This window comes from Streptomyces sp. NPDC025806 (assembly GCF_055558275.1).
Window position 1 is genome coordinate 1 of record NZ_JBVHMU010000011.1, and the last position, 220458, is coordinate 220458.

Sequence of the window (220458 nt, forward strand, 5' to 3'; positions counted from 1 at the left end):
TCCACGGTCAGGTCATCCGCGAAATGCCGGTCACCGGTCGCGTCCGGCACGTACTTCACGGTGACAACGATCCTCAAGCTCACGCCGGCTCTCCTACTGCAATCGTCTTGTACTGGGCGCACCCCAGCTGCCTGCGGCTGACTTCGCCTTCTTGCAGGCAGCATAGGCGCCTGAAGCGGACTCTTCCGGTCGGGGCGGCCCGCGCTCCGAACGAAATATTACTCACCAGTAGTACATCCGCTGCGCCCTCACTAAGCAAGCGCTTTGCGGTGTGACATGGCCAACGCTCCGTAGTCGCGCAGACCGGGAACTCTCAGTCGCGCAGACCGTTGAAGCGACCCTGGTGATAGAGGAGCGGGCGGCCGGCTCCGGCCGGGTCACCGCAGACCGCCTCGGCGAGGACGATGCGGTGGTCACCGGCGGGCACGCGCGCGATGACCTTGCAGACGAGCCAGGCGAGGACGCCTTCGAGGACCGGCACCCCGTGCGGGCCCTCGAACCAGCGGGTGGGCTCGCCGAAGCGGTCGGCGCCGCTCCTGGCGAAGGTCCCGGCGAGGTCGGCCTGGTGCTCGCCGAGTATGTGCACGCCGACGTACTCGGACTCGGCGACGGTGGGCCAGCTGGAGGCGCCCAGGCCGATGCCGAAGGAGATCACCGGGGGCGTGGCGGAGACCGAGGTGAGGGAGGTGGCGGTGAAGCCCACGGGTGCGGCACCGGCCGCCGTGATCACCGCGACGCCGGCGGCGTGCTGCCGGAAGACGGAGCGGAGCAGATCGGGCGTGGCGGGGAGCGCGGTGCGCAGATCGGGCGAGGCCGTCATGGAATTGTCCTTCTGCTGGAGGTGCGAGCGGGGTCCGTGGCTGCGTCAGGAGCCGGGACAGCGCGCGCTGGAGCACCTCGCCAGGTCGACGTGGACCCGCTCGAAGAGAAGGAGTTCCCAGAACATGAGGTCAGACTGACGATGCGTGACGCATGCAGTCAAGTGCGTTCCGTCATCTGGGAGCAGCGTCACGTGCGCGAAAGGGGCGTCACGGCGCGACGGCGGCGCCGAGCGCCGCGATGACGTCCGCCTTGCGCGGCTGCCCCGTCGCCCGGCGGACCTCGCGTCCCGCCGCGTCGAGGACCAGCACGGTGGGCGTCTTGAGGATGCCGACGGCACGGACGAGGTCGAGCCGGTCCTCCGCGTCGATCTCGACGTGCGAGACACCCGGGACCATGGCCGCGACCTCGGCGAGCACCCGCCGGGTGGCCCGGCACGGCGCGCAGAACGCGCTGGAGAACTGGACCAGCGTGGCCCGCTCCCCCAGGGGCGTCGCCAACTGCTCGGCGCCCCACCTCACTTCACCTGCGGCCACGCCGCTCCTCCTTCACCCGCGTTCCTCTTTCCAGCGCGCAAACGCCGCCGCTGATTCCCGCCCACGTGACAAGGATCTCGCGCGGCGCAGGAACCAGGACTGGTCACCCGGCCGTTCATGGGGCACGATCTGCGCAAGCCGGAAAACCTACGGCTGCGTAACTTACCGCCGGGAACGCCTCCACCGGGAAGCGGATTCCCCAGGCAATCAGAAGGGTCCACCCCCTCCATGGCAGAGCTCGTCTACCGTCCGGTCATCGGCGTCGCCAAAACACTGTTCAAGGCGCTCGACCTGAAGATCGACTGCCAGGGCTCGGAGAACATTCCGCGCTCGGGCGGCGCCGTCCTGGTCAGCAATCACATCGGCTACCTGGACTTCGTCTTCGACGGTCTGGCGGCGCTGCCGCAGAAGCGTCTCGTCCGTTTCATGGCCAAGGAGTCGGTGTTCCGGCACAAGGTCTCCGGTCCGCTGATGCGGAGCATGAAGCACATCCCCGTGGACCGCTCGCAGGGTGAGCACGCGTTCCAGCACGCGCTCGCGTCGCTGCGCTCCGGCGAGGTCGTGGGCGTCTTCCCGGAAGCGACGATCTCGCAGTCCTTCACGCTGAAGAGCTTCAAGACCGGTGCGGTGCGCCTCGCGCAGGAGGCCGGTGTGCCACTGATCCCGATGGCGCTGTGGGGCACCCAGCGGATCTGGACGAAGGGCCGTCCGCGCAACTTCAAGCGGCAGCACATCCCGATCACGATCCGGGTGGGCGAGGCCATCGAGGCGCCGAAGGACCAGTACGCGGGCGCGATCACGCGCCGTCTGCGCGACCGCGTGCAGGAGCTGCTGGAGGCCGCGCAGCGCGCCTACCCGGTCCGCCCCAAGGGCGCCGACGACACATGGTGGATGCCGGCGCACCTGGGCGGCACGGCGCCGACCCCCGAGCAGATCAAGGCCGCCGAGGCGGGCTGACCGGCCGAGTCACTCCGGCAGCGCGTCGGGCAGGTGCTCCCAGAGATGGGGGCGGTCCGGCGCGCCGCGCATCACGTCGAGCACGACCGGGTGCGGCGCCGCGAAGAGCCCCGGGTAGTCCAGCTCACCGGCCGCCGCGTCGGGCAGGAACGCCAGCCGCTCTTCCTCCAGGGAGAACTGGGCGTCGATCCCGCCCACGTTCCCCCGCACGTCCTGGCGGTGCCAGCTGCCGTGGAACCGTACGGCGACCAGGCCGTGGACACACCAGCCGGTCCCCGCGTCGTGCGTCAGCCGCTGGTAGCAGAGCGCCGTGGGGATGTCCTCGGCGCGCAGCAGGGCGGCCAGGGCGTGGGCCTTCGCGTGACAGATCCCGGTGCCCTGCGCGAGCACGTCGGAGGCCCGCCAGGTGACCCGCAGGTCGCCGCTGTCGGCCGAGTGCGGGATGGCGTCGCGCACGAACTCGTAGGCCGCGCGGGCGTAGGCGAAGGAGTCGTCGGCGTCGCGCGCGAGGCGTGCGGCCGTCTCGCGGACGAGCGGATGCCCGTGGTCGATCGCGTCGTCGGCCGCCAGGTACGCCGACAGTTCGGGGTTCTGCTGGATCAGCTGCATGGGACGCGAGCATAGGAACGCGGCCGACCGTCAGTCAATGACTTTACGGTCGGCCGCATATCTATGCAGCGCTCCGGGCGGGCCGGCTAGCGCGCCATCTCTTCCTTGAGGGCCGCGACGAAGCCGTCCACGTCCTCCTCGCGGGTGTCGAAGGCGCACATCCAGCGCACGTCGCCGGCGGACTCGTCCCAGAAGTAGAAGCGGTACTTCTTCATCAGGCGCTCGGCGACGTCGTGCGGGAGCCGCGCGAACACGCCGTTGGCCTGCACGGGGTAGAGGATCTCGACGCCGTGCACGGCCCGGACGCCCTCGGCGAGGCGCTGAGCCATCTCGTTGGCGTGCCGGGCGTTGCGCAGCCACAGGTCCTTGGCGAGCAGCGCCTCCAGCTGCACCGACACGAAGCGCATCTTCGAGGCGAGCTGCATCGACATCTTGCGCAGGTGCTTCATCTGCCGCACCGCGTCCTGGTTGAGGACGACGACGGCCTCGCCGAACAGCGCGCCGTTCTTGGTGCCGCCGAGCGACAGGATGTCGACGCCGACCGCGTTCGTGAACGTCCGCATCGGGACGTCCAGGGACGCGGCGGCGTTGGCTATCCGGGAGCCGTCGAGGTGCACCCGCATGCCGTGCCCGTGGGCGTGCTCGACGATCGCGCGGATCTCCTCGGGCGTGTACAGCGTGCCCAGTTCGGTGGACTGCGTGATCGAGACGACCTGCGGCATCGCGCGGTGCTCGTCGTCCCAGCCGAACGCCTGACGGTCGATCAGCTCGGGAGTGAGCTTGCCGTCGGGCGTCGGGACGGTGAGCAGCTTGAGGCCGCCCATCCGCTCCGGGGCGCCGCCCTCGTCCACGTTGATGTGCGCGGACTCGGCGCAGATCACCGCGCCCCAGCGGTCGGTGACCGCCTGGAGCGCGACGACGTTGGCACCCGTGCCGTTGAAGACGGGGAACGCCTCGGCCGTGGGGCCGAAGTGGCTGCGGATGATCTGCTGGAGATGGTCCGTGTAGTCGTCCTCGCCGTACGCGACCTGGTGACCGCCGTTGGCGAGGGCGAGGGCCGCCATCACCTCCGGGTGGGCTCCCGCGTAGTTGTCACTCGCGAAGCCCCGGATCGCGGGGTCGTGGTGCCTGCGGGCGTCGGTCTTCGGAGGGTTCACGGCTTCTCGGTCAGCCACAGACGGGTCCCGTTCAGATCGGCGGCGGGCCGGTCCCAGACCCCGGTGATGGCCTCGGCCAGCTCCTTGACGTCCGTGAAGCCCGCGAACTTCGCGTTGGGGCGTTCGGCGCGCATCGCGTCGTGCACCAGCGCCTTGACCACCAGGATCGCAGCCGCCTGCTGCGGGCCCGCGTCGCCCCCCGCCTTGCGGAAGGCGTCGCCCATGGCGAGGGTCCACGCCTCGGCGGCGGCCTTGGAGGCCGCGTACGCCGCGTTGCCCGCGGTGGGCTTGGACGCGCCGGCGGCGCTGATCAGCAGGTAACGGCCGCGGTCACTGCGGGTGAGCGCGTCGTAGAAGGCCAGCGAGGTGTGCTGCACCGTGCGGATCAGGAGCTTCTCGAGGAGGTCCCAGTCGGCGAGGTCGGTCTCGGCGAAGGAGGCGCTGCCGCGCCAGCCGCCGACGAGGTGGACGACGCCGTCGACCCGGCCGAAGTCCTTCTCGACACGGTTCGCCCAGTCGCGTGTCGCGTGCAGGTCCAGGAGGTCGACGGTGTCACCGATGACGGTGGCGCCACCGTGTGCGTAGCGCGCCTCGTCGACCGCCTCCGCGAGCCGCTCCGCGTTCGCGTCGGCGCCGATGACGGTGGCGCCGGCCTCCGCGAGCCGCTTCAGGGTCGCCCGCCCGGCGGGGCCCGCCGCTCCGGCCACCGCGATCACGGCACCGTCCAGCACGTTCCCGGTCGTGTGGGTGTCGGACATGGCTTCCGCCTCCTGGGTTCCCGCGTTCTCGGCGTGGCTCACGCGGCCACCTTCTCCGCGCTCGCCGCCGTGATGCCCTTGGTGGACGCGATCACGTTCTTGAGCTTCTTGGAGAGCGCCTCATAGAACATGCTGAGCGGAAACTCGTCGGGAAGCACGTCGTCGACCAGCTTGCGCGGCGGCTGCGTCAGGTCCAGGGCGTCGGGGCCCTTGGCCCAGCGGGAGCCCGGGTGCGGGGCCAGGTACGTCGAGACCAGGTCGTACGCGGCGAACCAGTGGACCAGCTTCGGGCGGTCGATGCCGTCGCGGTAGAGCTTCTCGATCTCGGCGCACAGCTGGTTGGTGACCTCGGGGGCCCGCTGCCAGTCGATGTGCAGCTTGTTGTCCGTCCAGCGCACCACGTCGTGCTTGTGCAGGTACGCGAAGAGGAGCTGGCCGCCGAGACCGTCGTAGTTGCGGTTGCGGTCGCCGGAGACCGGGAAGCGGAACATCCGGTCGAAGAGCACGGCGTACTGGACGTCACGGCCGTGGGCGTTGCCCTCGGACTCCAGCTTCACGGCCTCCTTGAAGGCGGTGAGGTCGCAGCGCAGCTCTTCGAGGCCGTACATCCAGAACGGCTGGCGCTGCTTGATCATGAACGGGTCGAACGGCAGGTCGCCGTGGCTGTGCGTGCGGTCGTGGACCATGTCCCACAGCACGAACGCCTGCTCGCAGCGCTCCTGGTCACTGACCATCTCGCGGATGTCCTCGGGCAGTTCGAGCCCCAGGGTGTCCACGGCGGCCTCGGTGACGCGGCGGAAGCGGGCCGCCTCGCGGTCGCAGAAGATGCCGCCCCAGGAGAAGCGCTCGGGCGCCTCGCGCACGGCGATCGTCTCCGGGAAGAGGACGGCCGAGTGCGTGTCGTACCCGGACGTGAAGTCCTCGAAGGTGATGCCGCAGAACAGCGGGTTGTCGTAGCGGGTGGCCTCGAGCTCGGCCAGCCAGTCGGGCCACACCATGCGGAGCACGACGGCTTCCAGGTTGCGGTCCAGGTTGCCGTTCTGCGTGTACATCGGGAAGAGCACCAGGTGCTGGAGCCCGTCGCGGCGCTGCGCGGCCGGCTGGAAGGCCAGCAGCGAGTCCAGGAAGTCCGGGACCTGGAAGCCGTCCTCGGCCCAGCGGCGCAGGTCCGCCACAAGGGCCTTGTGGTACGCGGCGTCGTGCGGCACCAGCGGGGCCAGCTGCTCGACGGCGGCCACGACCCGGTCCACCGCCTGCTCGGCGACGGCCTTCGCCGGGGCGCCCTCCGCGTCGAAGGCTATGGACCCGTCCTTGTTCTGCCAGGTCCTGATCTCCTCCACGGCGTCCTTGAGCACGGGCCATGCCGGGTGCTCCACCACCCTGCCGCCACCCGAACCGGCGGGAGGAACGTTCCCCTCCACAGCCGCCTGCACAAGAATTTCCGTCATGTCCCATCCTCCACGGGAGAACCTCGCGTATGGACACCGTATGCATGCGAGGTTCTTCCGAGCAAGGGGAGCCAGTGGAAATTATCCTGCGCACCCCCCGGTGGCACCGCTGTTTTTCCTGTCGGCGAGGGTCGAAACGATGACCTCTGTCACAGCGGCGTGAGCCGCGCGGGCGTCTTCGAGGAGCTGGGGAAAGCCGAAGAACCCGTGGAACATGGCGGGAAAGTGGCTCTCGCCGACCTCCACCCCGGCCTCGCGCAGCGCCGTCGCGTAGGCCCGGCCCTCGTCGCACAGCGGGTCGCAGCCGGCCGTGACGACATGGGCGGACGGCAGCCCCGAAAGGTTCTCGGCGAGCAGCGGCGAGACCTGCGGATGGGCCGGATCGCCGTCCGGGCCGAGGTACTGCTCCCTGAACCACGCGCAGGCGGCCGTCGTGAGGAAGTACCCCGCCGCGTTGTCCGCGTACGAGCCGGAGCGGCCCCGGGCGTCGGTCGCGGGGTAGACGAGGATCTGCCGGGCGAGGTGCGGGCCGCCCTCGTCGCGGGCGATCTGGGAGACGACGGCGGCGAGGTTCCCGCCCGCGCTGTCCCCCGCGACGCTCAGCGTGTGCGGGTCCGCGCCCAGGTCCGTCGCGTGGTCCGCCGCCCAGCGCACGGCGGCGTACGCGTCGTGGACGGCGGCCGGGAACGGGGACTCCGGGGCCAGCCGGTAGTCGACCGAGACGACGACGGCCCCGGCGTCGGCGCACAGCGCTCGGGCGGTGCCGTCGTGACTGTCGAGCCCGCACAGGACCCAGCCGCCGCCGTGGAAGAACACGACGATCGGGCGGGCGTGCGCGGGGCCCTCCGGGACGTAGATCCGGACCCGGAGCGGCGGGGCGCCGGGCGGCCCGGGTATCTCCCGGTCCTCGACCCGGCCCACGTCGGGGACCGGGAGCGGGGACGGCGGGGCCGCGGCGAGGATCCGGCGGGCCTCGGCGGCGTCGGTGACCGCGCCGCCCACGTCGGGGAAGAAGGCGGCGATGGCGTCGACCAGCGGCCGGGCCCCGGGGTCGAGCCGGTCGGGGGCGTCGGCGTTCAGGGGGTTCACGGTGTTCATGGGCGGCTCCGGGTAGTACGAGTGGTCACGTGTGCTCGGGGTGACTGTGGCCCGGCGGGGCGGCATGAGGAAGCCCTGTGCGGGCGTTGGGGCGCCGCCGGATAGGGGGTTGCGGGTCGTCGCCGGGTGCGCGATGCGGTGGGCCGGGGGGCTGCAGCGCCGCCGCCGTAGGGGCCGGGGATCGTCGCCCGGTGCCGGCCGGTGGGGCTTCTCGCGCAGTTCCCCGCGCCCCTCACGGGGCGCCTCCGCCCCCGGACGCGCGATGCAGTGACCCCGGGGTCTACCGGGCCGCCGCCGTAGGGGCCCGGGGATCGTGGCCGGGTGCCGCCCGGTGGGGCTTCTCGCGCAGTTCCTCGCGCCCCTGGCGGGGCGCCTCCGCACCCGCCGCGTCGGCGTCACTGCACAGCCCCCGCCCCCTCACGTCTCACGTCAGGAAGGCGCTCGCTCCTCCTCCCTGAAGTGCGGGATGACCTTTTCGCCCCACTGGCGCAGGGTCTCCAGGCATGCCTCCTGCGGGACCGTGCCCATCTGGATGAGGCACATGATCTCGTCGGCGCCCGCGTCGATCAGGCGTTGCACGTAGGCGATGGCGTCCTCGGCGGTGCCGTAGGCGTGGTCGGCGTTGAAGGTGGCCGTGGCGGTCGGGCGGACCGGGATCCGTTGTTCGTGCAGCCGGGCCACGACCTGTTCGGCCGCCTCGCGCATCGCCGCGGCCTCGTCGGTGCCCTCGACGACGGCCTCGTCGGGGACGCCCGCGCCGCCGTACCAGTGCCCGATGGACTGCGCGAAGAAGCGCTGGCCCCGGATGCCGACGGCGCGGGCCGTCTCGCGGTCGTCGAAGACGATCGTCGGGCAGAGCACCGAGAAGTGGTCGTTGACGACGGAGGAGACGAGGCGCTCGGGGCCCCGGGCCGCGATCGCCGCGTCGTAGGCCGTGCGCATCTCGGCGATCGACTCGGGGCCGGCGTAGCCCATCACCAGGGCGCCGACGCCGAGTTCGGCGGCCTGGCGCAGGGTCTCGGTGCGGCTGCAGGCCAGGAAGAGCGGAGGATGCGGGGTCTGCGCGGGGCGGGGCAGGATCGGGTGCGGGTCGATGTCGAGGAGCGGGCCGTGGTGCTCCAGCTCGTCCTTCTCCCAGGCCTTGCCGATGATCCGCAGCGCCTCCTCGACCTCCTGCGTGGTGCGCTCCTTGTCGACACCGCACAGGCTGGTCTCCTGCTCGGTGCCACCGCGCCCGGCGCCGAGGTCGAGCCGGCCGCCGGAGAGCAGGTCGAGCGTGGCGGCGCGTTCGGCGACGCGGGCCGGGTGGTTGAAGTGGAACGGCATGCAGACGACGCCGTGTCCGATGCGGATGCGGGAGGTGCGGGCGGCGACCCAGGTCAGGAAGATCTCGGGCGCGGACATGTGGGCGTACCACTTGAGGGAGTGGTGCTCGACGGCCCAGACGCGGTCGAAGCCCATCTCCTCGGCGAGGACGGCCTGTTCGACGCAGTCGTGGAAGAGCTGGTGCTCGCGCTCGACCGTGGGATCGGCGAGCTGGGCCTCGAAGATGACGGAGAACTTCACGTCCCCTCCCGGGGTTCGGTCCGGTCTTCCTCGGACGACGGGGGCCGCCGCGCGCCGACAGCCCGCTATATGACGAGTCGTTATATGACGGCCAGTCATACTTGGGAAGGGGCACGGCGGAAACTCGGGTGCGGACCGGCATGTCGCGCAGCTACGGTGACGGCGTCCAGGTGCGCAGGAGCGGGCTACTTCGTTTTCGCAACGGGTTGTCGCGGGTTCGAGTCCCGTCGCCGGCTTCGGGCCGGCGTAGCTCAGCGGGTAGAGCACCATGTCGCCTGCTCCGACCCTGATCTCTGGACACCGGACGCGAGCCGTCCGCCCACGGGGGATTCCGGGCGGGCGGCTCCGTCAGTTCCAGGGTTCCTCGGCGGGGTTCTCACCCAGGAGCCGCGCGGCCGCCTCGCAGAGGTCCTGGCCGTAGAGCTGATTGCTGCCGTACGGGGATCCCCAGCGCTCGGTCGCGGCCTGGGCGACGGCCCGCCAGGTGTACTCCCCGTCCACGCGCCAGGCCCGGATCTGCCGCGCCGTCTGCGGGGTGAGGTGCTCCGGTTCGGCCAGGTGGTTCGCCATGTCACCGACCCTAGGAACCGCCCCATACGACCGCCATCGGATTTCAGGCGCGGCACCTCACCCCGCGCCGCCGTCACGCTCCCGGGGCGCCCCGCTCCCTCCCCCACGCCCTAGGCTGGCCCCTCGCACCGCAAGAACCTCAGGAGTACCCCGTGACCGACCCCGCGCCCTCGTACCCCTACGCCGACGCGTCCCCCGAGCCCCATCCGCTGCTCGCCCCCGTGCTCGGGCTGATCGGGACCTGGCGGGGCCGGGGCGCCGGCGAGTATCCGACGCTGGAGAGTGGGTTCACGTACGGGCAGGAGGTCACATTCAGCCATGACGGGCGGCCGTTTCTCCAGGTGACGGCGCGGGCCTGGATCACCGACGGGGAGGGCGGACCGGTGCGGCCGGCGGCGCGGGAGAGTGGCTGGTGGCGGCTGCAGCCCGACGGCCGCATCGAGGCGCTGATCACGCAGCCGACGGGGATCGCGGAGGTCGCGGTCGGGTACGCGGCCGACGGCACCGTCGATCTGACGGCGCAGCAGGTCGCGCTGACCCCCACCGCGAAGCACGTCGAGGCGACCCGGCGGCGCTACACGCTGACCGAGTCCGGCGCGCTCGCGTTCGCCCACGACCTCGCGGCGGTGGGCCAGCCGCTGCAACACCACCTGTCGGCGCTGCTGCACCGGGTCGACGCCGCGTAACGGGCCTCTTGCGTCCGCTCCCCCGGTCACCTTCAATGCGGACGCATGCCGACCACGTCGCTGCCGCCGACCGCCTGGGCCGTCCTCGGCCTGCTCTCCTTCCCGGGTGAGCGGACCGGGTACGAGCTGAAGAAGTGGGCGGACGCGTCCCTGCGGTTCTTCTACGGTGCCCCGGCCTTCAGCCAGATCTACGCGGAGCTGCGGCGCCTGGAGGAGCTCGGGCACGTGACGTCGCGGCGCTCGGGTCCGCAGGAACCCCGTACGAAGCGGTCCTACGCGATCACCGAGCAGGGCCGGGCCGCGCTCGCCGCCTGGGCGGACGGCGCGCACGAGGTCGATCCCGTGGCTCTGCGCCATCCGGTGGTCCTGCGCGTGTGGCTCGGGCATCTGGCCACGCCCGAGCGCCTGGAGACCCTCGTGCGGGAGCATGTGGCGCGCACCGAGGGCGAGTTGAAGGAGGTGCGGGACGCGCTGGCGCGGGCGGACGGCGTCGAGGCCTGGGCCCACCCGCAGATCGCCCTGCGTTGGAGCGAACGCCGCCTGGAGGCCGAGATCGAGCTGTCCCGGGCGATGCTCGCGGACCTGGCCGCGCTCACCGCTCCCGGGCGCCCTTCGCCCGCCGCACCCTGACGTGTCCGGCTCCCGCCCGGGCGTCGGCGGCTAGGCTGCGAGGGCCGTCGCCGGCGTGCGGCGGCGTGTCACCGTCGACGGAAGCGAGACCACCTTGAACTTCCTCACCATCGGCCATCGCGGAGTCATGGGTGTCGAGCCCGAGAACACGCTCCGTTCCTTCGTCGCCGCCGAGCGGGCGGGGCTCGACCTGATCGAACTCGACCTGCACCTGAGCAAGGACGGCGCGCTCGTCGTCATGCACGACGCGGACGTCGACCGCACGACGGACGGCAGCGGCCCGATCGCCGGGTACACGCTGGAGGAGCTGCGCGCCTTCGACGCCGGCCGCGGGGAACGCATCCCCGTCTTCGAGGAGGTCCTGGACGCGGTGAGCGCGCCGCTGCAGGCCGAGATCAAGGACACGGCGGCGGCCCGCGCCCTGGCGGAGGTGATGCACCGCCGCGGCCTGGTCGACCGCGTGGAGGTGATCTCGTTCCACGACGAGGCCGTCGCGGAGATCGCCCGCCTCGTCCCGGGCGTGCGCACCGCGCTGGTCGCCAGCCGCTACGGCACGGACGTGGTGGAGCGGGCCGTGGCGGTCGGCGCGGGCACCCTCGTCCTCAACATCCGGCGGCTCACGCAGGAGATCGTGGAGCACGCCCGCAAGGCCGACCTGCGGATCATCGGCTGGGTCGTGAACACGCAGGACGACCTGCGCCTGGTCCGCGCACTCGGCCTCGACGGCGCCACGACGGACTACCCGGAGATCAAGCGCACGGGCCGCTTCACCGCGTAGCGGACGCCGGTTCAGACCAGCGGCTTGACCAGCAGCTCGAACTGCAGGTCGTCCCGCTGCGGCAGGCCGAAGCGCTCGTCGCCGTACGGGAAGGGGCTCAGCTCCCCCGTACGGCGGTAGCCACGCCGCTCGTACCAGGCGATGAGTTCCTCGCGCACGGAGATCACCGTCATGTGCATCTCGGTGACGCCCCAGGTCTCGCGCACCGACCGCTCGGCCTCGGCGATGATCACCTTGCCGAGTCCGGCGCCCTGGAGCGCCGGGCTGACCGCGAACATGCCGAAGTAGGCGTGCGGGCCGCGGTGCTCCAGCTGGCAGCAGGCGACCACCTGGCCGGCCCGCTCGACGACGAGCAGCCGGCTCGCCTCCCCGTCGATGACGTCGCGGACGCCCTGCGGGTCGGTCCGCTGCCCTTCGAGGATGTCCGCCTCGGTGGTCCAGCCCACCCGGCTGGAGTCGCCCCGGTAGGCCGATTCGATCAGCGCGACGAGCACCTCGGTGTCGGCCTCCGTGGCGTCACGGAAGACCAGGTCACCGGTGGCGGAGGTGGGGGCGACGGTCATGGGACGGCTCTCCGATCTCGTACGGGGCTCCGGCGGCGGACGGACCCGTGGGCGCCGTCGAGGGTAACGCGCGCGCACTACGCTGCGTCGGCATGGTTCATGTACTGAGCAGCCGGGTGCTGTTGCGGCCCGTCGACCCGGAGCGGTCGCGCACCTTCTACGGCGAGGTCCTGGGGCTCGGCGTCCACCGCGAGTTCGGCACCGGGCCCGAGCGGGGCACGGTGTACTTCCTCGGCGGCGGCTTCCTGGAGCTGTCGGGGCGGGCCGCGGAGCCGGTGGCGCAGCCGGTGCGGCTGTGGCTCCAGGTGGCGGACGTGCGGGCGGCGCACGAGGAGCTGGCGGCGCGCGGGGTGCGCGTCCTGCGGGAGCCGGTGAAGGAGCCGTGGGGGCTGGTCGAGATGTGGATCGCGGATCCGGACGGCCACGAGCTCGTGCTCGTCGAGGTCCCGGCGGACCATCCGATCCGGTACCGGCCCGGCATCTGAGGCCGGGCGCGGCGGGGCGCGAATTGGCGCATTTGACATGCGCGTCGGCTGGTGAGGGCACAGGATGGCGCTGAGTCCGGGGATTGATCCGTGCCGATCGGGAGAACCGTGACCGGCGCGGACCCATGTCCCCGTCCGCCCCGCTCAACCCAGGAGAGAGCCGAGATGACCGCTCCCCGGAACACCAAAGCTCCCCGCAAGTCGACCGTGCCGCGGATCCTGATCGTCGGCGGCGGGTTCGCCGGGATGGAGTGCGCGCACAAGCTGGAGAAGGAGCTCGAGCCCGGCGAGGCGGTGCTCAAGCTCATCAGCCCCACCGACCACCAGCTGTATCTGCCGCTGCTGCCGCACGTCGCGTCCGGTGTCCTCACTCCGCAGTCCGTCGCGGTGCCGCTGCGCCGGATGGTGCGGCGCGCCTCGATCATCCCCGGGGGCGCGGTCGGGGTGGACCCGCAGGCCAAGGCCGTCGTCGTCCGGAAGATCAACGGCGAGACGATCGTGGAGCGCTACGACCATCTCGTGCTGACGCCGGGCAGTGTGACCCGGCAGTTCGACATCCCGGGCATCGACGAGTACGCGGTCGGCGTGAAGACGCTCGCCGAGGCGGCCTGGATCCGCGACCACGTGATCGCCCAGCTCGACCTCGCGGCGGCCAGCTCGGACCCGGCCGAGAGGGAGGCGCGGCTGCAGTTCGTGGTGGTGGGCGGCGGGTACGCGGGGACGGAGACGGCCGCGTACCTCCAGCGGCTGACCACCGCGGCGGTGAAGCGGTACCAGGGTCTGGACCCGCGGCAGATCAAGTGGCATCTGGTCGACGTGGCGCCGAAGCTGATGCCGGAACTCGGCGAGCGGCTCGGCGACAAGGCCATGGAGATCCTCCAGAAGCGGGGTCTGCACATCTCGCTCGGGGTGTCCGTCGCGAAGGTCACGGCGGACACGGTGACGCTCACCGACGGCCGCGAACTGCCCTGCCACACCCTCATCTGGACCGCCGGTGTCGCCCCGAGCCCGCTGATCGCGACGCTGGGCGCCGAGACGAACCGGGGCCGGCTCGTCGTCACGCCCGAGCTGACGGTCCCCGGCCTCGACGGCATTTTCGCGCTCGGCGACGCGGCGGCGGTCCCGGACATCGTGAAGGGCGGCGACGCGATCTGCCCGCCGACGGCCCAGCACGCGATGCGCCAGGGCTGGGCGGCGGCGCGCAATGTCCTCGCGGCCGTGCGCGGCACCCCGCTGACCCCGTACCGCCACAAGGATCTGGGCCTGGTCGTCGACCTGGGCGGCATCCAGGCGGTGTCGAAGCCGATGGGCGTGCAGCTGACCGGACTGCCGGCGCAGATCGTGGCCCGCGGCTACCACCTCGCGGCTCTGCGCACGGGCCCGGCCCGCTTCCGCACGGCGGCGAACTGGGGTCTGAACGCGGTCGCGGGCGACGACTTCGTCCGTACGGGCTTCCAGCGCAACCGCCCCGCCACGCTGAAGGACTTCGAGATGACGGACGCGTATCTGTCCCCGGAGGAGATCCGCGCGGCGGTGACGGACCAGCTCAAGGACCGCTCGATGTCGCCGCAGAAGCCGGACCTCCCGGCGAGCGAGGCGCGGTAGTCCCGTCAGGCGCGGGGGGTGAGTCCCCCGCCCAGGCGGCCTTCCAGCTGGGAGAGCAGGGCGCCCAGGAGGCCGGCGAGTTCGCTGTCGCGGCCGTCGGTCAGGCCGCTGAGCACCGATGCCTCGTAGGCGAGCTGGCGCGGCAGGACGGCGTCGACGACGGCGCGGCCCTCGTCGGTCAGGCTGAGGTGGGCGACCCGGCGGTCGCGGGTGTCGCCGCGCCGGGTCACGAGTCCGCGTTCCTGGAGGGACTTCAGGCGCTTGGTGACGGCGGCGCCGGAGGAGAACGTCTCGCGGGCGAGGTCGCCCGGTGTCAGTTCGCGGCCGGTCCGGCGCAGGGTGCCGAGCAGGTCGAACTCGGGGCGGGTCAGGCCCGCGTCCCGCAACGGGGCGTCCTCGGCCTGCTGCAGCAGTGCGGCGCAGCGGTTGATCCGGCCGATGATCTCCATCGGCGCGGTGTCGACATCGGGACGTACGTCCTGCCACTGCCGCACCACCGACGACACGGTGTCAAAGGGAACCCCGTCCGCACCACGCTGCACACTCATCCTCGCCTGCCCACACCTTCCTCTGCGGCCGCACGTCGGACGACCGCAGCGAGCGTACGATGCCCGCTCTGTTCCGCCGCGAGCACCCGCTCCTCCGGCAGGGCCCGCTGCCACCATTCTCCGGCCGCGGTGTCGGCCGCGGCGCGCAACTCGACGAGGGTCGCGGCGAGGGTCCGCCGTGCGGTCTCCAGCGCGGCCGGGTCCGGCGCGGCGAGCGCCAGCGTGTTCTCGGCCTTCGTACGGGCCTCGTCGGCGCGGTGGAGGGCCGACTCGATGCGGTCGCCGGCCCGCCGGTTCGTGACGACCAGGGCGGCGACGATGCCGAGGAGGGCGCCGAGCAGCGTGTCGACGATCCGCTCGGTGATCAGCTGTCCGGTCCCCTGGAGCCGGGTGAACTCGGTGACGAGCAGCGCCATGGGCGTCACGGACAGACAGCCCAGCCAGTAGTTGCGGCTCATCAGTGCCTCGGCGCCGAAGATGAGGACGAGACAGGTCACCACCAGTGCGGCCTTGCTCGTGTGGGCGAGCGGCGCGATGGCGGCGAACACCAGGACTCCGCCCACGTTCCCCACGACGCGCTGGACGCCGCGGCTCCAGGTCAGGGTCACGTTGGCCTGGTAGATCGAGGCCGCGGTGACCAGCGCCCAGTACGGGCGTCCGATGCCGAGCGCGAGGGAGGCGTACCCGGCGAGCGCGCAGCCCAGGAACGTGCGCAGCCCGATCGGCACCAGCGCCGAGCCCGGCCCGATCCGCCGCCACAGCGACGGCCGGCCGCTCTCCGTCTCGGCCTCGACGCCGAGCAGTTCGTCGTCCAGGCCCGGGACGCGCGCGGGCCGCGGAACGGCGCCCGCGCCGCGCAGCCCCTCGGCCCAGCCGCGCAGCAGTGCGGCGTCCGTGTCGCGGGGTGCGGCGATGGCCAGTTCGGCGCGGACGACGAGGCGCTCCAGGGCCCGGCGGGCCTCGCTGCGCTCCCCCGTGGCGAGCAGCGACTGCCAGGCGGCGTGCACGGCCGCGGCGGCGGCGCCGCGCCCAGGGGTGTGCTCGGGGCGCTCGGTGTAGGCCGCGGCGGCGTGCAGAGCCCGGGCTGTCGCCCGGCGCTCGGGCCCGTGGGGCCGCACGAGCGCGGGGGCCATGCCGACGAGCCAGGTGATCGCGCCGGCGCCGAGCATCAGCGCGAGGTGTCCCGGCACCGCGCCGATGGTCTGGGGCGTGAACAGCATGGCGGAGCTGATGAACGTGAAGATCAGGTTTCCGGGCGAGCCGATCCCGGTCGCGTCGCAGAGCACCTTCTGAGCGGCGGCGAGCAGCGCCCCCACGGCGACGAGGATCACGGCGGACGAGGTGGCGGAGGCGGTGACGAGCGCGACGGCGACGCCCGCGAACATCCCGGCGATCACCCAGGCGAGGGCGCGGGCCCGGGCCGCGTAGGGGAGGTTGTGCCCGTACAGGGCGCAGAGCGAGCCCGCCATCGTGTACATCACGAGGTCGAGCCGGCCCAGGGCGAGCAGCGTCAGGTTCGGCACGGCGGCCGAGACGGCGGCACTGGTCGCGGGCTTGAACCAGATGTCCACGGGCTTCCTGGGCCGCAGCAGGCCGGCCAGTGGGAGCGGCCGGACGGACGGGGCGCGTGGGGTCGTGGGAGTGCTGCTCATACAAAAACCTTAACAGATGTTTCACTAGTAAAACACACGTGAATGCTTCCCTGCGCCGCCATACGCGCCCGGACACCCGGGCATCCCCCAGGAGACCCGGCACACAGCCGACGGACGAGGGGGACCGAGGTGCACGGACCGGAGTCGGCCGCATGGCTGCTCGTCGCGCTGTGCGCGGCGACCGGCGCGTACTGCCTGCTGCGCAGACGCGGCGGGGACGAGGAGCAGCGCCGCACGGCGGGCGCCGAGGCGCTCATGGGCTTCGGGATGGCGCTGATGGCGGTGCCGGCGGCGGTGCTGACCCCACCGCGCTGGGCCTGGCTGGCCTACGCGACCGTGTTCGGCGCGGCGGCGCTGCGCGCGCTGTGGGCGGCCCGGCACGCCGGCCACCACGTCCATCACCTGGTCGGCACGTCCGCCATGGCCTACATGTCCCTCGCGATGGCGGCCCGCCCGGCGGCGCACGCCCACCACGCCGGCGGCACGGGCTCCCCCGCCCTCACCGCGGCGCTGGTCGCCTACTTCACCGGGTACGTGCTGTGGTCGGGCCTGCACCTGGTCCCCACCGCGGCGACCGCCGGAGCGCCCGGGACAGAGACGCTCGCCTGGGGCCGGCGCCCCGAACTGGCGCGGGCCTGCCGCCTGTCGATGGCGATCGGCATGCTCGCGATGCTGTTCGCCATGTGATGCGACGCGGTGAACGAAACCGTGTCCTACGTCACTTGGCGCGCCGGACCGTACCGCCGGGTAGCCCGCGCCTCATAGTCTGAGGGGCATGACGGTCCCCGTAGCACTGTTGCTGCTCGGCGCCTTTGTCGCTGTCGTCGCCCCGCGTCTGCTCGCCCGCGCCGACTGGACGGAGCGGGAGCCGATCGTCGCGCTGTGGGCGTGGCAGTGCGTCGTGGCGGCCGTCCTCCTGTGCTGCGCCCTGTCCATGACGCTGAGCGCGGCCTCCGCCTGGCAGGCCGTGCGCGGCCGGCTGTTCGCCCCCGCCCCGCACGGCGTCGTGGAGGCGTACGCGCTGCGCGCACCCGGCCCCTGGGCCGCGACCGTGGCCGTGGCCCTCGCGCTCGGCGGGGTGTGGACGGTGGCGATGCTGGTGCGCGAGGTGTACCGGGCGCGGGCCCGCCGCGGGCGGCGCCGGGCCGAACTGCTCGTCCGCTCCCCGCTGTTGCCCGGCGAGGAGCCCGGCGCGGAACGCCTCGTGCTCCTGGAGGCCGAGCGCCCGGACGCCTGGTGGCTCCCCGGTCCGACCCCTCAACTGGTCATCACCACGGCGGCACTACGCCGCCTGAAGGGGCATCAGCTGGACGCCGTGCTGGCGCACGAGACGGGTCACGCCCGCTGGCGGCACGACTGGCTGCTGCACTGCTCGGGCGCGCTGGCCTCGGGTTTCCCGCAGGTCGGGGTGTTCGCCTCGTTCCGCGACCAGATGCACCACCTGGTCGAACTGGCGGCGGACGACGTGGCGTCCCGTCGCTTCGGCCGATTGACGATCGCGCTCGCGCTGGTCGAACTGAACGAGGACCGCGGGGTGTTCGGCCCCTGCCCGACCCCGCAGGCGCACGTCCCGCAGCGCGTGCACCGGCTGCTGGCCCCGCAGTCCCGGCTCAGCCCGGTCCACCGGCTGCGCCTGACGGCCGCCGCCGCGCTGATCCCGCTGGTCCCGCTCCTGGTGGCGTTCGTCCCGGGGTTGCGCGCGCTCGGCTAGCCGCTCCGGGCCCGGCCCGCGCCGCGTCCGCCCGCACCCTACAGTCCGCGCACAGCCCCATGGGCGAGGATCTTTCCCATGCACCCGGCACCGCTCGACTCCCCCCACCGGCCCCTCGTCCCCCGCCCCGCCCTGTGGACCCTGTCGGCGCTGACGCTCGCGAACACGGTGCTGCTGGTGCTCGTGGCGGTGCGCTGGGACCCGCTCATGGACGCGGACGAGGCCGTCGCCCGCTCCCTGCACCGCGCCGCGGTCGCCGATCCGGGCCTCACGCACGCCAACCGGATCCTGACGGACTGGGTGTGGGACCCCTGGACGATGCGCCTGCTGTGCGCGCTGGTCGTCCTGTACCTGCTCGTGCGACGGCGCGAGGCGGTGCTCGCCCTCTGGATCGCGGTGACCTGCGCGGCCGGCACACTGCTCCAGCAGGTCCTCAAGACGGCGGTGGACCGGCCGCGCCCGGTGTGGCCGGACCCGGTGGACTCCGCGCACTACGCCGCCTATCCGTCCGGGCACGCGATGACGGCGACGGTCGTCCTCGGACTGGTCCTGTGGCTGCTCCGCCGCCACGACGCGCCCGCCGTCGCCTACCGGGCCGCGCTCGCCGTCACGGTGGTCTCGGTGCTCGGCGTGGGCCTGACCCGGCTCTGGCTCGGGGTGCACTGGCCGTCGGACGTGCTGGGCGGCTGGCTGCTCGGGGCGCTCACGGTGGCCCTGTCGACGATCGCGTACGACGCCCGTAGCGCGCGCCGGGGCCGCCCTTGACCCGTGCGTCCACCGGCCCGCAGGATCGCCCGCATGACGATCAAAGCCGTGCTCATCGACTTCTCCGGCACCCTGTTCCGGATCGAACCGACCGCGTCATGGCTGCGGGCCGCGCTCGACGCCCTCGGACTGGACCTGCCGGCGGGCGAGTTCGAGCGGACGGTGACCGCACTGGCCCAGGCCGGAGCGCAGCCCGGCGGCGTCACGCACCACGTCCGCGTCCCCGAGCACCTGGCCGAACTGGTCGCCGCCCGCGACGTGGACGCCACGCGGCACCGCGCCGCGTTCACGGGCCTGGCCCGCGAGGTCCCCCTGCCCGACGACCGGCTCTACGACGTGCTGTACGACCGCCACATGACCCCCGCCGCCTGGCAGCCCTACCCGGACGCGCTGCCGGTTCTCGCAGCGCTGCGGGAGCGCGGGGTGCCGGTCGCGGTGGTCAGCAACATCGGCTGGGACCCGCGCCCGGTCTTCGCCGCTCACGGCCTGGACCCGTACATCGACGCGTACGTCCTCTCGTACCGGCACGGGGTGACGAAGCCGGACCCGCGGCTGTTCACGGCGGCGCTGGAGGCGCTCGGGGTCGCGGCGGGGGACGCGCTGATGGTCGGGGACGACCGGCGGGCCGACGGCGGCGCGGCGGCGCTGGGCTGTGCGACGTACTTCGTGGACCATCTGCCGGCCGACGAGCGTCCGGACGGCCTGCGCCCGATCCTCGATCTGATCTGATCCGATGCATTGCGGCCGGGGCCGGTCAGTGACCGTCGCCGCAGACTCCGGAGTGGTCGCAGTACGGCTGGTTCGCACTGCGACCGCAGCCGCACAGGGTGGCCCGCACCTCGGCGGTCTCGGACCCGTCGGAGGCGCGGACGCGCAGGTCACCCCGGAGGACGAGACGGCCGTCCGCGGCCCGCTCGACGGTCGTCGCGGCGGGCGGCACCTCCACGGTCCCGTCGACGAGCTCGTAGCGCAGCGCGCCCGAGGGGCAGCGGCGCACGACGGCCGCGACCTCGTCGGCGGGCGCCGCGTCCGGCTGGATCCACGGGCGCGCGGCCGTGTCGAAGACCTGCGGAAGTCCGCGCACGCACTCGGCGGCGTGCAGACAGCGCTGCCCGTCGAAGCTGACCGTGATCAGGTGGCCGCGGTAGGGCTTGCGGGTCACGACTCGTAGCCCTCGACCTCTGCCGAGGGGCGCACGCGCGCGTCGTCGGGGTCCTCTCCGAACTCGGCCTTGGCCCGCCGCTGGCGCAGCAGGTCCCAGCACTGGTCGAGCGCGCGCTCGACGTCGGCCAGGCGCTCGCGCTCGGTGGCGGCGTCGATGGTCCCGTCGGCCAGGGCGGCGCGCAGCCGCTTCTCATCGTCGACCATGGTGCTGATCCGGCCGAGGATCTCCTGCTGATCCATGTCGCACGCCTCCTCGGGTGCTCGGGAACCCGCCCCTCGCCACTCTAGGAAGCTTCCGCTGCCCCCGCGCGTCAGAGAGATCCGCGGAGATCCCACAGCGCTCCCGCGGCGATCGGGAAGACAGGACACCGGCCCCCGGGCGGCGCCGACACCGTCCGGAGGCCGGTGCGTGGCACGGCCGCGCCGAGACGATCCCCCGTGTCGCCTCGGCGCAGCCGCCCCGCCCGGGCACACCGCACCCCCGAGGGCCGGTGACCGGGCCGCGCTGAGTATAGTTGGCTGCGAGCCAGTCAACGCAGGAGTCAAGGATGTCCCCCCGCAGCGCATCGGTCAATGAGGAGTTGCGTCGGCGTTCCCGCGAGCGGCTTCTGCAGGCCGCTCTGGAGCTGGTCGGGGAGCGTGGTTACGACGCGACGACGCTCGGCGACATCGCGGACCGCGCCGGTTCGGCCCGCGGCCTGGTCTCGTACTACTTCCCGAGCAAGCGGCAGCTGCTCCAGTCCGCGGTGCACCGGCTGATGAACCGGACGCTGGAGGAGGCGCTGGAGCGGGAGCCGCGCACCGAGGACGGCGACGAGCGGCTGGCCCGCGCGATCGACGCGATCCTGGGCCTCGCGCGCGACCAGCCGGTGCTGATGCGCACGCACATGGCGGTTCTGCTGCAGTCCGAGGGCTTCGTGCCGTGCGTCGAGCAGCAGCGGCTGTCCGAGATGCTCCAGGACACGGTGCGGCGGCACGGCTCGGCGGACGTGGAGCTGGACTATCCGATGCTGCGCGCCCAGCTGATGGGCTCCGTCTTCGCGATCCTGCTGCCGGGGGCGCCGATGCCGGTGCGCCGGATGCGGGCCGAGCTGTTCCGGCGGTACGGGCTCGCGTGGGAGCGGGGCTTCCCGCCGGACGACGACGTCACGGATGACGCGGAGTCCGGGGAAAGCCCCGCCCACGGCCGTACGGCCGATTTCTCGCGCTACTTCGAGCCGTTGCGGCCCGCCGGACGGTCGGCGGGCCCGGAGCGTCAGTCGAAGTAGTCAGGCTGCGTCTGGACGTTGAGCTCGTCCATGCGGACCCGTTGTGCGGGGTCGGTGCGCCGGTCGCTGAGCTTCAGGACGTCGAAGCCCTTCGCGATGTCGTTCGAGTAGATGTAGCCGTTGTAGTAGTACGCGGACCAGGAACCACCGGTCTTCATCACGTCGGTGGTCAGCGGGCCGCGCTCGAAGTACCCGATCTCCTTCGGCTGCGCGGAGTCCGTGAAGTCCCAGACGGAGACACCGCCCTGGTACCAGGCCTGGACCATGATGTCCTTGCCCTTGACCGGGATCAGCGAGCCGTTGTGCGCGACGCAGTTCTCGGTGTCGGCCTGGTGGCGCGGGATCTTGAAGTAGCTCTTGAAGACGAGCTTGCGCTGGTCGCCCTTGCCGACGATGTCGTAGATGCCGTCGGCGCCGCGGTTCGGGCCGATCTCCGCGTTGCAGGTGGCGGCTCCGCCGCCGCCGAGCTCGTCGGTGAAGACGACCTTGTTCGCCTTCTGGTTGAAGGTCGCCGAGTGCCAGAACGCGAAGTTCACGTTGTCCTGGACCTGGTCGATGACCTTCGGGTGCTCCGGGTCCTTGATGGAGAACAGGATGCCGTCACCCATGCAGGCGCCCGCCGCGAGGTCCTTGGAGGGCAGGACCGTGATGTCGTGGCAGCCGGTGGTCTTCGAGACGCCCGGGTTGGTGGGGCCGCCCGGGTTGCCGCCGCCGTCGGGGCCGTCACCGGGGAACAGGACGGGGAAGCCGACGACCGCCGCCTTCTCCGGGGCGTCGCGCGGCACCTTGATCACGGAGATGCCGTCGTGCGGCGGCTGGCAGTCGGGGAAGGTGGCGCTGGGCGAGTACGAGGAGACGTACACGTAGACGTTCTTCTTCTCGGGCACCAGCGTGTGGGTGTGCGAGCCGCAGGCGGTCTCGACGGCGGCGACGTACTTCGGGTTGCTCTTGTCGCTGATGTCGAAGACCTTCATGCCCTCCCAGGACGACTTCTCGGTCGCGGGCTGGGTGGTGGAGGCGCAGGAGTTGTCGCTGCGGGAGCTGTCCGTGGACAGGAACAGCAGGTTCCCGGAGACGGTGATGTCGTTCTGCGAACCGGGACACAGGACCTGCGCGACGGTCTTCGGCGCCTTCGGGTCGCTGATGTCGAAGATGCGGAAGCCGTCGTAGTTGCCGGCGAAGGCGTACTTGCCCTGGAACGCGAGGTCCGAGTTCGTGCCCGGCAGCGCGTCCTTGGGGATGTTGGTGAGGTGTTCGATGTTGGCGGAGTGGACGACCTCGTCCTGGCCGGGTATCTCGCCGGCGGCTATCGCGGCCTCGGCCTGCTTCTCGACGGTGCGTGACACGGACTTGGGCGCCTGGTTCCCGTCGCCCGGGTCGGGGGTGGCCGACGCGGGTGCTGCGGCGAGCAGCGCGGCGAGCAGCCCGGCCGCCGCCGCGGCAACTCCCAGGCGTCTGCGACGCGTTCGGGCGGAGTCCTGCAACAGGGTCACTGTGGTCTCCCTGGTTGACGGTGACGTCATCGATCCGTGAACAGTTCACGGATCCCCCGAGTATCGTCTTCCTCATGCACAGATCAACAGATGGCAACAAGCTCGTCATGAAACTGGCTGTTCCCACGTTGGTCGCGGCACTGGCGCTCGCCCTGGCCGGATGCGACGCGGGCGGCTCCGAGGGGACGGACAAGGCCAACTCCCCTTCCTCCACCGGGCCTTCGGTCATCGCTCCGGGTAAACCGGGCGAGGCGGCGGAGACCCTGTCGGCGAAGGACGCGGAGGCGCGCGGCCCCGACGACACCCCCAACTCGGCCGATGTCTCCTACGCGCAGATGATGATCCAGCATCACGCGCAGGCTCTGGAGATGACCGAACTCGCCCCGAAACAGGCCGACTCCCAGCAGGTCAAGCGCCTCGCGGAGCGGATCACCGCGGCGCAGGGGCCGGAGATCGCGACGATGCGGGGCTGGCTGAAACAGCACGACCGCAAGGAGGCGCCGTCCGGCCACCACGCGCACGACGCGATGCCCGGCATGGCGACGGAGGCCCAGCTGAAGCAGCTCCGCGCGGCCCGCGGCAAGGCCTTCGACTCCCTCTTCCTGAAACTGATGATCACGCACCACCAGGGTGCGGTGACCATGGCCACGGAGGTGAAGGGCGACGGCAACAACGTCCAGATCGAGGAGATGGCGGACGACGTGATCGCCCAGCAGACGTCCGAGATCGAGCGGATGCGGAGGATGTGACCCGGGGGTGGGCGGGGCCGGCGGCCGCGCCCGGACGCACCACGGCTGCGGCTGCGGCTGCGGCTGCGGCTGCGGCGGGGGCCTGCCTCACGAGCGCCGACCCGGCTTTCCGGCCTGCCATGAGTCGCGGGCCCGTGCCGGGCGTCACCCCTGTCACTGACCTGGTCGCCTGTCACTGACCTGGTCGCCGCACATCATCCGGTCCCGCAACTGGACACGCAGCCCAGGCCCGCCCCGGACCCGGAAGCGCGGTCGGGGCCCGACACGTATCGGCGGCCACTCGGGCGGCCCCGCTCGGCGCCCGCACGCCGAAGGCCCGTAGGCGCGGGCCACACGTGAGGCCCCGGGACAGCGCAGGGCGTCGGCGCTCTCCCCCGGCGCGGCTCGCGGTGCCATGCTGAGAGGGAGCAGCGCACCAGCGGAAGGAGCCGCACGTGCCGCACTTCGCCGTTGTCGGATCGGGGCCCAGCGGGGTCTACACCGCCCAGAGCCTGGTGCGGCAGGACGTCGTGCCCGGTGTCCGGGTGGACGTGCTGGACCGGCTGCCGTGCCCGTACGGGCTGGTGCGGTACGGGGTCGCGCCCGACCACGAGAAGATCAAGTCGCTGCAGAACAACCTGCGTTCGGTGCTCGAGGACGAGCACGTGCGCTTCCTCGGCGGCGTCGAGGTGGGCCCCGCTCTGCCGCCGGAGCGGCTCCTTCAGCTGTATCACGGGGTCGTGTACTGCGTGGGCGCCGCGTCCGCACGCCGGCTCGGGGTGCCGGGCGAGGACCTGCCCGGCAGCTGGTCGGCGACGGACTTCGTGGCCTGGTACAGCGCGCACCCGGACGCCCGGGACTCCGGTTTCGTCCGGGACGTGCGCGCGGCCGTGACGATCGGCGTCGGGAACGTGGCGGTGGACGTGACGCGGATGCTGGCCCGCGGCCTGGCCGAGCTGTCGCCGACCGACATGCCGCAGGAGCCGCTGGGCGTGCTGGCCGCGAGCGAGGTGCGGGACGTGTTCATGGTGGGGCGGCGGGGCCCGTCCCAGGCCCGCTTCACGACGAAGGAGCTGCGCGAGCTGGGGACGCTGCCGGACACGGAAGTGGTGGTGGACGAGCGGGAGTTGGCGCTCGACCCCGCGTACACCGACCCGTCCGCGCTGCCCGCCGCCGTCCGGCGCAACGTCGAGGTGCTGCGCGCGTGGGCGGCCCGGCCGAGCTCGGGTGCGGCCCGCCGGATCCATCTGCGGTTCTTCCTGCGGCCCGAGGAGATCACGGGGCGGGACGGCCGGGTCGCGGGCGTCCGGTTCGAGCGGACCCGGCCGGAGGCGGACGGCACGGTCCGGGGCACCGGGACGTACGAGGAGATCGCCGCGCAGCTCGTGCTGCGCTCGGTGGGCTATCGCGGGATGCCGCCGGACGGGCTGCCGTTCGATCCCCTGCGGGGCACGGTGCCGCACGCCGGGGGCCGGGTCCTGCGCGGGGGCCGGCCGGCGCCGGGCGAGTACGTGGCGGGCTGGATCAAGCGCGGGCCCACCGGGGTCATCGGCACGAACCGGCCGTGCGCGAAGGAGACGGTGACGTCCCTGCTCGCGGACGCGCCGGCACTGGTCCGGCGCCCCCTGCCCGGCGATCCGCTGGACGGGCTGCTCGCGGCCGGACTGCATCCGGTCGACTGGGCGGGCTGGCAGGCGATCGAACGGGCCGAGACGGACCTCGGACGCACCCTCGGCCGCGGCACGGTGAAGATCCCCGACTGGTCGGGCCTGCTGAACGCGGCCCACGGGACGTAGCGGCGGGCGGCGCCTACTCCCCGAGCCGCTCCGCCTGGCGGTCCGCCGCGTCGAGCACGCTGTCGAGGAGGCCGGGGAACAGGGTGTCCAGGTCGGCCCGGCGCAGCCCGTTCAGCTTCGCCGTCCCCCGGTAGACCTGCTCGATGACCCCGCTCTCGCGCAGCACGCGGAAGTGGTGCGTGGACGTGGACTTGGTGACGGGCAGCGCGAACGCCGAACAGGACAGCGCGGTCTCGGCCGCCGCCATCTCCCTCACGATCGCGAGCCGCATCGGGTCCGACAGCGCGTGCAGGACGGCCTCCAGCCGGAGTTCCTCGCGGGCGGGGTGCGCGAGGGCACGGCCGCCTGCGGCCTGCGGTGCTGCGGTGCTCATTGGACGGCTCCCCTGTCTGTGCGGCCCGTTCGACCCGTACGGCTCCATCGTCCCCGAGGCGGGTACGGGCCGACGCTCCGGACTCATTGTACGAGACTTCTCGTAGTTTGACAGTTCCCGTACTACGATGGTTATCGTACGAGCCTGGGTACGAGCCGAGCCAGCGGGCCCGTACCGACGAGCCTTCGCGACCAGCCCGTACCGAATGGAGTCCCCCGTGAGTGCGCTGTTCGAGCCCTACACCCTGCGGTCCGTCACCGTCCCGAACCGGGTCTGGATGCCGCCGATGTGCCAGTACAGCGCCGCCCCCGAGGGTCCGCTGACCGGCGCCCCCACGGACTGGCACTTCCAGCACTACGGTGCCCGGGCCGCAGGCGGCACGGGCCTGATCATCGCCGAGGCGACCGCGATCTCCCCCGAGGGCCGGATCTCCCCGTACGACCTGGGGATCTGGAACGACGAGCAGGTCGCCGCCTTCCGCCGGATCACGACGTTCCTGAAGTCGCAGGGCACGGTGCCGGGCATCCAGATCGGGCACGCCGGACGCAAGGCGTCCACCGAGCGCCCGTGGGTGGGCGGCGCGCCGGTCGGCCCCGAGGGGCACGGCTGGCAGCCCGTCGCGCCGAGCGCCGTCGCCTTCGACGAGAAGCACCCGGTGCCGACCGCGCTCACGGTCGAGCAGATCCGCGAGGTCGTCCAGCAGTTCGCGGACGGCGCGCGCCGCGCGCTGGACGCCGGGTTCGAGGTCGTCGAGCTGCACGGTGCGCACGGTTACCTGATCGGCCAGTTCCTGTCCCCGCACTCGAACCGCCGCACGGACGAGTACGGCGGCTCCTACGAGAACCGCACCCGCTTCGCCCTGGAGGTCGTGGACGCGGTGCGCGCCGTGTGGCCCGAGGAGCTGCCGCTGTTCTTCCGGATCTCCGCCACCGACTGGCTGGAGGACGGCAAGGGCTGGACCGCCGACGACACGGTGCGCTTCACTGCGGAGCTGCAGGCCCACGGGGTGGACCTGATCGACGTCTCCACCGGAGGGAACGCGGCGGGCGTCCGCATCGAGACCGGCCCCGGTTACCAGGTGCCGTTCGCGGCGCGCGTGCGCAACGAGGCCAAGGTGCCGGCCGCGGCGGTCGGCATGATCACCGACGCCGAGCAGGCCGAGAAGATCATCGCCAACGGCGAGGCGGACGCGGTCCTGATCGGCCGCGAGCTGCTGCGCGATCCGTCGTTCGCCCGCCACGCGGCGCGCCAGCTGGGCGCGGACGTGCACGTCCCGAACCAGTACCTCCGCTCCGTCTGACCCGCACCCCCTCGTCACGCCCTCTCCTCACGCCCTCTGCGCGGACCGGCCCGCGCAGAGGGCGTGACGCATGCCTCAGCGTCTTAATTTGCCTTTCAGATGCAAGTATTCATAGCGTGCGGTCATGCGGCTGACACGCTTCACGGATCTGGCACTGCGTGTGCTGATGCGCCTCGCGGTCGAGCAGGAAGGCCTGCCCACCACGCGCGAGGTCGCGGCCACGATGGACGTGCCGTACACCCACACCGCGAAGGTCGTCGCGAAGCTGCAGCACATGGGGCTCGTCGAGGCCCGGCGCGGCCGGGGCGGCGGGCTCACCCTCACCCCGGCGGGGCGCACGGCCTCCGTCGGCGCCCTCGTACGGGACCTGGAGGGGCCCGGCGACGTCGTGGACTGCGAGGGCAGCACCCCTTGCCCGCTGCGCGCCGCCTGCCGGCTGCGGGGCGCGCTGCGCGAGGCGCAGGAGGCGTTCTTCGCCTCGCTCGACCCGCTGACCCTCGCCGAACTCGTCGAGGCGCCGACCGGCCCGCTGCTCCTGTCCCTGGCGCCCACGCGCGGCGCGGACTGAGCCTCCACCCCCAGCCACCGGGCAACAGGACCGGCCGCCGGTCCGCAGCCCCGTGCGACCTTAAATATGAATCTGAAATACCAATTAAGGAGATCCGCTGATGCTCACCGAATCGTCGGCCGTCGTCGTCCGCGCCACCCTTCCCGCCGTCGGCGCGGCCATCGAGGAGATCACCGGACTCTTCTACGAGAAGCTGTTCGCCACCCACCCCGAGCTGCTGCGCGACCTGTTCAACCGGGGCAACCAGGCGGCCGGCAGCCAGCGGCAGGCGCTCGCCGGATCCATCGCCGCGTTCGCGACCTACCTGGTGGACCACCCCAACGAGCGGCCCGACGTCATGCTCGACCGCATCGCGCACAAGCACGCCTCGCTCGGCGTGCTGCCCGAGCAGTACCCGGTCGTGCACGAGCACCTGTTCGCGGCGATCGCGGAGGTGCTCGGCGACGCCGTCACGCCCGAGGTCGCGCAGGCCTGGGACGAGGTCTACTGGCTGATGGCGAACGCGCTGATCGCCATCGAGAAGCGGCTCTACGCCGAACAGGGCGTCGTGGCCGGCGACGTGTGGCGCGAGTGGGAGGTCGTGTCCCGCACCGACGACACCGCGGACGTCGCCTCCTTCCTGCTGCGCCCGGCCGACGGCCGTCCCGCGCCCGCGTTCCGCGCCGGCCAGTACGTGTCCGTCCAGGTCGAACTGACCGACGGCGCACGGCAGATACGCCAGTACAGCCTGACCGGCGCACCCTCCGGCACGACCCGCTCGATCGCGGTCAAGCGCGTGCTCGGCACCGAGGGCGCCCCGGACGGCGAGGTCTCGCGGCACCTGCACGCGCACGTGCGCGCCGGTGACCGGGTGCGTGTCTCCGCCCCGTACGGCGACCTGGTCCTGGAGGCCGACGGCGCGCCCCTGCTGCTCGCCTCCGCCGGGATCGGCTGCACCCCGATGCTGGCGATGCTCGACGAGCTGGCAGGCTCGGGGCACGAGGGCCCGGTGACGGTCGCGCACGCCGACCGCTCCCCCGAGACCCACGCCCTGCGGGCCGACCACGAGTCGCTGACCGCGAAGCTCGCCGAGGGCGCCGCCCACTTCTGGTACGAGCAGGGCGGAGCCGGTCACCGCACCGGCCTGATGGACCTCACGGACGTGACCGTCGCGCCCGGGACTCGCGCGTACCTGTGCGGCCCGCTCCCCTTCATGCGCGCGGCGCGTGAGCAGCTGCTCGGCAAGGGCGTCGCGGCCGCCGACATCCACTACGAGGTCTTCGGCCCCGACCTGTGGCTGGCCGCCGCCTGACACCCGTGTGACCTGCGCGGACCCCCGCACCGACGGTGATTGTCAGTGCGGGGGTGCAGACTGGCCGATACCTGGAGACAACGACGTTTCGGAGGTGTTCGGCATGACCGATGTGCTGCTGGCCGTGGGCACGCGCAAGGGGCTGTTCCTGGGGCGCCGCGGCGCGGACGGCGCCTGGACGTTCGACGAGAGCCCGTACTTCAACGCGCAGGCGGTGTACGCGGTCGCCATCGACACGCGGGGGCCGACACCACGGCTCCTCGTGGGCGGCGACAGCGCGCACTGGGGCCCGTCCGTGTTCCACTCGGACGACCTGGGCCGTACGTGGACCGAGCCGGCCGCGCCCGCGGTCAAGTTCCCCAAGGACACCGGCGCTTCGCTGGAGCGCGTCTGGCAGCTGCACCCCTCGGCCGCCGAGCCCGACGTGGTCTACGCGGGCACCGAGCCCGCCGCGCTGTACCGCTCCGAGGACCGGGGCGAGTCCTTCGAGCTGTGCCGCCCGCTGTGGGAGCACCCGACGCGCTCGAAGTGGGTGCCCGGAGGCGGCGGCGAGGGCCTGCACACGATCCTCAGCGACGCCCGTGATCCGAACGCGCTGACCGTGGCGGTCTCGACGGCCGGCGTGTTCCGCACCTCCGACGGCGGGGCCAGCTGGACTCCGTCGAACTCGGGAGTGAGCGCGGTGTTCCTGCCGGACCCGGACCCGGAGTTCGGCCAGTGCGTGCACAAGGTGACCCGGGACGCGGGCGACCCCGACCGGTTGTATCTGCAGAACCACTGGGGTGTGTACCGCAGCGACGACGGCGGCGCGAAGTGGACGGACATCGGCGCGGGTCTGCCGTCGACGTTCGGCTTCGCGGCGGCGGCGCATCCGCACCGCGGTGACACGGCCTACGTCTTCCCGATCACCGCGGACTCGGACCGCGTTCCCGCCGACCACCGCTGCCGCGTCTTCCGCACCCAGGACGCGGGCCGCACCTGGGAGCCGCTGGACCGCGGCCTCCCCCAGGGCGACCACTACGGCACGGTGCTCCGCGACGCCCTGTGCACGGACGACGCGGACCCGGCGGGCGTCTACTTCGGGAACAGGAACGGGGAGGTGTACGCGTCCGCGGACGACGGGGACACCTGGCGGCAACTGGCGGAGCACCTGCCGGACGTGCTGTGCGTGCGGGCGGCCGTGGTGAGCTGAGCGGGGCCTCGCCCCGTCGTCACCGTTGGGCTCCGATGGGGGGGGTGGTCGACCCGCACGCACCGGCGGCGCCCCACTCGCTGCCCCCGGTCGAGCTCCTCGTCAGGGCGTCGACCGGGTCTCCCGTCGCGCCCTGACACCGAGCGGTCGCCCTACGAGGTGTGCGTGCGCCGGGCGCGGAACGCGGCGGCCTTGACCCGGTTCTGACAGGCCGTCGAGCAGAACTGGCGGCCCGCGTTGCGCGACGTGTCCACGTAGACGCGGTCGCAGCGGGGCGCCGCGCAGACCCCGAGCCGGCCCGCGTAGTCGCCGCCGAGGGCCATGGCCAGGCCGGTCGCGCAGCCGGCGCTCCAGCCGACGGCGTAGGAGTCGTCGGCGCCGTGGAAATGGACCTGCCAGGGCTCGCCCGGGGAGCGGTCGAGCTGGGGGCGGGCGCCGGTGTCGCGGAGCAGGGCGTTCAGGGCGGGGGCCGCGGCGTCGAGGTCGTCGGCGGCCACGGCCTCGAAGACGGTGCGCAACGCCCGTGCGGTGGCGGCGAGTTGATCGGCCTCGCCCTGTTCGAGATCAGCGCCGGCGGAGAGCGCGGCGCGGACCGCGCCGACCCGTTCGGCACCCTCCGGAGCGGCATAGGGGCGGCCCCGCGCCTCTCCGCCGGTCAGCGCGTTGACAAGCGCCGCCGACGCGTCGAGCAGCGCCTTCATGTGACTGTCGAACAGCACTTGACCAGTTACCTCTCACTCGCCTAGCGTACGCATCACTGCCGTATCGGATTTTACCAGTGACGTGAGGTGTCGTGTCCCGCCCCGAGCCTCTGCCCCGCACCGTACGCATGCTGCTGATCGCCCGGACCGTGAACCAGCTGGGCGCCTTCTCCCTCCCCTTCCTCACCGCACTGATCTCCGCCGACTACGGGACGGGTCTCACGACCGCGGGGCTCGTCACCGCCGCGTTCGGGCTGGCCACGATTCCCTCGCGCCTGGCGGGCGGACATCTCGCCGACCGGATCGGCCCCCGGACGACGATCCTGCTCGGGCTAGGCGGCTGCGCGGTGGCGCAGGTGACGATCGCGGCCTCGACCTCGCCGGCCGGCGCGATCGCCGGGGCCGTGCTGCTCGGGCTCGCCTTCGAGCTGTACGAGCCGCCGAGCCAGGCGATCGTCGGCGATTGTGTGCCGGAGCACCAACGGGTGCGCGCCTTCAGCCTGTTCAGCGCCGCACTCGCGGCGGGAGCGATGGGCGCCGGACTGCTCGCCGCGCTGCTCGGCCGCTGGGATCTGCGCTGGCTGTTCGTCTGCGACGCCGTGACCTGCCTGGCCTGCGCGCTCCTGATCCGCCTCGCCCTCCCCCGCGACCGGCGGGCGACGTCTGCCGCTCGACAGGCCGCCACCGTCGTACGACCGCTGCGCGACCGGGCGCTGCTGACCGTCCTGGCGCTCGGCACCGCCTACGCGCTGATCAACCAGCAGACCGTGATGACGCTGCCGCTCGCGCTGGAGCGGCAAGGGCGTGCCGCCGCGGACGCCGGCCTGCTGTTCACGACGGCCGCCGCGACCACCGTGCTGGCGCAGCCGCTCGTGCGGGCCCGGCGGCTGGCCCGGCTCTCGACGCGCGCGGCGCTCGCGCTGGCCCATGTGCTGCTGGCCGCGGGCCTGACGGGCTACGCGCTCGGCCGTTCCCTGCCGGCGCTGCTGGCCTCCGCCGCCGTGTGGAGCCTCGGCGACCTGCTGGTCATGGGACGGGTCTACGCCCTGGTCACGAGCCTCGCGCCCACCGGGGCGAGCGGACGCTATCTGGCCGTGTTCGGGTGCGGTTGGGGCGTCGCCGCGACCCTCGCCCCGCTCCTCGGCACCCAGCTCCTGGCCCGTACGGGCGCGACCGCGCTGTGGTGCACGACAGCCGCGCTCTGCCTGCTGCTCGCCGTGCTCCACCTCCGGGTGACGCCGGAGTCACCCGGCGCCCCGTCCTACGGAAGGCTCCAGTCCACGGGCCGGGCCCCCTGGCGCGCCAGCAGGTCGTTGGCCCGGCTGAACGGGCGGGAGCCGAAGAACCCGCGGTCCGCCGACATCGGCGACGGGTGAGCCGACTCGATCGCCGGGAGGTCACCGAGCAGCGGTCGCAGATTGCGGGCGTCGCGGCCCCACAGGATCGACACCAGCGGGGTGCCGCGGGCCGCGAGGGCGCGGATGGCCTGCTCGGTGACCTCTTCCCAGCCCTTGCCGCGGTGCGCGGCGGGCTTGCGCGGGGCCGTGGTGAGCGCCCTGTTGAGGAGCAGCACGCCCTGCTTCGTCCACGGGGTCAGGTCGCCGTTCGACGGCGGGGGCAGACCGAGGTCCGCGCCGAGCTCCCGGTAGATGTTGATCAGGCTGCCCGGCAGCTGGCGGACCTCCGGGGCGACGGCGAAGCTGAGTCCGATCGCCATCCCCGGTGTGGGGTAGGGGTCCTGACCGACGATCAGTACGCGTACGTCTTCGAAGGGCTGCTGGAAGGCGCGCAGGACGTTCGCCCCCGACGGCAGGTACGTCCGGCCTGCCGCGATCTCGGCCCGCAGGAAGTCGCCCATCTCGGCGATGCGTCCGGCCACAGGGTCCAGGGCCTTCGCCCAGCCTGCTTCCACAAGTTCGTTCAACGGTCTCGCTGCCACAGTGCGTCACCCTACTGGCCCACACCGACACTCGGCGCCCGCCCGCCGGCCCGCGGCGCTACTGTTCGTCCACCAAGGTCACCGGCGAGGAGGGAAGCCCGTTGCGTCCAGCGAACGAAGCCGGGAGACGGTACGTGCTCGGGGTGGACTCGGGCGGCTCCGGGCTCCGGGTCGCCCTCGCCGAGGCCGCCGACCCGGCCGGGGCCGTCTCGACCCGCTCCGCCACCCCCGTACGGACGTCGGCTGCGGGCATCGACCCCGCGCACATGCTGGAGCTTCTGCTGCCGATGGCGCGGGAGTTGCAGGCCGGGGCGGGCGCCCCCGCCCCGGTCGCGCTGGCCGTCGGCGCGGCTGGGATGGCGACCCTCGGCGACGGGCTGCGCGCGAAGCTTCCGGCCGCGCTCGCCCGCGAACTGGGCGTCGAACGGCTCGCCCTGGCCGCCGACGGGGTCACCGCGTACGCGGGCGCGCTCGGCCAGCGCCCCGGGGCGGTCGTCGCGGCGGGCACCGGGATGATCGCCCTCGGCACGGATCTCCACTCCTGGCGGCGGGCGGACGGCTGGGGCCATCTGCTGGGCGACTGCGGGGGCGGCGCCTGGATCGGGCAGGCGGGGCTCGCGGCGGCGATGCGCGCGTTCGACGGGCGGCGCGGTGGCAGCGCGGCGCTGCTCGCGCGCGCCGAGGAGCGGTTCGGCCCGGCGGGCGAGCTGCCCGGCCGGATCTACCCGCGCACGGACCGCCCGGCGGCCCTGGCCTCGTTCGCCCCCGACGTGGCGGCCTGCGCCGCCTCCGACCCGGTCGCCTCGTCGATCCTGCGGGACGCGGCGCGGCACATCGCCGAGTCGGCGGCGGCGGTGTGCCCCGCGGACGGCGGAGAGGTGGCCCTGACAGGCGGCCTCTTCAACATGGGCGCCCCTCTTCTGGACCCGCTCCACGCGGAACTCACGGCCCAGCTCCCCAAGGCCGAGCTCACCCCCGCGGCGGGCGACCCCCTGCACGGCGCCCTGGTGATCGCGTCGGCCCTGGCGAGCGAGGAGCTCAGCCTGCCACGGGACGGACGGCTCCTCCACGTGCCGTAGGGGCACTCGGGGCCGGGGGGGGGCACACGTGCCCCGAGACGGCGCGGGACCCGCTCCGGCGCATCCCTCGCAGAAGCAGACCTGCTCGGACCGGAGCGGCCCTGCCGCGCAGGGTGACCACACACCGGTGGCGGACGCCCCCTACCCTGCGGGCGCCCCCGCCTCCCGTGCGTGATCGCCGTCGGACGGCCCGCGCCCGCCGCACCAGGGACCTCCGGCACCCGCCCCACGTCTGCCCCGGAGCCCGCCCCGCACAGCCCCGCTCCGGCCCGCCGTGCGGCGCCGGCCGAAGGCCCGTCCGCACGCCTCCGCCCGGCGGCACCAGGCGCCTCCCGCACCCCTTCCCTCCCGCCCGCACCGAGGCGGACGCCTCCCTTTACTCCGCCACACACCCCTCGGACCTGGACATTTGCGCTGTCCACGACTGAACGGACAATCGCGGACGGATACCGCTCAGCCGCCCCCTGGCCGAACAACGATGGCCGGAGAGCCAGTAGCATGCGGGCGCATGAGCTCCCCCACTGGGCCCGCATCCGGCCTGCCTGTACGAATGCCGCGACCCCGTCAGCCCGGACGCCACCGTCGGCCGGAACCCGTGGCCGCGCCCGAGGGCGCACCGTCCCTCGTTCTGGCCGTGCCCGGCACGCCGAGCGCCGCGACGCGCATGCTGGCCGACGAGGTCGTCAGCATCGCGCGCTCGGAGCTGCCCGGCCTGGACGCCCGCGTGGGGTTCGTCGAGGGTGAGGTCACCGACTTCCCGGTGTCCGCCGAGTTCCCGTCCCTCGCGTCCGTGCTCGCGCACGCCGCGAAGGAGCGCACCGCCCGCTACGAGCAGGCCGTCGCCGCCGGCGTCGAGGCGAAGGCCCCCGAGGGTCCCGTCGCGGTCGTCGTGCCGCTGCTCGCGGGTCCGGACAACGCGCAGATCCGGCAGATCCGCCAGGGCATCGTGGACAGCCGCGTCCCGGCCGAGCTGACCGACGTGCTCGGCCCGCACCCGCTGCTCGCGGAGGGCCTGCACGTGCGCCTGTCGGAGGCGGGCCTGGCCCGCGCCGACCGCGCCCGGCTGTTCACCGTGGCCACGGCCGCCGACGGCATCATCCTCGCCGCAGTGGGCGGCGAGGAGGCCGTGCAGGCAGCCGGTATCACGGGCATGCTGCTGGCCGCCCGTCTCGCCGTCCCGGTGATCGCCGCCGCGCTGGACGCCGAGGGCGCCGTCGCCGCGACCGCCGAGCAGCTGCGTGCCTCCGGCTCCCAGAACCTGGCCCTGGCCCCGTACCTGATCGGCCCCGAGCTGGACCCGAGCGTCCTCGAGGCCGCCGTCAAGGACGCGGGCTGCGCCGCCGCCGAGCCGCTCGGCGCGTACCCGGCGATGGGCAAGCTGGCGCTGTCGAAGTACACGAGCGCGCTGGGCATCACGCCGCAGCCGGCCGTCTCCGGCAGCTGAGCCGAAGCACCGAGAGGGGCCCGGGACCGTACGGTCCCGGGCCCCTCCGCGTTCTCCCGGGCCGGCTCAGGCGGGCGGGCCGAACACGACGCAGGACGCGGCGGGCACCCGGAGCGAACCGCCGCGGACCGGCTCACCCGTCTCCGCGTCCACGGTGAACCAGGTGACGTCGCCGGAGCGCTCGTTCGCCGCGTAGAGGAACCGGCCGCCGGGGTGGAGGGCCAGGTCACGGGGCCAGTGGCCGCCGCTCGGGACGGTGGCGCGCAGGGTGGGCTGTTCGCCGGTGGGGTCGAGGGCGAAGACGGACAGGACGTCCTCGCCGCGCGTGGCGGTCCACAGGAAGCGTCCGTCGGGGGCCACGACGACCTCGGACGGGTAGGCGTCGCCGCGCGGGGCGCCGGGCAGCACGGGGACCTCGGTGAGGGGCTTGAGGATGCCTCCGGCGGCGTCCCAGCGGCACACGGTGAGCGTCGGTGCGAGCTCGTTGAGGACGTACGCGTACTCGCCCCCGGGATGGAAGGCCAGGTGGCGCGGGCCGGAGCCGGGGCGCAGGGCCGTCTCGTGGTGCGGGGTCAGGTGTCCGTCGACGAGGGCGCAGACGCGGACCGAGTCGGTGCCGAGGTCCACGCTGACGGCCCAGCCGCGGCTGGGGTCGACCACGATCTGGTGGGCGTGCGGGCCCTGCTGGCGCTGCGGGTGCGGGCCGGAGCCGGTGTGGTGCAGGACGTCGCGCAGCGCGGGGTCGGGGGTGCCGTCGGCGCGCAGGGGCACGGTGCTGACGCTGCCGGAGCCGTAGTTGGCGGTGAGGATGTGGTTGCCCCACACGGTCAGATGGGTGGGGCCCGCGCCGTCGACGGGGGCGGCGGGCGCGGCGAGGGTCGTGGACACGGCGTCCGTGCGGAACGCGGCGACGGCCCCCGCGGTCGTCTCGCTGACCGCGTAGAGGAACCCGCCGTCGAGCGCCAGGTACGACGGATCGGGCAGGGCGTCGGTCGTGTGGAGGAGCGTGAGCGCGCCGTCGGCCGGGTCGACGGCCGCCGTGACGACGCCGGGCCCGCCCGCGGCGGTGAAGGATCCGATGTACGCGCGTCCTGTCTGGCTGCTGCCGCTCACTGCTTCCCCTTTCGGCGCACGGGCGCGGATGCCCGTGCGCCGACCGTAGCAGCGGGTCTAGACCAGATCGGCCGGGCGCGCTGCGCTCAGGCGCCCAGGGTCACCCGGCTCGCTCCGCGCAGTGGGACGGCGAGCTCGACGAGGGCGTGCTCCAGCGCGTGCAGATGGGCGAGGACCGGTTCGCCGTCGGCGGTGTGCGGGGCGGTCGCGACGCGCCCGCGCGGGTACGGCGCGGGCGCGGTCAGCGCCTCGACCGCGGCCTCGACCCGCCAGCAGGCAGCGGCGAGCCGGGCGTCGTGGGAGGCCTCGGGGTCGGCGGCGACGGACGCGAGCCCGCGCACCTCGCGGGCGCAGTCGTCGAGCAGCGCGAGGATCCGCCGGGCTCGTCCCTTGCGGGCCTTCATGGGGCTCAGCGGGTGGACGAGCGGGCTCAGGGACAGCCGTACGCGGCCGAGGATCGCCTCCAGCTCGGCGACGCGCGGCGCCGGGTCCGCGTCCGGGTCGCCGGCCAGGCGGGCGGCGGCCTGCGCGGTGCACGCGTGCACGCACCGCAGCGCCCGCTCCACCCAGGCCTCGGTCACCGAGTGCGTCGTCACCGGCAGCACCAGCAGCACGGCGAGGACCGCACCGAGCGCGCCGACGGCGGTCTCCGTGACCCGGAGCGCGAGCAGCGCCGGGTCGAGGACGCCCAGCAGCCCGTAGAGCATGCTGGCCATGACCGTGACGGCGAGCATCATCCACGTGTACGAGACGTGGGCGGTGTAGAAGATCCCGAAGACGCTGACGGCGATGACCGCGGCGGCCACCACGGGGTGGGTGTGCAGCGGGACGGCGACGAGGAAGCCGAAGCCGATGCCGATGACCGTGCCGAGGAAGCGCCGGAAGCCGCGCACGACGGTCTCGCCGCGCGAGGTCGTCGCCACGAACACCCACCAGGTGGCGCCCACGGCCCAGTACCAGCGCTGGTCGGACAGCACCTGCCCGATCCCGAGCGCGAACGCCGCGCCGAGCGTCGCCTGCACGGCCTGCCGCGTCGTGATCCGCTTCAGGCCGGCCCCGCCGGCCGGCAGCGCGACCGCCGCCGGAACCGGCAGCCGGCGCTCGTAGCACCACACGCCGAACCGGACCACGGCCGCGGCGGCGAGCGAGAGCAGCACGGCCTCGTACAGCTCGGGCAGCTGGGACGGCACGGTGTGCAGGAACTGGGTGGCGAAGAACATCATGAAGGCGAACACGCCGAGCGAGTGTCCTCGCGGGCCCCAGCGGCGGGCGTACACGCCGGCGCCCACGGTGGCGAGGAACGCCAGGTCACGGGCGGCGGGGACGTCGTGCAGCAGCGCGGCGAGCGCCAGCACCGGAAGCCCGACGACCGGCAGCAGCGCGGTCGTCACCGCCTGGCCGCGCACCGTCGCGTCGGTCACCGTGAACAGGGCGAGCAGCGCGGCCAGACCGCCGGTGATGGCGGCCTGGAGCGAATGGCCGACCGCCCCGCAGAGCACGACGGCCAGGCCGATGCCCAGCACCGCCCGGCTCGCGAACCGCAGTCGGATCCGCCCCGGATCCGGCGCGGTGAACGCCCTCTTCAGCAAGTTGCCCCGCCCCTCCGGCACCCGCGGGTGCCCCGACATGAGAAAGGCGCCGCGGAGATCCCCGGAGGATCCGCAGCGCCATCGACACGCCCATTGCACCATCGGCCCGGCAGTCGGTTCAACAGAGCCCGAAAAGGCTGAGCCATTGGACCAGCTGCGGTGCGAACGCTTCGGCCACCCCTGGGCCAACGGACCATCCTCCGCCGCGGGACCGGAGTGAGCGGCTCCGCGCGAGGGGGGCGAGCCGACGCGGGCATGGCGGGCGCGTGGGGTGGTACTCGGCCCGCATGAACGCATCGGTTGTCCTTGCCGCCGCGGCCGGCGCGAGCTGGCTCTTCACGATCGTCGGCGTCCTGATCGTGATCGCGCTGCTCGTGCTGCTGTGGACGAGCCGGCGCCGCCTGGCGCGCCGCCCGAATCCACCGCAGACCCGGCAGCCGCGAGCCGGTTCCTGGAAGCGTCCTGGCGACGACGACCCGGTGTGACGGCGCGGGGCACACACTCATCACCGAGTTGAGTAGCGGTACTCACGCGGGGTTCCTCGGGTGCGCCCGAGGATGGCGGCACAGCCCAGGCAGAGGAGCCCGCGATGTCCGCCCACCCCGTGTTCGCCAGAACGTCGTCGCGCACGCCGTCGGCCGGCGGCCCTCCCGCCCGCCGGCTTCCCGCCGTGCTCACCGCGCTCGTCGCGGTGGCGCTCGTGGGGTCGGCGTTCGGCGCGAAGGATCCGGCCACCTGGGTGCTCGAAACGGTGTGGGTGATGCTGGGGCTGCCCCTGCTCGTCCTGCTGCGCCGTCGGTTCCCGCTGAGCGGTCTGCTGTGCGGGCTGCTCGCCGTCCACGCCACGGTGCTGATCGTCGGCGGGCACTACACGTACGCGGAGGTGCCCGCCGGTGACTGGGTGCGCGACGCGTTCGGCCTGGAGCGCAATCCGTACGACCGGTTCGGGCACCTCATGCAGGGGTTCGTGCCCGCGGTCCTGGTCCGTGAACTCCTCGTCCGGACCTCGCCCCTGCGCGGCAGCCGCTGGCTCGCGCCGCTGACGGTCTGTGCCTGCCTGGCGTTCAGCGCCGTGTTCGAGATGCTGGAGTGGCTGGCGGCCGTGACCGGAGGTCAGGCGGCCGACGCGTTCCTTGCCACGCAGGGCGATGTCTGGGACACCCAGTGGGACATGTTCTGCGCGCTGATCGGTGCCGTCTGCTCGCTCCTGTTCCTCAGCCGCGCGCACGATCGCGCCCTCACGCGTCTGGGGACTCCGGCGAAGGGCTGACGCGGGCGTGGACGCTGACGGCGTAGCCGCCTCCGTCGTAGGGGTCGGCGTCCCAGGTGGCGAACCGGTCGACGAGGGCGAGTCCGGCCGCCGCGCAGTACGCGTCGTACTCCGCGAGCGTGATGCCGGGCGGCACGGGCAGGTGGGCGGCGTCGAGGCCGAAGCCGGCGACCAGCAGCCCGCCGGGGCGCAGGGCCCCCGCCAGGCGCTCGACGACCGTGGCCTCGGTGCCGGCGGCGAGCAGCGGGAAGACGTTTCCGGCGGCGACCACGAGGTCGAAGTCGGTGGCGATACCGAGCGCGGCCGGGTCGAACGCGGCGAGATCGGTGCGATGCCAGGGCAGTTCGGGCGCCTGGGCCCGCGCGACGTCCAGCATCGAGTCGTCGAGGTCGATCCCCACACAGTCGTGCCCGAGTTCCGCCAGCCGGATCGCGACCCGGCCGGTCCCGCACCCGGCGTCCAGCACCCGCGCCCCGGCGGGCAGCAGCGCCGAGCAGAACCGCGCCTCGCCGTGCACGTCCTTGCCGCTGCGGGCCAGTTCCGCGAACCGCGCGGCGTACTCGTCCCCGGACACGCCGCCGGTCAGTTCCTGCCATCGATTCATGAGGACGACTGTAGGCGGCGGTCGCGACCCACCCGTCAGGGAGCCCCGGCGGCGCTCCGCTCCGTGGACAGCCAGGCCCGGTAGCGCCGCAGGGCCCGTCGCTGCTGCCGCTGTTCGCAGAGGAGGGCCGGCGCGGGGTGGGTGCCGGGCCTGGGACGACCGCCGCGGGCCAGGCGGCGCATGGCACGGCGGACCTGCGCCATGCTCGCGGCCGAGGCGAGGGCCTTGTCGGACCACGTCACCGGCCGCATGGCGCGGTCGGCCTCGCGGCCCGCGCGCCACCGGGCCGGGAGGTCGGGGGTGACGGCGAGCGCCGTGCCCATGCCGACGACGGCGACGCCGCTGCGCAGGACCCGCTCCGCGGTGTCGCGCCGGGTGATGCCTCCCGTGAGCATGAGCGGGATCGGGCCGGCCGCGACCAGGTCCTCGGCTAGGTCGAGGAAGTAGGCCTCGCGGGCCCGGGTGCGGTCGTCGGCGGGGCGGCCGGTCATCGCGGGGCTCTCGTAGCTGCCGCCCGAGAGTTCGACGAGGTCGACGCCGAGCGGGGCGAGTATCTCGATGACCTGCCGCGCGTCCTCGGCGTCGAAGCCGCCGCGCTGGAAGTCGGCGGAGTTGAGCTTCACCGCGACGGCGAAGGACGGGGAGACGGCGGCACGGACGGCGCGGACGATGTCCAGCAGCATCCGGGCCCGGTTCTCCAGGGACCCGCCCCACCGGTCGGTGCGCGTGTTGACGAGCGGGGAGAGGAACTGCGACAGCAGGTAGCCGTGCGCCGCATGGATCTCGACGCCGTCGAATCCGGCCTCTTCCGCCCGGCGGGCCGTGACGGCGTACCGGGCCACCGTGTCCTCGATCTGCCGCGGTGTCATGGCGGTGGGGCGGCCGAAGCGGCTGCTGTGCTTCCCGAGGGAGACGGCGAGGTCGGAGGGGCCCCACACGACGCCGGGCATGCCGGAGGCCACCTGGCGGCCGGGGTGGTTGATCTGCATCCAGACGGCGCCGCCGCCGGACTTGGCGGCCTCGGCCCAGCGAATGAACGGTTCGAGCGGCGCGTGCTCGTCGAGCACGACTCCGCCGGGGCCGGTCAGCGCCTCGGCGTGGACCATCACGTTGCCGGTGATCAGTAGTCCAGTGCCGCCTTCGGCCCAGCGGCGGTAGAGCGTCAGCAACTGCGCGCTGGGGAGCTGGCCGTCACCGGCCATGTTCTCCTCCATCGCCGCCTTGGCGACGCGATTGGACAGCACCTGCCCGGAGCGCAGCGACAGCGGCGCGAACAACTCGCTGGTCATCCCGTTTCCCTCGTTCCTCGTCCGTCCCCTACGATGTGTACACCCCTCACATTAGAGGGCAGAAGTGAGCATCGTAAACATTGAGGAGTGTGACCTGTGCCGCAGACCGGCGCCTATCACCACGGCGACCTCCGGGCCGCCTGTCTGCGCGCGGCCCGCGCGCTGCTGGAGGAGGACGGGAGCGCCGGGCTGTCACTGCGCGCGGTCGCGCGCCGGGCCGGGGTGTCCGCCACGGCCCCGTACCGTCACTTCGCGGACCGTGAGGCACTGGTGTCCGCGGTCGCGGCGCAGGGGTACGTGGAGCTCGCCGAGAGCCTCGCCGCCGCGCACCCCGCCCCTTCGACCCCCGACGAGCTGGCGGCGGTGGCCGTGGCGTACGTCCGGTTCGCACTGGACCACCCCGCGCTGTTCCGGGCGATGTTCGCCGAGCCCTGCGACCCGGGCGACGCGGAGCGGGCCGCGGCGACCGCCGCCATCACGGAGTACGTGCACGGCATCGTCCGCGGCGCGTTCCCCGGGGCCGGCGGGACGGAGGCACTGACGACGACCGTGTGGGCCCTCGTCCACGGCCTGGCGTTCCTGCACCTCGACGGCAAGCTCGACGCGTCCTCCCCCGAGCTGGTCGCCGCCCAGGTCAGCGCCTCCGTGCACGCCCTGTTCGCGGTCTCCGCCGCCACCGGCACGCGCCCCGCCCAGGCCTGAGCCGCGCTCATGCACCGCACCCTGACCGAACACGCCCGCTGCCTCTACGGGGACGAGTACCGGCCCACGCCCGCGTGCGAGGCGGAGCACCGGGAGCACTACTTCATCGAGGAGCTGACCTTCGCGGACGCGGACGCGATCCTCGCCATGCTGGACGAGCTCAGCCCGCACGCCGTGGACGGCCGGCTACCGGTCTGGGTGCGGAACCTGGCCCACCGGCTGGTGCTGCTGCAGCGGCCCGACGAGCCGGCGCTGCTGCGCCGGGCGGCCGAGAACCTGTGGCTCCACGGGCCGGACTGGGACCACATCGCGGCGGACCTGCGGCGACGGGCCGACGCGCTGGAGGCGGGCTGACCCCGGTCAGCGGCGGAAGAGGCAGATCACGGCGATGTGCTCGCCGGCGCCGACCGTGCCCTCCACGGCGCTGAAGCGGTCGAGCTGCCAGCCGAGTGCCTCGACCGCCTCGATCTGGGGAGAGATGCCGAGCATCGGCGCGGTCACGAAGCTGTCGATGATCGGGTCGATGAATTTGTAGACGAGGACATGGGCGCCGCGCTCGATCGCCTGCCGCGCCTGCTCCTCGGCTCCGTCCCGTGTGCTCTTGTCGGAGAAGGTCATGAACACCGTCCCGACCGCCGCCGCGCGGACGGCCCGCATGCGTGCGGGCCGCCCCGCGCCGGCCACGCTTCCAGGGTGCGCCGATGCCGGCCGGAGCGCAGCTTGTGGCGTGCCGGGCCGTACGGCCGGGCCACGGCCTCAGTCGTCGGCCGCGACGAGGAGGGTGACCCGGCGGGCGGCGCGGTCGACGAGCACGAACTCGTGAAACGCGCCGTGCACGCCGCCCCAGTCGTGCAGCGCCTCGTCGCCTAGCTCGCCGAGGTGGTGCACGGTGTCGGCGGCGGCCAGGCGGTCGAACACCTCTCGGCGCAGATCCTCCTGGAGCACGGCCGGCGGATCCCACAGGGGGTCCACCCATTCCGCCAGGATCCGCGCAGCCGCCTCCCGGGGGACGGGCTCGTACACGTCGGGAGTGATCAGGCGCAGCCAGTAGGGGCCGTGCCGGAGCCCGTCCGGGTCCACCCCGCCGCCCGCGTAGTCGTCCCTGAACTGCTCGTGCGCGATCAGCGAGGCGAGCAGCACCTCGTCCGACGAGGGAAGGAAGCGGGCGGCGCAGCGGAGGTGCTTGATGTCGACCCACCGGAAGCCGTGCTCCTTCGGGTCCCGGGTGTAGTGCCGGAAGTTGAGGAAGGCGCTCGTCTCGTGCGTGAGCCCGTCGTCCATGGCGCCAGCCTAAAGGGCCGGGCCTGCGCCGATCGCGCTCAGGCCGTCTGGCCGCCGTCCACGACGAAGTCCTGGCCCGTGCAGTAGCTGCCCGCGTCGCTGGCCAGGAAGGCGACCAGCGCGGAGACCTCGGCGGGGCGGCCCGGGCGCGGGATCGGGAGGTGGGCGACGGCGCCGCCGCCGGACCGGGTCTCCTCGCTGATCATCGCGGTGTCGATCGCGCCGGGGCAGATGCAGTTGACGCGGATGCCGAGCGGGCCGAGCTCCTTGGCCGCCGACCTGGAGGCTCCGCGCAGCCCGAACTTGGAGGCGCTGTAGGCGAGACCGCCCGCGTAGCCGTTCAGGCCGGCGGTGGAGGAGATGTTGATGATGGACCCGCCGTGCTCGCTCATCAGCGGGGTCACGGCCTTGATCCCGAGGATCGGGCCGACGAGGTTGATCTGCAGGGTGGTCAGCAGTTCCTTCTCGCTCAGCTCGGCCAGCGGCACCTTGCGATAGGCCGCCGCGTTGTTGACCAGCACGTCGACGCGGCCGAACCGCTCACGAACCTCCTCCATGACCTCGCGCCACGCGTTCTCGCTGCCGACGTCGAGCGCAAGGGCGAGCGCCGCGTCGCCGATCTCGTCCGCGACGGCCCGCACGGCACCGGCCTCCAGGTCCGTGAGGACCACCTGCGCGCCGAGCCGCGCGAACAGCCGGGCGTGCTCGGCCCCCTGCCCCTGCGCGGCTCCCGTGACGACGACGATCTTGCCCGTCAGGTCGACCAGCTGCTCTGTCACAACTCCACCTTTGCGTCGGTTCGTTCGTTGCGTTCGTTCGTTGCGTTCGTTCGTTGCGTCCGGTTCGGCTCATGCCGCGAAGCCGTCGAGGAAGATCGCCATGCAGTCCCGCGCGAGGTCCTCGCTCGTGTACGCGTCCTCCGGGTGGCGCCACTTGACCGACAGCCACACCGCGTCACGGATGAAGCGGTGGAAGACCTTCGAGGGGATGTCCTCCCGGAACACCCCGGCCCGCTTGCCGTCGTCGATGGCCTCCAGCCAGCACTGCTGCGCCTCGTCGGCCAGCTTCTTGATGTGCCGGTACTCCGGCACGTCACGGAGGTTCGTCAGTTCGCTCTGGTAGAGCGTGGTGGTGTGCGGGTCGTCCGCCGCGGTGCGCAGGGAGACCTCGACGATCGCCCGCAGCCGGGCCCGCGGATCGAGACTGCGGGGAGCCTCCTCGTCGTAACGGGCCTTCAGCCCCCGCACGTAGGTGTGCAGCAGCTCCTGGACGATCGCGTCCTTGGACGGGAAGTAGTGGTACAGCGCACCGGACCGGACCCCGACCTCCGACGCGATCGCGCGCACCGTGGTCGTCGCGACGCCTTTGGCCGCGAACAGCTCCGCGGAGGCCTTCAGAATGTCCGCCCGGCGGATCTCGACAGTGGGCATCTGCGTCCTCCACTTGATTGATCGCTTGCTCAACGGAAGCTAGACGGCTCCCCGCACACAGGTCAATCGGTTCGCTCGAAATCTCTCCAAGTAGGGCTCCTACCTTGCCAGTTGCCTGGTCAGGGCACTCCCCGGCCCGGGTCCCACTGCGTGGGACACGCCGTTGACCAAGCGTTCAATCGGCACTACTACTGCTCTCCGGCGGGCCGCGACGGCCCGGGAAGGAGGGGCGGCGATGTCACTCGCGCAGCACTGGTCCCTGGCCGATCTGCACCACGTCGGCGTGGTCGTGGCGGACATCGAGAAGGCCGCCGAGGACGTCCGGCGGATCTACGGCCTGTCCGTCACGGTCTTCGACGAGACGCGGTTCGTGTGCCGGATCGGCGGGGTCGAGCACACCGGGACGCAGCGCATCGGACTCTCGGCCGGCGGCGCGCCCCACCTCGAACTCCTGCGTGAGGTCCCGGGGTCGGAGATCTGGCGCGCGGCGCCGGGCATCCACCACCTCGGCTTCGTCGTGGACGACCTGCCCGCCGCGGCCCGCGCGGCGGAGTCGGCGGGGGCGCCGGTGTGGATGGCCGGGGTGCGGGACGGGTTCAGCCCGGCAGGCGCCACGTACCACCGGGATCCGCTCGGCCAGGTCTTCGAACTCCTCGACCGGAGCCTCGCCGCACGGCTCGCCGACCGACTGGAGCGGGGGCGTCCCGCGACGCCCCCGGAGCCCTGACCCGCGGGAGCACGCATGCCGAGAACCCGCACCGCACCGAGAAATCCGTCACCAGCGAAGGAGCAACCCATGAGCCCGCGTGTGGTCTACGCCCGCAGTGTGCACGACGACGCCGAGATCGACGCCTGCCTGGAGGTGCTGCGCGGCGGCCCGTTCGGCCTGAAGATCGGCAAGAACGTGGCGGAGATGGAGGCGACCGTCGCCGAGCTGTACGGCAAGCGCCTCGGCGTGATGTGCAACTCCGGCTCCTCGGCCCTCTACCTCGCCCTGGAACTGCTCGACCTGCCCCGGGGCGCGGAGGTCGTCACCTCGCCGCTGACCTTCTCCACGGACGTCGGGCCCATCGTGCGCGGCGGCTGGATCCCCGTCTTCGTGGACGTGGAGCCGGACACGTACAACGTGGACGTGAGCAAGATCGAGGAACTGGTCACCGAGCGGACGAAGGCCATCCTCATCCCCAATCTGGCGGGCAACGCACCCGACTGGGACGCCATCCGGGACATCGCCGACCGGCACGGCCTGAAGGTCATCGAGGACTCCTGCGACTGCATCGGCACCACGCTGCGCGGGACGAGGACGGGCAGCCGCTCGGACATCACCGTCACGAGTTTCGCGATGGCGCACATCGTCACCTGCGCCGGCAACGGTGGCATGGTGTGCCTGGACGACGAGACGCTGCGCGACAAGGCGTTGATGCTGCGCCGGTGGGGACGGCGGTCCGAGCCGCATCTGTTCGGTTCCGCGCGGACCGGCCGGGTGTTCCGCGAGGACCTCGACGGGGTCGCGTACGACAACGACTTCATCTTCGACGTGCTGCCGTGGAACTTCGAACCCTCGGAGCTGGGGGCGGCGTTCGGGCTCCAGCAACTGAAGAAGCTCGACCAGAACTTCGCGCGCCGGGCGGAGATCTTCGAGGCGTTCACCAAGGCGTTCGGCGCGTACCCGACGCTGTTCTCGCTGCCGCGTCAGCTGCCCGACTGGCACACCGCGTGGCTGTGCTACCCGGTGACGGTGCGGCCCGACGCCGGCTTCGCGCGCGGCGACCTCCAGGAGTCGCTGGAGTCGGCGGGCATCGACACCCGCACCGTGTGGAGCGGCAACATCACCCGGCACCCGATGATGCGGGACGTCGAGTACCGCGTCCCCGAGGGCGGGCTGCCCGAGGCCGACGCGGTGTTCGAGCGCGGGATGTCGCTGGGCATGAGCCACGGCACGACGGACGAGGAGCTCGACCACGTCGTGACGAGCATCCACGCGTTCGCCTCGCGGTTCGCCCCCGCCGCCGATGCCGCAGCCGCTCTGCGCTGACCTGTCGCTCCCCCGCACCGGAAAGGCTCCGAGGCCAGGCCATGCCGACCCCACCCATCAGAACCGCCGTGTACGCACCGCCGATCGGACGGGACGTGGACGCCTGGCGGCGTCGGCTGCGCCTGCTCGACGAGAGCGGCCTGACCGCCGTCTCGGTGTCCGATCACTTCCAGGCGGGGGTGCAGGATCCCGTGGCCACGCTGGCCGCCCTCGCGACGAGCACGCGGCGGCTGCGCCTGATGGCGCTGGTCCTGTGCAACGACTACCGCCATCCGGTGATCACCCACCACGCGATGGCCACCGTCGACGCGCTGTCCGGCGGGCGGCTCGATCTGGGTCTGGGGGCGGGCTATCTGGCCGCCGAGTACGCGGCCGCCGGTCTGCCTTTCGACCCGCCCGGCCGGCGGGTGGACCGGCTGACGGAGTCGGTGGACGTCATCAAGGCGCTGTTCGGCGGCGGCCCGGTCCACCACAGCGGCCCGCACTACGAGGTGTCGGGTCTGACCGGTTCGCCCGCGCCGGTGCAGACGCCGCATCCGCCGCTGGTGATCGGCGGCGGCGGGAAACGGATGCTCGCCCTGGCCGGGCGGCACGCGCAGATCGCCGGGATCCATTCGAACCTCGGGCACGGCACGGCGTACGACGCGGACGTCATCGAGGACATGGTCCCGGAACGGATGGCGGCCAAGATCGGCTGGGTGCGGGAGGCCGCGGAGGGGGCCGGGCGGGACCCCGACACCCTGTCCTATCTGTCGGTCACCTGGACCTGCCGGGTCGTCGACAGCCCGCGCCAGACCCCGGGGGCGCTCGCCGAGGTGTGCCGGGCCTACGGGGTCGACCCGCAGGTCGGCCGGCGCTCGACGGGGCTGCTGGTCGGCACCGTCGAGGAGTGCGTCGAGCAGCTCCGGCAGCGGCAGCGGGATCTGGGGCTCGACTACGTGGACTTCGGCGCCGCCGATCCCGCCGCCGTGGCCCCGCTGGCCGCGGCCCTGGCGGCGCCGGACGCGGGGCTCTGAAGGCGGACAGGTCAGGCGGAGGCTATGCGCAGCACCAGGGCGGCCACGGCCAGCAGGGTGAGGACGACGACCGGCGCCACCGCGAAGTCCTTGACCCGCACGTGGGAGATCACCGCGCCGACGAAGTAGAGCACGAGGCCGACGGCGGCCGCGATGCCGAGCGGCGCGACGACCAGACCGGCGAGCAGACCGAGCGCGCCCGCCGCCTTCGCGGTGGCGAGCCGGGGCAGCCAGGAGTCGGGCACGCCCACCTTCGTCATGCCGCTCACGACCTGCGGTTGACGGGTGAAGGTCGCGAAGGCGGACCCGGCGGAGGCGAGCGCGAGCAGCGCGGCGACGATCACATAGCCGATGAACATGGGGACACTCCAACGATCTGGGGACGACAACCGTTGAAGAGTATCAATGATTTATGTCGATCCATAATGAGCCCACTGTTACGGTGGACGGCATGGCAGCAGCGCACCCGAACGACCGCCTCGGATTCCTCCTCTCCTTCCGCGGAGAGCTCACCGGTGCGCGCATCCGCGCCGCCGTGGCCGTCGCCGGGCTGCACCCGCGCAACGCGATGACCCTGATGCACCTCGCGCCGGGGGCCACGAGCCAGCGCGAGCTGGCCGTCACGATGGAGGTCGACCCCAGCCAACTGGTCGCGATCCTGAACGAGTTGGAGTCCTCGGGGCTGTGCGAGCGGCGCCGCGACCCGGCCGACCGGCGGCGTCACATCGTGGAGATCACCCCGGCCGGCCAGGAGGCCCTGGAGCGGATCGACGCGGCGGTGAGCGTGGCCGAGCGCGAGCTGTTCGGCGATCTCACCGAGGCCGAGCAGACCCTGCTGCGGGGCCTGCTCGACCGCGTCGTGGTAGATCCCGCCACGCACGAGTGCGGCGAGTAGCGGGCATGACGGCGGCGGGGGCGCTCAGTCCCCGAAGGTGACGACGGCACGCCCCTGGAGGGCGCCGTCGCGCAGCGCCTCGTACGCCGCCTCGACCTGGGCGAACGGGTACAGGTCGACGTTGTTGCGGATGCGGCCGGACTCGGCGAGCCGCAGCACCTCCTGGACGTCGGCGATGCCGCTGCCCTGGAAGGTGAACACCTCGCCGTCCCGCGGCAGTCCGCCGTACCAGGGCGCCTGGAGGCGGCCCGACGCGGCGCCGACCAGCCCGAAGACACCTGCGGGGCGGACGGCCGCGACACCGGCCGTGACGGTGGCGTCGACCCCCACGAAGTCCAGGACGGCGTCGGCTCCGTGACCGTCCGTCAGGGACCGGATCTCGGCGGCGGTCTCCTCGGTGGTGCCGACGAGCGTGTCGTGCGCGCCCAGTTCCGTGGCCAGCTTCAGGCGGGCCTCGTCGGTGTCGACGGCCACCACCCGGGCGCCGGTGAGCAGGCGCAGGAACTGGACCGCGAACGCGCCGAGTCCGCCCGCGCCGATGACCACGGCGGTGCCGCCCGGCCGGATCCGGGGCACCGCGCGCCGCACCGCGTGGTACGAGGTGGCGCCGGCGTCGGTGAGCGGGCCCGCGGTGCGCGGGTCGAGGCCGCCCAGGGGCAGCAGGGCACGCGGGTCGTCGACGAGCACGTACTCGGCGAGGCCGCCGTCGCGCCCGAAGCCGCGCCCCGCGGGGGCGTTCGGGCAGCTGGCGTCCAGGCCGCGCACACAGTAGGTGCAGGTGCCGCAGGACGCGGGGGAAACCAGGGCGACCGGGTCACCGGGGGCGAACCCCGTGACACCGGGGCCGAGTTCGGCGATGCGGCCGGCGGTCTCGTGCCCGAGTGTGAACGGCATGGACCAGCCCAGGACGCGGCCGATCTCGGCGGGTATGCCGAGCATCGTGAAGTCCGAGTGGCACAGGCCGCAGCCGGCGACCTCGACCAGCGCCTGTCCGGGCCCGGGCACGGGAACGGGCACCTCGACGACCTCGGCGGGATGCTCCCACTCCGGGATGCGAAAGGCGCGCATGGTGGTACGGCTCACGGCGGTCACCGTCCTTGTTCGTCGCCGCCTGCGACGGCCCGCGTCTGCGGCGGCATGCTCGCGGCGAACGTAGTGGTGGACGGTCGAGGGGTACAGAGTGCCGCGTGCGGCGGGATCAGGTGCCGGACAGGTCCTGGCGCACGATCGTCACCGGGCAGGAGGCGTGCTGCGTCACCTGCTGGCTCACCGAACCGAGCAGGGCCCGGCGGAACGCTCCGCGGCCGTGGCTGCCCACCACGAGGAGGTCCGCGCCCTCCGACGCCTCGACCAGCACCTCGGCCGGGTGGCCGTGCACCACGCGCTCGTGCAGGGGCGGGCCCGCGTCGGCGGCACCGGCCTCACGGCCCAGTACCGTCCTGACCTCCTCGACCAGGCGCCGCTCCGCCTCCTCCTGGTCGAACTCGCCGTCCGCCGCCGGGGCCGACCACGACGCCTCACCGGGGATCTCCCACGCGCTGACCACGTCGACCCGCCCTCCGACGAGCCCCGCGTACCGCACGGCCCAGCGCAGTGCGGCCTGGGAGGAGGGCGAGCCGTCCACGCCGACCACGATCCGTGCTGTCCGCTGTTGCGTGTCCATGGCCGCGTCCCTTCTGGATGCCTCCTTCCAGCCTGTGCGAGAAACGAGCGCACTGCCATACGAAAGCCGCGTACAGGCCCAGGGGGGACAATGGAGATCTCGTTCCCGAGACGGGAGGAATCGTGACCACCATCTCTGTGCCCCGCTCCGTCGTGACCTCGCTGGTCGAGGACGCCGTCACGGCCCCGTCGATGCACAACGCGCAGCCGTGGAGATTCGTGCACCGGGAGGGCTCCGGCACCGTGGAGCTGCACGGTGACCCGGCGCGCGAGCTGCCCCGGGAGGATCCGGACCACCGAGCTCTGCACCTCGGGTGCGGGGCCGCGCTGTTCGGGCTGCGGGTGGCCGCCGCGGAGCGGGAGCTGCGGGCCGTGGTGGAGCTGCTGCCGGATCCCGGCGACCCCTGGCACCTCGCCGACGTCCGGTTCGAGGAGGCCGGCTCCGGTCCCGAGGAGTCGGCCGCGCTGTACCCGGCGCTGCGCGAGCGGCACACGAGCCGGTTCCCGTTCACGGAGGAGCCGGTGGCGCCGGAGATCCTGGACGGTCTGGGCGCGGCGGCTCTCCTGGAGGGCTGCAAGCTCGTGGTGCCGGGCGAGTGGCACACGGAGACGGTCATGGGGCTCATCCGCGCGTCGGAGCTGTTCGAGGCGGCGGACGAGTCGATGCGGGCCGAGCTCGCGGCGTGGACGCGCACCGGGGCGGCGGACGAGGGACTGTCGGACGAGGGGATCCCCGCCTACGCGCTCGGCCCGCGCCAGTACGACGTCACCTCACCCGTACGGGACTTCGACACCGCGCGCCAGGTCGCCGGACGCACGGCGGAACCCTTCGAGAAGCATCCGCAGATCGCCCTGCTCGGCACGGTCGAGGACGGACCGGTGGACTGGCTGCGGGCCGGTCAGGCACTCCAGCGCGTGCTGCTCCAGGCGACCCTGGACGGCCTCTCCACCTCCCTGATGTCGCAGCCCATGGAGTGGCCCGAACTGCGCACCCTGGCCCGCGACCCCTCCTCCACGACCGGACACGTCCACATCGTGCTCCGCCTCGGCTACGGTCCCCGCGGCCGCGCCACCCCGCGCCGTCCGGTCACGGAGGTGCTGACCTTCGAGAAGTGAGGTCGGGGGTCGGCCTGTCTCTGGACCCGTGCGGTCCGCAGGTCCACCCTGAACCCTGAAGGGCACGCTCGCTCCGCCTGTCCGTCCGCTGCCTCAGGGGGCCCGGAACGCACACCGACCTGTTCACCGCCGTCCTCGCCTTCGCCGGTGTCGCGCTGCTGATCAATGTGGCGCCCGGGCCCGATTCGCTGCTCGTCGTGCGGGCGTCCGTCGCCGGGGGTCGGCGGGTCGGGGGAGCCGCCGCCGCGGGAGTGCTCGTCGGCTGCGTGGGGTGGGGAGTGGCCACCGCCGTGGGCCTGACCGCTCTGCTCACCGCCTCCCGGGCGGCGTACGACGCGCTGCGGGTGTGCGGCGCCCTGTATCTCGTGTTCCTCGGGGTCTCGGCGCTACGACGTGCGGGCGCGCCGTCACCGGAGCCGGACGGGGAGGGCGGTGGAGGCGGGGGACGGGCCGTGGCCTTCCGGCGCGGAGTGGCGACCAATCTCCTGAACCCCAAGGCCGGGGTGTTCTACATGAGCCTGATCCCGCAGTTCGTGCCGCCGGGCGCGGGACTGTTCGGCACGACGCTGCTCCTGACGGCCGTCGACGTGGTCGAACTCGCGGTCTGGTACGGGATTCTGGCCCGGGCCTCCTCCGCGCTCGGCGAGCGGATCCACCGGCCCGCGTTCCGGCGCCGCCTGGAACAGGTCACCGGCGTCGCCTTCCTCGGCTTCGCCGCCGGCCTGCTGTTCGGCCGCTCCGCACCCTCGCGGCTGTGAGCCCTCGCGATCAGGCCCTCCCCCTGTTCGGCGCAGGCGCGCCGGAGTTCACCCCAAGGAACCACACCGGCGGCCTTGACCTGCACCGGTTTACCGGCCTGCGGGCGGTGACCGGCGTCGGAGCGGGCCACCGGGACTGCGGGCGGGCTGGACGGCGGGTTGGGTCGTGGGCGGCGGTCCCGACGACGGCGCACGACGTGCCGCGACCGCTCCCCCGCTGGATCCGTTGGAGGAATCCCTGATGCGTTCGCTGAAGATAGCCACCGGCACCGCGCTCGCCTGCTCCGCCCTGCTGCTCGCCGCACCGACGGCCGCGCACGCCGCCGGCGCGGGCTCACCGGCCGACTGTGAGGCGGCCAAGTCGCAGGCGGTCGAGGCCCAGGCCGACTACGAAGCGATGAAGAAGCAGTACGACGGCGGCGACCACGTCAACGTCACCAAGGAGCAGCTCGCCGCGGGTGAGCAGAACGCGAACTCCACGGCCTCCGAGGCCCAGCGCCTGTGCGGCGACTCTGTGGCGAACCCGTCGGCGTCCCCGTCGACGTCCGCCTCGCCCACGTCTCCGGCGACCTCGACGCCCGTGCCGAAGCACACCGCTCCCGCGACGCCGGTGCCGACCGCGCCGATGAAGGACAAGCCGAGCGGTGCCATGCACACCGGCTCCGGCTCGACGAGCACCGATCCGGCGGGCGTCCCCGCGCTGGCCGCGACCGGCGGCCTGGCCCTCGCCGCCGCCGCCGGCTTCGCCCTGCGCCGCCGCGGCAACCGCCAGAACTGACGCCCCCCGCGCGACGTCCCGGCGCCCCCGTACCGCGAACGAGCCGTACGGCGGCGCCGGGCCCGTCCCGCGCCCTGCCGCTCCCGCCGGCTCCCTTCCGCCCCGCTCACCCCGTTCGCCCAGGAGACAGCCCGTGCCCGATGCCCACCGCTCCCCCGGGAAACGGCTGCGCCGGGCCGGCGAAGGGCTGGTCCTGAGTCTCGTCGCGGCGGGCGCGTTCGCGTTCACGGTGGCGGACGCGCGGACCGGGCCGCCGCAGCCGGGGGCCGTGGCCGGGGCGGTGGTGCGCGGGCGGGCGGTCGCGCCGATGCCCGCCGCCCGGCCGCTTCGCGTCGTGATCCCGGAGCTGCGCGTGGACGCGCCGCTGACGAAGCTGCGGCTCCAGGACGACGGCCGGCTCGCCGCGCCGCCGGAGGACGACGACAACCTCGCGGGCTGGTGGGCCGACGGCCCGGTCCCGGGCACCCGCGGCACGGCGATCGTGGCCGGTCACGTGGACATCCCGGACGGCCCCGCCGTGTTCTACGGGCTCGGCGCGCTGAAGCCCGGCACGACGGTCGACATCACGCGGGCCGACCACCGCACCGCCCGCTTCACCGTCGACTCCGTGGACGTGTACGCGTCCGACGACTTCCCCGACCGGAAGGTGTACGGCGACACCGGCCGCCCCGAACTCCGCCTGATCACCTGCGGTGGCGGCTACGACGAGGAGCGCGGACGGTACAAGGGCAACGTCGTCGTCACCGCCCATCTCTCCTCCTGAGGAGGCATCGTGACCGCAACCTGGGACCCCCGCCCCGCGCCCGAGGCGGCCCGCGAGTTCCTGCCCGTCCTGGACATCCCGCCGCCGGGGCGCCAGCGCCGCTGGACCGTGCTGCTGCGCTGGCTGCTGCTGCTCCCGCAGTTCGTCGTCCTGGCGGTGCTGACGATCGCCGCGGTGTTCGTGGCGATCGCCGGCTGGTTCGCCGCGCTGTTCCTGGGCCGGCTGCCCGACGGGATCTACCGCTTCCTGGGGTCCGTGCTCGTGTACACGACCCGGGTGAACGCGAGTGCCACCCTTCTCGTGGACCGGTATCCGCCGTTCGCGTTCTCGGCGCCGGACCACCCTGTGCAGATCGAGCTGCGCCCGACGCCGCTGAACCGGCTCGCGGTGCTGTTCCGGCTGATCCTGGTGATCCCCGCGGCGATCCTCACCTCGCTGGCCCAGAGCGGGTGGGCCGCGCTGTCCTGGGTGTTCTGGCTGATCACACTGGTCCTGGGGCGGCTGCCCGAGCCGCTGTACGCGGCGACCGCCGCCGTGGCCCGGTACAGCTTCCGGACGGCCGCCTACTGGCACCTGCTGACCCCGGCCTACCCGAAGGGACTGTTCGGGGACGCTCCGGTGCCGCCCGCCGAGGTCCGCTCCGGGACCCGGCCGCTGCTGCTCGACACCTCGGCCAAGGTGCTCCTGGTGGTCTTCCTGCTGCTCGGCCTCGCGGGCCAGGTCGTCCGCGGCACCGTGGACTACGACGGCGACGACGACGGCCGCACAGACCCGTACGGCTCCCACCAGCCGGCGCCGTAGCGCTCCGGTGAGAGCCGCAGGGGGACGGCCACGGTCAGGTGTGGCCGGGTTCGGTCAGGCCGTGCGCGGCGGCCAGTTGCGGATCGCCTTGGAGCGCGGCGGCGCGTAGGTGCGCACCTTCGACGTGGTCAGGCCCAGGCGGACCAGCGACTCGGCGATGGTGACCGCGGCGGCGACGCCGTCCACGACGGGGACGCCGGTGCGCGCGACGACCTGCTCGGTCAGGCCCGCCATGCCGCCGCAGCCCAGGCAGATGACCTCGGCGTGGTCCTGCTCGACGGCAGCCGCGGCCTGCTCGACGATCGCGGCGACGGCGGCGTCCGGGTCGCTCTCGAGCTCCAGGACGGCCATGCCGCTGGCGCGCACGGAGGCGAGCCGGTCGGTGAGCCCGGCGAGCTTGAGCCGGTCCTCGATGAGCGGCACGGCCCGGTCGAGGGTCGTGACGACCGAGTACTTGTGGCCGAGGAACTGCGCGGTGCTGGCAGCCGCCTCGGTGATGTCGACGACGGGGACGTCGAGCAGCTCCTGGAGGCCCTCGCGGCCGTGCTCTCCGTAGCCGGCCTGGATGACGGCGTCGAAGGGCTCGGGGTAGGCGCGCACCTTCTCCATGACGGCGATGGCGGCGAGGTAGCTCTCGTAGTTGCCCTCACAGGACTCCGGTCCGAAGTCCGGTGTGAGCGGCACGATCTCGGTGCCGGGCGCCGCGACGGCGCGGGCCGTCTCGGCGATGCCCTTCGTCATCGACTCGGTGGTGTTGACGTTGGCGACGAGGATGCGCATGGGGGTGGTACTCCAAGGGGTGTGGATCATTCGGCGGCGACGGCGATGCTCTCGCCGTCGACGTGCTCGAAGGTCTGCTTGCGGTCGTTCACGGCCCAGTACAGCGCGGCGGCGATGCCGGCGCCGATGAACCAGGAGAAGCCCGCGATGCCGGAGAAGGTCGGAACGAGCGCGATGATCACGGAGAGGGCGGCGGCGGGCACGAAGACGCCGACGGCCTTCATGTTCACGCCGCGCCGGTAGTGGTACGTGGCCTCGGGGTGCTCGGTGTACAGGTGCGGCACGTGGATCTGGGCCTTGCGCAGCAGCCAGTAGTCGGCCATGACGATGCCGAAGACGGGGCCGAGGAGGGCGCCGAGTCCGCCGAGGAAGTACGTGACGGCGACCGGGCTGTCGTACAGGTTCCAGGGCAGGATCACCAGGCCGATGACGGCGCTGACGACGCCGGCGCTCCGGAAGGTGAGGCGCTGCGGGAACATGTTGACCAGCATGTACACCGGCGCGACGAAGTTCGCCAGGAGGTTGACGGCGACCGTCAGCATCAGCAGGGCGAGGCAGGCCAGGGCCAGCAGGATCGTGCTGGGGATGTCCTTGACGACCTGCGTGGGGCTGGTGATGACCTGGCCGTCGATGCGGAACTGGGCGCCGCTGAGCACGACCGCGATCGCGGCGAAGAACAGCATGTTCACCGGGATGCCGACGAGGTTGCCGCGGGAGATGGCGCGGTTGGACTTCGCGGACCGGGTGAAGTCGCAGAAGTTGAGGACGAACGTGCCGTAGACGACGACCCACAGGGCGGCGGCCTCGAAGATGTGCAGCCACTGGGTGCCGCCCTGGAACGGGGTGCCGTTGTCCAGCGCGATGGAGCCGTCGGCCTTGACGAACATCCAGACGGCGAGCGCGAGCACGGTGACCAGGACGGTCGGCGCGGCGAGCGCCATGTAGCGGCGGATGGCCTGCATGCCGTAGCTGACGATCAGGACCTGGACGGCCCACAGGACGAGGAACGCGATCCAGCCGAGCGTGGACAGGCCCAGGATCGAGTTCTTGTCGTAGTCGGCGGCGCCCGGCCACAGCGCCGTCACCAGCGTGCGCAGCACCTGGGAGGCGAGGTAGGTCTGGATGCCGAACCAGGCGATGGCGGCGGCGCCGCGGACCGCGGCGGGCAGCTTGGAACCGCGGACGCCGAAGGCGATCCGGCTCATCACGGGGAACGGGACGCCGGTGCGCGAGCCCATCCGGCCGGACAGGTTGAGCAGGACGAACAGCATGCCGGACGCGACGGCGAAGGCGATGAGGATGTCCCACACGCTCATCCCGAGGGCGAACAGGCCCATGGCGAAGGCGTAGTTGCCCAGGCTGTGGACGTCGTTGCCCCAGAGGGTGAAGACGTTGTAGGCGCCCCAACTGCGCCCCTGGACCTTGGTCGGTGCAAGGTCGCTGTTGTAGAGCCGCGGGCTGATGTCGACGCCCGCCACCTCCACCGGCTCCGTCTGGGATGGGGGCCGTTGCTGAGCAGTGGCCATGGGGACCCCTCAACTTTCCGCCGTGCAATTTCCGCTGTGCGAAAACACAGTTCCAAAGAATGTGAACTGGACGTTACGACGCCGGTTTTCCAGAGGTCAACGGTTTCCAGGCACACGAAACTCCGTGACATGAGTCACAACGGGACAAGCTTGTATACCAAGCGGGGGGACGCGTATAACCCCGCCGGACGGGTCCGGCGGGGCCTGTTCCACGCAGCTGCGGAACGGATGAAACCGCAGGTCAGACCAGGGGTTCCTGGAGTTCGGTGACCCAGTCGTCGCGGTTCTCGGGGCACTCCAGGTTTACCTCGGTGGGGTATCCGGCGGAGCGATGACCGTGTGCGTCGATCCAGTGGGCCAGCATCTGGACAGCCGGCAGGACCGTCTCCATGGAGCCGCGGTGGATGAGGGTGGCGGCCCGTTCGACGGGCGGCAGGTCGAGGATGCGCAGGCCGTCGTCCTCGCGGGGCGCCGCGGTGACCTCGACGCCCGCGTGGACGAGGATCCCGCCGCCCGGCGCGTCCTCGTAGCGGGCGACGCCGGGCCCGGTCGGTGCGATGCCGGCCGCCTCCAGACGCCGGAAGAGCTCCCCGTACAGCGGCTGGATCACCGGGCCGATGGTGCCGACTTCGAAGTCCGGTGCGACCGCGGTCAGTTCGGCCACACGGCGGCTGGGCAGGTGCTTGATGACGATGTCGTCGCCGGGCATGAGTCCCTCGCTCTCGATGGACCGGAGCCGCGCCTCGACCTGGCCGAGCCGGGCCGCCGTCGCCGCCATCTCCGCGGCCAGCTCGGCGCGGCGCAGCCGCAGCATCGCCCGCAGTTCCCCGGCGTCCACCTTCTCGTCGAGGATCTCCCCGACCTGGGCGAGAGTGAAGCCGAGGTCCTTCAGTGCGATCAGCCGGTTGAGCCGGGCGAGCTGGGCGGCCGTGTAGTGGCGGTATCCGGTGGCGGGGTCGACATGGGCGGGGCGCAGCAGTCCGGTCGCGTCGTAGTGACGCAGCATCCGGACCGACACCCGGCCGTGTCGGGCGAAGTCTCCGATGGTGAACATGGTGTCTCCGAGTACACGGGCTCACACGGTGTGAGGGTCAAGCGTCCCCCACCGAGCCCCGCTTCCAGTCGTCCCGGACATCATGCGCACCATCGGAGCCGCGCCGTCAGCCGCGGGTGAAGACCGCGACCGTGCGGGCCGGGACGGTGAAGGTGCCCGAGCCCTTCTCGTACGAGGACGTCCGTACGACCTCGTCGGCTCCCTTCTCCTGCACCGGGTGCAGGCCGTACGCCGTGCCGGCCAGCTCCCCGACCGTCTGCTTCTGCCGCTCGGGCGTCGCGTTGAGGACGACGACGAGGTCGCCGAGGCGCAGGGTGAGCACGCCCGGGGTCTCGTCGGTGCCCGAGAGCGGGAAGGACAGTTCCTTCTGGACCTCGGCCGCGGTGGCCAGGTGGAAGGCGGGCTCGGCCGTACGGATCTTCAGCAGGTCCCGGTACGCGGCGGAGGCGCCGTCGATGTCCTGGCAGCCCGGGACCGGGACGGAGGAGAGCAGCGGCTTGGCGTACGGCCACTTCGCCTCGTTGTCGGCGGCCGGCGGAAGGCCGCGCCCGAAGCCGTTGCCCGTGCGGCAGTCCCAGTGGATCGCGTTGAACCAGTCGCCGCTGTCGAAGGAGTTCCGGTCGAGGGACTTCGAGCGGAGCAGGTCGGTGCCCGCCTGGGAGAGCGCGGGGCCCTGCGAGAGCGTGGCGGTGGCCATCGCGAGGACCTGCATCCGGGCCCGGTCGGCGGTCGACGTCTCCTTCGGCAGTTTGTAGGTGAGCGCGTCGTAGAGGGACTCGTTGTCGTGTGCGTCGGCGTAGGCGAGGGCGTCGCCCGGGGCCTCGGCGTAGCCGGCGGGTGCGCCGTTGTAGTCGACCTGGGAGCCCTTCACCTTCTTCCCGGCGGTGTCGGTGAAGGAGTAGTCGGCCAGGCTCCCGGACAGGCCCACCTTGATCAGGTCCTGGTAGTGGAGCAGCCGGGCCTTCTGCTCGGCGGGGGTGCCGTTGGCCTTCGAGGTGTTCGGGTCGGTGTAGAGGCCGCTGGCGAAGCCCTGCACGCCGGGGTCCTCGTCGAAGGGGCCGCCGCCGCGCACGGCGTCACGGGCCCGGTCGGAGAAGGTGGCGATGCCGGTGCCGGCCATGTTCTTCTGCGTGGCCTGGACGAAGCGGGCGTCGTCGGCGACCTCGCCGAAGTTCCAGCCCTCTCCGTAGAGGATGATCTTCTTGCCGTCGACGCCGTCCTTCGCGACCGTCAGCTCGTCGAGCGCCTTGCGCACGGCCAGGATGTTGGCCTTGGGGTGGTGGCCCATGAGGTCGAAGCGGAAGCCGTCGACCTTGTACTGCTTGGCCCAGGTGACGACGGAGTCGGCGACGAGCTTGCCCATCATGGTGTTCTCGGGCGCGGTGTTGGCGCAGCAGGTCGAGTTCGCGACCGTGCCGTCCGCGTTCAGCCGCTGGTAGTAGCCGGGGACGATCTGGTCGAGGACCGAGTTGTCGTCCTGGCCCGCGGCCGCCGTGTGGTTGTAGACGACGTCCATGACGACGCGCAGGCCGTCCTGGTTGAGGGCCTGGACCATCTGCCGGAACTCGACGGTGCGCCGGGTGCCGTCCGGGTCGGAGGCGTAGGAGCCCTCGGGGACCGTGTAGTGCAGCGGGTCGTAGCCCCAGTTGAAGGCGTCCTTCGCGGCGCTCTTGGTGACGCAGGCCTGCTGCCGGTCACTGTCGGGCGCGTACGAGCCGAGGTCGCAGTCGGGCGTCGTCTGCTCCGACTTCTTCTCGGGGATCGTCGCGATGTCGAAGGCCGGCAGCAGGTGCACGTACGAGGTGCCGGCGGCGGCCAGGGCGCGCAGGTGCTTCGAGCCGGTGCTGTCGCGGTCGGTGAAGGCGCGGTACGTGCCGCGGTCGTCCTGCGGAGTCGTGGTGTCGGCGACGGAGAAGTCGCGGACGTGCAGTTCCTGGATCTGCGCGTCCTTCATCGCGACGGCCTTCGGCTTCTTCAGGTCCGCCCAGCCCTTCGGGGCGAGGGCCCGGTCGGCGAGGTCGACGACGAGGCTGCGCCGCGAGTTCGCGGTGAGGGCGAGCGAGTAGGGGTCGGTGACCTTGTTCGTGACGAGCTCGCCGACGCTCGGCGCCCAGAGGCGCACGGCGTACCGGTACGGCTTGCCGCGCCAGGCGGCGGCCGGGCCGGTGGCCGACCAGACGCCGCTGGCCGCGTCGCGGCGCATGCGCACGGTCCGCCCGTCGAGGTCGAGGGAGACGTCCTGGGCGGTCGGCGCCCACACGGACAGCGTGACCTTGTCCCCCTTGAACACGGGCCCCAGCCCGGCCTTCGCGGCGGCCGTCCCGTAGAGGGAGTCGAGTGCGCCGGGGAGCTGGACACCGGTCGCGGTGAGCAGGGCGCCGTTCGCCGCGCGCTGGGTGGCGATCAGCTGCCCACGCAGCGCGTCGCGTGCCCGGTCGCGGTCGCGGGGGTCGATCGTGAACGCGGGGTAGTCCTTGAGGTGCGGGTACTTCGCCTTCTGGGCGTCGGTGAGCGTGCCCGGGTTCAGCCGCAGCCAGTGGCCCTCGCTGCTCAGCGCGCCGTCCTCGACGGTGATGCCGCCCTCGGGAGCGTAGACGAGCTGCTCGCTGGTGCCGGAGCCGGCCTTCACCTTCCACACGACGGTGTCGGCGTCGATCCACTGCGCCTCGGCCTTGCCGAGGTCGAGGTCACCGCCGCCGCTGAGGGACGGCAGCAGGTAGCCGCTCTCCCCCGCGTTGAGCCACACCTCCTTGCCGTACGTGCCGAAGTCGAGGGAGCGGTCGGTGGGGATGTCCTTCTCGTCGCCCTTGTGGAGGATGTAGCCGAGGCTGGTGGCCCCTTCGGCGAGCGGCACCTCGAAGACGAGGCCGAACGCGTCCTTGCCGGTGGGCTGGAGCGGCTTCGCCCAGTCGGTGGGGTTCGCGGCGCCGGTCCAGGTGTGCAGGCCCCAGCCGTCGTAGTCGCCGTCGGCGCGGCGCACGTGGACGACGGCCTTGGTCGCGTCCTGCGGCGGGTAGACCCCGTCGGGCCGGGTGGTCTTCTGTCCGTCGGCGCCCTGCTCGATCCAGACCTCGCCGGTCCTGCCGAGGTCGATCGTGCGCTCGGGGCCGTCGGCGGAGCCGTCCTTCTCGACGGTGTACTTGAGCGATCCGGCCCCGTCGGGGACCTTCACCCAGGCGAAGGCTCCGTAGGCGTCCCGCCCGACGAACTCGCCCTTGCTGTCACCGGACGTGAGGGTCCAGCCGGTGTAGTCCTTGTCGGTGCGCCGGTAGTGGACCACGACGTGGTCGCGGTCGACGGCCGTCGGCTTCTCGGGAGCCGGGGCCTGCCCGGCCGTGGAGGAGGCGAGCGCGCTCGCGGTGCGCCCGTCCCGGTCCACGACGACGGCCTTGTAGCGCAGGGCCGTGCCCGCCTTCACCGTGTCCGGCAGATACTGCGTGATCTTGTACGGGGCGTGGTCGACCGAGCCGAGCGTGCGCCATGTCCCGTCGCCGACCTGCGCGGCGAAGACGACGCGCGGGGACGCGGTGGCGCCGGGGTCCGCGCTCAGGGTGACGGTGCCGGTGGCGCCGTCGGCGGGGGCGGTGAGGGACACCTGCGGGGCGGTGGTCGTCTTCGGGAGCTTCGCGTCGGCACGCAGGACGAGGGAGGAGAGCGCGGGGACGGTCACCTCGACACGCCCGCTCTCGGCCTTCACCTGGCCCGATACGCCGTAGACGGTGCCGAACGCGGCGGACTCGACGGGCAGTTGGACCGTCCTGTCCTCCTGCGCGTTGTTCACGGCGACGACGTACTCGCGGTCCTCGCCGGTGCGGGAGAAGGCGTACACGGAGTCCTTGGCGTAGAGCTCCTTCTGTGTGCCGTCGGTGAGGGCCGGGTTCTGCTTGCGAAGCTTCGCCAGCGCGGCGATGTCCCGGTAGAGGGGGTGCTGCTCGTCGTAGGCGGCGTCGGCGTGCGTGCGGTCGGTGCCGAGCTCGTCGTCGTCCAGGTAGTCGGCGACCTTCGAGGGGAAGAGGGTCTGGCGGGCGTCCTTGTCGCCGCCGGCGCCGGTGAAGCCCTGTTCGTCGCCGTAGTAGACGACGGGGTTGCCGCGCGAGAGGAACATCAGCTCGTGCGCGAGCCGGTCGCGCCGGAGAAGCTCCTTGTCGGAGGCCTTGGGGTTGTCGGCCTTGAGGAAAGTGCCGATGCGGCCCATGTCGTGGTTGCCGAGGAAGGTGACCTGCTCGTACGCGTTGGCCCGGTCGGTGGCGTACTTGTAGTCGTCGGCGAAGACCTTGGCGAGCTTGTCCGCGCTCGCGCCCTGGGAGGCGTAGGCGCGGGCGGCGTCCTGGAAGGGGAAGTCGAGGGTGGCGTCCAGCCGGCCGCGCGTGACATAGGGCGCGGTGACGTCGGTGTCGGCGGAGTAGACCTCGCCGAACATGAAGAAGTCCTTCCGGCCGCGGGCCGCCGCGTACCGGTCGAGAGCGGTGGCCCACTGGGTCCAGAAGTCCATGTTCACGTGCTTGGCGGTGTCGATGCGGAAGCCGTCGACGTCGAAGTCCCGCACCCAGGTCTCGTAGATCTTCTCCATGCCCCGGACGACCTCGGGCCGCTCGGTCCACAGGTCGTCGAGCCCGGAGAAGTCGCCGTACGTCGTGGACTCGCCCTCCCAGGTCGAGTCGCCGCGGTTGTGGAACATCGTCGGGTCGTTGAGCCAGGACGGGACCATCTCGCCGGTGTTCTTCGGCGTGTACGGGAAGGAGTCCTCGTCAACCTTCGCGGTGACGCCCTTGCTGTCGTCGAAGGGGCGGCCGTCGGTGTCGAGGTAGGGGTAGGCGCCCTTGGGGCGGTACCCGTACTGCTTCTCCGCGTAGTCGACGGTGTCGGCGGTGTGGTTGGTGATGACGTCGAAGAAGACCTTCATGCCCTTGGCGTGGGCCTTGGCTATGAGGCGCTTGAGGTCCGCGTTCGTGCCGAAGTGCGGGTCGACCTGGGTGAAGTCGGTGATCCAGTAGCCGTGGTAGCCGGCCGACGCGTTGTCGCCCTCGCCCTGCACCGGCTTGTTCTTGAAGATCGGCGCCATCCAGATCGCGGTGGTGCCGAGGTCCTTGATGTAGTCGAGCCGCTCGGTGAGGCCCTTGAGGTCGCCGCCCTGGTAGAAGCCCTTGTCGGTGGGGTCGTAGCCGGTCGCGAGCCGGGAACCGGTCAGCCCGCCCTTGTCGTTGGCGCTGTCGCCGTTGGCGAAACGGTCCGGCAGGACGAAGTAGTACTGCTCGCGGGTCAGGTCGTGGCGGGCGGGCGCGGCGGCGAGCTGCGCGTCGTAGGGCGGCGCGGGCGGGGCCGCGGCACGGGCCGCGAGCGGCTGGGCGAGCGTGACGAGGAGGGCGGCGGCCGCGGTGTACGCGGCGGCCCGTCTGCGCGGGATGGGACGGGTGCGGCTCAAGGCGTGAACTCCTCGCGGAATCAGGGCTCTTGGGGAGGCGCGGGCCGACGAGGGCCGGGGCCTTGGGGACCGGGGCAGCGGGGAGGAGCCCCGGTCCGCCGCGTGACGGTACCGCTTGCTGGAAGTCGACTGCAAGAGTTCTGCAAGCAACAGCAAGAATTTTCAGCAGGGTTCTTGACGTGGCCTTCTCAACTCCCGCAGGCTCACGGAGCGTTGCCCTCCCTCCGGCCCTGACGAAAGCGCCGGAATCCCCCCATTCAGGAGCCGCACATGCATCGACCCCCCACCCGTGCCCGGCGCCGCCGGGCCACCGCGACCGCGCTCGCTCTGGGCGCACTGACGCTCGGCGGCGTCGTCACGCTGCCCGCACAGCCCGCCGCTGCCGCCGACACGGGCGTGGCGAACGGCGACGTGATCGCCAACCTGTGGCAGTGGAACTGGAAGTCCGTCGGCAAGGAGTGCACCGACGTCCTCGACCCGGCCGGTTACGGCGCCGTCCAGGTCGCGCCGCCCGAGGAGTCCCTCAAGCAGGAGAACTTCTACTGGTGGGACGTCTACCAGCCGTACTCGTACAAGCTCGACAGCCGCTTCGGCAGCGCGGGCGATTTCAAGGACATGATCGACACCTGCCATGCGGCGGGCATCGAGGTCTACACGGACGCCGTCGTCAACCACACGGCCGCGCAGACCGGCACCGGGTACGCCGGCACCACGATCGGCGACCGCTACGACACCCCGGACTACGACCCGGCCGACAGCGACGACTGCAAGAAGACGATCGCCAACTGGTCCGACCAGTACGAGGTCCAGCACTGTGAACTGCTCGGCATGCCCGATCTCGACACGGGCGAGCAGGGCGTGCGGGACAAGATCGCCGGGTTCCTCAACACACAGATCGACCTGGGCGTCGACGGCTTCCGCATCGACGCCGCCAAGCACATCGAGACGGGCGACCTGAACGCGATCGTGGGCGCGCTGCACACCACGACGGCGGGCGACGCCCCCTACATCACGCAGGAGGTCTACCCGGGCAACCCGCCCGCCCTCGGGGACTACTACAACAACGGCGACGTCCTCGACTTCACGTACGCCGCCGCGATGAAGTCCCAGTTCCAGGGCGGCGACATCGCCAACCTGGCGTCGTTCGGCAGCAGTTGGGGGCTCGCCGACGAGGCGCACTCCAACTCCTTCGTCACCAACCACGACACCGAGCGCAACGGCTACACGCTCAGCTACAAGGACGGCGCGACCGCGACGCTGGCCAACGTGTTCCAGCTGGCGCGCGGGTACGGCCGCCCGTCGGTGTACGCCGCCTGGACCTTCGACCAGAGCGACCAGGCGCCACCGAACGACGGCAACGGCTTCGTCACCGGCACGGACTGCGGCAGCGGCTGGGCCTGCGTCGACCGGGACGCGGCGGTGGCCGGGATGGTCGGCTGGCACAACGCGGTCGGGGACGCGCAGGTCGCGAACTGGCAGTCCCCGGCCTCGAACGTCATCGGCTTCGGCCGTGGTGACAAGGGCTTCGTCGCGCTCAACAACACGGCGGACGCCCACACCTTCACGTACACGACGGGCCTGCCCGACGGCACGTACGCGAACGTGATCGACGGTGGCGCGACCTCGGTCACCGTCTCCGGCGGCAAGGCCGAACTGACTGTGCCCGCGAAGGGCGCGGTCGCCTTCCACGGCTAGCGGATCGGGAGAGGGGGCCGGTGCACCGAGCACCGGCCCCCTCTTCCTCATGTCCTACGCGGTGGCCCACCACACGGTCGTGTCGGCGGTCAGCTCGACGAGACCGTCCGCGACCGTGACCGGCCCCGAGGCGAGCAGCACCCGGCCGGGTGCGGTGATGCGCACGGCGGTGCCCGTCGTGTTGACCGTGCAGGCGAAGCCCGGCCGGTCGAACCGCAGGATGCCCGGCGGCACCTCGTCGTCCCAGGTCACGTCGGTGCCGGCGCCGAGGCCCGGCTCGTCGCGGCGCACGGCGAGCGCGGCGCGGTACAGCTCCAGGGTGGAGCCGGCGACACCGGTCTGCGCCTCGACGCTGAGCTCGCCCCAGCTCTCGGGCTGCGGCAGCCAGCTGCCCCCGCTGCCGAAGCCGTACGAGGATCCCGTGCGGGTCCACGGGATCGGCACCCGGCAGCCGTCGCGGTAGCCGTCCTGGCCCTGGGCGCGGAAGAACGACGGGTCCTGGCGCACCTCGTCGGGCAGGTCGGTGACGTCGGGCAGGCCGAGCTCCTCGCCCTGGTAGACGTAGGCGGAGCCGGGCAGGGCCAGCATCAGCAGGGTGGCGGCGCGGGCGCGGCGCAGGCCGAGCTCGCGGTCGCCGGGGGTGCGGATCTGGGTGCCGAGGCCCGGCGGGTTGGCGTAGCGGGTGGCGTGCCGGGTGACGTCGTGGTTGGACAGGACCCAGGTGGCCGGGGCGCCGACGGGGCGCATGGCGTCGAGGGAGCTGTCGATGATGCGGCGCAGCTCCTCGGCCTCCCAGGGGGCGCCCAGGTACTGGAAGTTGAAGGCCTGGTGCAGCTCGTCGGGGCGCACGTAGTTCGCGGTGCGCTCGACGGTCGGCGTCCACGCCTCGGCGACGAAGATGCGGTCGCCGTCGTACTCGTCGAGGATGAGGCGCCACGAGCGGTAGATCGCGTGGACGCCGTCCTGGTCGAAGAACGGCATGACGTCGTTGCCGAGCAGCTTGAGCTGGTCGTGGCCGCCGAGGTCGGGCAGGCCCTCGGCCTTGACGAGGCCGTGGGCGACGTCGATGCGGAAGCCGTCGACGCCCATGTCGAGCCAGAACCGCAGGATGGAGCGGAACTCGTCGGCGACGGCCGGGTGCTCCCAGTTGAGGTCGGGCTGCTCGGGGGCGAAGAGGTGCAGGTACCACTCGCCGTCGGGGAGCCGGGTCCAGGCGGGGCCGCCGAAGATGGACTCCCAGTCGTTGGGCGGCAGTTCGCCGTGCGCGCCCTTTCCGGAACGGAAGTGGTAGCGCTCGCGCAGCGGCGAGCCGGGGCCCTCGGCGACGGCGCGCTTGAACCACTCGTGCTGGTCGGAGGAGTGGTTGGGCACGAGGTCGACGATGACGCGCAGGCCGAGCCCGTGCGCGTCCCGGATGACGGCGTCGGCGTCGAGCAGGGTGCCGTACATGGGGTCGACGGCCCGGTAGTCGGCGACGTCGTAGCCGCCGTCGGCCTGCGGGGAGGCGTAGAACGGGCTCAGCCAGACCGCGTCCACGCCCAGGTCGCGCAGGTACGGCAGGCGCTGCCGGATGCCTTCGAGGTCACCGGTGCCGTCGCCGTCGCTGTCGGCGAAGCTGCGCGGGTAGACCTGGTAGATGACGGCGTCGCGCCACCAGTCCGCGGCCTCGCGGGTGGTCGTGGCGCCGGCCGGTGCGGTGTCGGTGGGGTGCTGGCTCATGGTGTCCTTGCTGCGGGAAGGAGCTGGCAACTGGTCGGTCGTGGGTGGGGGTTCAGCCCTTGGTGCCGCCTGCCGTGAGGCCGGTGACCAGGTGCTTCTGGACAAGGTAGAAGAAGGCGGTGACCGGAATGGCGATCAACACCGCGGTGGCGGCCATCAGGTTCCACTGGGCGTCGTGCTCGCTGATGAAGCTCTGCAGGCCCACCGCGAAGGTGTACTTGGAGTCGTCGAGCAGGAACGTGGACGCGAAGGGCACCTCGGCGAACGCCGTGATGAAGCTGTAGAACGCGGCGACGGCGATGCCCGGCTTGGCCAGCGGCAGGATGAGCCGCCAGAAGGTGCCGAAGGGGCTCAGCCCGTCGATCCGGCCGGCCTCGTCGATCTCGATCGGGACGGTGTCGAAGTAGCCCTTCATCAGCCAGGTGCAGTAGGGCACGATCGTGGTGCAGTTGACCAGGATGACGCCCTGGTAGGTGTCGATGAGGCCCAGCTCCGAGAAGATCTCGTACATCGGCACGATGAGGACGGCGATGGGGAACGCCTGCGTGAGGAGCAGGACCCACATCAGCGGCCGGTAGCCGGGGAAGCGCATGCGGGAGACCGCGTAGCCGGTCGTCGCGGCGAACAGGACGCCGACGAGGGTGGTGCCGAGCGCGATGATCAGCGTCGACTCCATCCACTGGAAGAAGTTGGTGTGCTGCAACACCTGCGAGTAGTTGGAGAGTGTCGCCTTGCCCGCGATGCCGCCCGGGTGCAGGTAGTCGTCCTTGTCCGGGCCGAAGGACAGGTAGACGAGCCAGACGATCGGGAACAGGGCGACGAGGCTCGCGATGCCGAGGACGCCGTGCGCGACCGCCTTGCCCAGCGGGCCGCGCTCGCCCCGGCGGCGCACCTTGGGTGCCTTGCCGGCCGGGCGGTCGTCGTCGGACGTGGTCGGTGCCGCGGGGATCTGCGGTGCGGTCGTGGTGCTCATGGTGGGGGCTCCTGCGGCGTCAGACGGCGAGCTGCTCATTGCGCTTCAACCAGCGGTAGTAGAAGGTCGTGAAGACGGTGAGGATCGACAGCAGCAGCACGCCGTACGCGGCGGACTGGGCGAAGTCGCGCGGCTGCTGGCCGAAGCCGAGGCGGTAGGCCCAGGTGACGAGGATCTGGGCGTCCGGCGCCGTGTTGCCGAACAGCAGGAAGATGATCGCGAACTGGTTGAAGGTCCAGATCACGCCGAGGAGCACGACGGTGGAGCTCACGGACCGCAGGCCCGGCAGGGTGATGTGCCGGAAGCGCTGCCAGGCGTTCGCGCCGTCCATCTCGGCGGCCTCGTAGAGCGAGGAGTCGATGGACTGGAGTCCGCCGAGCAGCGAGATCATCATGAAGGGCACGCCGCACCAGGTGTTGACGAGGATCGCGGCGATCCGCTGGAACGTGGGATCCTCCAGCCACTGCGGCTGCGGCAGGTGCAGCGAGCCGAGCGTGGAGTTGATGATCCCGGAGTCGGCGAGCATGATCCGCCACGCGAAGACGGTGACGAAGGTGGGCACCGCCCAGGGCAGGATGAGCAGCAGCCGGTAGAGGGTGCGGCCGCGCATCTTCTCGTTGAGCAGCAGCGCCAGGCCGAGGCCGATGGCGTAGTGCAGGGCGACGCAGACGACCGTCCAGACGACGGTCCAGATGAAGTGGGACCAGAAGCGGTCGTAGGAGGCGGGGCCCCACAGGATGTCTGCGTAGTTGTCGAGGCCGATGAACTGGTAAGTGGCCTCGATGTGGTTGACGCCGATCGTGCGCGCCGAGTTCAGGCTGTTGGCGTCGGTGAGCGTCAGGTAGAAGCCCCGTGCGAGCGGGTAGCCGACGAGAACGCCGAGCACGACGACGACCGGGGCGATCATCGCGTACGCGTACCAGTACGTGCGGTACGAGTCCTTGAGGCGCCGGATCGGTCCGGGGCGCGGCGGGCGGCTCTGGGTGGCCGGTCGGTCGACGGCGAGGGTCATGCGGGCACCTTCTGCATGGGGCGGGGCGGTTCGACGCCGGTTCGCGCCCTCCCCCTTCGGGGCGCGAACCGGCCGCTTGCGCTACGGGACCGCCGGGGTCAGTACTGGACCGCCGGGGTCACTTGGTGAAGCCGGGGACCAGCTTGGTGAAGGCGGTCTCCAGGTTGCCGAGGCCCTTGTCGAGGGACTCCTTGCCGGTGGCGACCTTCGGGAGCTCCTGGTCCATCGGCGTCCACAGCGAGCTGTACTCGGGCAGCTCGGGGCGCGGCTGGGCGGCGGGGAGCACCTTCTGGTAGCCGGCGATGCCCGGGTCGGCGGTGACCTTCGCGGTGTACGCGTCCTCGCGGGTGGGCAGCGTCGAGTTCTTCAGGGCGATCTGCTCCTGCGTCTTCGCGGAGGTCATCCACTTGACGAACTTGAGCGACGCTTCCTGGTGGGCCTTGTCGGAGCCCGCGTAGACGGACAGGTTGTGTCCGCCGGTGGGGGCGCCCGCCTTGCCGGCCGAACCGGCCGGGACGGTGGCGATGCCGAGGTTCGCCTTGTCCTTGAACGCCGAGCCCTTGTAGAAGTTCGTGATCTCCCACGGGCCCTGGACGATCGCGGCGACCTTGCCGCTGACGAACGCGTCCTGGATGTGGGCGTAGGCGTCGGCGGTGGCGTCGGCCTTGTGCAGGCCCTTGCCGTCGAACATGCCCTTCCAGGTGGTCAGGCCCTTCTTGGCGGCGGCGGAGGAGATGGTGATCTTCTTGCCCTGGGCGTCGACGGTGTCGGTGCCCTCGCCGAAGAGGAACGGCTGGGCGTAGTAGCCCGCGGTGGAGGCCCAGTAGCCGTCGACGCCGGTCTTGTCCTTGACCTTGGCCGCGTCGGCCTTGAGCTCCTCCCAGGTGGTGGGCGCCTCGGTGATGCCCGCCTTCTTGAAGAGCGCCTTGTTGTAGACGAGGGCCAGGGTGTCGGTGACCAGCGGCACGCCGTAGGTCTTGCCGTCGAACTGGGCCTGCTTGATCAGGCTCGGCTGGAACTTGTCCTTCTCGGCGAGGGCCTCGGTGCCGTCGAGCGGCAGCAGGTAGCTCTTCTTCGCGAACGCGGGCGTCCAGCCGACCTCGGCGCGCAGCACGTCCGGGGCGCCGCTCGCGCCGGCGGCGGTGTCGAACTTGTTCTGCGCCTGGTCGAACGGCACGTTGGTGTACTTGACCTTGATGCCGGGGTTCGCCTTCTCGAACTCCTTGGCCAGGGCCTTGTACGTGGGGGCCTCGTTCGTCGCGTTCGAGGTGTCCCACCAGGTGATGGTGACCGGGCCCGACGCCTTGCCGCCGTCCTCGTCACTTCCGCCGCAGGCCGTCGCCGCGAGTGCGAGGGACGCCACCACCGCGGTGGCCGCTATGCCACGCCGCATGAGATCTCCTAGAGGGGTGTAAGCCCGTTTTGGCTCTGCCGACTGGGCCGCTGCGGCCGCCGGGCGACGTGAACGTAACAGCGCGGTAAGCCGTACGAAAGACCTTGCTGAAAAATTTTGCAGCCGGAGCTGCAAGCGTTATGCGGTTTGCCTGGTTTTGCTGCCAGTTGCCCGGCTGCAAGGCTCTGCAAGGTCTTGCCACGGAGCCGTCACACAGGGATCATCTGAGGTCTTGTCCTGTTGTTCTGCAAGGAGTGCGATGACGCAGCTGCCCGCACAGGCCGGCCGTCGGCCCGTGCCGTCCCCGCCCGCGACCGCCCGCCTGGCCGACATCGCGGCGCAGGCCGGTGTCAGCGAGGCGACGGTCAGCCGCGTGCTGAACGGGAAGCCCGGCGTCGCCTCGGCCACCCGGCAGTCCGTGCTCGCCGCCCTCGACGTGCTCGGCTACGAGCGGCCGGTCCGGCTGCGCCGCCGCAGCGAGGGCCTGGTCGGCCTGATCACGCCCGAGCTGGAGAACCCGATCTTCCCGGCGCTCGCGCAGGTCATCGGCCAGGCGCTGACCCGCCAGGGCTACACGCCGGTGCTCGCCACGCAGACCCCCGGCGGCTCCACCGAGGACGAACTGACCGAGATGCTCGTCGACCGCGGGGTCACCGGCATCATCTACGTCTCCGGGCTGCACGCCGACACCACGGCCGACACCCAGCGCTACGAGCAACTGCGCGCCCAGGGCGTCCCGTTCGTGCTCGTGGACGGCTTCTCGCCGAAGGTGCAGGCGCCGTTCATCTCGCCGGACGACCGGGCCGCGATGCAGCTCGCCGTCACCCATCTCGCGGCGCTCGGGCACAGCCGCATCGGGCTCGCGCTCGGCCCGAAGCGGTTCGTGCCGGTGCAGCGCAAGATCGAGGGCTTCGTGCGCGCGATGCAGGACCGTTTCTCTCTGGCCCCCGAAGACATCGAACGCGAGCTCGTCCAGCACTCCCTCTACACCCTGGAGGGCGGCCAGGCCGCGGCCTCCGACCTGCTCGACCGCGGCTGCACGGCGATCGTGTGCGCGAGCGACATGATGGCCCTCGGCGCGATCCGCGAGGCGCGCCGGCGGGGCCTGGAGGTCCCGGACGACGTCTCGGTGGTCGGCTTCGACGACTCCCCGCTGATCGCATTCACCGATCCACCGCTGACGACGGTACGCAAGCCGGTGCAGGCCATGGGCCAGGCGGCAGTCCGCGCCGTCCTGGAGGAGATCGGCGGAACCCCCACCCCGCACACCGAGTTCGTCTTTATGCCGGAACTGGTGGTGCGCGGCTCGACGGCATCGGGCCCCGGGGTGACGGGACGGGCCTGAGGGGGCGGTCCTCAGGGGGCGCGCGAGGGAATCGCCTCGCCCGTCTCCCTCGCCGGGCAGGTGTGGCGGGCCATTGGTACAGTCGGCGGCGCTCGATCCGTACCGACTGCCGCCATGCCGTAGGGAGCACACCGCCGATGGCCGTGGACCAGCTCGACACTCGTATCCTGCGGCTGCTCCTGGAGCAGCCGCGTACGAGTGTGCGCGAGTACGCGCGGATTCTCGGGGTCGCCCGGGGCACGCTCCAGGCGCGGCTCGACCGTCTGGAGCGGGACGGCGTGATCACCGGGACGGCGCCCACCCTCTCCCCCGCCGCGCTCGGGCACCCGGTGCTGGCGTTCGTGCACATCGAGGTCACCCAGGGGCATCTCGCCGACGTCGGCGACGACCTGGCGGGCGTGCCGGAGATCATCGAGGCGTACTCGATCACCGGCGGCGGCGACCTCCTGGCGCGGGTCGCGGCGCGCGACGCGGGGCATCTGGAGGACATCGTGCAGCAGCTCAACCGGCTGCCCGGAGTCGTCCGCACCCGCACCGAGGTGGCCCTGCGCGAGCGGGTCCCGCACCGGGTGCTGCCGCTGGTCGAGGCGATCGGGCGCGCGGCCGCCGAGCGCAGGTGATCCGGGCCGCCGGTTCCTGCATGCTGGAAGGCATGAGCGACCATCTGCCCGCGTACCGGCTCGGCACCACGGCCGTCGTCTTCGATCTGGACGGCACCCTCGTGGACAGCGAGCCCAATTACTTCCGGGCGGCGCTCGGCACGCTCGCCCGGTACGGCGTCACGGACTTCACGTGGGCGGACCACGAGAAGTACGTCGGCATCTCCACGCTGGAGACCATCGGGATCTGGAAGCGGCGGTACGGCATCACGGCGCCCGCGGACGAGCTGCTCGACGACATGAACGCCCGCTATCTGGAGCTGGCCCGCGCCGAGACGCACGTGTTCCCGCAGGTGCGGTTGTTCGTGGAGCACCTGCACGCGGAGGGCGTCCCGATGATCGTCGCCTCGGGTTCGTCGCCGGAGACCATCGACGCGATCCTCGCGGGCACGGGGCTGACCGGACTGCTGTCGCGGTACGTCTCGGCGGACGAGGTCGAGCACGGCAAGCCGGCCCCCGACGTTTTCCTGGAGGCGGCCCGCCGGCTCGGGGTGGCGCCCGGGCACTGCGTGGTCCTGGAGGACGCGGCGCCGGGGGCCGCGGCGGCGCACGCGGCGGGCATGCGCTGCATCGCCGTCCCGTACGTCGCCGCGCAGGCCGGCGACCCCGCGTTCACCACCGTGGACCTGCTCTTCAAGGGCGGTCAGGAGGAGTTCACGGCGCGGGCCGCGTGCGAGTGGCTCGAGCGGTCAGCTCCGTCTTCCTGATCTTCCCGGTCGGGGTGAGCGGCAGCTCGGGGACGACCTCGACGACCTGCGGGATCTTGTAGCCGGCCATGGTCGTCGCGGCCCACGCGCGCAGGGCCTCGCCGGTCAGCGCGGAGCCCTCGGCGACCCGTACGAACGCGTGGGGGCGCTCGCCGCTGTCGGGGTCGGGCACGGCGACGACCGCGGCGGCGAGCACCTCGGGGTGCTGTCCGAGCAGCGTCTCGACCTCGGTCGGGAAGACGCTCATGCCCTTGACCTTGATCATGTCCTTGTTGCGGCCCAGGTAGTGCAGACAGCCGTCCTCGTCGAGGGCGCCGATGTCGCCGGTGTGCAGCCAGCCGTCGCGCAGGGCGCTCGCGGTGGCGGCGGGCGCGCGCCAGTAGCGGGTGAGGACGGAGGGGCCGCGGACGACGATCTCGCCGCGCTCGCCGAGCGGCAGCGGGTCGCCGGTGACGAAGTCGACAACCATGAAGTCGGTGCCGGGCACCGGCAGTCCGCAGAAGACGGGGTCGCTGATCAGGTCGTGGTCGCCATCCTGGAAGCCGAGCGTGTTCGTGTCGCTGGTGTGCGTCTCGGTCATCCCGTACGAGGCCTCCCGCAGGACGCTGTGCTCGCCGACGGCCGCCTTCCAGCGGGCCCGGATGTCGGGGGTGAGCTTGCGGATGAAGGACACGGTGAGCGGGGCGGTCAGGGTGGTCAGGTCGTGCCGGTCCAGCTCGGGGTGGTCGAGGAGTTCGAGGTAGTTCTCGACGGTGCCGGCGAGCGTGGTGACGCCGTGCTCGCCGATGGCGCGCAGCACGGCGCCCGCGTTCCAGCGGGCCAGGAGCACGCTGGTGCCGCCGGAGACGAGCGGCGCGAGGATGCCGAGGTTCTCGCCGGCGATCCAGAACACGGGCAGGTAGCAGAGCGAGACGATGCGCTCGGCGCGGGCGGCGGGGTCCGCGGCGCGGCCGTTCTCGATGGCGGTGGCCGTGTAGACCATGTGGCGCTGGGTGTGTTCGCAGCCCTTGGGCATGCCGGTGGTGCCGCCCGTGTAGTTGAGGGCGGCGAGCGCGTCGAGGTCGTCGGCGATCGGTTCGTGCCGGGCGTGCGCGGTCGCGGCGGGCCATTCGGCGTCGGCGAGGACCGTGCGGACGGGGGTGTCGGCGCGCACCTCGTCGAGGACGGGGAGCAGCGGGTCGTGGGTGACGACGACCTCGGGGGCGGCGTCGCACAGTTCGTGCCGCAGCTCGGCCGCGCGGAACATCGGGTTGACGGGCACGTGCACGGCGCCGAGACGCAGCACGGCGAGCATCGTGACGACGAAGCGCGCGCCGTTGGGCAGGAAGACCCCGACGCGGTCGCCGCGCCCTACGCCCTCGTCGTGCAGCCGGCCGGCCACGCGGGCGCAGAGGTCGTCGAGGGTGCGGTAGTCGAGCGTGCCGTCGTCGGTGACCAGGGCGGGGCGATCGGGATGGAGCGCGGCCCAGCGGGCTATGTGGGCGGGGACGGTGAGCTCGCCCGCGGGATGGACGGTGCGGGTGGGCTGGCGGCCCGCGCGGGACTTCGCCTGCCGTGCGCGCAGGTCGTTCAGGTACGCCTCGACGTGTGTGCCGGTGGTCAACGTGCGGCTCCCTACTCATGGTGTGCGGCTACTGCCGCGGTGCTGCTCCGATACCGAGGAGGTGCAGATACATGGCGGTCACGTCGCGGACCGCGTCGTCGCGGGCGTCCGGCCGCTCGGCGACGAGCCGGGCGAACTCCACGCTCATGCCGCCGACCGCGCGGGACAGCGTGAGCGGGTCGACGACGGGGTGGGCGAGGCCCTCGGCGGCGACGCGGCGCACGTAGCGCGCGGCGCGGCGCACGGGACGCTCGCGGATCTCCTCCCACAGCGCCCGCACCTCGGCGTCGGTGCGCGCCTGCTGCTCGATCAGGGAGAGCAGCGGCAGGTGGTGGGCGTAGGCGGTGATGAAGGCGGCGGTGGAGGCGGCGGCGACGGCGGGTACGTCGTCGGTGTCGACGCCCGGCACGTCCTGCGCGGCGAGGAACGCGTCCCGCACCCGCGCCGCGAGCACCCGGAACACCTCGTCCTTGGAGGCGAAGTACACGTAGAAGCCGGCCCGGGAGACCTCGGCCTCGGCGGTGATGTGGGCGATGGTCGCCGGGCCGTGGCCGAGGCGCGCGAAGACGGTCTCGGCGGCGTCGAGGAGCCGGCCGCGGGCCGGTGCGTCCGTGCGGTCGCGGGCCGTGCGGGTCGCCCATTCCTGCTGCGTCTGCTGTCTGCGTGCCACGAGGCCCAGAGTATTGACGTTGACGTCAATGTCAATGAAGCTGACGGACATCCGTCCGCACCCGTCCGTGCGACCACGACTCTTTTCGGAGGAGCTCATGGGGTCTGCCGCCGTCCTCGTCGCCAATCGCGGGGAGATCGCCGTACGGGTGCTGCGCGCGGCCGCCGAGCTGGGGATGCGCACGGTGGCCGTGCACGAGCCGGGTGACGAGGCGCATGTGCGGGCCGCCGACGAGAAGGTGGCGCTCGCGGCCGGGGGCTGTCTCGACGCAGCCGGTCTGGTGGACGCCGCGCGGCGCACGGGCTGCGGGTATCTGCATCCGGGGTACGGGTTCCTGAGCGAGTCGTCCGAGCTGGCCCGGCGCTGCGCCGAGGCCGGGATCGTCTTCGTCGGCCCCTCCCCCGAGGTCCTCGACCTGTTCGGGGACAAGGCACGGGCACGGGCCCTCGCCGTCGAGGCGGAGGTGCCGGTGCTGCCGGGCACGCTCGGCGCGACCTCGCTCGACGAGGCGCGGGAGTTCCTCGCGGGCGGGCCGGTGATGGTGAAGGCGCTCGGCGGGGGCGGCGGGCGCGGGATGCGCGTCGTGCGCACGGCGGCGGAGCTCGACGAGGCGTGGGAGCGGTGCGCCTCGGAGGCCCGACAGGCCTTCGGGCGGGCCGAGTTGTACGTGGAGCGGCTGTGGGAGGGCACCCGGCACATCGAGGTGCAGATCGTCGCGGACGGCTCGGGTGCGGTGGCGCATCTGTGGGAGCGGGACTGCAGCGCGCAGCGCCGGCACCAGAAACTGGTGGAGATCGCGCCCGCGCCCGGACTGGACACGGCGGTGCGGGACCGGCTGCTCGACAGCGCACTGCGGCTCGCCCGCGCGGCCTGCTACGAGGGCGTGGGCACGGTCGAATTCCTGGTGCGGGGCGAGGAGTTCGTGTTCATGGAGGCCAATCCGCGCCTTCAGGTGGAGCACACGGTGACCGAGGAGGTGACCGGCGTCGATCTCGTCGCGGCGCAGTTGCGGATCGCGGCGGGCGAGCGGCTCGCGGACCTGGGGCTCGCCGGTGCGCCGCCCGCGCCGCGCGGCTTCGCGGTGCAGGTGCGGGTGAACGCGGAGGTCACGGCGGCGGACGGCGCGGTGCGGCCCTCCGCCGGGCGGATCACCCGGTTCGACGTGCCGACGGGCCCCGGGGTGCGGGTGGACACGGCGGTGCGCACCGGCACGGAGATCGGCACGCGCTTCGACTCGCTGCTCGCGAAGGTCGTCGCGCACGCGCCGGGCGGCGGTCTGGACGCGGCGTGCGGGCGGGCCCGGCGGGCGCTGGACGAGTTCGTGGTGGAGGGCGTCTCGACGGGGGTGCCGCTGCTCCGGGCGCTGCTCGACCATCCCGGCTTCACGGCGGGCGGCGTCGACACGGGCTTCGTCGAGCGGCATCTTGTGGAACTGGCGCCGCCCGAGGCGCCCCGGCCGGACACGGACGCGGGCGCGCTCGTCGCGCCGATGAGCGGCACGATCGTCGCGGTGGAGGCGGAGCCCGGCCGGGCGGTCGCCGAGGGCGCCGTGCTCGTGGTCCTGGAGGCCATGAAGATGGAGCACGTGGTGCGCGCCGAACAGGCCGGTGTCGTACGGGAGTTGCGCGTGTCGGTCGGGGAGACGGTCGCCGAGGGCGCCGAGCTGGTGCTGCTGGATCCGGGCGAGGCGGGGCCCGAGGAGCGGGAGGACGCCGGGCCGGTGGACCTCGACGCGGCGCGGCCCGATCTCGCGGAGGTCGTGGCGCGGCACGCGTTCGGGCTCGACGAGAACCGGCCGGAGGCGGTCGCCAAGCGGCACGCGGCGGGCCGGCGGACGGCGCGCGAGAATCTGGAGGACCTCTGCGACCCGGGCACGTTCACCGAGTTCGGCGCGCTGACGGTCGCGGCGCAACGGCGGCGGCGCCCGCTGGAGGAGCTGATCCGGGACACGCCCGCCGACGGGATGGTGACCGGCACGGGCCGGGTCGGCGGCGCGCCGGTCGTCGCGATGTCGTACGACTACACGGTGCTCGCCGGGACGCAGGGCATGAACAACCACGCCAAGACGGACCGGATGCTGGAGGTCGCGGAGCGGCGCGGGCTGCCGGTCGTGCTGTTCGCGGAGGGCGGGGGCGGCCGGCCCGGGGACACGGACTCGACGGCGATCGCGGGCCTGAACGTGACGACGTTCCATCACATGGCCCGGCTCAGCGGGCGGGTGCCGCTCGTCGGCATCGCGTCCGGCCGCTGCTTCGCGGGGAACGCGGCGCTGCTCGGCTCCTGCGACGTGATCATCGCGACGCCGGAGGCGAACATCGGGATGGGCGGCCCGGCCATGATCGAGGGCGGCGGTCTGGGCGTGCACCGGCCCGAGGACATCGGACCGCTGTCGGTGCAGGTGCCGAACGGGGTGGTCGATCTGCCGGTCGCCGACGAGGCGGAGGCAGTGTGGACGGCCCGCGCCTATCTGTCGTACTTCCAGGGGGTGCAAGGCAGTTGGGAGGCTCCGGACCAGCGGCTGCTGCGGCACGTGGTGCCGGAGAACCGGCGGCGGGCCTACGACGTGCGGGCCGCGGTCGAGGGGCTCGCCGATGTGGGCTCGGTGCTCGAACTGCGGCGCGGGTTCGGGGTGGGCGTGGTGACGGCGCTGATCCGGGTCGAGGGCCGGCCGATGGGGCTGATCGCGAACAACCCCGGGCATCTGGGCGGGGCGCTGGACCGGGACGCGGCCGACAAGGCGGCACGCTTCCTGCGGCTGTGCGAATCCTTCGGCCTACCGGTGATCTCGCTGTGCGACACCCCGGGCTTCATGGTCGGCCCGGACGCCGAACGCACGGCGACGGTACGGCAGTTCGCGGATCTGTTCGTGGCCGGGGCGCGGCTCACCGTGCCGCTCGTGTGCCTGGTGCTGCGCAAGGCGTACGGGCTCGGGGCGATGGCCATGATGGGCGGGTCGACGCGGGCGCCGCTCGCCACGGCGGCCTGGCCGAGCGGCGAGTTCGGCGGGATGGGACTGGAGGGCGCGGTGCGCCTCGGCTATCGCAGGGAGCTCGCGGCGATCGCCGACCCGGCCGAGCGGGAGCGGGCCTTCCAGGAGCGGGTCGCCGAGCTGTACGAGCACGGCAAGGCGGTCAACGCGGCGGCCGCGCTGGAGATCGACGGGGTCATCGACCCGGCCGCCTCCCGCGCCTGGCTGCTGGCGGCTCTGGACACGCCGGCGACGGCACGGCATTGACCGGCGGGCAGCGGGGTACTCCGACGATCATGCGGATCAGTGTGGTGGATGTCGGGTCGAACACGGTGCGTCTGGCGATCGCGGACGCGGCCGACGGGGCGCCGCTGCCGGTGCACACGGCGAAGCGCAGGCTGCGCCTGTCCGACCGGGTCGACGACGACCGGCGGCTCGGCCCCGAGGCGGTGTCGGAGATCGTCGAGGCGGTCGCCGGGGCGCGGGACGAGGCCCGGCGCTGGGGCAGCGACGAGCCGTTCGCGTTCGCCACGGCGATCGTCCGGGACGCGCCGAACCGGGACGAGGTGCTGCGCGCCGTGCACGAGGGCGCGGGGCTGCGGCTGCGGGTGCTGCCCGGCGAGGTGGAGGCGGAGCTGACGTTCCTCGCGGCGCGCCGCTGGCTGGGCTGGCGGGCCGGACCGCTCGGCGTGCTCGACATCGGCGGCGGCTCGCTCGAGGTCGCGTTCGGGCGGGGCCGGGAGCCGAGCTTCGCGGTGTCGCTGCCGCTGGGGGCGCGCCGGCTGACGCGCGAGCATCTGCCGCAGGACGAGGACCCGCCGACGGAGGAGTCCCTCAAGGCGCTGCGCCGTCACGTCCGCCATCAACTCCGGGACGTGGCCGCGCGGATCCGCTGGGAGGGCCCGCTCACGGTGGCGGCCACCTCGCGCACGTTCACGCAGCTGGCGCGGCTGTGCGGGGCGGCCCCGGGCCGCCACGGCCCGTTCACGGAACGCCGCTTGAGCCGCAAGGCCCTGCGCACCGCGATCTCCGAACTCTCGGTGCTCCCCGCGCCCGACCGGGCCGCGCTCCCCGGCATCTCGGCCCCCCGCGCGGCCCAGTCGCTCGCCGGGGCGCTGGTCGGACACACGGCGATGAAGCTGATGGACGTCCGCGAACTGACCCTGTGCCCCTGGGCGATCCGCGAGGGCATCCTGCTGCGCCGCATAGAGGGCGACACGGCCTGGTGGAACGGCCTGACGGATCCGGTGCTGCCCCACATGAGGGACCCGCTCCCGCAGGAGGGGCTGCGGTTCGCCGTGCGGGGGTGAGGCGGCGGCGCGGGTTACACGGGCCCCCACAGCGCGGCCCGCGTGACGTGACGTTCGCCATGAAGCGGCGGCGCCTCTTGTGAGGCGCCGTCGGTGCTGATCAGCTGGGATTCCATATCGCATCACGCTGGAGGCCCCGTTGTTCGCGTCCGTGGACGATGTCACCGCGCGTCTGGCCGAGACCGGCTATCTCGCCTCGCCCGCGGTGGCCACCACCGTCTTCCTGGCCGCCCGGCTCGGCAAGCCGCTGCTCGTCGAGGGCCCGGCGGGCGTCGGCAAGACCGAACTGGCGAAGGCCGTCGCGGCGATCACCGACGCCCGGCTCGTCCGGCTCCAGTGCTACGAGGGCGTCGACGAGTCCCGCGCGCTGTACGAGTGGAACCACGCGAAGCAGTTGCTGCGGATCACGGCGGGCCGGGACGAGACGTGGGACCAGACGCGTTCGGACATCTTCAGCGAGGAGTACCTGCTGACGCGTCCGCTGCTGACCGCGATCCGGGGCACGGACCCGAAGGTGCTGCTGGTCGACGAGATGGACAAGGCCGACGTCGAGGTGGAGGGCCTGCTCCTGGAGGTGCTCAGCGACTTCCAGGTGACGGTGCCGGAGCTGGGCACGATCACCGCGGAGCGCCGCCCGTTCGTGGTGCTGACCTCGAACGCGTCCCGGGAGCTGTCGGAGGCGCTGCGCCGCCGCTGCCTGTTCCTGCACATCGACTTCCCCGACGCCGACCTGGAGCGCCGGATCGTCGCGCTGAAGGTGCCCGAACTCGACGCGGTGCTGGCCGAGTCACTGGTCCGGGTCGTGGGCGCGCTGCGGGCGATGGACCTGCGCAAGGCGCCGTCGGTCGCGGAGACGGTCGACTGGGCCCGCACGCTCCTCGCGCTGGGCGCGGACCGGCTCGACGAGGAGGTCGTGCGCCAGTCGCTCGGCGTCGTCCTCAAGCACCAGGAGGACGTGCGCACGGCCGCCGCCAAGCTCGACCTGGACGCCGTGTGAGCACCGCCCCGACGGTCGCGGACCGGGTGACCGATCTCGTACGGGCGCTGCGCACGCACGGCGTCCGGATCGGCACGGGCGAGAGCGTGGACGCGGCGCGGGCCGTGGCCGAGCTGGGCCTCGACCACCGGGAGCACCTGCGCGAGGGCCTCGCCGCGGCACTGCTGCACGACCAGGGCCAGCGGGCCGTGTTCGACCCGGTCTTCGAGCTGTACTTCCCGCGCGGGATCGGCGCCCCCGGGCAGCCGGACGAGGGCTTCGACCGGGACGCGCTGCGCGAGCGGCTCGCCGAGGCCCTCGCGGCGAACGACCGGGCGGCGCTCGCCGGTCTCGCGGCGGAGGCGGTGGACGGGCTCGGCGGGTACGGCTCGACGCCGGGTTCGGACGGCTATTCGGCGCACCAGACCCTGGACCGGCTGCGTCCGCAGACCCTGCTGGCCCGGATCATGGCGGGCTCCGGGTCGGCCGCGTCGGGCGCGTTCACCGACCGGATCGCGGCGGACGAGGTCCGGGCCCGGATCGAGGACTTCCGCGAGCTGGTGCGGGCCGAGGCCCGCCGCCGGGTCGCGGAGCGGCGCGGCACGGACGAGATCGCGCGCCGCATGGCGGTGCGCACGGCGGACCGGGCCGACTTCCTGTACGCGGGCAAGGCCCAGCTGGCCGAGCTGCGCCGGGCGGTGCACCCGCTGGCCCGCAAGCTGGCGACCCGGCTCGCGGCGCGCCGGCGCCGGGCGGCCCGCGGCCACATCGACCTGCGCCGCACCCTGCGCGGCTCGCTGTCGACGGGCGGCGTGCCGATGCGCCCGGTCCTGCGCAGACGCCGCCCGGCCCGGCCCGAACTGGTGCTGCTGTGCGATGTGTCGGGCTCGGTCGCGGGTTTTGCGAACTTCACGATGCTGCTCGTCCAGGCCCTGCACGACCAGTTCAGCAAGGTCCGCGTCTTCGCGTTCGTCAACCGGATCGACGAGGTCACCGGGCTCCTGGAGCACGGCACGGCGGACCCGGACGGCCTGGGCGCCCGCATCACGGCGGAGGCGGCGATCACGGGCTGGCACGGCAGCAGCGACTACGGCACGGCGCTGGGCGAGTTCGTCGAGCGCTACGAGGCGGCGGTGGGCCCGCGCACGACGGTGTTCGTCCTCGGCGACGCCCGCAACAACCAGCAGAACCCGAACGTGGCGTCCCTGCGCCGCATCGCCCGCACGGCCCGCCGCACCTACTGGCTGAACCCGGAGCCGACGTCGCTCTGGGACACGGGTGACTCCGCGGCGGGCGTGTACGGGGACGTGGTGCCGATGTACGAGTGCCGCAACGCCCGGCAGTTGAGCGCGCTGGTGGGACGGCTGCTGCCGGTGTGACGCCGCGTCAGCCTCTCCCGGGGGCGAGCACCCCGGCGGCGGTCGCGGCGCGCAGCCAGTCGGGGTACTCCCCCATGAGCCGGTCGTACAGGTCGCCGTCGGGGATCTTCCGGGGGTTCTTGCCGGCCGGGAAGAAGCCCGCGTTGTCGACCACGCGGCGTGCGGGGACGGCCAGTTCGTCGAGCTTGCGCAGGAAGTCGAAGCGGTCGGGGCCGAATCCGACGAACTGCCAGAACAAGGGCAGCCGCGCAGCCCGGCACAGAGTCTGCTCGGCGGCCCGCCGGGAGTCGGGCGAGCCGTCGGTCTGGAAGATGACGAACGCGGGGTGCTCGGTGCCGCTGTCGAGGTAGTGGTCGATGACGGCGTCCATGGCCGCCGCGTAGTCGGTGGTGCCCATGTGGCCGAGACGGTCGTGGAGTCGCGCGACGCGGCCCGCGTAGTCGTCGAGACCGATGTCGACGGCCGGGTGGGCGTGGCTGTCGAAGAAGACGGTCGGCACGATCCCGTCGTCGTCCAGGTTCACGGACAGGCCGAGCGCCTGCTCGGCCAGGTGCTGGACGGTGCCGTCGCGGTAGTACCTGCGCATGCTGCCGGAGCGGTCGAGCACGAGGTACACGGCCGCGCGGCGCCCGGCGAGCCCCTTCTTCTCCAGGGAGACGGCGGCGCTCTTCGCGAGGTCGACGAGCCCCGCCGGCACCTTGTCGAAACTGATCGGCATCCGCGGCTCCTTCGTCTCGGGTGGGCTGGGTGGCCGGATTCGAACCGGCGTCCTCCTCTCATGCTGTGTGAGGCGCGACGACCACTGCGCTACACCCGCCCGCCCGGATCCTACCGAGCCCGTCCGCTCACGTGCGGTGGATCGGCCCCGCCAAGCCGCTCAGCGGCGCGCCCGTTCCGCCCCGGCGGGCCGCGACGATCTCCGCCCCGATCGACACCGCCGTCTCCTCCGGGGTACGGCCGCCGAGGTCGAGCCCGATCGGCGAGCGCAGCCGAGCCAGTTCGGCGTCGGTCAGACCCGCCTCCCGCAGCCGCTCCAGGCGGTCCTCGTGGGTGCGGCGCGAGCCCATCGCGCCGATGAACGCGGCCGGGCGGCGCAGCGCCTCTTCAAGGAGCGGCACGTCGAACTTGGCGTCGTGCGTGAGCACGCACAGCACGGTCCGCTCGTCGGTGTGCGTGGCCCGCAGATAGCGGTCGGGCCACTCGACGACGACCTCGTCCGCCTCCGGGAAGCGCGTCCGGGTCGCGAACACGGCGCGCGCGTCGCACAGCGTCACATGGAAGCCGAGCAGTTTGCCGACCCGGACGAGCGCCCCGGCGAAGTCCACCGCGCCGAACACGATCATCCGCGCCGGCGGCACCGACGACTCCACGAACAGGGCGACGTCGCCGCCGCAGTGCGCCGAGCTCTCCGGCACCGTGCACACCCCGGTCCGCCCGAGGTCGAGCAGCGCGCCGGTCTGCGCGGCGAGCGCGGCGTCGTCCGCCGAGCCCAGGTCACCGGCGGTCGAACCGTCGGGCCGCACCAGGAGCACGCGGCCGTCGGCGGGCAGTTCGCCGGGCCCGTCGAGGACCCGGGCGAGCGCCACCGGTTCGCCCCGCTCGGCAGCGGCGAACGCCTCGGTGAGCGCGGCCCGGCCGGGCGAGTCCGCCCGGACCGGGACGACGTGCACCTCGACGCTGCCGCCGCAGGTGAGCCCCACGGCGAACGCGTCGTCGTCGCTGTACCCGAAGCGCTCGCGCCGCACGGTGCCGTCGCGCAGCGCCTCGGCGCACAGTTCGTACACCGCGCCCTCGACGCAGCCGCCGGACACGGAGCCGATCGCCTCGCCCGCCGCGTCGACGGCCAGGGCCGCGCCGGGCGGCCGGGGCGCGCTGCCGCTCACCGAGACGACGGTGGCGACGGCGAACTCCCGGCCCTGCGCGGCCCATTCACCGAGCGGCCCGGCGAGGTCAAGCATGCGGCGTGTCCCCTCCGGCCTCGGCGAGCAGCACCCGGTCGGGGCGGATCGGCAGGTCGCGGTGGCGGACGCCGGTCGCGTGGTGCACCGCGTTGGCGATGGCGGCGGCGGTGCCGACGATGCCGATCTCGCCGATGCCCTTGATGCCGACGGGGTCGTCGGGGTCCGGGTCGTCGATCCAGGCGGCCTCGATCTCCGGCACGTCCGCGTTGGCGGCGACGTGGTATCCGGCGAAGTCGGCGCCGACGTGCCCGCCGGACGCCTCGTCGCGGACGGCCTCCTCGTGCAGCGCCATCGACAGGCCCCAGGTCATGCCGCCGATCAGCTGGCTGCGCGCGGTGAGGGGGTTGACGATGCGGCCCGCGGCGAAGACGCCGAGCAGCCGCCGGACCCGTACCTCTCCGGTGGTGACGTCGACGGCGACCTCGGCGAACTGGGCGCCGAACGCGTGCCGTTCCTTCTGGGCGAGGGCGGCGATCAGGGCGGCCGTGTCGGTGCGGGCGGTGATGCCCTCGGCGGGGATCTCGACCCCGGCGACGAGCTTCTCGCGCAGTTCCGCGGCGGCGGCCATGACGGCCCAGCCCCAGGAGCGGGTGCCCATGGAGCCGCCGGCGACCCAGGCGGGCCCGAAATCGCTGTCGGCGATCCGCACGTGGACCCGCTCGGGCGTCACGTCGAGGGCGTCGGCGGCGATCGAGGTGAGCGCGGTGCGGGCGCCGGTGCCGACGTCGGCGGCGGTGATCTTCACCGTGAACGTGCCGTCCTGCTCGGCGGTCACGGACGCGGTCGAGGGCGCGGCGTTGGAGGGGAAGGTGGACGCGGCGACGCCGGTGCCGATGAGCCAGCGGCCCTCGCGGCGGGCCCGCGGGCGCGGGTCGCGTTCGCTCCAGCCGAAGCGGCGGGCGCCCTCCTCCAGGCAGCCGAGCAGGTTGCGGCTGCTGAACGGGAGACCGGAGAGCGGTCCGGCCGTCGGTTCGTTGCGCACCCGCAGGGCGATCGGGTCCAGGCCGAGCCGCTCGGCGAGTTCGTCGATCGCGGACTCGACGGCGAAGGAGCCGGGCGCCTCGCCGGGCGCGCGCATCCAGGTCGGGGTCGCCACGTCGACGGGCGTGACCCGGTCGACGGTGCGCAGCGCGTCGGTCGCGTACATGGCGTGCCCGAATCCGGCGCTGGCCTCGACGAACTCGCGCAGGTTCGAGGTCATGCACTGGGCCTCGTGCTCGAAGGCGCGCAGTCGTCCGTCGGCGTCCGCGCCGAGCCGGACCCGCTGGGCGGTGGGGCTGCGGTAGCCGGTGATCGCGAAGACCTGGCGGCGCGTCAGCGAGATCCGTACGGGCCGCTGGAGCTCGGTGGCGGCCATGACGGCGGCGATGTGGTGCGCCCGCAGGCCCTTGGAGCCGAAGGCGCCGCCGACGTGCTCGGAGCGCACGTGCACGGCCTCGGGGTCGAGGGAGAACATCCGGGCGAGGTCGTCGGCGACCCACTTGCTGCCCTGGTTGGCGTCGAAGACCTCCAGGCGACCGCCGTCCCAGCGGACGGTGACCGCGTGCGGCTCCATGGCGCTGTGGTGCTGCTCGGGCGTCGTGTACGCGGCCTCGACGACGACGGCGGAGGCGGCGAGTTCGGCCGCCAGGTCGCCCTTGGAGTCCTCGCGGCCCTCGGGCGTGTAGGTGCCGGGACGGTCCGCGGCGAAGACGACGTCGTGCGGCTCGGTCTCGTAGCGGACGACGAGCGCCTCGGCGGCCTCGCGGGCCTGCTCGGACGTCTCGGCGACGACGAGCGCGACGGGCCAGCCGGCGTGCGGCACCCTGTCGTGCTGGAAGGCCTCGACGATCGGGTCGGGCTGGCCGAGCGCGCCGAAGAACTCGGCGCTGACCCGCGGCGCGTTGCCGTGGTGCAGGACGGTGAGGACGCCGGGCATCGCGCGGACGTCGGCGTCCTCGATCGCCGTGATCCGGCCCCGGGCGATCGTGGACAGGACGAGCCAGCCGTGCGCGAGGTCGGTGAACGGGATCTCGCTCGCGTAGCGGGCCGCGCCGGTGACCTTGGCGTGTCCCTCGATCCGGGTGCGCGCGACGCCGACCGCGTCGGGTTTCGCCGTGGTCGTCATCGGGCGGCCTCCTCGGTGAGTTCGGTGAGCAGCGCCACGACGAGATTACGCATCAGTGGCACCTTGTACGTGTTCTGCGGCAGCGGACGCGCGGCGGCGAGCTCGGCGTCGGCGGCGGCCGCGAAGGTCTCGCCGGTGGCGGGCGCGCCGATGAGGACCTGCTCGGCGGCGCGGGCCCGCCAGGGGCGGGAGGCGACCGCGCCGAACGCGAGCCGGGCGTCCTGCACGACGCCGTCGCGGACGTCGAGCGCGGCGGCGGCGGAGCCGATCGCGAAGGCGTACGAGGCGCGCTCGCGGACCTTGCGGTAGCGGGAGCGGGCGGCGACGGGCGCGGGCGGCAGGACGAGGCCCGTGACGAGCGCGCCGGCCGGCAGGGCGGTCTCCCGGTGCGGGGTGTCGCCGACCGGGCGGTAGAAGTCGGCGAGCGGCAGCTCCCCGGGCCCGTCGGCGGTCTCGTAGGTGACGAGAGCGTCGAAGGCGGCGAGCGCGACGCCCATGTCGGAGGGGTGCACGGCGACGCAGGCGTCGCTCGCGCCGAGGATCGCGGCGTTGCGGTGCTCGCCGGCGAGAGCGGGGCAGCCGCTGCCCGGGTTGCGCTTGTTGCAGGGCTTGGTCACGTCGGTGAAGTAGCCGCAGCGGGTGCGCTGGAGCAGATTGCCGCCGACGGTCGCCATGTTGCGCAGCTGGCCGGAGGCGCCGGCGAGCACGGCCTGAGTCAGGGCGGGGTAGCGGCGGCGCACCTCCGGGTGGGCGGCGAGGTCGCTGTTGGTGACGGTGGCGCCGATGCGCAGGCCGCCGTCGGGCGTCGACTCGACCCGGTCCAGGGGCAGTTCGCGTACGTCGACGAGGGTGGCGGGGCGCTCGACGCCGGCCTTCATCAGGTCGACGAGGTTGGTGCCGCCGCCGAGGAAGCGGGTCTCGGGGTCGGCGCCCGCGAGGGCGACGGCGCCGGACACGTCCTGGGCGCGCTGGTATCCGAACTCCCTCACGCGACGGTCTCCTTCTGGGTCGCTGCGGCGGCCTGGGCGACGGCCTTGACGATGGAGACGTAGGCGCCGCAGCGGCACAGGTTGCCGCTCATGCGCTCGCGGATCTCCTCGGGAGTCAGCGGCGGGGGCGCCGCCTCGGGGCTCACGTCCTCGGTCACGGCGGACGGCCAGCCGGCCGCGTGCTCCTCGATGACGGCGAGCGCGGAGCAGATCTGGCCGGGGGTGCAGTAGCCGCACTGGTAGCCGTCGAGGTCGACGAACGCCTGCTGCACCGGGTGCAGTTCGTCGCCCTCGCCGACGCCCTCGATGGTGGTGATCTCCCGGCCCTCGGCGGCGACGGCGAGCTGCAGACAGGCGACGGTGCGGCGACCGCCGACGAGCACGGTGCAGGCACCGCACTGTCCGTGGTCGCAGCCCTTCTTGGTCCCGGTCAGGTCGAGCCGCTCGCGCAGGGCGTCGAGCAGGGTGGTGCGGTGGTCCACGGGCAGCGTGTGCTTCTCCCCGTTGATCTGCAGGGTGATGACGCTGGACGTGGCGGGGTCGGCCGATGGCATGAACAGCCTTCTTTCGCGGGTCTGTTGCGAGGAGAATCTGCGCATCTGCGCGGTGCGGGGTCGATGGCCGGACGATGGTCGCCCGCCCGGGCCGGGGTTAGAGTGCGGGCTAAGCGGACAGTTGTCCGGTCTGCGGCTCAGTAACGTAATCGACAACTGTCCCGCCCAGCAAGGACGTTTCCGCGCCACGGCCGAAGGAGGAGGCGTGCGGCAGCAGCCGGACAAGAGCCCCGCGCAGCGCGCGGACGCACAGCGCAACCGTGCGCGCATCCTCGAAGTGGCCCTGGCCGAGCTGACGCGGTCGGCGCAGACTCCGCTGAGCACGATCGCCCGGCTGGCGGGGGTCGGCCAGGGCACGTTCTACCGGAACTTCCCGAGCCGTGAGGCGCTCGTCCTGGAGGTGTACCGCTACGAGGTGCAGCAGGTCGCCGACGCGGCCGAGCAGCTCCTGCGGACGCGGGCGCCCGAGGTGGCGCTGCGCGAGTGGATGGACCGGCTGGCCCGGTACGCGATGGCGAAGGCGGGCCTCGCGGAGGCGTTGTGCGCGGCGACGAGTGCGCGCGGCGCGTTCAGATCGCTGGCCCAGGGACCGCTGACGCAGGCACTGGAGCTGCTGCTCGCGGCGAACGACCGCGCGGGCACGATTCGCCCCGGCGTCAGCCCGGACGACTTCATGCTGGCGATCGCCGGGCTGTGGCAGATCGACCCGCATTCGGACTGGGAGCCGCGGGCCGCGCGGTTGCTCGATCTGGTGATGGCGGGGTTGCGAGCGGGGGGCTCCGCCGGTTGAGCGGGGGGTCGGGGGCGCGTCTGCCGTGTCGCGGTGCGTCGCCGGGTGCGGCCCGGTGGGGCTTCTCGCGCCCACGCGGCGGAGCCGCACATCGACTCAGCCCCGCGCCCCTGGGGGGTGCGGCTTCGCCGCTGCCCCTCCCAGGGGCGTACTACGAGCGCGAGCGGGGCTTGCTGCCCCCGCCCCCGTGGGGGGCGCGTCTGCCGTGTTGCGGTGCGTCGCCGGGTGCGGGTTTCGTCGTGGCTGGTCGCGCAGTTCCCCGCGCCCCCTGAAGGCGCACTTCGTGCGCCCCAGGGGGCGCGTCTGCCCTGTCGCGGTACGTCGCCGGGTGCCGCCCGGTGGGGCTTCCCGCGCTCACGCGGCGGAGCCGCATATCGACTCAGCCCCGCGCCCCTGGGCGGTCCTACGAACGCTTGCGGGGCTTGCCGCCTCGGCGGGATCCGGGCTGTTTGGTGGCTGAGCGGGGGCGGGCGGTCGTGGTTGGCTTCTTCTGGAGCTTCTTCTGGGGCTTCTTGTCCTTCTGCGGCTGCTTCTTCTCGGGCTGGGTGCGGCCCCGGGAGCTGTTCACCGTGCGGCCGCGCACGATGCCGATGAAGTCCTCGACCTGGTCGGTGGTGCGCTCCTCCGGCCAGGCGAGCGCCACGGCCGAGCCGGGCGCGTCCGTCACGGTCCGGTAGGTGAGGTCGCGGCGGTGGTGGAGCCGGGCGAGCGACTGCGGCACGAGGAGCAGGCCCACCCCGGCGGCGACGAGCTCGATCGCGTCGGCCGTGGTGGCGGGCCGCTCGAAGGCCGGCTGCCCGGGCGGGCGCTCCCAGTCGAGCACGTCGTCGAGCGGGTGCTGCACGATCTCGTCGGCGAGATCGGCGAGCGTGACCTCCTCGACGGCGGCCACGACGTGGTCCTTGGGCACGACGACGACGGTGGTCTCGGTGTAGAGCGGGATCGCGCTGAAGAACGTGCGGTCCACGGGCAGCCGCACGAGGCCGGCGTCCGCCTCCCCGCCGCGCAGCACGCCGTCCACGTCGGCCGCGGTCGCGGGGACGAGGGTCAGGGGGGTCCCGGGCAGCCGCTCGTTCCAGATCCGCACCCACTTGGCGGGGGCCGCTCCGGGTACGTAGGCGAGCCGGAACCCGGGGGTCGCCGAAGGGTCCGCCGCGGGGGTCTGTTCCGTGCCTGTCACGGAGCCCAGGCTACCCGCCGTGGTCGGAGCTCTCCGCCGCGCTCGATACCCTTGACCTCATGACTTCGCACCAGAGCACCCAGACCATGAAGCCCGCCACCGCGGCGAAGAAGCTGGGTGTGTACCTCGACGCCACCCCCGCAGAGTTCCAGGAGGGTGTCGTCTCGCGCGCCGAGCTGGCCGCGCTGCAGGCCGACCCGCCGCAGTGGCTGAAGACCCTGCGCGCCGAGGGCCCGCACCCGCGCCCGGTGGTCGCGGAGAAGCTGGGCGTCTCCATCGCGGGCCTGGCCCGCGGCGGTGTCACGGAGGCGCTCACCACGGCCCAGATCGCGGCGCTGAAGGACGAGAACCCGGAGTGGCTGCAGAAGGAGCGCGCCACGCAGTCCGAGGTCCGCAAGGAGAACGTCCGCGTGAAGAAGATGCACGCGCAGAAGGCGGAGCGCCAGGGCGGTCAGGACCAGCGCTGAGCCCGGCCGGGGCTCAGGGGCGGGCCCGCGCCACCGGTCTCAGCCGCTCGTCGCGGCGCAGGGCGAGCAGGCCCGCCGGCACGAGCGCGGCGAGCATCGCGAGCGCGGCGGCCGTCCAGCCGCCGGTCTCGATCAGCGGGCTGGCCAGACCGGCGCCCAGCGCGCCGGCGAGGAAGTAGAGCAGGAGATAGACCCCGCTGAGGCTGCCGCCCCGGCGCGGGTCGATCGCGAGGATGCGGGCCTGGTTCGCGGCCTGCGCCGTGAAGCACCCCGCGTCGACGAGGGCAAGCCCGGCGGCGGTCACCGCGGGCCGGTCGAGCCCCGTGCACAGCAGCGCCGCACCGACCGCCGCGACGGCCATGCTTCCGGCGATCACCACGCGCGGCGAGTACCGGTCCCCGAGCCGCCCCGCGACGGGCAGCGCGGCGAAGCCGAGCACCCCGGCGAGGCTGTAGAGCCCGATCGTCCCCGCGTCCAGGCCGTACGGGGGCTGCCCGAGCCGCACGGTGAGCGCCACCCAGACCAGGCTGAACGCGAAGTACCAGAGGCTGCCGTTCAGGACGGCGCGGCGCAGGGCGCGGTGGCGGCGCAGCAGTCCGGGCAGCGCCACGAGCGTCGCGAGGTACGTGCCGGTGGGCGCGGGGCGTTCGGCGGGCAGCCACAGCCGGGCGGCGGCCGCGCAGGCCAGGACGAGCGCGGCGAACACGAGCAGCATCCCGCGCCAGCCGACCGCGTCCGCGAGGGCGCCGCCGACGAGCCGGCTGAGCAGGATCCCGGCGGACATCCCGGCCGCGACCAGGGCGATGGCGTGCCCGCGCCGTCCGGCGGGGGCTCCGCGCCCGGCGATCGTCGAGGCCATGGCGCTGACGCTCGCGCCCGCGCCGATGACGGCGTACGCGAGGAGCAGCAGGGCCGCGTGATGGGCGAGCGAGGCGACGACGAGCCCGGCCGTGAGCAGCAGGAGCTGCCCGGCGACCAGACGCCGGGGCGCGGCCCTGTCGGCGAGCGGGAGCAGGAAGGCGAACCCGGCGATGCAGCCGGCCAGCGCGGCGGTGGTGACGAGTCCGATCGCGGCGGCGGAGGTGCCGGTGTCGCGGGCGACGTCGCCGAGCGCGGGCTGGATCGCGTAGTTGTTGGCGAGCGCCATCCCGGCCGTGCAGGCCAGCAGGCCGACCGCGCCGCGCCGCAGGCTCACGGCGTCTCGCCCCGGACGAGCACGACGGCGTAACGGCACTCGTGTGCCGTGGAGTTGACGAAGACGCAGGGTGCGGGGCGTCCCAGTTCGACGGTGTCCCCCGCGTCCAGTTCGTGCACCGTGTCGCCCTCGTGGAAGGTGAGATGCCCGTCGAGGACCCAGATGATCTGCCGGTGGAACGCGAACGCGGCTGCCGGGTACGGGACTTCGGCGCCGGCGGGCAGCCGGATCTCGGCGACCTCCGCGGGGAAGCCGGGGCCCGAGACCTGCCGACGGGTGTATCCGGTCTCGGGGTCGTTCCACCGCGGCGCGGCATCCGCCCGCCGCACCCGCTCCTCCTGCGCCTCCCCGTCGGGGTCGAGCAGGGTGGCGACGCTCAGCCTGAACGCGGCCGAGAGCTTGCCGAGGACGACGGCGGTGGGGTTGCTCTCGCCGCGCTCGATCCGGTGGATCATCGCCCGTGACACCCCGGACTCCTCGGCGAGCTCCGCCAGCGTCCAGCGCCGCCGGTCCCGCTCGGCGCGGATCCGGGCGCCGATGCGCTCCACCAGAGGGTCTACGATGTTGGACATGAATCCAATATACGAGATCGAGGAGTCCGGGCGGCAGGCGGTGACGGTCCGCCCGGCCCGGGCCACGGACCTGCCCCCCGTCCTGGCCATCCGCAACCACGCCATCGAGCACGGCACGGCGCTGTGGACGGACACCCCGCAGACCCGCGAGGAGGGCGCGGCCTGGCTCGGCGACCACCTGGAGCGCGGTTCGGCGTTCGTCGCGGAGCGCGCGGGCGAGGTGGTCGGCTTCGCGGTCTACGGCCCGTGGAAGGCGTACTCCGGCTTCCGGCACACGGTCGAGAACTCGGTCTACGTGGCCGAGGGGCGGCACGGCCTCGGCATCGGCTCGGCGCTCCTGTCGACGCTGATCACCTCGGCGCGGGCGGCGGACCTGCACGTGATGATCGCCGGCATCGAGGCGAGCAACACGGCGTCGATCCGCCTGCACGCACGCCACGGCTTCGAGCACGCGGGGACGGTGCGGGAGGTGGGCCGCAAGTTCGGCCGCTGGCTGGACCTGACCCTGATGCGCCTGCCGCTCGACGACCCCCCAGAGGTTTCGAACAGCTGAGCCAGGGCGACACTGGACCCACGGACACATCCGGGGGCCGCGCACCGCGCACCCCCGACAAACGGGGGGTCTCGCTCATGGTCTACGGAATCGTCATCCTGGCCGTCCTCGCGCTCGCGGGCGCCGCATGCCTGGTCGCGCTGCGCCACCGGGGCGGCGCGGGCCAGCGGGGCGCGAGCGAAGGCGCCGCGGCGGGGCGGGGCCTGAACGAGGGCGTGTCGGCGTCGAACGCGACGCGCCAGAACATCGGCCCGTCCTGACCCGAACTCCCCGTCGGCGGTGCGGGCACATGGAGCCCGCTTCACGCCGGGCGAGAACCCCGTAGATCGACCACTGACCTGGGGTTCCTTCGCCATACCCTCCATCATTTGAGACGAGACGGGTCGTCTTGTACAGTAGCGGCATGGCTTTCTACTTCTTCCTCTGAGTCCGGGCACGGCGCCCCGTCGCCGTCACCGCCACCCGTGAACACCTCACACCTCAGGGAAGACCCATGCGCGAACGCGCCCGTACCGCCGTGCCCGCCGCCACGGCCCAGCTGTCCGTCAAGAACGTCACGAAGTCCTACGGCACCCGGACCGTCCTCGACCAGGTCACCTTCACCGTCCGCCCGGGCGAGAAGGCAGCCGTCATCGGCGAGAACGGCGCCGGCAAGTCGACCCTCCTGCGGCTGCTCGCCGCCGCCGAGCCGCCGGACGACGGGGAGGTCACCGTCCACTTCCCCGGCGGCACCGGCCACCTCGCCCAGACCCTCGCCCTCTCCCCCGACCGCACCGTGCGGGACGCCGTCGACCTCGCGCGCTGCGCGAACTGCGGGACATGGAGCGGCAGTTGCGCGCGGCGGAGGAGCGGCTCGGCGATGCGACCGAGGACGAGCTGGCCGCGTACGGCGAACTCCTGCTCGCCTACGAGGAGCGCGGCGGGTACGGGGCCGACGTCCGGGTGGACGCCGCTCTGCACGGGCTGGGGCTCGCCGGGGTGACCCGTGAGCGCGTGCTCGGCTCACTGTCCGGCGGTGAGCGGTCCCGGCTCGCCCTCGCCTGCGTGCTGGCCGCCGCGCCCGAACTGCTCCTGCTCGACGAGCCGACCAACCATCTCGACGCGGCGGCCGTGCGCTGGCTCCAGGAGCAGCTGCGCGCCCACCGCGGCACCGTCGTCGCGGTGACCCACGACCGGCTCTTCCTGGAACGCGTCGCCACGACGATTCTGGAGGTCGACCGGGACAGCCGTACGGTGCACCGCTACGGCGACGGCTGGGCCGGCTACCGCGCCGCGAAGGAAGCGGCGCGCCGCCGCGCGGTCCAGGAACACGCCGAGTGGGTCGAGGAGTTGGCCCGCACGGAGGAGCTGGTCGCGGCTGCGGGCAGGCGGCTCGCGACGACCGGCAAGGACCCGGGGCAGAGCTTCGGCAAGCATCGCCGCTCGCACGAGGCGAAGCTCGGCGGCCAGGTGCGGGCGGCCCGCGAACGGCTGGCACAGCTGCGGCGCGCACCCGTGCCCGAGCCCGCGGCCCCGCTCCGGTTCACCGCGGCGCTCGCGACGGAGTCCGCCGCCCGGCCCGGCGAGGACGGCCCGCTCGTCGCACTGGACGACGTCCGGGTCGGCGACCGGCTGCGCCTGGACGGACCGCTGGCCGTCAGCGTCGGGGAGCGACTCCTCGTCACGGGCGCGAACGGGGCCGGGAAGACGACCCTGCTGCGGGTCCTGGCCGGAGACCTCGCGCCGGACGCCGGAACCGTGCGCATCGCGGCCCGAATCGGCTGCCTGGCGCAGGAGTTGCCCGGGCGATCCACCCGGCAGCCGCTGCTCGCCGCGTTCGCGGCCGGGTCGCCCGGTCTGCCGGACGAGCACGCCGAACGGCTGCTCGCCCTCGGCCTGTTCCGCGAGGAGGACCTGCGCGTACCGGTCGCGGAGCTGTCCGCCGGGCAGCAGCGGCGGCTCCAGCTCGCCCGCCTGGTCACGCGTCCCGCCGACGTCCTCGTGCTCGACGAGCCGACGAACCATGTCGCGCTCGACCTCGTGGAGGACCTGGAGGCGGCGCTGGCCGTGTATCCGGGCGCGGTCGTCGTGGTCTCGCACGACCACGCCTTCCGCGAACGGTTCCCCGGCCGCCGGCTCGCGCTGAGCGCCGGCCGCCCGGCCTGACCTCAGGACCCGAGGCCGGCGGTCCGCTCGTCCAGGAGCCCCGCCGACCGGAGGTCGGACCAGAGGCCGTCCGGGATCTCCGTGGCGTACGCGGCGAGGTCGCGGCGTACCTCGTCCGCGCTGCGCATGCCGACGACGACGCCGGCGACGGCGGGGTGGAGCAGCGGGAAGGCCAGGGCCGCCTGCGGGACCGTCACGCCGTGGGCGGCGCAGACATCGGCGATGCGGTGGGTCCGGGCGCGGAGTTCGGGAGTGGCGGGGCCGTAGTCGTACCGGGCGTCCTCGGCGGGGCGGTCGGTGGCCAGCAGGCCGGAGTTGAAGACGGAGGCGGCCAGGACGGAGACGCCGCGTGCGGCGCAGGCGGGCAGCAGTTCGTCCAGGGCGCTGTGGTCGAGGAGGGTGTAGCGGCCGGACAGCATCACGACGTCCGCGTCGGTCTCGCGCACCAGCCGAGTCAGCTTGCCGGGGTCGTACATGCCCGCGCCGATCGCCCCGACCACGCCCTGGGCGCGCAGTTCGGCCAGCGCCGGATAACCGGTGTGCAGTGCCTCCTCGAAATGTTCCTCCGCGTCGTGCAGATACAGCACGTCGACGCGGTCGAGGCCGAGCCGGGCCAGGGAGTCCTCGACGCTGCGCAGGACGCCGTCGCGGGAGAAGTCCCAGACCCGGCGGTGGGTGGCCGGCACCACGAACCGTTCGTCGGTGCGGCCGCCCGCTTCCTGCGGCACCAGCAGCCGGCCCACCTTGGTGGACAGGGTGAACGCGGTCCGTTCCTTGCCGCGCAGGAAGGCGCCGGTGCGGCGTTCGGACTGGCCGATGCCGTAGTGGGGCGAGGTGTCGAAGGAGCGGACGCCGCCGTCCCAGGCGGCGGCCAGGGCCCCCGCCGCCGTGTCGTCGTCCAGCGCGGCGAACAGGCCGCCCAACGGGCCGCCGCCGAAGCCGAGTTCCGTGACCTCGACCGCGGTGCGCCCGAGTCGTCGTGTCCGCATGTCTCTCCGTCCGGCCGAGTGGGCGTTCGCCGACGACGTCGACCCTAGCCCTACGACGGCCCTACGACGCGGCGCCGGTCAGCGACAGGAACTCGCTGCCCGAGCGGGCGTCGGAGCGGAGGAGGCCCAGGATGCGTGAGCCGGGCAGGTGGCCGACGCGGGCGGTGCCGGTGAAGGCCAGGGAACTGGGCGAGACGCCCACCCGGCTCCGGCTCCGCACCTGCCCCTTCCACCCACTGGGCGCGAAGGCCCCGGACCTGGTGTGCGGCATGAATCAGGCGTTCCTCGGCGGCTGCCTGGAGGGCCTTCAGGTCAGCGGCATCGAGGCGGTGCTCGCCCCGGAGCCCGGCGAATGCTGTGTCCGTCTGATGCCGAGCACGCCGGACGCGGAGCGGGAGCCGGGACCGTCCGGGCCGCCCCACGCCTAGGGTGATCGCGTGGACGTCTCAGAGTTGTGGGCCGGGCAGACCGCGCTGCGCGCCGAAGCGGAACAGGTGTACCGCGCCCTCGGCCTCGACGACGCGCTGCCGCGCGTCGGCGCGCCGGCCGTCGTCGGGAGCGCGGCGCTGGGCCTGATGGTCCGCCGGGATCTCGACGTGGACGTGACGTGCGCGCGCCTCGACGCGGCGGCCGTCGCCGCCGTGGCCGCGATCGGGGCGGATCTCGCGACGCGTCCGCACGTCCGTCTCGTGACCTTCCGCAACGACTGCGGGACCTGGAACCGCGAACCCGACACCTACCCCGACGGCCTGTACCTCGGGGTGGAGTGCCGGGCGCCCTCGTCCGGGGCGCTGTGGAACCTGGACCTCTGGTTCCTGGACGCGCCCGAGCGGCAGCCGTCGACCGCTCATCTCACCACTCTGCGCCCGCGCCTGACGGACGAGACCCGTGCGGCGATCATCGCGATCAAGCAGGCGTGGGCCGGACGATCCGAGTACGGGAGGACGGTCAGGAGCATCGACGTCTACGGGGCGGTGCTTGACGACGGTGTGCGGGACCCCGCCGGGTTCGCGCACTGGCTCGCCGCCCGGCGCGGGGGCGCCTAGGCGCTCGTACGCGTCGCGTGCATCTCCTGGAAGAACGTGAACTCGCCGTCGGGGCCCGCGCTGTAGCCCTTCCAGTGGAACGAGGTGGGGGTGACGTCGGTGAACGTCCAGCGGGAGCGCCTGCCTTCGGCGTCCGTGCCTTCCTGGATCATTCCGCCGGCGCCGTCGGAGCGGCCGGTCTGCTGGAAGTAGGACGGCAGCTTGGGCGAGATCCACGTGATCGTCCACAGCCCGGTGTTGACGTCGTACATGCGGACGGTGGTGCCGGGATAGGGGCCCATGAAGTCGGGGCAGTGGAGCACGTCCTGCACCACCCGGCCGCCGAGCGCCCACCCGAAGCGCCACTCCCCCGCGGCGGTGCGCCACTCGCCGTCGGGGAACCGGTAGCGGTTGCTGATCTTCCACGTCCCGACCAGCCGGCCGTAGAGCATCATCGCCTCGGCGTGCTCCGGGTCCGGGCCGTCCGCCGAGAGGAGGTCCAGCATCGCGTCACGGGCGGGCGGGGACACGTTCATCGGGCTCACACCTTCGGCCGGGAGATCTGGGAGTACGCGTTCGACCGGCAGAGAATAGCTCGCCGCTCAGGGCGAGTTGCTCAGTCCGACAGGTCCCACATCAGCCGGTAGTACGTGATCCGCTCCGGGTCGGCTTCGATCCCGTACGCGTCGAGGAGCGGCTCCTCCCAGCCCGGGCCGTAGTTCCACCGCGTGCTCCACGTGGCGACGGCGAGATCGGCCCAGGGGTCGGCGACGCCGAGCGTGCCGAGGTCGACGTGGCCGCTGGGCGTGCCGTCGTCGGCGACCAGGGTGTTGGGGGCGCACGCGTCGCCGTGGCAGACGACGAGCCGGTCGGCGGGCGGGATGTCGGCGAGCACGTCGAGCGCCCGCTCGACCGTGCCGAGGTGCCGCAGGTCCGGGTGCCGGTCGGCCGGATCGATCCGGCCGGCCGCGGCGCGGGCGCGCACCCGCTCCAGCCGCTTCTCGGCGGACCAGTCGAAGGGGCAGTCCGCGACGGGCAGCGTGTCGTGGAGTGCCCGCAGCCCGGAGCCGACCGCGCGGACGGCGGTGGCGGGGTCGCGCATCCAGTGCTCGTCCACCGCGGAGCGCCCCGGCAGGCCCTGGGTGAGGATCCAGGTCCCGGTGTCGTCGGCGCCCTCGGCGAGCACGCGCGGCACCACGGTGTGCGCCGACGCCCACCGCAGCCGTGCCGTCTCGGCCCCGAGGTCGATGCCGCTGCCGTGCGGCGTCCATTTCACGAACTGCCGCGCGTCGCCGAGCCCCACTTGGAACGTCAGCCCGCCGACCCCGTTCTCCCAGACCGCCCGCACGGGCCGGCCCGCCGCGAGTTCGGTGACGAAGGGCGGAGTCTCTACGGGTTCGCGGGGCGCGGAGGCGATCATCGGGCCATTGTCGTCGACGGGCGGTGCCGGGGTCCCGCCCCTGCGGCGAGACCCCGGCACCCTGTTCAGCCCCAGAGGCCGAGGGCGAACTCCGCCGCCACCGTGGACAGGACGAACGACGCGATGATCGCCGTCGTGCCCACGGGGACGATCTTCCAGCCGATCTTCCTCAGCATCGGGAGGTCCTTGCCGAGGCTCAGGCCCGCGATGGTCAGGAGCATCGTGATGACCGAGAGGATGTCGACGCTCCCGCCGATCCGGGACAGCCATCCCGCGACCGGCGACACCGGCGAGGTGAGGAGCGCGCCGAGCGTGATGACGACGACGATCGCGGGGAGCCGGCCCCGGGTCACCCGGGAGACGCCCAGGCCCGCCAGGACGAGCCCGGCGAGGACCCCGTAGCAGGCGAGCATCGACCAGGTGAAGCCGTGCGCGGCGACGGCCGCGACGACCAGACCGATGCCGACCACGATGCTCGTGGTGGTCCACAGCGGCAGCCGTGTGGTCGGCCGCGCGAGGATCTGCTCGGCGTCGGCGGCCAGTTCCGCGGATTCCGTCTCCGTCTGCGGCTCCGTCTGCGGCGCGGTCTGCGCCACGGCCTTCGACCCGGCCTTCGGCTTGCGGCCGGGCAGTACGGCGTCCTTGTCGCGGGTCAGCAGCCGGTAGCAGCGGTCGGCGAGCGGCAGGGAGACCCAGACGCCGATGTAGAGGCCGAGGACGCTGGTGATCAGGTTCGACGTGGAGGCGAGGGCGAGCGCCTGCTCCGACATCTCGGGGTGCACGGCGACGATCGACGCGGCGCCCGCGGCCATCATCGACGAGGAGCCGATGCCGGAGCCCATGGCCAGGGCGCGCGGGTCGAAGATGCCGAGGGACGCGGCGAGCGAGGCGACGAGGCTGACGACGAGCGCGCCGAAGATCGTGCCGTACACGTACATCGACAGCACGCCGCGGTACTGCGGCGAGTCGGCGCCGTAGCGCTCGCTCACCATCGCGAAGGACGTCTCACGGTCGATGGAGAAGGTGGCGCCGATGGTCGCGGGGCCCATGCGCAGCAGCACGGCGAGCGGGAGGGCGACGAGGATCGTGCCGAACAGGTGACCCGCTTCCTGGAGGAGCAGCGCGGGTCCGGCGTCGAGCAGCAGGGGGATGCTGGGGCCGATGGTAAACGCGAGGCGGGCGCCCAGGACGAGCACCGCGATGCCCATGATCACGTTGGCGGCCTGCTGGAGGTCGACGGGCAGCGGCCTGATCCGCTGACCCGACGTGATGCCACCGGCCAGCAGACCCCAGATCATCGGAAGGAGCGTGACCGCCGCGACGCCGACCGGGACGACGATCGGCCCGATCGCCTGGGCGGCCGACGCGAACACGACGGCGAACCCGATGAGGACCCAGAGGCGGGCGTCGCGCAGAGTGAGCCGTACTGCGGCCGCGGCGCCCTGTGCACTGCTCACGGCGGCGGTTTCCTTGAGGGTGGGGTTGGTGCTCATTCATTGTCTCCTGGCTGGGAGGCAGGTGATTCCGGTGAGGGGACCGGGCTCATGCCTCGAGGGTGACCCGGGTCGCCCCGGTGGGTCGCGCGGCGGTGCGACGGCGGAAGTCGGCCCGCAGCTCGTCGTCGAGGGCGACGTCGAGCGCGGTCCAGGCGAGCGCCACGGCACCGTCGACGACCGCGTCGTCGGCCGCGGGGCTGACGGCGGCCACGGTGAAGTCCGGGTTGTGCGGTACGCCCTGCTCACCGAGGAACGCGATCATGGGGTGGATGCTGGGGACGACCTGCGACACGTTGCCCATGTCGGTGGAGCCGCCGCCGAGCGAGGGGGCGCCCTCGACGGTGCGGCCCCGGTCGGTGAGGTTGCGGTCCCACAGCGCGGCGAGCGTCTCGTCGGGGTTCATCGGCGCGTAGGCGTGCTCGGTGGGCGCCCAGTCCCAGGTGCAGCCGGTCGCGACGGCGGCGCCCTCGAAGCAGGCGAGGACGCGCTTCTTCATGTCGCGCCAGACGTCGAGCTCATAGGCGCGGATCTCGACCTGCACGGTGGCGCGGTCGGGAATGATGTTGGTGGCCTCGCCGCCGTGCGACACGAAGGCGTTGAGGTTGGTGTCGGTGGGCAGGTGCTGGCGGAGCAGGCCGATCGCGGTGAGGGCGAGGGTCGCGGCGGCGCCGGCGTTGATGCCCTGTTGCGGGGAGGCCGCGGCGTGCGCGGTGCGACCGCCGAAGGTCACCTCGAAGCGGTCGACGGCGGTGGAGCGGAACGCGTTCGCGGGGCGGTCCTCGCCGGTCATGCCGTGGACCATCATCGAGAGGTCGACGTCCTCCCAGGCGCCCTCGACGAGCAGGGAGACCTTGCCGCCGCCGTGCTCCTCGGCGGGTGTGCCGAGCAGCTTGACGCGCAGGCCCGCCGCGTCGGCCACCGGGGCGAGTGCGAGCGCGGCCCCGACGCCCGCCGCCGCGATCACGTTGTGACCGCAGGCGTGGCCGATGCCGGGCAGCGCGTCGTACTCCGCGCAGATGGCCACGGTGAGGTCGCCGGTCCCGTAGACGGCCTCGATCGCCGTCTCCACACCGTACGCGCCGACGTGGACGGCGAAGCCCGCGTCCCGCAGGACCTCCGCGACGCGCGCGGCCGCCCGGTGCTCCTGCCAGGAGAGCTCGGGGTCGGCGTGCAGGGCGTGGCTCAGGGCGAGGAGCTGGGAGCGGCGGCGGGCCACCTCGGCCTCGGCGCGGTCCTTGGTGTCCTTGGCCGCCGCGAGCGCTTCGGTGGTCCGGGAGATGGTGTTCGTCAAGGTCGGTCCTTCTCGCGTGGCTTCCGGTTGGCGTGCAGTGTGAGGTGTACGAAGAGGTCCACCGGGCGATGTGCCGATAAACTGCGCAAGTGAGTACGAGGGCGCAGGAAAATATGCTCGACCCCATCGATGAGCGCCTCATCCATGCGCTGCAGATCGAACCGCGCGCGAGCTGGACCGAGCTGGCGCCGGTCGTCGGCGTGGACGCGGCGACGCTCGGCCGCAGGTGGAACCGGCTGCGCGACGAGGGCATCGTCTGGGTCACCGGTTTCCGGCCGCGCCGCCAGCTCGCGATGATCGAGATCGAGTGCGCGCCCGACCAGATCGACGCGACGGCCCGCGAGCTGGAGCAGGACCGATCCGTGTGGGTCCTCGACTTCTGCTCGGGCGCGCGGGACCTGCTCGCGATCGTCTCCTTCGACGACCTCTCGGCCCTCTCCGAGTACGCGCTGCGGCGGCTCGGCGAGAAGGAGGGGCTGCGCGGCATGCGCACCCACCCCGTCAACGAGATCCTGGTCGACGCCGCCGACTGGCGGCTGCGCGCGCTCACCCCCGAGGAGGCGGCGCGGGTACGTCCGCCGCGGGGGCCGCGCGCGCGTGCGGCGCGGCTGGTGGCCGACGATCTGCGGGAGGCGATCGAGGCCGAGGTGTGGCGGGACGGGCGGGTCGCGGTCACGGCGATCGCCGAGCGGCACGGGTTCTCCCCGCAGCGGGTCGCGGACGCGCTGGCGACGCTGCGGCGCGGCGGCGAGCTGCTGTTCCGCACCGACCTTGCGCGCGAGGTGTCGGGCTGGCCGGTCTACACGTGGTACTTCGTCGAGGCGTCGGCGCGCACGATCGAGACGGTGCGCACCGCGCTCGGGACGGTGCCGGAGGTGCGGCTCGCGTTCACCTCGCCGAGCCGCTACAACCTGATCCTCGCGGTGTGGCTGCGCCGGCTCGCCGATGTGAACCGCTTCGAGATGGCCCTCGGCGCGGCCCTGCCGGACTCCCGCATCGCCGACCGGTCCGTGGTGCTCAGCATGCGCAAGCACATGGCGCAGATCATCGGGCCGGACACGCGGTCGCGGGGGTACTCCGGGGACGTGTGACGGGATCAGCCGGTGCGGGAGTGGCGCGGGAGAGTCAGGGCCGCGAGGGCGCTCAGCAGGGCGCCGGCCGCCACCAGCAGCGCGGTGACGAAGACCGCGTGGGCCGACGCCGGGGCGCTCTGGTCGCCGGCGGAGGCCAGGTAGACGGTGCCGTAGACGGCGACGCCGAGGACCTGGGCGATCTGGGCGGTGGTGGTCATGACGCCGCTCGCGTCCGCGGCGTCGGCGGGCTGGACGCGGGCGAGCGCCACGGTGAGCAGCGGGCTGGTGACGTAGCCCATGCCGATGCCGACGACCAGATGCAGGACGGGCAGGGCGATGCCGCCGTCGTCGCCGGGGCGCATGGCGAGGCCGATGCCGAGATACCCGGCTCCCGCGACCGCGCACGCGGCGGCGATCATCGTGCGGCGGAACCGCTCGGGCACCTTCTGCCAGGTCAGGCTCCCGGCCGCGACCCCGAGGGCGAGCGGCGCGAAGGTCAGTCCGGTGCGGGTCGCGGAGGCGCCGAGCCCGGACTGCAGGTGCTGGGAGAAGGAGAAGAGGAAGCCCGCATAGCCGGCCATGGCGAAGAAGTTGGCCCCGGCCCCGGACACGAGGCCGGGCGTACGGAGAACCCGGGCGGGCAGCAGTGGGGCGCCACCGCGCCGGGCGACCACCCGCTCGACGAGGGCGAACAGGCCGAACGCGGGCACGGCGAGGGCGAGCGAGACCTGCGCCCACAGCGGCCATCCGCGCTCGTGGCCGAGGACCAGCGGCACGACCAGCAGGAGCAGCGCGGCGGTGAGGGTGATCAGGCCGGGCAGGTCCAGGCTCTTGGCGTGCTCCGGCCTGCCCTTGGGGAGCAGGCGCGGCGCGGCGAGCAGGAGGGCGGCGCCGATCGGCACGTTGACGAGGAACACCGGGCGCCATCCCGCGCCGAACAGGTCCGCGCTGACCAGGAGGCCGCCGGCGACCTGCCCGACCACCACGCCCAGGCCGATGACCGCCGCGTACAGGCTGAGCGCGCGGGCGCGGGCAGGGCCCTGGAACCGGAGCTGGATCAGGCTGTAGATCTGCGGCATGAGCAGGGCCGCTCCGACGCCCTGGACGACGCGGGCGCCGATGAGGACGCCGGCGCCGGGGGCGAGGCCGCAGACGAGTGAGGCGGCGGTGAAGGTGACGAGGCCGGTGAGGAAAAGGGTGCGGAAGCCGTGGCGGGCGCCGAGCCGGGCGCCGGTGACGAGGAGGGCGGCGTAGGCGACGGTGTAGCCGGAGACGATCAGTTGCAGGGCCGATCCGGTGGTGCCGAGGTCGGTGCGGATCACGGGGGTGGCGACGTTGACGACGGTCGAGTCGAGCAGGGCCATGAAGACGGCGCCCAGCATGACGGCCAGCATGCGGCGGTCGCGCGGTGTGCCCGAGTCGGTGTCAGATGCCTTCGGGTGTACGGGAGAGGGGCCCGGGCCGACCTGAAGTGCGGCTGGGGCGGCGGGAGTCGGTGTGGTGTGGGTCCGGCGCATGAGGGCGATGCTCGTGGCGCGCCGGTCCGGGGACCAGGCGTCCGGTGATCCTGGTACCCGGGGTATCTGGATACGGGCGGGCACGTCCCGCAGACTGGGGCCGTGACCTCGACAGATCCCCGTTCCGCGCCCGGCCCCGGCCCCGACACCGGCGGCGAGGCACGGCGGCGCTCCGAGCTCGGCGCCTTCCTGAGGCGGCGCAGGGAGCGCGTCGGGCCGGCCGAGGTGGGCCTGCCCGAGGGGACACGCCGTCGCACACCCGGGCTGCGCCGGGAGGAGGTCGCTCACCTCTCGGGCATCGGGGTGGCCTGGTACACGTGGCTGGAGCAGGGGCGGCGGATCAACCCGAGCGTCCAGGTGCTCGACGCGATCGCGAGGACGCTGAAGCTCGACCGGACCGAGCGGGACCACCTGTACCGGCTCGCGGGCGTCCCGAGCGTGCCGCTCGACGCGCCCGCGACGGCACCGGGTCCGCCCGAGCATCAGGCCGTCCTCGACGCGCTGACCCCGCTGCCGGCGACCCTCGTGACCGCCCGCTACGACGTGCTGGCGTACAACGAGGCGTACGCGGCGCTCGATCCGGGGCTGACGCTGCTGCCGCCCGGGGACCGCAACGTGCTGTGGCACCTGTTCACGTCGGAGGAGAGATTGCAGCCGCTCGTCGAGTGGGAGCGTGAAGTCTCCTTCATGGTGGCCCAGTTGAGGGCCGAGTTCGGCTACCGGATGCGGGACGCCGAGTGGACGGGATTCGTGCGGCGGCTGTCGGAGGCGAGTCCGCGCTTCGCCGAGATGTGGGCCCGGCACGAGGTCGCCTCCCCGACGGCCCGGGTCAAGTCGTTCTGGACCGTCGACGGGGACCGGCTCGGCCTGCGGGCGACCGGGTTCGCGGCGACCGCCGACCCCGCCACCAGGATGTGGGTCTACACGCCCGAGGACGCGGACACCGAACGGCTGCTCGGTGAACTCGTCGGCCGCCTCCGGGAGTCGGGCCCCGCGGCGCTGCTGGAGCGGGGCGCTCGTTCCGGTGGCGGCCGACGGAGCGTGTCCGGTTGAGCTACTTGCCGGTGCCGGCCAGGTGGGCCGCCCACGGGTAGTAGACGTAGTCGAACGCCGCCGGAGCCCCGGTGATCCTGCTGCCGAGCCAGACGTCGTTCGTCAGCTGGATGCCGGAGAACATCGGGGCCGTCTCGTCGTGCAGCTTCTTCTCCATCGTGACGACCAGTGCGGCGCGGGCGCTGTCGTCCTTCTCGGCGACCGCCTTCGCGTAGAGGTCGTCGATGCCGCTGTACCCGGACTGGTTGAAGGAGCCGCCGGAGACCGCGGTGATGCCGAGCCAGTCGAGCGGGTTCGGGATGTTCGGCCAGAACTGCGTGTACAGCAGGTCGGTGTTCCCGCGCGTCGCCGGGTCGTAGAGGTAATTCGAGTAGCCGGTCGCGGGGACGACGTCGAGCTTGAACCTGAGGCCGATCTTGTCGGCCGCGTCCTTGATGCCGACGCCGAGCTGCTGGGTCTCCGCCTGCTGCGGCACGACGAGGCGGATCTGCTTCTTCTTCACGTCGGCGGGAACGCCGGCGAGCAGCTTCTTGGCCTCGTCGATCTTCGGGGTGCCGTCGGTCTTCACCGAGTCGCCGTACGTGCCGAGTTCGGACCTGGCGAAGCCGTAGGCGGCCTCGACGGTCTGGAGCGAGGCCGGGGTGCCCTCGCCGCCGTAGACCTGCTTGCCGATGCCCTTCCAGTCGATGGCCATCTGGAGCGCCTTGCGCACGTCGGCGTTGCCCATCGCGCCCTTGGTGTTCGCGACGACGAGCGTGACGGCCAGCGGCGCGGGGCCCGAGTAGAGCTTGCCGGCGGAGGAGGCGCGCAGCTGGGACAGGCCGGCCATCGGCGGCCCGTACGTGCCGTCGATCTGGCCCGAGAGCAGGCCGGAGGTGATCGCGGAGTCGTCGGTCAGGAAGGTGAAGTCGATGGTCTTGACCTTGAGCGGCAGTTTCTTGTTCCAGTAGCCGTCGTAGCGGCTCGCGGTGATCGACTGCCCGCGGGTCCACTGGGCGAACTGGTAGGGGCCGGTGCACATGAGGCCGACGCCCGGGGTGCCGACCTTCTTGCCGTGCTGCTCGTAGAACTTCTTCTGGACGACGACGCCGGCGTAGCTGGCGAGTTCGTCGTTGAAGAGGTAGTCGGGCTGCTTGAGCTTCACGGTCACCTCGGCGGCGCCGGTCTTCTCGATCGAGGCGACGTTGCGGTACAGGTAGCCGTAGAAGCTCGCCTTGTCCGTCATGTTGTGGTTCATGCTCCACGCGACGTCGTCGGCGGTCATCGGCGAGCCGTCCCAGAAGGTGACGCCGTCGCGCAGTTTGTAGACCCAGGTCTTCGGGTCGGGGTGGGTGAACGAGTCCGCCAGGTTGGGCTTGATCTTGTAGTCGGGCGTCTGCGCGAGCAAGGTCTCGCACATGTTCGAGTTGATCATGTTGGGCGTGTAGTCGGCCGACTGGAACGGGTCGACGGTCTGCGGCTCGCCCTGGAAGACGTTCCAGGTGATCTTGTCGACCGTGCCCTGGCCGGCCGGCGTGAACGTCGTCAGCACGTCGGCGGCCTTGGTTGCTCCGCCGTCGGAGGCTCCGCCACCGGAGCCGGAGCAGCCGGCGAGGAGCAGGCCGGTGGTGGCGACGACGGCGAGCGCCGACAGTCGTCTGCGCGAGTGGGGTGCGTACATGGAACGACTCCTGGTCAGTGGCGGGCGGTGAGGGCTTCGGGGTCCCAGCCGCTGTGCGGGACGCTGTCGCGCAGCAGGCGGGTGTAGGGGTCCTGCGGGTGGTCGAGGACGTCGGCTGTCGGGCCCTGCTCGACGACGGCGCCGTTCCGCATGACGATCGTGTCGTCGGTCACCTGGCGGATGACGGCGAGGTCGTGGCTGATGAACAGGTAGCTCACGCCACGTTTGCGTCGGATGTCCGTGAGGAGGTTGAGGATCTGGGCCTGGATCGAGACGTCCAGGGCGGAGACGGCCTCGTCGAGGATGAGGACGTCGGGGTCGGCGGCGAGCGCGCGGGCGATGGCGACGCGCTGGCGCTGGCCGCCGGAGAGCGAGCGCGGCAGCGCGGCGAGCTGCCGGTCGTCGAGTCCCACGAGTTCGGCGAGTTCGCTCACCCGCTCCCGGGTCCCGTCCCGCCCGAGGCGGGTGTGCACGCCGACGACCTCGGCGAGGCAGTCGCCGACGCGCTGGCGGCGGTCGAGCGAGGTGTACGGATCCTGGAAGACGATCTGGATGTCCCGGCCCCGCTCCCGGCGGCTGCGGGCGGAGCGGGGCGGGTGGGTGCGGTCCTCGCCGCGGAAGGTGATGCGTCCGCCGGAGGGCCGCTCCAGGCCGATGACCATGCGGGCCGTGGTCGTCTTGCCCGAGCCGGACTCACCGACGATGCCGAGGGATCCGCCGGCGGCGAGGGTGAAGCTGACGTCGGCGACGGCGGTGGCCTCGGCCCGGCCCCGGCCGAAGGTCTTGGTCAGGTGCTCGACCACGAGCAGCGGTTCGGTCATCGCGGGGACTCCTCGTTCGTGGCGGCGCCGACGGGCGCCTCCTGCACCAGCTGACCGCGCAGGCCCGGCATGCGGACGCAGCGGGTCTGGGCCGCGTCGATGCGCAGCAGGGGCGGCACCCCGGCCCGGCACTCGTCCTGGGCGAAGTGGCAGCGCGGGGCGAACGCGCAGCCGTCCGGGGCCTCGTAGGCGGTGGTGGGGTGGCCGGCGATCGCGGGCAGCCGCTCGACGCGCCGGCCGATCTCGGGCCGGGCCTGCACCAGCGCGGCGGTGTAGGGGTGGAGCGGGTCCTCGTGCAGCTTCTCGGACCTCTGGCGCTCCATGACCTGGCCCGCGTAGAGCACGATGGTCTCGTCGCAGACGGCGCCGGCGAGCTCCAGGTCGTGCGTGATGAAGAGCATCGCCATGCCGTACTCGCGCTGCATGCGCCGCAGGATCGAGACGACCTCGGCCTGGGTGGTGACGTCGAGCGCGGTCGTCGGCTCGTCGGCGAGGACGAGCCGGGGGCGTGCGGCGACGGCGGCGGCGATCATGACGCGTTGCAGCAGGCCGCCGGAGAGCTCGTGCGGGAACTGCCGCAGCCGGCGCTCCGGGTCCCCGATGCCGACCTCGGCGAGGAGTTCCCGGGCGCGCTTGAGGGCGGCGGCCTTCGGCATGCGGTCGTTGATGCGCATGGCCTCGGTGAGGAAGTCGCCGATGGTGCGGACCGGGTTGGTGTAGGCCCGCGCGTCCTGGAAGATCATCGCGACGTCCTTGGCCCGGTAGGACCGCAGGGCCTCGGCGCGCAGGCCGAACACCTCGGCGCCGTCGAAGCGGACGCCGCCCCGGACCCGGGCGCCTTCGGGGAGCAGGCGCGCGATGGTGCGCACCGTCATGGACTTGCCGGAGCCGGACTCGCCGACGAGGCCGAGGGTGCTTCCGCGGTCGAGGGAGAAGGAGACGTCGCGCAGCACGGTGCGGGGCTCGCCCGCGACCGGCAACTCGACGGTGAGGTCCTCGACTTCGAGCAGTGCGTTCACGAGCGTGCCTCCCAGCGCTCCGTGAGCCGGTCGCCGAGCATGTTGACGGCGCCGACGGTGACGACGATGAGCGCGCTGGCGAACAGCGCTTCCTGCGGGTGCTGTTGCAGCACTCCGGACATGCCGGAGCCGACCATCGCGCCCCAGTCCGAGGTGGGCGGCTGCACCCCGAGGCCGATGAAGGAGAGCCCCGCGAGGTCCATGAGGGCGAAGCCGAAGGCGAGGGTGGCGTTGGCGACGATCAGGCCGCCCACGTTGGGCAGGATGTGCCCGAGCGCGATCCGCAGCCCGTGCACGCCCTGGACCTGGAGCGCCGCGATGTAGGGCAGGTTGCGTTCGCGCAGCGCCGCGCTCCGTACGATCCGCGCGATGTACGGGACGTAGGCGACGGACAGGGCGACGACGGCGGCCGGGAGTCCGGAGCCGAAGAGGGCGGTCGCGAGGATGGCGAGCAGCAGTCCGGGGAAGGCGAACACGGCGTCGACGACCCGCACCACCACCTGGTCGAACCAGCCGCCGAACCACACGGCCGCGAGGGCGAGGACCGTGCCGAGCAGCGTCGAGATCAGCACGACGAGGAACGGTCCGATCAGCGCGGTCCGGGAACCGTGGACGAGGCGGGAGAGGATGTCGCGTCCGCTCGCGTCGGTGCCGAGCAGGTGTGCGCCGCTGGAGCTCTGGTAGGCGCCGGACAGGTCGACGGCGTTCGGGGCGTGCGGCGAGAGGAGCGGGGCGAGGAGCGCGCCGCACACGACGACGCCGAGGAGGGCGGCCGCGATCCGGCCGGACGCTCCGATCCCGCCCGTGCGGCGGGCCAGGCGCCGTTCGGCCCGGCGGGCTCCGATGCGGCGTACCGCCGCTGTTGCGCTCATGAGTCCTTCTTCCCGATCGACACGCGCGGGTCGAGCAGTGTGTAGGCGATGTCGATGAGGGTGTTCAGCACGATGAAGGCGGCGACGTACATCAGGCAGATCGCCTGGACGACGGGGAAGTCCTTCTGCTGGACCGAGCTGACGAGGAACTGGCCGAGCCCGCCGAGCTGGAAGACCTGTTCCACGACGACGCTTCCGGCGATCAGGCCCGCGATGGTGAGTCCGGCGACGGTGAGCACGGGCATCGCGGCGTTGCGCATCACGTGCCGGCGGACGACGGCGCCGCGCGGCAGTCCGCGGCTGATCGCCGTCTGCACGTGGTCGGCGGACAGTTCGGCGCGGACCGCGGTCTGGGCGAGCCGGGCGACGAACGCGACGGACGCGAGCGCGAGGGCGAACGACGGAAGCACCATGTGGTAGACGGCGTCGAGGCCCGAGGTGCCCGACCCGAACACCGGGAACCACTCCAGCTGGACGGCGAACACGACGATCAGCACGACCGCTCCGACGAAGGTCGGCACCGCCATGACGCCCGTCGCGGCGGCCATGGCCGACCGGGACACCCAGCCGGGCCTGAGGCCGGCCAGGGTGCCGATCGCCAGACCGAGGACGAGGACGATCGCCGCGGCCATCAGGACGAGCAGGGTGGTCGCCGAGGCACGGCCGCCGACCAGGGAGGACACGGGCTGGTTGTAGATGATCGAGGTGCCGAAGTCGCCGTGCGCCACCCCGCCCAGCCACCTCAGGTACTGCTCCCCGACGGAGTCGTCGAGGTGGTACTCGGCCTTGATCGCCGTGATGGCCTCGGGGCTCATGGTGCGGCCGTGCGTGAGGTAGGTGAGCGGGCTGCCCGGTGCGGCGTAGAGGGCGCCGAAGACGACCAGGCTCGCGATGAGCAGGGTCGCCAGCAGACCGGCGACGCGCAGGGCGACGAATCGCGCGATCGCCCCGCCGGGCCGCTTCTTCGCCTTCACCTGCCCGGAGGGCAGGGGGGCCGACATGATCGCGTCACTCATCGGTTCACCTCCGGCTGTACGTGATGGACGGCGCGGCCACCGACGACCGTGCGCAGCACCCGGGTGTCGAGGAGTTCCTCGATCGGCCGGGCGAAGATGTCCCGGTCGAGCACGATGAAGTCGGCGTAGAGCCCCTCGGCGAGCCGACCGTGCAGGTGCTCGGAGCGGCTGGCCCAGGCGGCGTCCCGGGTGGCGTGCACGATCGCGTCGGCGAGCGGCAGCGCGTAGTGGGCGAGGTTGGCGGGCAGCGACGGGTCGAGGGCCGAGCGCCGGGTCGCCGCGATGAACATGTTGGGCAGCGGCGCGTGCGGAGAGGTCGGGGAGTCGGTGCCGAGCACGAGGGTGGCGCCGGCCTCGGTCATCTCGGGCCAGGGGAAGCCGCGTTCGACGCGTTCGTCACCGAGCACGCGCCGCCAGTTCTCCTGGATGGCCGGGTCGGCGTGCACGGGCTGCATGCTCGCGGTGATGCCGAGGGCGGCGAGGCGCTCGATGTCGGCGGCGTCGACGACCTCAAGGTGTTCGATGCGGTGGCGGCGCTGCTTGGGGCCGTTGACGGCGACGGCGTGTTCGACGGCGCCGATCGCGACGCGGGTCGCCGCGTCGCCGATGGCGTGCATCGCGACCTGGAGTCCGGCGGCGTCGGCGGCGGCCACGACGGGGGCGAGTTCGGCGAGGCTCCAGACGGGGTCGGCGTTCGTGCCGTCCACGTAGGGCTTGCCGAGGGAGGCGGTGCAGCCGTCGACGGTGCCGTCGACCATGACCTTGATGCCGGTCACGCGCAGGAACGGGGTGGCGTGCTGGTCGGCGAGTTCGGCGGCGCGGGCGACCTGGGCGAGGTTGCGGGCCTCGTCGCCGGTGGGCTGGACGCGCCAGAACGCGCCGATGCGCGTGGTCAGGGTGCCCGCCGCGTCGGCCCGGCGCATCGCCGCGTGGTCGTCCTCGCCGAGGGCCATCTCGGTCGAGCCGACGACCCCGGACTGGGCGTAGGCCGCGAGGGCGACCGCCAGGGCCTCGTCGCGGTCGGCGTCGGTGGTGAAGCCGTCGAGCACGGGCCACACGAGGTGGTGCATCGCGGTCTCGTCGACCAGGCCGGTGGCCGCTCCGTGCTCGTCGCGGTGGACGGTGCCGCCGGGCGGTGCGGTCGTGCCGGCGTCGATGCCGGTCTCGGCGAGGGCCGCCGTGTTCAGCCAGATGGAGTGGAAGTCGTAGGCCTGTGCGTACACGGGCCGGTCGGCGACGACGGCGTCGAGCAGGGACCGGTCGGGGTGGCCGCCGGGTATGTCGGCGTGCTTCCAGCCGGTGGCGAGGACGCGGGGCGCGTCGGGGTGGTCCTTCGCCCAGGTCGCGATGCGGCGCTGGATCTCCTCGACGGAGTTCGCGCCCCAGAGGTCGACCTGGGCGGCGGCCTCGCCGGTGCCGACGACGTGCGCGTGGCCGTCGACGAAGCCGGGGAGCACGGTCGAGCCGCCGAGGTCGTGGACCCGGGCGCCGGGTCCGGCCACGCGGGCCGCGGTGGCCTCGTCGCCGACGTAGGCGAGCCGGTCGCCCACCACGACGAGTGCCTTGGCCCAGGCGCGCCGGTCGGCGGTGAAGACGCGGGCGTCGCGGTAGAGGTGGACGGCCTCGGTGGCCGTGTCGAGGCGGTCGCTGTCGTTGGTCATCGGTTCCTCAGAACTGGTCGAGACCCTCGCGGGCCACGGTGTCGGGGCTGCCCGCCCGGTGGTGGAGGGCGAAGCCGGGAAGGTCGAGGGAGGCGGTGAGGAGGGTGCTCCACTGCTCGTGGTCCGGCCGGGAGCGGTCGGCGCGGACGCACACCACCGCGTCGGCGCCGTCGCCGCCGCAGAAGGCGGCCGCGCGGGCGGGCGCGGGGCGGCCGGTCATGGCGGCGCGCACGGCGCGGGCGTGCTCGTACCGCTCGACGGACACGGACTCCGGGATGCTGGCGTCGCCGTCGGCGAGCCCGGCGTCGAGGAAGTGGTTGGTGTGGAGGAGCCAGCCGTCCGCCCCGGGCCGCACCACGGCGGTCCCGGCGGGCGACATCTCCAGGGACGCCGCTTCGGACCGCCCGTCCCGGTGGCTCACGACGGTCAGCACGGTGGACGCGCTCAGGCGCGCGGAGGCGGCGACGGCGTGGGCCTCCTCCACCGTCGTGGCCTCTTCGAGGACGCGGCGGGCCACGGCGTGGACGGGTACGCCGCCGGAGGCGTCGTCGGACCGGTGCCGGAGGATGTTGAAGTGCAGGCCGAGGCCGGCGTCGTTCACGCCGATCTTCGCGGCGGCGCCGAACTCGGTGAACAGCTTCACCCGGCGTCCGGACCCGGTCACGAGCGACAGCAGGAGGCCGTCCGGGGTCAGCCCGTCGTGCCAGTCCCATGTCTGGATCGTCTCGGGCGGTCCACCGCCGGGCGGGGCATGCACGGCGGTCGTGCACTCGCCCTTGCCCGGGGACGCCGCGGCGAGCACCTCGGTCCGCGCGCCGATCGCGGCCACCCGCCAGGCCTCGACGCCCGACGCCTCGGCCAGGGCGTCGGACTCCTCGGCGAGGGCCGGGCACCAGGCGCGCAGGGCGTCGTGGCTGCGCGCGACGATGGCGCGGACGGTCGGTTCCGGGATGCCGAGCAGGGTGAAATGAGCCAGGTAGCGGGCGCTGACGTCCCGGACCCGGTCCCCGTGCCGCGCACCGATCTCGCGCCCCCGGTCACGGGGGTCGGCGGTGGTCGTGCGGAATGTGTGCAGCTTCATCGTGTCGCTCTTCGACCTTTGCTTGTGAGGCCAGTCACAGTGAGAAGTGGGCGACACGCTAAGTGGGTAAAACGTTTAATACAACGGTGTTGCTCATGTCGCTTTCCGGCCACTTCAGGAGCGGGAGAGCGCGGAACCGGGAGGCCGCCGTGGCTCGATCGAAGGGCGTCACCATCCGTGACGTGGCCCAGCGCGCGGGGGTGTCCGTCGCCGCCGTCTCGATGGCGCTGAACGGCACGGGGACGCTGAGCGCGGCGACGCGGCTGCGCGTACGGGCCGTCGCCGAGGAGATGGACTACGAGGCGGACGCCCTCGCGCGCGGACTGCGCCGTTCGTCGGTCGGCGCGATCGGGCTCGTCATGCGCTCACTGGACGCGCTGGGCGAGTACGCGCCGCGCGGCGTCGACGTGTTCACGCGCTACATCGGCGCCGTCTCGGCGCAGGCGATGGACCGCGGGCTCAGCGTCATGCTCGTACCGGACCTGACGAAGCGTCCGACCCCGCCGATGGCCCTGTCGCTCGACGGGTACATCGTGACGATGCCTCACCTGGACGACCCGGTGGTGGCGTTGCTCGAACGGCGCGGGATCCCGTACGTGACCCTGGGCCGCGACCCGGGCCGCCCGGACTTCACCGACTGGGCCACCGAGGACGACGGCGCGAGCTTCCGCCGGATCTACGAGCACTTCGCCGCGGCCGGCGCCCGGTCGATCGTCCTGCTGCGCGGCACCGACCCGAACGCGTGGAACATCGACAGCGAGGCGACGTACCGCGACTGGTGCGGGCGGACCGGGATCACGCCCCGCGTCTACATGTCGGCCGAGCGCGCGGGCGAGCAGGGAGGCGAGCGCGTGGCGCACACGATCGTGGACGACGGGGTGCCCGACGCGATCCTGTGCCACACGGGCCGTCAGGCGGCGGGCGTCCTCGCGGGCCTCACCGCGCGCGGCGTCGCCGTGCCCGACCGCACCCTGCTCGCCGCGGCGTCCGACTCGGAGCACACCCGGCACAGCCGCCCGGCCATCTCTGCGGTCGAACTCCACGCGGACGAGACGACGTTGGCTCTGCTCGACCTGCTCCAGGCGAGGATCGCGGGTGAGCCTAGCGCGGGTCCGGTGCTGACGACGGTGCGTTTCCGGGTGCGGGCCTCGTCACGGCGCACCCCCACGCAGGCCTGAACCGGCCGCCGGGGCGGCGCTCAGCCGACCTGGTCGAGCAGATGAGGCCCGTTGTTGCGGACGTTGTTCACGGCCATCGACACGGGACGGGCGTCCAGCCGGCCGCCTCCCGGCTGCGTGAGCAGGGCGCGCAGGTCGTCGGTGTCCTGGTGGTGAGGGTCGAGCCAGGTGTCGTAGTGGTCGGGGGTGAGGGCCAGGGGCATGCGGGGGTGGACGCGGCCGGCCTCGTCGGTGGCCTCGGTGGTGATGATCGTGCAGGTCGTCAGCCAGGCATCGGGATCGTCGTCGTCCTTCACGTCCGGGTCGCGCCAGAACTCGTAGAGTCCCGCCATCGCCATGACCTGGTCGTCGGCGGGGTGGATGAAGTACGGCTGCTTGCGGACCTTGCCGGTCGCCTCGTCCTTGACGGGGTCCCATTCGTAGAAGCCGTCGGCGGGCAGCAGGCAGCGGCGCTTGGCGAACGCACGCCGGTAGGCGGGCTTCTCGTGCACGGTCTCCACCCGCGCGTTGATCATCCGCGCCCCCGCCTTGGGGTCCTTCGCCCAGGAGGGCACCAGGCCCCAGCGCAGGGCGCGCAGTTCGCGGCGCACCCGGTCGGTGTCGTCGCGGGCGGGGCGTTCCAGGACGGCGTACACGGGGTCGGTCGGGGCGACGTTCCAGCTCGGTGCCAGCTCCTCCTCGGGGCGCCATTCGGTCACGTCGAAGAGCCCGGCGAGGTCCTTCGGATTACGGGTCGATGCGTAGCGGCCGCACATACCGCCACTGTGCCACTCCGGCGGGCCCGCGGCGCGGGATCCGGGCCGCACGCCCCGGAGAGCCCCCGTCAGTCCCCCGCGTCGTCGTACGTGTCCCGGGCGGCCCGCACCTCGTCCATGTGCTCCTCGGCCCAGCCCTTGATCGCGCACATGACGGGCAGCAACGAGCGCCCCAGCGCGGTCAGTTCGTACTCGACACGGACCGGGACGGCCGGGATCACCGTGCGCGTCACGAGGCCGTCGCGCTCCAGGTGGCGCAGCGTCTGCGTGAGCATCTTCTGGCTGACGCTCGCCAGTCGGCGCTGCAGGTCGCTGTAGCGCAGGGGCCCGTCGGCGAGCGCGTTGACGGCGAGGCTGACCCACTTGTCGGCGATGCGGTCCAGGAGCTGCCGGGCGGGGCACTCGGCGAGGTAGGCGTCGTAGGCGGCGCTCTCCTCGGCCCGGCGGTGGGCGGCGGTGCGCGTGGGCATGGCTCTCCTTCCGGTGCCGTACGCACCTTGAAGTGCGTACTTCCTGGGGGAGAGTAGCGGTCCCTACGGTGTGCTGCATGAACAGTGAAGCGCGGATGCGGGCCGTGGTGGCCCACGGGTACGGCGGTGTCGAGGTGCTCCGGGCGGTGACGGTCCCCGTGCCGGAGCCGGGCCCCGGGCAGGTGCGGATCCGGGTCGAGGCGGCGACCGTTAACCCGGTCGACCTGGTCACCCGCTCCGGCGCGCTGGTCGAGGCCGGACTGATGACGGCCCGCGCCCGCACCGGTATCGGGTGGGACGTCGCGGGTGTGGTCGACGGGGTCGGCGCGGGCGTGACGGCGTTCGTGCCCGGGCAGCGGGTGATCGGGCTGCGCGATCTGCTCGACGTGTCGCTGGGCGCCTACGCGGGGCATCTGGTCCTGGACGCCGTCGCGGTCGCGCCCGCTCCGCCCGGTGTCGACGCCGTGGCCGCGGCGACGCTGCCGCTGAACGGCCTCACCGCGCTCCAGGCGCTGGACCTGCTCGGCCTCTCGGCGGGCGACACCCTGCTGGTGACGGGGGCCGCCGGGGCGGTCGGTGGCTTCGCCGTCGAGATCGCGGCGCGGCTGGGACTTCGGGTCGTCGCCCAGGCGGGCGCCGCCGACGCGGAGTTCGTCCGCGGGATCGGCGCCGAGTGGACCGTCGACCGCAACGCCGAGGACCTCGCGGCCGAGGTGCGGCGCCTGGTGCCGGGCGGCGCCGACGCGGCGCTCGACACGGCGGGCTCCGGCATCCGCGCTCTGGCCGCCGTCCGCACCGGGGGCGCCCACGTCACGGTGGTCGGGGGTGCGGCGCCCGTGCCCCTGCGCGGGATCCGGGTCCACCAGCACTGGATCCGGGCCGACGGTGCCGCGCTGGCCGAACTGGCCGCTCTGAAGCTGACGTTGCGGGTCGCCGACGTCCTGCCGCTCGCGCGCGCGGCCGAGGCGCACCTCCGGGTCGCCGAGGGCGGGCTGCGCGGGCGGCTGGTCCTGGTGCCGGATCCCGGGGCGGTCTGAGGCCTCGTACGGGAACTCCCCCGCCCGGGGCGGTATGAGGCCTCGTACGACGGGAACTCCCCCGCCCGCTACGCCCGCAAGGTCTCGGACGGGGACTCCCCGAACTGTGTGCGGTACGCGAGCGAGAAGCGGCCCGGGTGCAGGAAGCCCCACCGGGACGCGACGGCCGTGACGGTCGTCGCGCCCGGATCGGCGGTCAGGAGTTCCTTGCGGACACGGTCCAGGCGGACCATGCGCAGGTATGCGAGCGGGGTCGTGCCGAGGTGCCGGCGGAAGCCTTCCTGGAGGGCGCGTACGCCGACGCCCACGCATTCCGCGATCTCGGCGACCGTGAGCGGCTCGGCGGCGTGCCCCTCGATGACGTCCATGGCACGGCGGACCGCGGGCGGGGCGACACGCGGCTGCTCGCCGAGCAGTGCGGGTGTGTAGTTGCTGGGCTGGGCCATCAACAGCTGGGTCATGAGCAGGGATTCGAGCTGCTGCGCCACGACGGGCCGGTTCGTCATGCCGTCGGGCCGCTCCGCCTCGCGCCGTAGGAGATCGACGACGTTGAGCCAGGAGCGGGAGTCCGCCGCGGCGAGGTCCATGCCGAGCGAGAAGCGGATCGGGCGGCGCACGGCGCGGCCGAGCAGACTGCCCAGGTGCGATTCCAGCGATGCCCGGTCGAACCACACGATCAGCTGCGGATTGCCCGCACCCCAGCGCATGTCCAGCTTTCCGGCCGGAGACGGGACAGAAGCGAGTTCCGGGGAGGAAACGATCTCTTCGCGACCGCAAGTGATCTTGGCGTGGCCGGCGAGCGGTATCTGGACGAGGAAGAAGCTCTCCAGGTCACCGGGCGTGATCCGGACCTCCGTGCCGTAGTCGAGGTAGTACAGGCCCGTCCGGTCGAGGGGCGCGGCGTGCAGGCGGGCGTCGAGCGTCGCCGAGCGCTGCGTGATGTGGAGTTCGTGCGGGCAGAAGGCGCGGCCGACCTCGGCCCGCGCCTCCCATAGGTCCGCTGTGTGGAACCGTTGGCGGTTCGCCAGGGGCAGTGCTTCACCTTGCATGCGGACCTCCACCGCCGAGCTGCGCGATCAGGACAGTGATCCGCGCGATCCGGATAGCAAAGATGATCTTTGCATACCAGGATTGACCCCCGGCCGCCGCGGCCCCGAGAAGCGACCAGGGATTCGACGACGCAGGGAGTGCCGGGCACCGCACGGCACACCGTCCCTCACGCACGAACCGATCCCCGGAGTTCCCCATGCGCAAGATCACCATCGTCGGAGCCGGCCAGGCCGGTCTTCAGCTCGGCATCGGCCTGCTCGCCCACGGCTACGAGGTCACCCTCGTGTCGAACCGCACCGGAGACCAGATCCGCGAGGGCCGGGTCATGTCCAGCCAGGCCATGTTCGGCACCGCGCTGGCCCACGAGCGCAGCCTCGGCCTGGACTTCTGGGGCGACGCCTGCCCGCCGATCGCCGGGCTCGGCGTGAACATCGCCGACGGCCAGGGCGGTCGCGCGCTCGCCTTCGACGCACGCCTCGACGCCACCGCCCGCTCGGTCGACCAGCGCGTCAAGATGCCGATCTGGATGGGCGAGTTCGCGCGCCGCGGCGGGCGTCTGGTCATCCACGAGGCGGGCGTCGAGGACCTGGAGCGGTACGCCGCCGAGTCCGACCTCGTGGTCGTCGCGGCCGGCAAGGGCGACATCGCGGGCCTGTTCGAGCGGGACGCCGAGCGCTCCCCGTACGACGCGCCGCAGCGCGCGCTGGCCCTGGCGTACGTCACCGGCATGACGCCGCTGCCGCACCGCACCGGCGTCAGCTTCAACGTCGTTCCTGGCGTGGGCGAGTACTTCACCATGCCGAGCCTCACCACCAGTGGCCCCTGCGACATCATGTTCTTCGAGGGTGTCCCCGGCGGCCCGCTCGACCGCTTCGACGGGCTCACCCCCGACGAGCAGCTGGCGACGTTCCAGGAGCTGCTGCGGGCGTACGTCCCGTGGGAGGCCGAGCGCTGCACCGACATCGCGCTCACCGACCAGAACGGCACCCTCGCGGGCCGCTTCGCGCCGACCGTGCGGAGGCCCGTCGCCACGCTGCCCTCGGGCGCGCGGGTGCTCGGCCTCGCCGATGTCGTCGTCCTCAACGACCCGATCACCGGCCAGGGTTCCAACAACGCGTCGAAGTGCGCCGCCGCGTACCTCGCCGCGATCCTCGACCACGGCGATCGCCCGTACGACGCCGCGTTCATGGAGCTCGCCTTCGGCCGCTTCTGGGACAACGCGCAGTCCGCCACGGCGTGGACCAACGCGATGCTGGGCGCCCCGCCGCAGCACGTCCTGGAGCTCTTCGGCGCGGCGAGCGCGAACCAGCGGATCGCCGCCCGCTTCGTGAACGGCTTCGACGACCCGCGCGACTTCTTCCACTGGTTCATGGACCCGGCGGCCGCGAAGAACTACCTGGCCGAGGTCACCGCCTGAGACACCCTCGGGAACAGCAGGCCGGCGGCACACAGGTGAGAGACGAGAGCAGGACAGCAGGACCATGAGAAGGATCGCGGTGATCGGCGCCGGGCAGGCGGGTGCCCAACTCGCCCTGGGACTCCAGGCGCACGGCTACGACGTCACCCTGGTCACCGACCGCGGCCCCGACGAGATACGTCGCGGCCCGGTCATGTCCAGCCAGTGCATGTTCGACACCGCGCTCCAGAGCGAGCGCGAACTCGGCCTGCACCACTGGGAGGACCAGGCTCCGGACATCACCGGCATCGCGCTCTCTCTCGTCGGCCCGCACGGCACCCCGGAGGTCTCCTGGCGGGCACCCCTGGAGGGGCCCGCCCACTCCGTGGACCAGCGGGTCAAGTGTGCCGCCTGGATCGAGCAGTTCGCGAAGGGCGGCCGCGGCGAGATCGTCCTGCACGAGGCGGGCGTCGCCGACCTCGAGTGGTACGCCCGCACGCACGATCTCGTCGTGGTCTCCACCGGCAAGGCCGAACTGAGCCACCTCTTCCCGCGCGACGCCGAGCTGTCCCCGTACGACCGGCCGCGCCGCGCGGCGGCTCTGACGTACGTCACGGGGACGGCGCCGCGCGAGGAGGCCGAGGGCGAGGCCAGCGTCCACTACCGCATGGTCCCCGGCGTCGGCGAGTACTTCTCCTTCCCCGCCCTCACCACCACCGGGCCCTGCGAGATCATGGTCTTCGAGGGCGTCCCCGGCGGCCCGATGGACTGCTGGGACGACATCGTCACCCCCGAGGCCCACCTCGCCCGCTCGCTGGAGATCCTCCACCGGTTCTTCCCCGACGAGTACGAGCGCTGCCGGCACGCCCGGCTCACCGACAGCGGCGGCGTGCTGCGCGGCCGGATCACCCCGACCGTGCGGCACCCCGTCGCCCGCCTAGCCTCCGGCCGGCACGTCCTCGGCATGGCCGACGCCGTCGTCCTCAACGACCCGATCACCGGACAGGGTTCGAACAACGCGGCCCAGGCCGCGGCCCACTACCTCGACAGCATCCTGCGCCACGGCGCCGCCGAGTTCACCCCGCAGTGGATGCAGCGCACCTTCGACACCTTCTGGCGCGGCTGGGCGCAATGGGCCGTCGGCTGGACCAACTCCCTGCTGACCGACCTGCGCCCGCACCACCGCGAACTCCTCTTCGCGGCGGCCGAGATCCCCTCGGTCGCCGCCGCCCTCGCCGCGGGTTTCGACGACCCGCGCACGCTCTACCGCTGGTGGTTCGAGGAGGCCGAGGCGCACCGTTTCCTCGCCGAGAAGCGCGACCGGCACGCCGCCCGCTTCGACGGCCGCGAACTGCGCCGCGCGCTGGGCCAGTACGCGACCGGGGTGACGGTGGTGACGGCCCGCGCGCCCGACGGCCGGGCCGTCGGCATGACGGCGAACTCCTTCACCTCGGTCTCCCTGGACCCGCCCCTCGTCCTGTGGTGCCCCGGCAAGAACGCCCCGAGCCTCCCGGACTTCACCGACGCCTCGCACTTCGCCGTGCACGTCCTGGCCGCCGACCAGCACCACCTCTCCCGCCAGTTCGCCACCCCGGCCGAGGACAAGTTCCACGGCATCCCCACCACCGCGGGCATCGCCGGCACTCCCCTGCTGGACGGCGCCGTCGCCCGCTTCCAGTGCCGCACCGTCCAGCGCGTCGACGCCGGCGACCACGTCATCTTCCTCGGCGAGGTGGAGCAGTACGAGTCCGGCGGCGGCGCCCCCCTGGTGTTCCACTCGGGGTACTACCACGTGGCGACGAAGCACCCGGATCTGTGAACAGGCCCCTTCGGGGCGAGCGCCGGGTCGGTCACCGGGCGGCGTACGCTCCGGGCATGACCGTTTTCGACGCAGTAGAGATCGACCGCCTCCTGGGCGGTCCCGCCGAGCTGTCCCAGTACGCGGGACAGGCCGTCCTCATCGTGAACGTCGCGTCCAAGTGCGGCCTCACCCCGCAGTACACCGCCCTGGAGCAGCTCCAGGAGCGGTACGCGGAGCGCGGCTTCACCGTGCTCGGCGTGCCGTGCAACCAGTTCATGGGGCAGGAGCCGGGCACCGCCGACGAGATCGCGGAGTTCTGTTCCGCGACGTACGGCGTGACGTTCCCGATGACGGAGAAGGTCGACGTCAACGGCCCCGAGCGGCACGCCCTGTACGCGCGGCTCACCGACACCGCGGACGCCGAGGGCCACAGCGGGGACATCCGCTGGAACTTCGAGAAGTTCCTGGTCGGGCGCTCCGGTGAGGTCGTCGCGCGGTTCTCGCCGCAGACGCTGCCGGACGCGCCGGAGGTCGTGACCGCGATCGAGAAGGAACTCGCGGCCGGCTGACGGACCGGGCCACCGGTCTCCGAAGGCTACGGGGACGGGTGCGGGGCGCGGCCGGTCAGCGGGATGTGGGCGACCGGCCGCCACCCCGCCGAGGTCAGCTCCACCACGTGCAACCGGGCGACCCGCGCGGTGATCGGCAGACGCCGCGCCGCGCGCCGCTCGATCTCCTCCGCGACGCCGGGCTCCGCGCCCAGCGCCACGGTCAGATGCGCCTGCGGATCCGGGCCGAACCGGCCGCCGTACGGGACCTGCCGCGGGTAGGCGCCGCGCAGCGCGCCGGCGAGCGGTCCCAGGGCTGGCACCGGGGCACCCACGAAACCGTCGGACCGCTCGATCCGGGTCAGGTCCACCGTGACGGGACCTCTCGCCGACAGCAGACCGCTCAACCGCTCCAGGCCGTCGTCGCCGATCCGCGCCGCCGAAAGCCAGGGATAGAGCAGCGCGACGTGTGCGGGCACGCCCGCCCGCACCACCCGCTCGTCGACCGACGCCGCGACCTCCAGCAGCACGTCCGCCTCCGGCACCAGCGCCAGCACCGCCGTCGTCCCCGTCTCGGGCATTCCGCTCTCCTCCCGGCAGCCCGCAGCTTCCCACACGCCCTAGGGGCGCAGCCGCACCGGGAGCCTGCGCACGCTGTTGCCCACGAACGAGGCGTGGCGCGGGAGTTCGGGCTCCGGGACGGCCAGGTCCAGGTCCGGGTACCGGGTGAAGAGCTGCCGGAGTGCCGTGGTCGCCTCCATGCGGGCCAGTGGCGCTCCCATGCAGAAGTGGGGGCCGTGGCCGAGGGAGAGGTGGCGGGCCGGGCCGCGGGTGAGGTCGAAGCGGTCGGCGTCGGGGCCGTGCGCCGACGGATCGCGGCCCGCGGCGGAGTATCCGGCGAGGACCGGGGTTCCCCGGGGGATCGTCGTCCCGCCGAGCTCCAGGTCGCGGGTGGGGTAGCGGAACGGAAAGTAGCTGACCGGACTGTCCCAGCGCAGTGTCTCCTCGACGACGTCCTCCCACGTCGCGCGCCCGTCCCGGACCAGGTCCAGCTGCTCGCGGTGGGTGCACAGGGCGCGTACCGCGTTGGTGATCAGGTTCAGTGTCGTCTCGTGCCCGGCGATGATGATCAGCATGAGGGTGCCGAGCAGTTCGTGGGGGCCGAGCCGGTCGCCGTCCTCCTCGCGGGCCGCGATGAGCGCGCTGGTGAGGTCGTCCCCGGGATCGGCGGCGCGGGCCGCGGCCACCCGGCCCAGCACCTCCACCATCTCGCGGTTCGCCGCCATGACGGCCTCGGGGCCGAGGTCGGTGGCGACGATCTGGCTGGAGAGGTGGTGCAGGCGGTCCTGGTGCTCGGCGTCGACGCCGAGCAGTTCGCAGATGACGCCCATGGGGAGCGGCAGGGCGAAGTGCCGCCGGAGGTCCGCCACGCCGTCCCCGTCCGCCGCCGCGGCTTCGAGGGCGTCGAGCAGTTCGCGCGTCAGCTCCTCCACCCTCGGTCGGAGCCCGGCGACGCGTCGGGCGGTGAAGGCCCGGCCGGCCAGGGAGCGCAGCCGGCGGTGGTCGGCGCCGTCGGCCGTGGTCATCCCCCGCACCGTGGCGAAGGTCCGCAGCGGCCAGCCGTCCGGGATGCGCCCCTCGCGCAGCGCGGTGAAGTGCGCCGCGTCCTTCGCCACGTCGGGGTGGGCGAGGAACTCCTTGAGCGCTTCGTGACCGAGCACGGCCATCCCCGGCACATCGCCGGGCAGGGTCACCGCGGCGACGGCACCGGCGGCGAGCAGCCGGGCGTTGTCGGCGTGCGGACAGCCGCCCGCCGGATCCAACCGATGCGCCTCCTGCGGCACGATCCCCTGTGTACGCGTCTGTGCAGTCAACGGTGCCCTCCCCCCAGTCGGCCCGTCCGGCCGTGTGCCGCACATCGTAGAGGTACGCGAACAGGCCGTCGCCCGGGCGGTATTGACGCGCGTAGCGCCGTTCCGCCACTGTCGGTACCCCCAGGCTCCCTCCCTCTGGAGGCATCGTGCTCAGACGCTCGCTCCGCGCCCTGCTCACGCTTGTCATGCTCGGCTCATTGGCCACACTGGGTACGGCGGTCACCGCCGGAACCGCGCACGCCGACACCTGCTACACCTGGAACCGCACCCTCAGCGAGGGCAGCAGCGGCGAGGACGTCCGCCAGCTGCAGATCCGCGTCGCCGGTCACCCCGGCTACGGCGGAGTCCTCGCGGTGGACGGCCAGTTCGGCCCCGCCACGAAGGCCGCGGTCACCCGGTTCCAGCAGGCGTACGGCCTGTCCGCCGACGGCGTCGCGGGAACCCAGACCTTCAGCAAGATCTACGCGCTCCAGGACGGCGACTGCACGCCGATCCACTTCACGTACGCGGAGATGAACCGGTGCAACTCCGACTGGTCCGGCGGCGCCGTCTCCGCCGCCGCGGCGAAGGCCAACGCCCTCCAGCAGATGTGGAAGCTGGAGGCCCTGCGGCACGCCCTCGGCGACCGCTCCCTGAACACCAGCAGCGGCTTCCGCTCCTACTCCTGCAACGACGCGGTCGGCGGCGCCGCCGGCAGCAACCACCTCTACGGCCGCGCCATCGACCTCGTCGGCACCCCGTCGTTCTGCGAGATCGTCAAGCAGGCCAGGTACCACGGCTTCAACGAGATCCTCGGCCCGGGCTACCCCGGCCACAGCGACCACGCCCACCTCGGCAGCCAGAGCTCCCGCTACTGGTCGGCGTCCTCCTGCGGCATCTAGGGCGTCCCCGCAAGCAAGCCACCGACGCCGGGGCGATCACGATCGCCCCGGCTCACCCCAGAAAGCTCATCCGGACCTGGCGGTCGGGGTTGTCCTTGTTCGTGTCGACCAGGCACACCGACTGCCACGTCCCGAGTTCCAGCCGCCCGCCGATCACCGGGAGCGTCGCGTGGGGCGGGACGAGGGCCGGGAGGACGTGGTCGCGGCCGTGGCCGGGGGTGCCGTGGCGGTGCTGCCAGCGGTTGTCGGCCGGGAGCAGGGTGTGCAGGGCGGCCAGGAGGTCGTCGTCGCTGCCGGCGCCGGTCTCGATCACGGCGATGCCGGCCGTGGCGTGCGGGACGAAGAGGTTGAGCAGGCCGTCCCGGCCGTCGGCGGCCACGCGGAGGAACGACTCACAGTCGCGGGTGAGGTCGACGACCCGTTCCGTGGCGCCGGTGGTGACATGCAGGACGTACGTCGTGAAGGCTTCGGACATGCGGTCATTGTGGCCGATTCGGGGCACCCGGGCGCGGTGGCGCGTCCACCGGGCTCTCACAGAGCGATCACATGGGTCCACGGTCTGAGACACCGTTGACCGTGCGCCGACGAACTGGCTACGTTCTGCGGCATGTTGCGTTCAGCCCTTCTCACCACGCGCGGTCACATCGACCTGCTGCGGGTGGCTTCCGCCGCGTGTCGACGCGGCCGCTGACGCCTTTCTCGCATCCCGGTTCCCCTCGCTCCGGATCCCGCCTGACCTCCGCCGGTCCTCTCCGGGGTGGTCTGCCGCGTGGGTCCGCCGTGGGGCCACTTCACCTGTGACCTGTTCCGTCCTGGCCGTGCGGTGTCCGCCGGCGCGTCGTCGAAGCGCGCGCTCGCCGCCCGCCGTGACACCCTTCCCCTGCCATGGAGTGCCATGAGCATCAGCCATGCCCCACCCACGCCTGCCGCGAGCGATATATCCGGTAAGTCGGATACTGCGGGTGTTCCGAGTGCCGCCCCGGGTGCTCCCGGACCCGAACTCGTGCCCCTCGTCGCCTCCTCCGCCCGGCGCACCCGCGTGCCCCGCTGGCTGCGTCGCAGCTCCGGGCCGCTCCTCCTGCTCGCGCTGTGGCAACTGCTCAGCTCCACCGGCGTGCTGACGCCGGAGGTGCTGGCCTCGCCCGGGACCATCGCGCGGGTCGGAGGCGATCTGATCGCCGACGGATCGCTGCCGAACGCCATGGGGGTGTCGCTGCAGCGCGTGGCGCTCGGGCTGCTCTTCGGGCTCGTCGTCGGCGTCGGGCTGGCCCTGACGTCCGGGCTGTTCCGCGTCGGTGAGGATCTCGTCGACGCCAGCGTCCAGATGCTGCGGACGGTGCCCTTCGTCGGCCTCATCCCCCTGTTCATCATCTGGTTCGGGATCGGCGAGGCCCCGAAGGTCGCGATCATCACCCTCGGCGTCTCGTTCCCGCTGTACCTGAACGTGTACGCCGGCATCCGCGGCGTCGACTCCCAACTCATCGAGGCGGGCGAGTCCTTGGGGCTCAGCCGGTGGGGTCTCGTACGGCATGTAGTGCTGCCGGGCGCGCTGCCCGGCGCCATGACGGGGCTGCGCTTCTCGCTCGGTGTCTCCTGGCTCGCGCTGGTCTTCGCGGAGCAGGTCAACGCCGACTCCGGCATCGGTTTCCTCATGGTGCAGGCACGGGACTTCCTGCGCACCGACGTCATCGTCGTGTGCCTCGTCGTCTACGCGTTCCTCGGCCTGCTCGCCGACTTCGTCGTCCGTACCCTCGAAAGGCTGCTGCTGCAATGGCGACCGACGTTCACCGGCCGTTGACCGGGCCCGATTCCGACCGCCCCGACTCCCCCGGCGTCGCGGTGCGGGTCGCCGGACTCACCCGGTCCTTCGACGGGCGGGCCGTGATCGACGACCTGCGACTCGACGTCCGGCCCGGCGAGTTCGTCGCGCTGCTGGGCCGCAGCGGCTGCGGCAAGTCGACGCTGCTGCGCATCCTCGCGGGGCTGGACCGGGACATCGAGGGGACGGTCCTCGTCCCGCGCCGCAAGGCCGTCGCGTTCCAGGCGCCCCGGCTCATGCCCTGGAAGCGGGTGTGGCGCAACGTGCTGCTCGGGTTGCCGGGAGCGCCTCGACGCGCCGACGCGGAACGGGCGTTGGAGGAGGTCGGGCTCGGGCACCGGGTCGACGCCTGGCCCAAGACCCTGTCCGGCGGCGAGGCCCAGCGCGCCTCGCTGGCCCGCGCCCTGGTCCGCGAGCCCGATCTGCTGCTGCTCGACGAACCGTTCGGCGCGCTCGACGCGCTGACGCGGATCACGGCGCAGCGGCTGGTCGGCGAGCTGTGGCAGCGGCGCGGCTGCGCCGTCCTGCTCGTCACGCACGACGTGGAGGAGGCGGTGCTCCTCGCCGACCGCGTTCTCGTGATGGACGGCGGCGTCATCGCGCACGAGACCCAGGTCGATCTGGCGCGGCCACGGGACGTCACGGATCCGCGCTTCGCCGAACTGCGCGGCGAACTGCTGCGCCGGCTCGGCGTGGACGACCACGACGCCCCCGTCCCCGCGGACTCCGTCAGCCGCGGGCACGAGGCCTCCGCCGCCTGACGCGCCCACCCCTCTCCCCCTCACCCTCCCCATCACCGCCACCGTCACCGCCACCCCGAAACGGAACCTGTCATGAGACGCCCCCTGCTGCTCCCCGCCCTGCTCGCTCCGCTCGCACTCGTGCTCTCCGCCTGCTCCGGCGCCTCCTCCGCCAGTACGTCGACCGTCGGCTCCGGCGGCGGTACCGACGGGAAGGGGTCCCTGACACTCAACGTCGGTGACCAGAAGGGAGGTTCGGAGGCGGTGCTGCGGGCCGCCGGTGAGCTGGACGATCTGGACTACAAGATCCGCTGGTCCACCTTCACCTCGGGGCCACCCCTGCTGGAGGCCGTGAACGCCAAGGCCGTCGACATCGGCGGCGTCGGCAACACCCCGCCCGTCTTCGCCGCCGGAGCCGGCTCGAAGATCAAAGTCGTGGCGGCCAGTCACGGCACCGCGTCCGGCGACACCGTGCTCGTTCCGAAGGACTCCCCACTCAAGGACACCGCCCAGCTCAAGGGCCGCTCGGTCGCCGTGGCGCAGGGCTCCTCCGCGCACTACAACCTGGTCGCGACCTTGCGGAAGGCCGGCCTCGATCTGAAGGACGTCAAGGTCAAGTACCTTCAGCCGGCCGACGCCCTGGCCGCGTTCACCGCCGGGAAGGTCGACGCGTGGGCGGTCTGGGACCCGTACACCTCGCAGGTGCTGCGGGCGAAGCAGGGGCGGGTGCTCAGCGACGGGAACGGACTCTCGAACGGGCTCGGGTTCCAGGTCGCCGCCCCCTCCGCGCTCGGCGACAAGAAGAAGTCGGCGGCGATCAAGGACTATCTCGACCGGCTGCGGCGCGCCCAGGACTGGGTGTTCAAGCACCCCGAGGCGTGGGCGAAGGTGTGGGCGAAGGACACCGGGCTGCCGTACGAGGTGGCGCTCGACGCGGTGAAGCGGACCAACGGCACCCGGGTGACCGTCGCCGTCGACCAGGGCGCGATCGACTCGGAGCAGAAGATCGCCGACACGTTCACCGAGCTGAAGCTCATCCCGCGCAAGGTCGACTTCGGCGCGTTCGTCGACCGGCGCTTCAACGACGACCTTCCGCCCTCCACCACCGCCCCGCGCACCTACGGCAAGGAGTCCTGAGCCATGACCGTTCGTCTGCACTGGTTCCTGCCGACCGGCGGCGACGGCCGCAGTCTCGTGGACCGGCACGCCTTCACCGGCGGGGCGCTGCCGCACACTCCGGGCGGCGCGATCGCCGGGGTGCGCACCCCGGATCTCGACTATCTGATCCAGATCGCCAAGGCCGCCGAGCATCTCGGGTTCGAGGCGGTGCTCACCCCGACCGGGACGTGGTGCGAGGACGCCTGGCTGACGACGGTCGCCCTCGCGCAGCACACCGAACGGCTGAAGTTCCTGGTGGCGTTCCGGCCGGGCGTGATCTCGCCGACGCTCGCGGCGCAGATGGCGTCGACGTACCAACGACTCACGCAGGGAAGGCTGTTGCTCAACGTCGTCACGGGCGGGGACTCGGCCGAGCAGCGCCGCTTCGGTGACCATCTCGACCACGACCGACGCTACGCGCGCACCGACGAGTTCCTTTCGGTGGTGCGGGGCGTGTGGGGCGGCGAGCCCTTCGACTTCGCCGGGGAGCACTATCGGATCGACGGCGGGTTCACGGCGCTGCCGCCCGACCCGCTGCCGGAGATCTTCTTCGGGGGTTCGTCGGCGGCGGCCGGGCCGGTGGCGGCGCGGCACACGGATGTCTATCTGACCTGGGGCGAGCCGCCGGAGCAGGTGAAGGAGAAGATCGACTGGATCCGCTCGCTGGCGGAGCGGGAGGGACGGACCGTCCGGTTCGGGATCCGGCTGCACACGATCTCGCGCGACTCCTCGCGCGAGGCATGGGCGACCGCCGACCGGCTGCTCGACGATCTCGACGCGGACACGGTCGCCGCCGCACAGGCCGCGCTCGGGCGCAGCGAGTCCGTCGGGCAGCAGCGGATGCTCGCCCTGCACGGCGGACGGCGCGAGGGGCTGGAGATCGCGCCGAACCTGTGGGCCGGGGTCGGACTGGTGCGCGGCGGGGCGGGCACGGCCCTGGTCGGCAGCCACGCCGAGGTCGCGGACCGGATCGAGGAGTACCACGCGCTCGGCGTCGAGCACTTCGTGCTGTCCGGGTATCCGCACCTGGAGGAGGCGTACTGGTTCGGCGAGGGAGTGATTCCCGAGCTGGCGGCGCGCGGCCTGACCGCGGGGGCGGGCGCCGGTGGTGCGGGTGCGGGTGCTCGGGGTGCGGCTCCGTTGCTGGTCGCGCGGGGGCGCTGAGGCGCGGGGAAGAGCCGCGAAGAACCGGGAAGAGCCGGGAAGATCTCGCACCCCGACGGAGTTAGTAGAAACGTGAACGAAATCGGGGTACGAGAAGGCGCCGCGGCGGCGGCCCCGCAAGCGGTCGACGTGGTGGTCGTCGGCGCCGGCCAGGCCGGGCTGTCCGCCGCCCACCACCTGCGCCGGGTGGGTCTGGAACCGGAGCGGGACTTCATCGTCCTGGACCACGCGCCGCGACCGGGCGGCGCGTGGCAGTTCCGCTGGCCCTCGCTCACGTACGGCAAGGTGCACGGGATGCACGCGCTGCCCGGCATGGAGCTGACCGGCGCCGATCCGGACCGGCCGTCGTCGGAGGTGATCGCCGACTACTTCGACCGGTACGAGCGGGCCTTCGATCTGCGGGTGCGCCGTCCGGTCGACGTGCACCAGGTGCGCGAGGGCGACGGCGGGCGACTGCTCGTCGAGACCTCCGCCGGTACGTGGTCGACGCGCGCGCTCATCAATGCCACGGGCACCTGGGACCGGCCGTTCTGGCCGCGCTACCCGGGCCAGGAGACCTTCCGGGGGCGCCAGTTGCACACCGCGCAGTACCCGGGGCCCGAGGAGTTCGCCGGGCAGCGGGTCGTGGTGGTCGGGGGCGGCGCCTCGGGCACCCAGCACCTGATGGAGATCGCCCCGTACGCGGCCTCGACGACCTGGGTGACGCGTCGGCCGCCCGTCTACCGCGAGGGCCCCTTCGACGAGAACCGGGGCCGGGCCGCGGTGGCCCTGGTCGAGGAGCGGGTCCGCCAGGGACTCGCCCCGCTGAGCGTGGTCTCCGTGACCGGGCTCCCGGTGAACGACGCGATCCGTGAGGCCCGCGCGAACGGTGTCCTGAACCGGCTCCCCATGTTCGACCGCGTCACCGAGACCGGTGTGGCCTGGGACGACGGGCGCGAGATCGAGGCCGACGTCATCCTGTGGGCCACCGGGTTCCGGGCGGCCATCGACCACCTCACGCCACTGCGGCTGCGCGAGCCGGGCGGCGGGATCCGCATGGAGGGCACCCGCGCGGCCCTCGACCCCCGGGTGCATCTGGTGGGGTACGGCCCGTCGGCGAGCACGATCGGCGCGAACCGCGCGGGGCGGGCCGCCGTACGGGACATCCAGCGCCTGCTCGCTCGGGATGCCGTGCCCGTCGGCTGAGGCACGGGGCGACCGAGGCGGCGGTCGACTGAGGCGCGGGGCGACCAAGGTGCGAGGCGGGCCGGGGCGACCGAGGCGGCCTGATCCCGGCCGCCCGCATCAGCCCTGCTTCTGCGGCTGCTGCGCTTGCTGGGGCTGCCCCGACTGCTGCGATTGCTGCGGCTGCGGTGGCTGCACCGACTGGCGCGGGGACTGCTTCGACTCCCCCTTGTCCGCTCCCGCCTGGTTCTTGTTGAACTCCTCGACGTTCTTCTGCTGCTCCTCGTAGTTCGCCGTGAAGCGCGTGTCGCCCGGCTTCACCGTGACGAAGTAGACCCAGTCACCCTGTGCCGGATTCATCGCCGCCTTCATGGCCTGCTCCCCCGGATTGCCGATCGGCGACGGCGGCAGCCCGGTGCGCGCGTACGTGTTGTACGGGCTGTCGGACTTCATGTCCTGCTCGCTGGTCCTCAGGGTGGAGCGGCCGAGCCCGTAGTTGAGGGCGGAGTCCATCTGCAGCGGCATGCCGCGGTCGAGGCGGTTGTAGATGACGCGGGCGACCTTCGCCATGTCCGCCGGATTGTCCGCCTCGGCCTCGATGATGCTGGCGACGGTGACGGTCTGGTAGAGGTTCATCGCGTTCGGATCCGCGCCGGCTGTGGGCTGCTTCGCCTTGAACTTCTGGTTGGCCGTGTCGACCATGTACGCCAGCACGGACTGCGGTGTCGACTTGTCGTTCAGGGGATACGTCGCCGGGAAGAGGTAGCCCTCCGGGTTGCCCCGGGCGTCGCCCGGCAGCTTGAGGCCCGCCTGCGGCACGGCCTTCTTCGTCGTCCCGACCGGTACGCCGAGGGCCTTGTCCACGGCGTCGTAGATCTGCCCCGAACGCCAGCCCTCCGGAATCATCAAGGCCTCGGGCCGCCCCTGGTCGTCACCGGACATCACCAGCGGCACCGCGACGGCGGTGGCCGCCACGACGGCCCCGGACGCCAGCAGCGCGATGCGGCCCCTGCGCGTGAGTCGGACGGTCCTCCGTCGCGGAATCTCGTTCAGCATGCCGGAACGGTAACCCGCAGATCGGGGCATTCCTGGCATATCTTCATGTCGGATGCCCGCAACGGCCCCGAGTGGGTCAGTGCCGGTGCGCCCGCGCGCGACCGCCGCTCACGCGGCGGCGACCTGCTCCTCGGGGTCGGGCTCCGCCGTCGTGTCCAGCTCCGCGTCCCGTCGCACGAGCGCCGCGTAGCGCCCGTCGCGCTCCAGCAGCTCCTCATGAGTGCCGCGCTCCGCTATGCGCCCGGAATCCAGGACCACGATCTGGTCGGCGCCCCGGACGGTGGACAGGCGGTGCGCGATGGTGAGCGTGGTGCGGTCGGCCGACAGGGCGTCGATCGCTTCCTGCACCGCGTGCTCGGTGCGGGTGTCGAGGGCGCTGGTCGCCTCGTCCAGGATGAGGACCGGCGGGTCGCGCAGGATGGTGCGGGCGATGGCCAGGCGCTGCTTCTCTCCGCCGGAGAACCGGTGGCCGCGCTCGCCGACCACCGTGTCGTACCCGTCGGGCAGCGAGGCGATGTGGTCGTGGATCTGTGCGGCGCGGGCCGCGGCGTGCAGCTCCTCGTCGGTGGCGTCCGGCTTGGCGAAGCGCAGGTTCTCCGCGACCGAGGCGTGGAAGAGGTACGTCTCCTGGGAGACGACGCCGATCGCGCGGGCCAGCGTGTCGAAGTCGAGGTCGCGCACGTCGACCCCGTCGAGGGTGACCCGGCCGCCGGTCACGTCGTACAGGCGCGGCACGAGATAGCTGAGGGTCGACTTGCCGGATCCGGTGGGGCCGACGACGGCGAGGCTGCCGCCGGCGGGGACGGTGAGGTCGATGCCGTCGAGGATCGCTCCGTGCCGGTCGTCCTCGGTGTCGTAGCGGAACGCGACGTCCTCGAAGCGGACCTCGCCCTTCACGGTGTCGAGGTGGACCGCGTCCTCGCGCTCGGTGATGTCGACGGGCAGGTCGAGGTACTCGAAGATGCGCTGGAACAGCGCGAGCGAGGTCTGGATCTGCACGCCGGTCTGCAGCAGGCTCACGGTGGGCCGGAACAGGCCCTGCTGGAGCGAGACGAAGGCGACGAGCGTGCCGATGGAGACGCTCGGGCCGCCGAGCTGGAAGGCGATGCCCGCCGCCCAGTAGATGACCGCGGGCATGGCGGCCATGACGATCGTGATGACGGCCATGCGCCAGCGGCCGGCCATGCTGGAGCGGACCTCGAGGTCCACCAGGCGGTCGGACTCGTCGGCGAAGGACGTGGTCAGCGAGTCGGCGCGGCCCATGGTGCGACCGAGCAGGATGCCGCTGACGGAGAGCGACTCGGTGACGGTGGCGGCCATCTCGGCCATCTGCTTCTGGCGCTCGGTGGCGATCTTCTTGCGCTCGCGGCCGACACGGCGGCTGATCCACACGAAGACCGGCAGCAGGAGCAGGGAGACGACGGTCAGCCGCCAGTCGAGGGCGATCATGGCCACGACGGTGGCGATCACACTCGTCAGGTTCGACACGAGGGACGTCGCCGTGGAGGTCACGGTCGCCTGCATGCCGCCGATGTCGTTGGCGATGCGGGACTGGACCTCGCCGGTGCGGGTCTTGGTGAAGAAGGCGAGCGACATGCTCTGCAGCCGCCCGTACACGGCGGTGCGCAGGTCGTGCATGACGCGCTGGCCGACCGTGGTGGAGATGAGGGTCTGGAGCACGCCGAAGACGCTGGTGACGACGGCGCTCGCGATCATTCCCAGGGCGAGCAGGCTGAGCAGCCCGGTGCGGCCCTGCGGGATGGCGACGTCGAGGATCTCCTTGAGCAGGAAGGGGGTGGCGACCGTGACCAGGGACGCGGCGCCGACCAGCAGGCCGACGACGGCGAGCCGGCCTCGGTAGGGACGGAAGAGGGACAGGATGCGGCGGATCTGGCGCGGGCGGCCCGATGTCTTGGCATCGGGGGGCGGCGTCCAGTCGATGTCGTCGCGACGCATGGGCCTCCTAGGGAGAGAGATGTCCGAGCCTTCGGACTCGAACCTTGAGGAGCATAGCTCATTGTTACCTATACTCACAATGCACGAGGTCCTGATAATGTTCCCCGCATGAGCACCCCGGACGCCGACGGCTTCCTCGCCGAGCAGCTGCTGCGCCTGAGCCGTCGCCTGCACCGCATACAGAAGCGCCAGCTGGAGCCGGTCGGGATCACCCCCGCGCAGTCCCGGCTGCTGCGCACTCTGGTGCATTACGAGGCCCCGCCCCGGATGGCCGATCTGGCCGAGCGCCTCGAAGTGGTCCCGCGGGCGGTGACCAGCACCGTGGACGGGCTGGAGGCCGGCGGCCTGGTGCGCCGCGTCCCCGACCCCACCAACCGCCGGGTCATCCGGATCGAGCTCACCGAGCAGGGCCGGGCCGCCCTGCGGGACCTGCGCAGCGCGCGCCGCGCGGCGGCAGAGGAGATCCTGGCCCCACTGGACGCCGAGCAGCGCGCCCAGCTGACGACGTTGCTGAACGCGCTGTTCGAGACCCCGCGCGAGCGGGACTGCTGAGGACCGGGCCGCCGCGCGGCGGCCCGCCCCGACCGCCGACCTGGGAGAGGCCATGCCGCTGCTGGAGCCGAAGCCGAAAGCCCTGCGTCCACGCTCCCGCGCGTCGGGGCCCGCGCCCGACCGGGTGCCGGACCGGCAGGCGGGCGGCACCCCGGAGCCGCTCCGCTCGGAGCTGACCCGGCTGCTCGGCGCCGACAAGGTCCTCACGAAGGTCTCCGACCTGGTGCGCTACGCCTCGGACGCGAGCCCGTACCGCTTCGTGCCGCAGGTCGTGGTGGTCGCCGAGGACATCGACGACGTGTCGGCCGTCCTCTCGTACGCGCACGGCAAGGGTCGCGAGGTGGTCTTCCGCGCGGCGGGCACGTCGCTGAACGGGCAGGCGCAAGGCGAGGACATCCTCGTCGACGTCCGCAGGTTCTGGTCGGGCGTACAGGTGCTCGGCGACGGCTCGCGGGCCCGGATCGGCCCCGGCACCACGGTCGTGCGGGCGAACGCCGCGCTGGCCCGGCACGGCCGGGTGCTCGGCCCCGACCCCGCCAGCGCGATCGCCTGCACGATCGGCGGCGTGGTGGCGAACAACGCGTCGGGCATGACCGCGGGCACGACGCGCAACTCGTACCGGACGCTCGCCTCCCTCACCTTCGTACTGCCGACGGGCACGGTCGTGGACACGGCCGACCCGGCGGCCGACGAGGAGCTCGCGCACGCCGAGCCCGCCCTGTGCGCGGGTCTGCTGGCGATCAAGCGGGAGATCGAGGAGGACTCCGAGCTCACCCGCAGGATCCGCGCCAAGTACGAGATCAAGAACACGAACGGGTACCGGCTCGACGCGTTCCTGGACGGGTCGACACCCGTCGAGATCCTGCGCGGCCTGATGGTGGGCTCCGAGGGCACGTTCGGGTTCATCTCCGAAGTCGTCTTCGACACGCTGCCGTTGGACCGCCGGGTGTCCACCGCCCTGCTGTTCTTCCCCTCCCTGCCCGCCGCCGCGGCGGCCGTGCCCGTCTTCAATGACGCGGGCGCCCTGGCCGTGGAGCTGATGGACGGGAACACGCTGCGGGCGTCGGTCAGCGTGCAGGGCGTCCCGCAGGACTGGGCGCGGCTGCCGAAGGACACGACGGCGCTCCTGGTGGAGTTCCGCGCGCCGGACGAGGCGGGGCAGGCCGCCTACGAGGAGGCGGCGGCGCGGGCGCTGGACGGGCTCGACCTGGTGGCGCCGGTCGCGTCGGTGACGAACACGTTCACGCGCGACCCGAAGACGATCGCCGGGTACTGGAAGGCCCGCAAGGCGTTCGTGACAGCGGTCGGCGGTTCGCGCCCCTCGGGCACGACCCTGATCACGGAGGACTTCGCGGTGCCGCCGGCCCGGCTCGCCGAGGCCTGCGAGGCGCTGCTCGACCTCCAGACGCGGCACGGGTTCGACGCCGCCGTCGCCGGTCACGCCGCGCACGGCAATCTGCACTTCCTGCTGGCCTTCGACGCGGGCGAGCCGGCCGACGTCGCGCGCTACGCGGCGTTCATGGACGACTTCTGCCGCCTGACGGTCGAGCGGTTCGACGGCTCGCTCAAGGCGGAGCACGCGACGGGACGGAACATCGCGCCGTTCCTGGAGCTCGAATGGGGCCCCCGAGCCACCGAGTTGATGTGGCGCACCAAGCAGGTCATCGACCCGGACGGGGTCCTCGCGCCGCGCATCGTGCTCGACCGCGACCCCGAGGCGCATCTGCGCGGCCTCAAGACGATCCCCAAGGTCGAGCCGATCGCGGACCCGTGCATCGAGTGCGGCTTCTGCGAGCCGACGTGCCCGAGCGAGGACCTGACGACGACGCCGCGACAGAGGATCGTGCTGCGCCGCGAGATGATGCGCCAGCCGGCCGGTTCCCCGGTCGAGGACGCGCTGATCGACGCGTACGGGTACGACGCGGTCGACACCTGTGCGGGCGACTCCACGTGCAAGCTGGCGTGTCCGGTCGGCATCGACACCGGCGCCTTCATGAAGGAGTTCCGTCACGCCCGGCACTCGCCGCGCGAGGAGCGGGTCGCCGCGCTGGCCGCGAAGAACTTCAAGGCGGTGGAGGCCTCCGCGCGGCTCGCCGTGGCCGCCGCGGACAAGATCGGTGACCGGATCAGCGACCGGTTCCTGACCTCCGTGACCACGGCCGCGCGCAAGGCCGTCCGCCCGGACCTGGTGCCGGAGTGGCTGCCGGAGATCCCGGCCGCCGCCGCCCGCGCCCTGCCGCGCACCGCGCGCGTGGGCGCGTCGGCCGTCTACTACCCGGCGTGTGTGAACAGGATCTTCGGTTCGCCCGGGGCCGTCTCGCTCCCCCAGGCCGTCGTCGCGGTGTCCGCGCGCGCGGGCCGCCCGGTGTGGATCCCGGACGACGTGGCGGGCACCTGCTGCGCCACGATCTGGCACTCGAAGGGCTACGACGAGGGCAACGCGCTGATGGCGAACAGGATCGTGGACGCGGCCTGGGGCTGGACGGCGGGCGGCCGGCTGCCGCTGGTCGTGGACGCGTCGTCCTGCACGCTCGGCATCGCGCACGAGGTCGTGCCGTATCTCACCGACGACAACCGGGAGTTGCACGCGGAGCTGACCATCGTCGACTCGCTGGTGTGGGCGGCGGACGAGCTGCTACCGCGGCTGACGGTCGAACGGACGGTGGGTTCGGCGGTGCTCCATCCGACCTGCTCGATGGAGCACCTCGGCGACGTCGGCAGCCTGCGGGCGCTCGCCGAGGCCTGCGCGGACGAGGTGGTGGTCCCGGACGATGCGGGCTGCTGCGCGTTCGCGGGCGACCGGGGCATGCTGCACCGGGAGCTGACCGAGTCCGCGACCGCGAAGGAAGCCGCGGAGGTCCTCTCCCGCCCCTACGACGCGCACCTTTCGGCGAACCGGATGTGTGAGGTCGGCATGGACCACGCGACGGGCCGCTCCTACTACTCGGTACTCATCGAGCTGGAGCAGGCGACGCGCCCCGGCGCGGCCGGCCGGTGACCGGGGCGTCCTCCCGGCCGGGTCACGCGAGTCCAAAGACCCGGTAAAGGAAGTCCAACTCCTCGTCCAATTCCCCCTCTTGCGCCTCTGCTCTCACCCCCAGCAGGGTGGCTTGCGTTTGCCCCGGCACCGCACCCACCCCTGTTGGAGGTCCGATGCACGACAACGAGCGGCACGACGATCAGCGGCACGACATCGAGAGCAGCCCCCTGGACGCCCCCGAGCCCGACGGCCGGTCCCGCCGCGAGGTGCTGCGCACCGCGGGTGTCGCCGGAGCCGGGCTCGGACTCCTCGCCTTGGGCTCGGGCGGCACGGCGCAGGCCGCGGAGTCCGCGGGAGCCGACGGGACGGCCGCCGCGAGCACCGCCGCGGCGCCGGACCGACAGGGCGAGACGATGATCGGGGTGCCGTTCGAGCGGCGCAGCACCGTCCGGGTCGGCATCATCGGCCTCGGCAACCGCGGCGGCAGCATGATCGACCTCTTCCTCGCGATGCCCGGCGTCCAGGTCGTCGCCCTGTGCGACCCGGTCAAGGAGAAGACGGCCAAGGCGGCGGCGAAGGTGACGGCGGCAGGGCAGCCCGCGCCCGCGACGTACACCAAGGGCGATCACGACTTCGAGAACCTGTGCAAGCGCGGGGACATCGACTTCGTGTACGCGGCGACGCCGTGGGACTGGCACTTCGAGATGGCGAAGACGGCGATGCTGAACGGCAAGCACGTCGGCGTCGAGTGTCCGATCGCGCTCCAGCTCGACCAGTTGTGGGAACTGGTCGACCTGTCGGAGCGCACGCGCAGACACTGCATGCAGCTGGAGAACTGCTGCTACGGACGCAACGAGATGCGCGTGCTGCGGATGGCGCACGCGGGCAAGTTCGGTCAGCTCCTGCACGGCGCGGGCGCGTACAACCACGACCTGCGCGGCCTCATGTTCGACCCGGACTACTACGAGGGCCCGTGGCGCCGGCTGTGGCACACCCGGCTTCGCGGCGATCTGTACCCGAACCACGGCTTCGGGCCGGTCGCGAACTACATGGACATCAACCGCGGCGACCGGGTCACACACATCTCCAGCTTCGGCACCCCGGCGCTCGGCCTCGCCGAGTACCGCGAGGCCCACATGCCCAAGAGCGACCCGAGCTGGAAGGAGACGTACATCGAGTCGGACCGCACGATCAGTCTGGTCCAGACGGCGAAGGGCCGCGTGATCCGCCTCGAGCACGACGTCAGCACCCCGCACCCCTACTCCCGGATCAACCAACTCGGCGGCACGAAGGGTGTGTTCGAGGACTATCCGGCCCGGATCTACCTCGAGCCGGACCAGTCGAACGACGCCTGGGGCGACTTCGGGCAGTACGCCGACTGGGACCACTGGCTGTGGAAGGAGCACGCCAACCCGCCGGGCGGGCACGGCGGCATGGACTACCTCATGGTGTTCCGCCTGATGCAGACGATGCGCCTGGGGCTCGTACCGGACTTCGACGTGTACGACGCCGCGACCTGGACGTCGCCGGTGCCGCTGAGTCACCTGTCGATCAAGGCGAAGGGGGCGCCGCAGGCGATCCCCGACTTCACGCGCGGCGGCTGGCGCGAGGAGCGGAGCGGCGTCGACTCGGAGAAGCCGGCCGAGGCGTGAGGGTGCGGTGAGGGGGTGCGGGCCGTCCTGCCCGCACCCCCTCACCCGCGGTCAGCAGCGGTACCGGTCGACCGTCAGCGTCCCCTGTTCGGTGCGCAGTTCACGGTCGTAGCAGTGCTTTCCGGGGCCGCTGACGCGGTAGCGCTCGCCGGTGACGCCGACCGCGTGCCGCTGCTCGCGCGGCGCGTTCGCGGCGTACGAGGCGTCGCCGGTGTACGTGTCGTCGGAGACGACCCAGCCGGCGCCGGTGTTCGTCCGGGCCCGGTCCCCCAGTGTGATGACGGTGCGCAGCCGGTCGTCGGCGCCCAGGATCGTGGTGCCGTCCATGGTGTACGTGCGATGGGCGCGGGCGGTGCGGTCTCCGGTGCGCACGGTCTCGCGGTCGGTCCAGGTCGCGGTGAGGGCGTCGGTGTTCTCGCCCTCGGTCCAGCGGTGGGCGGAGGTGGCGGCGAGGGTGCGGCTGACGGTGGTGGTGACGCGTCCGTGCGAGGTGTTCAGGTAGCCACTGACGGTGAGAGCGTGGCCGCCCTCGGTGTCCAGGCGGTACGCGGAGTCGGGCGAACCGGGCGTGTAGACGGGCGAGTTGGCGAGGTCTCCCACCTTGTGCTCCGTGAGGGCGCCGGTGACGTGGTCGCTGCCGGCGTCCTGCCAGGCGAGCACGTTGACCGGGGTGCTCCAGCCGGTCTGCCCCTTCGGGACGCCGACGACGGACACCTCGACCCGGTGCGGGCGGCCGTCGTTGAGCAGCCCGGCGAACGGCGTGAGGTCGTACTCGATCGGCTTGATGTCGAAGGCGCGCGGGCCCGGGATCACGTACCAGAGGAACGGATTGGACCAACCGCCCGTCCACACGGTCGGGAACGGGGCGGCGATCCCGGCGAGCTGTCCGTCGACGCTGATCTGCACCTCGCGGTAGGGCCCTTCGGCGGCCTTGCAGGAGTACGGCGCACTGTCGGGCACGGTCATGTACCAGTACTCCTCGCAGCCACCCCCGGAGCCGGTCGCGTACACCTCGGCGACGAGGCGCTCGCTGTTGCGGGGCGTGGTGAGGGTGCCGTCGGCGGCGAGGGGCAGGACACGGTCGGGCATCCGAGCGGCGTCGGTGGCCGCACGCGCCCGGGGCTTCGCGGTCTCCGGGTAGAAGGTCAGGGTCGCCTTGACGTCGATGACGCCTGTGTAGGTGTCGTTCACGACGTTGCCGATGAGCATCTCGACGGGGCTGCTGTCGCGCAGGGTGTCGCTGTAGCGGGTGACGTCCTTCTCGACGCTCCAGGCGATGCCGTCGGGCGAGGGCTCCGGGGTCGAGGTCCGCAGCACCTCGACGCCGCCGATGTGCAGATAGCCGAGCCGGTCGAACTGGCGGCCCTTGACCTTGCCGTCGAGCCGCAGCACCACCTTGCTCCAGCGGTCGCCGCAACCCTCGGGCGGTGTGTAGGTGCCCCGGTACGGGGTGAAGTCGCGGAACTGGGCCTCGGCGACGGTGACTTCGCAGGACCGGGTGCGGGGGTGCTCGACGGGCGGCGCCGCGGTGACGGGGTCGTGCCAGTCGGTGCCGAACTCCGTGGGCGGGGTCGTGGCGGCCGGGGAGCCGGCTGTGGCCTGGGCCGGTGCCCCGGCCACGAGTGCGCCCGCACCGAGGATCACTCCGGCGAGCATGGACATGACGCGTCTTCTCATGGCCGGAGTTCTACGGGGCGTCGCTGTCCCGCGCAATGGGGTGTCGGGCGCGGAATCGGAGCGGCGGGCGCCCTCCTGCCCGGATCAGCCCTTCAGTTCCGCCTTGTCCCCCATGACGACCACCGGGTGCAGGGCCGGGTCGAGGTTCCTGAGCAGGTACTCCATGTCGGACTTGGACTGGCTGACGCAGGCCGAGGTGCCGCTGCCGTGGTCCATGTGCAACCAGATGCTGCCGCCCTTGGTCTGCCCCTCGGGCCGGGTCGGGTCGCTCGGCGAGGTGCCCTTCACCCGGTTGTAGTCGATGGCGACCACGTAGTCGAAGTCGTGCCAGTGCGACTTCGCCCAGTAGTGCGGGGCCTGGAAGGCGCCGGACTGCGTGTACGGGAGCTTCGCGCCCGGGTCCGTGAGCACACCGCCGGCGTCGCTGAGCGTGAACACCCCGACGGGGCTGCGCTTGTCGCCCTCGTGGTGGTCGGTCGTCCAGCCCTTCTTGCCGTTGTGCCCGGACCAGCTGCGCTCCTTCTTCCAGGTGTCGCCGGTCTTGGTGAACAGCGCGATCGTGGAGTCCGCCGAGTCCTTGCCCGCGCCGTAGACGGCGACGACCTGCCGCGCGCTCGCCGGTACGCGCTTCTGGTAGCGGTCGCCCACGTCGGGGATGCGCTTGAGGTCGGTCGTCCGGGCCGTGTCGTCGCGCGCGGAGTCGGCCGCGCCGTCCGCCGCCGTGCCGGAACCCCGGCCACCGTCCTGGTCGTCGGCACCGCACGCCGCCAGCGTGGTCGCCAGGAGGCCGCACGCCACAGCCAAGACGCCCGCTCGCATCGCCTTCTTCGCACCCGTACCCGCACTTCGCATGCGGTCCATGGTCTCACCACACGTCAGATGCGTCCGGCCCGGGCCCGATGCGCACCGTGCATCCCGGCCGAATCTTTGCCCGCGACCGTAAAACCGTTTGCCTCCGGTCGGTCCGGGACGCGAACCTTTCACGGTTTGTTCCGCAGAATCCCGTTCTCTTTTTCTCCCCCTCCCGCCTCCCCTCCCCCGCCCCCACCCTCCCCTCCCCGCCTCCCGACTTTCGGTGCCGACCTCGAGCCCTGGGACATCATGCAGATCTCCGACCTTCCGTATCCCGATCCGGGCGTGCCGGACGCCCGGTCAGGCCCCCGGTTCCTGCTCTGGCTCGGCCGGAACCAGCTGGGCGGCCAGCTCAAGTCCCTCGCCTGGGGCATGCTCCACTTCACGTCCGTCGCCGGGCTCCCGTTCGGCGTCGGACTGGCCGTCCAGGCCGTCGTGGACGGCTCCGGCGCCGGGCTCGCCTCCGCCGCGGGCCTGATCGCGGTGCTCGGCGTCGCCATCGCGCTCGGCGACACCATGCTCCACCGGACGGCCGTGACGAACTGGATCACCGCCGCCGCCCGTGTGCAGCAGCTGCTCGCCCGCCGCACCGCCGCGCTGGGCGCCGCCCTCACCCGGCGGGTCGCCGCGGGCGAGGTGGTCGCGGTGTCCACCGGTGACGTCGAGAAGATCGGCTGGTTCGTCGAGGCGCTGTCCCGCTTCGCGGCCGCCGCCCTCACCGTTGTCCTGGTCTGCGTCGGCCTCGCCGTGTACCAGCCCGCGCTCGGCGGTGTCGTCGCGATCGGCATGCCGGTCCTCGCGCTCGCCGTCCTGCCGCTGCTGCCCCGCGCCACCCGGCGCGCGGACCACCAGCGGGAACAGGCGGGCAAGGCCACCGAACTCGCCTCGGACACCGTCGCCGGACTGCGCGTCCTGCGCGGCATCGGCGGCGAGGAGCTCTTTCTCGACCGCTACCGCCGTGCCTCCCAGGAGGTCCGCCGCGCCGCCGTGCGCAGCGCCCGCATGTGGTCGCTGATCTCCGCGATCCAGGTCCTCCTTCCGGGCCTGCTGCTCATCGTGGTCGTCTGGTACGGCGTCCATCTGGCCCGCGAGGGCCGGATCACCGTCGAGGAACTGGTGACGGTGTACAGCGCGGTGATGATCCTGAACTATCCGCTGCGGCACTTCGAGGAGATCGCCATGGCGTACTCCTTCTCCCGGCCGTCGGCCCAGCGGGCGGCGAGGGTCCTGGCCCTGCGCCGGGTGACCGAGCCCGAGGACGGCGGGCCGCGCGAGACCGATCTGCCCGGAACGGATCTGCCGGAGGGCGATCTGTACGACCCCGTGACGGGTCTGCTCGCCCCGGCCGGGCTGCTCACCGCCGTCGTGTGCGGCGACCCGGACCTGGCGGGTCGGCTGGCCGACCGGCTCGGCGGCCACCCGCCGGACGCCGGCGACGAGAACGCCGGGCCCGGCGAGGACGACTCCAAGGCCTCCGCGCCGCCGTCCGTCCTGCTCGGCGGTGTGCCGCTCGACGAGCTGCCCCTGGACACGGCCCGCACCGCGGTCCTGGTCCAGGACAAGGACCCGGTGCTCCTGTCCGGAACACTCGCCGAACTGCTCGACGTGCCGTCGTCCGGCGCCGTCACCCCCGAAGCGGCGCTGGCGGCCGCACAGTGCGGCGACGTCCTGGACGCCCTGGCCCAGGCCTCGCTGGACGACGACCCGATGAACGCCCGGATCACGGAGCGGGGCCGCTCCCTGTCCGGCGGCCAACGCCAGCGGCTCGCGCTGGCCCGCTCGCTGGTCGCCGCCCCGGAGGCGCTGGTCCTCGACGAGCCGACGTCCGCCGTCGACTCGCACACCGAGGCCCGTGTCGCCGAGAGCCTGCGCGCGGTGAGGCACGGCCGCACCACGGTCGTCCTGACCTCGTCGCCGCTGCTCCTGGACCGCGCCGACCGCGTGGCGTTCGTCCACGAGGGCGAGGTCGTGGCCGTGGGCGAGCACCGCGAACTGGTCCGCACCGAGCCCCGGTACCGGGCGGTCGTCACTCGGGAGACCGACGAGGAGGCGGCCACGGCGGCCTCCGGACTCGGGTCCGGCACAGACATCGGCACCGGCACCCCGCACGGACCCGATCCCCGGTCGGGCATGGAGATCGACATCGAGGAGACGGCATGATCGGCGTAGCGCGTCCGGCCTACGACCCGGCGGCCCCCACCACGGCGGCCACCCTGCCGATCGGCGCCGCGTCGACGGTGCGCGCCTACGTGCTCGAGCTGTACCGGCGCCACCGCCGGGCGTTCCTGCTCCTGATCGGGGTGAACGCGGTCGCGGTCGTCGCGTCCATGGTCGGCCCCTATCTGCTCGGCGGCGTGATCCAGGACGTCTCCGACGGCTCGGGCGCCGCGCTGCGCGAGCTGCACCTGGAGCGCACCGTCGGCCTGTTCGTGATCGCGCTGGTGATCCAGGCGGTGTTCGTCCGGCAGGTGCGGCTGCGCGGGGCGATGCTCGGCGAGCGGATGCTGGCCGACCTCCGCGAGGACTTCCTCGTGCGGTCGGTCGGGCTGCCTCCGGGGGTGCTGGAGCGGGCCGGCACGGGCGATCTGCTGTCCCGGATCACGACGGACGTCGACCGGCTGGCGAACGCGATGCGGGAGGCCGTGCCGCAGCTGTCGATCGGTGTCGTGTGGGTGGTGCTGCTGATCGGCGGTCTCACCGTGACCGCGCCGCCCCTGGCTCCCGCGATCCTGGTCGCGGTGCCGCTCCTGGTGATCGGCTGCCGCTGGTACTTCAAGCGGGCGCCGTCGGCCTATCGCTCGGAGGCCGCCGGGTACGCGGCGGTCGCCGCCGCCCTCGCGGAGACCGTGGACGCGGGCCGCACCGTCGAGGCCCACCGCCTGGGCGCGCGCCGCGTCGAGCAGTCCGACGTGCGGATCCGGCAGTGGACGGCATGGGAGCGGTACACGCTGTACCTGCGCTCGGTGCTCTTCCCGGTGATCAACACCGTGCACACGCTCGTGCTGCTCTCCGTCCTGCTCATCGGCGGCGTGTTCGTCCTCCAGGGCTGGATCGACGTGGGCCAGCTGACCACGGGCGCGCTGATCGCGCAGATGCTCGTGGAACCGCTCGGCCTGATCCTGCGCTGGTACGACGAGCTGCAGGTCGCCCAGGTCTCGCTGGCGCGGCTGGTCGGCGTGCGGGACATCGAGCCGGACGCGGGCGATCCCGGGGTGCGGCCGGACGGCCGGCACGTCCAGGCGGACGAGGTGCACTTCGGGTACCGCGAGGGCGTCGACGTCCTGCGCCGGGTCTCGCTGGAGGTCGAGCCGGGCACGCGACTGGCCCTGGTCGGCCCGTCCGGTGCGGGCAAGTCGACGCTCGGCCGGCTCCTGGCCGGCATCTACGCCCCGCGCACGGGCCGGATCACACTGGGCGGCGCCGAGCTGTCCCGGATGGAGGCCGAACGGGTCCGCTCGCACGTGGCCCTGGTCAATCAGGAGCACCACGTCTTCGTGGGGTCCCTGCGCGACAACCTCCGCCTGGCCCGTACGGGCGCCGAGGACGCCGAGCTGTGGGCGGCGCTCGGCGCGGTCGACGCGGACGGCTGGGCCCGTGGCCTGGCCGGCGGTCTCGACACAGAGGTCGGCTCGGGCGGCACGGCGCTGACCCCGGCGCAGGCCCAGCAGATCGCGCTGGCCCGCCTGGTGCTCGCCGATCCGCACACGCTGGTCCTGGACGAGGCGACCTCGCTCCTGGACCCGCGGGCGGCGCGCGATCTGGAGCGCTCGCTGGGCCGCGTCCTCGACGGGCGCACGGTCGTGGCGATCGCCCACCGGCTGCACACCGCGCACGACGCGGATGTCATCGCCGTGGTCGAGGAGGGCCGTATCCGGGAGCTCGGCAGCCACGACGAGCTGGTCGCGGCCGACGGGGCGTACGCGGCGCTGTGGCGGTCCTGGCACGGGTGAGCGTGCCGGAGGGGGCGGCGCGGCCGGGCTCAGATCACGTTGAGCGCGGCTGCGCAGCCCACTCCGCCGAGCAGCATGAACGCGGGCATGAGCACCTTCAGCTCGACCCAGCTGCCGGCCCGGAAGCGCATGGCCTTCGGCGGGCCGATCGGGTACCAGCGCTTGCGGCCGATCGGGATGGGCCACAGCACGGGGCAGCCGGAGACGGTGAGCGCGTCCCCGATGCAGTGCGTCAGGGCGCCGAGCACGATCGGCAGTCCCAGCCAGAGGTACTCCTGCCCGGGGTCGGTGAACAGCCAGTCCGAACCGTTGCCCGGCTGGTCGAGTATTCCGGCGAGTATCCAGGCGCTGGTCCCGGCGAGCAGCCAGACCAGGACGTCGCTGCTGGAGCCGCGGGCGGCCCGCCAGAGCAGGCCCTCGATGGCCAGCACCATGTGGATGAAGAGGATCGCGAGGACGGTCCAGCGGCCACCGGTGATCGCGGCGACCGAGGTGCCGCCGCCGATCAGGACGGCCCAGACCCACGTGTGGGTGAGCGTGCGGTGTCCGCCGGAGCGGCGCGGGTCGCCCTTCATGCGGGTGCCCTTGTAGACGGCGTAGGAGAGCTTGTCGACGATCTCGCACAGCCCTCGGGAGATCGGTCCGAAGGCCCGCGAGATGGTGGCCGCCTTGTGGTCCAGGTCCGGGGCGAGTGCGGCGCCGGCGCAGATGAGCGCTCCGACGAGGAGTACGGGCCACGGCATCGGGTGTCCGGCGGCGGCCGTCGCCGCGCCCACCCCCAGCCAGGCCGCCGCTCCTGACAGCGAGTGTGCCGGTCCCATCATGGTGGTGTTCCGCCCCTGTTCCTGTCGCGCCGGCCGCTCGCGCGGCACCGGCAAGTCCCTTGTGCCGACGGCCTGTCGTCCCGTTGGGCGCCCCTGCGGCCCCGTGGGCGCACCGACGCCCCGTCGGCGCCTCAGCGTAGCGTTCGTGATCTTCGGCCGGACATCCGATTGCCTGATCGGGTGGGAAGCCAGGCAAGATGGGGGCGTGACCCTTATCGATCAGCTCCCGCAGACCGCCGACCCGGACGCCCTCTACGACGCCTTCGAGTCGTGGGCCGAGGAGCGTGGTCTCACCCTCTATCCCCACCAGGAGGAGGCCCTGATCGAGGCGGTGTCGGGGGCGAACGTGATCGTCTCGACGCCCACCGGTTCCGGCAAGAGCATGATCGCCGCCGGTGCGCACTTCGCCGCGCTCGCCCGTGACGAGGTCACCTTCTACACGGCGCCCATCAAGGCGCTCGTCTCCGAGAAGTTCTTCGAGCTGTGCAAGCTCTTCGGTACGGAGAACGTCGGCATGCTGACCGGCGACGCGTCGGTGAACGCGGACGCGCCGGTGATCTGCTGCACCGCCGAGGTCCTCGCCTCCATCGCGCTGCGCGACGGGGAGCGGGCCGACATCGGCCAGGTCGTCATGGACGAGTTCCACTTCTACGCGGAGGGCGACCGCGGCTGGGCCTGGCAGATCCCGCTGCTGGAGCTGCCGCAGGCGCAGTTCATCCTGATGTCGGCGACGCTCGGCGACGTGGCCATGTTCGAGAAGGACCTGACGCGGCGCACGGGCCGGCCGACGTCGGTGGTCCGCTCGGCGACCCGCCCGGTGCCGCTCTCCTACGAGTACCGGCTGACGCCGCTCACGGAGACGCTCACGGAGCTTCTCGACACCCGGCAGGCTCCCGTCTACATCGTGCACTTCACGCAGGCGCAGGCCGTGGAGCGGGCGCAGGCGCTGATGAGCATCAACATGTGCACGCGCGAGGAGAAGGACAAGATCGCCGAGCTGATCGGCAACTTCCGCTTCACCACCAAGTTCGGCCAGAACCTCTCGCGTTACGTGCGGCACGGAATCGGTGTGCACCACGCGGGCATGCTGCCCAAGTACCGGCGGCTGGTGGAGAAGCTGGCGCAGGCGGGTCTGCTGAAGGTCATCTGCGGCACCGACACCCTGGGCGTGGGGGTCAACGTGCCGATCCGCACGGTGCTGTTCACCGCTCTCACCAAGTACGACGGCAACCGGGTGCGCACGCTGCGCGCCCGTGAGTTCCACCAGATCGCGGGGCGGGCCGGCCGGGCCGGCTTCGACACCGCCGGTTTCGTGGTGGCGCAGGCGCCCGAGCACGTGATCGAGAACGAGAAGGCGCTCGCCAAGGCGGGCGACGATCCGAAGAAGCGCCGCAAGGTGGTCCGCAAGAAGGCGCCCGAGGGTTTCGTCGGCTGGACGGAGAGCACCTTCGAGAAGCTCATCGCGTCCGAGCCGGAGCCGCTCACCTCGCGCTTCCGTGTCACGCACACGATGCTGCTCTCGGTCATCGCCCGCCCGGGCAACGCGTTCGAGGCGATGCGCAAGCTCCTGGAGGACAACCACGAGCCGCGCAAGGCGCAGTTGCGGCACATCCGGCGCGCCATCGCGATCTACCGCTCGCTGCTGGACGGCGGCATCGTCGAGAAGCTCGACGAGCCGGACGCGTCGGGCCGGATCGTGCGGCTGACCGTCGATCTGCAGCAGGACTTCGCGCTGAACCAGCCGCTGTCCACGTTCGCGCTCGCCGCGTTCGACCTGCTCGACAAGGAGTCGCCGTCGTACGCGCTCGACATGGTGTCCGTCGTCGAGTCCACGCTGGACGACCCGCGCCAGATCCTGCACGCACAGCAGAACAAGGCGCGCGGTGAGGCCGTCGCGCTGATGAAGGCGGACGGGGTCGAGTACGAGGAGCGCATGGAGCGCCTCCAGGACGTCTCGTACCCGAAGCCGATGGAGGAGCTGCTCTTCCACGCGTACAACACCTACCGCCAGAGCCACCCGTGGGTCGGCGACCACCCGCTGTCGCCGAAGTCCGTGATCCGCGACATGTACGAACGGGCGCTGTCCTTCACCGAGTTCGTCTCCTTCTACGAGCTCGCGCGGACCGAGGGCATCGTGCTGCGCTACCTGGCGAGCGCGTACAAGACGCTCGACCACACGGTGCCGGACGATCTGAAGTCGGAGGATCTGGAGGACCTGATCGCCTGGCTCGGCGAGATGGTGCGTCAGGTCGACTCCAGTCTGCTGGACGAGTGGGAGCAGCTCGCCAACCCGGAGGTGATGACCGCCGAGGAGGCTCAGGAGAAGGCCGACCAGGTCAAGCCGGTCACGGCGAACGCGCGCGCCTTCCGTGTCCTCGTCCGCAACGCGATGTTCCGCCGTGTCGAACTGGCGGCGCTGGACAACGTCGACGAGCTCGGCGCCCTGGACGGCGACGCGGGCTGGGACGCGGACGCGTGGGGCGAGGCCATGGACGCGTACTGGGACGAGTACGAGGACCTGGGCACCGGGCCCGACGCGCGCGGTCCGAAGCTGCTGATGATCGAGGAGGATCCGGAGCACGGTCTGTGGAAGGTGCGCCAGACCTTCGCGGATCCGAACGGGGACCACGACTGGGGCATCAGCGCCGAGGTCGACCTCGCCGCCTCCGACGCGGAGGGCCGCGCCGTCGTCCGTATCACGGACGTGGGCCAGCTGTAGCCGTCCGACCGGCCGGGCGCTCCCGCCCGGCCGCCGCCATCCGGTCCACCCGCCGGCTCCGGCCCGGCGCCCGTACGAGAAGGGTCCACGCATGACGAATCCTGCGGAACGGCTCGTCGACCTGCTCGACCTGGAGCAGATCGAGGTCAACATCTTCCGTGGGCGCAGCCCGAACGAGTCCCTCCAGCGGGTCTTCGGCGGGCAGGTCGCGGGGCAGGCGCTGGTGGCGGCGGGCCGTACGACGGAGGGCGACCGGCCCGTGCACTCGCTGCACGCGTACTTCCTGCGCCCGGGCCGTCCGGGCGTGCCGATCGTGTACCAGGTCGAACGGGTTCGTGACGGCCGCTCGTTCACCACGCGCCGGGTCACGGCCGTGCAGCAGGGTCGCACGATCTTCAATCTCACCGCCTCCTTTCACCGGCCCGAGGAAGGGGCCTTCGAGCATCAGTTGCCGCCGGCCCGCGAGGTGCCGGATCCCGAGTCGCTGCCGACGGTCGCCGACGAGGTCAGGAACCACCTCGGGGCGCTGCCCGAGGCGTTGGAGCGGATGGCCCGGCGCCAGCCGTTCGACATCCGTTACGCGGACCCGCTGCGCTGGACCCCCGAGGAGGTCCGGTCGGCCGAGCCGCGCAGCGCCGTGTGGATGCGGGCCGTCGGTCCTCTCGGCGACGATCCGCTGGTGCACACGTGCGCGCTCACGTACGCGAGCGACATGACGCTGCTCGACGCGGTCCGGCTGCCGGTCGAGCCCCTGTGGGGCCCGCGCGGCTTCGACATGGCCTCGCTCGACCACGCCATGTGGTTCCACCGTCCTTTCCGTGCCGATGAGTGGTTCCTGTACGACCAGGAGTCGCCGATCGCGACGGGTGGCCGCGGTCTGGCCCGCGGGCGCATCTACGACACCGAGGGGCGTCTGCTGGTGTCGGTGGTGCAGGAGGGCCTGTTCCGGAAGCTGGACGCGTGAGCGGCGAGGCCGTCGACGCGGGCCCCGACTCCGGTGCGGGCCCAGGATCCGGTGCGGACCTGGACGAGCGGCTCGCGCGGGCCGTGCGGCTGCGCGAGGAGGGCCGCCTCGAGGAGGCCCGCGCCCTGCTCCTCGATCTGAGGGCTCACCGCCCCGACGACGTCCGCGTCGCCTATCAGACCGCCTGGGTCCACGACGCCCTCGGTCTGGAGTCCGAGGCCGTCCCGCACTACGTCGCCGCGGTCGCTGAGCGACGCCGTGGAGGAGTTCCCCGACGACCAGGCGCTGCGCACGTTCCTGTCGATGGCCCTCTACAACGTGGGCCGTGCGCACGACGGGATGCGGCTGCTGCTCACGGTGCTGGCGGAGACCAGCGCCGACCCCGGGATCGTGGGGTACCGGGCGGCGATCGAGTACTACGCGCGAGATCTGGACGCCGTCGAGGGTGCCGCGGACCCGGCCTGAGTGGGCCTTCGCGTCGCAGGAAGGATCACGCTCGTCTGCCCAGCAGGCGCGACCAGAGGCTCCGGCGGGTGGTCGTCTCCTCGGGCGCCGCGACCGGGGCGGGTGCGGTCACCGCGGCCGGTGCGGTCACCGCGGCGGGCGCGGCCTCCACTGCGGGCTGCGCCCGGGCCGTCCGGGCGGAGGCGGGCACGGGGGCCGGCCGGAGCCGTCGTGCCTCGGCCATCCTCAGCATCAGATTGGCCCGCAGCCAGCTGATCTCGTCCGGGTGGTCGGCGGTCAGGATGCGCTCGACGACCTGGGCGGTGGGCGACTCGGGCGTGCCGTACCAGGTCTCCTCGGGGCGCAGTCGGTGCAGATGGGCGCGCTCGTAGGGGCTCTCGACGAGCTCGGCGACCTGGGTCGGGTCCAGGAGCGTCGCGATGGCGGCGGCCCGCTCCCAGGGGTCGGTGCTCCGGCCCAGCAGATAGCTCGCGTGGCGGGCTCGCCAGGTCCGGGGCCGCAGGTCGTCGCCGGCGGCCAGGCGGGCCCGCAGCCGGTCGGGGGTGCGTCCGGTCAGCAACGGTGCGTTGATCTCGGATCGCGCGAACTCCCGTAGTTCCTGGGCGAGATAGAGCCAGACCACGGCCCGGTACCGGTTGACGTAGAACTTGGCCGGCGTGAGCATTCCGGCGCGGGCGAGCCGTGTGAAGCGGGTCGGCGGGATGCCCATCAGCTCGGCGGCCTGCGCCGTGCCCACGACCCTCACCTGCTCACGCAGCGTGTCGGGAAAGCCTTCGGTCTCGCGGATCCGCTCGATCTCCGTGTGGGGCACCCGGCGGCGCCCGCCGTCCGGGGCCGCCACGGTGCGGATCCGTCCGAGTCGTACGGCGAGGTCGAACTCGCCTCGCTTCAGTCCCAGTTCGCGCGCCGCGCTGCCCTGAGGCCTGGTCATGATGTCGCCGTGCATGGCCTTGTCCCCCGTCGCCCCTCAATCCATTCGGTCACTCTCCGTGACCGCTCGGGAGAAACCGTAGCCGGATCCCGCACACCGCGCCGGAGCCTGTGGATAACTTCGGCGGACGGGGCGGAACCCGGCTCGGTGGGGAACTGAATTACCTGGTCAGACCTCTGACACGGAGCGGTGCTCGGGCTTGCGCGCATCGACGCCCAGGTGCTCACCGACGCGATTCACGAGCAGGGTCATCTCGTACGCGACCTGACCGATGTCCGCCTCGGCCCCGCTGAGGACGCACAGGCAACTGCCGTCACCGGCGGCGGTGACGAAGAGCACCGCGTCGTCGAACTCGATCATCGTCTGGCGGACGCCGCCCACGCCGAAGTGCCGTCCCGAGCCCTTGGCGAGGCTGTGCAACCCGGAGGAGACGGCCGCGAGATGCTCGGCGTCCTCCCGGCGGAGCCCACCGCTGGCGCCGGTGACCAGGCCGTCGTTGGACAGAACCAGCGCGTGCCGCACCTGCTCGACCCGCTCCGTCAGGTCGTCCAGCAGCCAGCCGAGTCCCTCGCTCTGCCCCATGATCCCGTCTCCCCGCTTCCGTGTGGCCCGCCGTACGGTCCGCTCCCCCGCTCCGGGGAGCTGTTTCGCCAGCCTTCCCCACGACCGGCGTCCGGGCAAGGAGGATGACCTCATGGCACACAAGATGACCGATGAGCAATGGCGGGCCTTCGTCTCGGCGGGCACCCGCACCGGGAAACTCTCCACCACGCGGGCCGACGGCAGTCCGCACGTCGCGCCCGTCTGGTTCGTCCTGGACGGTGAGGACATTCTGTTCAACACCGGGAAGGACACGGTGAAGGGCCGCAACCTCGCCCGGGACGGACGGCTGGCGCTGTGCGTCGACGACGAGAGGCCGCCCTTCTCGTTCGTGACGATCCAGGGCCGCGCCGAACTGAGCGAGGACGCCGACGAGTTGCTGGATTCGGCCACCCGGATCGGCGCGCGCTACATGGGCCCGGACCGCGCCGAGGAGTTCGGCCGGCGCAACGGCGTGCCGGGCGAACTCGTCGTCCGCGTGAAGATCGAGAAGGTCGTGTCCATGGCCGGCGTGTCGAGCTGATCCGTCCGGTCAGCCCACCGAGTCGAGGAGCCGGGCGGTGTGCATCCGCCCGGCGTACTCGACCAGCCTGATCAGGACCTCCTTCCCCGAGTCCTTCTTGCGGGCGTCGCACAGGACCACCGGCGTGCCGGTGTCGAGGTCGAGGGCCCGCGCCACGTCCTGCTCGCCGTGCGCCCGGGCGCCCGCGAAGCAGTTGACGGCCACGACGAAGGGGATGCTCCGGTGCTCGAAGTAGTCGACGGCCGGGAAGCAGTCCTCCAGGCGCCGCGTGTCGGCGAGGACGACCGCGCCGAGCGCGCCCTGGGAGAGCTCGTCCCACAGGAACCAGAAGCGGTCCTGGCCCGGGGTGCCGAACAGGTAGAGCGACAGGCCCGACCTGATGGTGATCCGGCCGAAGTCCATGGCGACGGTCGTGGTGGTCTTGCGCTCGACCGCCGCCGTGTCGTCCACGGACTGGCCGAGCTCGCTCAGCTGCTCCTCGGTGCGCAGCGGGCGGATCTCGCTGACCGCGCCCACGAGGGTGGTCTTGCCCACCCCGAATCCGCCCGCCACGAGGATCTTCAGTGCCATGGCCGCGGACACGTCGTGTTCCGTGTCCTCGGAGTGCGAAGCGTCGGAGTGTGCCGCGTCAGAGTGCTCGGAGCCCATCGATGACTTCCCTCAGGATCTTCTCGTCCGGTAGCTGTGCGGGCGGCACCGGCCTGCTGACCGTGACGCAGCCCTGATCGAGCAGGTCGCCCAGGAGGACGCGGACCACGCCGACGGGCAGGTCCGTTCCGGCGGCGAGTTCGGCGACGGTCTGGGTCTCGATCCGGCACAGCGCGATGATCGCGTTGTGCTCGGGGCCGAAGGCCGTGTCGTCGTGGGGGCCGGGAGCGGCGGGGTCCAGCGACACGAGGGCGATCAGGTCGAGCCGTACGCCCTGCGGGCCCGCCGTGGTGCGCCCTCCGGTCATCGCGTACGGACGGACCAGAGGGCCGGCCTCGTTGTCGAACCACTGACTGCCCGGGTCCTCGGGGCTGCCGCGCTCCTCCTGCGCGCCCTCCTCCGCGGCCCGGTACGCGGCCTCCTCTGCCTGATAGGCGGCTTCCTGGGCCCGGTAGGCGGCGACGTTCCGGTACATCTCGGCGAAGTTGTCGTCGTTCATGTCCACCCTGTCCACGACCGCTCCGGTCAGCCCGCCGTCGGGGGTTGTCCGGCGAATCTCGCCGGGGTGTAGAGGTGCTCCCCCACGCGCTTGACGAGGCGGGCCATCTCGTAGGCGACGAGCCCGATGTCGGCGGTGGCGGTGCTCAGGACGGCGAGGCAGGATCCGTCTCCGGCGGCGGCCACGAACAGGAAGCCGTCGTCCATCTCGACCATCGTCTGGCGCACGCCGCCGGTGCCGAAGTGGCGCCCGGTGCCCTTGGCGAGGCTGTTGAACCCGGAGGCGACCGCGGCGAGGTGCTCGGCGTCCTCGCGGCCCAGGCCGTTCGAGGCGCCCACGGCCAGGCCGTCGTTGGACAGGACGACGGCGTGCCGCAGTTCGGTCACCCGCAGCACCAGGTCGTCGAGGAGCCAGTCGAGCTCGCCGGAGCCGTGGGCGGTGCCCGCGGTCGGTTCTTTGATCATGTGCGGTCTCCTTCGATGCTGTGGCCGCCGGGGTCGATGCTGTGGCGGCCGGGCCGGCGTCCGCCGCCTCTGGCCCAGCCGTCCCGGAAGGACGTCATCCGGGCCCTGGCCTGTTCGGGGGTGCGGTCGTCCGGCTGCGGGACGCGCGCGGGGGGAGCCTTCTCTTCGGGGCGTTCGCGCAGTTGGGGCGCGAGGCTCGCCTGCCGTACCCGGCGCGGCAGGCCGTCGAGGGAGCCCTCGTCGTCGACCGCGGGGCGGCGGGGGCCGTCGTCGGGCGGGTCCCTGCGCACCTGGAGCGCGGTGACGCCGGGCGGGTGCCGGGGGGTCTCGGGCTCGGGCGCCGCGGCCGGGGCCAGTGCGACGCGGGCGCCGGATGCCGGTACGGAGTGGTGGTTCATGGCTGCCGTCTCGGGCTCGGTCTCGGGCACGCGCGCGTGGCGGCGCGTCTCTTCGGTCTCCCGCGCTTCGCCTCCGGTGCGGTCGGGGCTGCCCTTGTGCAGCAGCGGGGTGGGCAGCAGGACGACGGCGGTGGTGCCTCCGTAGGGCGAGGCGCGCAGATGCACCTTGACGTCGTGCCGGTGGGCGAGGCGGCTGACCACGAAGAGGCCGAGCCGGTCGCTGTCGAACAGGTCGAGCGCCTCGGAGTGCTCGATGCGGGCGTTCGCCTCGTCGAGGGTGTCCTTGCCCATGCCGAGACCGCGGTCCTCGATCTCGATCGCGTAGCCGTTGCCGACGAGTTCACCGCTGACGCGCACCTTGGTGTGCGGGGGCGAGAACTGGGCGGCGTTCTCGACGAGTTCGGCGAGCAGGTGGGTGACGTCGGCGACGGCCGCACCGGTGACATGGGCGGCGGCGAGCTGGCGCACCTCCACGCGCGCGTAGTCCTCGATCTCGGAGACCGCCGCGCGGACGACGTTCGTCAGCGGGACGGGCATGCGCCAGGCGCGGCCGGGGGCGGCGCCGGAGAGGATGATCAGGCTCTCGGCGTGACGGCGCATCCGTGTGGTCAGGTGGTCGAGGCGGAACAGGTCGCTGAGCTCGTTCGGGTCGTCGGCGCGGCGCTCCATGCTGTCCAGGAGCCCGAGTTGACGGTGGACGAGGACCTGGCTGCGGCGGGCGAGGTTGACGAAGACGCCGGAGATGCCGCTGGCGAGTTCGGCGCGCTCCACGGCGGCGTGCAGGGCCGCGCGGTGGACGGTCGTGAGGGCCTCGGAGACCTGGGCGGTCTCGTCCTCGGCCGGCGGTCCCGGCGGGGCCTCGACGTCGACGTCGATCTCCTCGCCGGCCCGGAGTTTGCGCATGGTGCCCGGCAGTTTGTGGCGGGCGATCTCCAGGGCGGTGTTGCGCAGGCTGACGAGTTCGACGACGAGTCCGCGGCCGATCCGTACGGAGATCACGAGGGAGGCGACCACGGCGAGCAGGCCGAGCAGGACGGCGGCTCCGGCGGGGGTGAGCAGCCCGCGGCCCAGGGGGTCGGCGCGGTCCGCCGCACTGCGCGCGGCGTCCGTCTCGATGGTGCGCATGCCGTCCTGGACGGTGGTGTGCGCGCGTCCCCAGGCCGCGTCGGTGGCCTCCGCGAGCGCCTTGTCGCCGGGGCGGGCCTTGAGGGTGCGGTCCTCGACGTCGCGTACGTCGGCGTAGGCGCCGCCCTTCACGAGGCTGTGCCACCGCGCCCGTTCGGGGCCGCGCAGGTCGGTGGCGGCGCTGTCGGCGAGGGCCCTTCGGGTGTCGACGGCGCCGGTGAACAGGCGCAGGCGTTCGCCGTCCAGGGTGCCGGCGTGGCCTGCGCTCACCAGGAGGGTGTCCTCGCGGGCGAGCATCTCGCCGGAGCGGCCGAACTCGAGCAGCACGCGCGCGTCGGAGCCGAGTTCGGCGTCCTGGATGCCGGTGAGGGCGCCGCTGACGGTGAACGCGGTGGCGATGCTCTCGGTGTACTGCCGGTAGGCGTCGTCCCAGGTGGTGCGGCGTTCCAGGACGGCGGCGCGTGCGGCGCGCAGCCGTCCGGCGTCGGTGAGGAAGGTGTGGAGCCGGTCCGCGACGCCCCGGGGCAGGTCCGCGCCGTCCGCGACGGAGTTGTCACGGCCCAGGCGCAGGGCGGCCACGGTGCGGTCGGTGACGGCGCCGAGCCGGGTGAGTTCCTCGCCGCGGGCGGCGGCGGGCGCGGTGGCGTAGCCGACGGCCGCGGTGCGCTCCGCCTGGAGGGCGGCGACGGCCTCGGTGACGGGTTCGCGGACGGCCGCGTCGACGCGCTGCAACTGCCGCAGGCGCGCGATGTCCTGGGCGGTGCTGACGGTGGCGTACGCCCACAGGGCGAGGAGCGAGACGACCGGCACCATCAGGAGGCAGACGATCTTGGCGCGGACGGTCCGTGGCCTGAGGTGCCGGCGGCCTGCGCGCGCGGGGGGCGCGGTGGGGCGGGGCTGCTGTTCCACCGCGTCCTCGGCGGCGGGCGGCCCGGCGTGCGCGCGCCGTCCGCGCGCCGAGGGCGCGGGGGTGGTCGGCGACGGTCCGGGGCGGGACGTTCGGCGGGGCGGGCGCATGGCCTCCTCGATCGGGTGGTGGGCGGTTCGACGCGGGCCGGTCCGTCAGCGGACCAGGCTCTCCAGCGGCCGCTGGGCGGAGGCGGAGGCCTCCCGTTCGTCGGCGGTCGGGGAGAGGGCGACGAACGCCGAGGTCAGGAAGAGGTAGGAGCCGAGTCCCACGGCGAGCGGGAAGATGAACTGCATCGCCGTCGCCCCCGGGAGCACGTCCGTGGAGGGCGTCACACGGACGCTCACGGCCATCATTCCGGTGTAGTGCATGCTGCTGACGGCGCCGCCCATGACGAGACAGGCGACGGCTACGGCGGCAGGGGACTTGATGTTGAGGCCGGCCCACAGGGCGGCGGTCGCGGCGACGACCGCGATCACCACCGAGAGCGTGACGAGGAGCGGGTCGTAGGCGACGTGCCCGTGCAGGCGCAGGGCGGCCATGCCCATGTAGTGCATGCTCGCGACGCCGAGTCCGGTGGTGAGGCCGCCGAGGGCGAGGGCCCGGTTGCGGTCGCGGCTGTAGCCGACGGCGAAGACCCCGGCGCCGACGACGGTCACGGCGACGACGAGGCTGAGGATGGTGAGCGGCACGTTGTAGCGGATCTCGGTTCCGGTGACGCTGAAGCCGAGCATGGCGACGAAGTGCATCGTCCAGATGCCCGTGCCGATGGCGGAGGCTGCGGTGATCAGCCAGTTGCGGCGGGCGCGGCCCGTGGTGGCGAGGGCTCGCACGGTGCAGCGCAGGCCGAGCGCGGCGCCGATGCAGGCCATGACGTACGACAGCACGGGGGTCAGCCAACCGAAGGCTGCGTGGTCCAGGTGTCCCATGGCCCCGGGACGCTAGTCGCGCCGGGGGCGCACAGCAGGGGCGCATTTCGAAAGCTGCTGGAATATGACAGAGATGGGGTACGGAACGATCGCGTCAGGGTCGAACATGTGCACCGCACGCGCATCCGAAGCTTTCGGTCCGGATACGGACCTTTCGATCCCGCCGTCACTCGTTCGGGGCGGACCGACTGTCAGAGCCCTCGGTCATCATGGACGGCATGAACGACGACCGGACGCGTGTACAGGAGTTCTTCACATCCCGGGCCGCCGACTGGGACGCCCGCTTCCCGGACGACGGTCCGGCGTACGAGGCCGCCATCGCCACGCTCGGGCTGCGTCCGGGCGACAGAGTGCTGGACGCGGGCTGCGGCACCGGCCGGGCCCTTCCGGCGCTGCGCGCGGCCGTCGGGGCGTCCGGGACGGTGCTCGGGGCGGATCTGACACCGGCGATGCTGCGGGCCGCCGTGCGCGCCGGCCGCGACCGCGACGGCGGGCTGCTGCTCGCGGACGTCTCCCGGCTGCCGTTGCGGTCCGGCTCGCTCGACGCGGTGTTCGGCGCGGGCCTGATCTCTCATCTCCCGGATCCGGAGCGGGACTTGGCGGAGCTCGCGCGCGTGGTCCGCCCCGGCGGACTGCTGGCGCTCTTCCACCCGATCGGCCGCGCGGCCCTCGCCGCACGGCACGGGCGCGAGATCACCCCGGACGACCTGAGAGCCGAGCCGCAGCTCCGCCCCCTGCTGGCGACGGCGGGCTGGCGCATGACCTCGTACGTGGACGAGGACACGCGCTTCCTCACACTGGCCGTCCGCGAGGGCTGAGCGGGGCCCGCCTCAGAGGCCGGCCCCGCCTGTCAGCCCCGTACGGCCGCGGCGAAGGCTGCAGGGGCGTCGAACATGAGGTTGTGCCCCGAGCCGGGCACCTGCACGACCTTGACGCCGGCCGCCGTCAGCGCCGCGGCTCCGGGCAGCTCGCCGCTCAACTCGCCCTGGAGGTAGATCCGTTCGACCGGAAGCTCCTCCAGCATGCGGCGCATGGTCGGCTCGGTGCCGCGCGCCAGGCCACGGGCCGTGCGGTACAGGCCGAGCGGATCGGCGAGGCGCATGGTGGCCGCCCACGCGGGGCCGACCTTCTCCAGCACGCGCGCGTGACCACCACCCGCGACGAAGTCCTCTTCCTCGTACGAGGTGATGCCGCTGCTGCCCGCCTTCGCGGGCGGGTACGGATCGAGATTGCCCTCGGCCACGACCAGGCGCGAGACGAGATCGCCGCGCCGGTGGGCGAGGACGATGGCCACGGCGCCGCCCATACTGTGCCCGACGATCTCCGCGTCCCGCACCCCGGCCGCGTCGAGTGCCACCGCCAGCGCGTCCGCGTGATCCTCCAGCGTGTACCCGAAGTCGGCGGGCCGGTCGCTGATGCCGTGCCCCGGCAGGTCCACGAACAGCGAGCGGCGCCCCGCCAGTTCGCGCCGGGCCGCGATGTGCGCGTGGTACACGGTCGAGGCCGCACCGAGCCCGTGCACATACACGCGCGCGGGCTCCTCCCCCTCCACCTCGGTCCAGCGGATGCAACTCCCCCGCCCGTCGAACACCGCCTGCCGCATTCCGGCCCCCTCTCCACCCAGTTCGTCTCACGTCGTCCTGCGCGCTCACCATACATCGGCGACGTAGTACTACGTCAACGATGCACTACCTGACCGAGGCAGTCCGGTCCCCATGGGCGAAGATGGCGGCATGCTGGAGCTCGCCATCCTCGGATTCCTCTACGACACCCCGCTGCACGGCTACGAGCTGCGCAAGCACATCACCGCGCTGACCGGGCACGTGCGGCCCGTCGCGGAGAGCACGCTCTACCCGGCGATCAAGCGCCTGGAGAAGGCCGGGCTGCTGGTGCGGGAGACGCAGCCGGGGGCCGCGGCGGCACCGCGGCACGTCCTGAGCCTCACTGAAGAGGGCCGCACGGAGCTGCGCGGGAGGCTCACCGACCCGGCGCGGCCGGACATCACGGACGAGAACCGCTGGTTCACCGTCCTCGCCTTCCTGCGCCACCTCGACGACACCGCGGCGCAGGCGGCCGTCCTGCGGCGCCGGCTCGCCTTCCTGGAGGAGCCGGCGAGCTTCTTCTACGAAGGAGAGCGCGCCCTGCGCGCGGAGGATCTCCCCGACCCGTTCCGCCGAGGCGTGCTGACGATCGCGCGGGCCACCAGCCGCGCCGAGCTCGACTGGCTGCGCGCGACCCTCAAGGACCTGGAGGCGCCGGGCCACTGAGGGGTTCCGAGGAGGTTCCCACAGGGCCACCTTCTGTCACCATGAAGCCAACTCCGCGCCGTGCGGAGGAAGTTGCGAAGCGCCCCTGCAGGCGGCGCCGCGGCGATCGGCAGGGGACGGTGGCACGCATGCTCGGCAGAGTCCGCACGTCATGGCAGACCTGGCGCACCGGGACGACCCGGAACGAGGGCGCGACCCTCGCGGAGACGGCGCCCCGCGGCGGGGAACGGCGCCGGCACAACCTCTTCGAGGCGGCCGCCGTCTATGTGGCGGCGCGCGCGGAGGGCGACCAGGACCGGGCCGAGGAAGCCGCGGCCTGGGTGGATCCGGGCGCGCTGGCGTTCGGGGTCGACGAGCTGGCGCGGCGGGCGGTCATCGCCCTCGCGCGGGAGCGGGACGCGTCACCGCGCGAGGTGGCGCGAAGCCTCCTCGGCCTGCCCGCTGCCTGACGTCCGCGCAGGTCGGGTCGGAGCACTCCAGGGCGTCCCGGACGGGCATGCCGGTGCGGGACGCCAGCTCCCTGCGCTCGCGGACCTCGCGCGGCGTGCGCGGCCGATAGCCGGGTCCGCATCCGCAGCACATCTGACGGAACCGCAGGCCGGACCCCAGGACGGCCGCGAGCGCCTGCCAGCCCGCCGTGTCCCGCTTTTTCGGGACGGCCAGAGCCGTGCCCGACTCCACCAGTCCACCACCGCACTGCGGACACACATCACGCCACGATCGCCCGGTTTTGTGGCCCTTCTTGAAGGCGACCCGGCACGGAAGGCACACAAAGCGCGCACGATTGGCGAACATGCCGTCCACCGTAGGCGTACACACCGCGGGGGTCGACGGATTATTCCTGGTCATCGCCCCTGTACGGCATCCCCGGAAACTGACTAAGGTCACGCCGAACAATCAAAGCTCAGGGGAGGCTGGCATGGCCGGGACGGACGACGCCGTCGTCACCGGGGACGACGCGCTGTACGTACTCACGGCGATCTTGCTGACGCCCGCGAAGTTCCCCAGCGTGCTCGGCGACGACTATCCGGAGGCCTGCGCGGCTCTGGGTCTCGCCCCGCTGGCCGACGGCTACGGTCTGGTGCTCGGCCAGGACGCCGAGGGAGCCCGCTGGACGGTCGTGGTCGACGACGTGTCGCTGGTGGCGGTGGCCATCGCGTCGTGGGACTGCGGCATGGAGTACGAACTCTCCCCCGACGAGGACAGCATGGTGGCCGCGCTGCCCGGGTGGCCGCTGGCGCTCGCCGTGGCGGCGCCCGGCGTCCCGGAGCCGCACGATCCCGAGCCCGGTCCCGACGAGGCCGACCTGACGCCGCTGACGCCGCCGGACACGGCGGCCTGGGGCCCGGCCCAACGCCGCCTCGGCGCCGACGAGATCGCGCTCCAGTGGGCCGCGTGGCGCGAGCAGATCGACGACGAGCAGTTCGCCACCACGCCCGACGGCGCGACGGCGGACGGCGACGGCGACGGCGACGCCGCGGAGTCGGGCGGCACGGGCGGTCACAAGGGCGTGCAGCGCGTTCTGGCCGAGGTGCGCGGGTACGTGGACACTCCGCCGCCGCTGGGCCGGGTGCGGTCCGCGTTCGCCTCCGGCGACGCCCGTACGCTCCGGGCCGACGGGCCCGGCTGGTCCATGGTGGCGCGTACGGACGACATCGCCTTCGTCCTGCTCGACGACGAGCCGGGCGAGGTCCTGCCGGTCGGCCGGGGTCCCGAACTCCCCAGCCTGCTGGAGGCGCTCGACAAGATGGCCGTCCGCCCGGTCTGAGCCGCGGACCGGCCTCGGGGCCACATACGGGGCAGACACCCGATGTGGCCCCGCCCCATGGTTGTGCCGGTGCGTCCCCTTCACGATGAGGCCTCTTCCCGCGTCGAGAAGGAGGCCCTCTCCATGCGCACGCCCAGATCCGTCCCCTTGCTGGCCGCGACCGCCCTCGTGGCGCTGGCCGCGTCCGGCCCCCAGGCTCTCGCCGCGACGCCAGCGTCCGCGTCCACGTCCGCGTCCGCCGCGCACTGCGCGCGCCAGGAGCGCACCCGCGTGCCCGCCGCCGAGTTGCAGCGGCAGGCCTGTCTGGCGGATCTGACGACGACCGGCCTGGCCGGGACGCCGTACACGGACACGGCCGACCAGGCCGGCCTGACGGCCAAGGGGACCCGGGTGCCGTCCGGCGTCCCGGGTCTGCAGATCGACGGCTATTTCCCGGACGACTCGCACACGAACACCACGCACGGCTGGAACCACGACGCCCAGTTCGTGATCCGGCTGCCCGACCGCTGGAACGGCGGCCTGGTGGTGACGGGGGCGCCGGGCAACCGAAAGCAGTACGCGACCGACGCCGCGATCGGGGACCGGGTGCTCGCCCAGGGGTACGCGTACGCGGCGACCGACAAGGGGAACACGGGACCGAACTTCTACCGGGACGGCGAGCGTCCCGGCGACGCGGTCGCCGAGTGGAACGCCCGCACCACCCAGCTCACCCGCGCCGCCCGCCGCGCCGTCGCCCTGCGCTACGGAGAGGGCCCGCGCCGCACCTACATGACCGGCATCTCCAACGCGGGCTACCTGACGCGCTGGCAACTGGAGAACCGCCCGGAGCTGTACGACGGCGGCGTCGACTGGGAGGGCGTCCTGTGGCGGGCGGACGCGCCGCCGCTGCTGACCTCGCTCCCGACCGCCGTGGCGTACGGCCAGGGGGCCGCCGACGCGGACGCCATGTACGCGGCGGGGTTCGCGCGGGGTTCGGAGTTCCTGTGGCCGTATCACCAGAAGGTCTACTGGGGGCTCACGCAGAAGGTGTACCGCGCCGCGTTCGACCCCCGGTACGACCCGGACTGTCCGGGCGCCACCGCCGGGTCCACGACCGAGCGGCTCCTCGCGCCGTGCGCCTCCGACGCCGCCTACCGGTACGCGGACCGGCCCGCCTCGGTGCAACGGGCCGTCGAGCGGGTGGCGCTCACCGGCCGGGTCGGCAGGCCGCTGATCACGCTCCAGGGCGATCTCGACACGCTGCTGCCGATCTCGACGGACGCCCACGCCTACGCGCGCATGGTCCGGGACCAGGGACGCGGGGCGCTGCACCGGACGTACACGATCCAGGGCGGCACCCACACGGACGGCCTGTACGACACGTATCCGGACCGGTTGCGGCCGATCCTGCCGTGCTACCGGGACGCCTTCGACGCGCTCACGACGTGGGTGGAGCGCGGCACACCGCCGCCCGCGGACCGTGTCGTCGGCCGGCCCGCGAGCGGTGACGTCGTGGACACCTGCTCGGTCGCGCCGACCGGGAAGCCGTCCGCCTAGCGCCCGATCTCCTTGCGGGTCACACGGCGCAGCCGGCGGCGCTGGGAGGGGTCGAGGGTCAGGTACGCCGCGGCGGGCACGCCGAGGACGATGAGCAGGGCGGCCCACCAGGGGAGCCAGATCAGCAGGATGATCCCGGCCGCCACCCCTCCCGCTGCGATCTTCGCGTTCTTCGACATGTCTGTGGCCTCCTTCGGGGCGGCTCGCCCTCGGCTGAGTGGGGCGGGCCCGCCCTCTGTTGTAGGAACGGGCCCGCGACGTCCACGGTTCCTGTGCGCGACCCTGAGAGAACCCTGATCCTCGGTCCCGGGGCCGGGTCCCGCGGGTCTCAGATGTCGGCCCGCAGCGGCTCGCCCACCTCGTACATGTGCCGCAGCGCCTGCCGGTAGGAGTCGACGAGCCCGGTCTCCGTGAAGGGGATGCCGAGGTCGCGGCAGTGCGCCTTCACCATGGGCTGGGCGAGCCGCAGGTGCGGGCGGGGCATGCTCGGGAACAGGTGGTGCTCGATCTGGTAGTTCAGGCCGCCGAGGAACCAGTCGGTCAGGGCGCCGCCCTTGATGTTGCGCGAGGTGAGGACCTGGCGGCGCAGGTGGCCCCACTTGTCGCCGTCGGGGTCGGGCATCTCCATGCCCTTGTGGTTGGGGGCGAACGCCATGCCCAGGTGGAGGCCGAACAGGGCCTGGTGGAGCGCGGCGAACACGAGGGCGTGGCCCAGCGGCATCGTGGTGAGCAGCAGGGTGAGGTAGCCGAGGATGTGCGCCACCAGGAGGCCGCCCTCGATCAGCCGCTCGCGGCCGGACTGGCGGCGCAGGTCCTGGAAGCCGTAGAGCTTCAGGGCGAGGCCCTCCAGGAGGGTGAGCGGGAAGAAGAGCCACGCCTGGTGGCGGGTGAGCCAGCCGCGGAAGCCCACGCGCGTGGCGGCCTGGCCGCTCGTGAAGACGAGGACGTCGGCGGCGACGTCGGGGTCCTTCTCGATGTGGTTGGGGTTGGCGTGGTGGCGGTTGTGCTTGTCGTTCCACCAGGAGTAGCTCATGCCGAGGAGCAGATTGCCGTGGATCAGGCCGATGGCGCGGCTCACGGAGCGGTTTCCGGTGATCTGGGCGTGGCCGGCGTCGTGCCCGATGAAGGCGGTGCGGGCGCCGAGGACGGCGAGCACCGGGGCCAGGGCGAGCACCCACCAGGAGCCGCCGAGGAGGGCCATGCCGGTGACGACACCGGCCAGGCAGAGGGCGTTGACGGCGATGATGCGCGCGTACCAGCCGGTGCGCCGGTCGAGGAGGCCCTGCCCCTTGACGTCCTTGAGCAGCGGGGTGAACTCGCTGCCGGTCTCGGGCGGGAGTTGCCGTGCGGTGGCGCTTGGTGCGGGTGGGGCGAGGGTTCCGACGGCCGTGGACATGGCGGGTCTCCGGTCTGTGGTGGACGAGGGTCGGTGCGGCCGGCTTCGCTCCGGCCCGACCTGGAAAAACGTAGGTTTTCGGGGCCTCGCGGGGCCATGGCGCCACCACCCGGACACGCACGGGGGTCCCCCCGCCTCTGTAGGGGGGCTGGCTGCACCCTTAAGGGTGGGGCGGTCCGGCGCGGTGACTCACGTCACGGCCTGAATGCCTCCGTCCGCCGGATCGAGCGGTGTACCCTCGGCGCCTCCAGGCCGCGTAGTCAAATTTGATTGATACGAGGAAGTCGCCATCTCCGCACTCACGCATCCCGCACCCACTCCGGCCGAGATCACCGAACTCGCACAGTGCTGTGCCGTGTTCGCGCCCGACGACCCGGCGCGCACGTCCACGGTCGTTTTCTGGCGCCCCGACGGCGAGCAGCCCCCGTCCCCCGTCGCCGGCACCCCCGTCGACCTGCCGCTCGTGCTGCCCGCCGAGGACGGCACGGTCGAGGCCGTCACCGTGGCCGCGGTCGCCCTGCCGGTGCGCGCCGCCCTGCCGGTCCTCACCCGGGCGCGCACCGTCGCGGACCCCGAGCCGACGACGGCCTTCTGGGGCGCCGCCGCGCTGTTCGCCCTCCAACTGGCCGCGCGGGGACTGCTCCTGCCCGGTCTCAGCGCCGCGGGACACGACGCGTGGCGGGCCGGACCGCTGCGCGCCGACGACGTGGCGCGGCTGCGCGACCTGGCCGCGGCGATGCCTCCCGAGGCGCACGCCGTGCCGCTCGACGACGGGCCGCTCGACGAGGGGCCGGGTCCGCTGCGGCTGCACGCGCCCGAGCGCCTGCTGCGGGCCTTCCTCGACGCCGTGACCGACACTCTGCCGCGCTCCCCCGCCGCCGCGCTCGCCACCGGCTCCCCGGCGTTCGCCGCGCGCGAGCCGCGCCGGGCACCCGAGTTGGCCGACTGGGCCGCGGACGTCGCGGCGGGTCACGACGCGGGCGTACGGGTCTCCTTGCGCGTGGAGGTGCCCGGGCTCGCCGCGGCCGTCGACGACGAGGCGCGACTGCCCTTCCGCGCCGTGCTGCAGATCCACAGCGTCAGCGATCCGTCGCTGGTCGCGGACGCGGCCGAGGTGTGGGCCGGTTCGGGTGCGGCCGGCCGGGCCTTCGGGGCGCGGGCCCGCATGGACGCGCTGCTCGCCCTGCGCCGCGCGGCACGCGCGTGGGCGCCGCTCACGCCCCTGTTGTCGGCCGCGGTCCCGGACGCGCTGGACCTGGCGGACGACGAGATCACCGAACTGCTCGGGGAGGGGGCGCGCGCGCTGGCGGCGGCCGGCACCGATGTGCACTGGCCCAAGGATCTGGCCCGCCGGTTCACCGCCCGCGCGGTCGTCGGGCCGCCCGAGGGCGACGAGGCGTCCTCGGGGATGCCGTCGTTCCTCGGCGCGGACGCGCTGCTGGCCTTCGACTGGCGCTTCGCCGTCGGTGACCTGGAGCTGAGCCGCGCCGAACTGGACCGGCTCGCCGAGTCGAACCGGCCGGTGGTGCGGCTGCGCGACCAGTGGGTCCTGATGGATCCCGGAGAGGCCCGGCGCGTCCGCTCCCACCAGGACCGCAAGGTGACGCCGGTCGACGCCCTCAGCGCCGCCCTGACGGGCTCCACGGAGCTCGACGGGCGCCGGGTCGAGGTGCTCCCCACCGGCTGGCTCGCGGGGCTCAGGGACCGTCTCGCGGACCCGGAGGGCATGGAGCCGGTCGGCAGCCCGGCCGCGCTCGACGCCGAACTGCGCGACTACCAGCTGCGCGGGCTCAACTGGCTGGCCCGCATGACCTCCTTGGGTCTCGGCGCCTGTCTCGCCGACGACATGGGCCTCGGCAAGACGATCACCCTCATCGCGCTGCACCTGCACCGCCAGACCGCTCCGGAGACGGCAGGTCCGACCCTGGTGGTCTGTCCGACGTCCCTCATGGGGAACTGGCAGCGCGAGATCGAGCGCTTCGCGCCCGGCACCCCGGTGCGCCGCTTCCACGGCGCGCGCCGTTCCCTGGAGGACCTGGCCGAGGGCGAGTTCGTCCTGACGACCTACGGGACGATGCGCCTGGACGCCGCGCGGCTCGGCTCGACGACCTGGGGCATGGTCGTCGCGGACGAGGCGCAGCACGTCAAGAACCCGTACTCCGCGACGGCGAAGGAGCTGCGCACGATCGGCACCCGCGCGCGCGTGGCGCTCACGGGCACCCCGGTGGAGAACAACCTCTCGGAGCTGTGGGCGATCCTGGACTGGACGACCCCGGGGCTGCTCGGCCGGCTCGGCACCTTCCGCACCCGGTACGCGCAGGCCGTCGAGGGCGGCAAGGACCCGGCCGCGGCGGACCGGCTGGCCCGCCTGGTGCGGCCCTTCCTGCTGCGCCGCCGCAAGTCCGACCCGGGCATCGCCCCGGAGCTGCCGCCCAAGACCGAGACCGACCGCGCGGTGTCCCTGACGAAGGAACAGACGGCGCTCTACGAGGCCGTGGTGCGCGAGACCCTGGCGGAGATCGCGGGTGCCCAGGGCTTCGAGCGGCGCGGCATGATCGTGAAGCTGCTGACGGCGCTCAAGCAGATCTGCAACCACCCGGCGCAGTACCTCAAGGAGGACGCGCCGCGCATCCCCGGCCGCTCCGGCAAGCTGGAGCTCCTGGACGAGCTGCTCGACACGATCCTGTCCGAGGACGCGAGCGTGCTCGTGTTCACCCAGTACGTGCAGATGGCGCGCCTCGTGGAGCGGCATCTGCACGCGCGGGGCGTCGCCACGCAGTTCCTGCACGGCGGCACCTCCGTGGCGGAGCGCGAGGCCATGGTGGAGCGCTTCCAGGACGGCGAGGTCCCGGTGTTCCTGCTCTCCCTGAAGGCCGCCGGCACGGGGCTGAACCTCACGCGCGCGGAACACGTCGTGCACTACGACCGCTGGTGGAACCCGGCGGTGGAGGCCCAGGCCACCGACCGCGCGTACCGGATCGGGCAGACCCGCCCCGTGCAGGTGCACCGGCTGATCGCGGAGGGCACGATCGAGGACCGCATCGCCGCGATGCTGGAGCGCAAGCGGGAGCTGGCGGACGCCGTGCTGGGCGCCGGGGAGGCCGCCCTGACCGAACTGACCGATGCCGAACTGGCCGATCTGGTCGAGCTGCGAGGGGGCGGCGCCTGATGAGCGACCTGTACGACGACTACGAGTCCGAGCACGAGGAGCACGGCGAGGCGTCCCGCGCGGGCGCCTCGCAGGAGCGCACCTTCGCCGCGCTGCCGCCCATCCACGGGAAGGGCTTCGCCGTCACCTGGTGGGGCCAGGCGTGGCTGAAGGCGCTGGAGGACACCGCGTTGGAGCTCAGGCAGCTCAAGGCGGGCCGCACACTGGCCCGTGCGGGCACGGTCGGCGCGGTGTCGGTGCGCCCCGGTCGCATCACGGCCGTGGTGCGGGACCGCGGCGGCGCCCGGCACCGCGCGGACGTGCTGCTGGGGCAGTGGGACGCGGACGCCTGGGACCGGTTCGCGGACATGGCCGTCGAGCGCGCCGGGCACATCGCGGCGCTCCTGGACCGCGACATGCCGCCGCACCTGGTGGAGGACGCGGCGACGGCGGGCGTGGAACTCCTGCCGGGTGTGGGCGACTTGGAACCCGAGTGCGAGTGCGGCGCCTGGGACCACTGCGCCCACACCACGGCGCTGAGCTACCAGTTGGCGCGGCTGCTCGACCAGGATCCGTTCCTGCTGTTCCTGCTGCGCGGCCGGGGCGAGCGGGAGCTGCTGGACGAGCTCCAGGTGCGCAGCGCGGCGCACAGCGCCTCCGAGCGGGGCCCCGAGCCGGAGGCGGAGCCCGACGGCGTGGACGCCGCCGAGGCGTACGCGTCGGCGCTCGTGCTGCCACCGCTGCCCGGGGGGCCGGAGCTGCCCCAGGAGCCGGGCGTGCCGCCGTCCCTGGACACGGAGACGCCCGCGCCCGAGGGGCTCGACGCGGAGGCCCTGGAGTTCCTGGGGGCACAGGCGGCCGCGGAGGCGCGCAGGCTGCTGGCCGACGCGCTCGCCGACGGTCACGCGCTGCGGGCACCCGCGCCCGAGCCGTCCCCGGCCGAGGACGCCGTGCGTCTGGCCGCCGGCGGGCCCGGGGAGCGGGTGGCGCTGCGGCTGGCCGAGGGTTCGGGCCGGGACCGCGAGGGTCTGGCCCTGGCGGTGCGGGCCTGGGAGTGCGGCGGCCCGGCGGCGCTCGCCGTCCTGGAGCGGGACGAGGCGCCGGACCCGGAGGCCGCGGCACGCGCGCGTACGGCGCTCGACGCCGCGTGGGACGACGGTGAGCGGCCCGCGCTCCAGGCGTCCCGCGGCCGTTGGACGGCGGCCGGCGGGAGGGCCCAGTTGCGCCTGGGGAGCGACGGCCGCTGGTGGCCGTACCGCAAGGAGCGGGGCCGCTGGACGCCCGTCGGCCCGGCCGCGGCCGATCCGGCGTCCGCGCTGGTCACAGCCCTGGGAGCGGGCGAGGAGTAGGCCCGCGGGAGCCCCCGCCGCCACCGGTACGGAGTAGTCCTGCGGGCCGAACGGTGCGCGGCGGGGGATCGTGGTTGAGCCGCCCACGACAACAGGCGGCGACCCACCAGGGGGCGATCGGAAGGCGCGGGCTCATGGCGACTTTGTGCAGACCAGCTGTCTCCGTACCGGAACACGTGATCACCATGGAGGAGACCCTCGCACTGGCGCGCACCCACCATGAGGGACACCCTCAACTCCCGCTGGCGCTGCGCCTGATCGAGAACACGGGCGTGCGGACGCGGCACATCGTGCAGCCCATCGAGGAGACCCTCAAGCACCCCGGCTTCGAGGAGCGCAACGCGCTCTACCAGGCGGAGGCGAAGGCACGCGTGCCCGCCGTGGTGCGCCGGGCGCTGGAGGACGCGGAGCTGCGCGCCCAGGACATCGACGTGATCATCTACGTGTCGTGCACGGGCTTCATGATGCCGTCGCTGACCGCGTGGCTGATCAACGAGATGGACTTCTCCAGCGACACCAGACAGATACCCATAGCCCAGCTGGGCTGTGCGGCGGGCGGCGCCGCGGTGAACCGGGCGCACGACTTCTGCACCGCCTACCCGGAGGCGAACGCGCTGATCGTGGCCTGCGAGTTCTGCTCGCTGTGCTACCAGCCGACCGACCTGGGCGTCGGTTCGCTGCTGTCCAACGGACTGTTCGGCGACGGGGTCGCCGCGGCGGTCGTGCGGGGATCGGGCGGCACGGGGATCGCGCTGGAGCGCAACGGCTCGTACCTCATCCCGAAGACCGAGGACTGGATCGCGTACGACATCCGGGCCACGGGCTTCCACTTCCTGCTCGACAAGCGGGTGCCCACCACGATGGAGCCGCTCGCACCGGCGCTCCAGCAGCTCGCGGGGCTGCACGGCTGGAACGCGTCCGAGCTGGACTTCTACATCATTCACGCGGGCGGTCCGCGCATCCTGGACGACCTCAGCAAGTTCCTCCAGGTGCCGCCGGACGCCTTCCGGTTCAGCCGGGCCACCCTCACCGAGTACGGCAACATCGCCAGCGCCGTCGTCCTGGACGCGCTGCGCCGCCTCTTCGACGAGGGCGGCGCGCACCCCACGGCCCGCGGGCTGCTCGCCGGGTTCGGGCCCGGGATCACCGCGGAGATGTCGCTGGGCCGCTGGAGCCGCCCCACCGATCGATCCGGGCTCGCGGAGGCCGCCGTATGACAGAGAAGACCACCGAGACCGCCACCCGCCCGCCGGTCCGCGAGTGGCCCGCCCTGGACCTCCACGGCGTCGACTTCGACCCGGTGCTCACCCGGCTGATGCGCGAGGGTCCGGTCACCCGGATCCAGCTGCCGAACGGCGAGGGCTGGGCCTGGCTCGTGACGCGCCACGAGGACGTCCGCACGGTGACGAACGATCCGCGCTTCAGCCGTGCGGCCGTGATGGGCCGTCAGGTGACGCGTCTGGCCCCGCACTTCATCCCGCAGGCGGGCGCCGTCGGTTTCGCCGATCCGCCCGACCACACCCGGCTGCGGCGCTCGGTCGCCGCCGCGTTCACCGCACGCGGGGTCGAGCGGCTGCGGGCGAGCGCGCGGAGCATGCTCGACGAGATGGTGGACGCTCTGCTGGCCGACGGCCCGCCGGCCGATCTCACGGAGCGGCTGCTCGCCCCGTTCCCCATCGCCGTGATCTGCGAGCTGATGGGTGTGCCGACCGCCGACCGTCATCTGATGCACACGTGGACGCAGTTGATCCTGTCGTCCGCGCACGGCGCGGAGGTCAGCGAGCGCGCCCGCAACGAGATGTCGGCGTACTTCACGCACCTGGTGCGCTCGCGCTGCGACAGTACCGGCGAGGACGTCACCTCCTTGCTGGGCGCCGCCGTCGCGGCCGGTGAGATCACCGAGGACGAGGCGGTCGGCCTCGCGGTCCTGGTGCAGATCGGCGGCGAGGCCGTCACCAACAACTGCGGCAACATGGCCTACGTACTGCTCACGCGCCCCGATCTGGCGGCGCGCCTGCGGGCGGAGCCGGACCTGCGCCCGCAGGCCATCGACGAGCTGCTGCGCTACATCCCGCACCGCAGCGCGGTGGGCCTCTCACGCATCGCCCTGGAGGACGTCGACGTCGCGGGGGTTCGCATCAGTGAGGGCGACGCGGTCTACGTCTCCTATCTCGCGGCCAATCGCGATCCGGACGTGTTCCCGGACCCCGACCGCATCGACTTCGACCGCACCCCGAATCCGCACGTCTCCTTCGGGTTCGGACCGCACTACTGCGTGGGCGGCATGCTGGCGCGGCTGGAGTCGGAGCTCCTCGTGGACGCGCTGCTGGACCGCTTCCCCGATCTGCGGCTCGCCGTGCCCGCCGAGGAAGTGCCCTTCCGCAAGGGCGCGTTGATCCGTGGTCCGGAGGCGATGCCCGTGACGTGGTCGGAGAGCGGATGACCGCTCTGACGCCCGCGGAGGGGCTGCTGGTGCCGCCGGGTCACGGACGGACCGTGGAGACGGCGGCGCAGCAGGTCACCTTCAAGGTCACCGGCGACCATTCCCGCATGGCGTCGAGCTTCGAGGTGGTGGTGCCGCCGGGGTTCGACGTCGGCGCCCATGTGCACACCCGGAGCGAGGAGTTGTTCTACGTCCTGGAGGGCGAGCTGGACGTGCTCGCCTTCGAGCCGCGGATCAGGACGCCGGACCACTGGCAGCGCTGGCGCTCGCCCTCGGGCGGCGGGGTCGTGCGGGCCACCCCGGGGACGGTCATCGTGGTGCCGCCGGGGTGCCCGCACGCCTTCGCCAACCCCACGGGGAGCCCGGCGAAGATGTTCTTCCAGGCCTCTCCCCCGCCGGACCACGAGCGGTACTTCGAGGAGCTCCTCGACATCCTGGCGTCGGACGGCCCGCCCGACCACACCGCCATCGAGGAGCTGCGGTCCCGCTACGACATCGAGCAGCTGACCCCGCTGCGGCACGGGGCACTGCCGTGAAGCAGCTCGAAGGGAGGGTGGCGCTCGTCTACGGCGCCGGCGGCGCTGTCGGGGGCGCCGTCTCCCTGGCGTTCGCGCGGGAGGGCGCCACGGTGTTCCTCGCCGGGCGCTCGGCCGAGCCGGTCGAGCGGACCGCCGACGCGATCCGGGCAGCCGGCGGGAGCGCGGAGGCCCATCTGGTCGACGCGCTGGACGAGCGGGCCGTGGGCGGCTTCGTGGACGCGGTCGCGCGGCGCACCGGACGGATCGACATCTCGTTCAACCTGATCGGCGTCGGCGACGTGCAGCGGCATCTCATGGAACTGAGCGCCGAGGAGTTCGTGGCGCCGGTCGAGAACACGATGCGGACGCAGTTCCTCACCACGCGGGCGGCGGCGCGGCACATGGTGGCGCGCGGGTCGGGCGTGGTGCTCGCGTTCGGCGGCTCGGGACCGCAGACCCAGCCGGGGCTCGGCGGCTTCAAGGTGTCGCTCGACGCCCTGGAGGGGCTGCGCCGGCAGTGGGCCTGCGAGCTGGGGCCCGCAGGGATCCGGGTCGTCACGCTGAAGACGGGCGGGATCCCCGAGAGCCTGCCCGAGGACTTCGAGGGGCGCACGGAGCTGGCGGAGCAGCTCCGCGAGCCCACCCTGCTCGGCCGTACGGCGACCCTCGCCGACGTGGGCGAGGTCGCCGCGTTCGTCGCCTCGGACCGGGCCCGCACGATGACGTCCGCGACCGTGAACATCTCGTGCGGGGCCCTGGTCGACTACTGAGGCGGCCCCTGGGAACCAGCGGATCTCTAGCGGATCGGCATCCCCGAGAGGGTGCGGGCGATGACCAGGCGCTGGATCTCGCTCGTGCCCTCGAAGATCGTGTAGATCGCGGCGTCGCGGTGCATGCGCTCCACCGGGTACTCGCGCGTGAAGCCGTTGCCACCGAGGATCTGGACGGCCTGGGCCGTGACCTTCTTGGCGGTCTCGCTCGCGAACAGCTTGGACATGGAGCCCTCGGCGTTCTCGAACTTCTTGCCCGTGGTCGCCATCCAGGAGGCGCGCCACACCAGGAGACGCGCGGCGTCGATCGAGGTGCGCATGTCGGCGAGCTGGAAGGCGACGCCCTGGTTGTCGATGATCGGGCGGCCGAACTGCTCGCGGGTCTTCGCGTACTCCAGCGCCTCCTCGTAGGCGGCGCGGGCGGTGCCGACGGCCATGGCGCCGACGGCCGGGCGGGAGGCCTCGAAGGTGGCCATGGCGGCGTTCTTCACGCGCTCGCCGCCCGACTTGGCCTTCTCACGCGCGCGGGCGAGGCGCTCGTCGAGCTTCTCCTTGCCGCCGAGCAGGCAGGAGCCGGGCACGCGCACGTTCTCGAGGACGACCTCGGCGGTGTGCGAGGCGCGGATGCCGTGCTTCTTGAACTTCTGGCCCTGGGAGAGGCCCTCGGTGTTCGGCGGCACGATGAAGGAGGCGTGGCCCTTGGAGCCGAGCTCCGGGTCCACGGAGGCGACCACCACGTGGACGTTGGCGATGCCGCCGTTCGTCGCCCAGGTCTTGGTGCCGTTCAGGACCCACTCGTCCTTGGCCTCGTCGTAGACGGCGCGCGTGCGCATGGCGGCGACGTCGGAGCCTGCGTCCGGCTCGGACGAGCAGAAGGCGGCCACCTTCACGTCGTTCGCGTCGCCGTACATCTGCGGGATCCAGGTGCCGATCTGCTCCTCGGTGCCGTTGGCGAGGACGCCGACCGCGGCGAGGCCCGTGCCCACGATCGACAGGGCGATGCCCGCGTCGCCCCAGAAGAGCTCCTCCATGGCCATCGGGATGCCGAGGCCGGTCGGGTCGAAGAACTGCTGCGCGTAGAAGTCCAGGGAGTAGATTCCGAGCTTGGCGGCTTCCTGGATGACCGGCCAGGGGGTCTCCTCGCGCTCGTCCCACTCGGCGGCCGCGGGGCGGATCACATCGGCGGCAAAACCGTGAAGCCAGTCACGGACTTCCTTCTGCTCGTCGTTGAGATCCATCGTGAACTCGGCCATGACCCCTCCAGGGCTGCATACACTGCATGCGTTACTTGCGGTAACAAGAGTCTGTTACTCACGAGTAGCTCGTGTCAACCGCCGAGAACGCGTTCGATGCCCGACATTCGCCGGGTGTTACCTTTCGCGTGCGTCAAGCCATCGCACGGGCGGGGAGATCCTCATGGAGACCACACAGCGGACCCATCAGCGCGCGGACCAGCAGTCCGCCGCCGAGCGCCGGCGGCGTGAGCTGCTCGAGGCCGCCGACCGCGTGGTGCTCCGCGACGGCCCCGGCGCCTCCATGAACGCGATCGCCGCCGAGGCGGGCATCACCAAGCCGATCCTGTACCGCCACTTCGGCGACAAGGGCGGTCTGTACGCGGCCCTCGCCAAGCGGCATACCGACGCGCTGCTCGCCTCCCTTCGGGCCGCGCTCGACGCTCCCGCGGCCCGCCGCCAGCGCGTGGAGTCGACGCTCGACACCTACCTCGCCGCGATCGAGGCCCGCCCGCAGGTGTACCGCTTCCTCATGCACCCGGCCGAGGGCTCCTCGGCCGACACCGGCTTCGACGTCGGCCGGCACTCGGCGCCGCTCCTGCGGCGCATGGGCGAGGACCTCGCGGACGTCATCGAGGAGCGCGTGGACCTCGGGCCCGGCGGACAGCAGCTCGCGCGCATGTGGGGCCACGGGATCGTCGGCATGATGCACGCCGCGGGCGACTGGTGGCTCGGCGAGCGCCCGTGTTCCCGCGCGGAGCTGGTCCACGGCCTCGCGGACCTCCTGTGGGGACGCCTCGCGGCCGCGGGCGACAAGGTGGGCGGCCCCGGCTTCTGACCGGGCCGCCCTTCGCCGGGCGGACTATCCGCCGACCCGCGCCCAGGGAGCCCTGGCCGCCTGGCGCATCACCTTGCGGTGCCGCCAGCCGGTGACGCGGTCCGCGTAGATACGCCCCTCCAGGTGGTCGCACTCGTGCTGGAGACAGCGGGCGAACCATCCTGTGCCGTGAATCACCACAGGATCTCCCTGAACATCCACGCCCTCCACGCGCGCGTGGTCGAAACGCGGCGTCCCCGCCTCCAGTCCGGGCAGCGAGAGACAGCCCTCGGGGCCGCGGATCTCGATGCCGTCGGCCTCGACCAGACGCGGGTTCACCACGTGCCCCACGTGGCGCACATCGTCGTCGTCCTCACAGTCGTAGACGAAGACCCGCAAGGACTCCCCCACTTGATTGGCCGCCAGACCGACCCCCTGGGCGGCGTACATCGTGGCGAACATGTCCTCCACAAGACGCGCGAGTCCGGGACCGAAGTCCGTCACGTCGGCGCAGGGTTCCCGCAGTACGGGATCGCCGAGGAGGGTCAGGGGTCGTACGCGCCCTGAGGCGCCCGGGATCGAGCCGTGTCGCATGGCCGTAAGGGTACGGTCCGGTACAAGCCTCCCCGTGCTGGTGGTGCCGCTGTTCGGGCTTGTCGGTGAGTCTCGATAGGCTGAGGCGGAAAAGCGATGCCGGGGGCAGGCGCGGCGCCGTACGCAAGGAGGACCCAGGAAGATGGCAGGCAACTCGGAGTCGATGACTCCGCGGGCCAAGCTGGCCGTGACGGCGGGCAAGGCCGCGGCGGCGGTCTCGCGCGCGGCGGGCCGTGGCAGCGGCTCGGTGATCGGTGGCAAGGTCGCGCTCAGGCTCGACCCCGAGCTGCTCGGACGGCTCGCCCAGCACCTGGACGTCGTGCTCGTCTCGGCGACGAACGGCAAGACGACGACCACGCGCCTGATCGCGGAGGCCCTCCGCGCGAGCGGCGAGGTCGTGTCGAACGCGCTGGGCGCGAACATGCCCGCCGGGATCACCTCGGCCCTGGCCGGTGGTTCCGAGGCCAAGTTCGGCGTCATCGAGGTCGACGAGAAGTACCTGGCCGGCGTCGCGCGCGACACCAGCCCGAAGGCCATCGCGCTGCTCAACCTCTCGCGCGACCAGCTCGACCGCGCCGCCGAGACCCGCATGCTCGCCGAGAAGTGGCGCGAGGGCCTCGCCGGCTCGAAGGCGGTCGTGATCGCCAACGCGGACGACCCGCTGGTCGTCTGGGCCGCCTCCTCCTCGCCGAACGTCGTGTGGGTCGCGGCCGGCCAGGAGTGGAAGGACGACGCCTGGTCCTGCCCCGCCTGCGGCGGCGTGATGCAGCGCCCCGGTGACGACTGGTTCTGCGGCGAGTGCGGCTTCCGCCGTCCGACCGCGAGCTGGGCGCTCCAGGGCGACTACGTGCTGGACCCGCACGGCTCCGCCTGGCCGATCCACCTCCAGCTGCCCGGCCGCGCCAACAAGGCGAACGCGGCCACGTCCGCCGCCGTCGCCGCCGTCTTCGGAGTGCCGCCGCAGGTGGCCCTGGAGCGCATGTACCAGGTGCAGGCCGTCGCGGGCCGCTACGACGTCGTCCAGTTCATGGACCGTGACCTGCGGCTGCTGCTCGCCAAGAACCCGGCGGGCTGGCTCGAAACGTTTACCCTCATCGACCCGCCGCCGACCCCGGTGATCCTCTCGGTGAACGCGCGGGGCGCGGACGGCACCGACACCTCCTGGCTGTGGGACGTGGACTACACGCGTCTGGCCGGGCACCCGATCTGCGTGATCGGTGACCGCAAGCTCGACCTCGCGGTCCGGCTCGAGGTCGCGGGCCTGGACTTCCGGGTCTGCGAGACGCTCGACGAGGCGGTGCAGATGCTGCCCCAGGGCCGGATCGAGCTGATCGCCAACTACACCGCGTTCCAGGACGTCCGCCGCCGCGTCGGCAACTGACCCGCCCCGACGAGAAGACAGCGGAAACAGCTAAGGATGAGCATGAGCGACAGCAGCCTGCGTCTCGTGTGGGTCTACCCCGACCTGCTGAGCACCTACGGCGACCAGGGCAACGCCCTGGTGGTGGAGCGGCGCGCCCGCCAGCGCCGTCTGAACGTCGAGCGCTACGACGTGCGCAGCGACCAGCCGATCCCCACCTCCGGCGACATCTACCTGATCGGTGGCGGCGAGGACCGTCCGCAGCGGCTCGCGGCCGAGCGGCTGCGCCGTGACGGCGGCCTGCAGCGCGCGGTGGGCAACGGCGCGATCGTCTTCTCCGTGTGCGCCGGCTACCAGATCCTCGGCCACGAGTTCATCAACGACCTGGGCGAGCGCGAGCCCGGCCTCGGTCTGCTCGACGTGGTCTCCACGCGCGGCGAGGGCGAGCGCTGCGTCGGCGACGTGCTGGCCGACATCGACCCGCAGCTGAACCTGCCCCCGCTGACCGGTTTCGAGAACCACCAGGGCGTCACGCACCTGGGCCCCACGGCCCGCCCCTTCGCCCGCACCCGCATCGGCCGGGGCAACGGCACGGGCGACGGCACCGAAGGCGCCTTCAACGACACGGTGTTCGGCACCTACATGCACGGGCCCGTGATGGCGCGCAACCCGCAGATCGCGGACCTGCTCCTGAAGCTGGCCCTCGATGTGAACGCGCTGCCGCCGGTCGACGAGCAGTGGTACGAGGCGTTGCGCAACGAGCGGATCGCGTCCGCCACGGCGCAGCCCGCCTAGGCCTGCGGAACCCTTCGCGTACGCACCTTCGGGGCAGCCCCGCGCCCATATGAGCGGGGTTGTCCAGCAGTCGGACGCCCCGTACGGCGGGGCCCCCGGGCGCCGATAAGGTACGGGGGTCCAGCCGGACGGCGTGGTCCGGTCATCGGCCCACGTTTGCAAAGGTATTGCGGGCTTATGCGTATTGGTGTCCTCACCTCCGGCGGAGACTGTCCCGGACTGAACGCGGTGATCCGCTCGGTCGTGCACCGAGCCGTCGTCGACCACGGCGACGAGGTCATCGGCTTCCACGACGGGTGGAAGGGTCTGCTCGAGTGCGACTACCGCAAGCTCGACCTGGACGCCGTCGGCGGCATCCTGGCCCGCGGCGGCACCATCCTCGGCTCCTCCCGGGTCCAGCCCGCACATCTGCGGGACGGCGTCGAGCGCGCCAAGGGCCACGTCGCCGAGCTCGGGCTCGACGCGATCATCCCCATCGGCGGTGAGGGCACCCTCAAGGCGGCCCGGCTGCTGTCCGACAGCGGCCTGCCGATCGTCGGCGTCCCGAAGACCATCGACAACGACATCGCTGTCACCGATGTGACCTTCGGTTTCGACACGGCCGTCGGGGTCGCCACGGAGGCGCTCGACCGGCTCAAGACCACCGCCGAGTCGCACCAGCGGGTGCTGATCGTGGAGGTCATGGGGCGGCACACCGGCTGGATCGCCCTGCACTCGGGCATGGCGGCCGGCGCGCACGCCGTCGTCGTCCCGGAGCGCCCCTTCGACATCGAGGAGCTGACCCGCAAGGTCGGCGAGCGTTTCGAAGCGGGCAAGAAGTTCGCGATCGTCGTCGCCGCGGAGGGCGCCAAGCCCCGGGCCGGCTCGATGGAGTTCGACGAGGGCGGCAAGGACGTCTACGGGCACGAGCGCTTCGCGGGCATCGCCCGTCAGCTCTCGATCGAGCTGGAGCAGCGCCTCGGCAAGGAGGCGCGTCCGGTGATCCTCGGGCACGTCCAGCGCGGCGGCACCCCGACCGCGTACGACCGGGTCCTCGCGACGCGGTTCGGCTGGCACGCGGTGGAGGCCGTCCATCGCGGCGAGTTCGGGCGGATGACGGCGCTGCGCGGCACGGACATCGTGATGGTGTCGCTGGCCGAGGCCGTGGAGACGCTCAAGACGGTCCCCGACGAGCGCTACGCCGAGGCGGAGTGCGTGCTCTGAGTCACCGCTTCTTCTACGCTCCGCGCTCTTTTTAGTTGTTCTTTGTAGTGAGCTGCCCCCGGCCGAAGTCCCGGCCGGGGGCAGCTCTAGTCTGGTGGCGCACAATCCGTACGAAACGAGCAACAGGAGCCGGCGGATGGATCACAGCGGGCACGGCATGAACATGGATCTGCCGCCGTTCACGCTGGGGCGTGGCCTGGGCTGGTCGGCCGACCCCTTCTTCCTCATCGGCTGTCTGGTCGCCCTCGGCCTGTACGGCTGGGCCGTCGTGCGCCTCGCGCGCCGCGGTGACAAGTGGCCGGTGTCGCGCACCCTGTCGTTCCTCGTGGGCGTGCTCACCATCGCCGTGGTGATGTGCACGAAGCTGAACGACTACGGGATGGTCATGTTCAGCGTGCACATGGTGCAGCACATGGTGATCAGCATGCTGTCGCCGATCCTGCTGCTCATGGGCGCACCCATCACGCTCGCGCTGCGGGCGCTGCCGGTCGCGGCGAAGCGCGGCAGCAAGGGTCCGCGCGAGCTGCTCCTGATGCTGCTGCACAGCCGCTACATGCGGATCATCACGCATCCCGCGTTCACGATCCCGCTGTTCATCGCGAGCCTGTACGCGCTGTATTTCACTCCCCTCTTCGACTTCCTGATGGGGTCGAAGGTCGGGCACATCGGCATGATGGTGCACTTCCTCGCCGTGGGTCTGGTGTTCTTCTGGCCGATCATGGGCGTGGACCCGGGCCCGCACCGGCCGGGCTACGTGATGCGGATGCTGGAGCTGTTCGCGGGCATGCCGTTCCACGCGTTCTTCGGCATCGCGCTGATGATGGCGAGCACCACGATGGTGGGCACCTTCGACAACCCGCCCGCCTCGCTCGGAATCGATCCGCTGGCGGACCAGACGGCGGCGGGCGGCATCGCGTGGGCGTTCAGCGAGGTCCCGTCGGTCCTGGTGCTGCTCGCGCTGCTCTTCCAGTGGAAGAAGTCCGAGGACCGGCAGGCGCGCCGCCAGGACCGCAAGGCGGACCGGGACGGGGACGCGGAGCTCGCCGCGTACAACGCCTACCTGGCCTCGCTGAACACGCGCGGACAGTAGCGCCGCGGCCCGTCGCCGGGTGACTATGGCCTTCTGGCCGCGGTTCGGGCGCCGCACACCGTCGTACGCCGTCCCGGGCTGCCGGGAGGAGTGCGCGATGCCCGGATCGACGAAGACGATGGGTGCCTTCACCGTCGGCGGCCTGGTGGCCGTGACCGCGTACACGGTGGCGCTCGGGAGCAACGGCTGGCTCTGGTTCGGCTGGGTCGTGCTCGGCCTGATCACGGTGGCGATGGTGGCCTCACGCAGCGCCTGAGCCGGCCTCGGCGCCGCCCGGATCAGAAGCGGAAGACGTCCCCGGTCGAGGCCTCCAGCGTGCAGGCGTTCGTGAAGGTCCTGCGCCAGTTGACCGTACGGCCCGCGAAGGTTCCGTGCGCGGCGGCGGTGACCGGGGCGTTCTCCTCTGTGCAGCGCCACGGCTGCCCCTCCAGCGCGTCCAGGTCGCCGTCCGCGGCGGCGAGCGCGGCGCAGGACTCGGCGGCGTACGGGTGGTGGCCCGCCGGGACGGGCGTGCACTCCAGGCGGACGCCGCGGGTCCAGGTCTCGCCGTCGCCGGAGACCGTGAGGTACAGGCCGTCGAGGGGTGCGGGTTCGGCGGCCCCGGCGGCCGGGGCGAGCGCGCCGAGTGACAGCAGCGCGGCAGTGGCGAGGTGCAGGGTCCGCATGCGGGCCTCCCGAATACAGGACGACAAGGTGGGACCAGAGCACTCCTCCCACGGCGTCCGGCCAAAGGGACGCGCCGTGCGAACCGGGCAGTGGGCCCGAAAGGGCTCTCGCGCCGTCGCCGAGGATTGACTACTGTGCGCACGCATCACAGCTCTTCATGGGGTGTGCGCACCACATGCGATCCACGGGGGAAGGCGACCGGCGATGTTCTACCGACTGCTCAAGTACGTGCTGCTCGGGCCACTGCTGCGGCTGATGTTCCGGCCGCGGATCGAGGGCCTGGAGCACATTCCGGACTCGGGCGCCGCGATCGTCGCCGGCAACCATCTGTCGTTCTCGGACCACTTCCTGATGCCGGCGATCCTGAAGCGCCGGATCACGTTCCTGGCGAAGGCGGAGTACTTCACGGGTCCGGGGATCAAGGGCCGGCTGACGGCGGCGTTCTTCCGCAGCGCGGGCCAGATCCCGGTGGACCGCTCGGGCCGGGAGGCGGGCCAGGCGGCGATCCGCGAGGGGCTCGGCGTGCTGGGGCGCGGTGAGCTGCTGGGCATCTACCCGGAGGGCACCCGCTCGCACGACGGCCGCCTCTACAAGGGCAAGGTCGGCGTCGCGGCGATGGCGCTCGGCGCCGGGGTGCCGGTGATCCCGTGCGCGATGATCGGCACCTTCGAGGCGCAGCCGCCGGGCCAGAAGATCCCGAGCCTGCGCCGGGTGACGATCCGCTTCGGCCGTCCGCTGGACTTCTCCCGGTACGCGGGCATGGAGGGCGAGAAGGCGATCCTGCGCGCCGTCACCGACGAGATCATCTACGCGATCCTCGAGCTGTCCGGTCAGGAGTACGTGGACCAGTACGCGGCGGTGGCGAAGGCGGAGGCCGAGGCGGCCGCCGCCAAGTCCCGCAAGTTCCCACGCATGCCGCTGAGCTGAGCCGGCTCACCGCTCTGCGCTGAGCAGAAAACGCTCGGTCCCTGGCGGGCCGGGCGCATACGGTCGCGGCATGAAGACGGCATTGGTGATCGGTGGAGCGGGACAGATCGGGCGGCCCGCGGTGCGGGCGCTCGCGGAGGACGGCTGGGCGGTGACGGCGGCGTCGCTGAGCGGGAACCGGGACGCGGCGTGGCCCGACGAGGTGCGCTCGGTGCGGCTCGACCGGGACGACGACGCGGCGCTGGCCGCCCTGGTCGGCGACGGCGTGGACGTGGTCGTGGACATGGTGGCGTTCGAGCCGCGGCACGGGCGGCAGCTCGCGGCGCTGGCCGGGCGGATCGGCTCGGCCGTGGTGGTGTCCAGCGGCGCGGTCTACGAGGACGAGCAGGGGCGGGGTTTCGCCACGCAGGAGGAGCCGGACGGGATGCCGGTCTATCCGGTGCCGATCCCGGAGACCTGGCGGACGGTGGCCCCCGCCGACGAGGGGTACGGGCCGCGCAAGGTGCGGATCGAGCAGGATCTGCTGGCGCTCGGCGAGAAGCTGCCGACGACGATGATCCGGGCGTCGGCGGTGCACGGCCCGCACTGCCGCACGCCGCGCGAGCTGTACTTCGTGAAGCGGAACCTGGACGGGCGGCGCACGCGCGTGCTGGCGTACCGCGGCGAGTCCCGCTTCCACCCGGCGAGCGTGTACAACCTGGCGGAGCTGGTGCGGCTGTCCGCGCGGCGCCCCGGCTCGCGGGTCCTGAACGGGGCGGACCCCGACTCCCCCACGGTCGCCGAGATCGGCGCCATGATCGACGCCCTGATGGGTGTGGAGACCGAGACGGTGCTGCTGGACGGTGCTCCGCCGGCGCCGACCGTCGGGGACAACCCGTGGGGCATGCCGAACCCGGTGCTGATGGACATGACGGCGGCCCGCGAGGAGCTCGGCTACGAGCCCGTCACCACGTACGTGGAGGCGCTCCCGGAGACCGTGGAGTGGCTGACGCGGCGCATGACGGAGGAGCCGGACTGGACGGTGGGCTTCCCGAAGATGGTGCGGAACTACACGACGGGGCTGTTCGACTACGCGGCCGAGGACGCCTGGCTCGCGTCGCGCGGCTGAGCCGCGGGCGCCCACGCGGCCGGCCCGGCCCCCGCCGCAGTGGCGGGGACCGGGCCGGTCGTGTGCGTGGTGCTCAGTGAGCCGTCACGGCTTGGGCGTGGCGTGCGGGGCGCACGTCACGTCCTTGTCGTCCACCTTGCCCGTGAGCAGGTAGGTGTCGACCCGGTCGTTGATGCAGGGGTTCGTCAGGCCCGTGACGCCGTGCGAGCCGGCGTCCTTCTCGGTGATGAGACGGGAACCCTGGAACCGCTTGTGCAGCTCGACGGCGCCGTCGTACGGCGTGGCGGCGTCGCGCTCCGACTGGACGATGAGGACCGAGGGCAGACCCTTGCCGGTCTTCACGTTCAGCGGGGTCTGCTGCTTGGTCTTCCACGTGGCGCACGGGAGGTTCATCCACGCGTTGGCCCACGTCATGAACGGGTACTGCTGGTGCAGCTCCGTGTTGTCGCGGTCCCAACGCTGCCAGCTGGTCGGCCACTTGGCGTCGGCGCACTCCACGGCCGTGTAGACCGCGTTGCCGTTCTCGGAGGACGCGTTGCCCTTGGTGTCCGACATGTCGGGGGCGGCGGCGTCGACGAGGGCCTGGGTGTCACCGGCGACGTACTTGCTCCACACCTGGGCGGTGGGCACCCACGCGGAGTCGTAGTACGGCGCGCTCTGGAAGAAGCTGATGAGCTCGGCCGGGCCGACGACCCCGCCGATGGGGCTCTTCTTCGCGGTCGCGCGCAGGGTCTCCCACTGCTTCTGGACCTTGTCGCGGGTGTCGCCGAGGTGGTAGGTGGCGTCGTTCTTGGCGACCCAGTCCTGCCAGTCCTTCCAGCGGCCCTCGAAGGCGATGTCCTGGTTCAGGTTCGCCTGGTACCAGATGTTGTCCTTCGCCGGGTTGACGACGGAGTCGACAATCATGCGGCGGACGTGGCCCGGGAAGAGGGTGCCGTAGACGGCGCCGAGGTAGGTGCCGTATGAGACGCCCAGGTAGTTGAGCTTCTTCTCGCCGAGGGCGGCACGGATGACGTCGAGGTCACGCGCGGTGTTCGGCGTCGTCATGTGCGGCAGCATCTCGCCGCTGCGCTCGTAGCAGCCGTCCGCGTACTCCTTGGCGAGCTTGCGCTGGGCAAGCTTGTCCGCCTCGGTGTCGGGGACCGGGTCGGCCTTGGGCGCCTTGACGAACTCCTGCGGGTCGATGCAGGAGATCGGGGCGGAGTGGCCGACACCACGCGGGTCGAAGCCGACGAAGTCGTACGCCTTCGCCATCTTCGCGTAGATCGGGTTCTTGTTGGTCACGCGCGTCGGGAAGCGCATGCCCGAACCGCCGGGGCCGCCCGGGTTGTAGACGAGCGAACCCTGTCGCTCGTCCTGGGTGCCGGTGCTGCCGACGCGGTCGACGGCGAGCTTGATCTGCTTGCCGTTCGGCCGGGCATAGTCGAGCGGGACGGTGACCCATCCGCACTGGATCGGGGAGGCGAAGCCCCAGTCCGCGGGACAGTCCTTCCAGTCGATGCCCTGCTTCTCCGCGCGCGCGGCGGCCAGAGCGGCTCCGCGTGCCTCGCGGTCGTAGGACGTCTGACCGCTCTTCTGCGGCGCCGCGTTGGCGGCGGGGGCGCTGACCGCGCCCGCTATCAGCGCCGCGGCCGCAAAGGCGCCCGCGGAGCCGATCACCACCTTCCGGCTGCCGCGACTCGTCTGTCGAGTCCGTCTCAAGTGAGCCCTCCCGCACATCGATTCGATCGTTACGTCGATCGTGTTGCTGATCGGTAGCCGGATCCTGTCGTGCGCGCGGGAGTTCGAACAGGGTTGACGGGCGTTCTTTACCAATCCGATAAACGGTATAACTCGTCCCGGTGAGCGGTCAGGTGAGCCGGGCGAGCGCCAGGTCGAGCGTCCGGCGCAGCCGCAGCCCGTCCGGCGCGACGGCGGTGACCAGCACGGCGGGGCCCGCGAGCGGGGTCAGCGCGGCCGTGCCCGCCTCGTCGAGCAGGCAGGCCGCGGGCTTGTCCCGTTCGAAATCCGGACGTACGACCACGAGTTGCCCCAGCGCCCGGTGGCCCGCGAGGACGGCCGGACCGTCCCAGCCTCCGGGCGCGCCGGGACCGCAGGCCAGCTCCTGGTCGAGCAGCGGCCGGCCCGCACGCCACACGGTCAGACGGCTGGTGAGCCGTCCTGGTTGCTCGCCGGCCCGGCCCAGCATCTGTTCCTCGCGCAGCACGAGGTGCGCTCCGGGTGCGAGCTCCGCGCGCGTGGTGACGCGCAGGTCGCTGCCGCCGGCCGAGATCAGCTGCTCGGGCAGCCAGTCGAGGCGGGCCCCGTCCGCGACCGTGAGCCGTACGTCCTGGCGGGCCTCGCCCCCGGACTGGCCGGGCAGCGCGATCGTCGCGGCGACCGATCCGACGTGCAGGTGAGCGTCCTCCTGGGCGTGCGCCTCGAAGGTGGCGTGGTCGCCGCCCAGCGGGCCGCCCATGGCGCCGACCAGCAGGACGCGGGCCTGCGTCCCGGCGCCGCGGGTGCGGCGCAGCGCGAACGAGCCCTCGCTCTCCAGGACCGGCAGGGCCGTGCCGCCCCGGCCGTCACCGCGTGCGACGACGCGGGCGACGGACCGGACGCCGGCCCGGACCTGACGGACGCTCACGCGGCGGTCCAGGCGGCGATGCGCTCCCGCACCCAGCCGGCCACCTCTCCGACGCCGTCCTCGGCGCGCAGCGACTGGAAGACGACGGGGAGCCCGCCCCGCTGCTTCTCGGCGTCGGCGGACATCCGGTCGAGGTCGGAGCCGACATGCGGGGCGAGGTCGGTCTTGTTGACGACGAGGAGGTCGGCGGTGGTGACGCCGGGGCCGCCCTTGCGCGGGATGTCGTCGCCGCCCGCGACGTCGATGACGAAGATCTGGGCGTCGACGAGGCCCTTGGAGAAGGTGGCGGTCAGGTTGTCGCCGCCGGACTCGACGAGGACCAGGTCGAGCGGGCCGACCTCGTCCTCCAGGTCCTCGACGGCCTCCAGGTTGGCGGAGATGTCGTCGCGGATGGCGGTGTGCGGGCAGGCGCCGGTCTCGACGGCGGTGATCCGCTCGGGCGGCAGGACGGCCTCGCGCAGCAGGAACTCGGCGTCCTCGCGCGTGTAGATGTCGTTCGTGACGACGGCGAGGGACAGTTCGTCGCGCAGGGCGCGGCACAGCGCGGCGACGGTCGCGGTCTTGCCGGACCCCACGGGCCCGCCGAGCCCGATGCGCAGGGCGCGCCGGTTCCCGTCGGGCCGCCGGGCGTCGGCGGAGACGGCGGACGCGTCGTCGTGAGCGTGACCAAGGTGCATGAGCTCTTCAACTCCAAACAGAAAGACCCCCCAACCCGTCCGGCACTTGAGGACGAGCCTGTCCAGGCCGAGGGGGTCCGGGGGCGCAGCCCCCGAATCAGTGACAGAAAGGTGGCGGGCGGCGGACGCGCACCCCTAGGACGCGCACCCCTAGGACGCGAACAACCGCACAGCCCAAGCGGCATGCGCCTCCGCGCTGATCTCCAGCAGGGGCGCCGACCCGGCGGGCAGCACGTCGACCCCTTCGTCGACGGCCGACCGTGCCGCGTCCGCCGCGTCCCGTACGACCAGGTCCAGCTCGGGGGCGAGCCGGGCGAGCACACGGGTCGCGTCGAACGGGTCGAGGCTGAGCAGCCGTACGACGGCGGTCGCGGGCCCGCCGACCCCCTCGTACGCGGAGCAGTACGCGGCGTCCTCGGGACCGAGCCCGGCGGCGCGGGCGGCGAGGCCGAGCACGACGGGCTGGTGGGCCCCCTTGGGGAACTTAGCGGCCAGGGCGTCGAGTTCGGGGTCCGGCCAGGTGGCACGGGCGGCCCGCATCAGTTGCCGGCCGAGTCTGCGGGCGGCGGTGCGCAGGGCTTCGGAGGGGGTGCGGGCGTCGGCCGCGGTGTCGAGCGCGACGGGGTCGACGCCGAGCGCGGCGGCCGCGGCGAGGGCCGCCGCGGCCAGGCCGCTGGTGTGCAGCCGGCCGCGGCAGAACTCCTCCAGGCTCGCGGCGTCGGTGATGCGGCCCGCCTTGACGGCGGCCTCCGCCCCGCCGGAGTGCGCGTGCCCTCCGGCGGGGAAGCGGCCGTCGGCCAGGACGAGCAGGGCGGCGCGTGTCATGAGGCGGGCACGCGCCCCTCAGAAGAGGAAGTACCGCTGGGCGAGCGGCAGTTCCGTGGCGGGTTCGGGCTCGACGAGTTCGCCGTCGATGGTCACCGCGAACGAGTCCGGGGCGACCTCGACGCGGGGCAGCGCGTCGTTGTTGACCATGTCGGCCTTGGTACGGCCGCGCGTCGAGCGGATCGGCACGAACGCGCGCCCGAGGCCGAGGCGCTCCGGCAGCCCGTCCTCGATCGCCGCCTCGGCGACGAAGTTGAACGAGTTGGCGGCGGGCGCCGCGCCACGGGCCCCGAACATCGGGCGCGGCAGGACCGGCTGCGGGGTGGGGATGGAGGCGTTGGCGTCGCCCATCTGCGCGTAGGCGATCTGGCCGCCCTTGAGCACCACCTGCGGCTTCACGCCGAAGAACTTCGGGTCCCACAGCACGAGGTCGGCGAGCTTGCCGCTCTCGACGGAGCCGATCTCGTGCTCGATGCCCTGGGAGATCGCCGCGTTGATCGTGTACTTGGCGACGTAGCGGCGGGCGCGGGCGTTGTCGGCGCGGGTGTCTCCGGGCAGGAAGCCGCGGCGGCGCTTCATCACGTGCGCCGTCTGCCAGGTGCGCATGATGACCTCGCCGATGCGGCCCATGGCCTGCGAGTCCGACGACATGATCGAGATGGCGCCGAGGTCGTGCAGGATGTCCTCGGCCGCGATGGTCGTGGGACGGATGCGGGACTCGGCGAAGGCCAGGTCCTCCGGCACCGCGGGGTTGAGGTGGTGACAGACCATCAGCATGTCGAGGTGTTCCTCGACCGTGTTGACGGTGTGCGGCCGGGTCGGGTTGGTGGAGCTCGGCAGCATGTGGGGCAGCGACACGGCCGTGATCATGTCGGGTGCGTGACCGCCGCCCGCGCCCTCGACGTGGAAGGCGTGCAGGGTGCGTCCGGCGATGGCGTCGAAGGTGTCCTGGACGAATCCGGCCTCGTTCAACGTGTCGGTGTGGACGGCGAGTTGGGCGCCGGACTCCTCGCAGACGTCGAGACAGGCGGAGATCACGGCGGGGGTGGCGCCCCAGTCCTCGTGGATCTTGAAGCCGAGGATGCCGGCGCGCAACTGGTCGCGCATGGACTCCTTCGACATCGTGTTGCCCTTGCCGAGGAAGCCGATGTTGACGGGGCTGTGCTCCATGGCGGCGAACATCCGGGCCAGGTGCCAGGATCCGGGCGTGACGGTGGTCGCCTTGCTGCCCTCGGCGGGGCCGGTGCCGCCGCCGATCAGCGTGGTGACGCCGGCGGCGAGGGCCTCGTCGACGATGGTCGGCGAGATGAAGTGGATGTGGGTGTCGATGCCGCCGGCGGTGAGGATCTTGCCGTTGCCGGCGAGGATCTCGGTCTCGGGGCCGATGACGAGGTCGGGGTGGACGCCGTCCATCGTGTCGGGGTTGCCGGCCTTGCCGATCCCGGTGATGCGGCCGTCGCGGATGCCGATGTCGGCCTTGACGACGCCCCAGTGGTCGATGATGACGGCGCCGGTGATCACGGTGTCCGGGGTGCCTTCGGCGCGGGTGGCGCGCGACTGCCCCATGGACTCACGGATGACCTTGCCGCCGCCGAAGACGGCCTCGTCGCCGGAGCGGCCGGGGCCGCCCGAGCGGTCCTCCTCGATCTCGACCAGCAGGTCCGTGTCGGCGAGCCGGATACGGTCGCCGGTCGTGGGGCCGAACAGGTCGGCGTAGGCGGCGCGGGACAGTTCAGGCATCGAGGGGACCTCCGGTCTCACCGCGCAGGCCGGGGACGACGCGGCGTCCGGCGAGGGGGACGAGTTCGACGTCGACGGGGATGCCGGGCTCGAAGCGGACGGCCGTTCCGGCGGCGATGTTGAGCCGCCGGCCGCGGGCCGCGGCACGGTCGAGGTCGAGGCCGGGGTTGGCCTCGGCGAAGTGGTAGTGGGAGCCGACCTGGATGGGCCGGTCGGCGGCGTTCAGCACCGTCATACGTATGACGTCGCGGCCCTCGTTGACCACGACGGGTTCGTCGGCGTAAAGGATCTCTCCGGGAATCAAGGTGTCGTCCGCTCCCGTCAGATGATCGGCTCGTGCACGGTGACGAGCTTCGTCCCGTCGGGGAACGTCGCCTCGACCTGGACGTCGTGGATCATCTCGGGGATGCCGTCCATGACGTCGTCCCGGGTGAGCACCTTGCGTCCGGACGCCATGAGTTCGGCCACGGTGCGGCCGTCGCGGGCGCCCTCGAGGATGTGCGAGGTGAGGAGCGCGATCGCCTCGGGGTGATTGAGTCTCACCCCGCGGGCTCGGCGCTTCTCGGCCACGTCGGCGGCCACATGGATGAGCAGTCTTTCCTGCTCGTGCGGGGTCAGTTGCACGCGTCCCACCTCAGTCCTTCACTCCGGACCGTGCGGGGCCCGGCTGCCGCGGCCACCGCGACGGGGTAACCAGCACTTATAGATGTAACACACATCTAATGTGCGCGATCTTGCGCACCCCGGATACGAAAACCCCTGGTGACGTGGGCCGGAAGGCTAATACGGAGGAGTTTCAACGAGGTTAACCGTCGCTTGACCGTCTCATTGCCGGGACAAGGTGAGCCCCTGACCAACGGACCTCGGGACCGGCGGACCTCGGGTCTAGCGGACCTCGGGGCCCCGATGTTCTGCGGCGATACCGAAGCGCTGCCGTTCGCCCGGAGCGGACGACAGAGAACCCAGACGAGCGACGGTCGAGATGACGGGCTCCTCGACGGACTCGCCCGCCGGGGCCCCGAGCTCTTCGAGTCGCTCCAGGTCGGCGGCCGATACGAGGGCGACGAGCGGCTTGCCGTGCCGGGTGACGACGACGCGCTCGCCGCCGTACACCACGCGATTGATCAGATCGGCGAGCTCAGCTCTCGCTTGCGTCACCGGAATCTCGTAGGCCATGCTCCCCATCGTACGTCATGTACGTCCTGTACATTTTTTACAGGCAGACCACCGGGACACCACCGGCACACCGCCGGGCAGAGCCCTACGAGCAGCGGAGGCGACCGCCATGACCCGTCCGACCAGTCGTTACGTTCTGCCGGAGTTCACCGAGCGCACGAGCGCGGGACAGCGCACGCTCGACCCCTACTCCAAGCTCCTGGAGGAGCGCATCGTCTTCCTCGGGACGCCGATCGACGACACGTCGGCGAACGACGTGATGGCGCAGTTCATGCACCTCGAGTACCTGGCGCCCGACCGGGACATCGCGCTGTACATCAACTCCCCGGGCGGCTCGTTCAGCGCGATGACCGCCATCTACGACACGATGCAGTTCGTCAGCTGCGAGGTCGCGACGACCTGCCTGGGGCAGACGGCCTCGGTCGCGGCCGTGCTGCTCGCGGCCGGGGCGCCGGGGAAGCGCACGATGCTGCCGGGCGCCCGCGTGGTGCTCGACCAGCCGGCTCTGCCGGAGCCGGTCCAGGGGCAGCCCACCGACCTGGAGCTCCAGGCGCGGGAGATCGTGCGGATGCGCGAGCAGTTGGAGGAGATGCTCGCGCGGCACTCGTCCCGGTCCAGGGACCAGGTGCACGCGGACATCGAGCGGGACACGGTCCTCACGGCCGAACAGGCCCTGGAGCACGGTCTGGTGGACCAGGTCGTGCAGAGCCGCAAGACGTCGGCGCAGAGCACGCCCGGGCGGAGGTGACCCGTCGATGTACCCACCCGAACTGCCGCCCCTGCCCGCGCTGACACGGGCCGAGTGCGAGCTGATCGACCGCTATCTGGAGGTGGTCGATCTGATCGCGCGGATCAATCCGGCGCGGGGCGACGACACCTATCGGGGGCTGCGCGCGGCACAGGCCCTCGTCAGCCGGGCGACCGAACTGCGGGACGCGCTCGACCTGATGCACCGGCGGGGCGAGAGCCAGGTCCACGCGTCCACCCTCGCCCGCGCGCTGCGGGTCCTCGACGGCGAGAGGCGGACACAGAGGGTCACCTTGCCGCCCGAAACGGTCGGTTGAGGACCTTTGCGGTCATCGGCAGCTCGAAACGGCTCGAACTGTCTGCGGGGCGACCCAAACGAGCCAGAAGAGGTACCCCCGTTCGGCGTAGACGGTCGTACGCACATAGGGGCCGAAGGAGTTGCGCCAGAACTGTAGGCGGACAGCGGAATCTTCGGTTCCGCCGCTGGTGCGGGCATGGTCGGCCCCCTCGACAGAAGATCGAATGCCGCACTGTCCACCTGAACGGATCAAAGGTGAGGAGCCTCACTTACCGCTGGTTCAGCTCGGATTTCACGACACGAGTGCGTCAAGATCCCTTCCGACGACAAGCCCCCGCCACAGCGGCGGGGCGGTCCGTGCGGACGCCGAGTCCTGCCGCCGCACGGATGCCAGGTCGACAGAAGTGCATCGGCAGGAGTGGAGGACCCAGGCACGACGGGCCGCCGCCGCAGCTCAGCCGGAGTTGCGGACGAGGGGCCCTTGGGGTGAAGCCGCGTTGTGCGGCCGGGCATCTTCGCCAGTCCGAACCCGACAGGTCATCCTTCGCAGGCGGTTGACGAAGGGTTGCGCATGACTGCGCTCAATCGTGTTCCCTCGCTGCTCAGCCGGGCCGGAACGGCCTCGGCCCTCACCCTCGCGGTCGCCGGAGCGGGGCTGATGGTCCCCGGCGCGGCGGCCGAGGCCTCGGCCGCGACCGCCTCGGCCAAGGCGCTGCAGATCGCGGCTTCGAAGAAGGGAGCGCCCTACCGGTGGGGCGCCACCGGGCCGCACCGGTTCGACTGCTCCGGACTGACGCTCTACTCGTTCAAGCGCGCGGGCAAGAGTCTGCCCCGCACGGCCGCGCAGCAGTACAACAAGACCCGCCACGTCTCGGCCTCCACCCGCAAGCAGGGTGACCTGGTGTTCTTCCATTCGGGCCGCAGCGTCTACCACGTCGGCATCTACGCCGGGAAGGGGCGCATCTGGCACTCCCCCAAGACCGGGGACGTCGTGCGGCTGCAGAAGATCTGGACGAAGAGCGTCTGGTACGGCCGGGTGCGCTGAGGCCCGCCGCACGGCCGCCCGGGGGTCGTGAGGGGTTGAGACCCGCGCCGGCGGATACCCATGCGTCATGGACGACGAGCGCAACGAGACGCCGCTGGAGCGGGCCGACCGCAACTTCGGTGAGCTGCTGCAGGAACTGCGCGTCATGCAGACCGGGGTGCAGTTCCTGTTCGCCTTCCTGCTCACCCTCGCGTTCACGGCCCGCTTCCCGTCCCTGGACACCGTGCAGCGGGCCACGTACGTGACGACGCTGCTCCTCGCCGTCCTCGCGGCTGCCCTGCTGACCGCGCCGGCGGCCGTGCACCGGGTCCTGTTCCACCTGGGAGCGAAGCCGCAGATCGTCCGGGTGTCCTCACGGCTCGCGGCCTGCGGCATGGGGGCGCTGGTGCTCGCCCTGAGCGCTTCGGTGCTCCTGGTGGTCGACGTGACGCTGAACCGCGCCGCGGGCATCGCGGCCGGCGTGGGCACCTTCGTCGTGTGCGCGGGCCTGTGGGCGGTCATGCCGTGGCTGCTGCGGCGGGCGCTCGTCAGGCGGCGAGCGGCTCCACCGGCGGAAGGCACGTCCGAGGGGCACGGGCGCTCCCGGTGACGGTCTCCCGGCCCGTGGTGCGGCGCCGCGGGGCGTTCCGGCGGTCCCGGGCGTTCCGGGCCGCTCTGAGGCGCGGAACGAGGATCAGTACACGGCCGTCCGCGCCGCGGTGACCCAGGGCAGGGCGATCCACACCGTCTTGCCGCCCTCGGGGGTCGGGGCGACCGAGAGTCTGCCGCCGCACTCCGCGGTGAGACAGCGGATGATCACCATGCCCCGCCCGTTGTCCTGCTGGACGGCGGCGGGCAGGCGCTTGGGATAGCGCGGGTGGCTGTCGGTGACGCCGATGCGCAGATGCTCGTCGCGCTCCAGCTCCAGGTCGACGGTGAAGGTGGGCGACTGCCCGCGGGTGTGCTGCACCGCGTTGGTCGCGAGCTCCGAGACGATCAGACGCACCGTGTCGGCGGTGTCGCAGTCCACCGGCATGCCCCATTCGGTCAGCACGGTGGCGACGTAGGAGCGGGCGGCCGACACCGATGCGGGGTCGCTCGGCAGCGTGACGGATGCTTCCTGGTGATCTGCCATGGCGACGTCGTCCCTTTCCCGCCGGGGCCGCTTGTCCGGCACTCGCGGATCTCTCGCGCGCGGCCCCCGACTGCTTCGCGCCAGAGTGCCACTCGGGCCTGCTCACGGGCAGCCGATCCCCCAAGATATGCATATATCTGTCGCTCGAAGCGGTGAACTCTACGACGGTAGACCGTATTTGGGCGGGCGCACCCGGGGTGTTCTACCGTCGTGCGGGTGAGCGCAGCCGAACGGGCCGGGAGGACGCGGCCGCCGCGCCGCGAAGCCTGAGGAGTCAGCATGAAGTACGGTCCCGCGGTGCGGCGCCGCAAGCTCGGCGCCGAGTTGCGCGCGCTGCGGGTGAGCGCCGGGCTCACGAGTGGCGAGGCGGCCCGGCTCGTGGGCTGGCACCAGTCGAAAGTGAGCCGGATCGAGACGGGCCGCAGTGGCGTGAAGCCGTCGGACGTGCTGTTGCTGCTCGACGCGCTGGAGGCCAGGGACCCCCGGCTGCGCGAGCTCGTGGTCGCGCTGGCCGGCGGTGACGACGCCGGTGTCCAGCACTGGTGGCACGCCTATCGGGGGCTGCTGCCGCCCTCGTACCGGGACTTCATCAGTCTGGAGTCGCAGGCCTGCCGCATCCGCACGCTGGAGACGAGCGTGGTGCCGGGGCTGCTCCAGACGCCGGAGTACGCGCGCGCGGTGACGCGTTCGGTGCTCGCCGGGACGCCGGAGCGGCACATCGACGCCCTGGTGGAGGTGCGGCTCGCGCGGCAGGACGTGCTGCGGGCGGATCCGCCGCTGGAGCTGACCGCCGTGCTCGACGAGGCGGTGCTGCGGCGCGTGGTGGGCGGACCGGGGGTGCTGGAGGGGCAGTTGGCGTGGCTGGTGGAGGCGGCGCGGCTGCCGCATGTCCGGATCCAGGTGCTTCCGTTCACCGCGGGTGGGCACATCGGCCTGACCGGACCGTTCGTAGTCTTCTCGTTTCCGAACACATCCGATCTGGATGTGGTCGTCCTCGACCATTTGACGAATAGCCTCTATCTCGAGCGGAAAGAAGACCTCAGGGCGTACGCACACGCCTTCGACGCTCTCCTGCTCCACGCACTTCCGCCCGATGACTCGCTGGAATTCATCGCACAGATCGCCGGGTAGGCGAGGACGCCGACGCCTCGCGCTGCCCCGGCGCTGGGTAAGGAGGCACCATGACCGCTCCGCCTCGGCACGGTCCCACCGTCCCCTCCACCGCGCTTCTGGGCGCCGCGCGATGGCGCCGCAGCAGCCGCAGCACGGGGGCCAACAACTGTGTCGAGACGGCGCGGCCGGCCGGCCGCGCCGTCGCCGGGCGGCTCGCCGTCCGCGACTCCAAGGACCCGGCCGGGCCCGCGCTCCTGTTCACCCCCGCCGCGTGGGAGGGGTTCATCGACTCCCTGCGGTGAACGCCCCGGCGGGCGCCGTGCGGCTGATCACCCCGACGGCCTCGGCGATCTGATCCTGCGTCAGGTCGGCGCGGGCGGTCAGCCGAAGCCGGGAGATCCCGTCGGGCACGGACGGCGGCCGGAAGCAGCCGACCGACAGGCCCGCCGCCCGGCAGTCCGCCGCCCAGCGCACGGCCTCGTCCGGCGAGGGGGCCCGCACGGAGACGACCGCCGCCTGAGGCTCGACGGCCGTGAGCCCCTCCGCGACGAGCCTCTCGTGCAGCGATCGCGCGACCTGCCCCGCCTGCCGCGCGAGCTCGGGCCGCGCGCGCAGCAGTTCGAGCGCGGCGAGGGCGGCACCGGCGGCGGCCGGCGCGAGTCCCGTGTCGAAGATGAACGTACGGGCCGTGTTGACCAGATGGTCGATGACCCGGGCCGGGCCGAGCACGGCGCCGCCCTGGCTGCCGAAGGACTTGGACAGGGTGACGGTCACGACGGTGTCCGGCGCGCCCGCGAGGCCCACCGCGTCCGCGGCGCCGCGCCCGCCCGCGCCGAGCACGCCGAGCCCGTGCGCGTCGTCGACGATCAGGCCGGCTCCGAACTCCCGGGCCGCATTAGAGAGTTCGGACAGCGGAGCCTGGTCGCCGTCGACCGAGAAGACGGTGTCGGAGACCACGACGGAGGGCCCGTCGTGCGTCGACAGCGCCTTGCGGACGGCCTCCGGGTCGGCGTGCGGCACGACCTGGGTGGTCCCGCGCGCGAGCCGGCAGCCGTCGATGAGGGAGGCGTGGTTGCCCGCGTCGGACACGATCAGCGAACCGTGCGGGGCGAGCGCGGTGACGGCGGCGAGGTTCGCGGCGTAACCGGAGGACAGGACCAGCGCGGACTCGAAGCCGCAGAACGCGGCGAGCTCCCGCTCCAGCCGGGTGTGCAGCTCCGTGGTGCCGGTGACCAGACGCGAACCGGTGGCTCCGCCGCCCCAGCGCCGGGCGGCGCGCGCGGCGCCCTCGACGACCTCGGGGTGCCGGGCCAGGCCCAGGTAGTCGTTGCTCGCGAGGTCGAGGAGCGGGGAGTCCGCGGGGCGGGGGCGCAGCCTGCGCACGAGCCCGGCGGCCTCACGGCCGCGGCGCCGGTCGTCGATCCAGTCGAACGCGGAACCGTCGGAAGAAGAGCGGGCTGCGGCCATGACTCCCTCGTTGCACAGAGGACGCTTTGTAGGTAATGCACAGACCCTAGCCGCCCCGCCACCGGGTCAGGATGTGGTGATACCCACACGTCGAACGACACGCTTTGTGCGAAGTCTCCTTTCGCGGGAGCGGTGCCATAGGTCAGGATCTGAGGCCATGGACCTGCTGAACACGCTGGTGGACAAGGGGCTTCGGCGCGAGCTGCCGAGCCGTGAAGAGGCGCTCGCCGTGCTGGCGACGTCGGACGACGAACTGCTCGATGTGGTGGCCGCGGCCGGGAAGGTGCGCCGCCAGTGGTTCGGCCGCCGGGTCAAGCTCAACTACCTGGTGAACCTGAAGTCGGGGCTGTGCCCCGAGGACTGCTCGTACTGTTCGCAGCGCCTCGGCTCGAAGGCGGAGATCCTCAAGTACACGTGGCTCAAGCCGGACGAGGCGTCCAAGGCGGCGGCCGCCGGTGTCGCGGGCGGCGCCAAGCGGGTCTGCCTGGTGGCGAGCGGGCGCGGTCCCACGGACAAGGACGTCGACCGGGTCGCGAAGACCATCGACGCGATCAAGTCGGAGAACGAGGACGTCGAGGTCTGCGCCTGTCTCGGGCTGCTGTCCGACGGCCAGGCCGAGCGGCTGCGCACCGCGGGCGCCGACGCGTACAACCACAACCTGAACACGTCCGAGGCGACGTACGGGGACATCACCAAGACCCACACCTACGCGGACCGCGTGGACACCGTGCAGAAGGCGCACGCCGCCGGCCTGTCGGCCTGCTCCGGTCTGATCGCGGGCATGGGCGAGAGCGACGAGGACCTGGTCGACGTCGTCTACTCGCTGCGTGAGCTCGACCCGGACTCGGTGCCGGTGAACTTCCTGATCCCGTTCGAGGGCACGCCGCTGGCCAAGGAGTGGAACCTGACGCCGCAGCGCTGCCTGCGGATCCTCGCCATGGTGCGGTTCGTCTGCCCGGACGTCGAGGTGCGGATCGCGGGTGGGCGCGAGGTGCACCTGCGCTCGATGCAGCCCCTGGCGCTGAACATCGCGAACTCGATCTTCCTGGGCGACTACCTGACCAGCGAGGGCCAGGCCGGCAAGGCCGACCTCGACATGATCGCGGACGCAGGTTTCGAGGTGGAGGGCGCCGACCAGGTGACCCTGCCCGAGCACCGCACGGAGGCGGGCTGCGGCTCGGTGTGCGGTACGGAGTCGGGCGGCGGCTGCGGATCGCACGAGGCCGAGGCCGGTGGGGGCTGTGGTTCCCACGCCGCCGAGGCCGCCCCTCAGGAGCCGGCGGTGTCCGAGGCACGCACCGATCTGGTCGCGGTGCGCCGTCGTGGCGCGGGGACGGATCTCGCCCCCAATGCCTGATCAGCCCTCCGATCCGCGCGTCACCGAGCTGCTCGCGCTCGACCGGCAGCACGTCTGGCATCCGTACGGGCCCATGCCGGGCCGGCAGGAGCCCCTGGTCGTCGAGTCGGCGGCCGGGGTGCGGCTGCGGGTCGCCGGGCACGGGGAGCTGGTGGACGGGATGTCGTCCTGGTGGTCGGCGATCCACGGCTACCGGCACCCCGTCCTGGACGAGGCCGCGCGCGGCCAGCTGGACCGGATGAGCCACGTCATGTTCGGCGGGCTCACGCACGAGCCCGCCGTACGGCTCGCCGAGCGCCTTGTCGACATGTCACCCGACGGCCTGGAGCACGTCTTCCTCGCCGACTCGGGTTCCGTGTCGGTCGAGGTGGCCCTCAAGATGTGCCTGCAGTACTGGCGTTCGCTGGGCCGGCCCGAGAAGCACCGGATGCTCACCTGGCGCGGCGGCTACCACGGCGACACCTGGCAGCCGATGTCCGTGTGCGACCCCGAGGGCGGCATGCACGGACTGTGGGCCGGCGTGCTGCCCCGCCAGCTGTTCGCCGACGCGCCACTGGCCGCGTACGAGGAGTCGTACGCGGAGCATCTGCGCGACATGATCGCGCGGCACGCGCACGAGCTGGCGGCCGTGGTCGTCGAGCCGGTGGTGCAGGGCGCGGGCGGCATGCGCTTCCACTCCCCCGCGTATCTGCGGGTGCTGCGGGAGGCGTGCGACGCGCACGACGTGCTGCTCGTGTTCGACGAGATCGCGACCGGTTTCGGCCGCACGGGCACGCTGTTCGCGGCGGAGCAGGCCGCGGTGACGCCGGACGTGATGTGCGTCGGCAAGGCGCTGACCGGCGGGTACCTGACGATGGCGGCGACGCTGTGCACGCCCCGGGTCGCCGACGGGATCTCCCGCGGCGAGGTGCCGGTGCTCGCGCACGGCCCGACGTTCATGGGCAATCCGCTGGCGGCGGCCGTCGCCTGCGCCTCGATCGACCTGCTGCTCGACCAGGACTGGCAGGCGGAGGTCAAGCGGATCGAGACCGGCCTGCGGGACGGCCTGGCCGCCGCGGCGGAGCTTCCCGGGGTCACGGACGTACGTGTCCTGGGCGCGATCGGGGTCGTGCAGCTGGACCACGAGATCGACATGGCCGCGGCGACCCGGGCCGCGGTGGCGGAGGGCGTGTGGCTGCGGCCCTTCCGCGACCTCGTCTACACGATGCCGCCGTACGTCACGGGTGACGAGGACCTGGCACGGATCGGCCGCGCGGTGTGCGCCGCCGCGCGGGAAGGCCGAACGGAGCGGACATGACGGTACTGGTGGTCTCGGGGACCGGGACCGAGATCGGCAAGACGGTGACGACCGCGGCGGTGGCCGCGGTCGCCCTGCGGGCGGGCCGTTCGGTGGCCGTGCTCAAGCCGGCGCAGACCGGGATCGCGCCGGGCGAGCCCGGCGACGTCGACGACGTGGTGCGGCTCGCCGGGGCCGGGGTCACGGGTCTCGAACTGGGGCGCTACCCAGAGCCGTTGGCCCCGGGGACGGCGGCGGCGCGGGCCGGGATGGCGCCGGTGCGGCCGGCCCAGGTCGCCGAGGCCGCCGAGAAACTGGCCGCGTCGCACGATCTGGTGCTGGTCGAGGGGGCGGGCGGGCTGCTCGTCCACTTCGACGCGCAGGGGTCGACGCTCGCGGACGCGGCGCGGCTGCTCGGGGCGCCGGTGCTCGTGGTGGCGGCGGCGGGGCTCGGCACGCTGAACTCCGTCCAGTTGACGGCGGAGGCGTTGCGGGCGCGCGGGCTGGAGCAGGCCGGGGTCGTCATCGGATCCTGGCCCCGCGACCCCGGGCTCGCGGAGCGCTGCAATGTGGCGGACCTGCCCCGGGTGGCCGAGGCCGGACTGCTCGGAGCGGTTCCTGAAGGGGCCGGGGCTCTGGCACCGGCCGAGTTTCAGGCTCGGGCCGGGTCCTGGGTCGGGGCCGCGCTGGGCGGGACGTGGGACGCCGAGGAGTTTCGCGCCGCTTCGGCCGACTGAGTCCTGGCCGGTCACGGAGGGGGCGACAGGGGCCCGGTGTCGGAGGACAATTCGGAGTACAGGCGGCAGCTCGTGCTCTGGAGGTCGGTATGGCGGGTCGGGGGACCAAGGACGCTGTGCACCACCCGTGGTTCGCGCGGTTCTACGCACGGTTCAGCGTGCGGGCCGAGCCCGCGATGGCGCCCGTCCGCCGGGAGCTGCTGGACAGGCTGTCCGGGCGGGTGCTGGAGGTCGGGGCGGGGAACGGGCTGAACTTCGGGTACTACCCGCCTGCCGTCTCCGAGGTCGTCGCGATCGAGCCGGAGCGTGAACTGCGGGCGCTCGCCGTCGAGGCGGCGCGACGGGCCGAGATGCCGGTCGACGTCGTCCCGGGTGCGGCCGAGGCGCTGCCCGTGAAGAGCGAGGCGTACGACGCCGTCGTGGTGTGTCTGGTGCTGTGCAGCGTGCGGGACGTGCAGCGGTCGCTCGCCGAGGTGCGCAGGGTGCTGCGGCCGGGCGGCCAGGTGCGGTTCTTCGAGCACGGGCAGGCGCCGGGGCGCGGGATGCGCCGGGTGCAGGGCGTTCTGGACAGGACCGTGTGGCCGCGCCTGTTCGGTGGCTGCCACGTGGGCCGGGACGCGGTGGCCTCGGTGCGCGCGGCCGGCTTCGAGGACATCGAGCACCGCGAGCTGCTCATGCCGGAGCGCGGGCCGAGGCTGCCGACCTCGTACTGCGTGCTCGGCACGGCCCGCCGGCCGATGGCGGCCTAGGGCGCGTCCTGGCGATCCGGGTGGTTCACAGGCTCCACTTGCGGAGCTCCTTCTCGATGTCGTGCACGGTCGCGGCGCCGTCCTTGACCAACCGCGCCAACTCGCGGACCTGCTCGGGCGAGATGACGACCTTGAGGCCGCTGGCGACGAGGTAGGCGTAGGCGACCGCGGAGGCGAACATCGCGTTCGACCGCTCCAGGGCCGGTACGTGGATGAGGAGTTGGAGCAGCGCCGCCGCTCGGGCGTGGGGCGTCGCGTAGACGGGGATGTCGAAGATCTCCGCGGAGTGGCGGGCCACGGCCGCGACGAGGGCGCCCCAGTCGGAGACCTGGGGGTCGCCGGGGGTCTTCTGCTCGGCGATCATGAGCAGCCAGGCGAGATCGACGGTGAGGTGCGAGGGGTTCGACGGTTCAGTCAACGGGATGGTGCCGGCCTTCGCTGTCGGTTGCGAACTCCTCGGCGAACACGGTCTCGTACTGCTTCATGAAGTCGGCGGCCGCGTCGACGAACGTCCGCCCCAGCTCGCCCGCGTCGCGCCGGACCAGCTCCTCGATGTACTTGTTCACACTCATGCCGCGGGACAGCGCGCGCTCCCGGGCGGCGCGGGCGGTGTCCTCGTCCACCCGCACGTTCAGCTGCGTCTTCGCCATGCTTTCAAGCTAGCGCCGTGGTGCTAGCACCGACAAGGGCCGCCTTCGGTACTGTTCGCCGCGGCATCCGGTCCGGCATGTGAAAACCGCGGCGCCCGGCGGGCGGCCGGTGATGGGATCGCCGCATGAGTGATCTTCGCATCCGGGCCGCGGGCCCCTCCGACGTGACCGCCGTCCTCGCCTTCTGGCGGACGGCGGCCGAAGGCACGAGCATCAGCGACGACCGCGCGGGCGTGGACCGCCTGGTCGCGCGGGACCCCGAGGCGCTGCTGCTCGCCGAGCGGGACGGTGTCCTGGTGGGGACGGTGATCGCCGGTTTCGACGGATGGCGCTGCCATCTGTACCGGCTCGCGGTGTCCCCGGACGCGCGGCGTCAGGGCATCGGCTCCGCGCTGCTAGCGGCGGCCGAGGAGCGGTTCGCGGCGCTGGGCGGGCGGCGCGGCGACGCGATGGTGCTGGACCGCAACGAGCGGGCGCACCACGCGTGGCGGGCGGCCGGCTACGCGCCCGAGCCGCAGTGGTCCCGCTGGGTGAAGCCCCTGACCGACCGCTGAAACACGCGCCGCTTTGCCGATCCTTTACTATGGCATGGTCCGTCGAATCCTCTGCGAAAGGTGTGAGCGTCCGCCCATGGGCGAGCCTCCCAGTATCCGGCCCCTCCCTCCGCACGGTCCCCGTGATCGCGCGCCCCTCCCGTCACTGGCCGAAGATGGGACGGAGGTGACCCGATGACCGAAGTGCTCCTGCTCGCCGTCGCAGTACTCCTATCGCTGGCCTGCGGCGCCTTCGTGGCGGCGGAGTTCTCGCTCACGACCGTCGAGCGCAGCGATCTCGAAGCAGCCGTGGAGCGCGGCGAGCGCGGCGCCGCCGGCGCCCTCAAGGCCGTACGGAACCTGACGTTCCAGCTCTCCGGCGCTCAGCTCGGCATCACCGTCACCAACCTGGTCGTCGGCATGCTCGCCGAGCCGTCCGTCGCCAAGCTCATCGCCGGACCGCTCGAGGCCGTCGGTGTACCGAGCTCGGCGTCGACCTCGGTCGCGCTGGTCCTCGGCACCGCCCTGTCGACCGTGTTCCTGATGGTCGTCGGCGAGCTCGTGCCGAAGAACTGGGCGATCTCCTCGCCGCTGGCCGTGGCCAAGCGCGTGGCGACCCCCCAGCGCTGGTTCAGCGCGGCGTTCCGCCCGTTCATCACTCACCTGAACAACACGGCGAACCGGCTGGTGCGCCGCTTCGGCATAGAGCCCACCGAGGAGCTGGCCTCCGCACGTGGCCCCCAGGAGCTGATGGCGCTCGCCCGGCACTCCGCCAAGGAGGGCGCCCTGGAGGCCGACACCGCCGAGCTGTTCGTGCGCACCCTGAACCTGGCCGACCTGACGGCGGAGAACGTGATGACCCCGCGCGTCCAGGTGATGGCCCTGGACCTGCAGGCCACCTGCGAGGACGTGGCGAACGCGACGCGGGCCACCGGCCTGTCCCGCTTCCCCGTCTACCGCGGCAATCTCGACTCGGTCGTCGGCGTCGTGCACATCAAGGACGTGCTCGCCGTTCCCGACGACCAGCGCGCCCGCAAGGGCGTGTCCGACCTGCTGCGCGAGCCGCTGCTGGTCCCCGAGACGCTCACCGTGGACCGGCTCCTCGACCGGCTGTCCGGCAAGCGCACGATGGCCGTCGTCATCGACGAGTACGGCGGCACCGCCGGAGTCGCGACGCTGGAGGACATCGTCGAGGAGGTCGTCGGTGAGGTGCGGGACGAGCACGACCCGCACGAGACGCCGGACATCGCGGCCGCCGGCACCGACGAGGACGGCCGCACGCTGTACTCGGCCGACGGCGCCGCCCGTACCGACCGCCTCGCGCGGGTCGGACTGCGGGTGCCCGACGGCCCGTACGAGACGCTGGCCGGCCTCGTGGCGACCGAGCTGGGCCGGATCCCCGGCGTCGGCGACAGCGTCGAGGTCGCCGGATGGCGGCTCGACGTCGTCGACGCGCACGGGCACCGGGCCGCGCGCGTGCTGCTGCACGCGCCGATCGCCGGGGCCACGGAGGACACCACGAAGGGGGCGCGACGATGACCGCGATCCAGCTGCTGATCGGCCTGGCGACACTGGTCGTCAACGCGTTCTTCGTCGGCGCCGAGTTCGCCCTGATCTCGGTGCGCCGCAGCCAGATCGAGCCGCGCGCCGAGGAGGGTGACCGGCGGGCCCGCAGCGTCATGTGGGGGCTGCAGCACGTGTCGGCCCTGCTCGCCGCGGCACAGCTCGGCATCACCCTGTGCACCCTGGTGCTGGGCATCGTCGCCGAGCCGGCCATCGCGCACATCCTGGAGCCGGTGTTCGACGCGGTCGGGGTGCCGCACGGGCTGATCCACCCGATCTCGTTCGTGATCGCCCTGTCGCTCGCGACGTATCTGCACATGCTGCTCGGCGAGATGGTCCCCAAGAACATCGCGCTCGCCGAGCCGGTGCGCTCGGCGCTGCTCCTGGGACCGCCGCTGGTGGCCCTGGCGCGCGCCCTGCGTCCGGTGATCTTCGCGATCAACGCCTTCGCGAACGGCCTGCTGAGGCTGCTCAGGGTGGAGGTCAAGGACGAGGTGGCGGCGACGTTCTCGGACGACGAACTGGCGCGCATGGTCAAGGACTCCTCCGACGCGGGACTCATCGACGACCGCGCCCAGGAGCGGCTGCACGACGCCCTGGAGCTGGGCCGCCGCCCCGTCAAGGACGTCGTGCTCCCCCTCGAGAAGGTCGTCTACGCGCGCGTGGGCGTCACTCCGGAGCAGCTGGAGCAGCTGTCCGCCGAGTCGGGCTTCTCGCGCTTCCCGGTCGTGGACGAGGGCCGGCGCATCGTCGGCTACCTCCATGTGAAGGACGCGCTGGACGCGACGCCGCGCGACCTGCCGTTCCGGGTGCCGGACATGCGGTCGATCGCGCGCGTGCGGGAGACGACGCCGCTCGACGACGTGCTCACCGCGATGCGCGGCAGCCGCACGCACGTGGCCGCCGTGCTCGGCGCCGACGGGCGGCTCGCGGGCCTGGTGACCATGGAGGACGTGCTGCGCGAGCTGTTCGGACAGCCCGCCTGACAGCTCGGGCAAATTGTTCGGACCGTCGGCCTGACCCTGCTCGGCCGCGTCGGCCCCGTCCCGCGAGGGGCGGGGCCGGCGCACCGGGATACGATTTCCGGCGCCATGCAGAAGAACGTCAAGTACACCAGCCTCGTCGCGGTCGGCGACTCCTTCACCGAAGGCATGTCGGACCGGCTGCCGGACGGCTCGTACCGCGGCTGGGCCGACCTCCTGGCCGGCCGGATGGCCGCCCGGGACCCGGGATTCCGGTACGCCAACCTCGCCGTGCGCGGCAAGCTCATCGGGCAGATCGTCGACGAGCAGGTCGACGTCGCCGCGGGGATGCGGGCCGACGTCGTCACCCTCGTAGGCGGCCTGAACGACACCCTGCGCCCCAAGTGCGACATGGGCCGGGTGCGCGGGATGCTCACCGAGGCCGTGGAGCGTCTCGCCCCCTCCTGCGAACAGCTCGTGCTGATGCGCAGCCCCGGCCGCAACGGTCCGGTCATGGAGCGGTTCCGGCCGCGCATGGAGGAGCTGTTCACGCACATCGACGCACTCGCGGCACGGCACGGAGCCGTGGTCGTCGACCTGTACGGGGCGCCCGTCCTCGGCGAGCAGCGCATGTGGGACGTGGACCGGCTGCACCTGACCGCCGAGGGCCACGAGCGGGTCGCCGAGGCCGTGTGGCAGGCGCTCGGGTATCCGCCGGAGTCCGACTGGCGTGCCCCGCTCGCCGCGGCGGCCCGGCCGAACTGGGCCGCGCGGCGCGTCGCCGACGCCCGGTTCGCGAAGCAGCACCTCGTGCCGTGGATCGGGCGGCGCCTCACGGGCCGCTCGTCGGGTGACGGGCTCGCGCCCAAGCGCGGGGAGCTCGCGCCGTACGCGCAGGCCCCGGCCTCCTCCGACTCGTAACGCCCACCAGGCCCCGGAGAGGCGCCCTATTCTGCCCGCATGACGCAGTCCGAGGGGTTCGCGGGGGCCGAGGGGCCCGAGGAGTTCGACGGGGTCGAGGTGCGCGCGTTTGCGGACGCGGCGGCCTTCGACGACTGGCTCGCCGCGCACCACACGCGCGGCGCGGGCCTGTGGGTCAAGGTGGCGAAGCGGGCCTCGGGGATCGCCTCGGTCACGGACGACGAGCTGGTCGACGTGGGGCTGTGCTGGGGCTGGATCTCCGGGCAGCGGCGCGGTCTGGACGACCGGTACTACCTGCAGAAGTACGTGCCGCGGCGACGGCGCAGTCTGTGGTCGCGGGTGAACGTCGACAAGGTCGCCGAACTGGCTGCCGCGGGCCGGATGCGCGAACCGGGCCTCGCCGAGGTCCGCCGGGCCCAGGAGGACGGCCGCTGGGACCGCGCGTACGCGTCGCAGGCGACGGCCACGGTCCCCGACGATCTGGCGGCGGCGCTCGACGCGGAACCGGCCGCGCGCGAGGCGTTCGACGCGCTCGACCGCACCGCCCGGTACCTCACCCTGCTGCCCCTCCTCCAGGCGACGACGCCGCAGGCGCGCAGGACGCGGCTGGAACGGGCCGTGCGCGCCCTCGCGGGGGCGGGGCCCGCCCCCGAGGACTGACTTGTGCACGCGCCCGAGAGCGGGCGCCGATCTTTGTGCTTCCTGTCAGTCGGTGTCCGCTCCGGCGCGCCGGAAGACTGCGACGCGCCAGACATCACCGACCCCTGCGGGAGGCATCGTGAGCACGAGCGCGGAGCAGCAGTACGACCGGATCGGCGAGGCGTTCGAAGGGTTCAAGGCGCTGCCGCTGTGCCGTTACGCGGAGGTCCCGGGCTTCCTGGAGCTGGTCGGCGACGTGCGCGGCCGGTCCGTCCTCGACCTGGCCTGCGGGACCGGCTTCTACAGCCGCGAGTTCAAGCGGCGCGGCGCCGAGGACGTGCTGGGCGTCGACGTCTCCGGCGAGATGATCAACGCCGCGCTGCGCAGCGAGGAGGCCGACCCGCTGGGCGTGCGCTACGCGGTCGGTGACGTGGCCCGCGCCGACGCGCTCGGCCCGGGCCGCTACGACCTCGCCACCGCCGTGAACCTCCTCAACTACGCGGACACCACCGACACGATGACGGCCATGTGCCGCACCATCCACGCCGCGCTGGCGCCGGACGGCACCTTCCACGCCCTCAACCAGAGCCCGGACTACGACTTCGAGGGGCCGAGCCCGCGCCCGTACGGGTTCCTCAGCGAGCTGGAGGGCAGCCGCTCCGAGGTCGGCCCCCGGGTGCGGATCACCGCGTTCCTGGAGCCGCAGCCGGTGTCCTTCACGGCGAACCTGCCGCGCCGCGAGGTGTACGCCGAGGCGCTGACCCGGGCGGGCTTCACCGATGTCACCTGGTCACCGCTGGCCGTCTCGCCCGAGGGCCGCGCGGCGTTCGCCCCCGGTTTCTGGGACGACTACGAGGCCAACCCGCCCTTCGAACTCCTCACCGCCCGCCGCCCCGCCTGACGGCTCAGGGCGACACGGGAGGCGGGGGCGGGGGCGGCGGGTAGGCGGGACGCGGCGGCACGCGCGGTGCGGGGGGACGCACGACGGCCGGCGGGGGCGGGGGCTCGTCCGGGATCACGGTACGGGGCCTGGGCCGGGGCGCCGGGGCCGCCGCCGGTGGCGGGCCGGGTGGTGGGGGCGGCGGGGCGTCCGGCGCGGGCAGGAGCGGGACGCCCGCGCGCAGCCGGCTCACGGATTCCTCGGCTCGCCGGCGGGCCCGCGGGTCGTCGTCCCGCGCGAAGGCGAGCCGGACACCCAGCCGACCGAGCGCCTCCACCCCGCTCAGCCGATAGCCCAGCGCGTGCGCGATCCGCTCCACCCGTTCCCGTTCGTCCTGCCTCCCGGAGCGCAGGACGACCTCGACCCGCCCCCGCCCGTCGAACCCGGCCCGCACGACCTGCTCGTCCATGCCCCGCCCCTTCCTGCTTCCGGACAGCATCCCCGACGCGTACCGTGAGTAGTGGCAGTCCCCGGCTGACCTGTACGTTCCTCCAGGTCGGCGGTGGTTCGGAGCCTGTAGGGACGCCCGGTAAACTCCGTACACGTGACTGCGCCTGCCAAGCCCCGTATCCCGAACGTTCTCGCCGGACGCTATGCCTCCGCCGAGCTCGCCACCCTCTGGTCCCCGGAGGAGAAGGTGAAGCTGGAGCGTCGGCTCTGGCTCGCCGTCCTGAAGGCCCAGAAGGACCTGGGGATCGAGGTGCCGGACGCCGCGATCGCGGACTACGAGCGCGTGCTCGACCAGGTCGACCTGGCCTCCATCGCCGAGCGTGAGAAGGTCACGCGGCACGACGTGAAGGCCCGCATCGAGGAGTTCAACGCGCTCGCCGGGCACGAGCAGGTCCACAAGGGCATGACGTCCCGCGACCTGACGGAGAACGTCGAGCAGCTGCAGATCCGGCTCTCGCTCGAACTGATCCGGGACCGTTCCGTCGCCGTCCTGGCGCGCCTGGGCAAGCTGTCGGGCGAGTACGCCGAGCTGGTCATGGCGGGCCGCTCGCACAACGTCGCGGCGCAGGCCACGACCCTCGGCAAGCGCTTCGCGACCGCCACCGACGAGCTGCTCGTCGCGTACGGCCGGGTCGAGGAGCTGCTCACCCGCTACCCGCTGCGCGGCATCAAGGGCCCCGTCGGCACCGCGCAGGACATGCTCGACCTGCTGGGCGGCGACGACACGAAGCTGGCCGAGCTGGAGGACCGGATCGCCGGTCACCTCGGCTTCGCGCAGGCCTTCACCTCCGTCGGCCAGGTCTACCCGCGCTCGCTCGACTACGAGGTCGTCACCGCGCTGGTGCAGCTCGCCGCGGCCCCGTCGTCGCTGGCCAAGACGATCCGTCTGATGGCCGGCCACGAGCTGGTCACCGAGGGCTTCAAGCCGGGCCAGGTCGGCTCGTCGGCGATGCCGCACAAGATGAACACCCGCTCCTGCGAGCGCGTCAACGGCCTGATGGTCATCCTGCGCGGCTACGCGTCGATGACCGGCGAGCTGGCGGGCGACCAGTGGAACGAGGGCGACGTGTCCTGCTCCGTGGTCCGCCGCGTGGCGCTGCCGGACGCGTTCTTCGCGCTGGACGGCCTGCTCGAGACCTTCCTGACGGTGCTCGACGAGTTCGGCGCGTTCCCGGCCGTCGTCGCCCGTGAGCTGGACCGCTACCTGCCGTTCCTCGCCACCACCAAGGTGCTCATGGCGTCGGTGCGCGCGGGCGTGGGCCGCGAGGAGGCCCACGAGGCGATCAAGGAGAACGCGGTCGCGTCCGCGCTGGCGATGCGCGAACAGGGCGCCGAGCGCAACGAGCTGCTCGACAAGCTCGCCGCCGACTCCCGCATCCCGCTGGACCGCGCGCAGCTCGACGAGCTGATGGCCGACAAGCTGTCGTTCACGGGCGCCGCCGCCGGCCAGGTCGCACAGGTCGTCGCGCGCGTCGAGGAGATCGTCAAGCAGCACCCGGAGGCCGCCGGGTACACGCCCGGAGCGATCCTCTGACCCGGCTCACCCCTGCGGACCTGGAGGCCGCTCGTGACCGTCTCGTTCCGGACGTCGTCGCGAGCGGCCTCTCCGTGCTGTTCTGCGGGATCAATCCGGGCCTGATGACGGCGGCGACCGGCCACCACTTCGCACGGCCCGGCAATCGCTTCTGGCCGGTGCTGCATCGGTCCGGCTTCACCCCGCGCCTGCTGAAGCCGTCCGAGCAGGACGAGCTGTTGTCGTACGGGCTGGGGATCACCAATGTGGTGGCGCGGGCGACGGCCCGGGCGGACGAGCTGAGCGCCGCGGAGTTCCGCGAGGGCGGCCGGATCCTCACGGAGAAGGTCACGCGGCTGCGCCCGCGCTGGCTGGCGGTCGTGGGCGTGACCGCGTACCGCTCGGCCTTCGGTGAGCCGAAGGCCCAAATCGGGCCGCAGGAACGGGAGATCGGGGGCGCCCGGGTGTGGGCGCTGCCCAATCCCAGCGGCCTGAACGCGCACTGGACGGCCGCGACGATGGCGGAGGAGTACGCGCGGCTGCGCACAGCAGCCGCCGCCGTGCCGGAGTAGCCTCCCCTCCCCCACCTCTTCGCCCCGCTACGGCTTGCGGGCCACGACGCCGAACTGGGCGACCAGCGGCCCTTCCTCGGTGCCTTCGGAGCGCCAGCGGGCGCAGGAGACCAGGCCGGGCTCGACGAGCTCCAGGCCGTCCAGGAAGCCGAGCACCTCGGCGCCGGTGCGGGCGGTGATCGGCGGGGTCGCGTTCTCGTTCCAGAACTTCATCGCCGCCTCGTTGCCCTCGCCGCCCAGCTCCAGGGTGGGGTGCGTGAGGACCACGTAGCTGCCGGACGGGACGGCGTCGACGAGTCGGCGCACGATCGCCGCGGCCTCCTCCGTGTCCAGGACGAAGTTCAGGATGCCGAGCAGCATGATCGCGACGGGGCGGTCGAAGTCGAGGGTGGTGGAGGCGGCCTCGACGATGGCGCGCGGGTCGTGGGCGTCCGCGTCCACGTAGTTCGTCGCGCCCTCGGCCGTGCTGGTGAGCAGCGCGCGGGCGTGGGTCAGCACGATCGGGTCGTTGTCCACGTAGACGATCCGCGCGTCGGGGGCGATGCGCTGGGCGACCTCGTGCGTGTTGTCCACCGTCGGCAGGCCCGTGCCGATGTCGAGGAACTGGCGGACTCCCGCCTCCCCGGCGAGGAAGGTGACGGCCCGGCCGAGGAAGGCGCGGTCGGCGCGCGCGACCTCGCCGATGCTCGGGTACATGGACGTGACCATGTCGCCGACCTGTTCGTCGACCTGGTAGTGGTCCTTGCCGCCCAGCCAGTAGTTCCACACACGGGCGTTGTGCGCGATGTGGCTGGCGATCCGCTCTCCCGGCTGCTGCGCGCTGTCGTCGCTCATGTGCTCCCCTTCGTACCGTGGCTGTCGTGCCGTGGCTGCCGTGGCCGGTTGCTCGACCGTCGCGCCGGCCCGTGCGGGCCGGCGATCAAGATCCCCTGCACGCAGGGTAGTTCCTTCCACCGACAACGGGAGCCCCCGACGTCAGGCGTCCCGGCGGCGTACGGCCCACCAGCCCGCGAGTACGGCCGCCGCGGCCCACAGCGCGCTCACCGCGAGTCCCGCCCACGGGCCGAGGGAGCCGACCGCCTGCTGACGCAGCACCTGCTGGCCCGCCCGGTCGGGGAGGAAGTCGGCGACGTTGCCCGCCACGTCCCCGACGACGAAGGACACGATGAGGAGGAACGGCACCAGGACGCTCAGCACGGCGACGGCGCTGCGCAGTACGGCTGTGAGCCCTGCGGCGAGCAGCGCCATGAGCGCGAGGTACACCCCGCCGCCGACGCAGGCACGGACGGCTCCGGCGTCGCCGAGGCCGAGCGCGTAGGAGCCCATGAAGGCCTGGCCGCCGAGGAAGGCCGTGAAGGTGGTCAGGGTACCGACGGCGAACGCGCTCGCGCCGATCACCGCGAGCTTCGACAGGTACAGACGGTTGCGGTCGGGGACGGCGGTCAGGGAGACGCGCAGCGCGCCGTTGAGGAACTCGCACGAGACGGCGGTGGCGCCGAAGGCGAGGGCGGCGATCTGGCCGAAGTTCAGGGCGTAGAAGGCGAAGAACAGGTGGTCGCTGCCGCTGCCGCCCTCGCCGCGGGCCTCGTCCTGGCCGATGCTCGCCATCACCAGAAGGGTGATGGCCACGGTGGCGGCGAACACGCTGACGAGCGAGCCGAAGCTGCCGCGCAACGATCTGATCTTGATCCACTCGGAGTGCAGCACAGCGGTGGTGGACATGGTCAGGCCTCCTGGAGGGGCGTGCCGGTGAACTCGGCGTCGCGGGCGGTCAGGGCGAGGTAGGCCTCTTCCAAGGAGGCTTCTTCGTCGGCGAGTTGGAGCACGGGGACTGCTTCGGTCGCGGCGAGGGCGCCGACGTCGGCCGCGGTCGCCCCGTCGACGAGGAGCCGGCCGTCGTCGTCGAGCGTGACCGTGTGTCCCGCGCGGGTGAGCGCGGCCCGCAGCCGGCCCGGGTCGGTGGTGCGCACGTGGACGCGGCGCGCGCTGTGCGCGGCGATGAAGTCCGGCATCGCGGTGTCGGCGAGGAGCCGGCCGCGGCCGAGGACGACGAGGTGGTCGGCGAAGGTGGCGGTCTCGTTCATGAGGTGGCTGGAGACCAGCACGGTGCGTCCCGCGCGGGCGAGGTCGCGCATCAACTCGCGGATCCAGATGATGCCTTCGGGGTCGAGTCCGTTGGACGGCTCGTCCAGCATCACCACCTCGGGGTCGCCGAGGAGGGCCGCCGCGATGCCGAGGCGCTGGCGCATGCCGAGGGAGAACGTCTTGATGCGGCGCTTGGCGACGGCGGCGATGCCGGCCTGTTCCAGGACCTCCTCGACGCGGCGGGCCGGGATGCGGTTGCTGACGGCGAGCGCGAGCAGGTGGTCGAGTGCGGTGCGGGCGCCGTGGGCGGCCTGCGGGTCGAGGAGCGCGCCCACGGTGCGCAGCGGCTCCGCGTACGTCCCGTAGGCGCGGCCGCCGATGAGCGCGCTTCCGGAGGTGGGGCGGTCGAGTCCGAGGGCGAGGCGCAGGGTGGTGGACTTGCCGGCGCCGTTCGGGCCGAGGAAGCCGGTGACGCGGCCGGGCTCGACCCTGAAGGTCAGTCCGTCGACGGCGCGCTTCGTGCCGTACTCCTTGGTGAGGTCCAAGACGTCGATGCTGGTCATGACTTCAGCCTGGCCCGGCGGCGGGGTGCGGGTCCTCCCCCGCCCGTGGAGATCGTCTCCCCCGTGCGGGGGAGCCGTGGGGCGCGGGGCTGCTGGCACGATGGGCGCATGCCCCGCCTTGTGAGACCGCTGTTCCGCGCAGTGACGTACACCCGTTGGCTGCATCTGGTGTGTGCGGCGGTCCTCGCCTTCGTGTGCGCCATGGTGTACCCCGGCCTGTCGCGGCCGTCCCTCACGGACTGGCTCCTCGTGTACGCGGTGCCGGTTCCCCTTCTGGTGGTGGCGGGACTGTTTCCTGCCACCCGGAGGGCGGAGGGGCTGCAGGCGCGGCTGCTGCTCTTTCCGGGCGGGCACACACGCGTGGCGGGCGGCGGGGAGGAAGGCGGCGTCTCGGTGGCCCCGTCGGCGTCCTGGCGGGACCGGGCCAGGACCAGCGGCTGGCTGCTTCTCCGACTGGTCCTGGGCCTTTCCGTCGCGCTGCTCTCGGGGCAACTGGTGGCGGTCTCGCTGGAGTTGACGGGCGCCGCGGTGGGGAACGCACCGGAGACCGTCTCCGTGCTGCCCACTCCCGGTCCGCCCTTGTGGTGCGCCGTACTGATCCCGGTCCCTCTGTGCGTGCTCCTCTACGTGGTGGCGGGCGCGGGCTGGTTGATGGCGCGCGCCGCCCTCCTGTTGCTGGGCCCGTCGGCGGCGGAGCGCCTCACCGCCCTGGAGGAGCGCACCGAGCAACTCTTGGAGCGCAACCGCATCGCGCGGGAGCTGCACGACTCCATCGGGCACGCGCTGACCGTCGCGGTGGTGCAGGCGGGGGCGGCGCGGGCGGCGGGCGATCCGGCGTTCACGGACCGGGCGCTCGACGCCATCGAGGAGACGGGCCGGGCCGCCCTGGAGGATCTGGACCGGGTCCTGCGGGTGCTGCGGGAGGCGGAGCAGCCCGCGAGCCGCCGTCCGACGCTCCAGGAGGCGGACCGGCTCCTCGACTCGGCGCGGGCGTCCGGCGCGAAGGTGGACGTGGAGGTGCGCGGCCCGTTGGACGCGGTGCCGGGGCCGGTGTCCCGCGAGGGGTACCGCATCCTTCAGGAGGCGCTCACGAACGTCCTGCGCCACTGTGGCGCGGTGCCGGTCCGGGTGGAGCTCGCCGTCGCCGACGGGCGGCTCCTGCTGGAAGTGCGCAATCCGCTGCCTTCGGGCGGCCGGGCCGCGCCGGGCGGCACGGGAAGTGGGCTGCGCGGGGTGCGGGAGCGGGCCGCGCTGCTGGGCGGCCGGGCGCGGACCGGCCCGCTCGGCGAGGAGTGGCAGGTACACGTAGACCTGCCGGCGCGGTGATCTAGGCTGGCGCGGTGCCGCTCACCGTGCTTCTCGTAGACGACGAACCCCTGGTCCGCGCCGGTCTGCGCGCCGTGCTGGAGGCGCAGCCCGACATCGAGGTGGTGGGCGAGGCCGCGGACGGCGCGGCCGTCGTCCCGCTGGTGCGGGAGCTGCGGCCCGACGTGGTCGCCATGGACGTACGGATGCCGCTCCTCGACGGGATCGAGGCCACGCGCGCGGTGCTGCGCACGGTGGACCGACCGCCGAAGATCCTCGTGATCACCACCTTCGAGAACGACGAGTACGTGTACGGGGCGCTGCGCGCGGGTGCCGACGGGTTCCTGCTGAAGCGGGCGCGGCCGGCGGAGATCGTGCACGCGGTACGGCTCGTGGCGGCGGGCGACTCGCTCCTGTTCCCGGCGGCGGTGCGGCGGCTCGCCGCGGAGTACGGCACGTCGGCGGCGCGGACCGCGCTGGAGCGGGCGGCGCTGACCGAGCGGGAGGGCGAGGTGCTGCGGCGCATGGCGCGCGGATTGTCGAACGCGGAGATCGCCGCGGATCTCGTCGTCGGCACGGAGACGGTGAAGTCGCACGTGAGCGCCGTCCTCGCGAAGCTCGGGGCGCGCGACAGGACCCAGGCCGTGATCGCCGCCTACGAATCCGGTTTCGTCACCCCGAGCTGAGGTCCGGATCGTCCCGGATCGCGTCCCGCGCGGGTGAGCGGTGCGTTCCACATCGGCGCACCCCGCGTCTCGCCGCGGCGCCGCGCGGCGAGTAGCATCCGGCGGACACGCGCACTAGCTGGGAGGACGGACGTTGGGGCGGCTGACCGGCGGGGATCCCTCTCTGCTCAGGCGGATCAATTCCGCGGTGGTGCTGCACGCGCTGCGCGCCACGGATTTCGCGACGCTCACCGAGATCACCGGGGTGACAGGACTGTCCCGGCCCACCGTCGAGGGCGTCGTCGAAGGGCTCATGGAGGCCGGTCTCGTCGTCGAGACGGACGGCACGGCGCCGAGTGCGCGCCGTCAGGGGCGCCCCGCGCGCAAGTTCCGTTTCCGGGCCGAGGCGGGGCATCTGCTCGGCCTGGAGATCGGGCCGCACCGGGTCGCCGCCGTGCTCTCCGCGCTCGACGGCCGGATCCTCGGCTCGGCGTCCAAGGACGTCTCGGAGACCGCCCCGGCGGACGAGCGCCTGGAGCGGCTGCGCGGCACGGTCGCCGATCTGCTGCGCCGTGCGGGCGTGGCCCGTGACTCGCTGCGCGCGGTCGGCGTGGGCAGCCCGGGGATCGTGGAGGCCGACGGCACGGTCCGGCTCGGCACGGCGCTTCCGGAGTGGACGGGGCTGCCGCTCGGCGACCGGCTCCGGCGTTCCTTCCGATGCCCCGTGATCGTCGAGAACGACGCGAACACGGCGGCCGTCGCCGAGCACTGGAAGGGTGCCGGCGTCGACACGGACGACATGGTGATGGTCCTCGCGGGGCTGAGCCCGGGCGCCGGTTCCCTGATCGGCGGGCGGCTGCACCGTGGTTTCGGGGGCGCGGCCGGCGAGATCGGCGCACTGCATCTGCTCGGCCGCGAAGTGCGCCCCGAGACGCTGCTGTCGACGACGGACGAGCCGCTGCATCCGCTGGACGAACAGGCCGTGGCGAAGGTGTTCGCGCTGGCCAGGGAGGGCGATGAGCGGGCCGGTGCCGCCGTCGAGCGGTTCATCCAGCGGCTGGTGCACGATGTGGCGGCGCTGGTCCTCGCCCTCGATCCGGAGCTGGTGGTCGTCGGCGGCTGGGCGGCCGGCCTGGACGGAGTGCTCGATCCGCTGCGCCGGGAGCTGGAGCGGTACTGCCTGCGTCCGCCGCGGGTCGCCCTGTCCATGCTCGGGGAGGCGGCGGTGGCCACGGGCGCGTTGCGCCTGGCGCTCGACCACGTGGAAGCACAGTTGTTCGCAACGGAGAGCACGGTGTCGGCCCGCCGCTGAGAGGCCTCGGGCGGGGCTGGACCATGGGGCTGGGCCGACGCGTGCGCGGCCTGTGGAGCGGGTCGGCGCGCCTGCTCTTCGGGCGGGCTGCGCGTCCGAGACGGGACGGGAATGCCCGCGCGATGTGGGTGGCACATCGCGACGTTGGGCCCAGCACTGTCGCCGCGCCGATGGTGGGCACGGGCTCTCCATCCGGCCCCGCCTATGCGCCCCGCGCGGGCGATCCCAGGACGCCCTGGAGTGATCGGCAAAGGCGGTCCGGGAGTCCAGTGACAGCCCGGCCCCGTGCGGCCCCGAACCAGGCGCCTGGTCGCGTGGCCGACCGACGCGCGTGGGCTCCCCGTTCGGCCCGCCCACGAGTCCCGCGCGGGCGACTCCGGGACGCCCTCGGATGATCGGCAAAGGCCGTCCGGGAGCCCGGTGACGGCCCGGCCGTGAACCGGGGGCCCGGTCGCGCGGTCGACTCGATCCCTGCTCCCGCAGTGCGCCCGGAGGGGCGCGGAACGCCGCCGGCCGGGGGTCGGGGCCGCTCCGCTGGCCCCGCTTCTCAGGACGCGTGGGACTCCGGAGTGTGGTGGATCTCCACGTTGGGGGTGTCGCCGAAGGTGAGGCGGCAGGTGTCCGCACGGTACGTGGCCACGGCGACCGCCGCCGTCGCGCCCTTGCTGAAGTAGCGCGTCGTCACCACGAGGACCGGGGCGCCGGGCAGCCGGTCGAGCTCCTTGGCGTCCTCCGCGCGCACGGAGCCGAGCTCCACGGCGCGGTCCTGGCCGTCGAGGCCCTGCCGCTGGAGCTCGCGCAGCACGGCGCGCCCGCGTGCGGGGCCGGACGGGGCGTCTATGGCGGTCAGCCCGGGCACGGAGGCGGCCGGAACGTAGAGCAGCTCGGCGGCGACGGTCTGGCCGTGCGAGACGCGGCGACGGCGCAGCACGTGCACGCTCTCGCCCGCGCGGACGTCGAGCATGCCCGCGACGGCGGCCGGGGCCACGTCGAGGATGGCGTCGACGACCTGCCAGGCATCCGCGCTGGCGCCGGGCCGGTCCTCGTCGGTGGAGGCCACGGCGACACCCACGCGGGGCGGTGCGACGGTGGTGCCGACGCCGCGGCGGCGCTGCAGCCGGCCTTCCAGCTCCAACTGCTCCAGAGCCTGGCGGAGCGTGGCGCGGGCGACGCCGAATCGGGCGGCGAGGTCACGCTCGTTCGGAAGGATCTCACCCACGGAGAACTCCGAGTCCAGCGCCTCGCTCAGCACGGTCCGCAGATGCCAGTACTTCGGCTCCGGAGCCGCTTCCAACTGCGTGGTCCCCACCCTGTCCTCCGCAACAACCATGTACCGGCGGCTATTTAGCGCCCTTGTTTATTAAAGGTTCCTGCACTATCCCTGCGAGCGTAGAACCCGCCCCTGACTTGGTCAAGACCAATGCTCGATCGGGCACGGCCCGCACCGCGGTCCTGCCGCAGAGCGTTCATGGAGGGCCGCACACCGTTCACACGGCGTTCGCGCGCGGGGCCGCACACACGCGAAGGCCCGCCCCGCGACAGCGGGACGGGCCTTCGTCCGGACAGCGGCTACAGGAGGCGCCTCACAGGAGCGACTGCAGCTTGTCGGGGTTGCGCACGATGTAGACCTGCTGGATCTTCCCGTCGGCGACGCCGAGCTGGATGACGGCGTCGATCTTGCCGCCCACCAGGAAGGCGACGGCCGGGGCGCCGTTGAGCTCCAGGAAGCGGTACGAGGTGTCGGCCTGCTGCGCCCCCTGGCGCGCGGCCCCGTGCACGAAGCGGCCCACCTTGTCGGCGGACTCGATGACGCGGACGGGCGCCTTGGACTTGCCGCCGCTGTCGCCGACGAGGGCGACGTCGGGCGCGAGCATCCGCATCAGCCCTTCAAGATCCCCGTCGGCCGCCGCGGCGAGGAACCGCTCGGTGAGGTCGCGCTGCTGCGCGGGGTCGACGTCGAAGCGGGGCCGGCGCTCCTCCACGTGCTTGCGCGCGCGTGCGGCGAGTTGGCGCACGGCGGCCTCGCCGCGCTCCAGGGTGGCGGCGATCTCGGCGAAGGGCAGCCCGAAGGCCTCGCGCAGGACGAAGACGGCTCGCTCCAGCGGCGAGAGCGACTCCAGGACGACGAGCACGGCCAGGGACACCGAGTCGGCGAGCACGGCTTGTTCGGCGGTGTCGGGGACCCGGGGGCCGAAGTCGGTCACGAGCGGTTCGGGCAGCCAGGGGCCCACGTAGGACTCGCGGCGGGACTGGGCCTGGCGCAGCCGGTCGACGGCGAGCCGGGTCGTGATGCGCACCAGGTAGGCGCGGGGTTCGCGGACGTCGGCGCGGTCCGCCTGGGACCAGCGCAGCCAGGCGTCCTGGACCACGTCCTCGGCGTCGGCGACGCGGCCCAGCATGCGGTAGGCCACGCCCATGAGGACGGGCCGGTGCTCTTCGAAGAGGTCGATCACGGTATCGGTGGCCACGTCTCCATCCCAACCGACGGACGACGCGCTGTCCAGGCCGGCCCGGTGGACCGGCCGACGGCGGGCGCCGCCCCTCTTGAACTCGGGCCTACTCGGCGGTAATTGTTGCTGACAAGGAGTCTAAGGAACCGTCGACGCGTGGCGGGGACAGGGAGCGAGCGACATGGCACGGGCGACCTTCACCATCGACAGCCACGGCGGACCCCGCGAGGTCACCGTCACGTACGAGCGCACCGGGTCCGGGGAGCCGCTGCTCCTGCTGCACGGGATCGGGCACCACTGGCAGGCGTGGCAGCCGGTGCTGCCGATCCTGGCGGCCGAGCGCGACGTCGTCGCCCTCGACCTGCCGGGCTTCGGCGCGTCACCGGCGCTGCCCGAGGGCCTGGCCTACGACCTGTCGACGGTCGTCCCGGTGCTGGACGCGTTCTGCCGCCACATCGGCATCGAGCGGCCCCATGTGGCCGGGAACTCGCTGGGCGGGCTGCTCGCCCTCGACCTGGGCCGCGAGAAGCGCGTGCGGTCGGTCACCGCCCTCTCCCCCGCCGGCTTCTGGACCGAGGCGGAGCGCCGCTACGCGTTCGGCACGCTCCTGGCGATGCGTCAGGGCGCGCGGGCGCTGCCGGTCCCCGCGATCGAGCGGCTGTCCCGCTCGGCGGCCGGGCGCACCGCGCTCACCAGCACCATCTACGCGCGGCCCGGCCGCCGTTCACCCGAGGCCGTCGTGGCCGAGACCCTGGCGCTGCGCGAGGCCCCCGGCTTCCGCGAGACGCTCCGCGCGGGCCGCACCGTCCAGTTCCGCGACGACATTCCCGAGATCCCGGTGACCGTCGCCTGGGGCACGCGGGACCGGCTGCTCGTGCGCCGCCAGGGCGTGCGCGCCAAGCAGGTCCTCCCCGGGGCGCGTCTGGTCCGGCTGCCCGGCTGCGGTCACGTCCCGATGAACGACGACCCGGCGCTCGTCGCCCGCGTGATCCTCGACACGAGCCGCTGACCGGGCGCCGAACACGCCGGAGCCCAGGGCGACCCCGCCCGCGACGAGCGCGCTGCCCGCGCCCTGGGCGAGGCCGTACGTCCCCGCGCCCACCAGGGGCGCCGTACAGGCCGCCGCCACCGGGATGAGCCCGGAGAACAGCGTGGCCCGCTCCGCGCCGATCCGCTGCATGCCCGCGTACCAGCACACGAAGCCGACCACCGTGACGACGACGGCCTGCCACGCCAGGGCGACGGTCTCCGCCGGTGCCGGGACCCGCAGCCAGGCGGTGCCGTCGAGGACGAGTCCGGCGAGCAGCGACTCGGCCGCCGCGACCGCGCACACCGTGCAGGACAGCAGGCGCGGCCCGAGCGGGCGCAGCACCGGGACCGCGAGCACCGCGAAGCCCACCTCGCCGGCGAGCGCTCCCACGGACCACAGCAGCCCCGGGAGGTCCGTGCGCCCCCATCCCTGGACGGTGAAGGCCCCGGCCGCGACCAGCAACGCCCCTTGAAGCACCGGCCGTCGCGGGCGCCGCCCGTCCAGGAGGGGCACGAGCACGGCCACGATCACCGGCGCGCACCCGACGAAGACACCGGGGACGGCGGGTTCCGCCGTGCGTTCGGCGGCGAGCACCGCGAGGTTGAAGCCGACCATCCCGACGGCCGCGAGAAGGGCGAGCCGTCCCCACTGGCGTCCCGTGAGCCGCTTCAGAGGTGCGAGACCTCCTCTGCGCGCGACCAGGGGGAGCAGCAGCAGGAAGGCGAGTCCGTAGCGCAGGAACTGGCCGCCCGCGTACGGGTAGTGGCCCAGGACGCTGTTCGCGGTGAACGAGCCTCCTACAAGGACGCAGGCGAGGGCGGCGAGGGCGGAGCCGCGCAAGGTGGTGGCGTTCATGGTCTCGACGCTAGGAGGCACGGTGGACCGGTTCGGGGTCCAATCGGCGCGCGTTCTCGGGGACCAATCAGCACGACTCTTCGGGGGCTCCCGGGGCACCCTGCGAGGGGACCGACGGTCCCAGTAAGGTGCCCGCTCATGATCTCGTCCTCGCTCCCCCAGGAGGCTTCCGCCGCCTGGGAGTTGCTGCTGCCGGCGGCGGCCGCCCCCGCACGCGCGCGTGGCCGCTCCCTCCAGAGCGCGCTGCGGGAGGCGGTGCGTTCGGGCCGGCTCGCGCCGGGCACCCGGCTGCCCTCCAGCCGGGACCTGGCACGCGACCTGGGCGTGTCCCGCGGACTGGTCACGGACGCCTACGAGCAGTTGACCGCCGAGGGCTATCTGCGCAGCGGTCGCGGCGCCGGCACCTGGGTGGGCGACGCGGTGCGGGCCGCGGCGCCCACCGCCCGGGATCTGTCGCCGCGCCGGCCGGCGGACAGCCGGGTGGACTTCGTGGCGGGCCGCCCCGATCTGTCGCTGTTCCCCAGGACGGCGTGGTCGGCGGCGCAGCGGGCCGTCCTCGCGGACCTGCCGCACGAGGAGCTCGGCTATCCCGATCCGCGCGGCCTGCCCCGGCTGCGCACGGCGCTGGCGGAGCTGCTGGCCCGGCGGCGCGGGGTCGTGGCGGACCCGGAGCGGATCGTCGTGTGCTCCGGGGTGACCCAGGCGGTGACGCTCCTCGGCATCGCCCTCCACGCGCGCGGGGAGCGCGCGGTGGGCGTCGAGGATCCCGGCAGTCCGCAGTACGAGGAACTGTTCGCGACGGCGGGTCCCCGGGTGGTGCGTCTCCCGGTGGACGACGAGGGGCTCGCGCTCGCCCCGCTGCGGGCCTCGGGCGTGCGCGCCGTGGTGACGACGCCGGGTCACCAGTTCCCGTCCGGCATCGCGTACTCGGCCGAGCGCAGGGCACTGCTGCTCGCGTGGGCGCGCGAGTCGGGCGCGATCGTCGTGGAGGACGACTACGACGGCGACTTCCGCTATGACCGGGCTCCCGTGGGCGCGCTGCAGGGACTGGACCCGGACCGGGTCGCCTACACGGGTTCGGTGAGCAAGTCCCTCGTGCCGGGCCTGCGCCTGGGCTGGCTCGTCGTTCCCGACGGACTCGCCGACGAGGTCGTCGCCCGCAAGCAGTACATGGACCTCGGCAACCCCACGCTCGATCAGGCCGTGCTCGCACGCTTCATGGAACGCGGCGACTACGACCGTCAGTTGCGCCGCTGCCAGCGCGCCTACAAGGAGCGACGGGACGTGCTGCTGTCCGCCCTGGAGACGCACCTGCCCGGCACGCGCGTCTCGGGCATCGCGGCAGGCCTGCACGCCATCGCGACCCTCCCCGAGCGCTACGGACCCGAAGGGCGCCTCCTGGAGCGCTGCGCCGAGGCGGGCGTGACGGTCCGTGCGCTCGGCGCCTACGGGCGCGCGGATCCCGGCGCAGTGTCCCTGGTGCTCGGCTACGCCCATCTGCCGCCCGCGCGGATCATCGAGGGCGTGCGCCTTCTGGCGGAGGCGGTGCGGCCCTCGGCCGGGCGGCTTCCCTGAAGGGCCAATTTCGGTTGCCGTCCCGCCGCGCGGCCTATAGGAAGACCGCATGTTGAAGGGCAGCAAGGTCGGGCTCAGGGCCCGCCACGAGGACGACGTCCCGATCCTGCAGGCCGAGCTCCACGGCGACGTCGTCACCACCTCACGGGCCAACGGGCGGCCGTGGCGGCCGATCACGCCGGGCTCCAAGAGGACCCAGTTCCTGGTGGACGACGAGGACGAGGTCAACATCCAGTTCTCCGTCGTCGAGCTGGAGCACGGCACCCTGGTCGGCAGCGCGCAGCTGTGGGGCATCGACCCGCACAACCGGACGGCGCACATCGGCCTGGGCCTGCGCCCCTCGGCCCGCGGGCAGGGCTACGCGACGGACGCGGTCTCGGTGCTGTGCCACTACGGTTTCGTGCTCCGGGGCCTGCACCGGTTGCAGATCGAGACGCTGGCGGACAACGCGGCGATGCTGGCCTGCGCCGAGCGCAACGGGTTCGTCCGGGAGGGCGTGCTGCGCTCCTCCGCGTGGGTGATGGGCGAGTTCCTCGACGAGGTGCTGCTCGGACTGCTCGCCGACGACTGGAAGCAGACGACGCGGGAGTAGACCGGTCGCCGGTGCCTCCCTGCCCGGTGTCACGCGCGCGTGCCCTGTTCCCACGACGGCAGAGGCGGTTGTTCACTTGAGGTTCGTGTGCGCGCCGTGGTGAAACCGTATGTGTGGCTTCGCGACGCCGCGCGCAGTCCGTGGCACCGCACCCGTCGTCGGAACCGTCATTGGAGGCGCCCATGTCACACCGTCCCCCGAGTCCGCTGCCCGGCCGTCGTGGAGTCCTGCGCGGGGCGCTCGCCGCGTCCGCGGCGCTCTCCCTGCCGGCGATCGGCGCCTCCGCGCCCGCGTTCGCGCTCTCCGGCCGGCCGAAGGCCGGCTGGGGCGTGCAGGCCGGTGACGTGACGGCGCACTCGGGTCTGGTGTGGGTGCGCTCGGACCGGCCCGCGCGGATCGTCGTGGAGACCTCGCGCACCGGGTCGTTCCGCGACGTGACCCGGTGGCAGGGCCCGCTGCTCGGCCCCGACACCGACTTCACGGGCACGACACGGCTGCGCGGCCTGCCGCCCGGCGAGCAGATCCACTACCGGGTGCTGCTCGCCGACCCGGACGACCCGCGCCGCACGGGCGAGCCGGTCGAGGGCACGTTCCGTACCGCCTCCGTGGCCCGGCGCGACGGGGTGCGCTTCCTGTGGTCGGGGGACATCGCGGGCCAGGGCTGGGGCATCAACCCGGACCGCGGCGGCTACCGCGTGTACGAGGACATGCGCGCCCTGGACCCGGACTTCTTCCTGTGCAGCGGCGACAACATCTACGCGGACGGCCCGATCCTGCCCAGCGTCACGCTCCCGGACGGACGGGTGTGGCGCAACGTCACGACCGAGGAGAAGTCCAAGGTCGCCGAGAGCCTCGCCGAGTTCCGCGGCGCGTTCCGGTACAACCTCCTCGACGAGAACGTGCGCCGGTTCAACGCGCAGGTCCCCACGATCACGCAGTGGGACGACCACGAGGTGCACAACAACTGGTACCCCGGCCAGCTGCTGGCCGACGACCGGTACACGGAGAAGAACGCGGACGTGCTCTCGGCCCGTTCGCTGCGCGCCTTCAGCGAGTACTTCCCGGTCTCGTCCCTGCCCGTCGGCGACCCGGACGGGCGCGTGTACCGGGTGCTGCACCAGGGGCCGCTGCTCGACGTGTTCGTGCTCGACATGCGCACGTACCGGAACGCGAATTCCGCGAACCGGCAGGCCGACGACACCACCGGAATCCTCGGCGCCGAGCAACTCGCGTGGCTCAAGCGCGAGTTGTCACGGTCCCGGGCCACGTGGAAGGTGATCGCCTCGGACATGCCGCTGGGCCTGGTCGTGCCCGACGGCGCGACGCGGTTCGAGGCCGTGGCGCAGGGCGACCCGGGCGCGCCGCTCGGCCGTGAACTCCAGATCGCGGAGCTGCTGCGGCACATCAAGCACCAGCGGATCACGGGCACGCTGTGGCTCACGGCTGACGTGCACTACACCTCGGCGCAGCACTACGAGCCGGAGAAGGCCGCGTTCCAGGACTTCGAGCCGTTCTGGGAGTTCGTGTCCGGGCCGCTGGCCGCGGGCGGGTTCCCGGCGGTGAAGC

216 protein-coding genes, 1 tRNA gene, 4 pseudogenes and 1 riboswitch (1 of these 222 only partly in view) are annotated in these 220458 nt (G+C 72.7%); of the genes and pseudogenes, 115 read left to right on the forward strand and 106 right to left on the reverse strand.

Features of this window, described 5'->3' with window-relative positions:
• From ACZ4E1_RS24455 to ACZ4E1_RS24465, 3 genes and pseudogenes are all read right to left on the reverse strand, one after another.
• Nucleotides 1–83 (reverse strand): annotated as a pseudogene (locus tag ACZ4E1_RS24455) (electron transfer flavoprotein subunit beta); the annotation flags it as partial.
• A gap of 230 nt (nt 84–313) precedes the next feature.
• Nucleotides 314–820 (reverse strand): flavin reductase family protein, encoded by a 507-nt coding sequence (locus tag ACZ4E1_RS24460; RefSeq protein WP_467542546.1) that lies wholly within the window; start codon nt 818–820, stop codon nt 314–316.
• Between the two features lie 208 nt (nt 821–1028).
• Entirely contained in the window at nt 1029–1355 is a 327-nt protein-coding gene (locus tag ACZ4E1_RS24465) for a TlpA family protein disulfide reductase (protein WP_467542548.1), read from the reverse strand.
• Between the two features lie 228 nt (nt 1356–1583).
• Between ACZ4E1_RS24465 and ACZ4E1_RS24470 the strand changes: the two genes are divergently transcribed.
• A complete protein-coding gene (locus ACZ4E1_RS24470) occupies nt 1584–2312 on the forward strand; it encodes a lysophospholipid acyltransferase family protein (protein WP_467542550.1) in 729 nt (242 codons plus the stop codon).
• A 9-nt stretch (nt 2313–2321) separates the two neighbouring features.
• On the opposite strand, the gene ACZ4E1_RS24475 is transcribed toward ACZ4E1_RS24470, so the two are convergent.
• The 7 genes from ACZ4E1_RS24475 to ACZ4E1_RS24505 form a co-directional block, all read right to left on the reverse strand.
• Nucleotides 2322–2921, reverse strand: coding sequence for a transglutaminase domain-containing protein (locus ACZ4E1_RS24475; protein WP_467542552.1), 600 nt, complete (start codon nt 2919–2921; stop codon nt 2322–2324).
• A gap of 86 nt (nt 2922–3007) precedes the next feature.
• Nucleotides 3008–4078 carry a threonine aldolase family protein gene (locus tag ACZ4E1_RS24480; RefSeq protein WP_467542554.1) on the reverse strand — a complete coding sequence of 357 codons (1071 nt, stop codon included), beginning with the start codon at nt 4076–4078 and terminating at the stop codon, nt 3008–3010.
• The gene (locus ACZ4E1_RS24485) at nt 4075–4836 is read right to left on the reverse strand and encodes an SDR family NAD(P)-dependent oxidoreductase (protein ID WP_467543243.1); all 762 of its coding nucleotides are present in this window, start codon (nt 4834–4836) and stop codon (nt 4075–4077) included. The genes ACZ4E1_RS24480 and ACZ4E1_RS24485 overlap by 4 nt, the downstream gene beginning before the upstream one ends.
• A 38-nt stretch (nt 4837–4874) precedes the next feature.
• Nucleotides 4875–6284, reverse strand: coding sequence for a DUF6421 family protein (locus tag ACZ4E1_RS24490; protein ID WP_467542556.1), 1410 nt, complete (start codon nt 6282–6284; stop codon nt 4875–4877).
• 81 nt (nt 6285–6365) lie between these two features.
• Entirely contained in the window at nt 6366–7382 is a 1017-nt protein-coding gene (locus tag ACZ4E1_RS24495) for an alpha/beta hydrolase (protein WP_467542558.1), read from the reverse strand.
• Nucleotides 7383–7811: 429 nt separating this feature from the next.
• Nucleotides 7812–8948, reverse strand: coding sequence for an LLM class flavin-dependent oxidoreductase (locus tag ACZ4E1_RS24500; RefSeq protein ID WP_467542560.1), 1137 nt, complete (start codon nt 8946–8948; stop codon nt 7812–7814).
• A 348-nt stretch (nt 8949–9296) separates the two neighbouring features.
• A complete protein-coding gene (locus tag ACZ4E1_RS24505) occupies nt 9297–9518 on the reverse strand; it encodes a hypothetical protein (protein ID WP_467542562.1) in 222 nt (73 codons plus the stop codon).
• A 152-nt stretch (nt 9519–9670) separates the two neighbouring features.
• Between ACZ4E1_RS24505 and ACZ4E1_RS24510 the strand changes: the two genes are divergently transcribed.
• The 3 genes from ACZ4E1_RS24510 (at nt 9671) to ACZ4E1_RS24520 (ending at nt 11612) form a co-directional block, all read left to right on the forward strand.
• Nucleotides 9671–10204: a nitrobindin family protein gene (locus ACZ4E1_RS24510; RefSeq protein ID WP_467542564.1), complete on the forward strand. Its 534-nt coding sequence runs from the start codon at nt 9671–9673 to the stop codon at nt 10202–10204.
• A 45-nt stretch (nt 10205–10249) separates the two neighbouring features.
• Nucleotides 10250–10834: a PadR family transcriptional regulator gene (locus ACZ4E1_RS24515; protein ID WP_467542565.1), complete on the forward strand. Its 585-nt coding sequence runs from the start codon at nt 10250–10252 to the stop codon at nt 10832–10834.
• Nucleotides 10835–10928: 94 nt separating this feature from the next.
• Nucleotides 10929–11612 (forward strand): glycerophosphodiester phosphodiesterase, encoded by a 684-nt coding sequence (locus tag ACZ4E1_RS24520; RefSeq protein WP_467542567.1) that lies wholly within the window; start codon nt 10929–10931, stop codon nt 11610–11612.
• Between the two features lie 11 nt (nt 11613–11623).
• Here ACZ4E1_RS24520 and ACZ4E1_RS24525 read toward each other — a convergent pair whose 3' ends face one another.
• Complete coding sequence (locus tag ACZ4E1_RS24525; protein ID WP_467542569.1) at nt 11624–12175, reverse strand: GNAT family N-acetyltransferase; 552 nt, start codon at nt 12173–12175, stop codon at nt 11624–11626.
• 92 nt (nt 12176–12267) lie between these two features.
• Between ACZ4E1_RS24525 and ACZ4E1_RS24530 the strand changes: the two genes are divergently transcribed.
• The gene (locus ACZ4E1_RS24530) at nt 12268–12660 is read left to right on the forward strand and encodes a VOC family protein (RefSeq protein WP_467542571.1); all 393 of its coding nucleotides are present in this window, start codon (nt 12268–12270) and stop codon (nt 12658–12660) included.
• A 165-nt stretch (nt 12661–12825) separates the two neighbouring features.
• The gene (locus ACZ4E1_RS24535; protein WP_467542573.1) at nt 12826–14265 is read left to right on the forward strand and encodes an NAD(P)/FAD-dependent oxidoreductase; all 1440 of its coding nucleotides are present in this window, start codon (nt 12826–12828) and stop codon (nt 14263–14265) included.
• A gap of 5 nt (nt 14266–14270) precedes the next feature.
• Here the strand turns inward: ACZ4E1_RS24535 and ACZ4E1_RS24540 are convergent, their stop codons facing one another.
• Together ACZ4E1_RS24540 and ACZ4E1_RS24545 are read right to left on the reverse strand one after the other, a co-directional pair.
• Nucleotides 14271–14813, reverse strand: coding sequence for a MarR family winged helix-turn-helix transcriptional regulator (locus ACZ4E1_RS24540; RefSeq protein WP_467542575.1), 543 nt, complete (start codon nt 14811–14813; stop codon nt 14271–14273).
• On the reverse strand, nt 14810–16465 hold the full coding sequence (locus ACZ4E1_RS24545) for an FUSC family protein (RefSeq protein ID WP_467542577.1): 1656 nt from the start codon (nt 16463–16465) through the stop codon (nt 14810–14812). Before ACZ4E1_RS24545 ends, ACZ4E1_RS24540 begins: the two co-directional genes overlap by 4 nt.
• Nucleotides 16466–16594: 129 nt before the next feature.
• On the opposite strand from ACZ4E1_RS24545, the gene ACZ4E1_RS24550 reads away from it, so the two are divergent.
• From ACZ4E1_RS24550 to ACZ4E1_RS24565, 4 genes are all read left to right on the forward strand, one after another.
• Nucleotides 16595–17152, forward strand: coding sequence for a DUF5134 domain-containing protein (locus tag ACZ4E1_RS24550; RefSeq protein ID WP_467542579.1), 558 nt, complete (start codon nt 16595–16597; stop codon nt 17150–17152).
• Nucleotides 17153–17240: 88 nt separating this feature from the next.
• Complete coding sequence (locus ACZ4E1_RS24555) at nt 17241–18176, forward strand: M56 family metallopeptidase (protein WP_467542580.1); 936 nt, start codon at nt 17241–17243, stop codon at nt 18174–18176.
• Nucleotides 18177–18254: 78 nt separating this feature from the next.
• On the forward strand, nt 18255–18941 hold the full coding sequence (locus ACZ4E1_RS24560) for a phosphatase PAP2 family protein (protein WP_467542582.1): 687 nt from the start codon (nt 18255–18257) through the stop codon (nt 18939–18941).
• Nucleotides 18942–18974: 33 nt separating this feature from the next.
• Entirely contained in the window at nt 18975–19670 is a 696-nt protein-coding gene (locus ACZ4E1_RS24565; protein ID WP_467542584.1) for an HAD family hydrolase, read from the forward strand.
• Between the two features lie 25 nt (nt 19671–19695).
• Here ACZ4E1_RS24565 and ACZ4E1_RS24570 read toward each other — a convergent pair whose 3' ends face one another.
• Both ACZ4E1_RS24570 and ACZ4E1_RS24575 read right to left on the reverse strand, forming a co-directional pair.
• Complete coding sequence (locus ACZ4E1_RS24570; RefSeq protein WP_467542586.1) at nt 19696–20103, reverse strand: (4Fe-4S)-binding protein; 408 nt, start codon at nt 20101–20103, stop codon at nt 19696–19698.
• Nucleotides 20100–20345, reverse strand: coding sequence for a DUF2630 family protein (locus ACZ4E1_RS24575; RefSeq protein WP_399128369.1), 246 nt, complete (start codon nt 20343–20345; stop codon nt 20100–20102). The genes ACZ4E1_RS24570 and ACZ4E1_RS24575 overlap by 4 nt, the downstream gene beginning before the upstream one ends.
• Nucleotides 20346–20653: 308 nt before the next feature.
• Here ACZ4E1_RS24575 and ACZ4E1_RS24580 point away from each other — a divergent pair, with 308 nt between their 5' ends.
• On the forward strand, nt 20654–21373 hold the full coding sequence (locus tag ACZ4E1_RS24580; protein WP_467542588.1) for a TetR/AcrR family transcriptional regulator: 720 nt from the start codon (nt 20654–20656) through the stop codon (nt 21371–21373).
• Here ACZ4E1_RS24580 and ACZ4E1_RS24585 read toward each other — a convergent pair.
• Nucleotides 21361–22896 carry an LVIVD repeat-containing protein gene (locus ACZ4E1_RS24585; RefSeq protein WP_467542590.1) on the reverse strand — a complete coding sequence of 512 codons (1536 nt, stop codon included), beginning with the start codon at nt 22894–22896 and terminating at the stop codon, nt 21361–21363. The genes ACZ4E1_RS24580 and ACZ4E1_RS24585 overlap by 13 nt on opposite strands.
• Nucleotides 22897–22973: 77 nt before the next feature.
• Between ACZ4E1_RS24585 and ACZ4E1_RS24590 the strand changes: the two genes are divergently transcribed.
• Nucleotides 22974–23615 (forward strand): DUF305 domain-containing protein, encoded by a 642-nt coding sequence (locus tag ACZ4E1_RS24590; RefSeq protein ID WP_467543245.1) that lies wholly within the window; start codon nt 22974–22976, stop codon nt 23613–23615.
• A gap of 434 nt (nt 23616–24049) precedes the next feature.
• Nucleotides 24050–25390 (forward strand): ferredoxin--NADP reductase domain-containing protein, encoded by a 1341-nt coding sequence (locus tag ACZ4E1_RS24595; RefSeq protein ID WP_467542592.1) that lies wholly within the window; start codon nt 24050–24052, stop codon nt 25388–25390.
• Nucleotides 25391–25403: 13 nt separating this feature from the next.
• Here the strand turns inward: ACZ4E1_RS24595 and ACZ4E1_RS24600 are convergent, their stop codons facing one another.
• Nucleotides 25404–25763 (reverse strand): ArsR/SmtB family transcription factor, encoded by a 360-nt coding sequence (locus ACZ4E1_RS24600; protein ID WP_467542593.1) that lies wholly within the window; start codon nt 25761–25763, stop codon nt 25404–25406.
• 217 nt (nt 25764–25980) lie between these two features.
• Here ACZ4E1_RS24600 and ACZ4E1_RS24605 point away from each other — a divergent pair, with 217 nt between their 5' ends.
• The 4 genes from ACZ4E1_RS24605 (at nt 25981) to ACZ4E1_RS24620 (ending at nt 30114) form a co-directional block, all read left to right on the forward strand.
• The gene (locus ACZ4E1_RS24605; RefSeq protein ID WP_467542595.1) at nt 25981–27063 is read left to right on the forward strand and encodes an NADH:flavin oxidoreductase/NADH oxidase; all 1083 of its coding nucleotides are present in this window, start codon (nt 25981–25983) and stop codon (nt 27061–27063) included.
• Nucleotides 27064–27187: 124 nt separating this feature from the next.
• Entirely contained in the window at nt 27188–27631 is a 444-nt protein-coding gene (locus ACZ4E1_RS24610) for an RrF2 family transcriptional regulator (RefSeq protein ID WP_467542597.1), read from the forward strand.
• A 100-nt stretch (nt 27632–27731) separates the two neighbouring features.
• A complete protein-coding gene (locus tag ACZ4E1_RS24615) occupies nt 27732–28922 on the forward strand; it encodes a globin domain-containing protein (protein ID WP_467542599.1) in 1191 nt (396 codons plus the stop codon).
• 103 nt (nt 28923–29025) lie between these two features.
• On the forward strand, nt 29026–30114 hold the full coding sequence (locus tag ACZ4E1_RS24620) for a WD40/YVTN/BNR-like repeat-containing protein (RefSeq protein WP_467542600.1): 1089 nt from the start codon (nt 29026–29028) through the stop codon (nt 30112–30114).
• Nucleotides 30115–30266: 152 nt separating this feature from the next.
• Here the strand turns inward: ACZ4E1_RS24620 and ACZ4E1_RS24625 are convergent, their stop codons facing one another.
• Nucleotides 30267–30833 carry a CGNR zinc finger domain-containing protein gene (locus tag ACZ4E1_RS24625; RefSeq protein ID WP_467542602.1) on the reverse strand — a complete coding sequence of 189 codons (567 nt, stop codon included), beginning with the start codon at nt 30831–30833 and terminating at the stop codon, nt 30267–30269.
• Between the two features lie 74 nt (nt 30834–30907).
• On the opposite strand from ACZ4E1_RS24625, the gene ACZ4E1_RS24630 reads away from it, so the two are divergent.
• The gene (locus ACZ4E1_RS24630; protein ID WP_467542604.1) at nt 30908–32191 is read left to right on the forward strand and encodes an MFS transporter; all 1284 of its coding nucleotides are present in this window, start codon (nt 30908–30910) and stop codon (nt 32189–32191) included.
• On the opposite strand, the gene ACZ4E1_RS24635 is transcribed toward ACZ4E1_RS24630, so the two are convergent.
• Nucleotides 32077–32754, reverse strand: coding sequence for a uracil-DNA glycosylase (locus ACZ4E1_RS24635; protein ID WP_467542606.1), 678 nt, complete (start codon nt 32752–32754; stop codon nt 32077–32079). The genes ACZ4E1_RS24630 and ACZ4E1_RS24635 overlap by 115 nt on opposite strands.
• A gap of 134 nt (nt 32755–32888) precedes the next feature.
• On the opposite strand from ACZ4E1_RS24635, the gene ACZ4E1_RS24640 reads away from it, so the two are divergent.
• Both ACZ4E1_RS24640 and ACZ4E1_RS24645 read left to right on the forward strand, forming a co-directional pair.
• A complete protein-coding gene (locus tag ACZ4E1_RS24640; protein WP_467542608.1) occupies nt 32889–33833 on the forward strand; it encodes an N-acetylglucosamine kinase in 945 nt (314 codons plus the stop codon).
• A 508-nt stretch (nt 33834–34341) separates the two neighbouring features.
• Entirely contained in the window at nt 34342–35277 is a 936-nt protein-coding gene (locus ACZ4E1_RS24645) for a sirohydrochlorin chelatase (protein ID WP_467542610.1), read from the forward strand.
• Between the two features lie 66 nt (nt 35278–35343).
• Here ACZ4E1_RS24645 and ACZ4E1_RS24650 read toward each other — a convergent pair whose 3' ends face one another.
• Both ACZ4E1_RS24650 and ACZ4E1_RS24655 read right to left on the reverse strand, forming a co-directional pair.
• The gene (locus tag ACZ4E1_RS24650) at nt 35344–36390 is read right to left on the reverse strand and encodes a lactonase family protein (protein WP_467542611.1); all 1047 of its coding nucleotides are present in this window, start codon (nt 36388–36390) and stop codon (nt 35344–35346) included.
• Between the two features lie 86 nt (nt 36391–36476).
• A complete protein-coding gene (locus ACZ4E1_RS24655; RefSeq protein WP_467542613.1) occupies nt 36477–37979 on the reverse strand; it encodes an FUSC family protein in 1503 nt (500 codons plus the stop codon).
• Nucleotides 37980–38266: 287 nt separating this feature from the next.
• Here ACZ4E1_RS24655 and ACZ4E1_RS24660 point away from each other — a divergent pair, with 287 nt between their 5' ends.
• Together ACZ4E1_RS24660 and ACZ4E1_RS24665 are read left to right on the forward strand one after the other, a co-directional pair.
• Complete coding sequence (locus ACZ4E1_RS24660; RefSeq protein ID WP_467542616.1) at nt 38267–38464, forward strand: DUF6479 family protein; 198 nt, start codon at nt 38267–38269, stop codon at nt 38462–38464.
• 104 nt (nt 38465–38568) lie between these two features.
• A complete protein-coding gene (locus ACZ4E1_RS24665; protein WP_467542618.1) occupies nt 38569–39249 on the forward strand; it encodes a DUF2238 domain-containing protein in 681 nt (226 codons plus the stop codon).
• Here ACZ4E1_RS24665 and ACZ4E1_RS24670 read toward each other — a convergent pair.
• The gene (locus ACZ4E1_RS24670) at nt 39218–39853 is read right to left on the reverse strand and encodes a class I SAM-dependent methyltransferase (protein ID WP_467542620.1); all 636 of its coding nucleotides are present in this window, start codon (nt 39851–39853) and stop codon (nt 39218–39220) included. The genes ACZ4E1_RS24665 and ACZ4E1_RS24670 overlap by 32 nt on opposite strands.
• A gap of 35 nt (nt 39854–39888) precedes the next feature.
• Entirely contained in the window at nt 39889–41142 is a 1254-nt protein-coding gene (locus tag ACZ4E1_RS24675; RefSeq protein ID WP_467542622.1) for an NADH:flavin oxidoreductase/NADH oxidase family protein, read from the reverse strand.
• Between the two features lie 96 nt (nt 41143–41238).
• Between ACZ4E1_RS24675 and ACZ4E1_RS24680 the strand changes: the two genes are divergently transcribed.
• Together ACZ4E1_RS24680 and ACZ4E1_RS24685 are read left to right on the forward strand one after the other, a co-directional pair.
• Nucleotides 41239–41844, forward strand: a complete 606-nt coding sequence (locus ACZ4E1_RS24680; RefSeq protein ID WP_467542623.1) for a TetR/AcrR family transcriptional regulator — start codon at nt 41239–41241, stop codon at nt 41842–41844.
• A gap of 9 nt (nt 41845–41853) precedes the next feature.
• The gene (locus ACZ4E1_RS24685; protein ID WP_467542626.1) at nt 41854–42198 is read left to right on the forward strand and encodes a hypothetical protein; all 345 of its coding nucleotides are present in this window, start codon (nt 41854–41856) and stop codon (nt 42196–42198) included.
• A 6-nt stretch (nt 42199–42204) separates the two neighbouring features.
• On the opposite strand, the gene ACZ4E1_RS24690 is transcribed toward ACZ4E1_RS24685, so the two are convergent.
• The 4 genes from ACZ4E1_RS24690 to ACZ4E1_RS24705 all read right to left on the reverse strand — a co-directional run bounded on the left by ACZ4E1_RS24690 (nt 42205) and on the right by ACZ4E1_RS24705 (nt 44555).
• Nucleotides 42205–42528 carry a hypothetical protein gene (locus tag ACZ4E1_RS24690; RefSeq protein ID WP_467542628.1) on the reverse strand — a complete coding sequence of 108 codons (324 nt, stop codon included), beginning with the start codon at nt 42526–42528 and terminating at the stop codon, nt 42205–42207.
• A gap of 72 nt (nt 42529–42600) precedes the next feature.
• Nucleotides 42601–43125 (reverse strand): hypothetical protein, encoded by a 525-nt coding sequence (locus ACZ4E1_RS24695; RefSeq protein ID WP_467542630.1) that lies wholly within the window; start codon nt 43123–43125, stop codon nt 42601–42603.
• A gap of 38 nt (nt 43126–43163) precedes the next feature.
• Nucleotides 43164–43904: an SDR family NAD(P)-dependent oxidoreductase gene (locus ACZ4E1_RS24700; protein ID WP_467542631.1), complete on the reverse strand. Its 741-nt coding sequence runs from the start codon at nt 43902–43904 to the stop codon at nt 43164–43166.
• Nucleotides 43905–43973: 69 nt separating this feature from the next.
• A complete protein-coding gene (locus ACZ4E1_RS24705) occupies nt 43974–44555 on the reverse strand; it encodes a TetR/AcrR family transcriptional regulator (protein ID WP_467542633.1) in 582 nt (193 codons plus the stop codon).
• Between the two features lie 235 nt (nt 44556–44790).
• Between ACZ4E1_RS24705 and ACZ4E1_RS24710 the strand changes: the two genes are divergently transcribed.
• The 3 genes from ACZ4E1_RS24710 (at nt 44791) to ACZ4E1_RS24720 (ending at nt 47606) form a co-directional block, all read left to right on the forward strand.
• The gene (locus tag ACZ4E1_RS24710) at nt 44791–45282 is read left to right on the forward strand and encodes a VOC family protein (RefSeq protein WP_467542636.1); all 492 of its coding nucleotides are present in this window, start codon (nt 44791–44793) and stop codon (nt 45280–45282) included.
• Between the two features lie 69 nt (nt 45283–45351).
• Nucleotides 45352–46590: a DegT/DnrJ/EryC1/StrS family aminotransferase gene (locus ACZ4E1_RS24715; protein WP_467542639.1), complete on the forward strand. Its 1239-nt coding sequence runs from the start codon at nt 45352–45354 to the stop codon at nt 46588–46590.
• Nucleotides 46591–46631: 41 nt separating this feature from the next.
• On the forward strand, nt 46632–47606 hold the full coding sequence (locus ACZ4E1_RS24720) for a TIGR03621 family F420-dependent LLM class oxidoreductase (RefSeq protein ID WP_467542640.1): 975 nt from the start codon (nt 46632–46634) through the stop codon (nt 47604–47606).
• Between the two features lie 11 nt (nt 47607–47617).
• Here ACZ4E1_RS24720 and ACZ4E1_RS24725 read toward each other — a convergent pair whose 3' ends face one another.
• A complete protein-coding gene (locus tag ACZ4E1_RS24725; protein ID WP_467542642.1) occupies nt 47618–47965 on the reverse strand; it encodes a DoxX family protein in 348 nt (115 codons plus the stop codon).
• Between the two features lie 92 nt (nt 47966–48057).
• On the opposite strand from ACZ4E1_RS24725, the gene ACZ4E1_RS24730 reads away from it, so the two are divergent.
• Entirely contained in the window at nt 48058–48501 is a 444-nt protein-coding gene (locus ACZ4E1_RS24730) for a MarR family winged helix-turn-helix transcriptional regulator (protein ID WP_467542644.1), read from the forward strand.
• Nucleotides 48502–48525: 24 nt separating this feature from the next.
• On the opposite strand, the gene ACZ4E1_RS24735 is transcribed toward ACZ4E1_RS24730, so the two are convergent.
• Both ACZ4E1_RS24735 and ACZ4E1_RS24740 read right to left on the reverse strand, forming a co-directional pair.
• A complete protein-coding gene (locus ACZ4E1_RS24735) occupies nt 48526–49584 on the reverse strand; it encodes an alcohol dehydrogenase catalytic domain-containing protein (RefSeq protein ID WP_467542646.1) in 1059 nt (352 codons plus the stop codon).
• Nucleotides 49585–49699: 115 nt separating this feature from the next.
• The gene (locus tag ACZ4E1_RS24740; RefSeq protein ID WP_467542648.1) at nt 49700–50164 is read right to left on the reverse strand and encodes a universal stress protein; all 465 of its coding nucleotides are present in this window, start codon (nt 50162–50164) and stop codon (nt 49700–49702) included.
• Between the two features lie 122 nt (nt 50165–50286).
• Here ACZ4E1_RS24740 and ACZ4E1_RS24745 point away from each other — a divergent pair, with 122 nt between their 5' ends.
• From ACZ4E1_RS24745 to ACZ4E1_RS24765, 5 genes are all read left to right on the forward strand, one after another.
• Nucleotides 50287–51279: an Acg family FMN-binding oxidoreductase gene (locus ACZ4E1_RS24745; protein ID WP_467542651.1), complete on the forward strand. Its 993-nt coding sequence runs from the start codon at nt 50287–50289 to the stop codon at nt 51277–51279.
• A 167-nt stretch (nt 51280–51446) separates the two neighbouring features.
• Nucleotides 51447–52037, forward strand: coding sequence for a LysE family translocator (locus tag ACZ4E1_RS24750; RefSeq protein ID WP_467542653.1), 591 nt, complete (start codon nt 51447–51449; stop codon nt 52035–52037).
• 241 nt (nt 52038–52278) lie between these two features.
• On the forward strand, nt 52279–52815 hold the full coding sequence (locus ACZ4E1_RS24755) for a hypothetical protein (protein ID WP_467542656.1): 537 nt from the start codon (nt 52279–52281) through the stop codon (nt 52813–52815).
• A gap of 133 nt (nt 52816–52948) precedes the next feature.
• Entirely contained in the window at nt 52949–53578 is a 630-nt protein-coding gene (locus tag ACZ4E1_RS24760; RefSeq protein WP_467542658.1) for a class F sortase, read from the forward strand.
• Between the two features lie 6 nt (nt 53579–53584).
• Nucleotides 53585–54379, forward strand: a complete 795-nt coding sequence (locus ACZ4E1_RS24765) for a DUF4389 domain-containing protein (RefSeq protein ID WP_467543247.1) — start codon at nt 53585–53587, stop codon at nt 54377–54379.
• Between the two features lie 54 nt (nt 54380–54433).
• On the opposite strand, the gene ACZ4E1_RS24770 is transcribed toward ACZ4E1_RS24765, so the two are convergent.
• The 4 genes from ACZ4E1_RS24770 to pulA form a co-directional block, all read right to left on the reverse strand.
• Nucleotides 54434–55159 (reverse strand): aspartate/glutamate racemase family protein, encoded by a 726-nt coding sequence (locus ACZ4E1_RS24770; protein WP_467542660.1) that lies wholly within the window; start codon nt 55157–55159, stop codon nt 54434–54436.
• Nucleotides 55160–55185: 26 nt separating this feature from the next.
• The gene (locus tag ACZ4E1_RS24775; RefSeq protein ID WP_467542662.1) at nt 55186–56685 is read right to left on the reverse strand and encodes an NCS1 family nucleobase:cation symporter-1; all 1500 of its coding nucleotides are present in this window, start codon (nt 56683–56685) and stop codon (nt 55186–55188) included.
• Nucleotides 56686–56926: 241 nt separating this feature from the next.
• Complete coding sequence (locus tag ACZ4E1_RS24780) at nt 56927–57739, reverse strand: MerR family transcriptional regulator (protein ID WP_467542664.1); 813 nt, start codon at nt 57737–57739, stop codon at nt 56927–56929.
• 106 nt (nt 57740–57845) lie between these two features.
• Nucleotides 57846–63161: a pullulanase-type alpha-1,6-glucosidase gene (pulA, locus tag ACZ4E1_RS24785; protein ID WP_467542666.1), complete on the reverse strand. Its 5316-nt coding sequence runs from the start codon at nt 63159–63161 to the stop codon at nt 57846–57848.
• A gap of 270 nt (nt 63162–63431) precedes the next feature.
• Here pulA and ACZ4E1_RS24790 point away from each other — a divergent pair, with 270 nt between their 5' ends.
• Nucleotides 63432–64856 (forward strand): alpha-amylase, encoded by a 1425-nt coding sequence (locus tag ACZ4E1_RS24790; RefSeq protein ID WP_467542668.1) that lies wholly within the window; start codon nt 63432–63434, stop codon nt 64854–64856.
• Between the two features lie 54 nt (nt 64857–64910).
• Here ACZ4E1_RS24790 and ACZ4E1_RS24795 read toward each other — a convergent pair whose 3' ends face one another.
• The 4 genes from ACZ4E1_RS24795 to ACZ4E1_RS24810 form a co-directional block, all read right to left on the reverse strand.
• Nucleotides 64911–66575, reverse strand: coding sequence for a glycoside hydrolase family 13 protein (locus ACZ4E1_RS24795; RefSeq protein WP_467542671.1), 1665 nt, complete (start codon nt 66573–66575; stop codon nt 64911–64913).
• A 52-nt stretch (nt 66576–66627) separates the two neighbouring features.
• Nucleotides 66628–67548 carry a sugar ABC transporter permease gene (locus tag ACZ4E1_RS24800; protein ID WP_467542673.1) on the reverse strand — a complete coding sequence of 307 codons (921 nt, stop codon included), beginning with the start codon at nt 67546–67548 and terminating at the stop codon, nt 66628–66630.
• Between the two features lie 19 nt (nt 67549–67567).
• The gene (locus ACZ4E1_RS24805; RefSeq protein WP_467542675.1) at nt 67568–68560 is read right to left on the reverse strand and encodes a carbohydrate ABC transporter permease; all 993 of its coding nucleotides are present in this window, start codon (nt 68558–68560) and stop codon (nt 67568–67570) included.
• Nucleotides 68561–68678: 118 nt separating this feature from the next.
• Nucleotides 68679–69953: an extracellular solute-binding protein gene (locus ACZ4E1_RS24810; RefSeq protein ID WP_467542677.1), complete on the reverse strand. Its 1275-nt coding sequence runs from the start codon at nt 69951–69953 to the stop codon at nt 68679–68681.
• A gap of 259 nt (nt 69954–70212) precedes the next feature.
• Here ACZ4E1_RS24810 and ACZ4E1_RS24815 point away from each other — a divergent pair, with 259 nt between their 5' ends.
• The 3 genes from ACZ4E1_RS24815 to ACZ4E1_RS24825 all read left to right on the forward strand — a co-directional run bounded on the left by ACZ4E1_RS24815 (nt 70213) and on the right by ACZ4E1_RS24825 (nt 72664).
• Entirely contained in the window at nt 70213–71298 is a 1086-nt protein-coding gene (locus ACZ4E1_RS24815) for a LacI family DNA-binding transcriptional regulator (RefSeq protein ID WP_467542679.1), read from the forward strand.
• 137 nt (nt 71299–71435) lie between these two features.
• Complete coding sequence (locus ACZ4E1_RS24820) at nt 71436–71918, forward strand: Lrp/AsnC family transcriptional regulator (protein ID WP_188340326.1); 483 nt, start codon at nt 71436–71438, stop codon at nt 71916–71918.
• A 32-nt stretch (nt 71919–71950) separates the two neighbouring features.
• The gene (locus ACZ4E1_RS24825; protein ID WP_467542681.1) at nt 71951–72664 is read left to right on the forward strand and encodes an HAD family hydrolase; all 714 of its coding nucleotides are present in this window, start codon (nt 71951–71953) and stop codon (nt 72662–72664) included.
• Here the strand turns inward: ACZ4E1_RS24825 and ACZ4E1_RS24830 are convergent.
• Nucleotides 72612–74267, reverse strand: a complete 1656-nt coding sequence (locus ACZ4E1_RS24830) for an AMP-binding protein (RefSeq protein ID WP_467542683.1) — start codon at nt 74265–74267, stop codon at nt 72612–72614. The two genes, ACZ4E1_RS24825 and ACZ4E1_RS24830, sit on opposite strands and share 53 nt — an antisense overlap.
• Nucleotides 74268–74295: 28 nt before the next feature.
• Entirely contained in the window at nt 74296–74937 is a 642-nt protein-coding gene (locus tag ACZ4E1_RS24835; RefSeq protein ID WP_467542686.1) for a TetR/AcrR family transcriptional regulator, read from the reverse strand.
• A 97-nt stretch (nt 74938–75034) separates the two neighbouring features.
• Here ACZ4E1_RS24835 and ACZ4E1_RS24840 point away from each other — a divergent pair, with 97 nt between their 5' ends.
• From ACZ4E1_RS24840 to ACZ4E1_RS24855, 4 genes are all read left to right on the forward strand, one after another.
• Entirely contained in the window at nt 75035–78172 is a 3138-nt protein-coding gene (locus ACZ4E1_RS24840; RefSeq protein WP_467542689.1) for a carboxyl transferase domain-containing protein, read from the forward strand.
• 29 nt (nt 78173–78201) lie between these two features.
• Entirely contained in the window at nt 78202–79215 is a 1014-nt protein-coding gene (locus ACZ4E1_RS24845; protein ID WP_467542691.1) for a Ppx/GppA family phosphatase, read from the forward strand.
• A 127-nt stretch (nt 79216–79342) separates the two neighbouring features.
• Nucleotides 79343–80212, forward strand: coding sequence for an AAA family ATPase (locus ACZ4E1_RS24850; protein ID WP_467543249.1), 870 nt, complete (start codon nt 79343–79345; stop codon nt 80210–80212).
• Entirely contained in the window at nt 80209–81570 is a 1362-nt protein-coding gene (locus tag ACZ4E1_RS24855; RefSeq protein ID WP_467542693.1) for a vWA domain-containing protein, read from the forward strand. The genes ACZ4E1_RS24850 and ACZ4E1_RS24855 overlap by 4 nt, the downstream gene beginning before the upstream one ends.
• Nucleotides 81571–81577: 7 nt before the next feature.
• Here ACZ4E1_RS24855 and ACZ4E1_RS24860 read toward each other — a convergent pair whose 3' ends face one another.
• The 6 genes from ACZ4E1_RS24860 to ACZ4E1_RS24885 all read right to left on the reverse strand — a co-directional run bounded on the left by ACZ4E1_RS24860 (nt 81578) and on the right by ACZ4E1_RS24885 (nt 87181).
• Nucleotides 81578–82288, reverse strand: a complete 711-nt coding sequence (locus tag ACZ4E1_RS24860; RefSeq protein WP_467542695.1) for a VWA domain-containing protein — start codon at nt 82286–82288, stop codon at nt 81578–81580.
• Between the two features lie 23 nt (nt 82289–82311).
• Nucleotides 82312–82387: transfer RNA gene (locus ACZ4E1_RS24865), tRNA-Leu, on the reverse strand.
• Between the two features lie 28 nt (nt 82388–82415).
• Nucleotides 82416–83528 (reverse strand): XdhC family protein, encoded by a 1113-nt coding sequence (locus ACZ4E1_RS24870; RefSeq protein WP_467542697.1) that lies wholly within the window; start codon nt 83526–83528, stop codon nt 82416–82418.
• Nucleotides 83521–85638 carry a xanthine dehydrogenase family protein molybdopterin-binding subunit gene (locus ACZ4E1_RS24875; protein WP_467542698.1) on the reverse strand — a complete coding sequence of 706 codons (2118 nt, stop codon included), beginning with the start codon at nt 85636–85638 and terminating at the stop codon, nt 83521–83523. The genes ACZ4E1_RS24870 and ACZ4E1_RS24875 overlap by 8 nt, the downstream gene beginning before the upstream one ends.
• Nucleotides 85635–86627: an FAD binding domain-containing protein gene (locus tag ACZ4E1_RS24880; protein ID WP_467542701.1), complete on the reverse strand. Its 993-nt coding sequence runs from the start codon at nt 86625–86627 to the stop codon at nt 85635–85637. The genes ACZ4E1_RS24875 and ACZ4E1_RS24880 overlap by 4 nt, the downstream gene beginning before the upstream one ends.
• Entirely contained in the window at nt 86624–87181 is a 558-nt protein-coding gene (locus ACZ4E1_RS24885; protein ID WP_467542703.1) for a 2Fe-2S iron-sulfur cluster-binding protein, read from the reverse strand. Before ACZ4E1_RS24885 ends, ACZ4E1_RS24880 begins: the two co-directional genes overlap by 4 nt.
• Before the next feature lie 205 nt (nt 87182–87386).
• Between ACZ4E1_RS24885 and ACZ4E1_RS24890 the strand changes: the two genes are divergently transcribed.
• Nucleotides 87387–87971, forward strand: coding sequence for a TetR/AcrR family transcriptional regulator (locus ACZ4E1_RS24890; protein ID WP_467542705.1), 585 nt, complete (start codon nt 87387–87389; stop codon nt 87969–87971).
• Between the two features lie 403 nt (nt 87972–88374).
• Here the strand turns inward: ACZ4E1_RS24890 and ACZ4E1_RS24895 are convergent, their stop codons facing one another.
• Nucleotides 88375–89151 (reverse strand): LysR family transcriptional regulator substrate-binding protein, encoded by a 777-nt coding sequence (locus ACZ4E1_RS24895; RefSeq protein ID WP_467542707.1) that lies wholly within the window; start codon nt 89149–89151, stop codon nt 88375–88377.
• A gap of 59 nt (nt 89152–89210) precedes the next feature.
• Between ACZ4E1_RS24895 and ACZ4E1_RS24900 the strand changes: the two genes are divergently transcribed.
• Nucleotides 89211–89618, forward strand: coding sequence for a DUF5997 family protein (locus ACZ4E1_RS24900; RefSeq protein WP_467542709.1), 408 nt, complete (start codon nt 89211–89213; stop codon nt 89616–89618).
• Between the two features lie 13 nt (nt 89619–89631).
• On the opposite strand, the gene ACZ4E1_RS24905 is transcribed toward ACZ4E1_RS24900, so the two are convergent.
• Nucleotides 89632–90813: an MFS transporter gene (locus tag ACZ4E1_RS24905; RefSeq protein ID WP_467542711.1), complete on the reverse strand. Its 1182-nt coding sequence runs from the start codon at nt 90811–90813 to the stop codon at nt 89632–89634.
• On the reverse strand, nt 90810–91385 hold the full coding sequence (locus ACZ4E1_RS24910) for a helix-turn-helix domain-containing protein (RefSeq protein ID WP_467542713.1): 576 nt from the start codon (nt 91383–91385) through the stop codon (nt 90810–90812). The genes ACZ4E1_RS24905 and ACZ4E1_RS24910 overlap by 4 nt, the downstream gene beginning before the upstream one ends.
• Between ACZ4E1_RS24910 and ACZ4E1_RS24915 the strand changes: the two genes are divergently transcribed.
• The 3 genes and pseudogenes from ACZ4E1_RS24915 (at nt 91384) to abc-f (ending at nt 94083) form a co-directional block, all read left to right on the forward strand.
• Nucleotides 91384–91938 (forward strand): GNAT family N-acetyltransferase, encoded by a 555-nt coding sequence (locus tag ACZ4E1_RS24915; protein WP_467542715.1) that lies wholly within the window; start codon nt 91384–91386, stop codon nt 91936–91938. The genes ACZ4E1_RS24910 and ACZ4E1_RS24915 overlap by 2 nt on opposite strands.
• 77 nt (nt 91939–92015) lie before the next feature.
• Nucleotides 92016–92198 carry a hypothetical protein gene (locus ACZ4E1_RS24920; protein ID WP_467542717.1) on the forward strand — a complete coding sequence of 61 codons (183 nt, stop codon included), beginning with the start codon at nt 92016–92018 and terminating at the stop codon, nt 92196–92198.
• A 233-nt stretch (nt 92199–92431) separates the two neighbouring features.
• Nucleotides 92432–94083: pseudogene (gene abc-f / locus ACZ4E1_RS24925) on the forward strand (ribosomal protection-like ABC-F family protein).
• A gap of 2 nt (nt 94084–94085) precedes the next feature.
• Here abc-f and ACZ4E1_RS24930 read toward each other — a convergent pair.
• Both ACZ4E1_RS24930 and ACZ4E1_RS24935 read right to left on the reverse strand, forming a co-directional pair.
• Nucleotides 94086–95072: an aldo/keto reductase gene (locus ACZ4E1_RS24930; RefSeq protein ID WP_467542719.1), complete on the reverse strand. Its 987-nt coding sequence runs from the start codon at nt 95070–95072 to the stop codon at nt 94086–94088.
• Nucleotides 95073–95133: 61 nt separating this feature from the next.
• A complete protein-coding gene (locus tag ACZ4E1_RS24935) occupies nt 95134–95343 on the reverse strand; it encodes a hypothetical protein (RefSeq protein WP_467542721.1) in 210 nt (69 codons plus the stop codon).
• Between ACZ4E1_RS24935 and ACZ4E1_RS24940 the strand changes: the two genes are divergently transcribed.
• Together ACZ4E1_RS24940 and ACZ4E1_RS24945 are read left to right on the forward strand one after the other, a co-directional pair.
• Nucleotides 95342–95500: a hypothetical protein gene (locus tag ACZ4E1_RS24940; RefSeq protein WP_467542723.1), complete on the forward strand. Its 159-nt coding sequence runs from the start codon at nt 95342–95344 to the stop codon at nt 95498–95500. The two genes, ACZ4E1_RS24935 and ACZ4E1_RS24940, sit on opposite strands and share 2 nt — an antisense overlap.
• Nucleotides 95501–95509: 9 nt before the next feature.
• Entirely contained in the window at nt 95510–96118 is a 609-nt protein-coding gene (locus ACZ4E1_RS24945; RefSeq protein WP_467542725.1) for a hypothetical protein, read from the forward strand.
• Here ACZ4E1_RS24945 and ACZ4E1_RS24950 read toward each other — a convergent pair.
• From ACZ4E1_RS24950 to ACZ4E1_RS24965, 4 genes are all read right to left on the reverse strand, one after another.
• Nucleotides 96115–96633, reverse strand: coding sequence for a hypothetical protein (locus ACZ4E1_RS24950; protein ID WP_467542727.1), 519 nt, complete (start codon nt 96631–96633; stop codon nt 96115–96117). The two genes, ACZ4E1_RS24945 and ACZ4E1_RS24950, sit on opposite strands and share 4 nt — an antisense overlap.
• 80 nt (nt 96634–96713) lie before the next feature.
• Nucleotides 96714–97517 (reverse strand): phosphotransferase, encoded by an 804-nt coding sequence (locus ACZ4E1_RS24955; protein WP_467542729.1) that lies wholly within the window; start codon nt 97515–97517, stop codon nt 96714–96716.
• Nucleotides 97518–97582: 65 nt separating this feature from the next.
• Nucleotides 97583–99010 carry a DUF3100 domain-containing protein gene (locus tag ACZ4E1_RS24960; protein ID WP_467542731.1) on the reverse strand — a complete coding sequence of 476 codons (1428 nt, stop codon included), beginning with the start codon at nt 99008–99010 and terminating at the stop codon, nt 97583–97585.
• 49 nt (nt 99011–99059) lie between these two features.
• Nucleotides 99060–100304, reverse strand: a complete 1245-nt coding sequence (locus ACZ4E1_RS24965) for an amidohydrolase (protein WP_467542732.1) — start codon at nt 100302–100304, stop codon at nt 99060–99062.
• Between the two features lie 113 nt (nt 100305–100417).
• On the opposite strand from ACZ4E1_RS24965, the gene ACZ4E1_RS24970 reads away from it, so the two are divergent.
• On the forward strand, nt 100418–101395 hold the full coding sequence (locus ACZ4E1_RS24970; RefSeq protein WP_467542734.1) for an Lrp/AsnC family transcriptional regulator: 978 nt from the start codon (nt 100418–100420) through the stop codon (nt 101393–101395).
• A gap of 5 nt (nt 101396–101400) precedes the next feature.
• Here the strand turns inward: ACZ4E1_RS24970 and ACZ4E1_RS24975 are convergent, their stop codons facing one another.
• Complete coding sequence (locus ACZ4E1_RS24975; RefSeq protein WP_467542736.1) at nt 101401–102759, reverse strand: MFS transporter; 1359 nt, start codon at nt 102757–102759, stop codon at nt 101401–101403.
• Nucleotides 102760–102996: 237 nt separating this feature from the next.
• Between ACZ4E1_RS24975 and ACZ4E1_RS24980 the strand changes: the two genes are divergently transcribed.
• A complete protein-coding gene (locus ACZ4E1_RS24980) occupies nt 102997–103947 on the forward strand; it encodes a helix-turn-helix transcriptional regulator (protein ID WP_467542739.1) in 951 nt (316 codons plus the stop codon).
• Nucleotide 103948: 1 nt separating this feature from the next.
• On the opposite strand, the gene ACZ4E1_RS24985 is transcribed toward ACZ4E1_RS24980, so the two are convergent.
• The 7 genes from ACZ4E1_RS24985 to ACZ4E1_RS25015 are packed head-to-tail and all read right to left on the reverse strand — an operon-like array spanning nt 103949 to nt 112077.
• The gene (locus ACZ4E1_RS24985) at nt 103949–105607 is read right to left on the reverse strand and encodes an ABC transporter substrate-binding protein (RefSeq protein WP_467542742.1); all 1659 of its coding nucleotides are present in this window, start codon (nt 105605–105607) and stop codon (nt 103949–103951) included.
• Between the two features lie 14 nt (nt 105608–105621).
• A complete protein-coding gene (locus tag ACZ4E1_RS24990; RefSeq protein ID WP_467542746.1) occupies nt 105622–106428 on the reverse strand; it encodes an ABC transporter ATP-binding protein in 807 nt (268 codons plus the stop codon).
• Entirely contained in the window at nt 106425–107447 is a 1023-nt protein-coding gene (locus ACZ4E1_RS24995; RefSeq protein WP_467542748.1) for an ABC transporter ATP-binding protein, read from the reverse strand. The genes ACZ4E1_RS24990 and ACZ4E1_RS24995 overlap by 4 nt, the downstream gene beginning before the upstream one ends.
• Entirely contained in the window at nt 107444–108319 is an 876-nt protein-coding gene (locus tag ACZ4E1_RS25000; RefSeq protein WP_467542751.1) for an ABC transporter permease, read from the reverse strand. Before ACZ4E1_RS25000 ends, ACZ4E1_RS24995 begins: the two co-directional genes overlap by 4 nt.
• The gene (locus ACZ4E1_RS25005) at nt 108316–109335 is read right to left on the reverse strand and encodes an ABC transporter permease (protein WP_467542753.1); all 1020 of its coding nucleotides are present in this window, start codon (nt 109333–109335) and stop codon (nt 108316–108318) included. Before ACZ4E1_RS25005 ends, ACZ4E1_RS25000 begins: the two co-directional genes overlap by 4 nt.
• Nucleotides 109332–110996, reverse strand: a complete 1665-nt coding sequence (locus ACZ4E1_RS25010; RefSeq protein WP_467542756.1) for an amidohydrolase — start codon at nt 110994–110996, stop codon at nt 109332–109334. The genes ACZ4E1_RS25005 and ACZ4E1_RS25010 overlap by 4 nt, the downstream gene beginning before the upstream one ends.
• A gap of 7 nt (nt 110997–111003) precedes the next feature.
• Nucleotides 111004–112077 carry a C45 family autoproteolytic acyltransferase/hydolase gene (locus ACZ4E1_RS25015; protein WP_467542758.1) on the reverse strand — a complete coding sequence of 358 codons (1074 nt, stop codon included), beginning with the start codon at nt 112075–112077 and terminating at the stop codon, nt 111004–111006.
• A 149-nt stretch (nt 112078–112226) separates the two neighbouring features.
• Between ACZ4E1_RS25015 and ACZ4E1_RS25020 the strand changes: the two genes are divergently transcribed.
• Nucleotides 112227–113255 carry a LacI family DNA-binding transcriptional regulator gene (locus ACZ4E1_RS25020; RefSeq protein ID WP_467542761.1) on the forward strand — a complete coding sequence of 343 codons (1029 nt, stop codon included), beginning with the start codon at nt 112227–112229 and terminating at the stop codon, nt 113253–113255.
• A 20-nt stretch (nt 113256–113275) separates the two neighbouring features.
• Here the strand turns inward: ACZ4E1_RS25020 and ACZ4E1_RS25025 are convergent, their stop codons facing one another.
• Nucleotides 113276–114010 carry an SOS response-associated peptidase gene (locus ACZ4E1_RS25025; protein ID WP_467542763.1) on the reverse strand — a complete coding sequence of 245 codons (735 nt, stop codon included), beginning with the start codon at nt 114008–114010 and terminating at the stop codon, nt 113276–113278.
• A gap of 68 nt (nt 114011–114078) precedes the next feature.
• Nucleotides 114079–114480 carry a winged helix-turn-helix transcriptional regulator gene (locus tag ACZ4E1_RS25030; protein WP_467542765.1) on the reverse strand — a complete coding sequence of 134 codons (402 nt, stop codon included), beginning with the start codon at nt 114478–114480 and terminating at the stop codon, nt 114079–114081.
• A gap of 77 nt (nt 114481–114557) precedes the next feature.
• On the opposite strand from ACZ4E1_RS25030, the gene ACZ4E1_RS25035 reads away from it, so the two are divergent.
• A complete protein-coding gene (locus ACZ4E1_RS25035; RefSeq protein WP_467542767.1) occupies nt 114558–115517 on the forward strand; it encodes an NADP-dependent oxidoreductase in 960 nt (319 codons plus the stop codon).
• A gap of 68 nt (nt 115518–115585) precedes the next feature.
• Here ACZ4E1_RS25035 and ACZ4E1_RS25040 read toward each other — a convergent pair whose 3' ends face one another.
• Nucleotides 115586–116566: an AraC family transcriptional regulator gene (locus ACZ4E1_RS25040; RefSeq protein WP_467542770.1), complete on the reverse strand. Its 981-nt coding sequence runs from the start codon at nt 116564–116566 to the stop codon at nt 115586–115588.
• A 197-nt stretch (nt 116567–116763) separates the two neighbouring features.
• On the opposite strand from ACZ4E1_RS25040, the gene ACZ4E1_RS25045 reads away from it, so the two are divergent.
• From ACZ4E1_RS25045 to ACZ4E1_RS25055, 3 genes are all read left to right on the forward strand, one after another.
• Nucleotides 116764–117984 carry a styrene monooxygenase/indole monooxygenase family protein gene (locus tag ACZ4E1_RS25045; RefSeq protein WP_467542773.1) on the forward strand — a complete coding sequence of 407 codons (1221 nt, stop codon included), beginning with the start codon at nt 116764–116766 and terminating at the stop codon, nt 117982–117984.
• A gap of 64 nt (nt 117985–118048) precedes the next feature.
• Nucleotides 118049–119782, forward strand: a complete 1734-nt coding sequence (locus ACZ4E1_RS25050; RefSeq protein ID WP_467542776.1) for a flavin reductase — start codon at nt 118049–118051, stop codon at nt 119780–119782.
• A gap of 56 nt (nt 119783–119838) precedes the next feature.
• Nucleotides 119839–120333, forward strand: coding sequence for a glutathione peroxidase (locus ACZ4E1_RS25055; RefSeq protein WP_467542779.1), 495 nt, complete (start codon nt 119839–119841; stop codon nt 120331–120333).
• 26 nt (nt 120334–120359) lie between these two features.
• Here the strand turns inward: ACZ4E1_RS25055 and ACZ4E1_RS25060 are convergent, their stop codons facing one another.
• Nucleotides 120360–120893 carry a 2'-5' RNA ligase family protein gene (locus ACZ4E1_RS25060; RefSeq protein WP_467542782.1) on the reverse strand — a complete coding sequence of 178 codons (534 nt, stop codon included), beginning with the start codon at nt 120891–120893 and terminating at the stop codon, nt 120360–120362.
• A 39-nt stretch (nt 120894–120932) separates the two neighbouring features.
• Nucleotides 120933–122135, reverse strand: coding sequence for a cytochrome P450 family protein (locus ACZ4E1_RS25065; RefSeq protein WP_467543251.1), 1203 nt, complete (start codon nt 122133–122135; stop codon nt 120933–120935).
• A 197-nt stretch (nt 122136–122332) separates the two neighbouring features.
• Between ACZ4E1_RS25065 and ACZ4E1_RS25070 the strand changes: the two genes are divergently transcribed.
• Nucleotides 122333–123067 (forward strand): D-Ala-D-Ala carboxypeptidase family metallohydrolase, encoded by a 735-nt coding sequence (locus ACZ4E1_RS25070; RefSeq protein ID WP_467542785.1) that lies wholly within the window; start codon nt 122333–122335, stop codon nt 123065–123067.
• Between the two features lie 52 nt (nt 123068–123119).
• Here the strand turns inward: ACZ4E1_RS25070 and ACZ4E1_RS25075 are convergent, their stop codons facing one another.
• Nucleotides 123120–123542, reverse strand: a complete 423-nt coding sequence (locus ACZ4E1_RS25075; RefSeq protein ID WP_467542787.1) for a YjbQ family protein — start codon at nt 123540–123542, stop codon at nt 123120–123122.
• A 132-nt stretch (nt 123543–123674) separates the two neighbouring features.
• Here ACZ4E1_RS25075 and ACZ4E1_RS25080 point away from each other — a divergent pair, with 132 nt between their 5' ends.
• From ACZ4E1_RS25080 to ACZ4E1_RS25105, 6 genes are all read left to right on the forward strand, one after another.
• Nucleotides 123675–123758, forward strand: coding sequence for a putative leader peptide (locus tag ACZ4E1_RS25080; protein ID WP_313884353.1), 84 nt, complete (start codon nt 123675–123677; stop codon nt 123756–123758).
• A gap of 204 nt (nt 123759–123962) precedes the next feature.
• Entirely contained in the window at nt 123963–124865 is a 903-nt protein-coding gene (locus ACZ4E1_RS25085) for an ABC transporter permease (RefSeq protein ID WP_467542790.1), read from the forward strand.
• Nucleotides 124838–125647: an ABC transporter ATP-binding protein gene (locus tag ACZ4E1_RS25090; protein WP_467542792.1), complete on the forward strand. Its 810-nt coding sequence runs from the start codon at nt 124838–124840 to the stop codon at nt 125645–125647. Before ACZ4E1_RS25085 ends, ACZ4E1_RS25090 begins: the two co-directional genes overlap by 28 nt.
• Before the next feature lie 72 nt (nt 125648–125719).
• Nucleotides 125720–126763: an ABC transporter substrate-binding protein gene (locus tag ACZ4E1_RS25095; RefSeq protein WP_467542795.1), complete on the forward strand. Its 1044-nt coding sequence runs from the start codon at nt 125720–125722 to the stop codon at nt 126761–126763.
• 3 nt (nt 126764–126766) lie between these two features.
• On the forward strand, nt 126767–127948 hold the full coding sequence (locus ACZ4E1_RS25100; RefSeq protein WP_467542798.1) for an LLM class flavin-dependent oxidoreductase: 1182 nt from the start codon (nt 126767–126769) through the stop codon (nt 127946–127948).
• A 72-nt stretch (nt 127949–128020) separates the two neighbouring features.
• On the forward strand, nt 128021–129133 hold the full coding sequence (locus ACZ4E1_RS25105) for an NAD(P)-binding domain-containing protein (RefSeq protein ID WP_467542800.1): 1113 nt from the start codon (nt 128021–128023) through the stop codon (nt 129131–129133).
• Nucleotides 129134–129232: 99 nt separating this feature from the next.
• Here the strand turns inward: ACZ4E1_RS25105 and mltG are convergent, their stop codons facing one another.
• Together mltG and ACZ4E1_RS25115 are read right to left on the reverse strand one after the other, a co-directional pair.
• Complete coding sequence (gene mltG, locus ACZ4E1_RS25110; protein WP_467542803.1) at nt 129233–130168, reverse strand: endolytic transglycosylase MltG; 936 nt, start codon at nt 130166–130168, stop codon at nt 129233–129235.
• A gap of 108 nt (nt 130169–130276) precedes the next feature.
• A complete protein-coding gene (locus ACZ4E1_RS25115) occupies nt 130277–132124 on the reverse strand; it encodes an ABC transporter ATP-binding protein (RefSeq protein WP_467542806.1) in 1848 nt (615 codons plus the stop codon).
• Between the two features lie 108 nt (nt 132125–132232).
• On the opposite strand from ACZ4E1_RS25115, the gene ACZ4E1_RS25120 reads away from it, so the two are divergent.
• The 3 genes from ACZ4E1_RS25120 (at nt 132233) to ACZ4E1_RS25130 (ending at nt 137308) form a co-directional block, all read left to right on the forward strand.
• Nucleotides 132233–132676: a MarR family winged helix-turn-helix transcriptional regulator gene (locus tag ACZ4E1_RS25120; protein ID WP_467542809.1), complete on the forward strand. Its 444-nt coding sequence runs from the start codon at nt 132233–132235 to the stop codon at nt 132674–132676.
• 52 nt (nt 132677–132728) lie between these two features.
• Nucleotides 132729–135674: an FAD-binding and (Fe-S)-binding domain-containing protein gene (locus ACZ4E1_RS25125; RefSeq protein ID WP_467542812.1), complete on the forward strand. Its 2946-nt coding sequence runs from the start codon at nt 132729–132731 to the stop codon at nt 135672–135674.
• A gap of 155 nt (nt 135675–135829) precedes the next feature.
• Complete coding sequence (locus ACZ4E1_RS25130) at nt 135830–137308, forward strand: Gfo/Idh/MocA family protein (RefSeq protein ID WP_467542815.1); 1479 nt, start codon at nt 135830–135832, stop codon at nt 137306–137308.
• 51 nt (nt 137309–137359) lie between these two features.
• Here ACZ4E1_RS25130 and ACZ4E1_RS25135 read toward each other — a convergent pair whose 3' ends face one another.
• Nucleotides 137360–138985, reverse strand: coding sequence for a peptide-N4-asparagine amidase (locus ACZ4E1_RS25135; protein WP_467542819.1), 1626 nt, complete (start codon nt 138983–138985; stop codon nt 137360–137362).
• Nucleotides 138986–139069: 84 nt separating this feature from the next.
• On the reverse strand, nt 139070–139837 hold the full coding sequence (locus tag ACZ4E1_RS25140) for a L,D-transpeptidase family protein (RefSeq protein WP_467543254.1): 768 nt from the start codon (nt 139835–139837) through the stop codon (nt 139070–139072).
• 249 nt (nt 139838–140086) lie between these two features.
• Here ACZ4E1_RS25140 and ACZ4E1_RS25145 point away from each other — a divergent pair, with 249 nt between their 5' ends.
• Both ACZ4E1_RS25145 and ACZ4E1_RS25150 read left to right on the forward strand, forming a co-directional pair.
• Nucleotides 140087–141997, forward strand: coding sequence for an ABC transporter transmembrane domain-containing protein (locus tag ACZ4E1_RS25145; protein WP_467542823.1), 1911 nt, complete (start codon nt 140087–140089; stop codon nt 141995–141997).
• Entirely contained in the window at nt 141994–143787 is a 1794-nt protein-coding gene (locus ACZ4E1_RS25150) for an ABC transporter ATP-binding protein (protein WP_467542827.1), read from the forward strand. The genes ACZ4E1_RS25145 and ACZ4E1_RS25150 overlap by 4 nt, the downstream gene beginning before the upstream one ends.
• A 29-nt stretch (nt 143788–143816) precedes the next feature.
• On the opposite strand, the gene ACZ4E1_RS25155 is transcribed toward ACZ4E1_RS25150, so the two are convergent.
• Entirely contained in the window at nt 143817–144611 is a 795-nt protein-coding gene (locus tag ACZ4E1_RS25155; RefSeq protein WP_467542831.1) for a metal-dependent hydrolase, read from the reverse strand.
• A 205-nt stretch (nt 144612–144816) separates the two neighbouring features.
• Here ACZ4E1_RS25155 and ACZ4E1_RS25160 point away from each other — a divergent pair, with 205 nt between their 5' ends.
• The 3 genes and pseudogenes from ACZ4E1_RS25160 (at nt 144817) to ACZ4E1_RS25170 (ending at nt 148759) form a co-directional block, all read left to right on the forward strand.
• Entirely contained in the window at nt 144817–147330 is a 2514-nt protein-coding gene (locus ACZ4E1_RS25160; protein WP_467542835.1) for a DEAD/DEAH box helicase, read from the forward strand.
• Nucleotides 147331–147421: 91 nt separating this feature from the next.
• A complete protein-coding gene (locus tag ACZ4E1_RS25165; protein WP_467542838.1) occupies nt 147422–148294 on the forward strand; it encodes an acyl-CoA thioesterase in 873 nt (290 codons plus the stop codon).
• A gap of 59 nt (nt 148295–148353) precedes the next feature.
• Nucleotides 148354–148759, forward strand: a pseudogene (locus tag ACZ4E1_RS25170) (tetratricopeptide repeat protein).
• Nucleotides 148760–148784: 25 nt separating this feature from the next.
• On the opposite strand, the gene ACZ4E1_RS25175 reads toward ACZ4E1_RS25170, so the two are convergent.
• Both ACZ4E1_RS25175 and ACZ4E1_RS25180 read right to left on the reverse strand, forming a co-directional pair.
• Nucleotides 148785–149690, reverse strand: a complete 906-nt coding sequence (locus tag ACZ4E1_RS25175) for a DUF6397 family protein (protein WP_467542841.1) — start codon at nt 149688–149690, stop codon at nt 148785–148787.
• 168 nt (nt 149691–149858) lie between these two features.
• The gene (locus ACZ4E1_RS25180; protein ID WP_467542844.1) at nt 149859–150272 is read right to left on the reverse strand and encodes a roadblock/LC7 domain-containing protein; all 414 of its coding nucleotides are present in this window, start codon (nt 150270–150272) and stop codon (nt 149859–149861) included.
• Between the two features lie 112 nt (nt 150273–150384).
• Between ACZ4E1_RS25180 and ACZ4E1_RS25185 the strand changes: the two genes are divergently transcribed.
• Nucleotides 150385–150813, forward strand: a complete 429-nt coding sequence (locus ACZ4E1_RS25185; RefSeq protein WP_467542848.1) for a PPOX class F420-dependent oxidoreductase — start codon at nt 150385–150387, stop codon at nt 150811–150813.
• 9 nt (nt 150814–150822) lie between these two features.
• Here ACZ4E1_RS25185 and ACZ4E1_RS25190 read toward each other — a convergent pair whose 3' ends face one another.
• From ACZ4E1_RS25190 to ACZ4E1_RS25210, 5 genes are read right to left on the reverse strand one after another with little or no spacing between them, the layout of a single operon-like run.
• The gene (locus ACZ4E1_RS25190) at nt 150823–151461 is read right to left on the reverse strand and encodes a GTP-binding protein (protein ID WP_467542852.1); all 639 of its coding nucleotides are present in this window, start codon (nt 151459–151461) and stop codon (nt 150823–150825) included.
• Nucleotides 151442–151936 (reverse strand): DUF742 domain-containing protein, encoded by a 495-nt coding sequence (locus ACZ4E1_RS25195; protein ID WP_467543256.1) that lies wholly within the window; start codon nt 151934–151936, stop codon nt 151442–151444. Before ACZ4E1_RS25195 ends, ACZ4E1_RS25190 begins: the two co-directional genes overlap by 20 nt.
• Before the next feature lie 50 nt (nt 151937–151986).
• Nucleotides 151987–152424 carry a roadblock/LC7 domain-containing protein gene (locus ACZ4E1_RS25200; RefSeq protein WP_399128244.1) on the reverse strand — a complete coding sequence of 146 codons (438 nt, stop codon included), beginning with the start codon at nt 152422–152424 and terminating at the stop codon, nt 151987–151989.
• Nucleotides 152421–154964, reverse strand: a complete 2544-nt coding sequence (locus ACZ4E1_RS25205) for a sensor histidine kinase (protein WP_467542858.1) — start codon at nt 154962–154964, stop codon at nt 152421–152423. The genes ACZ4E1_RS25200 and ACZ4E1_RS25205 overlap by 4 nt, the downstream gene beginning before the upstream one ends.
• A 45-nt stretch (nt 154965–155009) precedes the next feature.
• Nucleotides 155010–155783 (reverse strand): MHYT domain-containing protein, encoded by a 774-nt coding sequence (locus tag ACZ4E1_RS25210; RefSeq protein WP_399128242.1) that lies wholly within the window; start codon nt 155781–155783, stop codon nt 155010–155012.
• 218 nt (nt 155784–156001) lie between these two features.
• Here ACZ4E1_RS25210 and ACZ4E1_RS25215 point away from each other — a divergent pair, with 218 nt between their 5' ends.
• Nucleotides 156002–156601 (forward strand): class I SAM-dependent methyltransferase, encoded by a 600-nt coding sequence (locus ACZ4E1_RS25215; protein ID WP_467542863.1) that lies wholly within the window; start codon nt 156002–156004, stop codon nt 156599–156601.
• 32 nt (nt 156602–156633) lie between these two features.
• On the opposite strand, the gene ACZ4E1_RS25220 is transcribed toward ACZ4E1_RS25215, so the two are convergent.
• Nucleotides 156634–157386, reverse strand: a complete 753-nt coding sequence (locus ACZ4E1_RS25220; protein ID WP_467542866.1) for an alpha/beta fold hydrolase — start codon at nt 157384–157386, stop codon at nt 156634–156636.
• Nucleotides 157387–157516: 130 nt separating this feature from the next.
• Between ACZ4E1_RS25220 and ACZ4E1_RS25225 the strand changes: the two genes are divergently transcribed.
• The 4 genes from ACZ4E1_RS25225 (at nt 157517) to ACZ4E1_RS25240 (ending at nt 161354) form a co-directional block, all read left to right on the forward strand.
• Complete coding sequence (locus ACZ4E1_RS25225) at nt 157517–158050, forward strand: PadR family transcriptional regulator (protein WP_467542869.1); 534 nt, start codon at nt 157517–157519, stop codon at nt 158048–158050.
• A gap of 128 nt (nt 158051–158178) precedes the next feature.
• Nucleotides 158179–158499, forward strand: coding sequence for a hypothetical protein (locus ACZ4E1_RS25230; RefSeq protein ID WP_467542872.1), 321 nt, complete (start codon nt 158179–158181; stop codon nt 158497–158499).
• A 470-nt stretch (nt 158500–158969) separates the two neighbouring features.
• Nucleotides 158970–159818, forward strand: coding sequence for a hypothetical protein (locus ACZ4E1_RS25235; RefSeq protein WP_467542875.1), 849 nt, complete (start codon nt 158970–158972; stop codon nt 159816–159818).
• 123 nt (nt 159819–159941) lie between these two features.
• A complete protein-coding gene (locus tag ACZ4E1_RS25240; protein ID WP_467542877.1) occupies nt 159942–161354 on the forward strand; it encodes a 3-hydroxybutyrate oligomer hydrolase family protein in 1413 nt (470 codons plus the stop codon).
• On the opposite strand, the gene ACZ4E1_RS25245 is transcribed toward ACZ4E1_RS25240, so the two are convergent.
• A complete protein-coding gene (locus ACZ4E1_RS25245; protein WP_151475341.1) occupies nt 161351–161533 on the reverse strand; it encodes a hypothetical protein in 183 nt (60 codons plus the stop codon). The genes ACZ4E1_RS25240 and ACZ4E1_RS25245 overlap by 4 nt on opposite strands.
• A 149-nt stretch (nt 161534–161682) precedes the next feature.
• Entirely contained in the window at nt 161683–162750 is a 1068-nt protein-coding gene (locus tag ACZ4E1_RS25250) for a fatty acid desaturase family protein (RefSeq protein WP_467542882.1), read from the reverse strand.
• A gap of 355 nt (nt 162751–163105) precedes the next feature.
• Here ACZ4E1_RS25250 and ACZ4E1_RS25255 point away from each other — a divergent pair, with 355 nt between their 5' ends.
• The 6 genes from ACZ4E1_RS25255 (at nt 163106) to ACZ4E1_RS25280 (ending at nt 170978) form a co-directional block, all read left to right on the forward strand.
• Nucleotides 163106–165919, forward strand: a complete 2814-nt coding sequence (locus ACZ4E1_RS25255) for a DEAD/DEAH box helicase (RefSeq protein WP_467542885.1) — start codon at nt 163106–163108, stop codon at nt 165917–165919.
• Nucleotides 165919–167247 (forward strand): SWF or SNF family helicase, encoded by a 1329-nt coding sequence (locus ACZ4E1_RS25260; protein WP_467542887.1) that lies wholly within the window; start codon nt 165919–165921, stop codon nt 167245–167247. Before ACZ4E1_RS25255 ends, ACZ4E1_RS25260 begins: the two co-directional genes overlap by 1 nt.
• Nucleotides 167248–167381: 134 nt before the next feature.
• Nucleotides 167382–168464: a type III polyketide synthase gene (locus tag ACZ4E1_RS25265; RefSeq protein WP_467542889.1), complete on the forward strand. Its 1083-nt coding sequence runs from the start codon at nt 167382–167384 to the stop codon at nt 168462–168464.
• Nucleotides 168461–169690, forward strand: coding sequence for a cytochrome P450 (locus ACZ4E1_RS25270; protein ID WP_467542892.1), 1230 nt, complete (start codon nt 168461–168463; stop codon nt 169688–169690). Before ACZ4E1_RS25265 ends, ACZ4E1_RS25270 begins: the two co-directional genes overlap by 4 nt.
• Nucleotides 169687–170226, forward strand: coding sequence for a cupin domain-containing protein (locus ACZ4E1_RS25275; protein ID WP_467542895.1), 540 nt, complete (start codon nt 169687–169689; stop codon nt 170224–170226). The genes ACZ4E1_RS25270 and ACZ4E1_RS25275 overlap by 4 nt, the downstream gene beginning before the upstream one ends.
• Entirely contained in the window at nt 170223–170978 is a 756-nt protein-coding gene (locus tag ACZ4E1_RS25280) for an SDR family NAD(P)-dependent oxidoreductase (protein ID WP_467542898.1), read from the forward strand. Before ACZ4E1_RS25275 ends, ACZ4E1_RS25280 begins: the two co-directional genes overlap by 4 nt.
• A gap of 26 nt (nt 170979–171004) precedes the next feature.
• Here the strand turns inward: ACZ4E1_RS25280 and ACZ4E1_RS25285 are convergent, their stop codons facing one another.
• Nucleotides 171005–172231, reverse strand: coding sequence for an acyl-CoA dehydrogenase family protein (locus ACZ4E1_RS25285; protein ID WP_467542901.1), 1227 nt, complete (start codon nt 172229–172231; stop codon nt 171005–171007).
• Between the two features lie 163 nt (nt 172232–172394).
• Here ACZ4E1_RS25285 and ACZ4E1_RS25290 point away from each other — a divergent pair, with 163 nt between their 5' ends.
• Nucleotides 172395–173048, forward strand: a complete 654-nt coding sequence (locus ACZ4E1_RS25290; RefSeq protein WP_467542904.1) for a TetR/AcrR family transcriptional regulator — start codon at nt 172395–172397, stop codon at nt 173046–173048.
• A 24-nt stretch (nt 173049–173072) separates the two neighbouring features.
• Here the strand turns inward: ACZ4E1_RS25290 and def are convergent, their stop codons facing one another.
• Nucleotides 173073–173621 carry a peptide deformylase gene (gene def, locus ACZ4E1_RS25295; RefSeq protein WP_467542906.1) on the reverse strand — a complete coding sequence of 183 codons (549 nt, stop codon included), beginning with the start codon at nt 173619–173621 and terminating at the stop codon, nt 173073–173075.
• Nucleotides 173622–173763: 142 nt separating this feature from the next.
• Between def and ACZ4E1_RS25300 the strand changes: the two genes are divergently transcribed.
• The 5 genes from ACZ4E1_RS25300 (at nt 173764) to ACZ4E1_RS25320 (ending at nt 178325) form a co-directional block, all read left to right on the forward strand.
• Nucleotides 173764–175002 (forward strand): MurT ligase domain-containing protein, encoded by a 1239-nt coding sequence (locus tag ACZ4E1_RS25300; protein ID WP_467542909.1) that lies wholly within the window; start codon nt 173764–173766, stop codon nt 175000–175002.
• Between the two features lie 42 nt (nt 175003–175044).
• The gene (locus tag ACZ4E1_RS25305; RefSeq protein WP_399128223.1) at nt 175045–175776 is read left to right on the forward strand and encodes a type 1 glutamine amidotransferase; all 732 of its coding nucleotides are present in this window, start codon (nt 175045–175047) and stop codon (nt 175774–175776) included.
• A 177-nt stretch (nt 175777–175953) separates the two neighbouring features.
• Complete coding sequence (locus ACZ4E1_RS25310; RefSeq protein WP_467542911.1) at nt 175954–176979, forward strand: 6-phosphofructokinase; 1026 nt, start codon at nt 175954–175956, stop codon at nt 176977–176979.
• Nucleotides 176980–177115: 136 nt separating this feature from the next.
• Nucleotides 177116–178069, forward strand: coding sequence for a cytochrome c oxidase assembly protein (locus ACZ4E1_RS25315; RefSeq protein ID WP_467542913.1), 954 nt, complete (start codon nt 177116–177118; stop codon nt 178067–178069).
• 97 nt (nt 178070–178166) lie between these two features.
• Nucleotides 178167–178325, forward strand: a complete 159-nt coding sequence (locus ACZ4E1_RS25320) for a hypothetical protein (RefSeq protein WP_188340237.1) — start codon at nt 178167–178169, stop codon at nt 178323–178325.
• A gap of 22 nt (nt 178326–178347) precedes the next feature.
• On the opposite strand, the gene ACZ4E1_RS25325 is transcribed toward ACZ4E1_RS25320, so the two are convergent.
• Complete coding sequence (locus ACZ4E1_RS25325; protein WP_467542916.1) at nt 178348–178734, reverse strand: SSI family serine proteinase inhibitor; 387 nt, start codon at nt 178732–178734, stop codon at nt 178348–178350.
• A gap of 205 nt (nt 178735–178939) precedes the next feature.
• On the opposite strand from ACZ4E1_RS25325, the gene ACZ4E1_RS25330 reads away from it, so the two are divergent.
• Both ACZ4E1_RS25330 and ACZ4E1_RS25335 read left to right on the forward strand, forming a co-directional pair.
• Nucleotides 178940–179662: a lysophospholipid acyltransferase family protein gene (locus ACZ4E1_RS25330; protein WP_467542919.1), complete on the forward strand. Its 723-nt coding sequence runs from the start codon at nt 178940–178942 to the stop codon at nt 179660–179662.
• Nucleotides 179663–179732: 70 nt separating this feature from the next.
• Nucleotides 179733–180770 (forward strand): NAD-dependent epimerase/dehydratase family protein, encoded by a 1038-nt coding sequence (locus tag ACZ4E1_RS25335; RefSeq protein ID WP_467542921.1) that lies wholly within the window; start codon nt 179733–179735, stop codon nt 180768–180770.
• An 84-nt stretch (nt 180771–180854) separates the two neighbouring features.
• On the opposite strand, the gene ACZ4E1_RS25340 is transcribed toward ACZ4E1_RS25335, so the two are convergent.
• The 8 genes from ACZ4E1_RS25340 to ACZ4E1_RS25375 form a co-directional block, all read right to left on the reverse strand.
• Nucleotides 180855–182471: an alpha/beta hydrolase gene (locus ACZ4E1_RS25340; RefSeq protein WP_467542923.1), complete on the reverse strand. Its 1617-nt coding sequence runs from the start codon at nt 182469–182471 to the stop codon at nt 180855–180857.
• A 148-nt stretch (nt 182472–182619) separates the two neighbouring features.
• Nucleotides 182620–183396 (reverse strand): urease accessory protein UreD, encoded by a 777-nt coding sequence (locus ACZ4E1_RS25345; protein ID WP_467542925.1) that lies wholly within the window; start codon nt 183394–183396, stop codon nt 182620–182622.
• Nucleotides 183393–184073: an urease accessory protein UreG gene (gene ureG, locus ACZ4E1_RS25350; RefSeq protein ID WP_467542928.1), complete on the reverse strand. Its 681-nt coding sequence runs from the start codon at nt 184071–184073 to the stop codon at nt 183393–183395. Before ureG ends, ACZ4E1_RS25345 begins: the two co-directional genes overlap by 4 nt.
• 150 nt (nt 184074–184223) lie before the next feature.
• Complete coding sequence (locus ACZ4E1_RS25355) at nt 184224–184898, reverse strand: urease accessory protein UreF (RefSeq protein ID WP_467542931.1); 675 nt, start codon at nt 184896–184898, stop codon at nt 184224–184226.
• 18 nt (nt 184899–184916) lie between these two features.
• Complete coding sequence (locus tag ACZ4E1_RS25360) at nt 184917–186638, reverse strand: urease subunit alpha (protein ID WP_467542934.1); 1722 nt, start codon at nt 186636–186638, stop codon at nt 184917–184919.
• Nucleotides 186631–186942: an urease subunit beta gene (locus ACZ4E1_RS25365; protein WP_467542937.1), complete on the reverse strand. Its 312-nt coding sequence runs from the start codon at nt 186940–186942 to the stop codon at nt 186631–186633. Before ACZ4E1_RS25365 ends, ACZ4E1_RS25360 begins: the two co-directional genes overlap by 8 nt.
• 17 nt (nt 186943–186959) lie before the next feature.
• On the reverse strand, nt 186960–187262 hold the full coding sequence (locus ACZ4E1_RS25370; RefSeq protein WP_188340228.1) for an urease subunit gamma: 303 nt from the start codon (nt 187260–187262) through the stop codon (nt 186960–186962).
• A gap of 261 nt (nt 187263–187523) precedes the next feature.
• On the reverse strand, nt 187524–187814 hold the full coding sequence (locus ACZ4E1_RS25375; RefSeq protein ID WP_467542941.1) for a type II toxin-antitoxin system Phd/YefM family antitoxin: 291 nt from the start codon (nt 187812–187814) through the stop codon (nt 187524–187526).
• 109 nt (nt 187815–187923) lie between these two features.
• Between ACZ4E1_RS25375 and ACZ4E1_RS25380 the strand changes: the two genes are divergently transcribed.
• From ACZ4E1_RS25380 to ACZ4E1_RS25395, 4 genes are all read left to right on the forward strand, one after another.
• Nucleotides 187924–188562: an ATP-dependent Clp protease proteolytic subunit gene (locus tag ACZ4E1_RS25380; RefSeq protein WP_467542943.1), complete on the forward strand. Its 639-nt coding sequence runs from the start codon at nt 187924–187926 to the stop codon at nt 188560–188562.
• Between the two features lie 7 nt (nt 188563–188569).
• Complete coding sequence (locus ACZ4E1_RS25385; protein WP_467542945.1) at nt 188570–188878, forward strand: hypothetical protein; 309 nt, start codon at nt 188570–188572, stop codon at nt 188876–188878.
• Between the two features lie 422 nt (nt 188879–189300).
• Nucleotides 189301–189427: riboswitch (cyclic di-AMP (ydaO/yuaA leader) on the forward strand.
• Nucleotides 189428–189430: 3 nt separating this feature from the next.
• Complete coding sequence (locus ACZ4E1_RS25390) at nt 189431–189904, forward strand: C40 family peptidase (RefSeq protein ID WP_467542947.1); 474 nt, start codon at nt 189431–189433, stop codon at nt 189902–189904.
• A 67-nt stretch (nt 189905–189971) separates the two neighbouring features.
• Nucleotides 189972–190493, forward strand: coding sequence for a DUF6328 family protein (locus ACZ4E1_RS25395; protein WP_467542949.1), 522 nt, complete (start codon nt 189972–189974; stop codon nt 190491–190493).
• An 84-nt stretch (nt 190494–190577) separates the two neighbouring features.
• Here ACZ4E1_RS25395 and ACZ4E1_RS25400 read toward each other — a convergent pair whose 3' ends face one another.
• On the reverse strand, nt 190578–191018 hold the full coding sequence (locus tag ACZ4E1_RS25400) for an ATP-binding protein (RefSeq protein ID WP_467542951.1): 441 nt from the start codon (nt 191016–191018) through the stop codon (nt 190578–190580).
• A 279-nt stretch (nt 191019–191297) separates the two neighbouring features.
• On the opposite strand from ACZ4E1_RS25400, the gene ACZ4E1_RS25405 reads away from it, so the two are divergent.
• Together ACZ4E1_RS25405 and ACZ4E1_RS25410 are read left to right on the forward strand one after the other, a co-directional pair.
• Nucleotides 191298–192149, forward strand: coding sequence for a helix-turn-helix domain-containing protein (locus tag ACZ4E1_RS25405; RefSeq protein ID WP_467542953.1), 852 nt, complete (start codon nt 191298–191300; stop codon nt 192147–192149).
• A gap of 50 nt (nt 192150–192199) precedes the next feature.
• Nucleotides 192200–192433, forward strand: a complete 234-nt coding sequence (locus tag ACZ4E1_RS25410) for a DUF397 domain-containing protein (protein ID WP_399128202.1) — start codon at nt 192200–192202, stop codon at nt 192431–192433.
• Here the strand turns inward: ACZ4E1_RS25410 and ACZ4E1_RS25415 are convergent.
• Entirely contained in the window at nt 192414–193598 is a 1185-nt protein-coding gene (locus tag ACZ4E1_RS25415) for an 8-amino-7-oxononanoate synthase (RefSeq protein WP_467542956.1), read from the reverse strand. The genes ACZ4E1_RS25410 and ACZ4E1_RS25415 overlap by 20 nt on opposite strands.
• A 157-nt stretch (nt 193599–193755) precedes the next feature.
• Between ACZ4E1_RS25415 and bioB the strand changes: the two genes are divergently transcribed.
• The 4 genes from bioB to ACZ4E1_RS25435 all read left to right on the forward strand — a co-directional run bounded on the left by bioB (nt 193756) and on the right by ACZ4E1_RS25435 (nt 197717).
• A complete protein-coding gene (bioB, locus tag ACZ4E1_RS25420) occupies nt 193756–194955 on the forward strand; it encodes a biotin synthase BioB (protein ID WP_467542958.1) in 1200 nt (399 codons plus the stop codon).
• Nucleotides 194948–196252, forward strand: a complete 1305-nt coding sequence (locus tag ACZ4E1_RS25425; protein ID WP_467542960.1) for an adenosylmethionine--8-amino-7-oxononanoate transaminase — start codon at nt 194948–194950, stop codon at nt 196250–196252. Before bioB ends, ACZ4E1_RS25425 begins: the two co-directional genes overlap by 8 nt.
• Complete coding sequence (gene bioD, locus ACZ4E1_RS25430; protein ID WP_467542963.1) at nt 196249–196968, forward strand: dethiobiotin synthase; 720 nt, start codon at nt 196249–196251, stop codon at nt 196966–196968. Before ACZ4E1_RS25425 ends, bioD begins: the two co-directional genes overlap by 4 nt.
• A gap of 89 nt (nt 196969–197057) precedes the next feature.
• The gene (locus tag ACZ4E1_RS25435; RefSeq protein ID WP_467542966.1) at nt 197058–197717 is read left to right on the forward strand and encodes a class I SAM-dependent methyltransferase; all 660 of its coding nucleotides are present in this window, start codon (nt 197058–197060) and stop codon (nt 197715–197717) included.
• A 25-nt stretch (nt 197718–197742) separates the two neighbouring features.
• Here ACZ4E1_RS25435 and ACZ4E1_RS25440 read toward each other — a convergent pair whose 3' ends face one another.
• Both ACZ4E1_RS25440 and ACZ4E1_RS25445 read right to left on the reverse strand, forming a co-directional pair.
• Complete coding sequence (locus ACZ4E1_RS25440; RefSeq protein ID WP_399128401.1) at nt 197743–198081, reverse strand: fic family toxin-antitoxin system, toxin component; 339 nt, start codon at nt 198079–198081, stop codon at nt 197743–197745.
• Nucleotides 198082–198127: 46 nt separating this feature from the next.
• Nucleotides 198128–198367 carry a toxin-antitoxin system HicB family antitoxin gene (locus ACZ4E1_RS25445; protein ID WP_467542968.1) on the reverse strand — a complete coding sequence of 80 codons (240 nt, stop codon included), beginning with the start codon at nt 198365–198367 and terminating at the stop codon, nt 198128–198130.
• 125 nt (nt 198368–198492) lie between these two features.
• On the opposite strand from ACZ4E1_RS25445, the gene ACZ4E1_RS25450 reads away from it, so the two are divergent.
• The 6 genes from ACZ4E1_RS25450 to ACZ4E1_RS25475 all read left to right on the forward strand — a co-directional run bounded on the left by ACZ4E1_RS25450 (nt 198493) and on the right by ACZ4E1_RS25475 (nt 203886).
• The gene (locus ACZ4E1_RS25450) at nt 198493–198921 is read left to right on the forward strand and encodes a GNAT family N-acetyltransferase (protein WP_467542971.1); all 429 of its coding nucleotides are present in this window, start codon (nt 198493–198495) and stop codon (nt 198919–198921) included.
• A gap of 174 nt (nt 198922–199095) precedes the next feature.
• Nucleotides 199096–200439 carry a hemolysin family protein gene (locus ACZ4E1_RS25455; protein ID WP_467542974.1) on the forward strand — a complete coding sequence of 448 codons (1344 nt, stop codon included), beginning with the start codon at nt 199096–199098 and terminating at the stop codon, nt 200437–200439.
• Nucleotides 200436–201449 carry a hemolysin family protein gene (locus ACZ4E1_RS25460; RefSeq protein WP_467542977.1) on the forward strand — a complete coding sequence of 338 codons (1014 nt, stop codon included), beginning with the start codon at nt 200436–200438 and terminating at the stop codon, nt 201447–201449. The genes ACZ4E1_RS25455 and ACZ4E1_RS25460 overlap by 4 nt, the downstream gene beginning before the upstream one ends.
• Nucleotides 201450–201554: 105 nt before the next feature.
• On the forward strand, nt 201555–202346 hold the full coding sequence (locus ACZ4E1_RS25465; protein ID WP_467542980.1) for an SGNH/GDSL hydrolase family protein: 792 nt from the start codon (nt 201555–201557) through the stop codon (nt 202344–202346).
• Nucleotides 202347–202385: 39 nt separating this feature from the next.
• Complete coding sequence (locus ACZ4E1_RS25470) at nt 202386–203006, forward strand: YdeI/OmpD-associated family protein (RefSeq protein ID WP_467542983.1); 621 nt, start codon at nt 202386–202388, stop codon at nt 203004–203006.
• 118 nt (nt 203007–203124) lie between these two features.
• Entirely contained in the window at nt 203125–203886 is a 762-nt protein-coding gene (locus ACZ4E1_RS25475; RefSeq protein ID WP_467542985.1) for a class I SAM-dependent methyltransferase, read from the forward strand.
• Between the two features lie 4 nt (nt 203887–203890).
• Here ACZ4E1_RS25475 and ACZ4E1_RS25480 read toward each other — a convergent pair whose 3' ends face one another.
• A complete protein-coding gene (locus ACZ4E1_RS25480; RefSeq protein ID WP_467542988.1) occupies nt 203891–204334 on the reverse strand; it encodes a hypothetical protein in 444 nt (147 codons plus the stop codon).
• A gap of 135 nt (nt 204335–204469) precedes the next feature.
• Here ACZ4E1_RS25480 and purB point away from each other — a divergent pair, with 135 nt between their 5' ends.
• On the forward strand, nt 204470–205909 hold the full coding sequence (purB, locus tag ACZ4E1_RS25485) for an adenylosuccinate lyase (RefSeq protein ID WP_467542990.1): 1440 nt from the start codon (nt 204470–204472) through the stop codon (nt 205907–205909).
• Nucleotides 205906–206460, forward strand: coding sequence for a G/U mismatch-specific DNA glycosylase (mug, locus tag ACZ4E1_RS25490; protein WP_467543258.1), 555 nt, complete (start codon nt 205906–205908; stop codon nt 206458–206460). Before purB ends, mug begins: the two co-directional genes overlap by 4 nt.
• A 27-nt stretch (nt 206461–206487) precedes the next feature.
• On the opposite strand, the gene ACZ4E1_RS25495 is transcribed toward mug, so the two are convergent.
• The 3 genes from ACZ4E1_RS25495 to ACZ4E1_RS25505 form a co-directional block, all read right to left on the reverse strand.
• A complete protein-coding gene (locus tag ACZ4E1_RS25495) occupies nt 206488–207294 on the reverse strand; it encodes an SAM-dependent methyltransferase (RefSeq protein WP_467542992.1) in 807 nt (268 codons plus the stop codon).
• A 141-nt stretch (nt 207295–207435) separates the two neighbouring features.
• Nucleotides 207436–208182, reverse strand: coding sequence for an ABC transporter permease (locus ACZ4E1_RS25500; RefSeq protein WP_467542996.1), 747 nt, complete (start codon nt 208180–208182; stop codon nt 207436–207438).
• A gap of 2 nt (nt 208183–208184) precedes the next feature.
• Complete coding sequence (locus ACZ4E1_RS25505) at nt 208185–209108, reverse strand: ATP-binding cassette domain-containing protein (protein WP_467542998.1); 924 nt, start codon at nt 209106–209108, stop codon at nt 208185–208187.
• A 108-nt stretch (nt 209109–209216) separates the two neighbouring features.
• Between ACZ4E1_RS25505 and ACZ4E1_RS25510 the strand changes: the two genes are divergently transcribed.
• From ACZ4E1_RS25510 to ACZ4E1_RS25520, 3 genes are all read left to right on the forward strand, one after another.
• Entirely contained in the window at nt 209217–210434 is a 1218-nt protein-coding gene (locus tag ACZ4E1_RS25510) for a sensor histidine kinase (protein WP_467543001.1), read from the forward strand.
• A gap of 14 nt (nt 210435–210448) precedes the next feature.
• The gene (locus ACZ4E1_RS25515) at nt 210449–211099 is read left to right on the forward strand and encodes a response regulator transcription factor (protein WP_467543003.1); all 651 of its coding nucleotides are present in this window, start codon (nt 210449–210451) and stop codon (nt 211097–211099) included.
• 133 nt (nt 211100–211232) lie between these two features.
• Entirely contained in the window at nt 211233–212390 is a 1158-nt protein-coding gene (locus tag ACZ4E1_RS25520; protein ID WP_467543006.1) for an ROK family protein, read from the forward strand.
• A 547-nt stretch (nt 212391–212937) separates the two neighbouring features.
• On the opposite strand, the gene ACZ4E1_RS25525 is transcribed toward ACZ4E1_RS25520, so the two are convergent.
• The gene (locus tag ACZ4E1_RS25525; protein WP_467543009.1) at nt 212938–213699 is read right to left on the reverse strand and encodes a GntR family transcriptional regulator; all 762 of its coding nucleotides are present in this window, start codon (nt 213697–213699) and stop codon (nt 212938–212940) included.
• Nucleotides 213700–213973: 274 nt separating this feature from the next.
• Nucleotides 213974–214858, reverse strand: coding sequence for an RNA polymerase sigma factor SigJ (gene sigJ, locus ACZ4E1_RS25530; protein WP_467543012.1), 885 nt, complete (start codon nt 214856–214858; stop codon nt 213974–213976).
• A 163-nt stretch (nt 214859–215021) separates the two neighbouring features.
• On the opposite strand from sigJ, the gene ACZ4E1_RS25535 reads away from it, so the two are divergent.
• Nucleotides 215022–215849, forward strand: coding sequence for an alpha/beta fold hydrolase (locus ACZ4E1_RS25535; RefSeq protein WP_467543015.1), 828 nt, complete (start codon nt 215022–215024; stop codon nt 215847–215849).
• A gap of 468 nt (nt 215850–216317) precedes the next feature.
• Here the strand turns inward: ACZ4E1_RS25535 and ACZ4E1_RS25540 are convergent.
• Nucleotides 216318–216725 (reverse strand): annotated as a pseudogene (locus ACZ4E1_RS25540) (EamA family transporter); the annotation flags it as partial.
• A 138-nt stretch (nt 216726–216863) separates the two neighbouring features.
• Between ACZ4E1_RS25540 and pdxR the strand changes: the two are divergent.
• The 3 genes from pdxR to ACZ4E1_RS25555 form a co-directional block, all read left to right on the forward strand.
• The gene (pdxR, locus tag ACZ4E1_RS25545) at nt 216864–218300 is read left to right on the forward strand and encodes a MocR-like pyridoxine biosynthesis transcription factor PdxR (protein ID WP_467543018.1); all 1437 of its coding nucleotides are present in this window, start codon (nt 216864–216866) and stop codon (nt 218298–218300) included.
• Nucleotides 218301–218349: 49 nt separating this feature from the next.
• Nucleotides 218350–218892, forward strand: a complete 543-nt coding sequence (locus ACZ4E1_RS25550) for a GNAT family N-acetyltransferase (protein WP_467543021.1) — start codon at nt 218350–218352, stop codon at nt 218890–218892.
• A gap of 182 nt (nt 218893–219074) precedes the next feature.
• Nucleotides 219075–220458 carry the 5' portion of an alkaline phosphatase D family protein gene (locus ACZ4E1_RS25555; protein ID WP_467543022.1) on the forward strand. Its footprint extends 197 nt past the window's final position, so 1384 of the gene's 1581 nt are visible here — the first part of the coding sequence; it begins with the start codon at nt 219075–219077; its stop codon lies beyond the right edge, outside the window.

Bases quoted from the DNA above. Each gene is read 5' to 3' on its own strand.
- ACZ4E1_RS24460 (WP_467542546.1), bottom strand. From the start codon at position 820: ATGACGGCCTCGCCCGATCTGCGCACCGCGCTCCCCGCCACGCCCGAT.
- ACZ4E1_RS24470 (WP_467542550.1), top strand. From the start codon at position 1,584: ATGGCAGAGCTCGTCTACCGTCCGGTCATCGGCGTCGCCAAAACACTG.
- ACZ4E1_RS24475 (WP_467542552.1), bottom strand. From the start codon at position 2,921: ATGCAGCTGATCCAGCAGAACCCCGAACTGTCGGCGTACCTGGCGGCC.
- ACZ4E1_RS24485 (WP_467543243.1), bottom strand. From the start codon at position 4,836: ATGTCCGACACCCACACGACCGGGAACGTGCTGGACGGTGCCGTGATC.
- ACZ4E1_RS24490 (WP_467542556.1), bottom strand. From the start codon at position 6,284: ATGACGGAAATTCTTGTGCAGGCGGCTGTGGAGGGGAACGTTCCTCCC.
- ACZ4E1_RS24495 (WP_467542558.1), bottom strand. From the start codon at position 7,382: ATGAACACCGTGAACCCCCTGAACGCCGACGCCCCCGACCGGCTCGAC.
- ACZ4E1_RS24505 (WP_467542562.1), bottom strand. From the start codon at position 9,518: ATGGCGAACCACCTGGCCGAACCGGAGCACCTCACCCCGCAGACGGCG.
- ACZ4E1_RS24515 (WP_467542565.1), top strand. From the start codon at position 10,250: ATGCCGACCACGTCGCTGCCGCCGACCGCCTGGGCCGTCCTCGGCCTG.
- ACZ4E1_RS24525 (WP_467542569.1), bottom strand. From the start codon at position 12,175: ATGACCGTCGCCCCCACCTCCGCCACCGGTGACCTGGTCTTCCGTGAC.
- ACZ4E1_RS24530 (WP_467542571.1), top strand. From the start codon at position 12,268: ATGGTTCATGTACTGAGCAGCCGGGTGCTGTTGCGGCCCGTCGACCCG.
- ACZ4E1_RS24535 (WP_467542573.1), top strand. From the start codon at position 12,826: ATGACCGCTCCCCGGAACACCAAAGCTCCCCGCAAGTCGACCGTGCCG.
- ACZ4E1_RS24540 (WP_467542575.1), bottom strand. From the start codon at position 14,813: ATGAGTGTGCAGCGTGGTGCGGACGGGGTTCCCTTTGACACCGTGTCG.
- ACZ4E1_RS24545 (WP_467542577.1), bottom strand. From the start codon at position 16,465: ATGAGCAGCACTCCCACGACCCCACGCGCCCCGTCCGTCCGGCCGCTC.
- ACZ4E1_RS24555 (WP_467542580.1), top strand. From the start codon at position 17,241: ATGACGGTCCCCGTAGCACTGTTGCTGCTCGGCGCCTTTGTCGCTGTC.
- ACZ4E1_RS24560 (WP_467542582.1), top strand. From the start codon at position 18,255: ATGCACCCGGCACCGCTCGACTCCCCCCACCGGCCCCTCGTCCCCCGC.
- ACZ4E1_RS24565 (WP_467542584.1), top strand. From the start codon at position 18,975: ATGACGATCAAAGCCGTGCTCATCGACTTCTCCGGCACCCTGTTCCGG.
- ACZ4E1_RS24575 (WP_399128369.1), bottom strand. From the start codon at position 20,345: ATGGATCAGCAGGAGATCCTCGGCCGGATCAGCACCATGGTCGACGAT.
- ACZ4E1_RS24580 (WP_467542588.1), top strand. From the start codon at position 20,654: ATGTCCCCCCGCAGCGCATCGGTCAATGAGGAGTTGCGTCGGCGTTCC.
- ACZ4E1_RS24585 (WP_467542590.1), bottom strand. From the start codon at position 22,896: ATGACGTCACCGTCAACCAGGGAGACCACAGTGACCCTGTTGCAGGAC.
- ACZ4E1_RS24590 (WP_467543245.1), top strand. From the start codon at position 22,974: ATGAAACTGGCTGTTCCCACGTTGGTCGCGGCACTGGCGCTCGCCCTG.
- ACZ4E1_RS24600 (WP_467542593.1), bottom strand. From the start codon at position 25,763: ATGAGCACCGCAGCACCGCAGGCCGCAGGCGGCCGTGCCCTCGCGCAC.
- ACZ4E1_RS24610 (WP_467542597.1), top strand. From the start codon at position 27,188: ATGCGGCTGACACGCTTCACGGATCTGGCACTGCGTGTGCTGATGCGC.
- ACZ4E1_RS24615 (WP_467542599.1), top strand. From the start codon at position 27,732: ATGCTCACCGAATCGTCGGCCGTCGTCGTCCGCGCCACCCTTCCCGCC.
- ACZ4E1_RS24620 (WP_467542600.1), top strand. From the start codon at position 29,026: ATGACCGATGTGCTGCTGGCCGTGGGCACGCGCAAGGGGCTGTTCCTG.
- ACZ4E1_RS24645 (WP_467542610.1), top strand. From the start codon at position 34,342: ATGAGCTCCCCCACTGGGCCCGCATCCGGCCTGCCTGTACGAATGCCG.
- ACZ4E1_RS24660 (WP_467542616.1), top strand. From the start codon at position 38,267: ATGAACGCATCGGTTGTCCTTGCCGCCGCGGCCGGCGCGAGCTGGCTC.
- ACZ4E1_RS24665 (WP_467542618.1), top strand. From the start codon at position 38,569: ATGTCCGCCCACCCCGTGTTCGCCAGAACGTCGTCGCGCACGCCGTCG.
- ACZ4E1_RS24670 (WP_467542620.1), bottom strand. From the start codon at position 39,853: ATGAATCGATGGCAGGAACTGACCGGCGGCGTGTCCGGGGACGAGTAC.
- ACZ4E1_RS24675 (WP_467542622.1), bottom strand. From the start codon at position 41,142: ATGACCAGCGAGTTGTTCGCGCCGCTGTCGCTGCGCTCCGGGCAGGTG.
- ACZ4E1_RS24685 (WP_467542626.1), top strand. From the start codon at position 41,854: ATGCACCGCACCCTGACCGAACACGCCCGCTGCCTCTACGGGGACGAG.
- ACZ4E1_RS24695 (WP_467542630.1), bottom strand. From the start codon at position 43,125: ATGGACGACGGGCTCACGCACGAGACGAGCGCCTTCCTCAACTTCCGG.
- ACZ4E1_RS24705 (WP_467542633.1), bottom strand. From the start codon at position 44,555: ATGCCCACTGTCGAGATCCGCCGGGCGGACATTCTGAAGGCCTCCGCG.
- ACZ4E1_RS24710 (WP_467542636.1), top strand. From the start codon at position 44,791: ATGTCACTCGCGCAGCACTGGTCCCTGGCCGATCTGCACCACGTCGGC.
- ACZ4E1_RS24715 (WP_467542639.1), top strand. From the start codon at position 45,352: ATGAGCCCGCGTGTGGTCTACGCCCGCAGTGTGCACGACGACGCCGAG.
- ACZ4E1_RS24720 (WP_467542640.1), top strand. From the start codon at position 46,632: ATGCCGACCCCACCCATCAGAACCGCCGTGTACGCACCGCCGATCGGA.
- ACZ4E1_RS24725 (WP_467542642.1), bottom strand. From the start codon at position 47,965: ATGTTCATCGGCTATGTGATCGTCGCCGCGCTGCTCGCGCTCGCCTCC.
- ACZ4E1_RS24730 (WP_467542644.1), top strand. From the start codon at position 48,058: ATGGCAGCAGCGCACCCGAACGACCGCCTCGGATTCCTCCTCTCCTTC.
- ACZ4E1_RS24740 (WP_467542648.1), bottom strand. From the start codon at position 50,164: ATGGACACGCAACAGCGGACAGCACGGATCGTGGTCGGCGTGGACGGC.
- ACZ4E1_RS24755 (WP_467542656.1), top strand. From the start codon at position 52,279: ATGCGTTCGCTGAAGATAGCCACCGGCACCGCGCTCGCCTGCTCCGCC.
- ACZ4E1_RS24770 (WP_467542660.1), bottom strand. From the start codon at position 55,159: ATGCGCATCCTCGTCGCCAACGTCAACACCACCGAGTCGATGACGAAG.
- ACZ4E1_RS24775 (WP_467542662.1), bottom strand. From the start codon at position 56,685: ATGGCCACTGCTCAGCAACGGCCCCCATCCCAGACGGAGCCGGTGGAG.
- ACZ4E1_RS24780 (WP_467542664.1), bottom strand. From the start codon at position 57,739: ATGTTCACCATCGGAGACTTCGCCCGACACGGCCGGGTGTCGGTCCGG.
- ACZ4E1_RS24790 (WP_467542668.1), top strand. From the start codon at position 63,432: ATGCATCGACCCCCCACCCGTGCCCGGCGCCGCCGGGCCACCGCGACC.
- ACZ4E1_RS24795 (WP_467542671.1), bottom strand. From the start codon at position 66,575: ATGAGCCAGCACCCCACCGACACCGCACCGGCCGGCGCCACGACCACC.
- ACZ4E1_RS24800 (WP_467542673.1), bottom strand. From the start codon at position 67,548: ATGAGCACCACGACCGCACCGCAGATCCCCGCGGCACCGACCACGTCC.
- ACZ4E1_RS24805 (WP_467542675.1), bottom strand. From the start codon at position 68,560: ATGACCCTCGCCGTCGACCGACCGGCCACCCAGAGCCGCCCGCCGCGC.
- ACZ4E1_RS24810 (WP_467542677.1), bottom strand. From the start codon at position 69,953: ATGCGGCGTGGCATAGCGGCCACCGCGGTGGTGGCGTCCCTCGCACTC.
- ACZ4E1_RS24815 (WP_467542679.1), top strand. From the start codon at position 70,213: ATGACGCAGCTGCCCGCACAGGCCGGCCGTCGGCCCGTGCCGTCCCCG.
- ACZ4E1_RS24820 (WP_188340326.1), top strand. From the start codon at position 71,436: ATGGCCGTGGACCAGCTCGACACTCGTATCCTGCGGCTGCTCCTGGAG.
- ACZ4E1_RS24825 (WP_467542681.1), top strand. From the start codon at position 71,951: ATGAGCGACCATCTGCCCGCGTACCGGCTCGGCACCACGGCCGTCGTC.
- ACZ4E1_RS24840 (WP_467542689.1), top strand. From the start codon at position 75,035: ATGGGGTCTGCCGCCGTCCTCGTCGCCAATCGCGGGGAGATCGCCGTA.
- ACZ4E1_RS24845 (WP_467542691.1), top strand. From the start codon at position 78,202: ATGCGGATCAGTGTGGTGGATGTCGGGTCGAACACGGTGCGTCTGGCG.
- ACZ4E1_RS24860 (WP_467542695.1), bottom strand. From the start codon at position 82,288: ATGCCGATCAGTTTCGACAAGGTGCCGGCGGGGCTCGTCGACCTCGCG.
- ACZ4E1_RS24870 (WP_467542697.1), bottom strand. From the start codon at position 83,528: ATGCTTGACCTCGCCGGGCCGCTCGGTGAATGGGCCGCGCAGGGCCGG.
- ACZ4E1_RS24875 (WP_467542698.1), bottom strand. From the start codon at position 85,638: ATGACGACCACGGCGAAACCCGACGCGGTCGGCGTCGCGCGCACCCGG.
- ACZ4E1_RS24885 (WP_467542703.1), bottom strand. From the start codon at position 87,181: ATGCCATCGGCCGACCCCGCCACGTCCAGCGTCATCACCCTGCAGATC.
- ACZ4E1_RS24900 (WP_467542709.1), top strand. From the start codon at position 89,211: ATGACTTCGCACCAGAGCACCCAGACCATGAAGCCCGCCACCGCGGCG.
- ACZ4E1_RS24915 (WP_467542715.1), top strand. From the start codon at position 91,384: ATGAATCCAATATACGAGATCGAGGAGTCCGGGCGGCAGGCGGTGACG.
- ACZ4E1_RS24910 (WP_467542713.1), bottom strand. From the start codon at position 91,385: ATGTCCAACATCGTAGACCCTCTGGTGGAGCGCATCGGCGCCCGGATC.
- ACZ4E1_RS24920 (WP_467542717.1), top strand. From the start codon at position 92,016: ATGGTCTACGGAATCGTCATCCTGGCCGTCCTCGCGCTCGCGGGCGCC.
- ACZ4E1_RS24930 (WP_467542719.1), bottom strand. From the start codon at position 95,072: ATGCGGACACGACGACTCGGGCGCACCGCGGTCGAGGTCACGGAACTC.
- ACZ4E1_RS24940 (WP_467542723.1), top strand. From the start codon at position 95,342: ATGAATCAGGCGTTCCTCGGCGGCTGCCTGGAGGGCCTTCAGGTCAGC.
- ACZ4E1_RS24935 (WP_467542721.1), bottom strand. From the start codon at position 95,343: ATGCCGCACACCAGGTCCGGGGCCTTCGCGCCCAGTGGGTGGAAGGGG.
- ACZ4E1_RS24950 (WP_467542727.1), bottom strand. From the start codon at position 96,633: ATGAACGTGTCCCCGCCCGCCCGTGACGCGATGCTGGACCTCCTCTCG.
- ACZ4E1_RS24955 (WP_467542729.1), bottom strand. From the start codon at position 97,517: ATGATCGCCTCCGCGCCCCGCGAACCCGTAGAGACTCCGCCCTTCGTC.
- ACZ4E1_RS24960 (WP_467542731.1), bottom strand. From the start codon at position 99,010: ATGAGCACCAACCCCACCCTCAAGGAAACCGCCGCCGTGAGCAGTGCA.
- ACZ4E1_RS24970 (WP_467542734.1), top strand. From the start codon at position 100,418: ATGCTCGACCCCATCGATGAGCGCCTCATCCATGCGCTGCAGATCGAA.
- ACZ4E1_RS24975 (WP_467542736.1), bottom strand. From the start codon at position 102,759: ATGCTGGGCGCCGTCTTCATGGCCCTGCTCGACTCGACCGTCGTCAAC.
- ACZ4E1_RS24985 (WP_467542742.1), bottom strand. From the start codon at position 105,607: ATGTACGCACCCCACTCGCGCAGACGACTGTCGGCGCTCGCCGTCGTC.
- ACZ4E1_RS24990 (WP_467542746.1), bottom strand. From the start codon at position 106,428: ATGACCGAACCGCTGCTCGTGGTCGAGCACCTGACCAAGACCTTCGGC.
- ACZ4E1_RS25000 (WP_467542751.1), bottom strand. From the start codon at position 108,319: ATGAGCGCAACAGCGGCGGTACGCCGCATCGGAGCCCGCCGGGCCGAA.
- ACZ4E1_RS25005 (WP_467542753.1), bottom strand. From the start codon at position 109,335: ATGAGTGACGCGATCATGTCGGCCCCCCTGCCCTCCGGGCAGGTGAAG.
- ACZ4E1_RS25010 (WP_467542756.1), bottom strand. From the start codon at position 110,996: ATGACCAACGACAGCGACCGCCTCGACACGGCCACCGAGGCCGTCCAC.
- ACZ4E1_RS25015 (WP_467542758.1), bottom strand. From the start codon at position 112,077: ATGAAGCTGCACACATTCCGCACGACCACCGCCGACCCCCGTGACCGG.
- ACZ4E1_RS25025 (WP_467542763.1), bottom strand. From the start codon at position 114,010: ATGTGCGGCCGCTACGCATCGACCCGTAATCCGAAGGACCTCGCCGGG.
- ACZ4E1_RS25030 (WP_467542765.1), bottom strand. From the start codon at position 114,480: ATGCCCACGCGCACCGCCGCCCACCGCCGGGCCGAGGAGAGCGCCGCC.
- ACZ4E1_RS25035 (WP_467542767.1), top strand. From the start codon at position 114,558: ATGAACAGTGAAGCGCGGATGCGGGCCGTGGTGGCCCACGGGTACGGC.
- ACZ4E1_RS25040 (WP_467542770.1), bottom strand. From the start codon at position 116,566: ATGCAAGGTGAAGCACTGCCCCTGGCGAACCGCCAACGGTTCCACACA.
- ACZ4E1_RS25045 (WP_467542773.1), top strand. From the start codon at position 116,764: ATGCGCAAGATCACCATCGTCGGAGCCGGCCAGGCCGGTCTTCAGCTC.
- ACZ4E1_RS25050 (WP_467542776.1), top strand. From the start codon at position 118,049: ATGAGAAGGATCGCGGTGATCGGCGCCGGGCAGGCGGGTGCCCAACTC.
- ACZ4E1_RS25055 (WP_467542779.1), top strand. From the start codon at position 119,839: ATGACCGTTTTCGACGCAGTAGAGATCGACCGCCTCCTGGGCGGTCCC.
- ACZ4E1_RS25060 (WP_467542782.1), bottom strand. From the start codon at position 120,893: ATGCCCGAGACGGGGACGACGGCGGTGCTGGCGCTGGTGCCGGAGGCG.
- ACZ4E1_RS25075 (WP_467542787.1), bottom strand. From the start codon at position 123,542: ATGTCCGAAGCCTTCACGACGTACGTCCTGCATGTCACCACCGGCGCC.
- ACZ4E1_RS25080 (WP_313884353.1), top strand. From the start codon at position 123,675: ATGTTGCGTTCAGCCCTTCTCACCACGCGCGGTCACATCGACCTGCTG.
- ACZ4E1_RS25085 (WP_467542790.1), top strand. From the start codon at position 123,963: ATGAGCATCAGCCATGCCCCACCCACGCCTGCCGCGAGCGATATATCC.
- ACZ4E1_RS25090 (WP_467542792.1), top strand. From the start codon at position 124,838: ATGGCGACCGACGTTCACCGGCCGTTGACCGGGCCCGATTCCGACCGC.
- ACZ4E1_RS25095 (WP_467542795.1), top strand. From the start codon at position 125,720: ATGAGACGCCCCCTGCTGCTCCCCGCCCTGCTCGCTCCGCTCGCACTC.
- ACZ4E1_RS25100 (WP_467542798.1), top strand. From the start codon at position 126,767: ATGACCGTTCGTCTGCACTGGTTCCTGCCGACCGGCGGCGACGGCCGC.
- mltG (WP_467542803.1), bottom strand. From the start codon at position 130,168: ATGCTGAACGAGATTCCGCGACGGAGGACCGTCCGACTCACGCGCAGG.
- ACZ4E1_RS25115 (WP_467542806.1), bottom strand. From the start codon at position 132,124: ATGCGTCGCGACGACATCGACTGGACGCCGCCCCCCGATGCCAAGACA.
- ACZ4E1_RS25120 (WP_467542809.1), top strand. From the start codon at position 132,233: ATGAGCACCCCGGACGCCGACGGCTTCCTCGCCGAGCAGCTGCTGCGC.
- ACZ4E1_RS25125 (WP_467542812.1), top strand. From the start codon at position 132,729: ATGCCGCTGCTGGAGCCGAAGCCGAAAGCCCTGCGTCCACGCTCCCGC.
- ACZ4E1_RS25130 (WP_467542815.1), top strand. From the start codon at position 135,830: ATGCACGACAACGAGCGGCACGACGATCAGCGGCACGACATCGAGAGC.
- ACZ4E1_RS25135 (WP_467542819.1), bottom strand. From the start codon at position 138,985: ATGAGAAGACGCGTCATGTCCATGCTCGCCGGAGTGATCCTCGGTGCG.
- ACZ4E1_RS25140 (WP_467543254.1), bottom strand. From the start codon at position 139,837: ATGCGAAGTGCGGGTACGGGTGCGAAGAAGGCGATGCGAGCGGGCGTC.
- ACZ4E1_RS25145 (WP_467542823.1), top strand. From the start codon at position 140,087: ATGCAGATCTCCGACCTTCCGTATCCCGATCCGGGCGTGCCGGACGCC.
- ACZ4E1_RS25150 (WP_467542827.1), top strand. From the start codon at position 141,994: ATGATCGGCGTAGCGCGTCCGGCCTACGACCCGGCGGCCCCCACCACG.
- ACZ4E1_RS25155 (WP_467542831.1), bottom strand. From the start codon at position 144,611: ATGATGGGACCGGCACACTCGCTGTCAGGAGCGGCGGCCTGGCTGGGG.
- ACZ4E1_RS25165 (WP_467542838.1), top strand. From the start codon at position 147,422: ATGACGAATCCTGCGGAACGGCTCGTCGACCTGCTCGACCTGGAGCAG.
- ACZ4E1_RS25175 (WP_467542841.1), bottom strand. From the start codon at position 149,690: ATGACCAGGCCTCAGGGCAGCGCGGCGCGCGAACTGGGACTGAAGCGA.
- ACZ4E1_RS25180 (WP_467542844.1), bottom strand. From the start codon at position 150,272: ATGGGGCAGAGCGAGGGACTCGGCTGGCTGCTGGACGACCTGACGGAG.
- ACZ4E1_RS25185 (WP_467542848.1), top strand. From the start codon at position 150,385: ATGGCACACAAGATGACCGATGAGCAATGGCGGGCCTTCGTCTCGGCG.
- ACZ4E1_RS25190 (WP_467542852.1), bottom strand. From the start codon at position 151,461: ATGGGCTCCGAGCACTCTGACGCGGCACACTCCGACGCTTCGCACTCC.
- ACZ4E1_RS25195 (WP_467543256.1), bottom strand. From the start codon at position 151,936: ATGTACCGGAACGTCGCCGCCTACCGGGCCCAGGAAGCCGCCTATCAG.
- ACZ4E1_RS25200 (WP_399128244.1), bottom strand. From the start codon at position 152,424: ATGATCAAAGAACCGACCGCGGGCACCGCCCACGGCTCCGGCGAGCTC.
- ACZ4E1_RS25205 (WP_467542858.1), bottom strand. From the start codon at position 154,964: ATGCGCCCGCCCCGCCGAACGTCCCGCCCCGGACCGTCGCCGACCACC.
- ACZ4E1_RS25210 (WP_399128242.1), bottom strand. From the start codon at position 155,783: ATGGGACACCTGGACCACGCAGCCTTCGGTTGGCTGACCCCCGTGCTG.
- ACZ4E1_RS25215 (WP_467542863.1), top strand. From the start codon at position 156,002: ATGAACGACGACCGGACGCGTGTACAGGAGTTCTTCACATCCCGGGCC.
- ACZ4E1_RS25220 (WP_467542866.1), bottom strand. From the start codon at position 157,386: ATGCGGCAGGCGGTGTTCGACGGGCGGGGGAGTTGCATCCGCTGGACC.
- ACZ4E1_RS25225 (WP_467542869.1), top strand. From the start codon at position 157,517: ATGCTGGAGCTCGCCATCCTCGGATTCCTCTACGACACCCCGCTGCAC.
- ACZ4E1_RS25230 (WP_467542872.1), top strand. From the start codon at position 158,179: ATGCTCGGCAGAGTCCGCACGTCATGGCAGACCTGGCGCACCGGGACG.
- ACZ4E1_RS25235 (WP_467542875.1), top strand. From the start codon at position 158,970: ATGGCCGGGACGGACGACGCCGTCGTCACCGGGGACGACGCGCTGTAC.
- ACZ4E1_RS25240 (WP_467542877.1), top strand. From the start codon at position 159,942: ATGCGCACGCCCAGATCCGTCCCCTTGCTGGCCGCGACCGCCCTCGTG.
- ACZ4E1_RS25245 (WP_151475341.1), bottom strand. From the start codon at position 161,533: ATGTCGAAGAACGCGAAGATCGCAGCGGGAGGGGTGGCGGCCGGGATC.
- ACZ4E1_RS25250 (WP_467542882.1), bottom strand. From the start codon at position 162,750: ATGTCCACGGCCGTCGGAACCCTCGCCCCACCCGCACCAAGCGCCACC.
- ACZ4E1_RS25260 (WP_467542887.1), top strand. From the start codon at position 165,919: ATGAGCGACCTGTACGACGACTACGAGTCCGAGCACGAGGAGCACGGC.
- ACZ4E1_RS25265 (WP_467542889.1), top strand. From the start codon at position 167,382: ATGGCGACTTTGTGCAGACCAGCTGTCTCCGTACCGGAACACGTGATC.
- ACZ4E1_RS25270 (WP_467542892.1), top strand. From the start codon at position 168,461: ATGACAGAGAAGACCACCGAGACCGCCACCCGCCCGCCGGTCCGCGAG.
- ACZ4E1_RS25275 (WP_467542895.1), top strand. From the start codon at position 169,687: ATGACCGCTCTGACGCCCGCGGAGGGGCTGCTGGTGCCGCCGGGTCAC.
- ACZ4E1_RS25285 (WP_467542901.1), bottom strand. From the start codon at position 172,231: ATGGCCGAGTTCACGATGGATCTCAACGACGAGCAGAAGGAAGTCCGT.
- ACZ4E1_RS25290 (WP_467542904.1), top strand. From the start codon at position 172,395: ATGGAGACCACACAGCGGACCCATCAGCGCGCGGACCAGCAGTCCGCC.
- def (WP_467542906.1), bottom strand. From the start codon at position 173,621: ATGCGACACGGCTCGATCCCGGGCGCCTCAGGGCGCGTACGACCCCTG.
- ACZ4E1_RS25300 (WP_467542909.1), top strand. From the start codon at position 173,764: ATGGCAGGCAACTCGGAGTCGATGACTCCGCGGGCCAAGCTGGCCGTG.
- ACZ4E1_RS25305 (WP_399128223.1), top strand. From the start codon at position 175,045: ATGAGCGACAGCAGCCTGCGTCTCGTGTGGGTCTACCCCGACCTGCTG.
- ACZ4E1_RS25310 (WP_467542911.1), top strand. From the start codon at position 175,954: ATGCGTATTGGTGTCCTCACCTCCGGCGGAGACTGTCCCGGACTGAAC.
- ACZ4E1_RS25315 (WP_467542913.1), top strand. From the start codon at position 177,116: ATGGATCACAGCGGGCACGGCATGAACATGGATCTGCCGCCGTTCACG.
- ACZ4E1_RS25320 (WP_188340237.1), top strand. From the start codon at position 178,167: ATGCCCGGATCGACGAAGACGATGGGTGCCTTCACCGTCGGCGGCCTG.
- ACZ4E1_RS25325 (WP_467542916.1), bottom strand. From the start codon at position 178,734: ATGCGGACCCTGCACCTCGCCACTGCCGCGCTGCTGTCACTCGGCGCG.
- ACZ4E1_RS25330 (WP_467542919.1), top strand. From the start codon at position 178,940: ATGTTCTACCGACTGCTCAAGTACGTGCTGCTCGGGCCACTGCTGCGG.
- ACZ4E1_RS25335 (WP_467542921.1), top strand. From the start codon at position 179,733: ATGAAGACGGCATTGGTGATCGGTGGAGCGGGACAGATCGGGCGGCCC.
- ureG (WP_467542928.1), bottom strand. From the start codon at position 184,073: ATGCACCTTGGTCACGCTCACGACGACGCGTCCGCCGTCTCCGCCGAC.
- ACZ4E1_RS25355 (WP_467542931.1), bottom strand. From the start codon at position 184,898: ATGACACGCGCCGCCCTGCTCGTCCTGGCCGACGGCCGCTTCCCCGCC.
- ACZ4E1_RS25360 (WP_467542934.1), bottom strand. From the start codon at position 186,638: ATGCCTGAACTGTCCCGCGCCGCCTACGCCGACCTGTTCGGCCCCACG.
- ACZ4E1_RS25375 (WP_467542941.1), bottom strand. From the start codon at position 187,814: ATGGCCTACGAGATTCCGGTGACGCAAGCGAGAGCTGAGCTCGCCGAT.
- ACZ4E1_RS25380 (WP_467542943.1), top strand. From the start codon at position 187,924: ATGACCCGTCCGACCAGTCGTTACGTTCTGCCGGAGTTCACCGAGCGC.
- ACZ4E1_RS25385 (WP_467542945.1), top strand. From the start codon at position 188,570: ATGTACCCACCCGAACTGCCGCCCCTGCCCGCGCTGACACGGGCCGAG.
- ACZ4E1_RS25390 (WP_467542947.1), top strand. From the start codon at position 189,431: ATGACTGCGCTCAATCGTGTTCCCTCGCTGCTCAGCCGGGCCGGAACG.
- ACZ4E1_RS25395 (WP_467542949.1), top strand. From the start codon at position 189,972: ATGGACGACGAGCGCAACGAGACGCCGCTGGAGCGGGCCGACCGCAAC.
- ACZ4E1_RS25400 (WP_467542951.1), bottom strand. From the start codon at position 191,018: ATGGCAGATCACCAGGAAGCATCCGTCACGCTGCCGAGCGACCCCGCA.
- ACZ4E1_RS25405 (WP_467542953.1), top strand. From the start codon at position 191,298: ATGAAGTACGGTCCCGCGGTGCGGCGCCGCAAGCTCGGCGCCGAGTTG.
- ACZ4E1_RS25410 (WP_399128202.1), top strand. From the start codon at position 192,200: ATGACCGCTCCGCCTCGGCACGGTCCCACCGTCCCCTCCACCGCGCTT.
- ACZ4E1_RS25415 (WP_467542956.1), bottom strand. From the start codon at position 193,598: ATGGCCGCAGCCCGCTCTTCTTCCGACGGTTCCGCGTTCGACTGGATC.
- bioB (WP_467542958.1), top strand. From the start codon at position 193,756: ATGGACCTGCTGAACACGCTGGTGGACAAGGGGCTTCGGCGCGAGCTG.
- ACZ4E1_RS25425 (WP_467542960.1), top strand. From the start codon at position 194,948: ATGCCTGATCAGCCCTCCGATCCGCGCGTCACCGAGCTGCTCGCGCTC.
- bioD (WP_467542963.1), top strand. From the start codon at position 196,249: ATGACGGTACTGGTGGTCTCGGGGACCGGGACCGAGATCGGCAAGACG.
- ACZ4E1_RS25435 (WP_467542966.1), top strand. From the start codon at position 197,058: ATGGCGGGTCGGGGGACCAAGGACGCTGTGCACCACCCGTGGTTCGCG.
- ACZ4E1_RS25440 (WP_399128401.1), bottom strand. From the start codon at position 198,081: ATGATCGCCGAGCAGAAGACCCCCGGCGACCCCCAGGTCTCCGACTGG.
- ACZ4E1_RS25445 (WP_467542968.1), bottom strand. From the start codon at position 198,367: ATGGCGAAGACGCAGCTGAACGTGCGGGTGGACGAGGACACCGCCCGC.
- ACZ4E1_RS25450 (WP_467542971.1), top strand. From the start codon at position 198,493: ATGAGTGATCTTCGCATCCGGGCCGCGGGCCCCTCCGACGTGACCGCC.
- ACZ4E1_RS25455 (WP_467542974.1), top strand. From the start codon at position 199,096: ATGACCGAAGTGCTCCTGCTCGCCGTCGCAGTACTCCTATCGCTGGCC.
- ACZ4E1_RS25460 (WP_467542977.1), top strand. From the start codon at position 200,436: ATGACCGCGATCCAGCTGCTGATCGGCCTGGCGACACTGGTCGTCAAC.
- ACZ4E1_RS25465 (WP_467542980.1), top strand. From the start codon at position 201,555: ATGCAGAAGAACGTCAAGTACACCAGCCTCGTCGCGGTCGGCGACTCC.
- ACZ4E1_RS25470 (WP_467542983.1), top strand. From the start codon at position 202,386: ATGACGCAGTCCGAGGGGTTCGCGGGGGCCGAGGGGCCCGAGGAGTTC.
- ACZ4E1_RS25480 (WP_467542988.1), bottom strand. From the start codon at position 204,334: ATGGACGAGCAGGTCGTGCGGGCCGGGTTCGACGGGCGGGGGCGGGTC.
- ACZ4E1_RS25495 (WP_467542992.1), bottom strand. From the start codon at position 207,294: ATGAGCGACGACAGCGCGCAGCAGCCGGGAGAGCGGATCGCCAGCCAC.
- ACZ4E1_RS25500 (WP_467542996.1), bottom strand. From the start codon at position 208,182: ATGTCCACCACCGCTGTGCTGCACTCCGAGTGGATCAAGATCAGATCG.
- ACZ4E1_RS25505 (WP_467542998.1), bottom strand. From the start codon at position 209,108: ATGACCAGCATCGACGTCTTGGACCTCACCAAGGAGTACGGCACGAAG.
- ACZ4E1_RS25510 (WP_467543001.1), top strand. From the start codon at position 209,217: ATGCCCCGCCTTGTGAGACCGCTGTTCCGCGCAGTGACGTACACCCGT.
- ACZ4E1_RS25535 (WP_467543015.1), top strand. From the start codon at position 215,022: ATGGCACGGGCGACCTTCACCATCGACAGCCACGGCGGACCCCGCGAG.
- pdxR (WP_467543018.1), top strand. From the start codon at position 216,864: ATGATCTCGTCCTCGCTCCCCCAGGAGGCTTCCGCCGCCTGGGAGTTG.
- ACZ4E1_RS25550 (WP_467543021.1), top strand. From the start codon at position 218,350: ATGTTGAAGGGCAGCAAGGTCGGGCTCAGGGCCCGCCACGAGGACGAC.